The organism is Alterinioella nitratireducens, from assembly GCF_013155465.1.
Classification (GTDB): Bacteria; Pseudomonadota; Alphaproteobacteria; order Rhodobacterales; family Rhodobacteraceae; genus Alterinioella; species Alterinioella nitratireducens.
In genome coordinates this window covers 113,360-337,922 of record NZ_JABJVX010000001.1, presented here as the reverse complement: position 1 = coordinate 337,922, position 224,563 = coordinate 113,360, and the positions used below count along the sequence as shown (strand labels likewise).

Genomic DNA, 224,563 nt, shown 5'->3' with positions numbered 1-224,563 from the left:
GGATGAGGCTCTCGCTGATCGGGACAACCTCGCTCTCGGACACACCGTGCCCGACGGAAGTGGTCTGCGCCTGCGCGGATACCGTCATCACCAAGAGACCGGCCGCGGCCAGTGTCATCAAGTCATTCATCAAACTTCCCCTTGAAAATATGCCGGGGCAAAATGCACCCGGCGAAGGGTCAGCCTAGCATGGAACCGGCGTTCGGCCTAATCGGCCTCTTGGTCCGCTACCGTGCGTGAGGTCACGCGCAGGGCGGGGTCACCCCGCCGCCCGCACCAACTCCCGCATCACCGCGCCCGGCCCGCCGCTCTCCAACTTCAGCCGACCCAGCTCCCGCCAGTCCGCTTCCTCGAAGGCCGGGAAATGCGCGTCCGCGCCCGTCACCGTGATGTCCACCTCTGTCACCAACAAGCGATCCGCCAGCGGCAGCAGCGCGGCATAGATCCTCTCGCCGCCCATCCCGTAGATGCGCGCATGGCCGCCCGCGCGGGCCATCTCCACCGCCGCCTCGACCGTTCCGCAGACATGCTCGGTCAGCGAGGTATCGCGCGACACCACGATATTCATCCGCCGCGGAAGCGGTTTCACCGGCAGGCTTTCCCATGTCCGGCGGCCCATGATCACCGCTCCGCCAAGCGTTTCGCGCTGGAAGAATTTCAGATCGGCGGGGATCGACCAGGGGATGTCCCCGTCCCGCCCGATGGCCCCGTCCCGGTCCCGCGCGACAATGAGGCTCAGCATCAGACCGCCACCGGCGCGCGGATCGCCGGGTCCGGGTCGTAGCCGTCAAAGGCGAAATCCTCGTAGCGAAAGTCGAAGATCGAGCCTACATCCCGGCAAATCCGCAATCTCGGCAAGGACTTCGGGCGGCGCGCCAGTTGCGTCGCCACCTGCTCCATATGGTTGGAATAGATATGCGCGTCGCCGATGGAATGGATGAAATCGCCCGCCTCATAGCCCGTCACATGCGCCAGCATCGCCAGTAGCAGCGCATAGGAGGCGATGTTGAACGGCACGCCCAGGAACATGTCGGCGCTGCGCTGGTAAAGCTGCAAGTGCATCTTGCCGCCGATGATGCGCACCTGCCACATCGTGTGACAGGGCGGCAGCGCCATCTTATCGACCTCGCCGGGGTTCCAGGCCGAGACGATCAACCGGCGGCTGTCGGGCGTGGCGCGAATGGCCTCGATCAGCCCCGCGATCTGGTCGACCTCGCCGATGACACCGTTCTCCACCTTTGGAAAATGCCGCCACTGGTGGCCATAGACCGGCCCCAGATCGCCATTCTCATCGGCCCATTCATCCCAGATCGAAACGCCGTTCTCCTTCAGATAGACGATATTGGTATCGCCCGAGAGGAACCACAGAAGCTCATGGATGATGGACCGCAGGTGCAGTTTCTTGGTCGTCACCAGCGGAAAACCGTCGGCCAGCGGATAGCGGCATTGCAGCCCGAAATACGAGGTCGTGCCGGTCCCCGTTCGATCCGTGCCGGTCTCGCCCTTTTCAAGCACCGTTCTCAGTGCGTCGTGATACTGTCGCATCGTCTGCTGTCCCCTTCGCCCCCGGCCTTGCCCGCGTCGGGGGAATCGCCTGCCTCAACATATTGCATCAGCCCACCCGTGGGCCGCAAGATCAAGGGGGACAGGCCATGCTCCGCCGCCGCCGCCCCGCACGCGAAGTTTATCCTCCGACCGGGGTGCCAAGCGGTTCCCGACGCGCTACCATTCCCTCAAACCGTATCGTTCAGAAAGGGCGCGTTTCATGTCTATCAAGTATCTTCACACCATGGTCCGGGTTCTGGATCTCGAAGCGTCGATGGCGTTCTACCAGCTTCTGGGATTGAAGGAGACCAAGCGGACAGAGAACGAGAAGGGCCGCTTTACCCTGGTCTTCATGGCCCCGCCGAACCAGCCCGAATGCCCCGTCGAACTGACCTGGAACTGGGATGGCGATGACGCCCTGCCCGATGACAGCCGCCATTTCGGCCACCTCGCCTACCGCGTCGATAACATCTACGAGATGTGCCAGACCCTGATGGAGGCGGGCGTCACCATCAACCGCCCGCCCCGCGACGGCCACATGGCCTTTGTGCGCAGCCCCGACAATATCTCGATCGAGCTCTTGCAGGCGGGGGACGCGCTGGACCCGTGCGAGCCCTGGGCCAGCATGGAAAATACCGGCCATTGGTGATCCGGGCGCTCATATGCCTTGTCCTGCTGGCGGCCCCCGTGCAGGCGCAGGAGCAGCAGTGCCGGCTGGCGCTCCTGCTTGGCCTCGATGTCTCGGCCTCGGTCGATGAGGCCGAACACCAGCTTCAGCGCGACGGGCTGATCGCGGCGCTGCTTGCCCCCGAGGTGCAGGAGCCGCTCTTCGCCGGTCCCGGCCCCGTCGCGCTTGGCATCTACGAATGGTCGGGCCGGTTCCAGCAGCAGGTGATCTCGCCCTGGCGGCTGATCCGGACCGAGGCCGAACTGGCCCTCGTGATCGACGAGTTGCAGACCACGCCACGCTCGACCGGCGAGTTTCCGACCGCGATCGGCTATGCGCTGGCCTATGCCTCCGAGATGTTCGAGACCGCGCCGCCCTGCCTGTTTCAGACCCTCGATATCGCGGGCGACGGGCAGAATAATGACGGCTTCACCCCCGACCTCGCCTATCTCCATTTCGAGCTGGACGCGGTGACGGTGAATGGCCTCGCCATCGGCGGCGCCAGCCGCGAGATTCGCGAATATTACGAGGCCGAGATCATCCAGGGGCCGGGCGCCTTCGTCGAATACGCGCTGAACCACCAGCAATTCGAGGATGCGATGCGCCGCAAGCTGGAACGCGAATTGCGCGTGATGATCCTGGGCGGCCTGCCCGCCGCGCCCCTGCCGGGGTGAGGCGACCAGTCACACCGCGAACGTCCGGTGTTCAACCGACTGCCAAAAACGTGACAAAACCAAAGTGAGTTATGCCAAGGGTTTGTGGCACGATATTTTCAATTGTCTTGGTCAAGCAGTGAGCAGTGGCAAAAAAGACCGTTTTTGTCACGTCAGCAATCTAGAAGCACCCCAATGGGTTGTATTCTGTTCTAATGGTTCTGTGATCCCTCGGGCACCGAACCATCCTTGAGAAGAACCCTCTTGTTGATCGGTCACAGGTGCACGCACTAGGCTGGTCGTACATCTACCTTGTGGAGGAACCTGCATTGGAAAAAAGCATCGTTGAACATCCTGATATGCCAGCACCCTACGGTGCGTATTCAACCGTGGTCAGGGCAGGCGACTTTTTGTTCGTTTCCGGTCAAGCGGGCATCGTTCCTCAAACGGGGCAAAAGGCTGGCGAAGATTTTGAAAGCCAGGCCAAGCAAGCCTTCGAGAACCTCAAGACCTGTCTGGAATGCTCGGGTGCTTCGATGGGCGACGTTGTGAAAGTGATCACTTGGCTCGGCGATGCCAATGAGCGCGCGGCGCTGAACGACATGTTCGCCGAGTACTTCCAAAAAGATGCCCCCGCACGGTCGACCCCAATCGTCGACTTGCCAATGGGGCTTCTTCTTTCCATCGAAGCAACGGCAATCGCTCGCCCTTAGATTGAATGTCCGTTAGCGGTCACAAACGACCGCTTTTGGTACTTCACTCGGATAGCGCTACACGCTCGGGTTGCTAGATTTCTGGTGCTGTCGTCGTCGGCTTCAAGCCTGCAGCGGACGTGATCCAGAGATCAAATCTCTGCATGAATTGCGTGAAAGAGAATTGCCGCTTAGCCTGAAGGCTGAAGGGGGTGTGGAAATTGTTCAGAAGGATTGTCATCTCTCTGACCGCAGCGCTACTCGTCACGCTTGCCGTGACAGCCGAGGGGAGTGCAGAGGGCATCCTTGATGGTCGTTCCTTTTCAGGGATGATCGGGCCGATCGAAGACCCCGACCTCGAAGACAGCCTCTTCTTCGACGACGGCTATTTCTGGTCCGATATCTGCACGCGCTGCGGCTTCGTGCCGGGTCCCTACGTTACGGAACAGACTGCCGATGGCGTGCGCTTCACCGGCACCCTAGAAAGCGACAGTCGTGGCCGCTTCGACTACGATGGGCTGGTGAGGGACGACGGATCAATCCGCGTTTTGATCACTTGGGAACGCCACCGATGGTACTGGACGTCCAGGCGCGAGATCGTCTTCGTGGGAGAGCAAACGTCAGGCTTCGAAATAGCTTCGCTATCAGGCATGCGTCAGAAAATGCAGTTGATGGACCCAGACGGCAACCCAATGTGCGCGCGATTTTGAGAGGCTTTTGGGCAAGGCGAAGAGCGATCGCCCTTTATGGCCTGCTCCTTCTGGGAGGGTGGTTGCTGGGCGATCTGTTGAAAGACCTTACTGTGCCAGAGATGCGCCCGATGAATGAGCCGATGATCCATCGGATTGTGATGACGGCTTTCGTCGCCTTCGTCGTTCTCGCCGCCATCCCCTTTGTTCCAGGGGCGGAGATCGGCTTCGCGCTGCTCCTGCTGTTTGGCGGGCGGGTTGCTCCGCTCGTTTACCTTGGAATGGTCGGTGCGTTGATCCTGTCGTTCGGCATCGCGAGACTGATTCCCGCAACTGTCCTTACACGTCTGCTGGACTGGCTTGGACTGTCAAAGGCGGCGGACTTCGCCGCCGAAATTGACGCCACCGCGCCGGACGACCGCATCGAAATTCTCTCCGCGATAATCCCGTCGAACTTGGGCCAAAGATTGATCCACTACAGGCACCTTTTGCTTGCAGTCGCGCTCAACACACCGGGAAACTCGCTCCTCGGAGGCGGAGGTGGACTGGCCTTCATCGCAGGCGCTTCGCGGCTCTATTCATTCTGGCGCTATTTTGCGGTGGTCATCTGTGCCGTCGCCCCGGTGCCTTTGTTCTTCTACTTGACCTGAATCCTCTGTTGCAGCATCCTCCGCTGATCCGCCTATCACGCACATTGGCGACGTGCTGGCGCCGCTCCGCCAGAAACAACCTCAGATTGTAGGGCGGTTTCGTGGCAAAAAAGACCGTTTTTGGCACAAGGTACGCTGGACTGCACACCTTAGGGTTGTCGGCTCGTCGATCTACGGAGTTCGGCTCGGAGCCCGAAATAGCCTTTCGAGTGGACTTCTGAAGGCCGACTGCTAACCTCGCCGTACCAACACCCAAAAGGGCCATGAACATGCACCCGACTGAAAAGGTAGTTCGACAATTTCACGAGTCGTGGGATATGCGCGATCCCGATCGCGGCGCGGAGGTGATCTCCGAAGACTGTGCTTTCGAGGATATTGCCCTGAGGTGCCCCTAGTTTTCTAGGCACCCGCCTCCGTCAGTTTCTGCTGTCTGATCTCGAAATCAACGGGCGACAGCATGCCGTTGTATGTGTGCTTTCGCTTCGGGTTATAGAACAGTTCGATGTACTCGAACACGTCCTGCCTGGCGGCATCGCGGGTCGAGTACGTCCGTCGCCGGATGCGCTCCCGCTTCAGGAGCTGGAAGAAGCTCTCGGCGACGGCATTGTCGTGGCAGTTGCCGCGTCGGCTCATACTCGGCTCGAGGTCGTGCTGGCGGAGGAAGGTCTGCCACTCCCGGCTGGTGAACTGGGAGCCCTGGTCGGAATGCACCGTGACCCGATTGTCGGGCTTTCGTCGCCAGACGGCCATCAGCAGTGCCTGCAGGGCGAGGTCGGTGGTCATGCGGGATTGGGCAGACCAACCAACGACGCGGCGGGAGAACAGATCGATGACGACGCAGAGATACAGCCAGCCTTCGTGCGTCCTCAGGTAGGTGATGTCGGTCACCCAGACCTGATCGGGCCGAGACGCCTCGAACCGTTGCTCGAGCCTGTTCTCGGCGACGACCGCGGGCTTGCCGCCATATCGGCCGGGACGACGCCTGTAGCCGACCTGCGCAGCGATCCCGGCCAGCGACGCCAGTCGGGCAACGCGGTTCTCCGAGATGCGTTCACCCAGGTCGCGCAGATCGTCCGTCAGCTTGCGATAGCCGTAGACCTTGCCACTCTCTGCCCAGGCCTGCCGGATCAGCTCGGTCTGCCGCGCATCTTCCTGCGCGCGATGGCTCAGCGGCTCCTTGAGCCATGCATAGAAGCCGGAGAAGTGGACCCGCAGCACCCGGCACATGGCCCGGACGCCGAACTCCTCGCGATGCGCCCGGATGAAGGCGTACTTCATTGGGACTCGCGCGCGAAGTACGCGCTCGTCCATTGTCCTCGGACCAATGGCGGACAAAGGCCTCGCCCTTTTTTAGGATGTCGCGCTCCTCGGTGACACGGGCCAGTTCCCGCTTCAGTCTGCGGTTCTCGGCCTCGTGATCGACGCCCGGCTTCGGCGACGACTCCCCGAACAGCTTCACCCACTTGTAGAGAGAATACTTGCTGACCCCCAAGCGTCGGGACACCTCCCGAACCGGATACCCGCGCACCGTGATCTGATGCACCGCATCGCGCTTGAACTCGTCGCTGTAGTTGCTTGTCCCCATGGTCGCCTCCTCGGCTCAAAGTAAGGGGGCAAAGCGTCTACAAATCTAGGGGCACCTCAATAGCGCAACGATTGCCCGCCAACTCGGGTTGGTTGACTGACCTACCAAGAAACGAAAGCGGACTTTTGCCAAGAAAGCTCAAAGGTTGGTTTTGTCCGCAATTTCGCCCGACCCAGCCCGTGCAGCCGATGCCTGCGATCGCATCGCTTGCGCCAAACCTCACACCGTCAGCAACGCCGCCCCGATCCGGCGACCTTCCGCCAGCAGCACGTTATAAGTCCGCGCCGCGGGCCCCGTCCCCATCACGTCGACGCCGACGCCCGCCGCCTCCAGCCGCTGGCGCAGCGTGTCGGGCAGCGGCGCGATCTCCTCGCCCATGCCGACCAGCAGCACGTCGATCTTCCCCGCCAGCGCGGCCAACGCGTCCAGATCCTCCAGCCCGCCCCAGGCCGCGACGCCGCCGGGATGGCACAGCACCGGCCCCTGGATCACCTGGCCTCCGATGCGAAAGAACCCCGGCCCGTAGCCTTCCACGGGCTGCGCATCGCCGAAATTGATCTCGTTCAACTGCATGTCTGCGCCTCCTTTGCTCAATCCCACAGCGGCAGGCCCGACAGGGCCGAGACCGCGATGATCGTGTAGGCGGCCCACCGATAGGCGCGCTCGTGATCGGGCCGGAACAGCCAGGCCCCGATCAGGTTGCCCGCCAGGTAGGGCAGCGTCACCACAAGCCCCGTCATCACCGCAACAAGGCTCAGCCGTCCGCCCGCGCCCAACATCGCCATCATCAGCGCGTCCGCGCCGATAAGATAGAGCATCAGGTTGGCGCGCACCACCGGCGCGGGCAAGGGGCGCGCCATGTAGATCATGATCACCGGCGGCCCGGCCAGCCCCGCCGCCCCGCCGAAAAGCCCGCCCAACATCCCCGTCAGGTAGATCATGCCCCGCCGCACCTCGCCCCGGTAGCGCCAGCCCATCATCAGCAGCACCAGCAACACCAGCGAGATGGAGGAGACACCATAGCGGAACACCTCCGCCGGGACCGTCACCAGCACCCACAGCCCCAGGGGCAGCGCCACCACCAGCCCCGCGCAAAGACGCACGATGTCTCGCCTGTGGGCATGTTTCAGGGCGCGCGGCACATGCGGCAGCGGCCCGAAAATGTCCATCACCGTCATCGCCACAAGCGCGGTCACCGGGCTCAGGAATTGCCCCGCGACGGGCAGGAACACCATCGCGGTGCCGAAGCCCGAAAAGCCGCGCACCACGCCCGCCGCCACCGCCGCGACGACAATCCAGACCAGCCCCGGTGTCGCCAGGACGGTCTGGAGCGCTTCAGGCATCTACATTGGAAAACTGCGTGCCGGCCCCGCCATCGGGCTTGGACCAGTCGCGCTTGACGCCCAGTTTCTCCAGCACGGTGGAGGCGATGAAGACCGAGGAATAGGTGCCGACAACAACGCCCCAGATCATCGCAAAGACAAAGCCCCGGATCACGTCGCCGCCCAGAACATAGAGCGAAATCAGCGCGATCAGGGTCGTGACAGAGGTCATCACCGTCCGGCTCAACGTCTCGTTGATCGAGAGGTTCAGAACCTCCTTCAATTCACGCTTCTTGTATTTGCGCAGGTTCTCGCGCACCCGGTCGAACACGACCACGGTGTCGTTCAGCGAATAGCCCACGATGGTCAGAAGGGCCGCGATGATCGCCAGGTCGAACTGGATCTGCAACAGGCAGAAGACGCCGATGGTCAGGATCACGTCATGCACCAGCGCGGCCACCGCGCCCAAGGAAAACTGCCATTCAAAGCGCAGCCAGATATAGATCAGCACCGCCCCGATCGCCAGCATCACGGCCAGCACGGCGGTCTGCACCAACTCGCCCGAGACGGTCGGCCCCACGCTTTCGACCGAGGGGAACGTGATCGTCGGATCGACCTCCTGCAAGGCGGCCTCGACCGCCGCGATCATGTCGGGGCTGACCGATTCCTCACCCTCCTGCGCCTGGATATTGACCATGGTGACATGGCGATCCTCGGCGAAGGTGGGGTCGAACACCTCGGTGATCGAGATGTCGCCCAGGCCAAGTGCGTCCAGCGCATCGCGGTATTCGCCGACCTCTACCGGGCTGTTGGCCTCGGTGCGGATCGTGGTGCCGCCGCGAAAGTCGATGCCGAAATTCAGGCCCACCATGAAGAACAGCACGATGGAGGCGATGACCGCCGCGCCTGAGCCGATCATGGCGAGGGTCGAGAACCGGAAGAAATCCCAGTTGGTCTCGGCGGGAACAAGCTTCAGACGCATCTGCGTTACACCTCGATTTTCTTGGGACGGCGGCGTTCGAACCAGATCACGAGGATCAGCCGCGTGACGTAGAGCGCTGTGAAGACAGAGGTGATGATCCCCAGGCCCAGCGTGATGGCAAAGCCGCGCACCGGGCCCGAGCCCATGGTGAAAAGGATCACCGCCGTGATGAAGGTGGTGATATTGGCGTCATAGATCGCCGAGCGGGCCTTTTCATAGCCCAGCTCGATGGCGCGCGCCGGGCCCTTGGCGGTCTTGAGCTCCTCTCGGATGCGCTCGAAGATCAGCACATTGGCATCCACCGCCATACCGATGGTCAAGACGATCCCCGCGATCCCCGGCAGGGTCAGCGTGGCCCCGATCAGCGACAGAAGGCCGAAGATCAGGCCGACATTGATGATCAGCGCGGCATTGGCGAAAAGCCCGAAGAGCCCATAGCTCAGCCCCATATAGACCAGGACCGCGATTCCCGCGACCACGGCCGCGATCTCGCCCGCCGCGATGCTGTCGGCGCCCAGTTCCGGCCCGATGGTGCGTTCCTCCAGGAATGTCAGGCCCGCCGGCAGGGCACCGGCGCGCAGAAGAACCGCCAGTTCGGTCGATTCCGCCACGTTGCGCGAGCCGGTGATCTGGCCCGAGCCCTGGCAGATGGCCGAGATGATCTCGGGCGCGGTGATCACCTCGCCGTCCAGGACCACCGCGAAGGGCGCGCCGATATTGTTCTGGGTATAGTCGCAGAAGATGCGGCTGCCCGTGGTGTTGAGGTTGAAGGCCACCGCGGGCCGCCCGTTCTGGTCAAACGAGGGCTGCGCATCGGTCAGCATCTCGCCGGTCAGGACGGGGCTGGATTCGACGCGGTAAAAGAGCCCCTCATTGTCGCGGTCCGGCACGATCATCTCGCGCGCGGGCGCTTCCGCATCGGCCGATGTCGCGCGGCCCGTGACCGGGTGGAAGGTCAGCCGCGCGGTCGTGCCGATCAGGCGCTTCAGCTCCTCGGCGCTGCCGATCCCCGGCACCTGGATCAGGATGCGGCGCTGGCCCTGGCGCTGGATCGTGGGCTCGCGGGTGCCGACCTCGTCGACGCGGCGGCGCACGATCTCGACCGACTGGATCATGGTCCGGTTGTCGGTCGCGGCGCGCTCGGCCTCGGAGAGCCGGATGACGATCACATCGCCCCGCGCCTCCACTTCCAGCGTTGACGCCCCCACGCCCGTCAGGCTGACCACCGGCTGCGCCAATTCGCGCACCGCGGCCAGGGCCGTCGCCATACCCTCGGAGTTCCCGATCAGCACATGCAATTCACCCGCGGGCGCATCCTGGCGCCGGATACCGCCAACCTCGGCCCGCAGATCGCGCAGCGTGTTGCGCACCTCGGGCCAGAGCGAATCCATCCGCGCCTCATAGACCTCCTCGACCTGCACCTCGGCCAGGAGATGCGCGCCGCCGCGCAGATCCAGCCCCAGGTTGACCAGGCTCGACGGCAGGTAGGACGGCCAGCCGCCCAGGTCACCGGCCAGGTCCGCCGGATCGCCCCCCGCCTCCTCGATCGCGGTGACGGCGTCATTGCGCCGCTCGACCCGGTCGTAAAAGAGGTTCGGCATCGCAAAGGCGAGGCCCAGGACGACGACGCCCCAGATCAGCACCCGGTTCCAGGTAGGGATATTCAGCATCGAAGCGCTTTCCGCGTTCAGGGATTATTCGCTGGCCGGTTCGGTCTTGTTGACGACGCGGGCAATGGTGGAGCGCACGACGCGGACCTTGACGCCCTCGGCCAACTGCACCTCGACCTCGTGCTCGTCCTTGACCTTGGTGACCTTGCCGAAAAGCCCGCCTGCCGTCACGATCTCATCGCCGCGCCGGAGCGCCTGAACCATCGCCTCATGCGCCTTGCGCTGCTGCATCTGCGGGCGGATCATCAGGAAATACATGATCGCGATGATGGCGATAAGCGGGATAAAGCTGCCGATGGCTTCCATTGTGGGGCGCGTCCTCTTGGGTTTTTCGTGGAGGGCCTCGGCCCTTGTGAAATCGGCGGCACGTTAATCGCGGGCGGGGCGAAGCGCAAGGCGAAGTGCGGGTGGGTCCGCGGCGTTTCGGGACGGCAGGTGCCTCGGACGCGGCACCCCCCGCGTCTGCACGGGGGGCGCATCGGGGGGTGTACGGGGGGCACCCCCCTCTTTTCGGGTTCAAACCGCCCTGCCGATGGTGCATAGAACAGGCGATAATTCCGCCCTGAGCCGAGGCCAGACATGCACGATATCCGCGCCATCCGTGAGAACCCCGACGCCTTTGACGCCGCCATGAAAATGCGCGGGCTGGCGCCGCAATCGCCTGCCATCCTGGCATTGGATGAGGCCCGCCGCGCCGCGATCTCGGCAGCCGAAACGGCGCAGGCGGAACGTAACGCGGCCTCCAAGGATGTGGGCCGCGCCAAGGCCAGCGGAGACGAGGCCGGGTTCGAACGCCTGCGCGCCTTAGTTGCTGAAAAGAAAGATGAAATCGCCCGGATGGAGGAGGAGGCCAAGGCCAAGGATGCCGCCCTGCGCGACATGCTCGCGGCGCTGCCGAACCGCCCCTACGACGACACGCCCATCGGCCAGGACGAGTCCGACAACGTGGAAATCCACCGCTGGGGCAGCCCCCGCGATTTCGCCTTCGACCCCAAGGAACATTACGAGATTCCGGCCGTTCAGGACGGCATGGATTTCGAGACGGCGGCCAAGCTCTCGGGCTCCCGCTTCGTCCTCATGTCCGGCGGTGTCGCCCGCATCCACCGGGCGCTGGCGCAATTCATGCTGGATTTACATACAGTTGAGCATGGATTGACGGAAGTGAACGCCCCCGTTCTGGTGCGCGACGAGATGATGTTCGGCACCGGGCAACTGCCCAAATTCGGCGAAGACAGCTACCAGACCCGCGAAGGCTGGTGGCTCATTCCGACCTCGGAAGTCACGCTGACCAACATCGTCAACGACACCATTATCGAGGAAAGCTACCTGCCCCGCCGCTACACCGCCCATTCCTTGTGCTTCCGCTCCGAAGCAGGATCGGCGGGCCGCGACACCTCCGGCATGCTGCGCCAGCACCAGTTCGAGAAGGTCGAGATGGTGTCGATCACCCATCCTGATCACAGCCGTGACGAGCTGGATCGTATGACAAAATGCGCGCAAACCGTGCTGGAGCGGCTGGAGCTGCCCTATCGCACCGTGGTCCTGTGCACCGGCGATATGGGCGCGGGCGCACGCCGCACACATGACATCGAGGTCTGGCTGCCGGGGCAGAATACCTACCGCGAGATCAGCTCCTGCTCGGTCTGCGGCGACTATCAGGCCCGGCGCATGAACGCCCGCTTCCGGCCCGAGGGCGGCGGCAAGCCGGAGTTTGTTCACACCCTCAATGGCTCCGGCCTCGCCGTGGGCCGCTGCCTGATCGCGGTGCTGGAAAACGGCCAGCAGGAGGACGGCTCGGTTGGACTTCCCGCAGCCCTGCACCCATATCTGGGGGGCAAGACCACGCTGACCCCGGAGGGAAATCTTGTCTGACCTCATTCCGCCGCAAACCGCTGACAGCACTGCGAAAATGAAGGCGATCCTGGTGCTGGTGACCGCATTGGGCTTTGCCGCCGGGTCCACCTTCACGCCCGGTTTCGGCGGCTTCGCGCCGGATCAGTTCCCCTATCCGGTCGCCGATCTGCCGCTGACGCCCGCAGGTTTCGCCTTCTCGATCTGGGGGCTGATCTTCCTCGCGCTGATTGCCAGCGGCCTCTTCGGGCTGCTTAAACGCGACACTGATCCGGCCTGGGACCGCACCCGCTGGCCCCTCATCGCCGTGCAAACCCTTGGGGCGACCTGGGTTGCACTGGCGGTCTGGTCGCCGCCCGTGGCCACGGTGGCGATCTGGATCATGTTGGTGCTGGCCCTGGTGGCGGCGGGGCGGTCGGTGAAAAGCAACGATACCTGGTGGTTGCAAGTGCCCCTGATGCTGCTGGCGGGGTGGCTCACGGCGGCCTCCTGGGTGGGGCTGACGACCCTCGCGGTCGGCTATATCGAGGGGCTGTCGCAGACGACAGGCAGCTGGATCGGGCTGGTCCTGGCGCTGATCACGGCCATCGCCTGCCTCACCTGGTTGCGCAGCCCGGCCTATGCGGCGGCGGTCATCTGGGCGCTGATCGGCGTCATCGCGGCCAATGCGGGTGGTGGCTGGATGTTCCTGACGGGCGTTGTCGCCGGGGCCGCCGCAATTGCCGGGGTTTCTTTGCGGCAGGTGCAACGCGGCTGACGCCCCCTTTACCGCCCCCCGCCCCTCCGCTAACACCGGTTAGAGACGGGTAAAGGGGCAGTGATGCGCATTCTGATCACCAATGACGACGGCATCAACGCGCCGGGCCTGAAGGTGCTGGAGGCCATCGCCCATGAGATCGCGGGCCCCGAAGGCGAGGTCTGGACCGTCGCGCCCGCCTTCGAGCAATCGGGCGTCGGCCATTGCATCAGCTACACCCAACCCACGATGATCGCCCAACTGGGCGAGCGTCGTTTCGCCGCCGAGGGATCGCCCGCCGATTGCGTGCTGGCGGGTATCCATGACGCGATGATCGCCGCCCCCCCCGACCTGGTGCTGTCGGGCGTGAACCGGGGCAACAACTCGGCCGAAAACGTGCTCTATTCCGGCACCATCGGCGGCGCGATGGAGGCGGCGCTGCAAGGCGTGCGCGCCATTGCCCTGTCGCAATATTACGGCCCCGAGAACCGCGACCGCGACGACCCGTTCGAGGCCGCCGCACAGCATGGCGGCCAGGTCATCCGCGCGCTTCTGGACCGGGGGCATTGGGCGGGCGACGATTACATGACCTTCTACAATGTCAATTTCCCGCCCCTTCCCGGCCCGGATGTGAAGGGCACGCGCATCGTCGCGCAGGGCCGCCGCCGGGGCGTGAATTTCCGGGTCGAGCCGACAGAATCCCCCGCCGGGCGGCGTTTCCTCTGGATCGCGGGCGGCGATCAGCGGGTGCGCGCCGCCGAGGGCACCGACGCCCATGCCAACCTGGAGGGCTATATCTCGATCACGCCCCTGCGCGCCGACCTGACGGCGCATGACCTGATCGACGACCTGAAAGCGGTTCTCGAATGACCTGGGACGCCGAGCGCAAGATGCAGTTCCTCTTCGCCCTGCGCTCCAAGGGGGTCACCGATGCGCGCACGCTGAATGCGATGGAAAAGGTCGATCGGGGCCGGTTCGTGCGCGGCCATTTCGCCGACCGCGCCTATGACGACATGCCGCTGCCGATCTCCTCGGGGCAGACCATCAGCCAGCCCTCGGTCGTGGGGCTGATGACGCAGGCGCTGAACGTGCAGCCGCGCGACAAGGTGCTGGAGGTGGGCACAGGCTCGGGCTACCAGGCCGCGATTCTCAGCCACCTGGCGCGGCGGGTCTATACCGTCGACCGCCACCGCCGCCTGACGCGCGAGACCGAAAAGCTCTTTGACACGATGGACCTGCACAATGTCACCGTGATCACCGGCGACGGCAGTTTCGGCCTGCCCGAACAGGCCCCCTTCGACCGCATCATCGTGACGGCGGCAGCCGAGGATCCCCCCGGCCCCCTGCTGGCGCAGCTGAAGGAAGGCGGCATCATGGTGCTGCCCGTGGGCCAGTCCGACGCGGTGCAAAGCCTGATCAAGGTCACCCGCCGGGGCGACGGGCTGCATTACGATGAGCTCTGCCCGGTGCGCTTTGTTCCGCTTATCGAGGGGCTCGGCCACGACTGATGGCTCAAAGGGGTGGATTGCGCGCCCGTTTTCCGTGTAAAACGCTTGCAAAACAAACCGCCGCCGCCGAAAGAGACGCGCGCATCGAGCCATTATCTGAGGACGCCAGAGCCCATGTCACGCCTTCCCATATTCGTGTTCGGAATGACCCTGCCCCTTCTCGCGGCCTGCGGCGGCCCCGGCGGGTTCGATTTCGACTTTCGCGGCAATGGCGTGAGCCCCGGCATCCAGTCCACCGAAACCGCAGCGCGGCCGGAGCCCGATCAATTCGGCCTCATCACCTATCCCAATTACCAGGTCGTGGTGGCCAATCGCGGCGACACGATCACCGGGATCGCCAACCGGATCGGCATGGATCCCGGCGAATTGGCGCGCTTCAACGGGCGCGAGCTTGGCGACCCGCTGCGCCAGGATGAGGTGCTGGCCCTGCCCCGCCGCGTGACGCCGCCGGGTGCGGACGCCGACACGGCCGACATCACCTCGATCGCCTCGGCAGCCATCGACCGGGCCGATGAGACGACCACGACCACGACCGACGCTGCGGGCAATACCGCGACCGTCACCGTGCAGGGCGGGTCCGAGCCCGTGCGCCACCGCGTCACGCGCGGCGAAACCGCCTATTCGATCTCGCGGCTCTATGGCGTCTCGGTGCGCGCGCTGGCCGATTGGAACGGGCTTGGCCCCGACCTGACGGTGCGCGACGGCCAATACCTGATCATCCCGCTGGTCCTGTCCGAAGGGGAAAGCGACCCCGATGGCCGCGCGCCCGGGGCCTCGGTCACGCCGATCCCGCCCTCCTCGTCCGAGCCTCTGCCCGAAACCATCGAGACCGCCGAATTGCCCGAAACCCCCGACCTTGAGGCGCCCACGCCCGACCCGGTCGAAGAGGTTGAGCCGCCCGCTTCGGAGGCGCAGATGCAGCGCCCGGTGCAGGGCGAGATCATTCGCGGATTCTCGGGCAGCAACGAGGGCATCAACATCGCCGCCGCCGCCGGCACGCCCGTTCTCGCCGCCGATGCCGGTGAGGTCGCGGCGATCACGCGGGACACCGACCAGGTTCCAATCCTCGTGCTGCGCCACCCCGGTAACCTGCTGACCGTCTACGCAAATATCGACAATATCCGCGTCTCGCGCGGCGACCGCGTCACGCGCGGGCAGACCATCGCCGATGTCGGCGCGGGCGATCCCGCCTTCCTGCATTTCGAGGTGCGCCAGGGTTTCGAGAGCGTCGATCCGACGCCCTATCTGCCCTAAATCCGGACGCCCCTCCGGCCCGCAAGATCGGTGAAATACTGCCACGCGACGCGGCCCGACCGCGCGCCGCGCGTGGCCTGCCATTCGATGGCCTCGGCGCGCAGCGTGTCCGCGTCGATCTCGACCCCGTAGGCATCGCAATAGCCCCGGATCATGGCAAGGTAATCGTTCTGTGAACAGGGATGGAACCCGAGCCAGAGGCCGAAACGATCCGAGAGCGACACCTTCTCCTCGACCGCTTCCGACGGGTTGATCGCCGAGCCGCGCTCATTCTCGATCATGTCGCGCGGCATCAGGTGGCGGCGGTTCGACGTGGCATAGAACAGCACATTCTCGGGCCGCCCCTCGACCCCGCCATCCAGAACCGCCTTGAGCGATTTGTAATGCTGGTCGTCATGGCTGAAACTGAGGTCGTCGCAGAAAAGCAGGATCTGCACCGGGGCTGCGCGCAGGATGCTCAGAAGCCGACCGATGGAGGGCAGATCCTCGCGCTGCACCTCGACCAGTTTCAGGGCCAGGAAATCCGCTTGAACATCGGCATGTATCGCCTTGATCAAAGATGATTTTCCCATCCCCCGTGCGCCCCAGAGGAGGGCATTGTTGGCAGGTAGGCCGCCCGCAAACTGACGGGTGTTCTGCGCCAGGATATCGCGGGCGCGGTTGATGCCAAGCAGCAGGGACAGATCGACCCGGTTGACCTCGGCCACCGGCTCCAGCCGATCGGGATCGGCGTGCCAGACAAAGGCGCTGGCGGCATTCCAGTCGGGCGGATCGGCGGCCGCGGGGCTGAGCCGCTCAAGTGCTGCGGCGATCCGGTCCAGCGCCTCGGCGCTCACGACGCGTCTTCCTCGTCCAGCAACCCCTCCTCGCGCAATTCGCGGTCGCGCTTGCGCTCCACCAGCCGGACAAGCTGGATCGAGATCTCGTAGAGGCCATAGACCACGACAAAAAGGATCAACTGTGTGATCACATCGGGCGGCGTCACCAGCGCGGCGAGCGTCAGAATGCCCACAACCGCGTATTTGCGCATGTTTCCAAGGCCCTCTGCGGAGACCAGCCCGGCCTTGCCCATCAGGGTCAGCAGCACGGGCAGTTGGAAACAGATGCCGAAGGCGAAGATGAATTTCAGCTCCAGGTCCAGCGATTCCTTGACCGAGCCAAGGAAAACCGTCTGCAACTCACTCTCCGAGCCGACCGCGCCCTCGACCCCGGTGCCCGCGATGAGATTGGTCAGCGCGGGAATCACGTCGGAAAAGCCGATGAAGAATCGCATTGCCAGCGGCGTCACCACGAAATGCGCGAAGGAAGCGCCAAGCAGGAACAGCAGCGGTGACGCGATCAGGAACGGCAAAAACGCATTTTTTTCCGTGCGATAGAGGCCAGGGGCCACGAAGCGCCACATCTGGTGCGCGATCACGGGGAAGGACAGGCCGAAGCCCACCACGACCGAGACGCGAATGAGCGTAAAGAATTTCTCCTGCGGTGCGGTGAAGATCAGCCGGGGATCCTCGCCGCGTTCGCGCAGGATGTCGGCGATGGGCTGGAACAGGAACTCCAGAATCGCTTCGGCCACGGTGAAGCAGGCCACCATCGCCACGACGAAGGCCAGGACCGACCGGATCAGCCGCGTGCGCAGCTCCGTCAGGTGCTCGATCAGCGGAGCGGCGCTGTCCTCGATCTCGTCCTTCTTCATGTCTCCGGGCGCTCCGCCTGGGTCTCGGGATCGTCGCCCTTGTCCGGAAGCGGGTTGCGCGCGGCCACCGAGGCGCGCGCGGCTTCGGCCCGTTCGCGGACAGCCTCGGCACGTTCCCGCACGGCCGCCGCACGTTCCTGGGCCAGCCGCTCGGTATCGGTGCGCGGCTCATCGCCCTCGCCCGGACCCCATTTGTCGATCGCGGAGCCCGCCTTCTTCAGCGCCGTCTGCCCCGCCTTGCGCGGGTTGGCGAGGTCACGGAAATCCTTGCCGAAATCCGCCGCCCCCTTGATATCGTTGGAAATATCGTCAAGGCCGGACTCGCTGGCCGCGGCATTCATCGTGGTCTGAAACTCGCGCGCCATGCCTTTGAGCCGCCCGGTCACCTGGCCGAGCGTGCGAAACATCTTGGGAAGGTCCTTCGGCCCCACGACGATCAACGCCACGACGCCGACAACCATCAGCTCCCACATGCCAATGTCAAACATGGGCGATCCTCACGATCCCGCAGCTCTCGCCGGTTCAGGCGTTTTCGCGGTCCCGTTCGGGGGTCACGTCGCGGGCGGTTTCGCCGACATCGTCATCGCTGGCATTCTCGATCTCGTCGGCCCCCTCGCGCACGCCGCGCTTGAAGGACGTGATGCCTTTGCCGACCTCGCCCATCAGACCGGCGATCTTGCCGCGCCCGAAAAGCACCAGCACGACGACCGCGATCAGCAGGATGCCCGGCAGGCCAATATTGTTGAGCATGTCTTGTCTCCTGTTTGCGGCGGGCGGTTTGGGACGCCGCCGCGACTGTCACCCCCCTGATGTATGGGCTCTGCGCCCCGGATCAAAGCCCAAATCGGTACGGCGGGGGCAGATTCCTGCGCAAAATCGCGTCATCGGCCCCTATTTGCGGAACACGAAGCAGCGTTCGCGCCGCACGGTCAGCCATAGCGCCATTCCCGGCTTGGGCAAAAAGACCGCCGGAACCGTGGCCTTGAGGATCTGGTTGTTGAAGTCCATGCGGAACTCGACCAGGCTTTCATGGCCCATGAAGCGCGCCCGTTCCACGACGCCGCGCGCGGGCACGCCGTCATGCGGGGTGGGGTTGGGGCCGCGGCCGCCGCGGTCGAAGTCGATCTTGACGTGCTGCGGGCGGAACACGATCTCGACCCTGGTGCCGTCCGCGTAGCCGGGGGCGAGAAACTGGCCGAAGGCGGTGTCGGTCAGCGCACCCTGCACGTTGCCTGTGATCACATTGATATCCGAGAAGAAGGCGGCCGCGTCCTTGTCGCAGGGCGCGTTGTAGATGTTGTAGGGCGCGCCCTGCTGCACGATCCGCCCGCCCCGCATCAGCGCGATGGTATCGGCCATGCGCATCGCCTCCTCGGGTTCATGCGTGACGAGGACAACAGCGGTCCCCTCCTCGCGCAGAAGGTCCAGGGTTTCGTCGCGGATACCGTCACGAAGCCGGTTGTCGAGGCCGGAAAACGGCTCATCCATCAGCATCACGGCGGGTTTCGGGGCCAGCGCGCGGGCCAGCGCCACGCGTTGCTGTTCACCGCCCGACAGCATGTGGGGGGCCTTGTCGGCATAGCCTTGCAGATCGACGCGGGCCAGTAGCTCCTCGACACGGGCCGCCTTTTCGCGACGCGTGCCGGACAGGCCGAAGGAGATGTTCCGCGCCACGCTGAGATGCGGAAAAAGCGCGAAATCCTGGAAGATCAGCCCGACACTGCGCGCCTCTGGCGGCAGGTGCAGCGCGCCATCCGCCAGCGTCTGCCCGTCGATGCGCAGCTTGCCCTGGCTCTGCCGTTCGATCCCGGCGATGACGCGCAAGGTTGTGGTCTTGCCGCAGCCCGACGGCCCCAGAAGGCACATGACCTGCCCCGCTGCGACATCCAGCGAGACGTCATGCAGCACCCTGCGCCCGTCGAAGTCACAGGTGATATGGTCGACTTCCAGGCGGGCGGCAGGCAGCACGGCGATGGGATTTCCGATCAATTACATCGGGTTTTGCAGCTACCAGCGACCGGCGGCTGATTCAAGCCGTGCCATGCCGGTCGGGACGGAAGACGCCGCTTCAACCAGTTTTCCAAGATGCAGAGATATCACACTTGAATCCCATGTCTTTCCTGTTTCATCCACAGACTTGTCCACATGGGTGCCATCCGGCAGGGTATGAAAATCACGCCGCGATCCGCGAGATATTGGCCAGTTCACCGCAGGTCGGCGGATTCGGCCCGACTTGCCGGGAGCCAGCGAGAAGAATCTTCGGTGTTCTGACGATTTGATCACAAATTTTTATTCTGCGAACGATGATTTTCCGACATCCTGCCGAAAACCCGCAAGATTATCGTATATATGGAATCTTATACGACGAATCTGAAACTGACTCCCCTGTCTATGTTGTGTATTTGGAATCTGCGCCCCTCGGGTTTTGATGCAAAATGTCGTGTTATGTGCCGAAACTTCAGTGATGACACGTCTTTTGATCGAAACTCGATTCAACCGCCCAAACCCCCAGACCGACGCTATCCCATCGCCCGTCTCAACCTCGCGCCTTGCGTCCCGAACATATGACAATCGGCACGGCACAGCCCCGGCACCCTATCCAAGGTGTCGCGGATTTTCCTTAAAATTCAGTGAACTGCGGCGGATCACATGGCGAGGCCCGGAAAGCCTCAGGTTTTGCCCTGTCTCCGAAGCCCGAAATGGCCACGAAATCCGCCGAAATCGCGGCTCAGCGGGACGAGAGAGCGCGCTTGCCCCCTCCCGATCCCGCCTTTGCGCTTACAAGGTGGCGTTCAGCGCGCCGCCATCGAGCAGGATGTTCTGCCCGATCATGTAGCCCGCATGTTGCGAACACATGAACGCGCAGGTGGCGCCGAATTCTTCCGCCGTGCCATAGCGGCGCGCGGGAATGCCCGAGGCGCGCCTGTCCCTGGCCTCCTCCAGCGAGATGCCCTGCGCCTTCGCCACGCCGGAATCCAGCGAATCCGCCCGGTCCGTGGCATGGATGCCGGGCAGCAGATTGTTGATCACAACGCCCTTCTCGGCCACCTGGCGCGCGGTTCCGGCGACATAGCCGGTCAGCCCGGCGCGGGCGGAATTGGACAGGCCCAGGACCGCGATGGGCGATTTCACCGATTGCGAGGTGATGTTGACCACGCGGCCCCATCCCCGGTCGATCATGCCGGGCATCAGCGCCTTCATCAGCGCGATCGGCGTCAGCATGTTGGCGTCGATCGCCTTGATGAAATCCTCACGCTCCCAGTCGGTCCACATGCCCGGCGGTGGGCCGCCCGCATTGGTGACCAGGATATCGACATCGCCCGCGGCGGCCAGAACCTCGGCCCGGCCCGCCTCGCTGGTGATGTCGGCGGCAACGGCGGTGACCTCGACGCCATGGGCCTTGCGGATCGCCGCGGCCGTTTCCTCCAGCGCGTCCGCCCCGCGCGCGTTCAGCACCAGGTTGACGCCCGCGCCCGCAAGCGCCTCGGCGCAGCCGCGTCCCAAACCCTTGGAGGACGCGCAGACCAACGCGCGTTTTCCTGCAATTCCCAGATCCATCGAAGCTCTCCCAGATTGTTGTCGGTGTTGGCGCAGGCTTAGCATCGCCCGCACGCGCGCACCAGCACCTGCCGCTTGACGGGTCCGCGCGCGCCTCCTAGGCAGGTGAAAAAGCCCCCGAGCCCCAGGACCAGTGACATGCCCCGCCGCACCGCGCAGTTCAGCTTTCCGACCTATCCCGCGCAGGCCCTGACCGTGTCCTGGGGCGCGAATGAGAAGGATCCGATGGGGGGGCTGGCCGATGTCGTGCCGGGCGACCTCTACCGGCTGCACCGCGACGCCCTGCCCGCTGCCCTGGCGATCTGGGACGGCCCCGAGGGGCAGGAGGTGGCCGATGGCAGCGAGGTGGGCCGCCCCGGCGACCGCGTGACGCTGGAGGTCTGCCACAGCGTGATGGCCCCTGACGGCACGCTGATCGACCTGCTTGTCCTCGGCGTCTCGGGCGAGGAGGCCACCACCCGCCATGTGTTGCCGCTGGCCTCGCTGGAGCCGCGCGGCGAATATGAACTGGTCGCCTCGGAAACCGAGAGCGCGCCCGCAAGGCTGGCCGATATCGCCTGTGTCAGCTTCATCTCGGGCACCCATCTGACGCTGGCGGGCGGCGCGCAGAAACCGGTCGAGGAGCTGGCCGAGGGCGACCGACTGCTGACCCGCGACCACGGCCCCCAACCCATCCGCTGGATCGGCCAGCAGGTGCAGCGCGCGACCGGCGCGCTGGCCCCCGTGCGCATCCGCGAAGGCACCCTGAACGTCGCCCGCGACCTGCGCCTTTCCCCGCATCATCGCCTCTTCATCTGGCAGCGCCGGGATGAGCTTGGCACCGGCCGCGCCGAGGTTCTGGTCAAGGCCGCGCATCTGGTCAATGGCGATACCATCACCCGCGAGGAAGGCGGCTTCATCGAGACCTACCAGATCCTCTTTGACAGCCACGAGATCATCTATGCCGAGGGCGTCGCGGTCGAAAGCCTGCTGGTCACGCCCCAGACCCGCGCCGCCCTGCCCGAGGACGTGGCCCCCGGCGACAATGCCTCGGACCGGATGAACGCCGCCGAGATCGAGGTGCAGGAAACCGCGCTGGAGGGCGGGGAAGACCCCGCCACCCGCCTGACCCGCGCCAGCCAGGGCAAGGCGCGCGACTGACGGCCATATCGTCGCGGCGGCGCCTCACGCTCTTGTGAGAATGGGTCCGGCGCCCCATCTGACCTGCAAAGCGCCCCTTTTCAGGAGTATCCGTCCATGAGCCTTTCGTACCTTGTCGCCACCGACATGTCCGCCCGCAGCGACCGCGCCCTGCGTCGGGCGGTGCAGCTGGCCGACGCCACCGGGGCCATGCTCAGCGTGCTGCATGTCGTCGATGACGCCACGCCCGATACGATCGCGGTCGAGTTGAAGGCCGCCTGCGAAGGCGACCTGCGCCGGATGCTGGAGGCTGCGCCCGAGGCGGTCAGGACGACGGTCAAGGTCGTCATCGGCGACCCCACCGCCACCGTGATCGACCTGGTGCGCGAGATGGGGCCCGACCTGCTGATCATGGGCACGCATCGCGAGCGACGCTTTCTGGACAGCATCCGCGAGACCACGGCGCAGCGCATCGTGCGGCTGACCGATTGCCCGGTTCTGGTCGCGGTCGATCCGACCGAAGCGCCCTACGACCATATCCTTGGCGCGACCGATTTCTCGCCCGCCGCCGCCGCCGCGATCAAGCTGGCGCATGAGCTGGCCCCCGCCGCGCGTCTGACGCCGGTGCATTCGATCCATGTTCCCTACCAGGGCATCCTGACCCAGGCCGGCGGCACCGACGATATCGAGGCCAGTTTCCGCAAGGCGGCGCGTGAAAGCGATGCGCGCTGGCGCGGGGAATATCCGCTGCCCGCCGCCGCCGCGCCGACCGTGATCCGCACCGGCAGCACGCTGGACGTGCTGTCGAACGAGGCCGCCCGCGGGGCCACCACGCTGATCAGCGCGGGCGCGCATGGCCAGGTCGGACAGCACCGAGCGCTGTTGGGCAGCGTCGCGACCTCGCTGATGCGGGTGCCGCCCTGCGACGTGCTAATCGCGCGGCCCTGAGGCCGGGCGTCAGGCGCTGAGCGGGACCGTTTCCATGGCGATCCCCAACCGCGCGCGGATCGCCTCGGGCAGCAGGCGCGCGGTCGAGATGCGGGGGGCGGGCATCTCCGGGATCAGCCGCTCGCAGCCGTAGAGGTCGAGATATTCCGCGTGGTTGTCGAAGGCGGCACGTCCGACATAGTCGATGAAGGTTTCCGCAGGCGCGCCATTGGCGAGGATCACCGCGTAGTTCTCGGTCTTGACACGGTAGACCGTCATTTGGTCGAAATCTCGACTGCACCACAGGCTGTCGCACTGGGAAAGGAAGGCGTTTCCGCCTCCCGTGTCTTGCAAGACCCCCTTTACAAACGCCCTCTGGAAACAGCGATTTTCGTCACGACCACCCGAGATCGCGCGACACCGATTGCCCCCGCCTGCCGCTTCACCTATACGCGCCTCCATGCTGGATCATGCCTCAAACCGCCCCTCCCTTCCGCCCGAGATCGCCCGTCGGCGGACCTTTGCCATCATCAGCCATCCTGATGCGGGCAAGACCACGCTGACCGAGAAATTCCTGCTCTTCGGGGGCGCGATCCAGATGGCGGGACAGGTACGCGCCAAGGGCGAGGCGCGGCGCACGCGGTCGGACTTCATGCAGATGGAGAAGGACCGGGGCATTTCCGTCTCCGCCTCGGCCATGTCGTTCGAATACGGCAAGTATCGCTTCAACCTGGTCGACACCCCCGGCCACTCGGATTTCTCCGAGGACACCTACCGGACCCTCACCGCCGTCGATGCCGCCGTGATGGTGATCGACGGGGCCAAGGGCGTCGAAAGCCAGACGCAGAAGCTGTTCGAGGTTTGCCGGATGCGCGACCTGCCGATCCTGACCTTCTGCAACAAGATGGACCGCGAAAGCCGCGACACCTTCGATATCATCGACGAGATCCAGGAGAACCTGGCCATCGACGTGACGCCCGCAAGCTGGCCCATCGGGATGGGGCGCGAGTTCCTGGGCTGCTACGACCTGATCAATGACCGGCTGGAACTGATGGACCGCGCCGACCGCAACGTGGTCGCCGAAAGCGTCAAGATCGAGGGGCTGGACGACCCCGCGCTGGCCGATCACATCCCCGCCGATTTGCTGGAGAAGCTGCGCGAGGAGGTCGAGATGGCGCGCGAGTTGCTGCCCCGCTTCGACCGGCAGTCCATGGCCGAGGGCACGCTGACCCCGATCTGGTTCGGCTCGGCCATCAACAGTTTCGGCGTCAAGGAATTGATGGAAGGCATCGCGGGTTACGGCCCTGAGCCGCAGGTGCAGACCGCGACCCCGCGCGAGGTCGCGCCCGAGGAGGGCAAGGTCACCGGCTTCGTCTTCAAGGTGCAGGCCAACATGGACCCCAAGCACCGCGACCGGGTGGCCTTCGTGCGTCTCGCCTCGGGCCATTTCAAGCGCGGCATGAAGCTGACCCATGTGCGCACGAAGAAGCCGATGGCGATCAGCAATCCGGTGCTGTTCCTGGCCAGCGACCGCGAGCTGGCCGAGGAAGCCTGGGCCGGCGACATCATGGGCATCCCGAACCATGGACAATTGCGCATCGGTGACGCGCTGACCGAAGGCGAGGCGCTGCGCTTTACCGGCATCCCCTCCTTCGCCCCGGAACTGCTGCAAACCTGCCGCGCGGGCGATCCGCTCAAGGCCAAGCACCTGGAAAAGGCGCTGATGCAGTTTGCCGAGGAGGGCGCCGCCAAGATCTTCAAGCCGAGTTTCGGCTCGGGCTTCATCGTCGGCGTCGTCGGCGCGCTGCAATTCGAGGTCCTGGCAAGCCGGATCGAGCTGGAATACGGCCTGCCCGTGCGCTTCGAGGCGTCGCAATTCACCTCGGCCCGGTGGGTGACGGGCGACAAGGCCGCAGTCGACAAGTTCATCAACGCCAACAAGCAGCACATGGCGATCGACAACGATGGCGACCAGGTCTTCCTGACCCGGATGCAGTGGGATATCGACCGCGTTGTGCGCGACTACCCCGATGTGACGCTCTCGGCGACCAAGGAAATGATGGTGTAAGGGGCGGGCGCTGCCTCTCTCTCCAGGTTGCCTTAACCCGATCTTAACCCCGATAGGTCCAGGTTCGCGGCGATGCTGCGTGCGCTTGCCCTTTGCCTGATCCTCTCCGCCTGTGCGGCCGAACGCGCCCCCGTGTCGCCCGATACGGGCCTGTCGGGCTCGGTGACGCGGCAGGTGGTGATCTCGGATCACCCGCATCACGTGCTTCTGGGCCATGTCCTGATCGCCACGGACGGGGTTGAGACCACCCGCGCGCTGGTCATCCAGCAACGCCGCGACGGGGTGCATCGGGTCCGCATGTGGCAGGCCTGGCAGGACGGGCGCGCACTGCCCTTCCGCCGCCTTCCCAGCCGCGCGGGCTGCACCCACGGCACTTGCCGCGACAACGCGGTCGGGTTCATCGCGCTTGGGCCGATGATGCTGGAACACGCCGCGCGCAACGGGTTTTCCGCCACCCTGATCGGGCGTGAAGGGGCCATTCCCATCCAAGCGCCCGCCGCACTTTTTGCCGAGGCCCTTGCGCCGCCATGACCCGCTGCCTCTTGCGCGACCTGATGGGGGATCCACGCAGCGTCTTTGCCCGGCTCTCGCGGATGCGCGCCCGCAGCAACACAGGCTAAGGCCCCGCGAAAACAGCCATTTGACGATCATGCCCGCATAGTCTATTGCGGGGCGCAGCGTCCCGATCTGCGGAGACGCTCAGCCCGCGGGGCGCGACAGGATACCATGCGCTCCAATCACCCAATTTCTCCGGGCACCGATGCCCGCCTGACTGGACGCATATGACCAAATTTTCCGATCTCAACCTTAATCCCAAGGTTCTGAAAGCCGTTGTCGACGCCGGTTATACCGAGCCGACGCCGATCCAGGCCGGCGCCATCCCGCCCGCGCTGGAAGGCCGCGACGTTCTGGGGATCGCCCAGACCGGCACCGGCAAGACCGCCAGCTTCACCCTGCCGATGATCACCGTGCTGGCCCGTGGCCGCGCCCGCGCCCGGATGCCGCGCAGCCTGGTGCTGTGCCCGACCCGCGAACTGGCCGCCCAGGTGGCGGAAAACTTCGACACCTATTCCAAGCATGTGAACCTGACCAAGGCGCTGCTGATCGGCGGCGTCAGCTTCAAGGAACAGGACAAGCTGATCGACAAGGGCGTCGACGTTCTGATCGCGACGCCGGGCCGACTGCTTGATCATTTCGAGCGCGGCAAGCTGATCCTTTCCGACGTCAAGGTCATGGTGGTCGATGAGGCCGACCGGATGCTGGACATGGGCTTCATCCCCGATATCGAGCGCATCTTCGGCCTGACGCCGTTCACCCGGCAGACGCTCTTTTTCTCGGCCACCATGGCCCCCGAGATCGAGCGCATCACCAACATGTTCCTCTCGAACCCCGAGCGGATCGAGGTGGCGCGCCAGGCCACGGCCTCGGACACGATCCTGCAAGGGCTGGTGGAATTCCAGCCCACCCGCCGCGACCAGACCGCCAAGCAGAAACGCGAGATGCTGCGCGCGGTGATCACGGGCGAAGGCGAGAAACTGACCAACGCGATCATCTTCTGCAACCGCAAGGTGGATGTGGATGTGGTGGCGAAGTCGCTCAAGAAACACGGGCTGAACGCCGAGCCGATCCATGGCGATCTGGACCAGTCGCACCGCACGCGGACGCTGGACGGCTTCCGCGACGGTTCGATCAAGTTCCTGGTGGCCTCGGATGTGGCGGCGCGCGGGCTGGATATCCCCAATGTCAGCCACGTGCTGAATTACGACGTGCCGAGCCATGCCGAGGATTACGTCCACCGCATCGGGCGCACGGGTCGCGCCGGTCGCAAGGGCACGACAATCATGCTGGCGGTGCCCTCGGATGGCAAATACCTCTCGGCAATCGAGGATCTGATCGGCCAGCCGGTTCCGCGTATCGAGGCCCCCTGGTCTCCCGGCGGCAGCAGCACGTCCCCGGCCAAGCCCGAGCAGGACGAGGAAAAACCCGCCCGCAAATCGCGCAGCCGCTCGCGGTCCAAGCCGAAGGAGCCTGAGGCCGAGGAGACACCCGCCGAGGCGAAGACCCCGGAACAGCCCGCGGAGAAGCCGAAAGAGGCCCCGCGCAGGTCGTCGCGCGGCAGCAGCCGTGGTGGCGGTGGCAGTGGCTCCAGGGGTCAGGTTGTCGGCCTTGGCGATCACCTGCCCGATTTCATCGCGCTCAGCTTCGATGAGCGGCGCGGGCGGCCCGTGACACCGGATACCGATGAGGACGAAACGGTCGAGATCGACGTCGAGGAAACCCCGGAGACAGCGGCAGAGGAAAAGCCCAAGCCGAAGCGGAAATCCCGTGCGAAGAAGCCGAAAGAGACCCCCGAGGCGGAAGCGCCTGCCGAGGAGCCGTCCGAGGCAGAAAACGACAACGAAAGCGCGGCCTGACGGGGGTGAGGGCCTTCGAAGGCCCTCAGGAGGCTTTTCGAAAAGCCTCCCCCCGCCGCGACCGCATCAATCCGCCATCAGCCGTGACGTGATCACCGTGACCTCGGGCTTGCGCCCGATCTCGGCCACGCAGACCTGCCGGACGGCGCGTTTCACCGCGTCTTCCAGCTTGTCGTCATCCATCACCGTCTTGTCGTCGAGGCGCGGCAACAGCCCTTCCAGGTTGTCCTCCAGCGCCTCTTGCAGCGATGCGCCCTTGCCGATGGTCTCGGGCAAACCGCGCGTCTCGACCCAGGCGCCTTCCAGCAATGTGTCATCCTCGTCGACGATCAGCGCCACGACCACCAGCCCGTTCAGCGCCAGTTTCATGCGGTCGCGCACGACGCCGTCAAAGGCCCCAATGAGGCGTGAGCCATCCAGGTAGGTGCGGCTGACCTCGACATGTTCGACCACGCCCGGCGCATTGCCGGACAGCTGCACCAGCGACCCGTTCGGGGCCAGGATCGACGACACGCCACCGCCCTCACCCACCCGGCAATGTTCGCGCAAATGGCGGTGTTCGCCATGGTTGGGGATCAGGATCTGCGGCTTCACCAGCGCGTGCATCTTCTGCAGGTCGGGCCGGTTGGCATGGCCCGAGACGTGGTAGAAGCCGCTTTGCTCATCCACGATCTCGACCCCCAGTTCGGACATCGCGTTCTGGATGCGGGCGACGCCGATCTCGTTGCCCGGAATGGTCTTGGAGGAAAAGAGGAACATGTCCCCTTCCTTGAGCTGATGGCCGAGGTATTTGCCACGGCTGAGCTGCGCCGAGGCCGCGCGGCGTTCGCCCTGGCTGCCGGTCACGATCAGCATGAGGTTCTCGCGCGGGATCTGGGTTGCGTCCTCGGGGCTGATGGTGGCGGGGAAATCCTTGAGCACGCCGGTTTCCACCCCCGCCGTCACCATGCGTTTCATCGCCCGGCCCATCAGCACGATGGTGCGCCCCGCCGCCTTGCCGGCCTCGGCCAGCGTCTTCAGCCGCGCGATGTTCGAGGCGAAGGTGGTCGCAACGACCATGCCCCTTGCACCTGCCACAAGCTCGGTGATGGGCTTTGGCAGCTCGCTTTCGCTGCGGCCCTCATGGCGGGAAAACACGTTGGTCGAATCGCAGATCAGGGCGCGGACGCCCGCCTTGCCGATCTCCTCCCACATCGCCTCATCGAAGGGTTCGCCGACGCGCGGGTCATGGTCGATCTTGAAATCGCCCGAATGCACGATGCGGCCGCCGGGGCTGTCGATGACCAGTGCGGACGCCTCGGGGATGGAATGCGAGGTCGGCGCGAAACCCACGGTGAAGGGGCCCGCTGTGACCGTCTCGGGCCAGACCGGGGCCTCGACCACCACATCGGGGTCGGCCCCTGTCTCCTCCAGCTTGCGGCGCGCGTGATAGGCGGTGAAGGGCCGCGCGAAGACGGGCGCCTTGAGGTGCCGGTAGAGATGGCCGACCGCGCCGACATGATCCTCATGCGCGTGGGTGATGAAAATGCCGTCCAGCCGATCGCTGCGCTCCGCCAGCCAGGCGATGTCGGGCAGGATAAGGTCCACCCCCGGCGTGCCGTCCATGTCGGGAAAGCTCACGCCGATATCGACCAGGATAAACCGCTCCTTGCCTTCGGCGCCAAAGCCGTAGACATAGCAATTCATCCCGATCTCCCCCGCGCCGCCGAGGGGGAGGTAGATCAGCCGTTTGGATTTGCTCATATTGCCCCGTGTTCCTTGTTGTATTTGTAGATCACGGTCAGTCCGTGAATGGTCAGGTCGTCCTCGATCAGGTCAAATAGCACATCGCCCTGCGAGAACAACGGCGCAAGCCCCCCGGTGCCGATAATTCGCATCGGTCGGTCATATTCCCCCCGGATCCGGTCGCAGATACCGCGCACCAGGCCGATATAGCCCCAGAAGACACCTGATTGCATGCAGGCCACCGTGTTGGTGCCGATGACGGATTGCGGCTTGGTCACATCGACATGCGGCAGGGCGGCGGCGGCGCGGTGCAGCGCCTCCAGGCTGAGGTTCACGCCCGGCGCGATGACGCCGCCCACGTAAGCGCCGTCATGGGCCACCACGTCGAATGTGGTGGCGGTGCCGAAATCGACCACGATCAGGTCACCGCCATGCCGGTCATAGGCGGCGGCGGTGTTGACCAGCCGGTCGGGGCCCACCTGCGTGCCCTCATCGACGCGGGGGGGCGTCGGCAGCAGGCAGTCGGGCTTGCCCACCACCAGCGGGCGGCAGTCAAAGTAGCGGTCGCAGAGGACGCGCAGGTTGAATACCACGCGCGGCACGGTCGACGAGATGATGGCGTCGGTGATCACCACATCATGCAGCTTCCTGTGCTCCATCAGCGTCGAGAGCCAGACAAAATACTGATCCGCCGTGCGCTGATGTTCCGTGGTCGTGCGGAAGGTCGCCAGGAACTGGTCCCCGTCCCAGATCGAGAAGACGGTGTTGGTATTGCCGGTGTCGATGGCCAGAAGCATGTCGCGGCCTCCCTGTCGTGGTCAGAAGAATATCTCGGCGGCGGGAATGATCCGCTGGCCCCCGGGGGTTGAGAGGACGAGGTTGCCCGCCTCGTCCACGGTCTCGAACCGACCCGTAATGGCCTCGCGGCCCGTGCGCGCGGTGATGGTCTCGCCCAACCGCGCGGCCCCTGCCAGCCAGGCGGTGCGGATCGGCGCGAAGCCGTAGGTGGTGAAGGCAGCCTCATGGCGGGCATAGGCGGGCGCGAGGAGGTCGAGGAAGTCCTCGGGCGTGACCTGCGCCCCTGTCTCGGAGAGGAGGCTCACGGGCGGCACCGCGCCGGGCTCCACCTCCCCCGTGCCGGGGGCCGTGGCGAGGTTGACGCCGATGCCGATGATCAGGTGATCAACGCGCGCGCCCGCTCCGATGCTCTGCAGCAGGATACCGGCCAGCTTGCCGCCATTCAGAAGCACGTCATTGGGCCATTTCAGCGCGAGCCCGTCCGCCCTGCCGGTCGCGTCCTGCAGCGCGTCGCGCAAGGCAAGTGCGGCGACAAAGCTGCGCAGCGCGACCACTTCGGGCGGCTCGGTCGGGCGCATCACCAGCGAGGCCATGAAATTGCCCGAAGGCGAGGCCCAGGCCCTGCCCCGGCGTCCGTGGCCCGCCGTCTGCGCATGCGCCAGCACCCACTCGGGTCCGGCCAGCGTCGGCGCTATGCGCGCGCCCTCGGCCATGGTGCTGTCAACGGTGGACAAGACCCGGCGGCCCACGCCCTGGGGCCAGCCGGTCATGGGTCAGTTCACCAGCGTCGCGGCCGCCGCCATCGCCAGGTCGTCGATCCCGAAGAGGTTGAAGACCCCGAGCAGCATGATCGCGGCGGCGGTCATCAGGCCCACCATCGCCAGCCGGTTGCCAGAGGGATCGAGCGGCTCCCGCTCTTCGCCGAAATACATGAAATAGACGATGCGGATGTAGTAGAACGCGCCGATCACCGAGGCGATGACACCCAGGATCGCAAGCCAGTTCAGCCCCGCATTCACGGCGGCGACCAGCACCGCGTATTTGCCGAAGAACCCCACCAGCGGCGGCACGCCCGCAAGGCTGAACATCAGCACCAGCAGCGCCAGCGCCTTCACCGGCTCACGCGAGGAGAGGCCGTTCAGCGCCGAGATATTGGTGACGTGACGGCCATCGCGGGTCATCGACAGGATGAAGGCGAAGGTGCCGATATTCATCGTGACGTAGATCGCCATGTAGATCAGCATCGCGCTGACGCCCTGTTCGTCGCCCGCCGCCAGCCCCATCAGGGCAAAGCCCATATGGGTGATCGAGCTATAGGCCATCAGCCGCTTGATGTCGGTCTGCCCGATCGCGGCGATGGCGCCCAGAAACATCGAGAACACCGCCAGAAGCGCGACGATCTGCTGCCAGTCGCCGACGACGCCGCCGAACGCGTCATGCGCCAGCCGCGCGAAAAGGCCCATCGCGGCCACTTTGGGCGCGGTGGCGAAGAAGGCGGTGACCGGCGTGGGCGAGCCCTCGTAGACATCCGGCGTCCACATGTGGAAGGGCGCGGCGGAGACCTTGAACGCCAGGCCCGCGATCATGAAGACAAGGCCGAAGACCAGGCCGAGCGACGCGCCGCCCTCTGCCGCCTCGAAGATGCCCGAGAAAAGCGTGGTGCCCGCGAAGCCGTAGGTCAGCGACGCGCCATAGAGCAGCAGCCCCGAGGAGAGCGCGCCGAGCACGAAATACTTGAGGCCGGCCTCGGTCGATCGCGCGGAATCGCGGCGCAGGGCAGCCACGACATAGAGCGAAAGGGATTGCAGCTCCAACCCCATGTAAAGCGTCATCAGGTCGCCCGCCGAGACCATGACCATCATGCCGACCGCCGCCAGCGTGATCAGCATCGGGTATTCGAACCGCATCAGGTCGTCGCGGACCATGAACTCCTGCCCCACCAAGAGGATCGCGGCCGCCGAGAGAAGGATCACCACCTTGGCGAAACGCGAAAAGCCGTCGTCGATGAACATGCCGCCAAAGGCCGATTGCGTCGGCCCGCCCGACAGGCCGATCATCGCCGCAACGCCCACGAAGACCGCGACGGTCAGCCAGACCAGCACCGGGGCCAGCCCGTCCTTGGAGGTATAGACCGCCGTGATCAGGCCAAGCATCGCGAAGACGGCGAGGATGATCTCGGGCAGCAGGATGGAGAGATCGGAGGCGAGCATCGAGAAACCCCTAGTTGCTGGCAGCGACGGCGTTGGCGGGAACGAGGTTTTCCAGCGCCAGGTCGTAATTGGAAACAAGCGCCTCGACCGAGGGGCCGATGATATCGAGCGCGAGGCTCGGATAGACGCCAAGCAGGATCGTCATGAAGATGAGCGGCGCGAAGATCAGGCGCTCGCGCGTCGACATGTCGGTGATGGATTTCAGGCTTTCCTTGATCAGATCGCCGAACACCACCCGGCGATAGAGCCAGAGCGCGTAGGCGGCGCTGAGGATCACGCCGGTCGCGGCCAGGACCGCGATCCAGGTGTTGACCTGGAAGACGCCGATCAGGGTCAGGAACTCGCCCACGAAGCCCGACGTGCCGGGCAGGCCGACATTGGCCATGGTGAACAGCATGAAGATGGCGGCATAGGCGGGCATCCGGTTCACCAGGCCGCCATAGGCGTCGATCTCGCGCGTGTGCATCCGGTCATAGATCACGCCCACGCAGAGAAAGAGCGCGCCGGAGATAAAGCCGTGGCTGATCATCTGGAAGATCGCGCCATCGACGCCCTGCTGGTTGGCGGCGAAAATGCCCATCGTGACATAACCCATATGCGCGACGGAGGAATAGGCGATCAGCTTCTTCATATCCTCCTGCACCATCGCCACCAGGCTGGTGTAGATGATCGCGATGACCGACAGCCACATGACGAACTCGGCCATCATGTCGGACGCGACGGGGAACATCGGCAGGCTGAAACGCAGGAAGCCGTAGCCGCCCATCTTCAACAGGATCGCGGCCAGCACGACCGAACCGGCCGTGGGCGCCTGCACATGGGCATCGGGCAACCAGGTATGCACCGGCCACATCGGCAGTTTGACGGCGAAACTCGCGAAGAAGGCGATCCAGAGCACTGTCTGCAATCCGCCCATGATCTGGAAGCCGAAGACGGAAAGCGGGGCCGCGCTGAACTGATGATCCAGAAGCGCCGGGATGTCGGTGGTGCCGGCATCAATATACATCGCCACGATCGCCACCAGCATCAGGACCGAGCCGAGGAAGGTGTAGAGGAAGAACTTGAACGCGGCATAGATGCGGTCCTTGCCGCCCCAGATGCCGATGATCAGGAACATCGGGATCAGCCCCGCCTCGAAGAAGAGGTAGAAGAGGACGAGATCCAGCGCCACGAAGACGCCGATCATCAGCGCCTCCAGCACCAGCAGCGCGATCATGTATTCCTTGACGCGGGTGCTGACCCCCCAACAGGCGGCGATGGTCAGGGGCATCAGGAAGGTGGTCAGCAGCACGAAGAGCACGCTGATCCCGTCGACGCCCACCTTGTAGGTCAGGCCCATCATCCACTCGCCCTCCTCGACAAGCTGGAAGCCGGGATTGGAGGCGTCGAACCGGGTCAGGATGAACAGCGAGATGACGAAATTCGCGGCGGTGACAAACAGCGCCATGCGTTTCGCGCCAAGCTGCGCGGCCTCATCATTGCCGCGCAGGAACACGGCCATCACGATTGCGGCGACGAGCGGCAGGAAGGTGACGATGGACAGGAGGTTATCTTGCATGTCGTATCTCTCAGCCCCCGAAGCTCAGGGTCGCGATGGTGATCAGAAGGGCGATGCCCAGGACCATGGCGAATGCGTAATGGAAGAGGTAGCCCGATTGCGCGCGGCCCGCCATCCTGGTGAACCAGGGGATGATCCCCATCGCCAGCCCGTTGATGCCGCCATCGATGATATTGCCATCGCCCCGGCGCCAGAAGAGACGGCCAAGCCAGCCCGCGGGGATCACGAAGAGCCAGTTGTAGATCTCGTCGAAATACCACTTGTTGAGCAGGAAGAGGTAGGCGGGGCGGTTGGTCTCGGCCAGACGGCGCGGCAGGGACGGGTTGACGATGTAGAACAGCGTCGCGGTCCCGAACCCGATCAGCATGGCGATGAAGGGCGCAAGCTTGACCCAGGTGGACACGGCATGGGCGTCGTTCAGGACATTGTTGTCCGGCGCAATGTGGATCGCACCATCGCCGGGCGCGCCGGTAAAGACGTAATGCGCCTCGCCGTAACCGCCCGCGTCTTCGCCAGCGTAGTCGCCCGCCTCCTCGGCAGCGGCCCCCTCGATGACGGGGTCGCCCGCCTCCTCGGCATGGGCTTCCTCTGCGCCGACCTCACCCTCCTCGGCGTATTCCACACCGAAGAACCGGCCCACCTGGTCGACCGAGCCGAAGAAGGAGTTGTACCAGATCATGCCCGAGAACACCGCCCCGAGCGCCAGCGCGCCAAGCGGGATCAGCATGGTCATCGGGCTTTCATGGGCGTGGTCATGGGCATGGCGGTCGCCGCGCGGGGTGCCAAAGAAGGTCAGATACATCAGCCGCCAGGAATAGAAGCTGGTGAAGCAGGCGGCGATGACCAGCGCCCAGAAGGCGTAGAGGCCAAGCCCGCCGCCGAAGGCGAAGGCGCTCTCGATCACCGCGTCCTTGGACAGGAACCCGGCAAAGCCGATATAGGTCAGCGGGATGCCGACGCCGGTAATGGCCAGCGTGCCGATCAGCATCGCGGCAAAGGTCAGCGGGATCTTCTTGCGCAGACCGCCATAGTTGCGCATGTCCTGCTCATGGTGCATCGCGTGGATGACGGAGCCTGCGCCGAGGAACAGCATCGCCTTGAAGAAGGCATGTGTGAAGAGGTGGAAGAGCGCGACCGAATAGACGCCCACACCCGCCGCCACGAACATGTAGCCCAGTTGCGAACAGGTCGAATAGGCGATGACGCGCTTGATGTCGTTCTGCACCAGGCCCACGGTCGCGGCAAAGAACGCCGTCGCGGCCCCGATGATGACGATGAAATTCGTCGCATAGGGCGCGTATTCCAGCACCGGCGACATGCGGATGACCAGGAACACGCCCGCCGTCACCATGGTCGCGGCGTGGATCAGCGCGGATACCGGCGTCGGGCCTTCCATCGCGTCGGGCAGCCAGGTGTGCAGGAACAGTTGCGCCGATTTGCCCATCGCGCCAAAGAACAGCAGCATGCCGATGGTGTTGGCCGCGTTCAATTCATAGCCCAGGAAGCTGATCGTCATCTCCGCCAGTTCCGGCCCCATGGCCAGGATCACGTCGAAATTGATGCTGTCGGTCAGCTTGAAGAGCGCGAAGATGCCAAGCAGGAAGGCGAAATCGCCGACCCGGTTGACGACGAAGGCCTTGATCGCGGCGGCCCCGGCGGTCGGTTTGCGGAAGTAGAAGCCAATGAGAAGGTAGGAGGCGACGCCGACCCCTTCCCAGCCGAAGAAGAGCTGCAACAGGTTGTCCGCCGTCACCAGCATCAGCATCGCGAAGGTGAAGAAGCTGAGATAGGCGAAGAAGCGGGGGCGGTAGCTCTCGCCCTCGCGGAAATGCTCGTCATGCGCCATGTAGCCGAAGCTGTAGAGATGCACGAGCGCCGAGACGGAGGTGATCACGATCAGCATCGTCGCGGTCAGCCGGTCGATGCGCACCTGCCAGCTTGTGTCGAGCGATCCGGACGCGATCCAGGTGAAGAGGTCGCGGGTATAGGTCTCACCATCGAAGGCGAAGAACACGATCCAGGACAGCGCCATGGACAGGAACAGAAGGCCGGTCGAGACCACGCAGGCCGCCTGTTCGCCGATCAGCCGCCAGGAAAACCCGCAGATGATGGCGCCGACCAGGGGGGCGAAGAGGAGGATGGTTTCCATGGTCTCAGCCCTTCATCACGTTGACATCTTCGACCGCGATGGTGCCGCGGTTGCGGAAGAAGCAGACCAGGATGGCCAGGCCGATGGCGGCCTCGGCGGCGGCGACGGTAAGGACGAAGAGGGTGAAGACCTGCCCCGTCAGATCGCCCAGATAGGCGGAGAAGGCGACGAGGTTGATATTGACCGCCAAGAGCATCAGCTCGACCGACATCAGGATGATGATGACGTTCTTGCGGTTCAGGAAGATCCCGAAAATCCCGATGACGAACAGCGCGGCGGCCACCGTCAGGTAATGTTCAAGTGCGATACTCATCTCGTCCCTCCGGGGTTTTCTCGTCCCCATTCATTCGTCGTCGAGGGCGCGCGGGCCCTCGAATATCTGTGCGGGCGGGCGTTACAGACCCTGCCCCGGTTTCACGTCCTTCAACTCCATCGCCTTGGCTGGGTCGCGATACATCTGGGCCAGCACGTTCTGGCGCTTGATGTCGGTGCGGTGGCGCAGGGTCAGGACAATCGCGCCGATCATGGCGACCAGCAGGATCAGCCCGGCAAGCTGGAACAGCAGGAAGTAGCGGTCATAGAGGATCGCGCCGAGCGCCTCGGTATTGTGCATCTCGGACAGCGCGGGCGTCGGGTTGCCGAGGCGTCCGTCGAACCCTTCCGAGAACTGCCACGACCCGAAGGCCATCGACAGCTGGATCAGGATCACCACGCCGATCAGCCCCGCCAGCGGCACGTATTTCGCCATCTCGGCCTTCAACTCGGCGAAATCCACGTCCAGCATCATGACGACGAAGAGGAACAGGACCGCCACCGCGCCGACATAGACGATGATCAGCAGCATGGCGACGAATTCCGCCCCGATCAGCACGAACAGGCCGGCCGTGCTGAGGAAGGCCAGGATCAGCCACAGCACCGAATGCACCGGGTTGCGCGCCACGACGACGAAGAGGCCCGCCAGGACGGTGGTGAGCGAAAACAGGTAGAAGGTGAAATCGACAACGCCCATGGGTCTATTCCTCGTTTCCGTCGATGGTCTGGCGGGCCAGGTCCATCGCCTTGGTCATCGCGGGCACGCCGCCGAACATGGCCGCCTGCGCGATGGTATCCGCGATCTCCTGCTTGGTGGCCCCGGCCTCCAGCGCGTGGCGCACGGTCAGGCGGATCTGCGGCTCGGCATGGGCGCCCTGGATGGTCAGGCCCTGAAGCGTCAGCAGCAGACGGGTTTTCGAGTCCAAACCTTCCGGGTTGAACTGCTTGCCCATCATCATCTCCATCATCTCGGCGGGGATGGTGGGCCACATCTTCTCGAACCCGTCGGGGGTGAAGCTGGCCAGCGCGGGGTTCATCGCCTTGGCCATGTCCTTGGCCATGTCCTGCGTCTGCTTGAACAGCGCCTCGAAGGGGTTTTGCGGGGTGTCGGTCATGTCGGGTCTGTCCCTTCCAGCGACTCCACGCGCTCTTCCACCTGATGGATGTATCCCGCAATGGAGGTCAGCAAGACCCCTTGCCCGCCGATCAAGTTGCGCAGATCGGACAGCTCCTTGCGAACCTCTTTACGGAAGGTTGCGTTCTCCTCGCGCATTTCCCGCGATTGGGTCAGGATCAGGTTATCCACATTCTCACTCATCTGTAGGGCGCGTCCATTTCCAGGTTGCGGGCGATCTCGGCTTCCCACCGCTCGCCGTTTTCCAGAAGCTTGGCCTTGTCGTAGAACAACTCCTCGCGCGTTTCGGTCGCAAACTCGAAATTCGGGCCTTCGACGATGGCATCGACCGGGCAGGCCTCCTGGCAGAAGCCGCAATAGATGCACTTGGTCATGTCGATGTCGTATCGCGTGGTCCGGCGGCTACCATCCTCGCGCGGTTCGGCGTCGATGGTGATGGCCTGCGCCGGGCAGATCGCCTCGCACAGCTTGCAGGCGATGCAGCGTTCCTCGCCATTGGGGTAACGCCGCAGCGCGTGTTCGCCGCGGAAACGGGGTGAAAGCGGCCCCTTCTCATGCGGGTAGTTCAACGTCGCCTTGGGCGAGAAGAAATATTTCAGCCCAAGCTTGAAGCCGACGATGAAATCCCAAAGCACGAAGTATTTCGCGGCGCGGGTATAGTCGATCTGGGTCATCTGATTTCCTCCACCTATCCGTTCACCTGAAATCCAGGCTCCCAACTGGCGAGATCAGCCAAGCGCTCGGTAGCTTCAGCGGCAAACCCCTCGAATTTCTTAGTAGATACAGCAGCCCCAACCGCTTCTTCTACTGTTGGATAGTGACCAAGTGTTTCATTCTGTTCTGCGAGAAAAAATCCACCCTCTCGGACCCATATGGTCAAATCAATTCCGTCATTACTGTAGGAATAAAATGTAGTGCCGCTAAGCGTCATCCCTCAGCCCCCTACCATCCAGCGGGCATAGGCGCCGCCGAACAATTCGAATTTCGCCGCGAAGCTGACCAGCACGACCCAACCCAGGGAAAGCGGCAGGAACACTTTCCAGCCGATCCGCATCAGTTGGTCATAGCGGTAGCGCGGGGTGATCGCCTTGACCATCGAGAAGACGAAGAAGACCAGCAGAATCTTGATCGACATCCACCAGATGCCATCGGGCAGGCCGGGGATGGGGCTGAGCCAGCCGCCGAAGAACAGGAGCGCAACCAGCGCGCACATCAGCACCACGGCCACAAGTTCGCCGATCATGAAGAGAAGGAAGGGCGTCGAGGAATATTCCACCTGGTAGCCCGCGACCAGTTCCGATTCCGCCTCGGGCAGGTCGAAGGGCGGGCGGTTGGTTTCCGCCAGCGCCGAGATGAAGAACAGGATCAGCATCGGGAAATGCGGCAGCCAGTACCAGTTGAGCAGGCCCAGATTGCCATCCTGCGCGGCGACGATGGCCCCGAAATTCAGCGATCCGGTCGAGATGACGATGCCAATGACGATGAGGCCCAGGGACACCTCGTAGGAGATCATCTGCGCCGCCGAGCGCAACGACCCCAGGAACGGGTATTTCGAGTTCGAGGCCCATCCGCCCATGATCACGCCATAGACCTCCAGCGACGAGATCGCCATGACATAGAGGACCGCGACGTTGAGATCGGCCAGCACCCAGCCGTCATCGAAGGGGATCACGGCCCAGGCAATCAGCGCCATCACCAGGCTGACCATCGGGGCCAGCAGGAACACGGCACGGTCGGCGCCTGCGGGGAACACGACCTCTTTCAGGATGTATTTCAGGAAATCGGCAAAGCTTTGCAGCAGGCCGAAGGCACCCACGATATTGGGCCCCCTGCGCATCTGCACGGCGGCCCAGATCTTGCGGTCGGCATACATCAGGAAGGCCAGCGCCACCAGAAGCGGCACCACCAGAAGCAGGATCTGCCCCACGGTCAGCAGGGTGATGCCCAAACCCGTTGTCGTAAAGAATTCAACCATAGTCCCTCACACCGTCGGTATGCCTTGCTCGGCACAGTCCGCGACCACCACTTCGGCGTCGATCGTCTGCACCCCCCGCGGGAGCGCCGGTGACACGGTGTAAACCGCATCTGCCCGCCAAAGGCCAGACTCTTCATCCACATTTGTGCGCACATGTCGCGCAAAGCCGTAGCCCCGGATCACCGCATATTGCGCGGCGGCGCATTCGGCATAGAGCGCCACATCCTCGCGGTTGCGCGCGCCGCGCATCGTGACGTGGAAATTGACCAGATCGTCATCCAGCAGGCGCGTCTGCACGCCCATGAACTCGAACAATTCCACGGGGATGTCGCGGCTGGTCTCCGGGGCCTCGGGGGCCTCGGGGGGTTCGGCCTGCCGCGCGCCGGGCGCGCAGGCGGCCAGCACCGCCAACGCGCCCCCGAACGCCGCGATTTTGATCCCCGGCATCATCGCCGGTTACTCCGCCGCCAGGACCGTCTCGGCCCGCGCCTTGGCCCCTGCCGACAGCTCCGCCATCAGGCTGGAGGCGCGCGCAATCGGGTTGGTCAGGTAGAAATCGCCGATCGCGGGCACGAAATCGGCATTGCCGGGTGTGCGAAGCTCCAGCGCATCACCCTCGTTTTCCGGAACCTCGTCGATACGGCCCAGATGCGGCACCGCCTCGACCAGTGCGGTCCGCAACTGCGCCAGGCTGTCGAAGGGCAGCGTGGGCCCCATTTCAGCCGAGAGCGCGCGCAGGATAGCCCAGTTTTCCTTGGCCTCACCGGGCGCGAAGCCCGCGCGCAGGGCAAGTTGCGGGCGGCCCTCGGTGTTGACGAACAGCCCCTGTTCCTCGGTATAGGCGGCCCCCGGCAGGATCACGTCGGCGCGGTGCGCGCCCCGGTCGCCATGGCTGCCCTGGTAGATGACGAACGCGCCTGCGTCGATCTCGACCTCATCGGCGCCGAGATTGTAGATCACGTCCGCGCCGTCAATCGCGGCCTCCATGCCGCCCTCGGTCACGGCCCCCACGTCCATCGCGCCGACCCGGCCCGCCGCACTGTGCAGCACCAGAAGGCCCGAGCCCGAGATCTCGGCCATCTTCTGCGCCTGTGCCAGCACGGCCTCGCCATCGGCCTCGCGCAGGGCACCCTGCCCCACGATCACGATGGTCTTCTTCTCGTCGCGGGTTTCCTCCGAGACACCGTCCGCGATCATGTCCAAGAGCGCCTGACGGCCCGTCCCGGCATGGTAGTAGTCATAGGTCAGGTCGGCGGCCTCGCCGATCAGCGCGACCTCGGCGCCCGCGATCCAGGCCTTGCGGATGCGCGCGTTCAGCACCGGCGCCTCAACGCGGGGGTTGGTGCCGATGAGCAGGATCATCTCGGCATCGTCGATGTCCTCCACCGTGGTGGTCCCGACATAGGCGGCGCGGTTGCCGGCGGGAAGGCGCGCGCCATCGGTACGGCATTCGACCGAGCCGCCTTGCGATTCAACCAGCGTTTTCAGTGCATAAGCGGCCTCGACCGGGGCCAGGTCGCCGACCAGACCGGCCAGTTTGCCAGCCCCCTTCATCGCGTCCGCCGCCTTGGCCAAAGCCTCGGGCCAGGTCGCGGGGCGCAGACGCCCATTCTCGCGGATGTAGGGTTTATCCAGCCGCTGCTTGCGCAGCCCGTCCCAGACAAAGCGGGTCTTGTCGCTGATCCATTCCTCGTTCACGCCGTCATGGTTGCGCGGCAGGATGCGCATGACTTCGCGCCCCTTGGTATCGACACGGATATTGCTGCCAAGCGCATCCATCACGTCGATGGTCTCGGTCTTGGACAGCTCCCAGGGACGCGCGGTGAAGGCGTAGGGCTTGGACGTCAGCGCCCCCACCGGGCAGAGGTCGATGATATTGCCTTGCAGGTTCGAATCGATCATCGCCCCCAGATAGGTGGTGATCTCGGCATCCTCGCCGCGGCCGGTCTGGCCCATCACCATGACGCCCGCCACCTCGGAGGTGAAGCGCACGCAGCGGGTACACGAGATGCAGCGCGTCATCTGGGTATCGACAAGCGGCCCGAGTTCCAGGTCTTCCGAGGCGCGCTTGGGCTCGCGGTAGCGGCTGAAATCGACGCCATAGGCCATCGCCTGGTCCTGCAGGTCACATTCGCCGCCCTGGTCGCAGATCGGGCAATCCAGCGGGTGATTGATCAGCAGGAATTCCATCACGCCTTCGCGGGCCTTCTTGACCATCGGGCTGTTGGTCCGGACCATCGGCGGCTCACCATCCTTGCCGGGGCGCAGATCGCGCACTTGCATGGCACAGCTTGCCGCCGGTTTCGGCGGGCCGCCCACGACCTCGACCAGGCACATCCGGCAATTGCCCGCAATCGAGAGGCGTTCGTGATAGCAAAAGCGCGGGATCTCGACCCCGGCCTGTTCGCAGGCCTGGATCAGGGTCATGGCCGGATCGACCTCGACCTCTTTGCCGTCGATATTGATTTTGCGTAGCTCGGTCATGGCTTTACCTTTGCAGGGCGCGCGCGTCGGAAGGGGCATGGTTTGCAGCCCTGTCTAACGCAGCGCCCACCCGGATTCACGCGGAAATTCCACATGGCCCCCCCAATGCCGCGTTCGGGAGGGATTTGCAACGCGGGACGGAGGGGTTTCGTGACCGGACGGGGTGGTTTTTCGCCGCGCCGGACACGCGAAAAGGCCCGCGCGGGGGGCATCCCGGCGCGGGCCTTCTTTCCGGCAGGCGGTGCCGATCAGCGCAGAAGCTGCCCGATGGCGGAGCCCGCGGCGATCTCCTCGCGGCCGACGGTGCAATAGCCCTCCATCATGGTGGGCGAGGCCCCGCGCGCCAGAAGCCGTGCGTCGGCCTCTGCCTGTACCAGATCCTGTTCCGCATCATCATCCACAAAGGCCCTGATCTCGCTGCGCGAATAGCCGAGGTCCTCGGCCATGCCGACAAGGCTGTTGATGAAACCCAGGGCGCGAATGCGGCGGGCCGAGATGTCGGGGCATCGCTTGTGGATACGCCGCGCGATGGAAAAGATGATCAGGCCCTCGCTGATCTGCGGGTCGTTGCGCAGCGCGTCCCAGTCTTCGGCTTGCGCTTGCGTGGGCGCAGCGGCCAGAAGGCCCGCAACCAGAAGCGGGGTCAATCGGAGCATCATGAACAGGTCCTTTCGAAAAATCGGCTCGACGAGGCTTGAGACGTGGGGCACGCCCCCCTGTCATTCAATATCAACCGCCCGTCATCCGGCGACATCGGCCCGAAATCGCCGATTTCCTGAGGAAACCGCCTATATCCGCACGCCCCAGAAGGCGATGATCAGGTAGATCACCAGGCCCACCAAGGCCAGGCCAAGCGTCGAGTAGATCGCGCCTTCCAGCTTTTCGGGCGTGTTCAGCAGCATCATCACCATGCCCGCCAGCAGCGCCCCGATCACCGCGCCCAGGATCGAGCCGCCGATGCCCCATGTATAGCCGAGCCAAAGCCCGAGCCCGATCAGGACCAGGAACACCACCGTCATCCAGGCCCGGTAGAACCCGGTCAGGACCGGGCGATTGCTGTGCATCGGTTGATCTGCCACTGCCGCCTCCGTTGGCTCGCCCCTTTTTCGCGGGGCGTTGTCCAATTCACGGGTATCATAGCGGGTGGGGGCCAACCGGGCAAGAAATGAGGCGCCTGCCTGACGGTCGGGCGATCAGTTTTGCAACAGCGCGCGCTTTCGGATCGGGCCTCGTGACGGGATATGGCATGATACCAATCGCTTAGCGACGGGCCTTCGCCGGAATGGGCTGCCCCGCCCGCGCCCCTTCCTGCCGCCCGCCGAGCCAGCGCCCGAGCGCGGCCAGCACGCCCGCCAGCGAAACCCTCGGCGCGCGGAGGCCCTCGGTGCGGCGCGCCATATCCTGCATCATCTGGCGATGTTCATGGGGTCCGTAGCACATCGGGCGGGCTCCTGCTTGCGGGAATGGGCCCGGCCAGCATAGCCCCGGTCCCGCCCCCGGCAAAATCACGATGCGGCGAGGGCTGCGGGAAATTCCTGACAGCTTTGTCCGCTTTTCCTGACAGGTTTGTCAGGAATTTCGCCGCTGCATTCCGGCGCCTATTCGGCCGCGATGGGGCCGCGCTTGTGCTTGATGCGATCCTCGATCTCGTCGCGGAAGTTGCGGATCAGGCCCTGGATCGGCCAGGCCGCCGCGTCACCGAGCGCGCAGATCGTGTGACCCTCGACCTGCTTGGTCACGTCCAGCAGCATGTCGATTTCCTCGACCGCCGCGTCGCCCTTCACCAGACGGTCCATCACCCGCATCATCCAGCCGGTGCCTTCGCGGCAGGGCGTGCATTGGCCACAGCTTTCGTGCTTGTAGAAGGCCGCCAGCCGCCAGATCGCCTTGATGATGTCCGTCGACTGATCCATCACGATCACCGCCGCCGTGCCGAGGCCCGATTGCAGGTCGCCGCGCAGGTAGTCGAAATCCATGATCGCGTCGCGCATGTTCTCGCCGCGCACGCAAGGCACCGAGGAGCCGCCGGGGATCACCGCCTTGAGGTTGTCCCAGCCGCCGCGAATGCCGCCGCAATGCTTTTCGATCAGTTCCTCGAAACTGATCGACATGGCCTCTTCCACGACGCAGGGGTTGTTGACGTGGCCCGAGATCGCAAAGAGCTTGGTGCCCGCATTGTTGGGCCGACCGAAGCCCGCGAACCATTCCGCGCCACGACGCAGGATGGTGGGGACGACGGCGATGCTCTCGACATTGTTCACCGTGGTCGGGCACCCATAAAGCCCCGCGCCCGCCGGGAAGGGCGGCTTCATCCGGGGCATCCCCTTCTTGCCTTCCAGGCTTTCCAGCAGCGCGGTTTCCTCGCCGCAGATATAGGCCCCTGCCCCGTGATGCAGGTAGAGGTCGAAATCCCAACCCGACCCGGCGGCGTTCGGCCCGAGCAGGCCCGCGTCATACGCCTCGTCCACGGCGGCCTGCAGTGCCTCGCGTTCGCGGATATATTCGCCGCGCAGGTAGATATAGCAGGCATGCGCGTTCATCGCGAAGCTGGCGATCAGCGCGCCCTCGATCAGGGTGTGGGGATCGTTGCGCATGATCTCCCGGTCCTTGCAGGTGCCAGGTTCCGATTCGTCGGCATTGATCACCAGGTAGGCGGGCCGCCCGTCGCTTTCCTTGGGCATGAAGGACCATTTCAGACCGGTCGGGAACCCCGCGCCGCCGCGCCCCCGCAGGCCGCTGGCCTTCATGATCTCGACGATCTTGTCGCGGCCAAGCGCGATCAGATCCTTGGTGCCGTCCCAATGTCCACGTTTCTTGGCCCCGGCCAGGTCGCGGTCGTGCATCCCGTAGATATTGGTGAAAATCCGGTCTTTGTCCTGGAGCATCCTTCAGTCCCTTTCGTGGCGGCGGGCCGTCCAGACCTGATATGTCACAATCAGCGCCCAGACCAGTGCCGCAATTGCCGCAAGGTCGAACAAGAAGACATAGCGCACGGGCAGGCCAAGCTGTCCGCCCAGGAATTGCGCCCCCAACCACAGAACCATGGTCGCGGCCATCACGATGGCGGCGATGCGCGCCTTGCGGGCGTTGGTGTCGGGGCTGGAGGGCATTGCGGGCGGGCGGGCCTTCACGTCATGTCGGTCGGGATCGGTTTTAGGTCAGGCGGGCGGGGAATGTCCACTGGCCCGGCTGCAAGCGACGTGAAAAACCGCGCCGGGGGGTGACCGGCGCGGGTTTTGTAGAGGGTGTACGCCGGTGTCAGGCCCGATTGGCGGCCCCGGCGACGATGTCGAAGCGGGTGCAGGCCAGCTTGAAGCCGGGGATGTTCTCGTCCAGCCAGTCGATGCCCTCGGCGTCCAGCGCGGCGATCTGGTCGATATGGTAGATGCCGATCTCGTTCAAGCTGGCGGCCAGTTTCGCGCCGATGCCGCGCAGGGCGGTCAGGTCGTCCGGCTTGCCGCCGCGCGGGGCGTCCAGCAGGGCGGGGTTCGGCGCGGCTTCTGCGGGCGCGGCTTCTGCGGGCGCGGCTTCGACAGGCGCGGCTTCGACAGGCGCGGCTTCGACAGGCGCGGCAGCGGCCTCGGCCACGGGGGCCGGATCGGCTGCGGCCTCGGCGCTGACCATCTCCGCGACCTCGGCCATGGCCGCCACGGGTTCCGAGGCGATGTCGCGCAGCATCTCGACCACGTTGTCGGTGGCCTCGGCATTGGCCGGGCTTGCGACCGTGCGTGCCATGGTCTGCCAGAAGGTGAGCGGCGCGGTCATGCCAAGGTGCCAGCCCTGCACGGCGGCATTGCCATAGAAGGCGGCGGAATAGTTCGCCGCGGTGATCATGGTGCTGCGGGCGGTGATCGCGTTACGCCACAGAGTATCGGCAAAAGTCATTCTGTTGATCCTCGTTTTCGGATGTCTCACATCCTCCCGCGCGTCAATATATGTCGCCGTCATCCACTTTTTTAGAGAATTCGGTGTCTTCGCCTGCGGCTAATAGACCGGCCTGGTCGACCCAGCCGTCGCGGGTGACGCGGCCCTTGAACCCGGCCAGGTTGTCATCCATCCAGGCCACTTCGGCAGGCCCCCAGGCGGCGATCTGGTCGAAATGATAGATGCCGAGCGAATGTAGCACCTGCTCCAGCTTCGGCCCCACCCCCTTGATTTTCTTGAGGTCATCAGGCCCGCCCTCGCGCGCCTCTGAGAGGGCTTCGGGCTGCGCGGCGGCGGCGGCGTCCTCCACCGGCTGCGGGGCGCTCGGGGCGATGGTCGAGGGCGCGCGGTCCTCTGGCTTGGCGGTCTCGTGATCCTCCACCGGTTGCGGGGCGCTTGGCGCGACCTCGACCGGCTCGGGCTCGGCATCCAGATCGGGCTGCGGGGCGACGACGGGGGTGGCGGGCTCCGGCGTGGGGCCTTCCTCCGGTTCCGGCTCGGGTTCCGGCGTGGGGGCGACGGCGGGGCCAGTGGCGACCGAGGCCGCCGCCTTGGCGCGCGCGGTGTCGGCCATGGAGCCTACGTCAAAGCGCGGGTTGTCGCCGCAGAAAAGGTCCGGGCCGAAGACGATCACCGCGACAAAGAACAGAAGACCAACGATCAGCGACCAGATGGTGCCCAGGCCGAACAGGAACAGAAGGAACGCCAGGAGCAGCGCCACCGCGGCCCCCGCGATGATGACGATCCTCTTGCAATCGGCGTGATCCGATGATGCAGACATGGCAGTATCCCCCCTGGCCAGTTGGTGAGGAAGTAGACACCAGAGGCCGCCTTGCGTGAAGGGGGTTTCTCTGCGGCCCCGCCTCGGTGGCGCATAGGCAACATGGGGCCGGAATTGGACGCATAGGAGATCCGGTTTGGGCGGTGGATTGTCCTTTTCCGGTGAAGATAGCAGGCGTTTGGGGGATGGGCGGCGAAGGTCGGGGGAGAGCCCATTGCGGACCTTGGGTGAACAGCTATCTTTCCTAGGAAAGCAAGCCCGCACGGGAGCACCCATGAAAAATTTGACGGCGAGCATTTTATTGGCAGTCTCGGTCCTCGCGCATGGATTTTGGCGTGCGGGCAATAAGCTGCATCATTTTTTCGGCGCGATACTTGTGGGGCTTGTTGTTGTCTTTGTTTTTCCAGCAGCCATTATCAAGCGAGCCATGGGCAAAAAGGGCCATCGGAACGACAGAAAAAGTGAATGACGCTTCATCCCGCGCAGCCGACATAGGCATCACCCAAATCGAAACTCCGATTCCGGCCGTCAGGCAGGTCTATCCGGCAATCGGGGGCAAGGTTGCCGCGTGATCCGATCACGCCCGCGCCGGGTTCCTCATGGTCCGGGCATCGGGGACGGAAAACATATGTATCCCCGTCCAGACGCCACGGGCGTCAACCCTCCCCCGCCTTGGCAAGTTTCGCCTCCATCCGCGCCTTGCGCAGCCTGCGCGCCAGGTTGCGCTCGCGCCGGTGGTAGAGCGTCAGACCGACATAGCTGGCCGCCTGCGGCGCGATGCGGTGTTCATCGAGCAGCGGGTCGATGGCGGTGCCGTCCTTGATATAGAGCAGGATATTCTGCGCGAACCACGGGTAGATATCGCCCATCGCCGCCATGCGCCGCCGGATCGGGTCGAAACAGGCATAGCCCTGCTCGGCGAAGATCTCGGCCCATTCATGCTGGTAGCGCAGGTTGATATGGCCCGCGCCGCCCTGATGCGGGATACCGGCGGAGAAGAGGACGGTGTCGGAGAGCTTGCAGAGGTCAGCGACGAAACCTTCGGAGCGTTCCGGCAGCAGGTGTTCGGCCACCTCGATGCTGGCGGCCAGGTCGTGCCGCTTGCGCAGCTTCACCGGCTGGTTGAGATCGGCGTAGCTGAGGGCGGATTTGGCCACGACGGGGGCGACATCCTTGCTCCATTCGCCGTCGATGCCGCGGATATCGGCGCCCCGGTCGGCGCAGGCCTTGAGGAAGAACCCCATGCCGCAGCCCAGGTCGATCACCGATTTCGGTTGCACGTAGCGCCAGAGCGTATCGGCCAGCAGATCGGCATTGGCCTGCCGCTTGGCCGCTTTCCCCTGGTGCGAGGAAAACATGGAGTCGTAATCGTGATGCATGGCTCGGGCGCTCCGGTCTCTTGTCCCACCGGTGGCCCGTTCGCCCCCCTGCGCCTGTGAACATGCAGGGAAATCGCGCGCGATGCCGGGGCCACACCTTGGGTGTTTCGACCAGAATCGCGCGTTTGCGCCTGTCGGGAAAGGCCCGCGTTCAGCCCCTGGCGAGTTCGGCGGCCTGTGCGACCCAATTGTCACGCTCGATCCGGCCCTTGAATTGCAGGCGGGTATCGACCCAGGCGATCTCGGCCGGGCCCCAGGCGGCGATCTGGTCGAAATGGTAGAAACCCAGATCGTTCAGCACGCCTTCCAGCTTGGGCCCGACGCCCTTGATCTTCTTGAGGTCATCGGCCCCGCCTTCGCGCGCCGAGCTGAGCAGTTCGGGTTCGCGTTCCTCGACCGTGTCGGCCAGCGTCTCGTCGGCCTCGGGTTTGGCGCCTGCCTCGGCGTGGTCCTCGGGCGCGGCGGCCTCCTCGTCGACCTCCGGCGCGGCGCTTTCCGGCACCCGCTCGGAATCGGCGCGCGCCTCTTCGCGCACAGGTTCCTGCGCCGGGGCCTCGACCGCTTCGGATTTCTGCACCGGCGGCTCGGGCGCCTCCTCGGGCTCGGGTGCGGCGTGGTCCTCGGCGTGCGTGTCGCCATTGCCCGATTGCTTGCCCCATGGCGTCAGAAGCGGCACTTCGGTGCCGTCGATGCGCTTGATCGTGTCGCCGATATCCGTCGCCAGGCGGGCGGAGATGTTGAGCTCGTCCCGCCCCTCGGCATAGTCGGTCAGCGAGGTCAGCCCGCCCGCGGGTTCCGACGCATAGCGCCCGTTCTGCGGCCCCGGCGTGGGCACCCGGCCCGCGGCCAGTTCATCGAGGATATGGGTGAAGCTCTCCGCCGTCAGATCCTCGTAATAATCCTTGCCGATCTGCACCATGGGCGCGTTCGAGCAGGCGCCGAGGCATTCGACCTCTTCCCAGGAGAATTTGCCATCGGATGACAGCTCATGCGCGTTGGCGGCGATCTTGTCCTTGCAGATGGCGACAAGGTCTTCGGCCCCGCAGATCATGCACGACGTGGTGCCGCAGACCTGGATATGGGCGACGGAGCCCACCGGCTGCAACTGGAACATGAAGTAGAAGGTCGCCACTTCCAATGCGCGGATATAGGCCATGTCCAGCATGCCCGCCACATGTTCGATGGCCGCACGGGTCAGCCAGCCTTCCTGTTCCTGCGCCCGCCACAGAAGCGGAATGATCGCCGAGGCCTGCCGCCCCTCGGGGTACTTGGTGATCTGCGCGCGCGCCCAGGCCTGGTTGGCGTCGGTGAAGGCAAAGCTTTCGGGCTGGTCGTGGTGAAGGCGTCTCAGCATCAGGTCGGTCCCGTCGAATATCGTTCGTTCGCTTGCTGCCAGAGCGGCGCGAAAATGTCCATGCGTCTCTTTTTACTTATCAGTCGAACCGGGCTGCTGTTCCTCGTCGATCTCGTAGCGCGAAAGGATCGGCAGATCGCCTGTTGGAATGCAATCAATCAACACAACGGCATCGGGATCTTCATAATCCAACAGCCCGGCATCCTCGACCGCCATCATGGTTGGCAGCAGGGTTTCATAATAATCAAACGCTGCAATCGCCGCACCATATGCGTGGTCCGTCTGCCCTGTCAGCGCCAGATCGCGCGACGCATGCGCAACCTCGTCCGGTGGCAGGTCAACGCCAAGCGTCAGCAGACCATTGTACCGGAAGTGCGTTGAGAACAGCGTCATGTCCCCATCCGGCAACGCGCACCCTATATCGGCGATCGTTTGCGCAAAAATCGCCTGCATATCCTCCGGCCGCAATAAAGCGGCATGTGCCGCGGCCCCTTCAGGATCTGTGCCAAAGGTGACAACAGGGGGGTCGGGCGGCGCATCGCTGGCGACGCACCCCACTAGCCGTGCCGCTTCGTCATCGGTGATCATCGCGCCAGAGCGGCGCATGTCGGTCCCGGCATTATCCAGCACGTTATAGAGCGCTTCGACGAACGGCGTCAGGTCGCTGTCTTCGCCCTCCGGCAAGGGATCAGGCAAGGGGATGTCATACAATCCGGCAACGTGGCGCAGGGCGAACTCGACAAATGCCGCCTCATCGGCACGCGCGATGGAACAGCCATAGGCCGTCATCGCACCGGATAGCAGCGCCACCCCCTCCACATCGGGCAGGGTTTCCAGGGTGCGGGTCCGAAACCGCAGCCGTGCGGTGATCTGGGCATCGGTCACCGGGCAGTCGGGCAGCCGGATACCGTCATCGTCCGAAATCACCGTCCCATCCGCGATCATTCTGGTGATCGCGGCAAAAGCGTCGCCTTGGCGCACGTGACGTTCCAGCTCATTCGCATCGCGGAATTCAAACGTGATGGCAGTCTGAAGGAAGGCGGCAAGCGTGTGGGGCGACGCACCCGGCCGGGTGGTGCAATAGGCATAGGAATCAGCCAGCGCCGCGACGACGGCGGCGTCGTAATCCTCGGGCCCCGGCAAGGTCTGGGCGGTGGCCGCGTGGCCGACGAAAAATGCAAGAAACGCTGAAATCAGGCGCATATCGCCCCCCTTTTCTGAATGTTCTCAGAATACCGGGGGCGCACTGGCTGGCAAGCGGCTTGGCGTGTCAGGCGACGCTCAGGCGGGCCGCCGCCGCGATGATCGCAGCCACAACTGACAGGATGCCGCTGGCGGTGTGTTTCCAATGCGGATGGCCCGCGCGGGCGTAGATGAGGCCGTCCGCGAAGCCCATGAAGGCGCAGATGCCGAAGAAGAGGATGAGGATATTGAGGTCGCCATAAAGCGTGAAGGCCAAGGCGAGGATGGCAAAGGCCGTGTAGCGGTCGGCCATGACGAGGGGAAGTTTCTCCAGCCGATGCGTGGTCTGGGTCAGGCCCTTGTCGGGGTCGGACCAGAAGGCATAGGCGAGGACGGCCAGGATGGCGAAGGTGATGAGGCCGCAGAGGGTGGTGAGGAGGGTGAGGCTCATGCCTTATCCCCCTGCCCCGGCCTCACCGATCAATCTCACCGAACACCACGTCCATCGTGCCGATGATCGCCGCCACATCGGCCAGCTGATGCCCTCCGGCGACGAAATCCATCGCTTGCAGGTGCAGGTAGCCCGGCGCGCGGATCTTGGCCTTGTAGGGGCGGTTGGTGCCATCGGCGACGAGGTAGACGCCGAATTCGCCCTTGGGGGCCTCGACGGCGGCGTAGACCTCGCCGGGGGGCACGTGAAAGCCCTCGGTATAGAGCTTGAAGTGATGGATCAGCGCCTCCATCGAGGTCTTCATATCCTTGCGCGAGGGCGGGCTGAGCTTGCCGCGCGCCATGACGTCGCCCTTGCCCTCGGGCGCGCGCAGTTTCTCGATGGATTGATGGATGATGCGCAGCGATTGGCGCATTTCCTCCATCCGCACGAGATACCGGTCATAGCAATCGCCGTTCTTGCCGACGGGGATCTGGAAGTCGAACTCGTCATAACACTCATAGGGTTGCGCGCGGCGCAGATCCCAGGCCATGCCGGAACCGCGCACCATGACGCCCGAAAAGCCCCAATCCAGCGCGTCCTGTTCCGTCACCACGCCAATATCGGCGTTGCGCTGCTTGAAGATGCGGTTCTCCGACAGAAGCTCGTCGATATCCGAGATCACCTTGGGGAACTCGTTGGCCCAGGTCTCGATATCGTCCAGCAATTCGGGCGGCAGATCCTGATGCACGCCGCCGGGGCGGAAATAGGCCGCGTGCAGGCGCGCGCCGCAGGCCCGCTCGTAGAAGATCATCAGCTTTTCGCGTTCCTCGAAGCCCCACAAGGGCGGCGTCAGCGCGCCCACATCCATCGCCTGCGTGGTGATGTTGAGCAGGTGGTTGAGGATGCGCCCGATCTCGGAATAAAGCACCCGGATGAGCGATCCGCGCCGCGGCACCACGGTGCCGGTCAGCTTCTCGATGGCCAGGCACCAGGCATGTTCCTGGTTCATCGGCGCCACGTAGTCCAGCCGGTCGAAATAGGGCAGGTTCTGCAGGTAGGTGCGGCTCTCCATCAGCTTTTCGGTGCCGCGATGCAGCAGGCCGATATGGGGGTCGCACCGTTCGACGATCTCGCCGTCCAGCTCCAGCACCAGCCGCAGCACGCCATGCGCCGCCGGGTGTTGGGGGCCGAAATTGATGTTGAAATTCCGGATCTTCTGTTCGCCCGTCTGGGCGTCCTCGAAGCCTTTGCCGCCATCCATCATGCCAGCGCCTCCATGTTATCCGTCCAGCGTTGCGGCAGGGCACCCATCGCCCCGCGCACCGCATCATATTGAGGGGCCAGCCATGCCAGCGCACGGGCGCGCTGCCCCTCGGTCATTGTCAGGTCTTCGCCGGCCAGCACGCGTGCCTGCGTCTTGGCGGCGCGGGGCGTGATCCCCAGGAAGTCGCAGATCCGCGCCACGGTCTCGGGCTGAAAGAGCGTCTCGTAGAAGCCCAGGAACACCGTCCTGGGGTCCAGCGCGGCGTTCACACGGGCCAGCGTCAGGGCGTAGTTCGAGCGCGCGGTGATGGTCTGGTCCTCGCCCGCGACGACCTTGTCCAGCAGCGCGCCCGCCGTCTCGCGCAAGGCCCCCGTCCGCCGCGCGGCGGCCATGCGGATATTGGACCAGAGCCGGTCCAGCGGGTCGCGCATCAGGTAGATGAACCGGGTCTTGTCGGCCAGCCCCGCCATCCGGGTCAGGCTGGCCTCGGAGAGTGTCGCATAGGCCGGCGTGATGTCGCCCACGACACGGGCATCCCCGGCATTATGGGTCAGGAAATCGACATAAGCCGCGTCGGAAGGGTCGGCGATGACATTCAGCCAGCGGTTATAGGCCCAGATCTCGCGTTTCAGCCGGCGGTCCAGCTTCTCGTCGCCGGTGGGCAGCCGCCCCGTGCGGCGCGCCTTTTCCTTGCGCATCCGGGCGATCTGGCGGTCGAATTTGCTGGTTTCGGCGGTGTCGAAATAATGCAGCTCCTTCACGGCGGGCAGCCGTACCTCGGGGTGCGCGGCGAGAAAGCGGTAAAGCCAGGTGGTCCCCGCCTTGGCCGCGCCGATCCCGAAAAGGAGGGTTGCGTCGCCCATGGTCAGCCCTTCGCCGCCTCGGGCTTTTCATCGCCGGGCAGGATGTACTCGGCACCTTCCCAGGGGCTCATGAAATCGAACTGGCGGTATTCCTGGACCAGGTTGACAGGCTCATAGACGACGCGCTTCAACGCCTCGTCATAGCGCACCTCGGTATAGCCGGTGGTCGGGAAATCCTTGCGCAGCGGGTAGCCGCGAAAGCCGTAATCGGTGAGGATCCGGCGCAGGTCGGGATGGCCCTTGAACATCAGGCCATACATGTCGAACACCTCGCGCTCGAACCAGTTGGCGGCCGGGTAGACCTCGACGATCGAGGGCACCATGTCGCTTTCGCGGACGCGGGCGCGCACCCGGATGCGGTGGTTCTGATACATCGACAGGAAATGCCAGACCACATCGAAGCGCTTGTCGCGGGTCGGATAATCGACGGCGGTAATGTCGATCAGGGTCGAGAAGCGGCATTCGCGGTCGGTCTTGAGGAACTCGACAAAATCGGGAACCGAGGCGGGGGTGATCTCGACCGTCAGCTCGCCAAAGGCGATATCCGTGCCGATCACCGCATCGCCCTGTTTCTGGGTGATCAGGTCGGCCAGGTCTTGCAAGTCTTGGGTCATGATCTGGGGCACTCCTTCATCGCGCGATCGTTCCGGTGCGGCGGATCTTGCGTTGCAGTTGCAAGAGCCCGTAAAGCAGGGCCTCGGCGGTCGGCGGGCAGCCGGGCACGTAGAGGTCCACCGGCACGATCCGGTCGCAGCCGCGCACCACGGAATAGCTGTAGTGGTAATAGCCGCCGCCATTGGCGCAGGAGCCCATCGAGATCACGTAACGCGGCTCGGGCATCTGGTCATAGACCTTGCGCAGCGCTGGCGCCATCTTGTTGGTCAGGGTTCCCGCCACGATCATCACGTCCGACTGGCGGGGGGAGGCGCGCGGCGCGATTCCGAAACGTTCGGCGTCATAGCGCGGCATCGAGGTGTGCATCATCTCGACCGCGCAGCAGGCGAGGCCGAAGGTCATCCAGTGCAAGCTGCCGGTGCGCGCCCAGTTGATCAGGTCCTCCGCCGTGGTCAGCAGGAACCCCTTGTCCTGAAGCTCGGCATTCAGGGTCTGGGTGGCGTATTCGGGATCATGGCCCGCGGTGTTCTGTCCAGCCATCACTCCCATTCCAGCGCTCCCTTCTTCCACTCATAGGCAAAGCCGATGGTCAGCACGGCCAGGAACACCATCATCGACCAGAACCCCGCCATAGACATATCCCCGAAGGCGACGGCCCAGGGGAAGAGAAAGGCGATCTCGAGGTCGAAGATGATGAAGAGGATCGCGACGAGGTAGAATCGCACGTCGAATTTCATCCGCGCGTCGTCGAAGGCGTTGAACCCGCATTCATAGGCCGAGACCTTCTCGGGGTCGGGGTTGCGCACCGCCAGCACGATGGCCGCGAGGATCAGGACAAGCCCGAGCCCGATGGCCACGGCCAGAAACAAAAGGACGGGGAGGTATTCCCGCAGCAACTCGTCCATCGGATGTGGCTCCTTCCCGGCGCGCGCGTTGCGCGCCGTCCATTGGCGTATCTTTCCCTCAAGGGGTTTAGCCCTGCCCCGTGGCAGGGTCAACGGCAAGCGGGCGCGGCAGATCGGCCAATTCGCGGTCCGGGCGTCGTCCGCGTCGACGCGGACGGAGAAGCGCGGGGTCGACCCCGCGCGGGACAAGAGCTTTGCAAAGCTCTTGATGAGGCTTTTCGAAAAGCCTGCCGCCCCTCAACCCTGCAAGATCACCGGAAACCAGTCCCCGCGCGGGCGCCAGCCCGGGACCATCTCATGCCCCGGAAAGGGTGGCGGGGTGCGGCCCGTCGCTCGACAACGGCGCGCATCCTCCCCCCGGAGGCGCAACAAGAACGCGCGGCGGCGTGCCGCGCCGGTATTGCCGCGCGCGCCAAGCAGGGTGCCCATTCGGATGTCCGGACAGAAAAGCCTGTCCGTGACCGATTGGCAAGCAGGGGTGCAGGCCGCAGGTGATTTCGCCGCCTTCGGCGCCGACCGGTGCGAGGGGGCTGATTGCCCCCTCGCGCTCCCCCATGGATATTTTGGGAACAAAGAAGGGGTGAGGGCCCTGGCCCTGGGCCCGGTGGATGTCAGTCCGGCATCCACGCCGCCTTGCGCTTGTCGAAGAAGGCCGCGACACCCTCGCGCGCCTCGTCGCTTTCCCAGGCCGCGACCAGCGCCTCGATGGTCATGTCGATGGTGGCGGCATCGACGCGCGGCTCCAGACGGGCCACCAGCGTCTTGGCGGCGGCCACCGCGCCGGGGGCGCAGTTGAGGTAAGGCGCCACTTCGGCCTCGACCGCCGCATCCAGGTCAGCCTCGGGCACCGCGCGGGCCAGCAGGCCCAACGCCACCGCCTCCTCCGCGCCGAATATCCGCGCCGACATGAAGACCCGCCGTGCCCGCGCCGCGCCCATGCGGGCCACGACATAGGGCCCGATAGTGGCCGGGATCAGGCCGAGCCGGGTTTCGGTCAGCCCGAACCTGGCGCCGTCCGCGCCAATGGCCACGTCACAGACCGACATCATGCCCACGCCGCCACCAAAGGCCTGGCCCTGCACCCGGCCAATCAGCGGCTTCGGCATCCGGTCGAGCGCCCCGAGCATCTCGGCCAATTTCCGCGCCTCGGCCCCGCGGGTTGCCGCGTCGGCGCGCATCTGTTCCTGCATCCAGCCCAGGTCGCCGCCCGCGCAGAAGCTGCGCCCGTCGCCGGTCAGCACCACGACGCGCACGGCAGGATCGTTGCCAAGCTGCTCCGCCGCCTGCGTCAGCTCCGCGATCATCTGCGCCGACAGCGCGTTATGCTTCTCGGGCCGCGCGAGCGTCAGCGTCGCAACGCCCCGGTCATCGGTCTGAATATCTATCGTTTCCATGGGCTTATCCTTCCCTTAACGCGCGCGCCATCGTCACTGCCTCAGCGATCACGGCGCGGTCCAGCCCGGTCTCGTGCCCCAGCTCCGCCAGCCGGTCGGCGACCCGTTCCGTGGCCAAATTGCCCGCGGCCCCCGGCGCGTAGGGACACCCGCCAAGCCCTCCGACGGCGGCATCGAACACCTTTAGCCCGCGCGCCAGAGCCACCTCGATATTGTCCAGCGCGCGACCGGCGGTATCGTGAAAATGGCCGGCCAGTTCCTCCGGCGCGCATTCCTGCAAGACCGCCTCCAGCATCGCGTCAACGGTTTCGGGCCGCCCCTGCCCGATCGTGTCGCCAAGCGAGATTTCGTAGCAGCCGATATTGCGCAGGGTCGCCACCACGCGGGCCACCTCGGCGGGCGGCGTCGGCCCGTCGAAGGGGCAGTCGGTCACGCAGGAGATATAGCCGCGCACCGGAATTCCATCGGCTCTCGCCGCCTGCGCCACCGGCACGAAACGGGTGATGCTCTCCTCGATGGTGGCGTTGATATTGGCCTTGGAGAACCCTTCCGATGCCGAGGCGAAAATCGCGATCTCGTCGGCACGCGCCGCCTTCGCGCCCTCATAGCCCTTCATGTTGGGCGTGAGCGCCGCATAGGACACACCCGGCGCCCGCGTGATCCCCGCCAGCACCTCCGCCGAGGTCGCCATCTGCGGCACCCATTTCGGCGAGACGAAACTGGCCACCTCGATCCGGCGGAACCCGGCGCGACTGAGGCAATCGACCAGCGCGATCTTGTCCGCCGCCGGAATGAGCCGCGCCTCGTTCTGCAACCCGTCGCGCGGGCCGACCTCGAAAATCTCGACACGTGCCATCACTTGCCCTCCCAGGGTTCATAGTAATCGCGGGTATAGAGCTGGTCCTCCTCGCCCGTGATCGGAGTTGCGGCCACGAAACCGGGCCGCGCGGTGATGCGCGCATACCAGGCAGAGAGCGCCGGAAACCCGTTCAGCCGCACGAAATGACGCGCCATGTAGACGGCCTGCCCCACCGAGACATCCGCCGCCGAGAACCCGCCATCCAGCAGGTAGTCCCGCACCGCGACCCGCGCCTCGATCACGCCGAGGCATTTTGCCAGCCGCTTTGCCTCCAGCTTCATGATCACCGGGCTGCGCATCGCGTCATCGTAAAGCGCGATATGCTGCTGCGTCAGCGCGGCGGTATGCTGGCTGATGGTCTCGGAGAAATGCAGGTAGATCAGCCAATCGGCGCGCTCCGCATGATCCGGCGCGCGGCCAAGCCCGGCCTCGGGAAAGCGCTCGCACAGGATCTCGGTGATCGCCCCGGTTTCCCAGTAGCTTCGCCCGTCCATCTCCAGCGCGGGCACGCGCCCCGCCGGGTTGAGCGCGAGGAACTCCGCCCCCCGCAGGGCCTTGTCGAAGGGCCATGTCCGGACCTCGAAGGGCACGCCCAACTCATGCAGCAGCCAGAGCGTGCGCATCGAGCGGCTTTGCGCGACGTGATGCAGGCGGATCATTCCTCCTCCTCCAGCACGATCAGCGCCGCCCCGGCCTCGACCTGATCACCTGCGCCCGCCAGCACCTCGGCCACCACCCCGTCGCGGCCTGCGCTCAGCGTATGCTCCATCTTCATCGCCTCCAGCACGGCCAGCCGGTCGCCCGCCGCGACCCGCTGACCCGCCTCGACGAAGACGGCCTTGACCAGCCCCGGCATCGGCGCCTCGATCACGCCCGCGACCGCCCCGGCGGCGGCGGCGACATCCAGCGGGTCGATGATGTCGAACCCGTAGGCATTGCCCCAGAACACGTGCAGGCCCGCCGCATGGCGCACCACCCGCGCGGGCACCAGCGCGCCGTCGATGCGCCAGCCGACCAAGTCGCGGCAGACCTCATGGGCCGCCCCCTCCAGCGTGACGCGGAAATGGCCGGGGGCGAGCGTCTCCACCATTGCCTGCAACACCTCGTCACGATAGCCGAAGACGGCATATTGGTGCAGCGGCTCCCACAGGGTGAAGCCCGCGAGAGCATCCTGACCCTCATGCAGCCCGAGCGCACAGAGGGCGGCCAGCGACCGGCAGCGCGAGCAGGCGACCGGGTCTTTCGCCAACACGTCAAGGTCGCGGTCGATGAGCCCGGTATCGACCTCGCCCGCCGCAAAGCCCTGATGCCGGGTCAGCGCGCGCAGGAAGGCCAGGTTGGTGACCGAGCCCGCAACTTCCGTGTGGCTCAGTGCCTGCTCCATCTGCTTGAGCGCAATGCCCCGCGTCGGCCCATGGGTGATGATCTTGGCGATCATCGGATCATACCAGGGGCTGATCGCATCGCCGGGCCGCACGCCGGTGTCAGAGCGCGCGCCGTCGGGGAAGACCAGATGCGCCAGGGTGCCGGTGGCGGGCAGGAAGCCCTTGGGCACATCCTCCGCATAAAGCCGCGCCTCGAACGCATGGCCCGTGATCGACAGATCCTCCTGGGCGCAGGGCAGGCTCTCGCCGCTTGCCACGCGCAACTGCCATTCGACAAGATCGACCCCGGTGATGGCCTCGGTGACGGGATGTTCCACTTGAAGCCGGGTGTTCATCTCCATGAACCAGAACCCGTCGGGGCGAAGCCCGTGTGAGCCATCGACGATGAACTCGACGGTTCCGGCCCCCGAATAGCCGATCGCCTCGGCGGCACGCACGCCCGCCTCGCCCATCGCGGCACGCATCTCCTCTGTCATGCCGGGGGCAGGCGCTTCCTCGATCACCTTCTGGTGGCGGCGTTGCAGGGAACAATCGCGCTCGAAGAGATGCACCGCATGCGTGCCATCGCCGAACACCTGCACCTCGATATGGCGCGGCTGCTGGATGTATTTCTCGATCAGCACGGCATCATTGCCGAAGGCGGTCCTGGCCTCGCCCATGGCAGAGGCCAGCGCATCGCCAAAGCCTTTCGCGGCCTCGACCTTGCGCATCCCCTTGCCGCCACCGCCCGCGACCGCCTTGATCAGGACGGGATAGCCGATCGCCTCCGCCTGCTCGGCCAGGAAGCCCGGATCCTGGTTCTCGCCATGATAGCCCGGCACGACGGGCACGCCCGCCTCCTCCATCAGCGCCTTGGCGGCGTCCTTCAGCCCCATCTTGCGAATGGCACTGGCAGAGGGCCCGATAAAGACCAGCCCCGCCGCGTCCACCGCCTCGACGAAACCGGGGTTTTCCGACAGGAAGCCGTAACCGGGATGGATCGCCTGCGCGCCGGTGTCCAGCGCCGCCCTTATGATGACATCGCCGCGCAGGTAGCTGTCGGCGGGCGCAGGCCCGCCGATATGCACCGCCTCATCGGCCATCGCCACATGGGCCGCGCCCGCATCGGCATCGGAAAAGACCGCCACACTGCGCACCCCCAGCTTGCGCGCCGTTGCCATGACCCGGCAGGCAATCTCGCCCCGGTTCGCAATCAGGATCTTGTCAAACATCTCAGACCCGCCTTTTCATTTTGCCGAAAATACCTCGGGGAGCGCGAGGGGCTGGCCCCTCGCTCCCGCAATCTCCAAACCCGACTCCGCCCACGATTGACGCGGTGGAAGAATTTTCCAAAATTCTTGCCCGCCTCATGCGTAATCCTCCACCACGCGGAACCGCTCGCACATCAGCTCCATATCCGGGCTGAAGCCGCCATTGCGGGTGAAATACGCCTTGTAGGCCGCGCGCCAATGCGCCAGGTCGCGGAACTCGCCCTGCGCCGCAACGAACGCCGCATCCATCTGGTCGAAACGCCGGGTGCTGACCTCGACCGTCTCGACCATCAAGGCCGGTGTCCCGTCCCAGTTCAGCGCCACGTCGCGCCGACCGACGACCGGCAGGGCATCCCCCTCAGCCTCATAGACCCGCATCGCCTCGCAGGTCGCGGTCTTCTTCCCCGCACGCACCAGCGCGAGGATCTCCGCCGACAGATCCGGCCCGTCGCCGAAGCGGAAGGTCTCGGCCTCGGGGTTGGCGTCGATGATCTGCTGCAAGCTCGGACCTGTCATGGCCGTCCCCCCTTTCCGAACGCCGCTCCGCTCGCCCCTTGCCAACCAGCCGCAACCGCCACAGGCTGCTGGCCATGACACGCGATATCTACGATCCGACCTATATCGCCGGGGTGTTCGACCGCTGCTCGGCCAATTACCGGGTCTGGAGCGCGGTGGCCTCCTTCGGTCTGGTTCGGCGCTGGCGTCGTCACTGTGTCGCGGGGCTGGACCTGCCGCAGGGATTGCCGGCGCGGGGCGTCGATCTGATGGCGGGCACCGGCGAGGTCTGGCCGCATCTTCTGGCGCGCTTTCCGGAAATCGCGCAAATCACCGCCATTGACATCAGCCCCGCCATGCACGCCGAGGCCGTCGCGCGGCTGCACGGGCCCCGCGCGCGTCGCATCACGCATCTGTGCGCCAACATGCTGGAAACCGACCTGCCCGACACCTCTGCCGATTTCGCGATCTCCACCTTCGGCCTCAAGACCTTCGACGCCGCGCAGCACCGGATCTTTGCCACCCAGCTTCATCGCATCCTCAAACCCGGCGCGCCGTTCTCGCTGATCGAGGCGACCGACCCGCTCGGCTGGCGCCTGCGCCCGCTTTACCGGCTCTATCTCGATCGCGTCCTGCCCCTGGTCGAACGGATGTTCCTGCGCGGCGCCCAGGACTTCATGATGCTCGGGGCATACACGAAGAATTTCGGCACCGGAGACAGCGTCACCAGGGCGCTGCGCATCGCGGGGCTGAGCGTCACCGAGACCCGCCTGACCGGCGGCAGCGCGCTCCTGCTGACGGGACATCGACCGCGCGACTGACGCCCGCAGGGGCGCGCACGCGTCTGCACGGGGGGTGCATCGGGGGGTGTACGGGGGGTGCATGGCCATTTTCACATCCGGAACACGCCGAAGCATGTCTCCTCGATGGGCGCGTTCAGCGCCGCCGAGAGCGACAGGAACAGCGTCTCGCGGCTCTTCCTCGGGTCGATCACCCCGTCATCCCAGAGCCGCGCCGAGGCATAGAGCGGGTGCGACTGGTGCTCGAACATCTCCAGCGTAGGCTGCTTGAACGCGGTCTCTTCCTCGGCCGACCACTCGCCCCCCGCCCGCTCGATCGCGTCGCGTTTGACGGTGGCCAGAACCCCCGCCGCCTGCGCGCCGCCCATCACGGAAATGCGGGAATTGGGCCAGGACCACATGAAGCGCGGCTGGTAGGCGCGCCCCGCCATGCCGTAATTGCCGGCCCCGAAAGAGCCGCCCACGACCATGGTGATCTTGGGCACATTCGTTGTCGCAACGGCGGTCACCATCTTGGCCCCGTGGCGCGCGATGCCCTCGTTCTCATAGCGTTTCCCGACCATGAATCCGGTGATATTCTGCAAGAAAACCAAGGGGATATTGCGCTGGCTGCACAGTTCCACGAAATGCGCCGCCTTCTGTGCCGCTTCGGAAAACAGCACGCCATTATTGGCGATGATCCCCACCGGGCAGCCCATCAGATGCGCGAACCCCGTGACCAGCGTTTCGCCGAAACGCGGCTTGAACTCGTCGAAACGGCTGCCATCGACGACGCGCATGATCACCTCGCGGATGTCATAGGGCGTGGTCAGGCTGGCCGGAACCACGCCGAGCAATTCCTCTGGGTCATAGGCGGGGTCTTCGGGCGTCTGCCACTGCACGGTCGCGGGCTTCGCCCGGTTGAACGAGCGCACCGCACGCCGCGCCAGCGCCAGCGCGTGGGCATCGTCCTCGGCCAGGTAATCCGCGACCCCCGAGAGGCGCGTATGCACATCGCCGCCGCCCAGTTCCTCGACACTGACGACCTCGCCCGTCGCGGCCTTGACCAGCGGCGGACCGGCCAGAAAGATGGTGCCCTGTTCCTTCACAATAATGGTCACATCCGACATCGCAGGCACATAGGCCCCCCCCGCCGTGCAGGAGCCCATGACAACGGCGATCTGCGGAATGCCCTTGGCCGACATGCGGGCCTGATTGTAGAAGATGCGCCCGAAATGGTCGCGGTCGGGAAAGACCTCGTCCTGGTTGGGCAGGTTGGCCCCGCCGGAATCGACGAGGTAGATGCAGGGAAGCTGACATTCCGAGGCGATCTCCTGCGCGCGCAGGTGTTTCTTGACCGTGATCGGATAATAGGTACCGCCCTTCACGGTGGCGTCGTTGCAGACAACCATGACCTCCTGGCCATGCACCCGGCCAATGCCCGCGATGGCCCCGCCGCAGGGCGCGGCGCCCCCATACATGTCATGGCCCGCCGTCGCGCCCACCTCCAGGAAAGGACTGCCGGGATCGAGCAGGTTCGCCACCCGTCGGCGTGGCAGCATCTTGCCGCGGCTTTCATGACGCGCGCGGGATTTCTCGCCACCGCCCATGCGCGCCGCCTGCGCCGCCTCGCGCACCGTCTCCAGCGCCGCCATGTTGGCCGCGCGGTTGGCCGCGAAATCCTCGGAGCCGGTCAAGACATTGGATTTCAGTTTCACATCCACCTCCTGCGCCTTGGGCGCGAAATTCGGTCACGCGCCTCAGGCGCCGGATCCATCCACGCGCCTCAGGCGCATTTTCCATCCACGCGCCTCAGGCGCATTTTCCATCCACGCGCCTCAGGCGCATTTTCCATCCACGCGCCTCAGGCGCGATAATCCGGGTTGGCATAATCGAACCGGCACCCGGCCTTCCACGCCTCGCGGTCATTCCCCTCATTCGAATAGCCGCCTGCATCGGCCAGCAGCTTGGCCAGGTGCATCAGGTTCCAGGTCATGATCGTCGTGTTGCGCTGCGTGAACTCATTGTCGAAACCGGCGGGTTTGCCGTCCACCTCATCGCCATAGGATGGCCCCGGCCCCGCCTCTCCGATCCAGCCGCAATCGGCCTGTGGCGGGATGGTATAGCCCAGATGGCCAAGCGCATAGTGAATGGTCATCGCCGCGTGCTTGATGCCATCCTCGTTGCCGGTCACGACGCAGCCGCCGACCTTGCCGTAATAGACCGACTGGCCCTTGTCGTTCAGCATCCCCGACATGCCGTAGAGCCGCTCGATCAACACCCGGCAGACGCTGCTTTCCTCGCCCAACCACAGCGGCGTGCCGACCACCAGGATGTTGGCCGCCTTCACCTTCGCCCACAATTCCGGCCAGTCATCACGGTCCCACCCATGTTCGGTCATATCCGGGTAGACACCGGGCGGCACCGCGTGATCGAGCATATGCACATGTTCGACGCGGACCCCGTTTTTCTCCATGATCTCCGCGGACACGCCCATCAGCAGGCGGGTGTGGCTCTGGCTGCCATCCTTCTTCAGCGAGGTGTTGACGAAGAGGGCGCGCAGCCCGTCGAATGCTTTGCTGTCGGTCATGTCAGATCCTCCCTCGGGTCATGGTCATTCGCCCAGTTCCTTGCGCAGCTGATCAAGTTCGCGATCCAGAAAATACGAGATCACCGACCGGATCACGACCAGAAGGCCCAGGAACAGCAGGTCGGCGAAGGCGAGGCTCAGCGCCGTGTGGATGATATCCGACACGATGAAGAGCTCCAGCGAGGCAAGGATATAGCGCCCCAGTTCCACCCGTTCGCGGTTGGTTTCGCGCACCCGGTCGACGCCGCGCAGGATGATCTCAGCCTTGCCGACGCCCAGGATGAAGCGGACGCCGCCGATCAGGATCAGGAGGATGGCGGCAATGTCGATACCCGCCGCCGCCCATTCCAGAAGAGACACGAGCCAACCGAGTTGGCCATACAGCACACCGCCCTCCGCTTCCATCTCAACGAGGCTTCCCATGATCGACCTTTCCTGTCGCTGACCCGCTCAGCGCATCGCCCCCATCATCTCGCGCCCGACAAGCATCCGGCGAATCTCGCTCGTCCCGGCGCCGATCTCCATCAGCTTGGCATCGCGGAAGATGCGGGCAACCGGGCTGTCGGAGAGGAACCCTGCCCCCCCCATCGCCTGCACCGCCTGATGTGCCTGCACCATGGCCTGTTCCGAGGCATAGAGGCAACAGGCGGCCGCGTCCTGGCGGGTCACATCGCCCCGGTCGCAGGCCTTGGCGACCTCGTAGACATAGGCGCGGGCCGAGTTCATCGCCGTGTACATGTCGGCGATCTTGCCCTGCATCAGCTGGAAGTTCCCGATCGACTGGCCGAATTGCTTGCGCTCGACCATGTAGGGCATGATCTCGTCCAGGCAGGCCGCCATGATGCCGGTGCCGATGCCCGCCAGCACGACGCGCTCATAGTCGAGGCCGGACATGAGGACGCGCACGCCCTTGCCCTCCTCGCCCAGGATGTTCTCGAACGGCACCTCGACATCTTCGAAGATCAACTCGGCGGTGTTCGAGCCCCGCATCCCGAGCTTGTCGAAATGCTCGGAGGTCGAAAAGCCGACCATCTCTTTTTCTATCAGAAAGGCGGTGATGCCCTTTGATCCGGCCTCCGGGTCGGTCTTGGCATAGACCACCAGCGTGTCGGCATCGCAGCCATTGGTGATCCAGTATTTGGTGCCGTTCAGGATGAAGCGGTCATTGCGCTTCTCGGCGCGCAGTTTCATCGAGACGACGTCGGAGCCCGCCCCGGCCTCGGACATGGCCAGCGCGCCGACATGCTCACCCGAGATCAGGCGCGGCAGGTATTTCGCCCGCTGTTCGTCCGTGCCGTTCAGTTTGATCTGGTTGACGCAAAGGTTGGAATGCGCGCCGTAGCTGAGCGAGACCGAGGCCGAGGCCCGCGCGATTTCCTCGACCGCGATGACATGGGCCAGGTAGGACATGCCCGCGCCGCCATATTCCTCCGGCACGGTGACGCCCAGAAGGCCAAGCTCCCCCATCTCCTGCCACAGCTCGGGCGGGAACAGGTTCTTGCGGTCGATTTCCTCGGCCATCGGGCGGACGCGGTCCTGCGCCCAACGATGCACCATCTCGCGCATCGCGTTGACGTCTTCGCCGAGGTCGAATTGCATGGTTGCAGCGAACATCGCGCTGGCCTCCCCTTAATTGAACGCTTGTTCAGTTATTAGCAAGTCGCGTCCTGCGAGTCAAAACAATCCTGTGCCGGCCTGCAATGATGGGGGTCAGCGATACGGGATCGCCGTGCGGTGCGCGGCCCGCCGCGTCCAATCCTGGTAGAGCTCGGACAGGCGCAGACCAAGCGGCCCTGCCCCGCCATTGCCAAAGAGCCGGTCATCGACCTGCGCAATCGGCATCACGCCGCCGCCCGAGGAGGATAAGAACACCTCGTCGGCCGCCATGAATTCGGCCAGGGGCACGGCCCGTATTTCGGTTGCGACACCCAGTTCGGCGCACATTTCCAGCACGGTCCGGCGGGTGATGCCCTGCAACACGCCGCGTTCGGGCGTGACGACGCGCCCGCCCGTCACGGCAAAGACGTTGAAGCCCGGTCCTTCGGTCACGTTTCCGTCGTGATCGGTCAGGATGACGGTCTCGAACCCCGCGTCCTTGGCCTCGAACAGCCCGGCGGTGAAGTCGCCCCAATGGTAGTTCTTCACATGTGGATTGACGCTGTCGGGTGGAATCCGATGCGTGTCCTTCGCGATCCAGACCCTTGCCCCCTGTGCCAGAACCTCGGGCTTGATCACATGGATATAGGGCACGACCCAGGCGTAGAAATGATTGGTGCAGCCGCGCGGGTCGCGGCTGCCGGGGATGATCGGCGTGCCGCGCGCGGCCACCATGGCGCAATAGGCATGGCGCAGGCCGGAGCGGGCCACCATTGCCGCCAGCGCTGCCGTCATCGCCTGCCCGTCCATGCCGATATCAAACCGCCCCGTGGCCAGCGATGCCTCGAACCGGTCGAGGTAGTCCGGCAGCCGGAAGAACGCGCCGTCGATCACCGGGACCACGTCATAGGTGATGTCGGAATGGGTCAGCCCCCAATCGGTCACGCCGATCCGCGCCTCGCCAATCGGGATCACCTCGCCTGCCATCCAGGCGGCACCTTTCGACCAATCGGTCATTGCGCCCCCCGCACCTCGTCGGCGATGATCCCGGCGATCAGGCACGCGTCGTCGAGGCTGAAGGTCAGCGGCAGGCGCATATCCATAAGCCCCGCGAGGATGCGGTCGGTCTGCGGCAGGCTCTGCGTCTCCGCATAACGCCAGCTTTCGTAGCGCGAGGTAAAGCCCACCGGCTCGGCCCCGCCGAACCATTTCAATTCAACCCCGCGCGCGGCACATCCGGATTGCACCTGCGCAATCCGGTCGGCGCCAAATTCCGGCAGCAGGAACTGAATCGAGGAGCCGACGATGCCCTCCTCGGCGGGTCGTTCGATCACTTTCAGGCCGGGCGTGTTGCGCAAGCCCTCCTCGACCGTGCGGTAGAGCGCGTTCCAGCGCGCCACCTGCGCCGGAAGATCGGCCAGTTGCGGGCGCAGGATCGCGGCACGCAGGTTGTCCATCCGGCCCGACACGTTCGGCGTGACGTATTTCACCTTCTCGAAGGCCTCGCGCGGGGGTGCTGCGCGGTGACGCTCAAAGAGCATGTAACTGCCCGACAGGATCACCGCGCGCGCCATCAGGTCGGGGTCGTCCGAAGTCAGAAGACCGCCCTCGCCCGAGTTTATGTGCTTGTAGGTCTGCGTCGAATAGGCCGCCACCCGACCGTGACGGCCCGAGGGCACGCCCTTCCAGGTGCCGCCCATCGTGTGCGCGCAATCCTCGATCACGGACACGCCGCCCGCATCGCAGATCGCCATGAGTTTTCCCATGTCACAGATATGGCCGCGCATATGCGAGAGCAGCAGCACCTTGGCCCCGGTCTCGGAAATCCGCTGTGCCAGGTGATCGAGGTCGATGGTCAGGCTCTCGGTCACCTCGACAAAGACCGGACGCGCCGAAACGGCGGCAATCGCGCCGGGCACCGGGGCCAGCGTGAAGGCATTGGTCAGGACCGGGTCGCCCGGCCCCACCCCCATCGCGCGCAGGGCGCAGCCGATGGCATAGCCGCCCGAGGCCACGGCCAGCGCGTAAGCCGCCCCGGTGAAGGCGGCAAACTCCTGTTCCAGAAGCGCGGTTTCGCCCACCTCGCCCACGGCCACGTTGTAGCGATGCAGCCTGCCCGCGCGCATGACGCGCAGCGCGGCCTCTATCCCTGCCTCGGGGATCGGCTCCTGTTGGGTGAAATTGCCGGTGAAGCTCTGTTTCATGGGCGAAGTCTTGGGGTTCATGGGCGCAGTCTTGGGGGCGGGCGTGGCTGCCGTCAATGGCCCCCGTCAGGCCAGCAACTCGCGCGCCAGCCCCGGCATTTCCGCGTAGCGATGCAAGAGCGCCTCGGGCGCAAGCTCGGCCACGCCCATCCCGAGGGGCCCGAAACTGACCAGGACCGAGGGCACCCCGGCGGCGCGCGCGGTTTCACGGTCGGTCACGGTGTCGCCCACCAGGAGGGATCGCGCCATCACGCCCCCCGCCCCCTCGACCGCCGCGCGGTAGGGCGCGATATCGGGCTTGCGGGTGGGCAGGGTATCGGCCCCGATCAGCGAGCCGAAGAGGCCCCGCACGCCAAGCGCGCTCATCAGCCGTTCGGCCAGCGCCTCGGGCTTGTTGGTGCAGATGCCGATGGCGAAACCCTCTTCCAGCAGCTCCTCCAGCGCCTCGGTCACGCCGGGATAGAGGACGGTATGCACGTCCAGCGCGTTGCCATAGGCCTCCAGGAGCAGCGGATAGCCGCGCTCGATCTCGGCCTCCAGGTCGTCATGACCCATCCGCTCCAGGCTGAGGCGCAGCATCGCCTTGCCGCCATGCAGCGCCGTCGCGGCGTCGCGGTCCAGCACCAGTTGCGGCGCGTGGCCCATCGCCTCCATCGCGGCGTTGCCCGCCAGCAGCAGGTCGGCGCTGGTATCGGCCAGCGTGCCGTCGAGATCGAAAATCACCGTGCGCATGGGCGCATCCCCCGTCGTCATGGCGGAAATCCGCCCGCCTGTTGAAACGAACCGTAAGGCAATTTGACCCTGCCTCGCCTTGCAAGGCACGCCCGGTTGGATAATACGCAAAGACAGAAAACGAAAGCAGGTGCAATGCAGGACAACTCAGGCCGATGCGCGCTGGTCATTCTGGCGGCGGGACAGGGCAGCCGGATGAACTCGGATCTTCCCAAGGTGCTGCACCCACTGGGCGGCGTTCCGCTGGTGGCCCATGCCATCGCGGCGGGCCTGACGCAGGCGCCCTCGCGCATCGTCGTCGTCACGGGACACGGGGCCGAGGCGGTGGAAAGCGCCGTCACCGAGATCGAGCCCGCCGCGATCTGTGCCCGCCAGGCCGAGCAGCTTGGCACGGGCCACGCGGTCTTGCAGGCCAAGGACGCACTGGAGGGGTTCGAGGGCGATGTCATCGTGCTTTACGGCGACACGCCCTTCATTTCCGAGGACACGCTGGAGAACCTGCGCGCCGCCCGCGCCACCCATGACATCGTGATGCTCGGGTTCGAGGCCGCCGATCCCGGCCGTTACGGGCGGCTGATCATGGAGGGTGAGCGCCTCACCGGGATCGTCGAGGCCAAGGATGCCACGCCCGAGGAATTGGCCATCCGGCTGTGCAATTCCGGCCTGCTCTGCGCCGATGCCACCACGCTGATGGAGCTGCTTTCCGTGGTCGGCAATGACAATGCCTCGGGCGAATACTACCTGACCGATGTGCCCGCGATTGCCGCCGCGAAGGGCCTGACCGCCACCGCCGTCACCTGCGACGAGGCCGAGACGCTCGGCATCAACACCCGCGCGGAACTGGCCGAGGCAGAACGGCTGTTCCAGACCAGACGCCGCGCCGAGATGTTTGACAACGGCGTCACCATGACCGCGCCCGAAACCGTGTTCTTTGCCCTCGACACCTGGATCGGCGGCGACACCGTGATCGAACCCAACGTGGTCTTCGGCCCCGGCGTCACGGTGGAAAACGCCGCCACCATCCGCGCCTTCAGCCACCTTGAGGGGGCCCATGTCGGCGCGGGCGCCATTGTCGGCCCCTATGCCCGCCTGCGCCCCGGCGCGGAATTGGGCAATGGCGCACGGATCGGCAATTTCGTCGAGGTGAAGGCCGCGGAAATCGGCGAAGGCGCGAAGGTCAACCACCTGTCCTATATCGGCGATGCCAGCATCGGCGCGCGCAGCAATATCGGCGCGGGCACCATCACCTGCAATTATGACGGCGTGTTCAAGCACCGCACGGATGTGGGTGCGGATGTCTTCGTCGGCTCCAACACCATGCTGGTGGCCCCCGTGACGCTCGGCGACGGGGCCATGACCGGGTCGGGGTCGGTGATCACGCGCGATGTGCCCCCCGGCGACCTCGCCATCGGGCGCGCGAGGCAGGAGAACAAGGACGGGCTCGGCGCGCGGATGATGTCCCGCCTGCGCGCCCTCAAATCCAAGCAAAAAGGCCACTGACCATGTGCGGCATTGTCGGCGTATTGGGCGCGCATGAGGTCGCCCCCCTTCTGGTCGAGGCCCTGAAACGGCTGGAATATCGCGGCTATGACAGCGCGGGCATCGCCACGGTGAATGACGGGGTTCTGGACCGCCGCCGCGCGGTCGGCAAGCTGGTCAACCTCTCCGATCTGCTGGTGCATCAGCCGTTGGCGGGCAAGTCCGGCATCGGCCACACAAGGTGGGCCACGCATGGCGCGCCCTCGGTCATCAACGCGCATCCGCATCAGGCGGGGCGTGTCGCGGTGGTCCATAACGGCATCATCGAGAATTACCGCGCGCTGCGCGAGCGCCTGACCGCCAGGGGGATCGGGGTCGAGACCGACACCGATACCGAAACCGTCGCGCTGCTCTGCGAAAGCCTGCTGGCAGACGGGTTGCCCCCGCGCGAGGCCGCCCGCGAAACCCTGCGCCACCTGGAGGGGGCCTTCGCGCTCACCTTCCTGTTTCACGGCGAGGACGACCTGCTGGTGGCCGCGCGCAAGGGCTCGCCGCTGGCCATCGGGCATGGCGCGGGCGAGATGTATGTCGGCTCGGACGCGATTGCGCTGGCCCCGATGACCGACCGCATCACCTACCTGGAAGAGGGCGATTACGCCTTCGTCACCCGCGCGGGCGCGGAGATCTTCGACGACCACGACCGTGCCGTGACCCGCGAGATCCGCCGCATCCCGGCGCAATCGGCGCAGGTCGACAAGGGCGGACACAAGCATTTCATGGCCAAGGAGGTCTTTGAACAGCCCACGGTTCTGGCCGACTGCATTGCGCATTATTCGCGCGAGAACAAGGTTGTGATCCCGGAAGGTGACGTGGATTTCAGCCAGACCGACCGCCTGATCCTGGTCGCCTGCGGCACCGCCAACCTCGCCTGCCTGACCGCGAAATACTGGTTCGAGCAACTGGCGGGCCTGCCCTGCGATGTCGATATCGCCAGCGAGTTTCGCTACCGTGAGCCGCCCGTCTCGGCCCGCACCACGGCGCTTTTCGTCAGCCAGTCGGGCGAAACCGCGGACACGCTGGCAGCCCTGCGCTACACCGAAGGCCGCGCCGCGCGCATCTTGTCGGTGGTCAATGTCCCCGAAAGCTCGATCGCGCGGGAAAGCGACCTGGCGCTGCCGATCCTAGCGGGCGTCGAGATCGGCGTCGCCTCGACCAAGGCCTTTACCTGCCAACTGACGGTGCTGGCCCATCTCGCCATCCTGGCCGCGCGCCAGAAGGGCCGGATCGGGGCGGATCGCGAGGCCGAGTTGCTGGAAAAGCTGCGCCACCTGCCCGGCCTCGTCAACCAGGCGCTGGCGCTGGAGGATCAGATCGCCCAGGTCACCTGGGGGGTCAGCCGGGCGCAGACGGTGCTGTTCCTGGGCCGTGGCGCAATGTTCCCGCTGGCGTTGGAAGGCGCGCTGAAACTCAAGGAAATCAGCTATATCCATGCCGAAGGTTATGCGTCGGGTGAATTGAAGCACGGCCCCATCGCGCTCGTGGACAAGACCGTGCCGGTCATCGTCATGGCGCCGAGCGACACGCTTTTCGACAAGACCGTGTCCAACATGCAGGAGGTCATGGCGCGCGAGGGCCAGGTGCTGCTGGTGACCGACGCGACCGGCGCGGGGCTGGCGGGGGCCGACGCGCAGGCCTGCCTGGTCCTGCCCGATGTGGACCCGTTCCTGGCCCCGATCCTCTATTCGATCCCGGCGCAGCTCATTGCCTATCACACCGCGGTACACAAGGGCACGGATGTGGACCAGCCGCGCAACCTGGCGAAATCGGTGACGGTGGAATAATGGCCCGGTGCGTGCCGTGACGCCCGCCGAAACCCTCGCCGCGCTGGAGGCACAGGCAAACCCCGCCCGCGCGGCGCGGATGGCGGCCTATCACAAGGTGCCGCGCCGCTACCTGGGCCTCTCCAACGCCCTCTGCAATGACCTGGCCACCGACCTGCGCCGCAGCCTCAGCCTCCCGGATCGGCTCGCCTTCGCCGACGCGCTCTGGCGGACCGATATCTTCGAGGCCCGGATCACGGCGGCCAAGCTATTGGTGCAGGCCCGCATCCGCCCCGATGACCATGGCGCCTGGGCCCTGATCCAATCCTGGCTGCCCGATCTCGATTCCTGGGCCATCGCCGATGCCACCGCCATGGCGGGCCAGCGCCGTCTTGTCGCCGATCCCGCCCGGCTCGACACCGTCGAGACCTGGACCGTGTCCTCCCACCTCTGGACCAGACGTGCCGCGCTTGTCTTCACCCTGCCCTGGACCAGGCAGCGCACCCCAAAGCCCGCCGAAGAAGCGGCCCGCACCCGCATCCTCACCTGGGCCGCCGACTACACCACCGATCCCAGCTGGTTCATCCAGAAATCCGTTGCCTGGTGGCTGCGCGAGCTGTCGAGGCGCGACCCCGACACCGTCCGCACCTTCCTCGCCCGACATGGCCCTGCCATGAAGCCCTTCGCCCGGAAGGACGCCGCCCGTCACTTGCCCCCTTCCCCTTCTTTGTTCTGAAAATATCCCAAGGGGTTTGGGGACTGGTCCCCAATTGGCGGGCGAGGGCTCCCGCAGGGGGCCCGAGCCCGCCAACCCTGCCGCGACCGGCCCGCCGGGCGCAACTCAGACTTCGGGCACACCGCCACCCAAAACCGTCCGATACCAGCCCATATCCACATTGCCGCCCGACAGGATCACACCGACCTTGCGATCCTTCATTCGATCCCGCTCCTGCATCAGCGCCGCCAGCGGGGCCGCCCCCGCCCCTTCCGCGATATTGTGGATATCGGTGAAATAGACCCGCATCGCCTCGGCGATCTCTTCCTCACTGACCGCAACCACGCGCTCGGCGCCGCGTCCGTAGATCGCCAGCGCATCCGCCACGGGCACCCGGACGGCCATGCCATCGGCAAAGGTGCGCGCGGCATTGGTTTCAACCAATGCGCCCGCCTCGAAAGACAGCTTCGCGGTCTGCGCCGCCTCGGACACCACGCCCACCACCTTCGTCTTCAGCCCCATTGCATCGCGCGCCAGGATGGTACCGCAGATGCCCGAGCCGCAGCCGATCGGCACATAGACCGTATCGAGGTCGGGCACAGTGCCGAACAGCTCGAGCGCATAGGTTGCGACGCCGCGCACCAACTCCTTGTGAAAGGGCGGCACGATACTCAGACCCTCGGCCTCGGCGACGCGGAACGCCTCCTCCCGCGCGGTGTCGAAATCCTCGCCATGCTCGACCAGTTCCGCACCAAAGGCGCGCATCGCGGCGTTCTTCTCGACCGAATTGCCATGCGGCACATAGACCAGCGCCCGCAGCCCCGCCGCCACCGCGGCCCGTGCCTGGCTCTGGCCGTGATTGCCACGCGTCGCGGTGCAGATGCCCCGGCTGCCCGGATGCGTCCGCACCAGCCAGTCCAGATAGGTCACCCCGCCGCGTACCTTGAAGGCTCCTGTCGGCGCGTGATTCTCGTGCTTGACCCAGACCTCGGCCCCGACCCTGCGCGAGAGCGTCGGCCACTGGATCTGCGGCGTCGGGTCCATCCGGGCGTGAACCAGTTCCGCCGCCGCCTGCAACTCCGCCACAGTGAATTTCATCGCATTGCCCCCTCGCATCGGTCCCCTTGCCACCCCCTTAGCATCCTCCTATGACACCCGCAAAACGGATCAGAGGGATCGGGGGCCGGGGCCATGCCCATATTGGTGATGAAATTCGGCGGCACCTCCGTCGCAACGCTCGACCGCATCCGCCGCGCCGCCAAGCGCGTGGGCCGCGAGGTGGCGGGTGGCTATGACGTGATCGTCATCGTTTCGGCCATGTCGGGAGAGACCAACAAGCTGGTGGGCTACGTGGAAGAAACCTCGCCGCTTTTCGACGCCCGCGAATATGACGCGGTGGTTTCCTCGGGCGAGAACGTGACCGCCGGCCTGATGGCGCTGACGCTTCAGGAAATGGATGTCTCCGCGCGGTCCTGGCAGGGCTGGCAAGTGCCGCTCAAGACCAACTCGGCCCATGCCTCGGCCCGGATCGAGGAGATCCCGACCGGCAATATCCTGGCCAAGTTCGGCGAGGGTATGAAGGTGGCCGTGGTCGCGGGCTTCCAGGGCATCGGGGATGATGGCCGCATCACCACGCTCGGGCGCGGCGGATCGGACACCACCGCCGTTGCCTTCGCCGCCTCCTTCAAGGCCGAACGCTGTGATATCTTCACCGATGTCGATGGCGTCTACACCACCGATCCGCGCATCTGCGGCAAGGCGCGCAAGCTCGACAAGATCGCCTTCGAGGAGATGCTGGAACTTGCCAGCCTCGGCGCGAAGGTGCTGCAAACCCGCTCGGTCGAGCTGGCGATGCGCTACAACGTGAAGCTGCGGGTTCTCTCCAGCTTCGAGGAACACAATGATGAGGCCGGCACGCTGGTCTGCGCCGAGGAGGACAACATGGAAAGCAAAGCTGTCGCGGGCGTCGCCTATTCCAAGGACGAGGCCAAGGTCACGCTGATCTCGGTCGCCGACCGGCCCGGCGTTTCGGCGGCCATCTTCGGGCCGCTGGCCGATGCGGGCGTCAACGTGGACATGATCGTGCAGAACATCTCGGAAGAAGGGCGCACCGACATGACCTTCTCCTGCCCCACCAACCAGGTGAAGCGGGCGGAGAAGGCAGTAAACGACGCCAAGGCGCGCGGCGAGATCAACTTTCACGGGCTGGTCGCGGATACCGAGGTCTGCAAGGTCTCGATCGTCGGCATCGGGATGCGGTCCCATGCCGGTGTCGCGGCACGGATGTTCCAGGCGCTGCGCGACGAGAACATCAACATCAAGGTGATCACCACCTCCGAAATCAAGGTTTCGGTGCTGATCGACCGCAAATACATGGAACTGGCCGTGCAGGCCCTGCACGACGCCTTCGAGCTGGAGAAAGGCTGAGAGCCCGTCAGTCGCGCGGCTGGCAGCCCCGCCGATCGGAGGGGCACGGCACGGGCGCGGGGCCGGTGATGCGGCCCGATCCCAGATCGGTGCCCGACAGGGTGGTTCTCTGCTCCGCGATCTGCGCGGCGCCCGGGTCTGGCGGGGCGATCTGGTCGAGGGCGTCTGCATGGGCCGCCCCGGAGAGCGACAGAATGGTGAGGGTCAATATGTATTTCATCGAAACGGCACCGTTCTAGGACTGAAAAATGGCCGCCGGGCGGGTCCGGCGGTCTCCCATCCCTAACACATCAGCGCGCGCGGGTCGACCGGGGGGGCCTCGGCGCAGGTCGCGGCCCCGACCCCAGATCGGTGCCGCTCGGGCCATTTGCGCCGGTTCGGTCGGCCCCCGCAGAGACCGGCCCGTCGGCGGGCCCGGATCGGATTTCGTCCCGTTCCCCCTGCAAACACCTGCCCGCCCGGGTGGCCCGGGACCGCGACATCGCGCCGACCCCCCGTCTTCTGCATTGCGCGCGCCCCGGCCCCCGCGCTATTGCTTGTCTCCGGGTGGATAGCGCCCGACGGGGACCAGGGAATTCAGGATGGCCGACGGAACCGAAAGCCAGAGCCGGAAACTGTTGCGCCGGTTGCAGGCCGCCCTGGCCGAGGCCGGGGCCGGTCAGGAACGGCTGGACCGGATCACCTCGATCATCGCCGAAAGCATGGGCACCGAGGTCTGCTCGATCTACCTGCTGCGCGATTCCGGCACGTTGGAGCTTTGCGCGACCGAAGGGCTGTCCTCCGAAGCCGTGCATGTCACGAGGCTCCGCGTGGGCGAAGGGCTGGTCGGCCGCGTCGCCAAGCGGCTGCGTCCGATCAACGCCGCCGATGCGCCGTCCGAGCCCGGTTTCCGCTACATGGCCGAAACCGGCGAGGAGCGCTATACCTCCTTCCTCGGCGTGCCGATCCAGAGGCTTGGCGAGAATCTCGGCGTGCTGGTGGTGCAATCGCAAGAAGAGCGGCGCTATTCCGAGGACGAGGTCTATGCCCTCGAAGTGGTCGCCATGGTGCTGGCCGAGATGACCGAGCTTGGCGCCTTCGTCGGCGAGGGCGAGGCGATGGCCGCGCGCCACCAGCGGTCGGTCGTGTTGAATGGCGGCATCGGCCAGGAGGGCGCGGCGGAGGGTCATGTCTTCCTGCACGAGCCCCGCGTCGTCGTCACCAACCCCATCGCCGAAGACCCCGAGGCCGAGCTTGAGCGGCTCAATGATGCGGTCGATCAGCTGCGCACCTCGGTCGACGAGATGCTGAGCAACGCGCCCAAGGGCGACAAGGAACAATACGACGTCCTGCAAGCCTACAAGATGTTCGCCAATTCGCGCGGCTGGATGCGCCGGATGGAGGCCGATATCCGCAATGGCCTCTCGGCCGAGGCCGCCGTCGAAAAGGAGCAATCCGCCGCGCGTGCCCGGATGGAAACCGTGCCGGACGCGTACTTGCGCGAGCGTCTTCACGATCTGGATGACCTGTCGAACAAGATGCTGCGCCTGTTGACGGGCCAGGGCCGCGATACCGGCGCGGAACTGCCCGACAACCCGGTGCTGGTGGCGCGCAATATCGGCCCCGGCGAATTGCTGGAATACGGGCGGTCCCTGCGCGGCGTGGTGCTGGAGGAAGGCTCGGTCGCCAGCCATGCCGCCATTGTCGCCCGCGCGCTGGCCATACCGCTTATCGTCAATGCCAGCCGGATCACCACCGAGGCGCTGAACGGCGATCTGATCCTGGTCGATGGCGATCAGGGCGTGGTGCATCTGCGCCCCGAGGAGACCGTGACCAAGGCGTTCCGCGACAAGATGGCGATGCGGGCGGCAGCACAGGAGCGCTACAGCTCGATCCGCGACAAGCCCGCCGAGACGCTGGATGGCACGGTGATCGGGCTGCATATGAATGCCGGGCTGATGGCCGACCTGCCCTCGCTGCCCTCCTCGGGCGCCGAGGGTGTGGGACTTTTCCGTACCGAGTTGCAGTTCCTGACTCGCAGCACGGTGCCGCGCCGGGGGAGCCTCGCCGCGCTCTATTCGCGGGTGATGGATGCGGCGGGCGGCAAGCGCGTGGCCTTCCGCACGCTCGATATCGGGTCCGACAAGGTGCTGCCCTACATGAAGCCGCAGGACGAGCCCAACCCGGCGCTCGGCTGGCGCGCGATCCGGGTCGGGCTGGACCGCCCCGGCATGATGCGGATGCAGCTACAGGCGATGATCCGCGCCGCCGCTGGCCGCCCGCTGACGGTGATGTTCCCCTTCATCGCGCAGTTGGAGGAGTTCACCGAGGCCCGCAACCACCTGCTGCGCGAATTGGACCGCGAGAAGGCGCTCGGCCATGTCCTGCCCGAAAGCGTCGAGATCGGCGCGATGCTGGAAACGCCCTCGCTCGCCTTCGCGCCGCGCCAGTTCTTCGAGCTGGCCGATTTCATTTCCATCGGCGGCAATGACCTCAAGCAGTTCTTCTTTGCAGCGGACCGCGAGAACGAGCGTGTGCGCCGCCGTTATGACACGCTCAATGTCAGCTTCCTGACCTTCATCGAACAGATCGTGGCCCGCTGCGCCGAGACCGATACCCCGCTCAGCTTCTGTGGCGAGGATGCGGGCCGCCCGATCGAGGCGCTGTGTTTCGCGGCGATGGGCCTGCGCACCCTGTCGATGCGTCCCGCCTCCATCGGCCCGGTGAAAAGCCTGCTGCGTCGTGTCGATCTGCGCGAGGTGCGCAGCGTGATCCATGAGGCCCGCGAGAACGGCGCGCAATCGGTGCGCGAGCCGGTGATGGACTGGCTGCGTCAGCAGGGGTGATCCGGCCAGCGCGTCACCGCCCCCGCGACGCCATCCCATTCGCCATGGCCAAGCACACGCTCGGGATTGGTCGGCGGCGGCATCTCGACGCCCTCAAGCCGGGTGAACCCGAAGCGCTTGTAATAGGGCGCGTCGCCCACCAGCAGCACCCGGTGCCAGCCGAGATCGCCCGCGCGTCCCACGCTGTCATTGATCAGCGCGCCGCCTAGCCCCTCGCCCTGCCGGGTCGGGTGGACCGCGACGGGGCCGAGCAACAGCGCAGGCACCGCGCCCACCCGCACCGGCCAGAAGCGGATCGCGCCTGACAGGATGCCGTCCGCGTCGCGCGCCACGAGGCTGAGCCCGGCCACCCGCGCCACCCCGTCGCGCAGCCGGTAGGAGCTGAGCGCCTCGCGCCCCGGCGCGAAACACAGGTCGTAAAGCGCCTCGACCTCCCAGAAATCCTCCGGGGTCTCTTCCCCTAGCTGATACAAACCTGCCTCGCCTGCGCTTCGGTTTTCACTGGCATGGCCGATAGCATGGCGTTACCCCGTTGCCAAACCGCAAGCGAAAGGACACGCATTGTTCTATGAACCCAAGGATGGCCACGGCCTGCCGCATAACCCGTTCAACGCGCTGATCACGCCGCGCCCCATCGGCTGGATCTCGACCCGAGACGCCGATGGCATCGACAACCTGGCCCCCTATTCCTTCTTCAACGGCGTGGCCTATGTGCCGCCGCAGGTCATGTTCGCCTGCACCAGCGGCAAGCCCGACCAGGACGGGGTGAAGGACAGTACGGCCAATATCCAGCAAACCGGCGTCTTCTGCGTCAACGTGGTGGGGGCGGCGCAGGCCGAGGTGATGAACCGCACCTCCGGCCCCTGGGGCAAGGACGTGGACGAGTTCGCCGATGCGGGCATCGCCAAGGTGGATTGCCGGATGATCGACGCCCCCCGCGTGGCCGATGCCCCCGCCAACATGGAATGCCGCCTGACCCAGATCGTGCAGATCGAGGGCGAGGCCAACACCGTCGTCTTCGGCGAGGTCATCGGCATCCACATGCGCGACGATTGCCTCGTGGATGGCATTTTCGACGTGACCACCTTCCAGCCCGTCGCCCGCCTCGGTTATCGTGATTTCACCAAGGTGACGGAGCTCTTTTCGATGCAGCGGCCGGGGGAGTGAGGGTCATGGAGCGCATGATCGGCATACTCGGCGGCTCGGGCGTCTATGAGATCGAGGGGCTGGAAGGCGCGGAGTGGGTCCGGGTCGACAGCCCCTTCGGCTCCCCCTCCGACGCGGTGCTGACGGGGCATCTGGATGGCGTCAAAATGGCCTTCCTGCCGCGTCACGGGCGCGGCCATGTCCACACCCCCTCCTCCGTGCCCTACCGCGCCAATATCGACGCGCTGAAGCGGCTGGGTGTGACCGATCTTGTCTCGGTCTCCGCCTGCGGGTCGTTCCGCGAAGAGATGGCACCGGGCGATTTCGTGCTCGTCGATCAGTTCATCGACCGGACCTTTGCCCGCGAGAAAAGCTTCTTCGGCCCCGGCTGCGTCGCCCATGTCAGCCTCGCGCACCCGACCTGCCCGCATCTGGGCGCTGCCTGTGCAGACGCCGCCCGCAGCGCCGGTGTCACCTTGCATGAGGGCGGCACATATCTGGCGATGGAGGGCCCACAGTTCTCTACCCTCGCGGAATCGAAAATGTATCGCGATGCCTGGGGCGCGGATGTGATCGGCATGACCAACATGCCCGAGGCGAAACTCGCCCGCGAGGCGGAGCTTTGCTATGCCTCGCTCGCCATGATCACCGATTACGACAGCTGGCACAAGGATCACGGCGCGGTGGAGATTACCGAGATCATCAAGGTGCTGACCGGCAATGCCGCCAAGGCGCGGGAGGTGGTGGGCAGACTGCCTGCCCTGCTGGGACCGACGCGGGACGACTGCCCCGCCGGCTGCAACCGTGCGCTGGAGCACGCCATCATGACCGCGCCGGAGAAACGCGACCCCGATCTGGTGGCGCGGCTGGAGGCGGTGGCGGGGCGCGTGTTGTGACACGTCTTGAGGGCGTGGGTGCAGCGTGCGGGCATGTTCCATATCAGTCTTCGCGTTCACCCGCCCGCAAGCTGCCCTCCTTCGCTGGCTGACTGGCTGGCTGACCCAGGCAACCAAGGGCGACCTGACCGCAACACCGATGCGGGCCCCGCGAAAACCGTGCTTGCCCGGACGCCCCCTTTCGGTCCAAACCTTTCGCCATGATCGCCCGGTTCCTCCTGTTCCTCAGCCTCGCCCTGGCCGCCCCTGCCGCAACCGCGCAGGAGTTTATCACCGTGCCGGGCCCGATCAGCGACGAGGCCTTCTACCGCCTCGTCTCCTGCGCCGCGCGACCGGGCGGGGCCTGCGCCAAGCCGCAGATCCGCTGGCCCGAGGCGCGCAGGCTGCACCTCACCGTCGGCATCGCCCAGATCGACAGGGCCTTTCCCAGCTACAAGCTGAACCTCGTCGACGCCGCCATCGACGCCGCCATCGAGGAGATCAACGGCGCCGGGGCCTACCTGCTGCTGGAACGCGTCTACGAGGGCACGCCCGATATCGGCGTCTACCTGTTGCAGACCGCGCAGGGCGGCACCATCACCAGCACCGGCAACCCCGAGATGGACGGCGAGACGCTGGCCGTCGGGCGCGTGGCGATCCGCTCGGTCGGCGGCGACATCCGTTCGGCGACCATCGCCATTTCGCGCGACATCATGCGCCGCGAGATCGCCTCGGTCGTGCTGGAGGAGCTGGTGCAGGCGATGGGGCTGCCCACCGATATCCAATCGCCCGCCTATGGCGATTCGATCTTCAACGAGACCGGCAATTCCGTGGTGCGACTGCTGGGGCAGGATGCCGAGGCGCTGAGGCGGCATTACCCGCGCCCGTGACGTTGCTTGCCAGGTCGCCACGGGCCAGCGCGGGGTCGACCCCGCGAATCACGCCCGCGTCGACGCGGGCTCTCGCACCTCCGCGCCCCGGTGCGGGCATTGACCCGCCCCCGCCCCCGGCACCATGCTGGCGCATCCAAGGAAAGGCGCGCCATGACCCCCGATCTCTGCCGGTTGCTCGATATCGACATCCCCATCCTCTCCGCCCCCATGGGCGGCGCGGCGGGGCCTGACCTTGTGGCCGCCGTCTGTGAGGCGGGCGGCTATGGCACCATCCCGCTCTGGGGCAGGCCGGTTGCGGCGGTCGCGGCCGGAATCGACGCGGTGCGCGCGCGCACGGGCGGCAATTTCGCGGTGAACATCAGGCTCGACCTCCCCCATGACGAGGCGATCAGGGCCTGTATCGACCGTCAGGTCCATGCCGTGTCGCTCTTCTGGGGCCATAGCCCCGCCACCATCGAGGCCGCCAGGCGCGGCGGTCTGACGGTCATGGTCAGCGTCGGCAGCGCCGAGGAGGCGCGCATCGCGGCAGAGGCCGGGGCCGATGTGATCGTGGCCCAAGGGTGGGAGGCGGGCGGCCATGTCTGGGGGCAGGTCGCGACATTGGCGCTGGTCCCTGCCGTGGCGGATGCGGTCAATGTGCCGGTGGTGGCCGCGGGCGGCATCGCCGACGGGCGCGGCATGGCGGCAGCCTTGACGCTTGGGGCGTCGGGCGTCTGGATCGGCACCCGGTTTCTGGCCAGCCGCGAGGCGACGATCCACCCCGACTATCGCGCCCGCATCCTGGCCGCGCCGGAAACCGCGAGCGAATGGTATGGCGACCTCTATGACGGCAACTGGCCCAAGGCGCCGCACCGGGCGCTGGCGAACGCGACCGCGCGGGCGTGGCGCGAGGCCGGGGCCGCCGCGCCGGGCCAGCGTCCGGGGGAAGGCGAGGCGATCGGCCTGGACCCGCGCGGTGCGGCCGTCAGGCGATACCAGAGCTACACGCCCCACCCCGAGACCAGCGGCGATATCGCGGCGATGTCGCTATGGGCGGGGCAAGGCGTGGGACTGGTGCGCGACGTGCAGCCCGCCGCCGAGATCGTGCGCGAGATCCACGAAGAGGCCCGCCGCATCCTGAACGCGGCCCCGGGCCTTCTCGAATAACGCCCGAAAGGGGGCTGGTCATCCCGCGCCATGGCGATATTCTCGCCCCGCATTCCGGCATGGGGATTCGACGAGAAAAGGCCCGACCATGATCAGCCAGAAGACGGTCGCGGACTACATCCGCACGATTCCCGATTTTCCACATGAGGGGATCCTATTCCGCGACGTGACGACCCTCTTCCTCGACCCGCGCGGGTTTCGCCTGGCCATCGACCAGTTGCTTGCGCCCTTCGTGGGACGCCGCATCGACAAGGTCGCGGGGCTGGAGGCGCGCGGCTTCATCCTGGGCGGCGCGGTGGCGCATCAGCTATCGGTGGGGTTTGTCCCCATCCGCAAGAAGGGCAAGCTGCCGGGCAAGACCGTCGAACAGGATTACGTGCTGGAATACGGGACCGCCACGGTCGAGATCCACGACGATTGCCTCGCCCCTGGCGAAACCGTGCTGCTGGTCGACGACCTTTTGGCAACGGGTGGCACCGCCGAGGCCGGGATCAAGCTGATCGAGCGGCTTGGGGCGCAGGTCGTGGGCACCGCCTTCGTGGTGGACCTGCCCGATCTGGGCGGGCGGGCCAAGCTGGAGAAGATGGGCCAGAGCGTCCATGCCCTGTGCAGCTTCGAGGGCGATTGAGCCCTACGCGTCAGGCAGCAACGCCCGCAACCGGTCACATGTCTCCGCCTCGCTGAGCCTGCCATCGTCAAGCCGGTCCCCGTCCAGCGCAATGGCGAAATCCGAGGCCGCCGAGATGCGTCGGCTACGCGCCGCCCTGGGCGTCTCGATCAGATCGACCCGCGCGGGGTGCCCCGCCTGCCGGGCCCGTTCCGTCACCTCCTGCGCGAATTCCAGCGCGCGAGGGCAGCGCGCGCTGCATTGCACCACCAGGCCGGGGCCGAGCGCCCTGGCCCGTGCGCCCCAGCCTTGCGGCAGCGATGGCAACAGGATCGGCCCATGCAGGATCTTGCCCATCAGCCCGATCTCATCGGCGGTGTCCCCGAACGGGCGATACTCCAGCGCCGCCATGTCTTGCGGATCGGGCAGGCGCGGATGCGGTCCGGTCAGGACCAGCAGCGCGGAGAACCCGAAATAGCGCGCCCAATCCTCCGCCGCCTCGATCAGCAGCGCGGCCCCCTCGGCGTCGCCCGAGTGCAGGCGCTGCACGACAACGCAGCGCTCGGCCCCCTCGATCGGGTGCCACGAGGCCAGACCGCTTGAGAACTCGATCAGGCCGCGCGCGGGCGGACGCAGCATCCGGACCTGCAACCCGTCGTGAAAGCGCGAGATCAGCCAGTCGCGGTCAATCGGCACGACCCGCCCGGTCAGCGCCTGTTCCACGGCGAAATAGCCGGTCCGCTCAAGATTGGGCGGCGAGATTGTGAGTGTCGTGCTGAGCTTGCGGCGCATGTCAAACCCCGAACCGGGGCGGATTCCCCGGTCTGTGCGGTCCAGCCTGCCACCGGCCAGGGGTACAATCTTTGATCTGCCGCAAATTCCCGCGAAAACTGCGCCCGCGTTTACCGCCGCTTAACGCGGGACCGCCTAGAAGAGGGGTGTTCGTCACTCACGGACATAGAAAGTTGCTTGCACAACTCGAAGACCCCATGCGCCCTGCCACCCCCGGCAGGGCGCAGACTCTTTCAAGGGCCAGTCAGGGAATGATCACCGCGCCGGGGTTCATGACGCCGCCCGGGTCCAGCGCCCGTTTGATCGCGCGCATCGCGGCCAGCAATCCGGGGTCGCCATAGCGCTCCTGCTCGGCCAGCTTGATCCGGCCCACGCCGTGCTCCGCGCTGATGGAGCCGCCCATCTCGTCGACGAGGTCATAGACGCAGGCGCGGATTTCGCCCTTCAGGTTGGCGAACTCGTCACGCGACCGGCCCTTGGGCGGGAACACGTTGTAATGCAGGTTGCCGTCGCCCATATGGCCGAAACTGTTGATCCGGAAGGTGCCGATGCGGGCCAGCCGCCTGGGCGCCTCCTCGATGAAATCGGGCACGCGCGTCACCGGCACCGCGATGTCATGGCTGGAGATCGAGCCGATGCGCCGGTTGGCCTCGGGGATCATCTCCCGCAGGGCCCAGAACGCGTGCCGCTGGCTTTCCGACTGGCTGACGACGCCATCGCTGACCAGCCCTGCCTCAAGCGCCGCCTCGAAAAGCCCCGCCAGGGCCTCCTCCGCGCCGCCCGGCGTACCCATCAGCCCCAGGTCGACCAAGCACATCCAGTCGGGTCGCGCATCGGCAAAAGGCTGGCGGATGTCGATGCCGGTCTCGGCCATGAAGTCAAGCCCCGTGCCGCTGATCAACTCGAAGCCCGACAGAACCTCGCCCACCCGACCGCGCGCCAGCGCCAGCAGGTCCAGCGCCGCCGCGGGGCTGTCGACGACGAAAAACGCCGCCGCCTGATCCGTGGGCCGCGCCATCAGTTTCAGCGTGGCCGCCGTGATCACGCCGAGCGAGCCCTCGGCCCCGATCAGCAGGTTGCGCAGGTCGTAGCCCAGGTTGTTCTTGCGCAAGCCCGTGAGCCCGTCATAGACGCGGCCATCGGGCAGCACCGCCTCCAGCCCCAGGCACAGATCGCGCGCATTGCCGTAGCGGATCACGTTGACCCCGCCCGCGTTGGTCGCCAGCAAGCCGCCGATCCGGGCCGAGCCCTGGCTGGCGAGGCTGAGCGGAAACAGCATCCCCGCCGCCTCTGCCGCGCCCTGCACGTCGGCCAGGATCGCGCCCGCCCCGACCTCGATCACCGCGCCGGCCGGATCGACCGAGCGGATCTGGCTCATGCGTTCCAGCGACAGGACCAGCGGCGCGGACAATTCCGGCGCGACCTGGCCCGAAACCAGCCCGGTGCCGCCCGAATAGGGAATGACCCCGACCCCCGCCTGCCCCGCCGCGCGGATGATCGTCGAGACCTCGCATGTGCTTGCCGGGGCCAGCACCAGTCCCGGCGTTCCGAAGCTCTGCCCGCGCGGCTCCTCGCCGTAGCGCGACGCGGGGGCGCGGAAGGCGGCAGCGGGCAGGAGGCTGCGCAGATGGGCTTCAAATTCCGGCGTGACGGGGTTGGGCATCGCGTATCCCTCGGGTGGTCTTTCGGAAGGGCTCAGCCCGCATCGGTGCGCCCCCGCCTGTCGGCGCGCAGCATGGCGTAAAGCACGTGGTTGCGCCAGCGCCCGCCGATCTGCAGGTAGCTCTGCGCGACGCCTTCATATTTGAACCCGGCCTTTTCCAGCACCCCGCGCGAGGCGATGTTCTCCGGCAGGCAGGCGGCCTCCAGCCGGCTCAGGTCCAGTTCGCGGAAAGCATAATGGCCGATCGCCTGGATCGCCTCCAGCATATAGCCCTGCCGCGTGTGGCCCTGCCCGATCCAGTAGCCAAGCGTGCCCGCCTGCGCAGGCCCGCGCCGGATATTGTCCAGCGTGATCGCGCCAAGCAGCGTGTCATCCGAGCGCCGGATCAGGAAGAGCGGCAGCGCCGTGCCCTGCGCCACCGACCGCTGCGCCCAGTAAACCCGGTTGGTAAAGCTCTTGCGGGTCAGATGGTCGCCGGCCCAGACAGGTTCCCAGGGTTGCAGGAACTCGGCGGAACTGTCGCGCAGCCAGGACCAGGCGCGGAAATCGGAATGGACCGGCAGGCGCAGGCTGAGCCTCTCCGTCTCGATCCGGACTTTCTTTCGGCGGGCAATCATCAGGCGGCCAGACGCTCCACCAATCGCCCGAGGCTGGGGCCACCCGCGACGGGGCCGTAAAGCGCCAGCGCCGCCTGCCCCGAGCCGACCATCTGGCCCGCGAAATCGCGCAGACCGGCGGCATCCACGGCGTCGATGCGCGCGATGGTTTCCTCCAGCGGCGGCACCCGGTTCCAGATCGCCACCAGCCGGGCCAACCTCTCGGCGCGCGCGGACGGGCTTTCCAGCCCCATCAGCATCCCCGCCTTCATCTGCGCCCGCGCCCGGTCGATCTCGGCCTGGCTGAGGCTGTCGACGCTGCGCCGGACCTCCTCGATGGTCAGATCGGCCAGCCCCGCAAGGTCTTCCTCGCCGGTGCCCGCATAGATCGTCATCAGCCCGGTATCGGCATAGCTGCCGACCTGGGAATAGATCGTGTAGCACAGGCCGCGGCGTTCGCGCAGTTCCTGGAACAGCCGCGAGGACATGCCCCCGCCAAGCGCCGTGGCATAGATCTGCGCCGTGTAGATATTGTCCGAACGGTAGCCAGGCGCCTCCAGCGCAAGGGTGAAATGCGCCTGCTCCAACTGCTTGACCTCGCGCCGCTCGCCGCCCCGGAAGCGGCCCGGATCGGCCTGGCTGACGGGGCTGGCGGGCAGGTGACCGAAGGCCGCCTCGGCCAGCCGCACGATTTCATCATGATCGACCGCGCCCGCTGCCGACAGGATCATCTGCCCCGGCCCGTAATGCTGCGCGACAAAGCCTTCCAGGTTGGCGCGGTCGAAACTGCGCACCCGTTCGGCGGGGCCCAGGATGGTGCGGCCAAGCGCCTGTTCAGGATAGGCGACCTCCTGCAACCAGTCGAAGATGATGTCGTCGGGCGTGTCCAGCGATTGCCCGATCTCCTGCAAGATCACGCCGCGCTCCACCTCGATCTCGCGGGCGTCAAAGGCGGGGTTCAGCAATATATCCGAGATCAGGTCGAGGGCCAGCGGCACGTCGTCCTTGAGGACGCGCGCGTAATAGGCCGTCACCTCGCGGCTGGTATAGGCGTTGATATAGCCGCCCACATCCTCGATCTCCTCGGCGATCTGGAGCGCCGAACGCCGCCTGGTGCCCTTGAAGGCCATATGCTCCAGGAAATGCGCGATGCCGTTCTGTTCGACCCGCTCATGCCGCCCGCCCGCATTGACCCAGATGCCAAGGGCCGCCGATTGCAGCCCCGGCATGGTTTCGGTCACGACGCGCAACCCGTTGGAAAGGGTATGGATCTGGACACTCACGCGCTGCGGCCCTCCCGGATGATTTCCTGCAGGGCGCCCAGGTCGTCCTCGACCCGCGTCATGCGCTCCTCGCGCTCAAAAAGATCGGCCATGCGTGGCGGCAGGCCGGGGCGGATGCCGCTGGCCTCCTCCACCGCGTCGGGGAACTTGGCAGGATGCGCCGTGGCGAGCGTGATCATCGGTGTCGCGCCCAGGTGATCCTCGGCCACATGCACGCCGACCGCCGAATGCGGGCAGAGAAGCTCGCCCATCTCCGCCTTGGCGCGTTTGATCATCGCCATCGTCTCATCCTCCGAGGCGCGGCCCGAGGCGAAAAGTCCCCGCAGCCGCTCCAGCGCGCCCTGGCTGATCCTGAAGCCGCCTTGCGTCTTCAACTCCTCCATCAGTTGCGCCACCGCGCCGCCATCGCGGTCATAGACATCGAACAGCACCCGCTCGAAATTCGAGCTGACCTGAATATCCATCGACGGGCTGATCGAAGGCGTGACGCCTTGCGTCTCGTATGCCCCGCCGGAAATCGCCCGGTGCAGGATGTCGTTCTGGTTGGTCGCAATGACCAGCTTCTCGATCGGCAACCCCATCCGGCGCGCGATATAGCCCGCGAAGATGTCGCCGAAATTCCCCGTGGGCACGGCGAAGCTGACGGGACGATGCGGCGCGCCCAAGGATACGGCGGCGGTGAAGTAATAGACCACCTGCGCCAGCACCCGCGCCCAGTTGATGCTGTTCACGCCGGCCAGTCGCACCTCGTCGCGGAAGGCATGGTCGTTGAACATGTCCTTGAGCCGCGCCTGGCAAGTGTCGAAATCGCCGGTGACCGCCAGCGCATGGGCGTTGGCCTCGGACACCGTCGTCATCTGGCGGCGCTGCACCTCGCTCACGCGGCCATGCGGATACATGATGAACACATCGACCGCATCGAGGCCGCGAAACGCCTCCATCGCCGCCGAACCGGTATCGCCCGAGGTCGCGCCCACGATGGTCACGCGGCGGCCCGAGCGCGTCAGCGAGGCCTCGAACAATTGCCCGATCAGCTGCATCGCGAAATCCTTGAACGCGAGCGTCGGCCCGTGGAACAGTTCCAGCAGGTGGTGCCCTGCCCCGAGTTGCACCAGCGGCGCCCGGGCGGCATGGCCGAAGCCTGCATAGGCGCGCGCGATGATGTCCGCGAACTCTGCATCGGTGAAGGCGTCCCCGATAAAGGGCCGCATGACCCGGAACGCGACCTCCTCGTAGCTCAGCCCGGCCAAACCCGCGATGTCGCCTGCGGCCATCACCGGGATCTCGGCAGGCACGTAAAGCCCGCCATCGCCCGCAAGCCCGGTCAGCATCGCCTCTTCAAAGCTGAGATCGGGGGCGCCCCCCCGCGTCGAGATATAGCGCATATCGGATGTGCCTTCAGTTGGGTGTTCTGCTGATACGCCAGACAAGAAACCCTGTCATCCCCATCCACACGAATGCGAGCAAAAACCAGGTCACGGCATAGCCCAGGTGGTCGTTCGGGATACCCGAGGCATCGACGGGAAAGACGGTCGCCCAATCCATGCCTTGCGGCGCCTCTCGGGCCACGATCAGCACCGGTTCGGTCTCCAACTCCGCCGCCATCGCGGGCAGGTCGCGGGCAAACCACAGGCCTGCGTCCTGGTCCGGCGCGGGCGTGAACCCATCCACCTCGTCGGGCCAGTAGAGGTTGCCGACGATCTCCGCCGGTCCGCCGGGCCGCGCCCGATCCCGCGCGTTCGGATGCACGAAGCCGAGATCGACCAGAACCCGCCGCCCCTCGGCGGTCTCGAAGGCGCGGATGATGCGATAGACCGGCCCCGCCTGGCGCAGCGAGGCCAGCACCACGATCTCGCCCTCCAGCACCCGGCCGGTGACGGCCACCGGCAGATACCGGTCGCGCGCGTCCTCGGGCGCCACCGGCAATGCCACCGGCTCGGCGGCGATCCCCGCCGCGATCTCGGCCAGCACGGCCTCTTTCCAGGCCAGCCGCTCGACCTGCCAGACCCCGAGCGCGATCAACACGCCCGCGCCCACCAGCCCGAACAGCAGTGCCATGACAATACGCTTCGACATGATCCCCTACCCGAAAGAGAAAAGGGCCAACCGCAAAGCCAGCCCTTCATCCCGCATTAAGGTTAACGCGCGCCCCCGAAAAGGAAGGCGCTCCCTTCCTTTCTTTGTTCCGCAAATATCCCCGCCGGAGGCTTCCGGACAGACAGGCCGGGGACAGGTCATGCAAGGCCAGGCACGAACGGCGTCAGGCCCTGGTCCTACTGCCCCCAGATATAGACTGCGAAGAACAGGAACAGCCAGACCACGTCGACGAAGTGCCAATACCATGCAGCAGCCTCGAAGCCCGCATGTTGCTGCGGCGTGAAATCGCCCCGGATGGCGCGGAACAGGCACACGGTCAGGAAGATCGTGCCGATGATCACATGCGCGCCGTGAAAGCCCGTCGCCATGAAGAAGGCTCCATAGAAGATGTCGCCGCCGAAGGACCAGCCTTCATACGTCAGAAGCTCCCAGTATTCATAGGCCTGAAGGCCGGTAAAGAACACGCCCAGGATGATTCCGATGGCCAGCCCCGCGATCAGGTCGCGACGGTTGTTCTCATGCACCAGCGCATGGTGCGCCCAGGTGATCGCACAGCCCGACAGTAGCAGCACCAGCGTATTCATCAGCGGCAGGTTGAAGGCATCGACGGCATGGATGTCCGGGATCTCGTAGCTGGAGCCCGGAAACTCGTTCATCGGGTAGAGCGCCTGTTTGAAGAACGCCCAGAACCAGGCCACGAAGAACATGATCTCCGAGATGATGAACAGGATGAAGCCATAGCGCAGCCCGATGCGCACCACGGGCGTGTGATCGACACCGCCATTGCCCTCGGCGACCATGTCCTGCCACCAGCCGAACATGACGTAAAGCACGCCGACAAACCCGATCAGGAACAGCCAGGGCCCGCCCGGCAGCTCGACCGAGCCAAAGAAGGTGGTGAACCCGCCCGAGATCCAGGCAACGGCCCCGAACAGCATCAGGAAGGCCGCGGTCGCCCCGAGGAACGGGTAAACCGATGGCGGCAGGATATGATAATCGTGGTTCTTGGCATGGGCCATGGTGCGTGGTCCTCTGGGTGGTCTATTCACTGGTGCCGTCTAGCGCGGCAAGGTCATTGTCATCGGGCAGGTCCAACACGTGGAAGGTGTAGGACAGGGTTATGGCCTGGATCCGGCTGGCCTCGGGGTCATCCACGATGTCCGGGTCGATAAAGAATGTCACCGGCATCTCGACGCTTTCGCCGGGTTCCAGAACCTGCTCGGTAAAGCAGAAACAGGCGATCTTGGAGAAATAGAGCCCCGCGGTGAAGGGCGTCACGTTATAGCTGGCGGTGCCCGCGATGGTGCGGTCGGTCGGGTTGGTGGCGGTAAAGAAGGCCATGCCGGTTTCGCCGATGCGGATCTCCATCGGTTCGTCGGGGGGCTCGAACTCCCAGGCCATCCCCTCGGCCAGCGACGCGTCGAAGCGCACCAGCATGGTCCGGTCGAGAATTTCCTCGCTGGCGGTATCGGAGGTGGACGTTGTCCCGCCATACCCCGTCACACGGCAGAAGAGGTCATAAAGGGGGACCGAGGCAAACCCCAACCCGCCCATGACGAAGACCACCCCCAGAAGGGACCAGACCGTCCTGGCATTGCCGCCGCGCGCGCTCATTCGGTGTCCTCCACGGTCAGCGATGGGCGCACGGCATGGTCGAAGCCCTCCAGGGTACCACCATTTCTGAGCTTCGAGATGGTCAGGAAGAAGACCAGCCCGACAAACCCCAGCAGGCACAGCGCCACGCCGAGGTTGCGGCCAAAGCGGCGCTGGTGGATCTCGTGGGTCTCGGTGATCGGCATATTACCAACCTCCCATATCGAGGGTGCGAAGGCCAGACTGCGCCAGCAGCGCGCCGAAATGAAGGAACAGATAGAGCAGCGAAAAGCGGAAGAGCCGCCGCTCGGCCCCGTAGGCGTCGGCGCGGGCGGCGTCCTCGTCGCGCCGCCAGACCCGCCACGCGCCCCGCACGAAAAGCGCGTTCAGCACCAATGCCGCCGCCATGTAGAGCGGCCCGCCAATCGAGGTCAGGCCAAGCCCAAGCGCCACCGGGACCAGCAGGGCCGTATAGATCAGGATCATCCGGCGCGTGTAGGGGCGGCCATGGGTGACGGTCAGCATCGGCACATGGGCCTTGTCGTAATCGGATTTCATGAACAGCGCCAAGGCCCAGAAATGCGGCGGCGTCCACATGAAAATCAGCGCGAACATCAGCACCGACTCGATCGCCACGCCCCCCGTCGCCACGGCCCATCCGATCATCGGGGGAAACGCACCGGCGGCGCCGCCGATGACGATATTCTGCGGCGTCCAGCGCTTCAGCCACATGGTGTAGATGACGGCGTAGAAGAAGATCGTGAAGGCCAGGAACCCGGCCGCGAACCAGTTGGCGGCCAGCCCCAGCATCGCCACCGACAGCGCCGACAGCCACAACCCGAGGCTCAGCGCCTCGCCGGGGGCAACCTTGCCCGAGGGGATGGGCCGCGATTGCGTCCGCTTCATCACCCGGTCGATATCGGCATCATACCACATGTTCAGCGCCCCCGAGGCGCCGCCGCCCAGCGCGATGAACAGGATCGCGGCAAAGCCCACCACGGCCGGCACGCCGACGGGGGCGACCATCAGGCCGACAAAGGCCGTGAACACCACCAGCGACATGACCCGGGGCTTGAGCAGCGCGACATAGTCGCCGAACTGCGCCTCCTGGTCCTGCGTGCTTGTATTTGCGGTAGCGTCGCTCATGCGCGGGGCGTCCTTCGCGGGGGTGGGCGGATCAGGTCCGGGGAACAAGGCCCCCCGGACCGGCGGTCATTCGGCGGCGGCCAGTTCGATATCGCCCAGGATGGTGCCGTTCATCAGCCCGGCGAAATCAGTGCCGCCGGTGCCCAGCCAGGCCTCGTATTCTTCGGGCGTGACAGCCATGACGGTGATCGGCATGAAGGCATGGTCCAGCCCGCAAAGCTCGGAACATTGCCCGAAATAGATGCCTTCCATGCCCGGCTCGACGTTGAACCACAGTTCAGCCAGGCGGCCCGGAACGCCGTCCTGTTTCACGCCGAAGGCGGGGATGGTCCAGGAATGGATCACGTCCGATGCGGTCACCTGCACAACGATGTCCTGGCCCGTCGGCACCACCACGGCGGTGTCGGTGGCCAGGCGGTATTCATCCTGGCTGTAGCCATACTCCTCAAGCTCGTCGCGTTGCAGCATGAAGCTGGAAAACTCGATGTCGGTGCCGGGGTATTCGTAGCTCCAGTTCCACTGGTTGCCGGTCGCCTTGATGACCACGTCGCCCTCGGGGATCTCCTGCTGGTTGAACAGGACGGGCAGCGAAAACGCCCCGATGAAGACCAGGATGGCCAGCGGCACGAGCGTCCAGGTGACCTCGATCGGCGTGTTGTGGCTGAAGCTGGCGGGGGTCGGGTTCGACCGCGCGTTGTGGCGCAGGATGACCCAGGCCAGCAGGCCGCAGACAAAGACCACGATGATGGCGCTGATCCACAGAAGCAGGTTGTCGAGGAATTGGATCTGCTCGGCCAGGTTGGTGGCGGCGGGCTGAAAGCCGGTGCCGCCGACTTCGGGCGCGCCGATGATTTCAAGCCCCTCGGGCGCGGTCTGCGCGACGGCGGCACCAGTGGCAAGAGTGGCAAGAGTGGCAGTCACTGCGGCAACAGCGCCGTTCATTTTGTTGAAAAGATCCATTCGCTTTCGTCCTGTCCTTGGCGGGAACGCCCCCTTGGCCCAAACCGGCCCCGTTGCGTGTTCGTCGTGATGAACCATATAGAGGGGTTCAAGGCAAGGCAGTGGTGAAAAATGTCTCACCCCCGCTTTTGTTGATCCAGATCATTTCAGACACCCATCCGAGGTCAAGTTAAGATGTCAGATAGCCCCGCCTTCCGCCCTTTCCAGACCCAGTTGGACCTCGATGCCAGTCTGGCGCTCCTGCGCGAGGCCACCGACGGGGCCGATGACGGCGAACTGTTCCTCGAACGCAGGCGTGCCGAAATGCTGCTCTTCGACGATGGCCGCGTGAAAACAGCCAGTTACGACGCCTCCGAAGGCTTCGGGCTGCGCGCGGTGCGCGGCGAGGTGGCGGGCTATGCCCATGCCACCGAGATCTCCGAGGCCGCCCTGCGCCGCGCCGTCGAAACCGCGCGCCTGGCGGTGGGCGATGGCGGCGGCACCTGGGCGGCGGGGCCCGCGGCGACGAATCACCGCCTCTATACCGATACCGACCCGATGGCAGGCGCGGGCTTTGCCGCCAAGCTGGATATCCTGCGCGAGGTCGACGCCTTCGCCCGTGCGCTTGACCGCCGCGTGGTCCAGGTCTCGGCCAGCCTTGCCGCCAGCCACCAGGAGGTGGAGATCCTGCGCCCCGATGGCCTGCACGTCAGCGATGCGCGCCCCATGGTGCGGGCCAATGTCTCGGTCATCGTCGAGGAGAACGGCCGCCGCGAAAGCGGCAACGCGGGCGGTGGCGGCAGGATCGAGCTTGGCGACTGGTTGCAGGCGGAAAGCTGGCAGGCGCTGGCGCGCGAGGCGCTGCGCATCGCATTGGTCAATCTGGGCGCGGTCGCCGCGCCCGCGGGCATCATGGACGTGGCGCTTGGCCCCGGCTGGCCCGGCATCTTGCTGCACGAGGCCGTGGGCCACGGGCTGGAGGGCGATTTCAACCGCAAGGGAACCAGCGCCTTCGCCGGTCTGATGGGCAAACAGGTCGCGGCCAAGGGCGTCACCGTGCTGGATGACGGCACCATCCCCGACCGGCGCGGCTCGCTCTCGGTCGATGACGAGGGCACGCCGTCCTCCAGGACCACGCTGATCGAGGATGGCGTGCTGGTGGGCTTCATGCAGGACCGCCAGAACGCCCGCCTGATGGGGGTGCCCGCCACCGGCAATGGCCGCCGCGAAAGCCACGCCCACGCACCCATGCCGCGCATGACCAACACCTACATGTTGGGCGGCGCGGCCACGCCCGGCGATATTGTCTCCGAGGTCAAGGACGGCATCTATGCCGTGGGCTTCGGCGGCGGCCAGGTCGATATCACCAATGGCAAGTTCGTGTTCTCCTGCACCGAGGCCTACCGGGTGCAGGACGGCAAGATCGGTGCCCCGGTCAAGGGTGCGACGCTAATCGGCGACGGTGCGACCGCCCTTCAGAAAATCCGCGCGATCGGTAATGACATGGCGCTCGATCCCGGCATGGGCACTTGCGGCAAGGCCGGTCAATGGGTGCCGGTGGGCGTGGGCCAGCCGACCCTGCTGATCGGCGGGCTGACGGTGGGCGGGTCTGCGGCGTGAGGCGGCGCGTCGACGCGCCGCACGGGCCGGGCGTCGACGCCCGGCAGCCCCGCCAGGACCTCTGGCCAGACCGCGCCACATCCTGTTGTCTCGCCCCATGACCCATCCCATCCGCCCCGCCACACCCGCAGACATCCCCGCCCTCACCGAGATCTGGTACCAGGGCTGGCACGAGGCCCATGCCGCCGACGTGCCCGCCGCCCTGACCGCGCTGCGCACGCGCGACGATTTCACCCGCCGCCTGATCGGCTTTGACGCGGGCCTGCACGTGGGCGGCCCCGACGGCGCGCCGCTTGGTTTCGTGGCGTTGAAACCGGACGAGATCAATCAGCTCTACGTCGCGCCATCCGCACGCGGCACCGGGCTGGCGGCGGCGCTGATGGCCGATGCCGAGGCGCGGCTGGCAGCGGGCGGTACGCCCATCGCGCGGCTTGATTGCGGGTTGGGCAACCATGCCGCCGCGCGGTTCTATGCGCGCCAGGGCTGGCGTGAGGAGGGCGTGATCGAGGTCATGCTGGACACTTCCGACGGCCCCTTCCCCCTGCCCGTGCGCCGCTTCACCAAGCGCCTTTCACAGTAATCCTGCCCGTAAACGCGCTGTTAACCAGTGGCACCCTAGCGTCGGGGCCATGTTCGAGGATGATGCACCCGGATTCGACGAGGCAGCCGTCGCCTATACCGCCCGCCCCGCAGGCGACGGCGCGGAACGGCTGGCACGTCTGCGCCTGATCAGATCGCGCCGCGTCGGCCCCGCCACCTATCGCCGCCTGATGGCAGAGCATGGCAACGCAACTGCCGCGCTCGATGCTCTGCCCGACATCGCGCAGGCCGCCGGTGTCGACAGCTACACCGCCTGTCCCGAGGGTGTCGCACTGGCCGAGGTTCGCGCGGCCAGACGCGCAGGCGCCCGGATGCTCAGCCTGGGCGATCCGACCTATCCCGCAGCACTTTGCGACCTCACCGATGCGCCGCCCGTCCTCTGGGCGCTTGGCGACACCGATCTGCTGACCCGCCCGATGATCGCGATGGTCGGCACCCGCAACGCCTCGTCGCTCGGGGCGCGGATGGCGACGCGGCTGGCCGCTGACCTGGCCGCGGCGGGCTATGTCATCGTCTCGGGCCTCGCGCGCGGCATCGACACGCTGGCGCATAAGGCGGCGCTGAAGACCGGCACCATCGCGGTGCAGGCGGGCGGGCTCGACGTGGTCTACCCCGCCGAGAACACCGACCTGGCGGCGGATATCGCCAAATCCGGCCTGCGCCTCTCCGAACAGGCCTTCGGGATGGAGGCGCAGGCGCGCCATTTCCCGCGCCGCAACCGCATCGTCTCAGGCCTTGCCCTCGGCGTCGTGGTGGTGGAGGCGGCGGCGCGCTCCGGCAGCCTGATCACGGCGAAGAACGCGCTCGACCAGGGGCGCGAGGTGCTGGCGGTGCCGGGCCACCCGATGGATACCCGCGCCTCGGGCTGCAACCTGCTGCTGCGCGACGGCGCGACGCTGGTGCGCGGCGCCGAGGACGTGATCGAGGCGCTTGGCCCCCCCGCGCCGCAACAGGCCCGGATGCAGGTGCAGGAGCCGCCCGCCCCTCCGCCGCAACCCCAGCGCCCCTGGCGCGACCACGCCGCGCTGCACCGCCAGATCCTGGGTCAGCTTGGCCCCGCTCCGGTCTCGGAGGATCAGCTGTTGCGCGACCTGGGCGTCAGCACGGGCGAGGCTGCGCCGATGCTGGCCGCGCTGGAACTGGACGGAGAGATCACCCGCCAACCCGGCGGGCTGATCTCGATCGGCGCACCGCGCGGTTAGCCGCTCCTCGGGCCTGCGGCCCTCCTCGCCCATTCCCGCCACCTCGGTCCCCTTTTTCCGATCACGCATTGACAAGCGCGGGTGAGGCACCACATGTTCGCCCGCCACCCAAGCGCCGTTATCTGAAGGTTCATGAATGCCCGTCGTCGTCGTCGAATCCCCTGCCAAAGCCAAGACAATCAACAAATATCTCGGCTCCGACTACACGGTGCTCGCCTCCTACGGCCATGTGCGCGACCTGCCCCCCAAGGACGGATCGGTCGACACCGAGAACGGGTTCGAGATGAAATGGGAGGTCGGTGCCGACAGCCGCAAGCACGTCAAGGCCATCGCCGATGCGCTGAAGGACGACAACAACCTGATCCTCGCCACCGACCCCGACCGCGAGGGCGAGGCGATCAGCTGGCACCTGGAAGAGGCGCTGCGCAAAAGGAAGGCGATCAGGAAGGACACGCCGGTTTCCCGCGTCGTCTTCAACGCGATCACCAAATCCGCCGTGACCGAGGCGATGAAGAACCCGCGCGAGGTCGATGCGCCACTGGTCGAGGCCTACCTGGCCCGCCGCGCGCTGGATTACCTCGTCGGTTTCAATCTCTCTCCGGTCCTCTGGCGCAAGCTGCCGGGGGCGAAATCGGCGGGCCGGGTGCAATCGGTCTGCCTGCGCCTGATCGTCGAACGCGAGATGGAGATCGAGGCCTTCAACCCGCGCGAATACTGGTCCGTCAAGGCGGTGCTGGAAACCCCGCGCGGGAAACGCTTCGAGGCGCGGCTGACCACGCTTGGCGGCAAGAAGCTGGATCGTTTCGACCTGGAAACCGCCGCCGCTGCCGGTCTGGCGGTCAAGGCGGTCGCCTCGCGCGCGCTCAGCGCCGTGCGGGTCGAGGCCAAACCCGGCACCCGCAACCCCTCCGCGCCCTTCATGACCTCGACCCTGCAACAGGAGGCGAGTCGCAAATTCGGTTTCGGCGCGCGCCAGACCATGAGCACCGCGCAGCGGCTCTATGAGGCGGGTCACATCACCTATATGCGGACCGACGGCATCGACATGGCGCCCGAGGCGGTGAGTGCCGCGCGCGACACGATCGGCACGCTTTACGGCGCCAATTACGTGCCGGACAAGCCGCGCCTCTACAAGAACAAGGCCAAGAACGCGCAGGAGGCGCATGAATGCGTGCGCCCGACCGACATGTCGCTGACACTCGACAAGATCAAGCTGAGCGAGCCGGACCAGCGCAAGCTCTATGAACTGATCTGGAAACGTACCATCGCCAGCCAGATGGAATCGGTCCGGCTGGAACGCACCACCGTCGATATCGCCGATGACAGCGGCGAGGTCGCCCTGCGCGCCACCGGCCAGGTGATCAATTTCGACGGCTTCCTGAAGGTCTACGAGGAAGGCCGCGACGATGACGAGGGCGAAGACAGCGCCCGCCTGCCCCAGATCGACGAGGGCGACGCGTTGAAGCCGGTTGCGGGCGCGCTGGAGGCGGAATGGACAAAACTGTCAGAAAAAGCGGACAACCCTGCCACGAAATCGGAAGGCGCGCGGGTCAATGAGGTCGCGATCCTCAGCACATCCGGCGCAGTCCTCGGGCTCCAGCACCACACCCAGCCGCCGCCGCGCTACACCGAGGCGACACTGGTCAAGCGGATGGAGGAGTTGGGTATCGGGCGACCCTCGACCTATGCCTCGATCGTGACCACGATCCAGGACCGCGAATATGTGACCAAGGACAAGAACCGGTTGATTCCAGAGGATAAGGGGCGGATCGTCACCATCTTCCTGCTGAATTTCTTCCGCAAATACGTGGGCTATGAATTCACCGCCAACCTGGAGGAGGAGCTTGACGATGTCTCCGCCGGGGATCGCGATTACAAGCAGGTGCTGGCCCAGTTCTGGCGCGACTTTTCCGCCGCGATTTCAGAGACATCCGAGCTGCGGATCACCGAAGTCCTGGACAAGCTGGACGCAGCGCTCGCGCCGCAACTCTACCCCCCGCGCGAGGACGGCTCGGACCCGCGCATCTGCCCGCTTTGCGGCACCGGCAAGCTGCATCTCAAGACCTCGAGAACCGGCGGCTTCGTGGGCTGCGGCAACTACCCGGAATGCCGTTACACCCGGCCCATCGGCGGCGATCCGGAAAACCTGACCGGCGACAAGGTGTTGGGCGAGGATGGTGAGGATGTGATCACCCTGCGCTCGGGCCGGTTCGGGCCATACGTGCAGCGTGGCGAGGCGACGGAAGAGAACAAGAAACCGCCCCGCGCCTCGCTTCCGAAAGGCTGGCGGCCCGAGGATATGGACCTGGAAAAGGCGCTGACGCTGCTGTCCCTGCCGCGCCAGATCGGCCCGCACCCCGAGGATGGCGAGCCGGTCGAGGCGGGCATCGGACGCTACGGGCCTTTCGTCAAGCATGGCCGCATCTACGCCAACCTGCCCGAGGTCGAGGAGGTCTTTACCGTCGGCATGAACCGCGCGGTGGAGCTTATTGCCGAGAAAGCCGCCAAGCGCGGCGGCGGACGGGCGGCGGCAAAGCCGTTGAAGGAGTTGGGCGACCATCCCGAGAAAGGTGGCCCCGTCAACGTGATGGATGGGCGCTATGGGCCGTATGTGAAATGGGAGAAGGTCAACGCGACGATCCCGAAGGGCACGGAGCCCGCGGATGTCACGATGGAGATGGCCGTGCAACTGATCAAGGAACGCGCGGCCAAGGGCGGCAAGACGAAGACGGCGCGCAAGAAGAAGGCGTCGTAGCTTTTCTCACGGGCGGTGTCGAATTGCTTCGCAATCCGATCCGCCGGGGCTCTGCCCGTCGCCGTCGCCAGTGGGTTCTCGAACCAATGGCGCAACCACTGGCAACTCGCTCGGACCAATGGCGCAGCAATGACGACCCCGAGGTATTTTCAGCAAAATGAAAGTAAAGTCGGCCGGAGTTCGGTCCTTTTTCGCGAGAATGTCAGATGGCAAATAAATCTCCAAGACAGGCGAGACCAGCCCCGCCCATCTTGATCTTTCCGCGCCCGTGTCCGACATGGCCTTGTAGACACGCCGCACGAGGATCGAGATGACCGACATTGCCCCCCTGACGCCGCGCCCCGAGGTGATGGAGTTCCTGCTGACCCGCCGCTCGCGCCCCGCCAAGACACTGACCGGGCCGGTGCCGGATCGGGAGACGGTCGAGACGCTGCTCCGTGCTGCCGCCCGCAGCCCCGATCACGGCAAGCTGGAACCTTGGCGCTTTATCGTGCTGGAGCGGGCGGCCTGCACGCGGCTGGCAGAGCTGACCGCGACGCGGGGGGCCGAGGCCGGGTTGGATGCTGAAAAGGTCGAGAAATCGCGCCGCAGCTTTGCCGATGCGCATCTGGTCGTTGCGGTCATCGCGTCTCCGGTCGAGGCCGAAAAGGTGCCGGAGGTCGAGCAAATCCTCTCTGTCGGCGCGGTCTGCCTGGCGCTGGTCAATGCGGCGCTGGCCAGCGGATGGGGCGCCAACTGGCTGACCGGCTGGATGGCGATGGACCGGGGGTTCCTGAGCCAGGGCCTGACGCTGGAGGAGCATGAATTCGTCGCGGGCTTCATCCACCTGGGCACGGAAACCGCCCTGCCCCCGGAACGCCCGCGCCCCGACCTCGACCGCATCACCACCTGGGTGACGGAATGATCCTGACCGATTTCCTGCGCGCGCTGCGGCAATTGCCCGACCCGCGCTTTGCCTCTGTCCTCCTGACCGGGCTGGCGCTGACCGTGGCGCTGCTTGTCGGGATCTACTGGCTGGTCGCGCTGCTGATCGGCTGGCTGGTGCCCGAGACCCTCACCCTGCCCTGGATCGGCGAGATCGGCGGCATTGGCACCGCCGCGGGGTGGGCCGCCGTGCCGGTGATGCTGCTCGCCTCGATCTTCCTGATGATCCCGGTCGCCTCGGCCTTCACCGGCATTTTCCTCGACCGGATCGCCGATGCGGTGGAGGATCGGCATTACCCCACCCTGCCGCCCGCGCGCCACCAGGGGCTGGCCGAGGGGCTGGTGGACTCGGCGCGGTTTCTCGGGCTGCTGGTCGCCGTCAACCTCGTCGCGCTGATCGCCTATATCTTCCTGGCCCCGCTTGCGCCGCTGATCTTCTGGGGCGTGAACGGCATTCTCCTGGGCCGCGAATACGCACAACTTGTGGCGTTGCGGCGGATGGAGCCCACTGAGGCCCGCCGCTTTCGCAAGCGTCACCAGGTGCAGATCTTCGCCGCGGGTGTGCTGATGGCGGTGCCGCTGACGATCCCGGTGATCAACCTTCTGGTGCCGATCCTGGGGGCCGCCACCTTCACGCATCTCTATCACCGGCTGAACCGGAATTAGCCGCCCGGACCGCCGAAACGGCGGAAGAGGTCGAAATCATCCACCGTGATCCAGCCCTTCAGGATCACGCCGACAATCACCAGCCACAGCACCAGTGCCACGATTGATGTGAGAATGAACTTGCGCTTGAGGCGAGGCTCTACCGGGCTGGAGCCCATGGTGCCGCGCACCCGCGATCCGGCCTCGTCCTGGGTGGTCAGGTTCAGCGGCAGGATCACGAAAAGCGTCATGAACCAGATCACGGCCAGAAGCGCGATGGCGGAAAAGATCGACATCACACCTGCTCCAATTCGACCAGCGTGCCGGTGAAATCCTTGGGATGCAGGAACAGCACCGGCTTGCCATGCGCGCCGATCCTGGGCTCGCCGGTGCCAAGGACACGTGCGCCCGAGGATTGCAGCCGGTCGCGGGCGGACAGGATATCCTCGACCTCGTAGCAGATGTGATGGATGCCGCCCGAGGGGTTCTTCTCCAGGAAACCCGCGATCGGGCTGCCCTCGCCCAGGGGGTGCAGAAGCTCGATCTTGGTGTTGGGAAGCTCGATGAAGACGACGGTGACGCCGTGGTCGGGCTCATCCTGGGGCGGGTTCACTATTGCCCCCAACGTGTCGCGATACTGGGCGGTTGCCGCCTCCAGATCGGGCACCGCGATGGCGACGTGGTTGAGCCGTCCGATCATCCGATTTCCTTCCTTGCTGGTCTGGTCCCGGATATGGCGCTGCGGCCGCGAAAAGACAAGCGGCGCGTCGCCGCGGCGACATTTACGATCTGTCAACCTTGAGACTGTTTAATCATCCCCAGAATCGCCTTTGGGGGGCTATGATTATGGAAACCGATACGTCCAGAACGGATACTGACCTGCCGTTCTTTCATCCGAAACCGACGCCCGCGCGGCCCTTGCAGGGGCTGACCATCCTGGCGGTGGAAGACAGCCGCTTCGCATCCGAGGCGCTGCGCCTGTTGTGCCTGCGCTCGGGCGCGCGCATCCGGCGGGCCGACTGCCTGGCCTCGGCCCATCGGCACCTGAGAACCTACCGGCCTTCGGTCGCGGTGGTCGATCTGGGGCTGCCGGACGGCTCGGGCCTGTCGCTGATCCGCGAAATGAACCGCGCCGCGCACCGGGTGCCGGTCGTGCTGGCCACTTCGGGCGCGGAGCGGGAAGCGGCGGCCAGGACGGCGCTTGAGGCCGGGGCGGACGGGTTCCTGCCCAAGCCGGTCGACACGCTGGCCGCCTTCCAGTCCGAGATCCTGCGTCACCTGCCCGAGGATATGCGCCCGCAAGGGCCGCGCCCGCTGGATGCGACGGTGCTGGAGCCTGACCGTCTGGCGCTGCGCGAAGACCTGGCCCATGCCATCGCGCTGCTGGACCGGGACGCGCCGCCGATGGGGTATCTGCGCCGGTTCCTGCTTGGGCTGGCCCGCTCGGCGCATGACACGTTGCTGGCGGAAACCGCGACCGCGCTGCCGGGAACGTTGAAGCAGGGCGAACGGGCGCGGCTCAAGGCGCAGCTGGCCTCCCGGATGGCGGGCATGGCGGCGGTCTGATCGGCCCCCGTGACCTATCGCAGCAACCCGGGATCGGCGCCCAGGTCGAGCCCGGGAAACACCTGGCCTTCCAATGCGCCGCGGTCGGTGCCGAAAAGCCCCGCCATGGCCCACCCGGCATAGGCGCGGATATCGCGGGTCGGCATCAGGTCGCGCCGATCGAAGAGCGCGGCCTCCTCCAGCCCCGGCCAATCGCCCAACACCATGCCCCCGCGCACGGCGCCGCCCGCCATGATCAACGCGCTGCCGGTGCCGTGATCGGTGCCGCCGCTGCCGTTCTCAGCCGCCGTGCGGCCGAACTCTGTCATTGCCAGAACGGTGGTCTGGCTCCAATCCGGCCCAAGCCCCGCGCGCAGCCGCAAGATCGCGGTCGACAGATGGCCGAGCGCGCGGGTCAGCCCGCCTTGCTGGCTGCGATGCGTGTCCCAACCGCCGATCGAAAAACTGGCGATCCGCGCCTCGGCGCGCAGCCGTTCGGCGGCGAAATCGGCAATCACGTTGACAGCTTCGGCCTGGCCCGCGCCTGCCATCGCGTCCTGCATCCCCGCCATCATCCCGTCGCCCTCCGCTTCGGAGAAGTCGCCGTGGAGCAGACCGGACAGGAATTGCGCCTCATCGAAAGTTGCCTGGAACAGCGGATCGTCATGGTAGACGGCGGCCAGCAGGTCCGAGGTCGCGGGCGACAGCAGCAGGCGCGCGGCGGGCGACCAGTCCGAGGTGGGCGCGGACCCACGCAGGATCAGCGCCTCGTCCCGGCCTACGGCCAGCGCGGTTTCCCGCGTCGCACCGGGAATGGTCTGCACCAGCCGGTTGAGCCAGCCATCACGCGCATCCGCGCCCGGCCCGGTCCCCGCCTCCAGAAGATCCTGACCGTCGAAATGGCTGCGCGCGTTGCGGTAGGGCGTTGAAACAGCGTGGGCAAAACCAAGCTCACCGGCCTGCCAAAGCGGCCAGAGATCGCGCAGACCGGGATGCAGCGCGAAGAACCCGTCAAGGTCGCGCGCGCCTGCATCGGGCCCGATATCGAAGCCGGGGCGAAGCCTCGCCAGCGCCGGGTCGCCATAGGGCTGCACCACGTCCAGCCCGTCCATCGCGCCGCGCAAGATGATGACGACCAGCCGGTGATCGGTGGGCAACGAGGCGAAGGCCACGGGTGTGATCAGCGGGCTGGCGGCGGCCGAGCATCCAAGCGCAAGCATCTGGCGGCGGGTGATTGCGGGCATGTCAGCTCCTCTGGAACTCGGGCGCGGCCAGCACGATGCCAACCCCCTCGGCGCGGGTTTCGGCGCGGGCGGCGGCGCGACGCAGATCGGGGCTGGCCGTGTCGCCAAGCGCGGTCACGACGAAATCGCGCGGATCGGGCGGCCGCGGCATCTCGCTCGCCGTCAGCATCGCCCACCCGATCCGAGCGGCCAGCGTCTGGGGCCGGATCCACTCGCGGTCATCGTCGAAATAGCCATCCGGACCCGCCGCCCCCTGCCAGCGCTGGCCCATGGCAATGAGCGGCAGGTTCAGCCGCGTGTTGACCCTCTGACGCGAAGCATTGGCGATCTGGTCTGGCGGAGTTCCGAGGGCGCGCAGCGCCGAGGTGATGAAATGAAACGGGCGCTTGACCCGCCCCGGCACATCCGCCCAGGCGGCGGGATGTGACAGCATCGTGTCCAGGACCGGCAAGAAGGCGCCGCCGGTATCGTCCCAGGCCGCCGCCATGGTGTCTATCAGGCCGGGATCGGGCGTGTCGGAGATGAAATAGTCGGCCAGCTTGCCGCAAATATGGCGCGCGGTTTCGGGGCGCAGGGCAAGATCGTGCAGGGCCGCCCGGATCTCGGAGAGATCGGCCGAACGCGCCCCGCCATAGGTCGCGCCGAAGACCGTTTCAGCGCCCGGTTCGGCATGGCCGGGGCGAAAGATCAGCTCCCGCCTCTGGCGGATGCCGATACCGGTCAGCAACTCGGCCATTTCGCGCACGTCGCGCTGGCTGTAGCCCGCATCGACGCCGAGCGTGTGCAGTTCCAGCACCTCGCGCGCCAGGTTCTCGTTCAGGCTGAGCCCGGTCCGCAATCCGGCAGGCGAATTGGGTCCGACCGAGCGATCCTGATCAAGGTAGAGCACCATCGCGGGATGCAGGACAGCCGATGCCAGCATGTCGCCGAACCGGCCCGCGACATGGGGGCGAATGGCGTCCTCGACATAGCCGGTGATGGCGCCCCGCATCGCGGCGCTGCGGCGCACGGTGGTGAAATGATCGGCCCAGAACCAGGTCAGGCGTTCGCGAAGGCCATCCGGGCTGGCCACGCCACGCGCAAGCGTCAGCGCCATCTGGCGAAAATTGTCCTCGCGCATTTCGCGCGACAGGCGTTCGGACAGCGCAGCCTCGGCCTCGCCCTGCGTGAGGTCGCGGCGGGCAGCGACAAATTCCAGCGCACGTTCTGCGCGCGCCGCATACCCTTCCTGCGGAAAGGCGGCGGCGATCTGGTCGGGACCGGCCAGACGGGCCAGCATCTCGTCACGCGAGGCAGGCGGATGGGCGGGCGAAAGCCCGGTGCCGAAGCGAATTTGTGCGTGGAAGGACATCGGGCAAAAACATCCGGTCAAGTCGGTCTGAGCGCAACCATACCTTACCCATCAGAGGCGCGATAGATCAAGATGAGGGCGGCGAGCAGCAATCCGCCGCCCCCTCGGTCAGTCCTGCGGAATGACGCGCAGGCCCAGTTCCATCAGTTGCCCGGATGCAGGCTCGGACGGGGCGTCCATCATCAGATCCTCGGCGCGCTGGTTCATCGGGAAGAGGATGACCTCGCGGATATTGGCCTCATCGGCCAGGAGCATCACGATCCGGTCGATCCCTGCCGCACATCCACCATGCGGCGGCGCGCCGAAGGTGAAGGCGTTGACCATGCCGCCGAAACGCTTGCGCACCTCCGCCTCGCCGTAGCCGGCCAGTTCGAACGCCTTGAACATGATCTCGGGCTTGTGGTTCCGGATCGCGCCCGAGACCAGTTCATACCCGTTGCAGGCCAGATCATACTGGTAGCCGAGCGCCTCCAGCGGATCACCTTCCAGTGCCGCCATCCCGCCTTGCGGCATCGAGAACGGGTTATGGCTGAAGTCGATCCTGCCGGTGTCCTCGTCCTTCTCGTAGAGCGGGAAATCGACGATCCAGGCGAAGGCGAAGCGGTTTTCTTCGGTCAGTTTCAGCTCGTTGCCAATGACAGTGCGGGCACGGCCTGCGACAAGCTCGAACTGGGACGGCTTGCCCGCCAGGAAGAACGCCGCGTCGCCGACGCCAAGGCCAAGCTGCGTGCGGATCGCTTCGGTGCGTTCGGGGCCGATATTCTTGGCCAAGGGGCCTGCGGCTTCAAATGGACCGAAATATGCGTTCAACAGAAATTCGGCCTGAGCGCTTTCGCCGCCTTGCCAATGCGTTTCAATCCGATCACGAACCTCGTTTAGATCACCGTCTTCACGCTCGCGCCTCTTAAGAGCGTTTCGAAGCGCTTCGCCTCCGTCTTTTTCTCGGATTTCCCATGCTTGCAGCATAGACATGAGGTCCAGTTCTGCATCTTCATCCTCGGCGTCGTTCTTTTGCAAGTCAGTCTTCGGTCGTTCACGCCAGAAGATATAGCCCATGCCGGGCAGCCCTTCCTCCTGCGCGAACTTGTTCATGCGGTCGCAGAACTTGCGGCTGCCGCCCCCCGGCGCGGGGATGGCGCGCACCTCTGTGCCGTCTTGCTCCAACAGCTTGGCGAAGATGGCGAAGCCCGAGCCGCGGAAATGGTCACTGACCACCTGCATCTTGATCGGATTGCGCAGGTCGGGCTTGTCGGTGCCATACCAGAGCGCGGCATCCCGATAGGAAATCTGCGGCCAGACCTTGTCGACCGAATGCCCCTCGCCGAATTCCTCGAAAATCCCCTGGATCACCGGCTGGATGGTCGCGAACACATCCTCCTGCGTGACGAAACTCATCTCCATGTCGAGCTGGTAGAAATCGGTGGGCGAGCGGTCGGCGCGCGGGTCTTCGTCGCGGAAACACGGCGCGATCTGGAAATACTTGTCGAAGCCCGAGACCATCAGAAGCTGCTTGAACTGCTGCGGGGCCTGCGGCAGGGCGTAGAACTTGCCCGGATGCAGGCGGCTTGGCACCAGGAAATCGCGCGCGCCTTCGGGCGAGGATGCGGTGATGATGGGGGTCTGGAACTCGTTGAAATCGGCGTCCCACATGCGTTGCCGGATCGAGCGGACGACATCCGAGCGCAGTTTCATGTTCTTCTGCATCTTCTCGCGCCGCAGATCGAGAAAGCGGTAGCGCAGGCGCGTTTCTTCCGGGTAGTCCTGATCACCGAACACCATCAGCGGCAATTCACCGGCCGCGCCCAGAACCTCCAGGTCACGCACGAAAACCTCGATCTCGCCGGTCGGCAGGTTCGGGTTGACCAGCGACGCGTCACGTTCCAGCACGGTGCCGTCGATGCGGATGCACCATTCCGAGCGCACTTTCTCCAGCTGCGAAAAGACCGGGCTGTCACCATCGGCGATAACTTGCGTGATGCCGTAATGGTCGCGCAGGTCGATGAACAGCACCCCGCCATGGTCGCGCACCCGGTGGACCCATCCCGACAGGCGCACGGGTTCACCGACATCGGCTTTGGTCAGATCGGCGCATGTATGGCTGCGAAAGCTGTGCATGTTTAAGTCCCTTCGGGGCTGGATAATCACCCGTGCGGATACACCGTCTCAGGCGCGGGAAGTCAAGCCGCGTCATCGGCGCGAAAGGTACGGTTGCGTGCGCCAGGTCGCCAAGGGCTTGAATTCGCCGCGCGAAACGGCAATCTCGGTCGCGTAAGCGATGGAATATGTCGGGGATTTCCGAGGGAGTGCGGGCGATGTGGGAGCGCCTCTTCGATCACATTATGCGCGGCTTCGTGCGCGTGGGCCGCGTTGACGTGCAGCTTGCGGATGGCACGACCCGGACCTATTCGGGCGCCGACGGCCCGTCGGTGTCGCTGCGGTTTCACGACCCCGACCTGCCCCGCAAGCTGGTGCTGACCACCGATATGGCCCTGGGCGAGGGCTATATGGATGGCCGCCTGACCATAGGCGATGACGACCTGCGCGGGTTTCTGACCTTCCTGACCGTGAACGTGGAACGTTCGGGTCATCTGTGGTGGCGCAGGTCGTCGCAGGCCGCGAGGCGGGCACGACGCCGCTTCGACCAGTGGAACCCGGCCCATCGCGCGCGGCAGAACGTGGCGCATCATTATGACCTGTCGGCGACGCTCTACGATCTCTTCCTCGACGAAGACCGGCAATATTCCTGCGCCTATTTCCGGCAGCCCGAGATGAGCCTGGAGGAAGCGCAGGCCGCCAAGAAGGCGCATATCGCCAGAAAATTGCTGCTGGAGCCCGGAATGCGCGTGTTCGAGATCGGCTGCGGGTGGGGCGGGCTGGCGCTCAGCCTCGCGCGCGATCACGGGGCCGAGGTTCTGGGCGTCACCCTCTCGACCGAGCAACATGCCTGGGCCACCAAGCGCGCCGAGGCCGAGGGGCTGTCGGACAAGGTGAAATTCGAGCTGCGCGATTACCGCGACGTGACCGGGCAGTTCGACCGCATCGTCTCGGTCGGCATGTTCGAACATGTCGGCGTGCCGCATTACCGGACCTATTTCGACACCGTGCGCGACCGGTTGACCGAGGATGGCGTGGCCCTGATCCACACCATCGGGCGCGCGGCCCCGCCCGGCACCACCAGCCCCTGGATCACGAAATACATCTTTCCGGGCGGCTATGTCCCCGCGCTGTCGGAAATGTCGCGCGCGTTCGAGGCGGCGGGGCTCTTTCAGACCGATATCGAGGTCTGGCGGCTGCATTACGCCGAGACCCTGCGCCACTGGCTGGAGCGGTTCGAGGCCAAATCGGACGCGGCGCTGATGCTCTATGACGAGCGCTTCGTGCGCATGTGGCGCTATTACCTTGCCGCCAGCGAGATGGCATTCCGGCACGGGCGGCAATGCGTCTTCCAGGTGCAATTGGCCCGCGACAAGCAGGCGGTGCCGCTGACGCGCGACTATATGGCGTGACCCCGCGCGGGTATTTCCGCAAAACCTGCCCCCGCCCCCTTGCGCCCCGGCGCGATATGCCTAAAACGCAGAACAATTTGCGCGCGGGCCGCTCGCGCGTCCACCTGTCTGCCACCGGGGTGCCAAAATGCCGAAAAGAACCGATATCAACTCCATCATGATCATCGGCGCGGGGCCCATCGTCATCGGGCAGGCCTGCGAGTTCGACTATTCCGGCGCGCAAGCCTGCAAGGCCCTGCGCGAAGAAGGTTACCGGGTGATCCTGGTCAACTCCAACCCCGCCACGATCATGACCGATCCTGGCCTGGCCGACGCCACCTATATCGAGCCGATCACGCCCGAGATCGTGGCCAAGATCATCGAGAAGGAACGCCCCGACGCCCTCTTGCCGACCATGGGCGGGCAGACGGGCCTCAACACCAGCCTCGCGCTGGAGGAAATGGGCGTGCTTGAAAAATTCGGCGTCGAGATGATCGGGGCCAAGCGCGAGGCCATCGAAATGGCCGAGGATCGCAAGCTGTTCCGCGAGGCGATGGACCGGTTGGGGATCGAGAACCCAAAGGCCACCATCGTCACCGCCCCGAAAAAAGAGAGCGGCAAGCCCGACCTTCAGGCCGGCGTCGCCATCGCGCTGGAGGCGCTGGAGGAGATCGGCCTGCCCGCCATCATCCGCCCCGCCTACACGCTTGGCGGCACCGGCGGCGGTGTCGCCTATAACCGCGAGGATTATATCCATTACTGCCGCTCGGGCATGGATGCCTCGCCGGTCGGGCAGATCCTGATCGACGAAAGCCTTCTGGGCTGGAAGGAGTTCGAGATGGAGGTCGTGCGCGACAGCGCCGACAACGCCATCATCGTCTGTTCCATCGAAAACGTCGACCCGATGGGCGTGCACACAGGCGATTCCATCACCGTCGCCCCGGCCCTGACGCTGACCGACAAGGAGTACCAGATCATGCGCACGCATAGCATCAACGTGCTGCGCGAGATCGGGGTGGAAACCGGCGGCTCCAACGTGCAATGGGCGGTGAACCCCGATGATGGCCGCATGGTCGTGATCGAGATGAACCCGCGCGTCAGCCGCTCCTCGGCGCTGGCCTCCAAGGCCACGGGCTTTCCCATCGCCAAGATCGCCGCGAAACTGGCCGTGGGCTACACGCTGGATGAGCTGGACAATGACATCACCAAGGTGACACCGGCCAGCTTCGAGCCGACCATCGACTATGTCGTGACCAAGATCCCGCGTTTCGCCTTCGAGAAGTTTCCGGGCAGCCAGCCCAACCTGACCACGGCGATGAAATCGGTGGGCGAGGCCATGGCCATCGGGCGCACGATCCACGAGAGCCTGCAAAAGGCGCTGGCCAGCATGGAGACGGGCCTGACCGGCTTCGACGAGATCGCCATTCCGGGCGCCCCCGACAAGGCCGCGATTTTCAAGGCGCTGTCCGACCAGACGCCGGACCGCATCCGTGTCATCGCGCAGGCCATGCGCGAGGGGCTCTCGGATGACGAGATCCACGCCATCACCTCGTTCGACCCGTGGTTCCTGGCTCGTATCCGCGAGATCGTCGAGACTGAAAACAACATCCGCCTCAATGGCTTGCCACAGGATGCTGACGGGCTGCGCGCGCTCAAGATGATGGGCTTCACCGATGCGCGCCTGGCCCGTCTGACCGACGCGAAGGAATCCGATATCCGCAATGCGCGCATCGCCCAGGGCGTCGTCGCGCAGTTCAAGCGCATCGACACCTGCGCGGCGGAGTTCGAAGCGCAGACGCCTTACATGTATTCAACATATGAACACAGCGTCATGGGTGAAGCGGAATGTGAAGCGCGCCCCACAGAAGCCAGAAAAGTCGTGATTTTGGGCGGTGGACCGAACCGGATCGGCCAGGGCATCGAATTTGACTATTGCTGCTGTCATGCCTGTTTCGCCCTGACCGACGCGGGCTACGAGACGATCATGATCAACTGCAACCCCGAGACGGTGAGCACCGATTACGACACCTCGGACCGCCTCTATTTCGAGCCGCTGACCTTCGAACATGTCATGGAGATCCTGCGGGTCGAGCTGCAAAGCGGCACCCTGCACGGCGTCATCGTCCAGTTCGGCGGCCAGACGCCCCTGAAGCTGGCCAACGCGCTGGAGGAGGCGGGCATCCCGATCCTCGGCACCACGCCCGACGCCATCGACCTGGCCGAGGACCGTGAGCGGTTCCAGGACCTGGTGAACCGCCTTGGCCTGAAACAGCCCGTCAACGCCATCGCCTCCAGCGACGCGGCGGCGCGCGAGGCGGCGGAAAACCTGGGCTATCCGCTGGTCATCCGGCCCTCCTACGTGCTTGGCGGCCGCGCGATGGAGATCGTGCGCGACACCGCCCACCTGGAACGCTACATCGCCGAGGCCGTGGTGGTTTCGGGCGACAGCCCGGTGCTGCTGGACAGCTACCTGGACGGGGCCGTCGAGGTCGATGTCGATGCGCTCTGCGATGGCGAAAACGTCCATGTCGCGGGCATCATGCAGCATATCGAGGAGGCGGGCGTGCATTCCGGGGACAGCGCCTGTTGCCTGCCGCCGCATTCGCTCAGCCCTGAAATCATCGAGGAATTGAACAAGCAGACGGTGGCGCTGGCCCGGGGCCTCAAGGTGGTCGGGCTGATGAACGTGCAATTCGCGGTCAAGGACGGTGAGGTCTACCTGATCGAGGTCAACCCCCGCGCCTCGCGCACCGTGCCCTTTGTCGCCAAGGCGACGGACTCCGCGATCGCCTCCATCGCCGCGCGGCTGATGGCGGGCGAGCCCCTGACCAATTTCACCCATCGCGGCAGCTATCCCTCGGACGCCAAGCCCGGCACCCTGCCCATGGCCGACCCGATGACGCTGGCCGACCCCGCGATGCCGTGGTTCAGCGTCAAGGAAGCGGTGCTGCCCTTCGCCCGCTTCCCCGGTGTCGATACGATCCTGGGGCCCGAAATGCGTTCCACCGGCGAGGTGATGGGGTGGGACGTGTCCTTCCCCCGCGCCTTCCTCAAGGCGCAGATGGGGGCGGGCACGGTCCTGCCGCAAAGCGGCCTGGTCTTCATCTCGATCAAGGATGCCGACAAGACCGCGCAGATGCTGGAGGCGGCGCAGATCCTGACGGATCTGGGGTTCGACCTGGTGGCCACGCGCGGCTCGGCGGCCTGGCTCAAGTCTCACGGACTGACCTGCGACACGGTAAACAAGGTCTATGAGGGCCGCCCCGATATCGTCGACATGCTGAAGGACAACCGCATCGCGATGGTCCTGAACACGACCGAAGGCGCGCAAGCCGTTGAAGACAGCCGCGAAATCCGCTCGGTCGCGCTCTATGACAAGATCCCCTATTTTACCACGGCGGCCGGGTCACATTCCGCGGCACTGGCCATCCGTGCCGCGCGCGAGGGCGATATCGGCGTGCAAAGCCTGCAAGCGGTCCCCCCCGCCGCCTGAGCCGGGGGGGAAATCCGGCGTGGACAGATCGGGCCTGAATGGGGATGATCTGCAAAAAACAGGCAAGGGGCATGTCATGGGCGTTCAAGCTGAGGTCGATCCGGACAGCTATATCGTGGGTCTGGGGCACCCGAGATGCGGCACGCTTTTCAGCACCAACCTGATCCGGACTTGCGGCCTCGATGTCGGGCATGAACGCAAGGGGGCCGACGGGCTGGTCTCCTGGACGCTGCTTGGCGAGCGTGAGAAAGTGCCCTGGGGCCACGGGCTCGGGCCGCTGGCGCCATTCAAACGCATCTTCTGCGCCGCGCGCTCACCCTTGGCGGCAATCCCCTCGATCGTGCCGGAAAACCGGCGCCCCCGCTCGATCAAGTATCGCAACCGGATCCTGCTGACGAAAAGCGGCAAGTATCTGCAATATGTGGATAATCCCGTCGCCCTGGCACTGGAAAGCTACACCCGCTGGTTCGCGCTGGCGCTGAACCACAACCCGGGCGTCATCTTCCGCATCGACCGCCCCGAGGATGACGCGGCGCTGTCGGATTTCGTCGGCCAGCCCCTGAAGCGCGCCGCTGAGATCCACACCCATGCCCGCCCCAAGATCCGCTTTGACGCCTTCAGCCTCGAGATGCTGACCGATGTGCCGGTGGGGGTCATCACCCAGACCCTGACCATGGCCGAACGCCTCGGCTATCCCGAGGATGCCGAGACAATCCGCGAGATCTGCGGCATCTGACGCTCAGCGCCCCTTCCAGACCGGATCGCGTTTCTCGGCGAAGGCCCGCGCGCCTTCCGCCTGATCTTCGGAACGGTAGAGCCTTTCGACCGTCTCGAACTGGCTGCGCGTGATCCGGTTCATCGCGTCCTGGAATTTCATGTCCTCGGCCTCGCGCACGATCTCCTTTATGGCGGCGTAGACAAGTGGCGGACCCGAAGCCAGCAGATCGGACATTTCCCGTGCCTTTTCAAGCAGCTCCGCGCCGGGGTGAATGTGGTTGATCAGGCCCCAGCGATGCGCCTCCTCGGCGTCGATCCAGCGCCCCGTGAACAGCATCTCCATCGCGATGTGATAGGGAATGCGCTTGGGCAGCTTGACGCTTGCGGCATCCGCGACGGTGCCGGACCGGATCTCGGGCAGCGCGAATTGCGCGTGATCGGCGGCCAGGATGATGTCGGCCGACAGGGCCAACTCCAGCCCGCCGCCACAGCAGATCCCGTTCACCGCCGCGATCACCGGCTTGTTCAGCCCGCGCAATTCCTGCAAGCCGCCAAAGCCGCCCTTGCCGTAATCGCCATCGACCGCATCGCCATCCGCCGCCGCCTTCAAGTCCCATCCGGGGCAGAAAAACTTCTCGCCCGCGCCGGTGATGATGGCAACGCGCAGGTCGGGATCGTCGCGGAACTCGGTGAAGACATCACCCATGATCACGCTGGTCTTCAGGTCGATCGCATTGGCCTTGGGCCGGTCCAGCGTGACCTCGAGCACATGGCCGCGACGCTCTGTTTTTATCGGGTTTTCCGTCATCTAGTCCTCCTCTCCCCGGATCAGCGCATCGACGGCAATGGCCGTGTCCGCAGTGCAGATCAGGGGGTTGATTTCAATCTCCTCGACGCGGGCGCCGCGTGTCATGACGTAATCCTGCACCGCCAGCACCGCCTTGACCACCGCTTGCAGATCGACGGGCGGCGCGCCCCGGTAACCTTTCAGTAACGGGGCGCATCCAAGCTGATCCAGGGCCATCTCGATCTCCGGCCCCTCCACCGGCAGCAGCAGGCTGATGCTGTCATTCATCAATTCGGTCCAGACGCCGCCCGCCGCCAGCGTCAGAACATAGCCATGTGCGGGGTCCAGAACCACACCGATCAGCAATTCGGCCAGGGTGCCGGTAATCATCTCCTCGACCAGGTAGGAGGGCGCGGCCATCTCCCGCGCGGCCTCGGCCACGGCGTCAGGATGGGTCAGGCCAATCTTGACCGCGCCGCTTTCGGTCTTGTGGGCGATGCCCTCGCCCTTGAGCACCACGGGAAACCCGATCCGCGCGGCGATACTGGCCGCATCCTTGGCCGTGCGCGCGCGGCCCGTTGCGGGCACGCGCAGCCCATGCTTAGCGAGCGCCGCCTTCGCCTCGGCCTCGGTCCGCAGGACAGGACGGGTGACGGGCTGCGGCAGGAAAACGGGCGCTGCGGGTTGCGGCAATTCCTGCCCGGCAATTTCGATCGCCGTCAGCGCATCCGTCAGCCCGCAAAGCGGCGCCACGCCCTGCGCCACCATCTGCTTGCAGATCGCCTCAGGCAGGGTTTCCGGCAGGGTCGAGACCAGCGCCATGGGCACGCCCGACGCATCGCCCGCCGCCTTCACCGCGCGGCAGGTGGCCAGCCAGTCGTCATAGCTGCACTTGTCAGGTCTGGGAAAGTCCAGCACCAGGCAGCCAAGCGCCAGCGACGGGTCCATCATGGCGGTGAAGGCCACCGTTTGCGCCGCCTCATCGCCCCAGATATAGGTGTGGTAATCCAACGGGTTGGCCAGCGCGACCTTGGGGCCGAGGGCCGCGCGCAGGCCGGTTTTCTGCGCCTCCGACAGGGGCGGAAATTCCACCCCACGCCCCACCGCGCTATCGGCCATCAGGCTCGCCTCGCCACCCGAACAGGACAGCGACGCGATGCGATTGGACCTGAGCGGCCCCGCCACATGCAGCAGTTTCAACGCCTCCAGCATCCCGGTCAGCGAAGCGACCTGCCCGATCCCCAACCGCGCCAGGAACGCCCGCCCGCCCGCATCGCTGCCCGTCAGCGAGGCCGTATGCGACACCGCCGCCGCGCGCGCCTGTTCCGAGGCCCCGGATTTCAGCGCCACGATCCGCTTGCCAAGCCCGCGCGCCGTCGCCGCCAGCGCCTCGAAGGCGCGCAGATCGCCGATCCCCTCGATATGCAGGCCAAGTGCCGTGACGCGCGGATCCGACAGCAACGCCTCGCCGATCCCTGCCAGCCCGACCTGCGCCTGGTTGCCCACTGTCACCACATAGGCGATCGGCAGGCCGCGCGTCTGCATCGTCAGGTTGAGCGCGATATTGGAGCTTTGCGTCACGATCGCGATGCCGGTCTCGACCCGCTCGCCGCCATGCTGATCGGGCCAGAGCAGCGCGCCGTCGAGATAATTGATGAAGCCGTAGCAATTCGGCCCCAGGATCGGCATCTCGCCCGCCGCCTCCAGCAGCGCATCCTGCAGGTCGGCGCCATCCGTCAGCTCCTGCCGCGCCTCGGAAAACCCGGAGGCGAAACAGACCGCGCCGCCCGCGCCCATGCCCGACAGGATGCGCGCCGCCGCGACGGTGGCCTGCCGGTTGACGCCGATGAAACAGGCGTCGGGGGGGGCGGGCAGATCCTCCAACCGGGGAACCGTGGGCTGCCCGCCGACCTCATCCTTGGTCGGATGGACCGGCCAGATCGGCCCGTCGAAGCCCATCTCGCGGCAGCGGCGCACGACGCTGTCGCACCACGCGCCGCCGCCGATCACTGCGATGGAGCGGGGGCGGAAAAGCCGGGATATGTCACGCACCGAGCGGCCTCAGAAGATCGCGGCTGATGATATGGCGCTGGATCTCGCTGGTGCCGTCCCAGATCCGTTCCACGCGTGCATCGCGCCAGAACCGTTCGATGGGGAAATCGTCCATCAGCCCCATTCCGCCATAGATTTGCAGGGTGGCATCGGTGACACGGGCCAGCATTTCCGTGGCGTAGAGCTTGGCCGACGCGATCTCGCGATTCGCGGGCAGGCCCTGATCCAGCCGCCAGGCGGCGGCCAGCGTCAGGTAATCGGCGGCGTCGATCTCGGTGATCATGTCGGCCAACTGGAAACTGACGCCCTGGAACCTGCCGATGGGCTGGCCGAATTGCTTGCGTTCGGCGGCATAATTCAGCGCATAATCGAAGACCCGCCGCGCGCGCCCGACGCTGTTGGTCGCGACCGTGATCCGGGTGGCGTAAAGCCAGTCGTTCATCACCGCAAAGCCGCCATCGACCTCGCCCAGGACCTGGGCATCGGGCAGGCGGCAATCGTCAAACTCCAGGATCATGTTCTTGTAACCGCGATGGCTGACCGAGCGGTAGCCGTCGCGGATGGTGAAGCCCGGCGTGCCGCGATCGACCAGGAAAGTGGTGATGCGTTTCTTGGGGCCGCGCGGGGTCTGATCCTCGCCGGTCGCGACGAAAACGATGACGAAATCGGCGTGATTCGCGCCCGAGATAAAATGCTTGGTGCCGTTCAGCACCCAGTCGCCGCCGTCACGCACGGCGCTGCATGTCATGCCGCGCACGTCCGATCCCGCGCCCGGTTCGGTCATCGCCAGCGCGTCCATTCTCTCGCCCCGGACGGCGGGCAAGAGGTAGCGCTCGCGCTGCTCGCCCTCGCAGGCCATCAGGATGTTCTGCGGCCGCCCGAAGAAATGCGTCAGCGCCATCGAGCCGCGGCCAAGCTCGCGTTCCACCAGGGTGAAATCGACATGGCCGAGCCCCGCGCCGCCGACGTCCTCGGGGAAGTTGCAGGCGTAGAAGCCGAGCTCGATCACCTTCTGCTTGAGGCGGTCTGCCAGCTCCGGCGGCACCTCGCCGGTGCGCTCCACCTCGGCCTCATGCGGGTAGATCTCGTTCTCGACAAAGCTGCGCACCGTCGAGACGATCATCTCCTGTTCATCACTCAGTCCAAAATTCATGGCGCGGATCCCCGTTCTGGTGTCAGGGACAGCCTGAGGCCGCTTGCGCGGAGGCGTCATGCAGGATTAGCTGCCTTTCATGCAGAGTTCGCAGAAATCCCCCGCGCAAATCGGCGTGCTGCTGTTCGAGCGGTTCTCGAACCATTGCCTGGCCAACGCGGTTGAGCCCCTGCGCGCGGCCAACACCCTGTCGCGCCGGAGGCTTTACGCGTGGCGGTTCCTGACGCCGGATGGCCGCCCGATCACGTCATCGGGGGGGATGCCGGTTCTGCCCGAGATGCGGCTGGCCGATCATCCCGGCGGCGCCTGCCTCATGGTGCTGCCAAGCTATGGGTTTCGCGCCCTTCTGACCCCCGACCTGAGCCGGGGTTTGCGCGCGGCGGCGGGACGATTCGACATGGTGGCGGGGCTGGACACGGGCAGTTGGCTGATGGCGGCCTCAAACCTTCTGGACGGCTATCGCGCCACGATCCACCAGGACGAGTTTGACGCCTTTTCCGAGACGTTTCCGCAGCTTGATGCCGACAGCTCGCGCTTTGTCATCGACCGCGACCGGGCCAGCTGCGGCGGCGCGATGTCGGCTTTCGACCTGGTGCAGGAGATGATCGGGCGCGCCCATGGCCCTGCGCTTTGTGCCGAGATCGCAGCGCTTTTCATGCAGAGCGATGCGCCCCCGCGTTCCGGCATGCGGGCGGGCCTGGTCGATGCCGCCCTGGCGCTGATGCGGCGCAATCTGGAGCATCCGCTTGCCATCCCCGCCCTGGCCCGCGCGCTTGGCTGCACGCAACGCAAGCTGGAGACGCGGTTTCAGGCAAGGATGGGCGTGCCCCCGCGCCGCGCCTATCAGCGGTTGCGGCTGCTGGCGGCGCGACGGTTGGCGGGCGAAAGCCGCATCAGTGTGGCCGAGATCGCCCTGCGCGCGGGCTATGCCGATGCCAGCGCCATGACCCGCGCCTATCTGCGCGAATTCGGGGAGACCCCGCGCCAGACCCGCGCCGCGCGTCAGTTGGGCCGGACGGTGCCGGTCACGGGGGCCAGCAATTCATCGTCGAAATAGGTGTGCTGCGCGCGGCCGCGATGCTTCGAGGTATAGAGCGCGATATCGGCATCGTTCAGCATCCGGTCGGGGTCGGGCACCTCGTAGCGCGAGGCCAGGACCGACCCGGCGCTGGCCGAGATGCGGCATTGCTGACCGTCGAAGAGGGTCGGTTCCTCCAGCCGCCGGATCAGCCGGTCGGCGATGGATTGCAAAAGCTCAGCGTCGTCGCAATCGCGGAAGAGCAGCACGAATTCATCGCCGCCGACGCGCGCCACGATGTCGCCGGTGCGGATCTCGGCGCGCAGGATGTCCGCGACATGGGTTAGCACATGGTCGCCGGCTGCATGGCCGAGCGTGTCATTGACCTCCTTGAAGAAATCGAGGTCGAGATGCATCAGCCCGAACCGCGCCACCGGGTCACCGGCCAGTTGGCGCAACGTCGCATCCATGGCGCGGCGGTTGTGCAACCCGGTCAGGGCGTCGGTCAGGGCCTGTTCCTCGGCGCTTTCGCGGGCCCGTTGCAGCCGCGCGGTCAGATTGCGCGATTCCTGGGCAATGACGGCATTGGCCTCGGCCAGGTAGAGCAGGTCGACGGTCTGGTCGCAGGGCGAGAAATCGTTCAGCGTCAGGTCGCAATCGGCCACGGCCTGCGCGAATGAAACGCCGAGCGAGAGGTTGATGAAACCGCCCTGCCCGCCCGGCATCGGCACCACGACGCCGCGAAACGGCAGGTCGGCACGGCGGAAAAGCGCCAGGCGCAGGCGCATCCCGGCCAGCGCCAGCACCCCCTCCACCGTCTGCGCGGCCTGCGGTCGGCGCAGGTCGATGATGTCAAAGAGGCGCTGGCCGACAAGCTGTTCCTCGCCCGCGATCTTGGCAAGTGTCGGGCCGACGCGGATCACCCGCTCATCGGCCCCGAACCACAGATGCATCGGCATCAGGGCATCGAGGGCACCCCCCTCCAGCGCGAAATCCGGCGGTTTCCTCATGTCGCCGTCGCCCCAAGCGAGAAATGCCGCCCCGAGGCATGGGCCGTATCCAGCAGTTCGATCCGTATCCGCTCGATCCCGCCGCCCGCGCCGTCAAACTCCAGGATTGCCAGCGCGCCGTAATCATCCGCCAGCGCCCGGAGCGCGCCGAGAAAGACGGCGCTGATTCCGGGAACCGGCCATTTCACCTCCAGCACGAAGGAATTGCGGTGCAGGTGGCAGATATGCAGATCCGGCAGCACCAGATCAGGCACCGCGAGGCTGGCCCGCCCGGCCAGATCGTCCAGCGATTGCAGGAAATCGTAGAAGGTATCGCCGCCAAACCGCAGCAACCGGCGCAGCGGCTCCAGATTGGGATGGGTCACCAGGTAGGTGCCGATATCCTCCAGCAGCGAGATCGCGTCCTTGTGCAGAACCGCCGCCGCCGCGCTGACGGTCTGTTCGGTCAGGCGGTCATCGTAATGCAGCATGGATTCGAACCCGTCAAAGGGCAGCGCCGCCTGGCTGCGCACCTCCTCCCACGTGTCCTTGCCATAGGTATCGGTCAGAAACCCCTGCAAGGCGCGATTCACCAGACCATGCATTCAAGGGCTCCCGCGTCTTATGTCGCCAATCTCATAGCGCGGCGCGGGTTAAGAAACCGTGAGCGGCGGGTCAGAAATCGGTCGGGGCACCGCCTTCGGATTTGCGCCTTGCGACGAAATCGGCCAGTTCCTCGCGGATCGCGTCCTCCATCGGAGGGGGCTCAAACTCTGCCAGGATGGCCTTGTAGAGGCGGTTCGCGCGCTGCGCGCTCCATTCGCCGCCCGCCAGTTCCCAGGCCTCGAAATTGCTCCAGTCGCTGGCAATCGGGGCGTAGAAGGCGTGCTGGTAGCGCTCCTGCGTGTGCTGCACGCCGAAGAAGTGCCCGCCGGGGCCGACCGCGCGGATGGCGTCAAAGGCCAGGTCATCCTCGCCGGTGGACCACAGGACAGGGTCGAAATAGCGCTGGATCATCTGCAAGACTTCGCAATCCATGACGAATTTCTCAGGCGAGGCGATCAGCCCGCCCTCCAGCCAGCCCGCCGCATGGTAGATCATGTTGCCGCCCGCCTGCACCGCCGACCAGAGCGAATTGCAGGTCTCCCACATCGCCTGCCCGTCGGGCACATTGGCCGCGCAGACGCCGCTGGCGCGCATCGGCACCCCGTAGAACCGCGCCATCTGGCCAGTCATCTGGGTGGCGCGCATGTATTCCGGGGTGCCGAAGGCGGGCGCGCCCGATTTCATGTCGACATTCGAGGTGAAGGTGCCGATCGCAACGGGGCAGCCCGGCGAGATGAATTGCAACAGCGCCAGGGCGGCCAGCCCCTCGGCCAGGCTGAGCGTCACCGCGCCCGACATCGTCACCGGGGCCATGGCACCGGCCAGCGTGAAGGGTGTCACCACCACGCCTTGCCGCGCGCGGGCCAGGATCATCGCGCCCTCCAGCATCGGGAAATCATGCTGCAACGGCGAGACCGAGTTGATGTTGGTATACATGCGCGGGGTGGCCTCGAACTGCTCGCGCGTCAGACCGCCCGCGATGCGCACCATCTCCATCACATCTTCGACCCGTTCGCGGCCCAGGGAATAGGCATGCGCCACCTTGTCGGTCAGCGTCAGCTTTTCATAAAGGCAATCGAGATGGCGCACCGAGGCGTGAATATCGGTCGGTTCCGGCGCGTAGCCGCCCGCGAAATGGATGCAGTTGAAATACTGCGTCAGCTTGAGGAATTCCTTGTAGGTCTCGAAATCGCCGGTGCGCTTGCCGCGATCCAGATCCCAGGCATTGGGCGGCGAGGAGACATTGCCGAACACCATATGCTTGCCGCCGATGGTGATCTGGCGGTCGGGGTTGCGCGGGGTGATGGTAAATTCGCTCGGGGCCTTCGCGATCATCTCCATCACGAAGGACTCGTCCATGCGCACGTTGGTGCCGCTGACCTTGCAACCCGCGCGGGCGAGGTGGTCGCGCGCCTCCTCGTTGAGAAACTCGATCCCGATCTCCGACAGGATGCGCATGGCGCCCTTGTGGATGGCCTCGACGCCCTCGGGGGGCAGCGGTTCGGTGGGGCGGTCGGGGTTGACGGGCACGCGCCAGGGCATCTGGTCGACAACGGCGGTGCCCGCCCGCTCGGCGTTGCCTCTGCGCCCGCCCGCGCGGCGGCGGCGGGGGGCGGCGGCGGCGGTTTCGGCGGCCGCGGCGGCGACCGAGGTGGCATCAGGCATGGCGGGTCTCCCGGTGTGACATGCCCCGACTGTGCCGGTGGAGACGTCCCGGAAGTTTGCCCTTAGCGACGGATTTTCAGCCTGTTTGCGGCGCTTCGCCTTCCATTTCCGTCCTGGAGGGGATCGCGCCCCGCGCCAGCAACCCCGGCAGCACGCCGATATCGGGGATCACCAGGTCGGCATGGGGGGCCAGCACCGCGTCGTCCGCCATGCCGGTCAGAACGGCCACCACGACCATACCCGCCGCGCGGCCCGCGTGCAGGTCATGCAGGCTGTCGCCGATCATCAGGACCTCGCCGGGGACAAGGCCGAAGCGCTCGGCGAAGGCGCGGCACATGCCGGGGCCGGGTTTCGCGCCATGGCCGCTGTCGAAACCCACGACCGAATCGAACAGGTCGAGGATGCCCGTGGCGGTCAGATGCGCGCGCGCGGAGCCTTCGGTGTCGTTGGTGGCGACGCCCAGTTTCAGCCCCATCGCCTGCAACCGGGCCAACAGGGCGCGCAGCGGCACCGCCTCGACCATCGGCGCGGCGGCGGCGGCGCGGGCCAGACGCGGGCGCAGCTCGTGGTCCGTCATGCCGGGAAGGCCGGGCAGCAGCGCGGCGCAGATGTCGTCATCGGTGCCCGCGATGACGCAGCTGTCGGGGGCAAAGCGCGAGTCTTCGGTGTCGAAGCCGATCCGTTGTCCGAGGCTGCGCGCACGGGTCGCGTCGCCCTCGGCCAGATCCAGCAACATCGCGCCCGCGAAACCGGACCAGCTGCGCTCGAAATCGTAAAGCGTGCCGTCCTTGTCGAAAAGGATGCCCGTGATCATCTGCCTCGCCTCCTGTTATTGACCGCAGAGTGGCACGGGTCGGCGGGGGCTGTCATCCCGCGGATCATGTCGCCCGGAATTTCATCAAATGCGGCATAATTCATCAATCATTGTTGATCGGCGAAGAACCGCCAACTGCTCAGGTCCAGCTTGTCTCGGCCCCGCCGGGCAGCGATTGGCGGGCCTCCAGCAAGGTCTCGTAGGGCAGGCCCAAGGCATCGCAGCAGGCCATGACCCAGGCATCGTCCATCATCAGAAAATCCAGCAAAGACAGCTGCATGGCGGTCTCGCCCGCCTGCGCCCGCAGGTCTGCCAGACTGGCCCCGGTGGCGCCCAGGAAGACCGGCAGCAACTCGTCATTGCCAACCAGCCAGGCCATCGCGTTCAGGGCTGTTTCCTCGGCGCGAACCACGTTCATGTGACTGTCCTCATCTCTGCGTTAAAGGCTTTATTAACCTTTCGGGAGCATGGATGAACAAAGCCCAGAGATAAACCAGCGGCGGAGCATTCGATGACAGGGCGCATTCTCGTTGTGGACGACGTTGCCACCAATCGCATCGTCATGAAGGTCAAGCTCGCGGCGGCCTGCTATTCAGTGTTGCAGGCCGATTGCGGGGCGGCGGCGCTGCGCATCGCGAAATCCGAGCAGCCGGACCTGATCTTGCTGGATGTGCTGATGCCCGACATGAGCGGCGTTGCGGTCTGCGAACAACTCAAGGCCGATCCCGCCACCGCCGATATTCCCGTCATCCTGATCACCGCGCTGGCCGACCAGGACAGCAAGATGCAAGGGCTGCAACGCGGCGCGGATGATTACCTGACCAAGCCGGTCGATGAGGTCACGCTGCTGGCGCGGGTGCGGTCGCTCCTGCGCGCGCATGAGATTCAGCGCGAGCTGCGCCTGCGTGAGGAAAGCTGCGCTGGCTTCGGCTTTGCGGAACCTGCCGCCGGGTTCTCGCCCGCGGGCAAGGTCGCGCTGGTCGCCCCCGATGCCGCCACCGGCGTCACCTGGAAACGCGCGCTGGAGGCGCAGGGCACCGCCGCCTTGCAGGTCTTGCCGCGCGAACAGGCGCTGTCGGGCACGGGGATGGAGGCGGTGCCGGATGTCTTCGTGATCTCGGCCGACCTGGGCACGCGCAACGAAGGGTTGCGGCTGCTGTCCGATTTGCGTTCGCGCCCCGCCTCGCGCCATTCGGCGGTGGTGATGATCCTGCCCAAGGGCGATATCGAACGCGGCGCGGTGGCGCTGGACCTGGGCGCGGGCGACATCCTCTACGATCCGTTCGACCCGGCGGAACTGTCGGTGCGCATCAAGACGCAACTTCGGCGCAAGCGGCAATCCGACCGGCTGCGCGCCACGGTCGAGGCCGGGCTGGAACTGGCCGTGACCGACAGCCTGACCGGGCTGCACAACCGGCGCTACGCGCTGAACCAGCTTGGCCGCCTGCTGGCCGCGCCCGGACAGGGCCTGGCGGTGATGATGCTGGACCTGGATCACTTCAAGCTGGTCAATGACCAATTCGGCCATGCCGCCGGCGACCGGGTGCTGGCCACCATCGCCAAGCGCCTGCGCAGCCAATTGCGCGGCCAGGATCTGGTGGCCCGCCTGGGGGGCGAGGAATTCCTCGTCGCCATGCCCGACACCGATCCCGACCACGCCCTGCATTGCGCCGAGCGTTTGCGCCGGGCCATCGGCGGGCAGCCGATCTCGCTGCCCGGCATTGCCCAACCGATCAATGTGACGGTCAGCGTCGGCATCGCGCTTGGCCAGCCCGGACAGGACCAGGCCGACGCGCTGATCGCGCGGGCCGACCGGGCGCTCTACGATTCGAAATCGGAGGGCCGCAACCTGGTGACGGTGTCAGCCTCGGCCTCGGCGGCCTGACCCCGCCACGGCAGACAGGAAAAAAGGGGCGCGAAAGCCGCGCCCCTTCCCAATGTCTTCAACGATCCCGCCGGTCAGCTTGCCGGTGCGATCGACAGGCCCTGCATCATCATGTCGGTGCCTGTCTCGACCGCGGTGATGGTCACCATGTCGCCAACCGCGAAGTTCCGCAGGCGATCATTCATCTCGGTCGGGAAGACGTAGGTGTTGCCATCATCCAGCGTCACCGAGAACTCGCCCTCGTCCATCGCGGCCACCGTGCCGGTCACTTGCGTGGAGACAGCGGATGCAATCGACAGGCCGACCATTCCGTCGCCTTCCATCGCGGCGGTGATTTCGACCGAGTCGCCGACGGTGAAGCCGGAGATGTCGGGTGCCTCGGCACCGTCGCGGTCGGGGAAGCTGAACATCCGGCCATCGGCCAATGTCACGGTCCGGCCCGCGGTGTCGATGTCTGCGATCACACCCATTTCACTGACGGCGGCGCTGCCACCGATGGAGCGTGCAACGCGGCGGTCGCCCTGCATGGTCCAGTTGACCATGACCATGTCACCGACGGAATAGCCCGCCAGCAAGGGGCCGCCATCATTGTCGCTTGCGGAATCGGCAAAGACATACTCGTTGCCGTCATTGAGGGTCACGGCGTTGCCAGCCGGGTCGATGGACACGATGGTACCCAGGGTTTCTTCGGCCAGCGCTGCGCCGCCGAAAATGAGCGAGCTCATCAGTGTGGCGGATAGAAGTTGCTTACGCATGATAGAAATCCTTTCTCTCTCGTTCGCCTTCGTATGGCGGCACAACGACGCCCCATCCGGAGATGTTCCAAGAGAACCGGAAATTTTTGTGCGCGGATAACCCGGCAGGTGCCCGAGCGCCTTGCCATAAAGGCGCTCGGGCCAAGAGATCACGTAAGCGTGAACCTCTTGGCGCGCCCGCCCCGAGCGAGGAGGCGATAGGCGCAGGACATGCCCCGCCCCCGGTTCAGCGCCCCCGGCCCTGACGCGCCAGCATGTGTTGCAGGCTGTCGGCGAATGCCGCGCGGTCCTCGGCGGGCATGGTTTCAAGATAATCCAGCAATGCGCCGTAGCCGCGATCCTGAAGCCCGGAGACGATGGCGCGCTGACGCTCCAGCGCGGCCTCGGCCTCGGCGCGGTCGAACGGATCGGCGCGCACCGCCTCGGCAAAGTCGCGGGCGGCCTCGACAAGACGCTGGCGTTCGGCCCGCATCGCGGCGCGGTCGGCCCCGGCGGCGGAGATCACGGCAGCCCGGTCGCGCCGATCCAGCGCGGTGGCCAGCGGGCCGAGCCCCAGGATGCGCGCGGCCTCGGCCCGGTCGCGCATACCGCCCTCGGGCCGCCCGCCCAGGAACGCGCCGCCCACGGCCCCCGCAATCAGCAGGTTGATCGCGAGGCTCATCGCCAGCACGATCTTGACACCGCGCGGGGTGCGGGGCGGGCGGGGCTGTGTCTCAGGCGTATTCATGTCTCAGCCATCCTCCAGGTCCAGAAGCGCGCCCCATCCGGACACGAGCTCATCGCTTGCGATCACGCCGTAATCGGTCAGGGCTCCGTCCAGAAGCGCATCGACGCTATCAGGCGCATAAACCCCGACCATCAGCCCGGTCGCGGTGGCCGCAACCAGGCCGCCCGCACCGCGCCAGCCGCCGATCCCCGACAGCCACGCGCCCCACCCGCGCCGGGAAGCGGGGGCCGGGGCCTGCAAATCCTCCTGCACGGTGGCGGCATCGGCCAGCACCCGCGCGATCAGCGCATCCGAGGGGGCCTCGGCATCGCGGGCAGAGGCCAGCAGATCGTCAAGATCATCGCGTTTGTCACCCATAACCCAAGGCCTCCTTCTGCCCTGCCAGTGCCGCCGCGAGCGCACGTTTGCCGCGCGCGGTCAGGCTTTCAACGGCCTCGACGCTGATCTCCAGCACCTCGGCAATCTCGGGGTTCGAGACCCCTTCAATATGGCGCAGCACCACGGCCTGTCGCTGCCTCTCGGGCAGGCGGGCCAGTGCTGCATCAAGGGCCGCCATCCGGTCGGCCCGGATCAACCGGTCATCGGCGGCCAGCGCATCCTCATCCGCCGGCTCATCCGTGTCGTCCAGCCCCACGGCGCGGCCCGTGCGGCGCAGCCGGTCAATGGCCAGGTTCGCCGTCACCCGGTAGAGCCAGGTCGAGACCTTGGCCCCGCCCGCCTGCCAGTCGCCCGCCGCGCGCCAGAGCCGCAGCATCGCCTCCTGCGCGACATCCTCGGCATCCGTCCGATTGCCCAGGACCCGCGCCGCATGGTTCAGGACGCGCGGCAGAAGACGGGCGGTCAGGATCCGCGCGGCCCCGGCCTCGCCTTGTGCGAAGAGCAGCATCAGCGCGTCATCCTGCAGCTCGTCCAACTGGGCATCCAAGGGCTCCATTCTCCTGTTCTAAAGCACTTTGCGTTTGATTTGAATCGAAAGACGCTGCCTCTGCCTGCGGTCGAACGCGCCTTTCGATACTGTCTGGAGCAGATAGAACGCAAAGTGCTGTCGCCATCAGCGGCCCGGCTGCACGGGGCGGCGCGCGGGGGCCATGGCGCCGCCCCGTGCAAGGGGGGTTATCCGTTCGACCGGTGCCCCCAACCGCGTTGCTGGCCCTGCCCGTGACGGCGGCCCATGCCTTGCGCGACTTCCTCGAACTCGGCTTCGCTGACCACGCCATCCCCATCGGCGTCGATCCGCGAGAACATGCGTTCGGGATCGCCGCCGCGCGGGCGCATGTCGTCCAGCTCATTGGCGCTAAGCATCCCGTCCTCGTTGTCGTCGAACCGGGCCATCTGGCGGTCGATCATCTGGGCGGCGCGATCCGTGGCGCGGGCGATCAACTCATCCCGGCTGAGCGCGCCGTCGCCATCGGTATCGGCCTCGGCCATCCGCGTCTCATGCGCCGATTGCAGCTCCTCCAGGGTCAGGCTGCCATCGCCGTTCGCATCCAGGTCCGAGAAGGCGGGGCGGCCCTGCCCGCCGGGGCCCATGGCGTTGGCGGGCAGGGTGGCGGCAAATCCGACGGGGATCAGCAGGCCAAGCAACAGGGCGGTTTTCATCGACATTTCAGAACTCCTTATCTTGATTGTCTGAGGGTTCCACGGGCCTCGCAGGACATTCCGTCGCAAATCATGCAAAGTAATTTCGTTCCGGGGCCGCAATGCCCTATATCCCGAGGGGCACCCCGCCCCGACACGCAGGACCGCCGCCCATGCACCCCGCCTCGACCCCGATCGCCGCCGAGCGGCCCTTCTGGCCCGCCGTCCGGCGCGGCTGGCGCAAGCGTTGCCCAAACTGCGGCGAGGGGCGCATCCTGCGCAGCTACCTGAAACTGCACGCCACCTGTCCCCATTGCGGCGAGGATATCAGCCATGCCCGCGTCGATGACGGTCCGGCCTATGTCGCGATCCTTGTCACCGGCCATGTCATGCTGGCCGCGATGCTGCATGTCTATATCGCCTATCGCCCCGGCCCCTGGGTCATGGTGACCGTGTTCTCGCTTGGCTCGGTCCTGCTGGCGCTTTACATGTTGCCCCGGTTGAAAGGCGCGTTCGTGGGGGTGCAATGGGCCAAGAGGATGCACGGATTCTAGACAAGAGCGCCATTCGCAACGCCGCGACGATCATCATGCTGCGCGACGCGGGAACCCGCCCGCGCGTGCTGATGGGGCAGCGCGGCAAGGCGGCGGCCTTCATGCCGTCCAAGTTCGTCTTCCCCGGCGGCGCGGTCGATGCGGTCGATGCCCGGATCCCGCTGGCTTGCGCCCCGACGCCCGACTGCGCCACCCGGCTTGCCAATCAATCCGACCTGCCCGCCGCCGCCCTTCTGGCCGCCGCCACGCGCGAGCTGTGGGAGGAGACCGGGCTGCTTCTGGGCGCGCCTGATCCGCGTGCGGAAACCATCGCGGCCCCGCAGGGCTGGCGCGGGTATCTCGCCACCGGCCACCTGCCCGATGGCGACGCGCTCCGGTTCGTCTTTCGCGCGATCACGCCGCCGGGCCGCCCGCGCCGCTTCGATGCGCGGTTTTTCATGGCCGATGCGGAGCGGCTGGCAAATGACCCGGACGATTTCTCCAGCGCCGAGGATGAGTTGAGCCACCTGCAATGGGTGCCACTGGACGAGGCGCGCGGCTTTGACATGCCCTTCATCACCGAGGTCGTGCTGGCCGAGATCGGCGCGATCCTGAAAGGCGAGGCGCAACCCGGCGTGCCGTTCTTCAACAACACGGGCGAGATCAGCCGGTTCGAGCGGCTCTGAGCGATTTCGAAATCGCTCACGAGGCTTTTCGAAAAGCCTCGGCTTAGCGCAGGAACAGCGCCTCGCCCAACGCGATCCACAGCGGCATGGTCAGGAACGACACCAGCGTCTGCACCGTGATCATCGCCGCCATCAGCGGCGCATCGCCCCCCAGTTGACGCGCCAGCGTATAGGCCGCCACCCCCGTCGGCAGCGCGCCGTAGATCAGCGCCACCTGCGCCTGCATCGGCGTGAGACCCATCGCCAGCGCCAGCCCCGCCACCACCGCCGGGAACAGCAAGAGCTTGCCGATCCCCGAGGCCAGGATCGGACCCGCCTCCGCCGTCAGCCCGCGCAGTTTCAGGTTCGCGCCGACGCAAAGCAGCATGATCGGCAGCGCCGCCGCGCCCAGTATGGTGAGGCTTTCATGCAGCACCGGCAATTCGCCGAAACCCGCGATGTTCCACGCAAGCCCCGCCAGGATCGACAGGATCAGCGGGTTCGTCGCCAGCCCCTTCAGCGCCGAGACCACGGGCCGCGCGCCGTCTTGCGGCACCATGACGGCGAACAGGCTGACCACGCTCAGGTTCACCACCGGAACCAGAAGCGAGGCCGCCAGCACCGCGATCTGCAACCCTTGCGTCCCGTAAAGCGCCTCGGCCACGGCCAGCGCGATGAAGGTGTTGAAGCGGCCCGCCCCCTGCATGACAGAACTGCCCGCAGGGCCATCCATGCGCATCAATCGCCCCGACAGCACCCCGAAGGCCAGCGCCGTGAAGAACCCGGCATAAAGCACCGCCGCCATCCAGCCGAGGCCTCCTCCGCTCAGGTCGGCGGTGGAGACGCGGACGAAGAACAGCGCCGGCATCAGCAGGAAATAGACCAGCCGGTCGTTTAGGTTCCAGAATTCCGTCGACGGAATTCCGCCCCGCCGCAAGGCATAGCCAAGACAGATCAGCACGAAGACCGGCGCGATGGAGATCAGGATATTCACAGCAGCGTCCCCGCGATGATGATCCCCAGGCTGACGAGGATCAGGGCGATGCCCGCGATCTCCTTGCCCGACGATCTTTCCTTGAGCCAGAAGATCGAGAAGAGGAAGGTAAAGACCAGTTCCACCTGCCCCACCGCCTTGACCAGCGCCGCGGTTTGCAGCGTGAAGGCGATGAACCAGCCGAGCGAGCCCGCCATCGAGGTGAGCCCCACCAATGCCGAGACACGCCAGGACGCGACGACCTTGCCGATCTCCTCGCGCTCACGCAGGAACAGCCAGAGCCCGAGGATCAGCGTCTGCACCGCCGTCGCCGCCGACAGCGTGAAGCTTGCCCGCAGCATCACGTCGCCTGCCTCCAGCGCCAGCGATGCGCCGCGATAGCCCACGGCGGAGATACCGAAGAGGACGCCCGAGGCGAGGCCATAGCCCGAGGCCGCGTTGAAGATCCGGGCCCGCCAGCGCAGCGGCACCGCGCCCTTGGGTGGGTCCGACAGCAGCAGCACACCCACGAACCCCACGACGATGGCCACCAGGACGGGGGCTGAGACCGCCTCGCCCAGGATCAGCAGCCCGAACCCGGCGGTCAGGATCACCTCGGTTTTCTTCAGCGTGATGCCGACGGTGAAGTTGCGCCGCGCAAACAGCGCCACGACACAGGCGGTGGCCAGCATCTGTGCCAGCCCGCCGGTCACCACGAAACCCCAGAACCGCGCATTTGTGCCGGGCCAGCCCTGCCCGCTGGCCCCCGCATAGACCAGCACCAGAACCGCCACCAGCGGCGCCGAATAAAGGAACCGCGCCCATGTCGCGCCGCCCGTCGAGAGTGTCGTGACCTTCAGATGCCGCTGCAGCAGAAACCGCAGGTTCTGCATGAAGGCGGCAAAGATTGAGGCGACGATCCAGACGGGCATGGCGCTACATCGCGCCGAATGACGTGGGCGTCAATCCTGCGGGCGCAGCGGATGCGGCACGGTGTCCTTGGCGCGGATCAGATGGCGACGGAAGATCTCGGCGTAGCTGGCATAGCGATAGCCGCCATTGCGGGTCAGGTATTTCTCGCGATTGGCGAAATAGAGCCCCGGCAGGCGATACCACGGCATCTTGGGGTGCATGTGATGGACAATGTGGAAATTGTTGTTGAGGAAGAGGAAGGCCAGCGGCCCGCGATCCTCGACCACCACCGTGCGCCCGCGCACCAGTTCATGCGCCTGATGCTCCAGGAAGGTGCGGATCTTCAGCACGCCAAGCCCCAGATATGCCGCCAGCAGATAGGCCCAGATCGGCATGGGCGAGACCGCGACCAGCCCCAGGATCGCCCCGGTGACGACCCCCTGCCCGAGCCAGGCGCGCAACACCAGCCGGTCGCCGCGCAGGATTGCCCTCAGATCGCCCGCCATGAAGGTGATCTGGCCAAGCGCCGGCCCGATCACGATCCGCCCCAGCAGCGTGTTGTTGATCCGCAGCACCGCTTGCACCACACGCGGCAAGCGCCGCCAGACGCGCGGATCCTGGTAGTTGCTTTCGGGGTCGTCATAGGGATCGGTCAGGTTGCTGTCGAAGTGATGTGCCAGATGCGTGTCGCGAAACCGCGCATAGGGGATGACGAGGTTCAGAGACGGATAGACCAGCGCCTCGCCCAAGGCACGGCGCCCCGGAAAGGGATGGCCATGCAGCACCTCATGTTGCAGCGACGAATGCAGCGTGATCGCCAGGACCGCCCCCGCGATGGCCAGTGGCAGCCAGACGTCCGGCAACCAGAACAGCGCCAGCCCCCAGGCAAGGTATCCACAAGCAATCAATCCCAGAGTCGGCCATTCGACACGCATCGGCACCCGTTCCTTCAACAATTTCAATGATGCAGCGAGGCTGTCCCGGCCCCGTGCTGCCCTCTACCTAACAACCGGAACGGGTATCGGGCAGTCCGAATTTACTCTTCAATTCGCCAACTTTGGTGATAATATCAAACAATGTATGAAATTATCAGCAAATCGGACCGCGCCACCCTCTTCCGCACCCGCCTCGCCAGCGCGTTGCAGATGGCGGGGGTCAGCCGCGCCGGGCTGGCGCGCGCCACCGGGGTCGACCGTTCGACCGTGACGCAATTGCTGACCTCCGAGGATGCGCGGATGCCCGGCGGCCACCTCGTCGCGGGCTGTGCGCAGGCACTGGAGGTCTCGGCGGACTGGCTCCTCGGCCTCTCCGACAGGGCCGAACGCACCGGCAGCCTGCTGGCGACGACAATGGCCGATGCCGAGCGCGCCGGCACCGGCGACGACCGCATCTTCGACTGGCACCGCGAGGCGGCGGGCTACAAGATCCGCCACGTCCCCGCGACCCTGCCCGACATGCTCAAGACGCATGCGGTGATGGAATGGGAATATGGCGATGCGACCGGCAAGTCGGCGGGCCAGGCCATCGCCGCGGCCAGTGCGCGCTATGACTGGATGCGCAGCACCGATTGCGATTACGAAATCGCTTTGCCGCTGCACCGCCTGACCACCTTCGCCAGGGGATCGGGCTATTTCGAAGGGCTCGCGCCTGCCGCCCGCCGCGAACAGATCGACTGGCTGCACCAGGTCTATGACCAGCTCTACCCGACGCTGCGGCTGGTGCTCTATGATGCGCGCCGGATCTACTCCGCGCCGATCACCGTCTTCGGCCCCAAGATGGCGGCGATCTATCTCGGCCGCTACTACGTCGCCTTCCGCGACCGCGACCGGGTGCAGGCCGTGACCCGCAATTTCGACGGTCTGGTGCGCGGGGCCAGCTTGTCGGCCCGCGACATCCCCGATTTCCTGGCAACCTTGCGGGCCGAGATCCCCTGATCCCATCTTCTTGGACCAAATACTCACCGGCACGACACCTGCACCATGTGCACCATCCGATCCGTCTCGCCACCGCCAGCCCCGGGGGCCACGCGGCCCGTCGGCGGGCCGCATCCGCGCTCGGTCGACCGAGCGCTACCGCGCGCCGATCGCCGCGCCCGCGCCCTCGGGCTGACCGAATGCCTCATGCGCCGCGGCAATGCGCGCGATCAGATCGGCCATCTCCGGCGGCGGCGGCGCGGCGCGGCGGGTCTCCAGGCTCACATGCAAGAGCATCTGCTCGCCCGTCGCCACCAGATCGTCGCCGCAATAAAGCGAATGGAACAGGCGCAGCCGCTTGCCCGCCGCGTCCAGCACCTGCGTCACCGCCCGGATACGCGCGCCGATCCGAACCTCGCCCAGATGCCGGATGTGGTTTTCCACCGTGAACCAGCTGCCGCCCGAGGCGATATAGTCCGGCGTCACCCCGACCCATAGCAGGAACCGGTCGCAGGCTTCGGAAATCGCGGTCAGGTAGCGCGCCTCGTTCATGTGGTTGTTGTAATCGACCCAATCGGTCGGCACCAAACGGTCCAGCGTCTGCATCGGCACCATCAGGTCCGGGGCCTCGGGCGTGATCGTCGCCTCATGCGCAGCCAGCACCGCCCCCACGGCGGCGCGGCGTGCCTTGAGGCTGCGCATCATGCCGATCAGGTTGCCATCGCGCAAGGTCTCCAGCTCGGCGATGCTCAGATGCCCCGACTGCGCGTCGGATTGGTCGGCGATCCTGTCGATCAACTCCTCGGTCAGCTCCGGCACATCCATCAGCCTGGTCCAGGGCCATGTCAGCGTCGGGCCGAATTGCTCGATGAAATGCCGCATCCCCGCCGGGCCGCCCGCCACGCGGTAGGTCTCGAAGAGGCCCATCTGCCCCCACCTGAGGCCGAACCCCATGCGGATCGCGTCGTCGATCTCCTCGGTCGTGGCCACGCCATCCTTGACCAGCCACAGCGCCTCGCGCCAGACGGCTTCAAGAAACCGGTCGGCGATATGGGCGGGGATCTCGGCGCGCACGCGCAAGGGGAACATGCCGACGCTGCGCAGCACGTCTTCCGCCTTGTCCAGAAGGACCGGATCGGTCTTCCCAGAGCCGACAAGTTCCACCAGCGGCAACAGGTAGACCGGGTTGAACGGGTGCGTGACGACGATCTGCCCGGGCCGCGTGGCGCAGCCCTGCAATTCGGACGGGGTGAAGCCCGAGGTGGAGGAGCCGATTACCGCGTTCGCGTCGCAGACCGCCTGCACCTGGCTGTAGAGCTTGCGCTTCAACTCCAGCCGTTCCGGCACGCTTTCCTGGATCCATTCCGCCCCCGCCACGGCCTCGCTGATCGTGGGATGGAAGCTCAACCGCCCCTCCCCGGGCAGCGCCACGTCATAGAGCGCGGGCAGCGCCGCGCGGGCGCGCTCCAACATGGCGCTAAGCGACTCTTGCGCCGTGGGCGCCGGGTCAAACACCCGCACATCCCACCCCATGAGAAGGAACCGCGCCGCCCATCCGCCGCCGATGACGCCACCGCCCAAGATTGCCGCAACCCGTGCCATCCTAATCTCCAATCGTTTCCGTATGCCCGTCCACGGCCATCGCCTGGCCTGACACCCTGCGCCCCATGTCGGAGGCCAGGCACAGCGCCATATCGGCGATGTCATCGGCCTCCACCCAGGTCTTCATCGACACGCCCTTGACGTAGAGCTGCCGGATCTCGTCCTCGCCGACACCGCGCGCCCTGGCCTCGTTGGCGACCACCCGGTCCATGCGGGGCCCGCTGACCGCACCGGGGCAGAGCGCATTGACCCTTACGCCGGAGGGGCCCAGTTCCATCGCCAGCGTCTTCATCAGCCCGATGATACCCCATTTCGCCACTGCGTAAGGCGCGCGGTAGGGATAACCGAAGAGACCGGCGGTCGATGAGGTCAGCAGAAGCAGCCCCGCCCCCTGCGCCTTCAGAACCGGGGCCGCGCGGCGGCAGGTCAGGAAGGCCCCGTCGAGATTGACGGCAAGCGTGTCTTTCCACCCGCCAAGCGTCAGATCCTCGATCGCGCCCGCAGGCCCGCCGATCCCGGCATTCGCGGCCACCACGTCGAGCCCGCCAAACGCGGCCAGCACCTCGTCGAAGAACGCATCGACCGCGCCCTCCTCCGTCACATCGGCGACGCGGGCCAGGATGCCGGGGTTGGCGGCCTGCATATCCGCCACGGCGCCCGCGTCCACATCGCAGACCGCGACCCGCGCACCTTCCGCCTGGAACCGCTCGGCCATCACCCGGCCGATCCCCGCCGCGCCCGCCGTGATCAATACACGGGCGCCGGACAGCCCCTTCATCCGACCGGATCCCGCTTCACCAGGCCAAGCCGCTTGCGCACCTGGTCCGGGCCGACGACCCGCGCGCCCATGCGCTCGACGATGCCGCGCGCGCGGTCCACCAGTTGTTCATTCGTCGCCAACACGCCCTTTTCCAGCCACAGGTTATCCTCCAGCCCGACGCGCACATGGCCGCCCGCCAGAACCGAGGCCGCGACCATGTTCATCTGGTTGCGTCCCAGTGCGAAGGCCGAGAAGGTCCAGTCATCCGGCACATTGTTGACCATCGCCATCAGCGTATTGAGGTCATCGGGTGCCCCCCAGGGCACGCCCATGCAAAGCTGCACCAGCGCGGGGGCGTCCAGCACGCCCTCCTCGACCAGTTGCTTGGCGAACCACAGGTGGCCGGTGTCGAAGGCCTCGATCTCGGGGCGCACGCCCGCCTCGGTGATCATCTTGCCCATGGCGCGCAGCATGCCGGGCGTGTTGACCATGACGTAATCGGCCTCGGCGAAATTCATCGTGCCGCAATCGAGCGTGCAGATCTCGGGGCGGCATTCGAGGACATGCGCGAGGCGTTCCGACGCCCCCACCATATCGGTGCCGTCACCCGTGGGCAGCGGCTGCTCCACGCCGCCAAGCACCAGGTCGCCGCCCATGCCCGCCGTCAGGTTCAAGACCATGTCGATATCGGCGGCGCGGATGCGGTCTGTGACCTCGCGGTAGAGCTTCGGGTCGCGGCTCGGCACGCCGGTTTCGGGGTCGCGCACATGGCAATGGACGATGGCGGCCCCGGCGCGCGCGGCGGCGATGGCGCTATTCGCGATCTCCTCGGGGCTGCGCGGCACATGCGGAGACCGGTCCTGGGTGCCGCCCGATCCGGTGATGGCGCAGGTGATGAATACGTCGCGCGTGGGGGTCATGGGCATGGGCGGTCTCCTTCGTGATGAGTCGCGCCCATCAAAGGCCAGATTGCAGCCCTTCGCCTTGCGATATACGAAACGGACATGACCGATTCCGCAAGCCTTGAGAAAAAGCCCTTCCGCATCGGGTTGCTGCTCCTGCCCGACAGCAACCTGATGTCGCTGGCCGCCGCGTTGGACCCGTTCCGGGCCGCGAACCGGCGGGCGGGCAAGGCCCTCTATGACTGGCAGGTGCTCAGCCCGCAAGGGGGGGACGTGACGCTGACCACCGGTATCACGCTGCAATCCGACCCGCTGCCGCTGCATGCCGATATGGACCTGCTGATCCTGGTCGCGGGCTTCCGCCTGGACGCCCATGCCACCCCTGCCCTGCGCGCCTGGCTGCGGCAGTTGCGCGCGCGCGGCATCACCTATTGCGGTGTCGATGGCGGGCCCTGGGTGCTGGCGCGGGCGGGGCTGCTCAATGGCCGCCACGCGACCACGCATTGGGAAGACCTGGAGGCGTTCGCCGCCGCCTTTCCAGACCTCACCCCGAGCCGCGACCGCTTTGTCATCGACGGCCCCGCGCTGACCACGGGCGGGGCCGCGCCCTGCCTCGACCTGATGCTGCACCTGATCCGCAAGCATCACGGGGCGGAGCTTGCCGGTCAGGTCGCCAACGCGCTGCTTTATGACCCCGAGGACCGGCCGAGCCCGCAGCGCCTGGTTTCTCAGGCGCGTCTTGCCAGCCTCGCGCCCCCCGTGGCCCGCGCCATCGCGCTGATGGAGGCCGAGATGGAGGAACCGCCCAGCATCGCCGCCATCGCCCGCGCACAAGGGCTGTCGGCGCGGCGGCTGGAGATGCTGTTCCGCCAGCATCTGGACACCGCCCCCGGCACGTTCTTCCTGCGGCTGCGCCTCAGCGAGGCGCGCAGGCTGGCGCTGGATACCGGGCTATCCGTGCAAGAGATCGCGCTGCGCACGGGGTTTTCCGGCCCCTCGACACTGGCCCGCGCCTTTCGGCGGGCGCATGGGCAGTCGATCTCGGCCCTGCGGGCAGAGCGTCAGTAGGGCATGGGATGGGCGCGGTGCGCGGCGGCGATGTCGTCCAGCACCTCCTGGCTGAGGCTCAGGTCGACCGAGGGCAGGATGCGGTCAAGTTGCGCCTCGGTTGTCGCGCCGAAGATGGTCGAGACCGGGAAAGGCCGGGTCTGGATCCAGGCCAGCGACATGGCCACAGGGTCAAGCCCGTGCGTCTCGGCAATCCCCAGATAGGCGTCGATCGCGGGCCCCACCCGGTCGGACCAGCGCCCGCCAAGCTCCGGCACCAGCGACCGGCGCGAGCCCTCGGGCACGTCGCCGCCCTGGTATTTCCCGGTCAGCATCCCGCAGGCCAGCGGCGAGAAGGCCAGAAGCGTCACGCGCTCGTTCACCGCCATTTCCGCCATGTCGGTGTCATAGGCGCGGCAGAGCAGCGAGTATTCGTTCTGCACAGTTTGCACGCGCGGCAGGTTGCGATCCTCGGAGAGCCGCAGCCATTGCGCGGTGCCCCAGGTGGATTCGTTCGACAGCGCGAAATGGCGCAGCTTGCCCTCTTGCACCAGCTTGCCCGCTTCCTCCAGCACCTCGGCCATGTGATCGAGCGTCTGCGCCTTGTCCTGCGTGGACGGGTCATAGCTCCAGTTCTGACGGAAATGGTATGAGCCGCGGTTGGGCCAGTGCAACTGGTAGATGTCGATGTGATCGGTCTGGCAGCGTTTCAGAGAGCCCTCGAAGGCGGCGCGGAAGGTTCTGGCGCTGATCGGCTCACCGGGGCGCATGAAGCGTTCGTTATAGCCGGATATCTTGGTGGCGAGCTGATAGGCCCCGCGCCGCGAGGGGTTGGCCGCGTTCCATTGGCCGATGATCTCCTCGCTGCGGCCGCAGGTCTCGGGCCTGACCGGGTTGACCGGGTACATCTCGGCGCTGTCGATGATGGTGATCCCGGCCTCAAGGCAGCGGTCGATCTGGCGGAACGCATCCTCTGCCGGGGTCTGGGTGCCCCAGGTCATGGTGCCGAGGCACAGTTCCGAAACGGTTTCATTGGTCGATCCAAGGGCAACGCGGCGCATGTCTTTTCCTTATCCGGGCAGGTGCGCCACACCCTAGGGCGGTTCGCGGCAGGTGCAAGCAGATGGGCCCCGGCACCGATTGCCCCGTGAAAGGGCCCGTCTTCCATTGTGCCCCGACCCGAATCCGACGCAGTATCCGTCGCAATCGCACAAGCCCCGCCCGCCCGGCCCGGTCAGCTTGGTGCGAAAGCCCCCTCTCGCACGGACCCCGATGCGCCTTCTCGTTTCCTTCGCCGCCCTGTTCCTGTCGATCTTCCTTCTCCAGATCTCGACCGGCGGGGTCGGCCCGCTGGATGTTCTCTCCGGCGCGCAGCTTGGGTTTTCCAACAGCCAGATCGGCCTGCTCGGCTCGGCCCATTTCCTCGGCTTCTTCATCGGCTGCTGGTTCGCGCCGCGCCTGATGGGCACGGTCGGCCACAGCCGCGCCTTCGCCGCCTTCACGGCTGCGGGGGCCATTGGCCTCTTGGCGCATATGCTGATCGTGGATGCCACGGCCTGGGCCTTGATGCGGGTCGCCTCGGGGCTGTCGGTGGCGGGCTGCTACACCGTGGCCGAGGCCTGGTTGCAGGCCAAGGTCACGAACGAGACGCGCGGGCGGATGATGGGCAGCTACCGGATGGTGGACATGATCGGATCGCTGGTCGCGCAGCTTTTCATCGGCATCCTGGAGCCCGCCCATTACGTTTCCTACAATCTGCTCGCGATCCTGAGCTGCGCCGCGCTGCTGCCGCTGACGCTGACCAAGACGACCGAGCCCGAGACGCCCTCGGCGCCGCGCCTGCGCCCCGGTCTGGCCTGGAGGCGGTCGCCCTTGGCGGTTGCGGGCGTGATGGTGGCCGCTGTCTCCTCGGCGTCCTTCCGCATGGTCGGGCCGCTCTACGGGGCCGAGGTTGGCCTGCGCCCCGAACAGATCGCGTTCTTCCTGGCCGCCTTCGTCCTTGGCGGCGCGCTGGCGCAGGTCCCGGTGGGCTGGCTGGCGGATCGCTATGACCGCCGATGGATACTGATCTGGCTGTCGCTGGCTGCCCTGCCCGCCTGTATCGTGACCATCACGACATCGGATATGGGCACCACGGCGGTGATGCTGGCGGCCTTCACCTTCGGGCTGGTGACGATGCCGATCTATTCGGTCTCGGCGGCCCATGCGCATGACTGGGCCGAGGATCACGAGCGGGTGGAGCTTTCTGCCGCGCTGATGTTCTTCTTCGCGCTCGGGGCGATTGTCGCGCCGCTTCTGACCTCGAACCTGATCACCCTCTTTGGGCCCGGCGCGCTTTTCGTCTTCATCTCGGTCGCGCATCTTGTGCTGGTTGTGTTCGGGCTGATCCGGATGCGCCGCCGGGGCACCTCGGGAACCCGCACGCGCTATGTCTGGATCCCGCGCACCAGCTTCAGTGTCGGGCGCATTTTCCGCATGAAATGAGGCGGTTTGCCTGTTCCTGTCAGGCGTTACGCAAAGCCGGATTTTGTTCCATCACTTCGGAAAAATATTCTTGCGACCCTGCCGGGAACGCATCGCCCATTCGTTGAGTTGTCCAAGCATCAGCGAGCTTGATGAGTAACGAAAGGACAAGACATGAAACGCTTCTTGCTTACGACCGCGACCGCCCTTGTCATGGGCACCAGCGCCTATGGCGCAGCCCATACCGGCGCGTTCTCGGACCTGACTTTTGATGCCGAACGCAACCTCAACGCCTCCGAACTTATCGGGATGCGCGTCTATGCCACCGAGGAGTCGATTGAAGACGGCATGAGCGTCGCCGAGGGCGGCGAGACCGAATGGGACGATATCGGCGAAATCAACGAGATTGTGCTGACCCGCGACGGCGACGTCGAGGCCGTGATCATCGGCGTCGGCGGTTTCCTGGGCATGGGCGAGCGTGACGCCGCCGTCTCCATGGACCAGATCCGCTTTGTCGCGGAAGACGGCGAAGGCGACGACTTCTTCCTCGTGGTGAACGCCAGCGCCGCGGGTGTCCAGGATTCGCCGGAATACGAATTTGCCGGCGACGCGCTTGATATGGCCGAAGAAGACCAGTCCGACGACACCGACATGGCCGAGTCGGACGAGGAAGCGATGCCCGACGCCACGGAAGAAGAGACCGTGCCGATGACCGAGAACCGTCCGATGCTGACGCGGCCCATGGCCGAGCGCGAGGGCTTTACCGAAGCGCCGCGCGACGAGTTGACGGCGGAAGACTTGACCGGCACCAGCGTCTACGGGTCCGACGACGAAGATGTCGGCGAGATCCATTCGCTGATCGTTTCGGAGGATGGCCAGATCGAACGCGCCGTGCTGGATATCGGCGGCTTCCTGGGCCTGGGCGAGCACCGCATCGCCGTGACCCTGGACGAGTTGCAGATCGTGCGCTCGGACGAGGACGGCACCCTGCGCGTCTATATCGACTCGACGCAGGAGGCGCTTGAACAGCAGCCCGAATACGAAGGCTAAGCTCTTCCCATACTGAAGCACCCGAGGGGGGCCGGTGGCGACACCGGCCCCCTTCTTGCCGCCTGCCCGCGCCCCCTAGTCCTTGCCCTGCCGATCCGCTACGAGGGGGGCGGCGCAACAAGAAGACGGGCACCCGCACAAGATGGCACGTATCCTCATCACCTCGGCGATCCCCTACATCAACGGGATCAAGCATCTGGGCAACCTGGTCGGCAGCCAACTGCCCGCCGACCTTTTCGCACGCTACATGCGCCAGCGCGGCCACGAAGTGCTGTTTCTCTGCGCCACCGATGAACACGGCACCCCCGCCGAACTTGCCGCCGCCAAGGCCGGGAAACCGGTCGCGGAATATTGCGCCGAGATGTGGCAGGTGCAGAAGGATCTGTCCGACGGGTTCCGGCTGAGCTTCGACCATTTCGGCCGCTCCTCCAGCCCGCAGAACCACAAGCTGACGCAGCATTTCGCGGGGCGCCTGGCCGAGGCCGGGCTGATCCGCGAGGTGAGCGAGGAACAGGTCTATTCCCATGCCGACAAACGCTTCCTGCCGGATCGCTATATCGAGGGCACCTGCCCGAATTGCGGCTATGACCGCGCGCGCGGCGATCAATGCGAGAACTGCACCAAGCAGTTGGACCCCACCGACCTGATCGACCCGCGCAGCGCGATCTCGGGCTCCACCGACCTGGAAGTGCGCGAGACCAAGCACCTCTACCTGCGCCAGTCCGAAATGCGCGGGCAATTGAACGACTGGATCGACAGCAAGACCGACTGGCCGATCCTGACCACCTCGATCGCCAGGAAATGGCTCAACGATGGCGACGGGCTGCGCGACCGGGGTATCACCCGCGACCTCGACTGGGGCATTCCCGTCAAGAAGGGCGAGGCGGAGTGGCCGGGGATGGAGGGCAAGGTCTTCTATGTCTGGTTCGACGCCCCCATCGAATATATCGCCTGCGCCGCCGAATGGGTCGATGCGGGCAAAGGCGACGACTGGGAACGCTGGTGGCGCGAGGACAAGGGCGCCGAGGATGTCCGTTACGTCCAGTTCATGGGCAAGGACAACGTGCCCTTCCACACGCTGAGCTTTCCCGCCACGATCATGGGCTCGGGCGAGCCCTGGAAGCTGGTCGATTACATCAAGTCGTTCAATTACCTCAATTATGACGGGGGCCAGTTCTCGACCTCCCAGGGCCGCGGCGTCTTCATGGACCAGGCGCTGGAGATCCTGCCCGCCGATTACTGGCGCTGGTGGCTCTTGTCCCATGCGCCCGAGAGCAGCGACAGCGAGTTCACCTGGGAAAACTTCCAGGCCAGCGTGAACAAGGATCTGGCCGATGTGCTTGGCAATTTCGTCAGCCGCGTGACCAAGTTCTGCCGCTCCAAGTTCGGCGAGGTGGTGCCCGAGGGCGGCGAATACGGCGATGCCGAGGTCGCGCTGGTGGCCGAGTTGCAGGGCCGCGTCGATGCCTACCAGGCCCATATGGAGGCGATGGAGGTCCGCAAATCCGCCGCCGAGCTGCGCGCGATCTGGGTGGCGGGCAACGAATACCTGCAAGCCGCCGCCCCCTGGGCCGCCTACAAGGAGGATCCCGACCGCGCGGCGGCCATCGTGCGGCTGTCGCTGAACCTGATCCGGCTTTATGCGGTGTTGTCCGAGCCTTTCATCCCGGACGCGTCGGCGGCGATGCTGGAGGCGATGGGGGCGGCAGGCGCGGACTGGCCCGACACGGTCGGCGAGGCGCTGGCGGCGCTGCCTGCGGGACACGGCTTCACGGTGCCCGACGTGCTCTTCGCCAAGATCACCGACGAGGCGCGCGAGGGCTGGCAGGAAAAATTCGCGGGCCAGCGCGGCTGACGGGCTTTGCCCTTGTTCAGCGCGGGCTGCGCGGGGTAGCGTCGGGGCGCTTGCGGGCGTGATGGAATGGTAGACATATCAGACTTAAAATCTGAAGGGGGTTGCCCCCGTGCGGGTTCGAGTCCCGCCGCCCGCACCACGTCTTGCCTCACGGCGCGCGGCGCCTCCGAGGGGGCGGCCTGACCGACCGAGGCGCCGTCGCGCCTTTGGCTGCGCCGGAAACGGAGGGGCCTGGCACGGGCGCTCGGTCGACCGAGCGCATCCGCGGCCCGTCGACGGGCCGCCCTCAACCCCGCAATCGTTGCAAGAACACGACAGCATCCCTCACCTTTTCGTGCTGACGCGCCGCCGCCGCTGCTTTGCGATTGCAGCCGCCCCGATCTGGCCTTATGTGCCGTGATCCTCGGGCGTCGGACAGCCCCCGTTGGCCATCGTGGCCAAATGCGGCTAGTCTGCGCCTCGATTTTCTGACCACTCGCGGAGACCTCCCGAAATGACGCCATTCGCAGTTGCCGGTGTGCAGATGTATGTCAATGCATTGCAACCCAATGTCGACGGCATGATCCATCGCCTCGACGTCCTCATGGCGCGCTTTCCCTGGACGCAGATGGTGCTGTTCAGCGAACTGGCCCCGTTCGGCCCCCTGACGCGGACGGCCCTGCCCCTGCACAACGATGCCATCGACCGCTTCCGCGAGGCCGCGATCAAGCACAATATCTGGCTCATCCCCGGCTCGATGTTCGAGCGCACCGACGAAGGGCTTGTCTACAACACCTCGACCGTGCTGAACCCGCAGGGCGAGACCGTCGCCACCTACCGCAAGATGTTTCCTTTCCGCCCCTACGAGGCGGGCGTCGAGGCGGGCACCGGGTTCTGCGTCTTCGATGTTACGGATGTGGGCCGGTTCGGCCTGTCGATCTGCTATGACATCTGGTTCCCCGAAACCACGCGGCAACTGACCAGCCAGGGCGTCGAGGTTCTGCTGCACCCGGTCCTGACCGGCACCACCGACCGCGACGCGGAGCTGGCCATCGCGCGCGCCACGGCGGCGCAGTTCCAGTGCTACGTGGTCGATGTGAACGGGTTGGGCGCGGGCGGCGTCGGGCGCTCCTGCGTCATCGACCCGTCGGCCACGGTGCTGCACCAGTCCGCAGGCCAGGAGGACATGTTCCCGCTGGAGCTGGACCTCAACCAGGTGCGCCGTCAGCGCGAAACCGGCATGAAGGGCCTGGGCCAGGTTCTGAAAAGCTTCCGCGACCGCTCGACCGATTTCCCGGTCTATGACCGCAGCAGCGGAACCGACGCCTACCTGCACCGGTTGGGACCGCTGGAAACCCCCCGCCAGGGCTCGCGCGCGGGCATCTTGCTGGATGAGGGCGGCACCTCGGCCAAGCCGATTGAGCCCTATGCGCGGCGCAGTCATCCCAACGACCATCAGGAACTGTTCGATCCCGTCAAACAGGGCTAGCTGTTGACCTGACGCTGCAAGTTGTCACTATGGGAGCCTCGTCCGTTGCAAAACAGCGAGGCCAAGACATGCAGTCGATGAGTGACTACTATTCCGCCATCCAACTGAGATCGGATCGGTGGAGCGCCCTGCGGGAGGCCTCGGTGGCCCTCACGCGCGCGGGCAAGGCCAAGGGCTCCGAGGCACAGATCAAGAAGATCAACACGCTCTTCGACTCGCTCGCCCCGATCGAGGCCTACTGGGCCTTTCCCGGTGTGCAGGCCTTCGACCACATCCGGCGGCAATTCGAGCATCAGAACTACCAGGACGCCGCCTACGCCATCCAGCGCGTGGCACGCGGGCTGGCCACCGGGGCCTATCGCCGCCGCCATGTGCCGCTGGAACGTGGCACGGAGACCGACGATCACGAGGATGAGGCGATCCAGTCGCTGGAGGCGCGCGCGCTGGCCAAGCCCTATTTCGAGGTGATGATCGTCGATGATGTCAACGAGCATCAGGAACGCTGGCTGAAAAGCAACTTTGCCCGGATGCGCCGCATGGAAGACCCGTTTCACTACGAAACGGTCGTCGTGCCCAGTTTGCAGGACGCCCTGATCGGGGTTCTGTTCAACCACAACATCCAGGCCATCGTGGTCCGCCCCGGTCTGATCATGGAATCCAAGATCGAACTGTCCATCCTGACCCGCTACCTGAACCGGGCGGGCGGGATCAACATGATCGAGGCGCTCAGCCCCGAGGATTACGGGCCCGAGCTGTGCCGCCTCATCGCCAGGGTGCGCCCCGAGCTTGACGCCTACCTGGTCACCGATCGGTCGGTCGAGGATATCGCGGGGCTGGACCTCGGTATCTGCCGGCGGGTGTTCTACAACCAGGAGGATTTCCTGGAACTGCACCTGAACATCCTGCGCGGCGTTCAGGCCCGCAACAAGACGCCGTTCTTCACCGCGCTTGTCGAATATTCCAAGCAGCCGACCGGCGTGTTTCACGCCATGCCGATCAGCCGCGGCAAGTCGATCAGCCGCAGCCACTGGATCCAGGACATGGGCGCCTTCTATGGCCCCAACATCTTCCTGGCGGAGACCTCGGCCACCAGCGGCGGGCTCGACAGCCTGCTGGAGCCGCACGGCCCCATCAAGGAAGCGCAGGAACTGGCCAGCCGGGCATTTGGGTCGAAACAGACCTATTTCGCCACCAACGGCACCTCGACCTGCAACAAGATCGTGGTGCAGGCGCTGGTGCGTCCCGGCGACATCGTGCTGGTCGACCGCGATTGCCACAAGTCGCACCATTACGGCATGGTGCTGGCGGGCGCGCAGGTGGTCTATCTCGACAGCTATCCGCTCAATGAATACTCGATGTATGGCGCGGTGCCGCTGCGCGAGATCAAGCATCAGCTGTTGCAATTGAAGGCGGCGGGCAAGCTGGACCGGGTGCGGATGCTGCTCCTGACCAACTGCACCTTCGACGGCATCGTCTACAATGTCGAACGGATGATGGAGGAATGCCTCGCGATCAAGCCCGACCTCGTCTTTCTCTGGGACGAGGCCTGGTTCGCCTTCGCGCGCTTCGGTCCGACCTACCGGCAGCGCACCGCGATGAACGCGGCCAATACCCTGCGCGAACGGCTGCGCACCGAGGACCACGCCGCCGCCTACGCGGCGCAGCAGGAAGAGTTGAAGGATGCCGACGAGGAGGCGCTGCTTTCGACGCGGCTTCTGCCGCCGCCGGGGGCACGGGTCCGGGTCTATGCGACGCAATCGACCCACAAGACACTGACTTCGCTGCGCCAAGGCTCGATGATCCATGTCAACGACCAGGACTTCAAGGGCGAGGTGGAGGCGAGTTTCCACGAGGCCTACATGACCCATACCTCGACCTCGCCCAATTACCAGATCATCGCCAGTCTCGACGTGGGCCGACGGCAAGTGGAGCTTGAAGGTTTCGAATTCGTCCAGCGCCAGGTCGAGGCCGCGATGGCGATGCGCCGGGCCATCTCGACCCATCCGCTGCTGAAGAAATACTTCAAGGTTCTGGCGGCGGGCGACATGATCCCCGAAGCCTACCGCGAAAGCGGTGTCACCAGCTATTATGACCCCGAACAGGGCTGGACCGATATCTGGGATTGCTGGGAAAAGGACGAGTTTGTCCTCGATGCCACCCGCGTGACGCTGGCCGTCGGCGGGACCGGTTGGGACGGCGATACGTTCAAGACCGATATCCTGATGGATAAATACGGCATCCAGATCAACAAGACCTCGCGCAATACCGTGTTGTTCATGACCAATATCGGCACCACGCGCTCATCGGTGGCCTACCTGATCGAGGTGCTGGTCGAGATCGCCAAGGAACTGGACGAGCTTCTGGACGATGCGTCGATGATGGAGAAACGCGGCTTTGAAAAGCGCGTCTCGAACCTCATGCACGACCTGCCGCCGCTGCCCGATTTCAGCCGCTTCCACGATGCCTTCCGCACCGACCAGGTGACCAGCGAAGGCGACATAAGATCGGCCTTCTTCCTCAGTTATGACGAGAAGAATTGCGATTACCTGGAACTGGACGGCTCGATCAAGGAGGCAATGGAAAGCGGCGATGATGTCGTTTCGGCCTCGTTCATCATCCCCTACCCGCCCGGCTTTCCGATCCTGGTGCCGGGACAGGTGGTCAGCAAGGAAATCCTGTCCTTCATGCGCGCGCTGGATGTCAGCGAGATCCACGGCTACCGCGACGATCTGGGGCTGCGCGTGTTCACCCAGAAGGCCCTGAAACAGCAGGCCAGGACCAATGCGGCGCGTCTGAAGCTGAACGACGCGCGTCACAAATAGGACCAAGAGGGAGAAATATCATGGCCAAAGCCAGCCTGAACAACATGTCAGAGATCCGGCGCCACTTTCACCGCAACGAGGATCCGATCTACTTCATCTCGGCGACCAATTTCAACCTGTTGGGGTTAGATGAGTGGTGCAAGAACTTCAAGTATATCTGCTATATCGACTGCTATGGCGGCAAGCATCCCAACGTGTTCTGCCCCTCGGAACAGCCCCATGCCGAATTCCAGTCGATCGAGGATATCAACAACTACCTGTTGCAGCACAAGGAGGTCATCGACCTGATCAAGCGGCGCGGCGGCAAGCCGAAATTCGTCTTCCTGATGTTCGACGAGGAGACCGAGCGCCTGTCAAAGGAACTGGGCGCGGATGTGTGGTTTCCCAAGGCCAAGCTGCGCCAGTCGATGGACAACAAGATCGAGACCGTGCGCATCGGTAACAAGGCGGGCGTGCCCTCGGTGCCCAACGTGCTGGCCGAGGTCAAGGATTACGAGGACCTCAGGAAGACCTGCGAAAAGGCCGGGATCGGTCATGACCTGGTGCTGCAATCGGCCTTCGGCGACAGCGGCCACACCACCTTCTTCATCAAGTCCGAGGCCGATTTCCGCCGCCACGCGCATGAGATCGTCGGCGAGGGCGAGATCAAGATCATGAAGCGGATCGACTGCCGCGGCTCGGCGATCGAGGCCTGCGCCACCAAGGAAGGCACCATCGTCGGCCCGCTGATGACCGAGCTTGTCGGCTTCAAGGAGCTGACCCCCTATCGCGGCGGCTGGTGCGGCAACGAGATTTTCTCGACCGCCTTCCCGCCCAAGGTCCGTCAGAAGGCGCGCGAGCTGACCTTCAAATTCGGTGAACAACTGCGCAAGGAAGGCTATCGCGGCTATTTCGAGCTGGATTTCCTGATCGACAAGAAGACCAACGACATCTGGCTTGGCGAATTGAACCCGCGCATCACCGGCGCGTCCTCGATGACCAATCACGCGGCCTTCGCCCATGCCGATGCGCCGCTTTTCCTGTTTCACCTGCTGGAGTTCTCGAAGAAGAAATTCAACCTCGACGTGGAGGAATTGAACCAGCGTTGGGCCGATCCGAACATGATCGACAGCTGGAGCCAGATGGTGATCAAGCACACCGACGACACTGTCGACATCGCCACTCAGGTGCCCGAGACCGGAATCTACAAGATGAACGAGGACGGCAGCATCAGTTTCGACCGGTTCGACTACCACCGCCGCGCCGTCGAAAGCGAGAACGAGGCGTTTTTCCTGCGCATCCTGCAACCGGGCGATTACCGCTACGAGGGGGCCGATATCGGCATCGTCGTGACGCGCGGGCGGTCGATGACGCAGGGCTTCAAGCTGACCGAACGGGCCAAGCGCTGGATTCACGGCATCAAGCAGGGTGTCGATGGCCGCCCGCTGCCGGTGGCCGAGGCGGGGCCTGCGCTGGCGGACCCGGCTTTCAAGATCATGTAGTCCCCGGCAAGGCATGCAACTCAACTGGCGCGCCATATCGGAACGCGAACCCGGCCCCATCTGGGCCGGGTTGTTTCACGAATACTGGCCCGACTACCATCGCTGGTGGGTCCGGGAAGGGGCCGAGGCGCGCCCCGGATACTGGGACAGCGTCAAGGCCCTCAAGGCGCATATGCCGGAGATGATGCCGCTTTATGACCGGCTCTGCGAGCTGGCGGGCGGCACCGATCACGCGGCGCGCTTCCTGTCTTTCTACTGCCCGCCACCCTATCTGTCTGGGTGCAGTCAGGCGATCTGGCCCGGCGCCGAACCGATGCTGGTGCGCAATTACGACTATTCCCCCCACGCCTTCGACAGCCTGATCCTGCACACAGCCTGGCAGGGGCGGCGCGTGATGGGGACAAGTGACGGGCTCTGGGGGCTGGTCGATGGCATCAACGATGCGGGGCTTGCCGTGTCGCTGACCTTCGGCGGCCGCCGGGTCGTGGGCGACGGGTTCGGCGTGCCGCTGATCCTGCGCTACGTGTTGCAGACCTGCGAGACCGCGAAGGAGGCGGGCGAGGTCCTGCGCCGCGTGCCCACGCATATGAGCTACAACGTCACCGTGGTCGATGCCCAACGCCGCTACCTGACCGCGCTGATGGCCCCCGACCGCGCCACCCTGATCACCGGCGCGGCGGTCGCGACCAACCACCAGGAACGCGTCGAGTGGGCCAGCCACGCGCGCTTTACCGCCACGGTGGAACGCGAGCGCTTCCTGCTGCAACGCCTGACCCTGCATGTCGAACCGCAGGAGAAATTCATCAAGGCGTTCCTGCGCCCCCCGCTCTATTCCACGGCCTTCACGCAGGGCTTCGGCACGCTCTACACGGCGGTCTACCGGCCCCGGAAACAGACGCTGGAGGTCCATTGGCCAAGGGCGCGGTGGGAGTTGAGCCTGAAGGATTTCCAGGACGGCGCGCGGCAGATCATCACGCCCGAACACGCGGTGTGACGCCCGCATGATCGACCATGGCATATTCGACTACATCATCGTCGGCGCGGGCTCGGCCGGGTGCGTGCTGGCCAACCGCCTGTCGGAGAACCCCGCCACCCGCGTCCTGCTGCTGGAGGCGGGGGGCAAGGACAATTACATCTGGACCAGGATCCCGGTGGGCTACCTCTATTGCATCGGCAACCCGCGCACCGACTGGATGTACCGGACAGAGGCCGAGCCGGGGCTTGGCGGGCGGTCGATCCTCTACCCGCGTGGCCGGGTTCTGGGCGGCTGTTCCTCGATCAACGGCATGATCTACATGCGCGGACAGGCGCGCGACTACGACCTGTGGCGGCAGATGGGCAATGTGGGCTGGGGGTGGGAGGATGTGCTGCCCCTCTTCCGCAAGTCGCAGGACCATTTCCAGGGCGCAAGCGAGATCCACGGCGCGGGTGGGAACTGGCGGGTGGAGGAGCCACGCCTGTCCTGGGAGATCCTCGATGCCTTCGCCGATGCGGCCGAGGCGGCAGGCATTCCGAAGACCTCGGATTTCAACACCGGCGACAATGAGGGCGTCGGCTATTTCCAGGTCAACCAGCGGCGCGGCTGGCGCTGGTCGCTGGCCAGCGCCTTCCTGAAACCCGCGAAGGGGCGGCGCAACCTGAATGTGATCACCGGGGCCGAGGCCGAGCGGCTGATCCTCGACGGCCCGCGCGCCACGGGCGTGCGGTTCCGCAAAAACGGCCAGCCCGCGCAGGCGTCGGCGCGGCGCGAAGTGATCCTGTCGGCGGGCGCGATCAACTCGCCGAAACTGATGATGCTCTCGGGGCTCGGCCCCGGCGCGCATCTGGCGGAGATGGGGATAGAGGTCGCCCGCGATATCCCCGATCTCGGGGCCAACCTGCAAGACCATCTGCAACTGCGCTGCGCCTACCGGGTCGAGGGGGTGGTGACGCTGAACCAGCTCTCCTCCACATGGCGCGGCAAGGCGGGGATCGCGCTGGAATACGCGCTGAGGCGCTCCGGCCCGATGTCGATGGCGCCGTCGCAGCTTGGCGCCTTCGCCCGGTCAGGGCCGGAGGTCGAGACGCCCGACCTGGAATACCATGTCCAGCCGCTCAGCCTCGCGGCTTTCGGCGGCGACCTGGACCCGTTCCCGGCCTTCACGGCGTCGGTCTGCCACCTGCGCCCGACCAGTCGCGGCACCGTGCGGCTGGCCTCGCCAGAGACTTCGGACCACCCCGCGATTGCGCCGAACTACCTCTCGACGGAGGCCGACCGGCAGGTCGCGGCGCGCGCGATCCGGCTGACGCGCGAGATCGTCGGGCAGGAGCCACTGGCGCGCTACCGGCCCGAGGAACTGCGGCCCGGCGCGATGTTTTCCACGGATGCGGAACTGGTCGAGGCGGCGGGCCAAATCGGGACGACCATATTTCACCCGGTCGGGACGGCACGCATGGGCACCGATGACCGCGCGGTTGTGGACCCGGACCTAAGAGTGCGCGGCATGGAAGGGCTGCGGGTGGTCGATGCGTCCATCATGCCGACGATCACCTCGGGCAATACCAACGCGCCTGTGGTAATGATCGCGGAGAAGGCGGCGGAAATGATCAGGTCAGACGACTGATCCCACCCCCACCTTCTTTGTTCTGAAAATATCCCAGGGGGGGTGCGGGGGGGACAGCGTCCCCCCCGCCTCGGTCGCCGCGACAGCGGCGATCCCACTAAAAAAACGCCTGCAACCCCGTCTGCGCCCGACCCAGGATCAGCGCGTGAACGTCATGCGTGCCCTCGTAGGTGTTCACCGTCTCAAGGTTCATCATGTGGCGGATCACCTGGAACTCCTCGGAGATCCCGTTGCCGCCATGCATGTCGCGGGCCATGCGCGCGATCTCCAGTGCCTTGCCGCAATTGTTGCGCTTGATCAGGCTGATCATCTCGGGCGCGGCCCGCGCCTCATCCATGAGGCGCCCGACCCGCAACGCTGCCTGCAACCCCAACGTGATCTCGGTCTGCATGTCGGCCAGCTTCTTCTGGAAAAGCTGCGTCTGTGCCAGCGGTTTCCTGAACTGCTTGCGGTCCAGCCCGTATTGCCGCGCGCCATGCCAGCAGAACTCGGCCGCGCCCATCACGCCCCATGCGATGCCGTAGCGCGCCCGGTTGAGGCAGCCGAACGGGCCTTTCAGCCCCTCCACATTGGGCAGCAGCGCCTCTTCCCCGACCTCAACCCCGTCCATCACGATCTCACCCGTGACGCTCGCGCGCAGGCTCTGCTTCCCACCGATCTTGGGCGCGGAAAGGCCCTTCAGGCCCTTCTCCAGGACGAAGCCCCGGATCTTGCCGTCATGCGCATCCGACTTGGCCCAGACCACGAAGACATCGGCAATCGGCGCGTTGGAGATCCACATCTTGGAGCCCGACAGGCGATAGCCGCCTTCCGTCTTCTCGGCCCGCGTCTTCATGCCGCCGGGGTCCGAGCCTGCATCGGGTTCCGTCAGCCCGAAACAGCCGATCAGCGAGCCGTCACACAGGCCCGGCAGGTATTTCTGGCGCTGCTCCTCGGACCCATAGGCATAGATCGGGTAGATCACGAGGGAAGACTGCACCGACATCATCGAGCGATAGCCGCTGTCCACGCGCTCCACCTCGCGCGCGATCAGCCCGTAGGTGACATATCCCGCGCCAAGCCCGCCATATTCCTCGGGCAGGGTCGCGCCAAGCAGGCCCGCCTGCCCCATCTCGGGGAAGATCTCGGGCGCGACGGTTTCCCTGGCATAGGCGTCGATCACGCGGGGTTGCAGCTTGGATTGCGCGAACTCCGCCGCCGCATCGCGCAGCATCCGTTCTTCCTCGGTCAGTTGCGCCTCCAAGAGGAACGGATCGTCCCAGGTGAAGGATCCCAGATCGGGGGCGTCTTTGGCTTTCAGCGTCATGTCATCGTCTTTCGGTTGGGTCGCGTCCTGGAATGGCACAGGCGGTGGTGTCTTGCAATTTGGACGATCCCGGCAAATTGCCGGATCGGATCAGCCCGCCTCGGGCAGGAACACGCGGCGGATCAGGCGGGCGAGGTCGGCACGGGTGTCGGCACGCGTCATGGTATCTTGCGCGTCCTCCACCTCGGCTGGGTCCAGCACGCTGCCCTTGCGCGCGTCCAGAAGCGCCGAGGCGTAGGGTTTCGAGAACTCGGGATGGCCCTGCACGGTGATGGCGAAGCCGGGATACCAGAGCGCGCCATAGGGGCAGAAGGCGGTCGAGGCGATGGCCTCGGCCCCCGGAGGTGCCACCTCGACTTGGTCCTGGTGGTAGGCTTGCAGCGACAGCTTCGCAGGTTCTTCCCCGAGCGCCTCGGGCCAGTTGAGCGGGCCGTAATCATGGATGCCGAGCCCCCACCCTTTCGAGGATTTGCGCACCACCCCGCCAAGCGCCTGCGCCATGATCTGGTGGCCGAAACAGATGCCCACCATGGGGCGGCCCGCATCGCGCGCGGCGCGGATGAACTCCTCCAGCGGCGGGATCCAGTCGTGGTCCTCGTAAGCGCCGAATTTCGATCCCGTGATCACCCAGAGATCCGCCTCCTCCGGCGCGTCGGGCAACACGCCCTTCAGCACCGCGTAACTGCGATAGGTCACACCGTCACGCCCAAGCCAATCGGCGACCATTCCGGGGTAGTCGCCATAATCGGCCAGTTCCTCGGGCGGGCGACCGGTTTCCAGAACGCCGATGATGGGAGTTTTTGCCATGATCTATCCTCGATCCTGTAGCCCGTATAGCCGGTAGGCGACCGGCAGCACCAGCCGCCGGAAGCGGCCGAGTTCAAAGCGTTTGAGCGGCCTCAGCATCGCCGCCGGTGTCGCAGGGCCGTCGCCGGTGATCTGTGCCGCACGCAGCCGCCCCGCATAGCTGCCCATCGCCACCCCGTTGCCGTGGTAGCACATCCCGGCATAGGCCCCCTCCATCCCCGGAACGGGACCGGCAAAGGGCATGAGGTCGCGCGCGAGGGCAAGCAGGCCGGACCAGAAATGCGGCGTCTCGACGTGACGCCATTCGGGGAACATCCGCTCGAAATCGGCGCGCGCTGTGGCGCGGGTGGCGGCGTGGCTGGCTTGCGTCGTGCGCATCGCCCCGCGCAGGCCGAAGAGCATCCGCTTGTCGGGCATCAGGCGGAAATAATGCAGCAGGTGGCGTGTGTCATAGCACATCTGAGGACTGGTCCAGCCTTGCGCGGACAGCTCCGCATCGCTCAGGGGGCGCGTGACAAGGATATTGGATTGCACCGGCAGGTAGCGGCCCGCGAACCAGCCCGGCAGGTCATCGCGGCTGTAGCCGTTGGTGGCGAAGATCACCTGCCTGGCGCGCAGCTCGCCCCGTTCGGTGCGCAGGACATAGTCGCCGTCATGGGTCAGGGCGATGAGGGCGGAGGCCCCGAAGAGCCGCACGCCCGCGCGCACCGCCGCCCGGGCCAGACCAAGCATATATGACATCGGGTTGAGCGCGAAGCCGATCGGCGTCGTCAGCGCGCCGTGGAACTCGGGGCTGGCAAGGCCATGCTCGGCCAGCGCATCCCTCGGGATGAAACGCGACTCCACCCCCTGCCAATGCCGCATCCGCTCGGCCACCTCGTGCAACCCGGTCACGTCGCGCGCCCGGTGCGCCAGCAAGGTCTCGCCTTGCGAATGGGTGTCTGCCTCGATCCCTTGCGCCTCCAGCAGCCCCGCCACATGATCCACCGCCGCGCGTTCGGCACGGGCGTAGTCGCGCGCGCCATCCTCGCCGGCCAGCGCTCTGATCTTGTCCGGTCCCGCCTTGGCCCCGCCGAGACAGCAGAACCCGCCATTGCGCCCCGACGCCCCCCATCCCGGCTGTTCGGCCTCCAGCACCACCACGTCGCGCCCTGCCTCGGCCAGCGCCAGCGCGGCGTTGAGGCCGGTATAGCCCGCGCCGATCACCGCCACATCGGCGCGCGCGGACCCTTCCAGGGGGCCATGCTGCGGGATGTCCGCGACCGTCTCGCGCCAAAAACATTCTGCAATCGGCGCGGGGCCATAGGCCATGTCTTCGTAAACGCGCATGAGCGGCTACAGGCGGCTGAGATAATACTGGTATTCGACCGGCGTGATCATGCCGGTCAGGGTCTGCACCTCGTCATGCTTGACGGCGGCATAGACATCGCGGAACTCGGTCCCGAACATTTCCGCCGCGCGGTCCGAAGCCGCGAAGCGTTCCACCGCGTCGAACCAGTCATGGCCGAGCCGTTGTGCCGGTTCGGAGGCCGGATCGTCGATCGGCAAGGGCAGGTCGGGCGCGGTCTCCAGCCCGTGCATCATGCCGCCCAGGATCGCGGTCAGCACCAGGTAGGGGTTCACATCGGCCCCGCTGATGCGATGTTCCAGCCGCGCGCCGGGGCCGGTGACCTCGGGCAGGCGCACTCCCGCGGCGCGGTTGTCGAGGCCCCAATCGGGGGTCGATGGCGCAAAGCTCATCGGTTGGAAGCGACGATAGGAATTCATGTGCGGCGCGAAGATGGCCTGCAATTCCTCCATCGTGGCCAGCACGCCCGCCACCGCGTTCTTCAGCGTCGCGGAGGGCGCGGGACCGGCCTGATGGTTGAAGATGTTCTCGCCCGTATCGTCCAGCACCGAGGCATGGACGTGCATCCCGTTGCCCGGCGCGTCCGCATAGGGCTTGGCCATGAAGGTGGCCTCCATCCCGTGCCGCGCCACCACGCCGCGCACCAGGCGGCGGAACAGAAGCGCGGTGTCGGCAGCGGCCAGCACGTCGCCGGTATGGTGGAAATTGACCTCGAACTGGCCGGGCCCGTATTCGGCGATCAGCGTGTCGGTCTCCAAGCCCTGCACGTCGCAGGCGCGCAGGATCTCGGTCAGGATCGCCTCCTGCCGCGCGACAACCTCAAGGTCGTAATTCTGCGCGGCGGGGGTGCGCACGGGCGGTTTCGGCGCGTCATAGGCCTTGCTGCGCGGACGCAGGAGGAAAAACTCAAGCTCGGTCGCCACCACGGGGTGCCAGCCATGCGCGGTGAACCGGTCCACCATGCGTTCAAGGATACCGCGCGGCGAGATCGGGCTGGCCTGCCCTTCCGGCGTCAGCATCTCGACCTGCAACTGCGCGACAGTACCCGGCATCCAGGGCACGGGCCGCAGCGATCCCTTGACCGGCACCAGCGCGCCATCGGGGTCGCCCACGACAATGCCGAGGCCCGTCGCTTCGACCTCATTGCCCATGATCGCGGGCGCATAGGTCGAATAGGGCAGGCGCACCGCGCCCGAGGTCAGTTTGCCAAGCGCGTCTCCGGGCAGCCATTTGCCGCGCAGCACCGCGTTGATGTCGGACAACATCAGTTCGATACGCTCGGGCCGCCCATGCGCGGCGCAATAGGCTTCGTATTCTTCCTTCATGCCGTCTGCTCCGCCATCTGTTCATCGCGCCGCGCCTGCACGATCCTGCGTTTGCTGACCAGCGACGCCGTGACGACGCCGATGGTGACAAGCGAGATCAGGATGGTGGAGAGCGCGTTGATCTCGGGGGAAACGCCGAGGCGCACGGATGAGAAGATCTTGATCGGCAACGTCGTGGCCGAGGGGCCTGCGGTGAAGGAGGCGATGACCAGATCGTCCAGCGACAGGGTAAAGGCCAGGAGCCAGCCCGAGATGACGGCGGGCGCGATGATCGGCAGGGTGACGGATTTGAACGCATCGAAGGGTGTGCAGCCAAGGTCCAGCGCCGCCTCCTCGACCGAACGGTCGAAGCTGACGAGGCGCGAGGAGACCACGACCGAGACATAGCACATCGAAAAGGTCGTATGCGCCAGGATGATGGTGAAGACGCCGCGGTCCAGCCCGATGGAGATGAAGAGAAGGAGCAAGGAGAGACCGGTGATCACCTCGGGCATGACCAGCGGCGCGTAGATCATGCCGGAAAACAGCGTCCGCCCCATGAAGCGCCCGCCGCGCACCAGAACGTATGCCGCCATCGTGCCAAGCACCGTGGCGATGCAGGAGGAGACGAAGGCCACCCGAAGCGTCACCCAGGCCGCGTCCAGAAACGCCTCGTTCTGGATCAGCTCGCCATACCAGCGGGTCGAGAACCCCGCCCAGACCGTGACCAGCCGGGACGAGTTGAAGCTGTAGACGATGAGGATGATCATCGGGATGTAGAGAAAGGCAAAGCCAAGCGACAGCGACGTGGCGTTGAACCAGGTAAAGCGTCTCATGCGTCCACCTCCTGTTCCTTTTCCTGGTTCTTCTGGAACAGGATGATGGGGATCACGAGGATCAGAAGCAGGATGATCGCCACTGCGCTTGCCACCGGCCAGTCGCGGTTGTTGAAGAACTCCTCCCACAAGACCTTGCCGATCATCAGCGTGCCCGAGCCGCCCAGAAGCGAGGGGATCACGAACTCCCCGAGGGCCGGGATGAAGACCAGGAAACAGCCCGCGATGACGCCCGATTTCGACAGCGGCACGGTGATCAGCCAGAAAGCCGAGGACCGGCTGCAGCCAAGGTCTTCCGCCGCCTCCAGCAGGCTTTCATCCATCCGCTCCAGCGTGGCGTAGATCGGCAGGATCATGAAGGGCAGATAGGTGTAGACGATGCCGATATAGACCGCCGTTGGCGTGTTCATGATCTGGAGCGGCTCGCTGATGATGCCGGTCCAGAGCAGGAACTGGTTCAGGAACCCCTCGTTCGAGAGGATGCCGATCCAGGCGTAGACGCGGATCAGGAAGCTGGTCCAGAAGGGCAGAATCACCAGCATCATCAGTGTGGGCCGCCATTCCGAGGCGGCATTGGCCATGCCATAGGCGATGGGAAACCCCACGGCCAGGGCCAGCAGGGTCGAGATGAAGGCGATCTTGAGGCTGGAGAGATAGGCCCGCCAGTAAAGGTCATCCTCGGTCAGGAAGATGTAATTCTCGAAATCGAGCGCGGCGAAGAAGCTGCGGATGCCCTGCCAGCCCTCGGAGAGGTCCAGCGTCGGCGTGTAGGGCGGGATCGCCAGCGCGATGTCGGAGAGCGAGATCTTCAGGATGATCCCGAACGGCACCAGGAACAGCAGCAGGAGCCAGAGATAGGGTATCCCGATCAGGGTGCGGCGGCCAAGGTTCATGTGTATCCCCTACCCTGCCAACACAAGGCCGGCGGTGTCGGTCCAGGACAGGTAGACCTCATCCTCCCAGGTATACATGCGCTGCGACAGGCGGCGGTTGTTCGCGGTCTGCGCCTTGATGATCTGACCGTCCGGCAATTCGACATGATAGGTCGAGATATTGCCCAGATAGGCGATGTCGTGGATCTTGCCCCGCACGACATTGTTGACGCACTCGGGGCGGCTCTCCGAGATGTTCACCTTCTCGGGCCGGATCGCGAACGTGGCAGGCGCGGAGGCGCTGAGCCCCTCGCCCGCCGTGCCGATGATCTCGGGCTGGCCTTCCGCCCAGGTCAGAAGGGCCGCGCCGCCCTGGCCAAGTTGCGCGGTGCCGGTGATCAGGTTCACATCACCGATGAAATCCGCGACATAGACGGAATTGGGGCTTTCATAGATGCGCGGCGGCGTATCGACCTGGATGATCTTGCCATTGTCCATGACGGCGACGCGGCTGGCGACGGTCATCGCCTCTTCCTGGTCATGGGTCACGATGACGAATGTGGTCTCGGTCTTTTCCTGAATATCCATCAGCTCGAATTGGGTATCCTGGCGCAGCTTCTTGTCCAGCGCGCCGAGCGGTTCGTCCAGCAGCAGCAGTTTCGGGGCCTTGGCCAGGCTGCGCGCCAGCGCCACCCGCTGCCGCTGCCCGCCCGAGATCTGGTGCGGCTTGCGCTTGGAGAATCTCTCCAGCCGCGTGAGGCGCAGCATTTCATCGACGCGCGCGGCGATCTGGTCCTTGGCCATGTCGGATCGTTTCAGGCCGAAGGCGATATTGTCCCAGATCGTCAGATGCGGGAACAGCGCGTAGGACTGGAACATCATATTCACTTCGCGCTTGTTGGGCGGGATGCCCGCCATGTCCTTGCCGCCGATGGTGATCTGGCCCTCGGTCGGCGCCTCGAACCCCGCCAGCATCCGCATCAAGGTGGTCTTGCCACAACCCGAGGGGCCGAGCAGCGCGAAGAACTCCTTGCGGTGGATTGCCAGGTCGATGTCGTCGATCGCGGTGAAATTTCCGAAGCGCTTGGTGACGCCGTCGAAGCGGATCAGCGGGGTTTCGTTCGGATCGTTCCAGGGGGCGAATTCGGCGGGCCGCGCTTGCGCTTGCATGGCAGATCCTTCCTAGCGGCGGAATGAAGAAAGCCCTGCCCGGAACTTGTGTCCGGACAGGGCGGGATCGGCAAGGGGTCTCAGGTGCCCGACTTGATCCGGGTCCACAGGCGCGTCACGAAACGCTGCACGCGCGGGTCGTAGGGCGTGGTGGTGTAGAGGTTCTCCAGCGTCGCCTCATCGGGATAGATCGCCGGGTCGCCGATCACATCCTCGACCAGGAATTCCTGGCTCGCGAGGTTGCCGTTGGCGTAGTAGACATAGTTCGACGCCGCCGCCATGTTCTCGGCATCCATGATGAAGTTGAGGAAGGCATGCGCCCCTTCGGGGTTCGGCGCGTCGACCGGGATCGCCATCATGTCGAACCACATCAGCGCGCCCTCATTGGGGGCGTTATAGACGATCTCGACGCCGTTATCGGCCTCGATGGCCCGGTCGCGGGCCTGCAGGATATCGCCCGACCAGCCGAAGGCGACGCAGATGTCGCCATTGGCCAGCGCGTTGATATATTCCGAATTGTGGAAGTTCTGCACATAGGGGCGCACCGCGCTCAGCACCGGTTCGACCTGTTCGATCACGTCGGGGTCGTGGCTGTCGGGGTCAAGGCCCAGATAGGTCAGCGCGGCCGGGATCATCTCGGTCGGGGCATCCAGGAAATGCACGCCGCATTCGGCCAGCTGTTCCATGTTTTCGGGGTTGAAGATCAGGTCGAGCGAGGCGATCGGCGCATCCTCGCCCAGGATCTCGCGCACCCGGCCCACGTTCACGCCAAGCCCGGTGGTGCCCCACATGTAGTTGATCGCAAAGGTGTTGCCGGGGTCGTATTGCGCGGTGCGTTCCTGGATCACGTCCCAGAGGTTCTCCGCATTGGGCAGCAGCGAATAATCCAGCGGCTGGAAGGCACCGGCGCTGATCTGGCGTTGCAGGAAGGTGCCCGACGGCACCACCACGTCATAGCCCGAGCCGCCCGCCAGCATCCGCGTCTCCAGCAGCTCGTTGCTGTCGAACACGTCATAGACCAGGTCATAGCCGGTCTCGGCCTCGAACTGGTCCAGCAGGGCCTCGTCGATATAGTCGGACCAGTTGTAGACCCGCACTTCCTCGGCCGCCGCGGCAAAGGCGATCAGCGAGCCCGTCGCCGCCAGCGTTGCAATCTTGATTGTCATCCCTGATGTCTCCCCATGTGGATGTGCATTTCTTTTTATTTGATCAAAACTTCGATTCGACGCAAGGTTTTTGTCGAAGGTCGTGGTGATTCCCCGACCTGAACAGGTTTTGTCAGGACGAGATTAACAGGGAAGGCCGCTGACGTGAACGCACCCGATCCCAAGCTGCCGGAACACGAAGCGATCTATAAGAAGATCCGCAACATGATCCTGTTCGGCGAGGTTCAGCCGGGCCAGGCGGTGACGATCCTGGGCCTCAAGGACGCGGTCGGCGCGGGCGTGACCCCGGTGCGCGAGGCCATTCGCCGCCTTACCGCCGAGGGCGCGCTGGAGACGCTCGGCAACCGGCGCATCTGCGTGCCCCACGCCTCGCCGGAACGGGTGGACGAAATCTATTTCGCCCGCCTGACGCTGGAGCCGAAGATGACCGAACTGGCCGCATCGCGGGTGTCCGAGGCCGATATTTCGGAGCTTGCGGCGCTGGATGACGCGGTGACGGCGGCGATTGCCAAGGGTGATGTCGAGGGCTACCTGGAGCACAATTACCGCTTCCATTTCCGCCTCTACGACTTTGCCGACACCCCCATCCTGCGCCAGATCGCGCGGTCGCTCTGGCTGCGGGTGGGGCCGTCTCTGCGCGTTGTCTGCGGGCGCTTCGGCACCTCCAACCTGCCCGACAGGCATTCCGAGACGCTGCGCGCCCTGCGCAAGGGTGAACCCGTCGCCGCCGCCCGCGCGATCGAGGAGGACATCCAGCAGGGCCTCGACCTGATGCGCCAGTCGCTCGGGCTGGAGGCATGACCGAGACTCCCCCGATTGACAGCCGCCAGGATTTGATCATATTCTGCGCCCAACCGGCTTGCCGGCTCCACCCACCCCAGACCCATGCAGGTTCACGATGAGAACGCCCCGCAAAGCGAAGTCCGACGCGGATTGGCTCGACACGCTGCCAGAAGCCTTCACCGACTATCTCGACGGGCGCCGCCTGGAGGAGGTCGAGTGCATCATCCCCGACCTCGCGGGCACCTCGCGCGGCAAGGCGATGCCGTCCTACAAGTTCCGCCCCGACGAGACCTTCTACCTGCCGATCTCGCTCTTCTATCAGACCATCTCGGGCGAATATGTCGACATGGAGATCGAGAACCAGTGGCTGGAAAAGGACGTGGTGCTGACGCCGGACATGTCGACCGCCACCGCCGTTCCCTGGGCCGATGACGCCACCGCGCAGATCATCTGCGACCTGGCCAATCGCGACGGCAGCCCGCTGGCCATCGCGCCGCGCAACGTGCTGCGCCGGGTGTTGGACCTCTACAAGGCGGAAGGCTGGCAGCCCGTCATCGCGCCGGAGCTTGAATTCTACCTGACCAAGCCCAACACCGACCCGAACGAACCCATCGAGCCGCCGCTTGGTCGCACCGGGCGGCGCGGTGCCAGCCGACAGGTCTATTCCATGGCCGCCGTCGATGAATACGGGCCGGTGATCGACACGATCTACGACTATGCCGAGGATCAGGGCTTCCGCATCGACACCGTCATCCAGGAGGGCGGCGCGGGCCAGATCGAGATCAACCTGCTGCATGGCGACCCGCTGCGCCTGGCCGATCAGGTGTTCTATTTCAAGCGCACGATCCGCGAGGCGGCGCTGAAGAACGGCATCTTCGCCACCTTCATGGCGAAACCGATCCGCGACGAACCCGGCAGCGCCATGCATGTGCATCAAAGCGTGATCGAGACCGCCACCGGGCGCAACATCTTCTCGAACCGCGACGGCAGCCCGACCAAGGCGTTCCGCTATTTCGTCGGCGGCAGCCAGACCTACCTGATGCAGCTGGTGCCGCTGCTGGCGCCTTACGTGAATTCCTACCGCCGGATCACGGTGGACGGGCAAAGCGCGCCCTCGAACCTGGAATGGGCCCGCGACAACCGCACCACCGGCCTGCGCATTCCGCACTCCAAGCCGGAATCGCGCCGGGTGGAGAACCGGGTGATCGGGATGGATTGCAACCCCTACCTCGCCATCGCCGCCTCGCTTGCGGCGGGATACCTGGGGATGGTCTCCAAGACCCGCCCCCGCGACGCCGTCGAGGTCGAGATCTGGGAGACCGAGGATCCCCTGCCCTCCAGCCTGAGCGAGGCGCTGGACCTGTTCGACGAGGCGCCCGAGATCCGCGCGGTGTTGGGCGAGGAGTTCTGCCAGCTCTACGGCGACATCAAGCGCGCCGAGAACGAGGAATACCAGCGCGAGATCTCGCCCTGGGAACGCCAACACCTGCTTTTGAACGTCTGAGCCGAGAGGACCGCCGCCATGAACATGATCACCAACCACCTGCCGACCGCCGAATTGCAGGCGCTGGACGCCGCCCACCACGTCCACCCCTTCACCCATAACGCGGCCCTCGCCAAGAAGGGCAGCCGTGTCATCACGCGGGCGCGCGGCGTCACCCTGACCGATAGCGACGGCAACGAGATGCTTGACGCCATGGCCGGGCTCTGGTGCGTGAATGTCGGCTATGGCCGCGAGGAACTGGCCGAGGTCGCGGCACGCCAGATGCGCGAGCTGCCCTATTACAACGCCTTCTTCCAGACCACCCATGTGCCCGCCATCGCGCTGGCCCAGAAACTGTCGGAGCTGGCACCGGGCGACCTCAACCACACCTTCTTTGCCGCCGGTGGCTCCGAGGCCAATGACACCAATATCCGCCTCGTGCGGACCTATTGGGACATCAAGGGCAAGCCCGCCAAGAAGGTCATCATCAGCCGCAAGAACGGCTATCACGGCTCCTCGGTCGGCTCGGCCTCGCTTGGCGGCATGCCCGCGATGCACGCGCAGGGCGGCATTCCGATCCCCGATATCCACCATATCGGACAGCCCAACTGGTGGGCCGAGGGCGGCGACATGGACCCGGACGCCTTCGGCCTGAAGCGCGCGCGGGAGTTGGAGGACGCCATCCTGGAGATGGGCGAGGATCGCGTCGCGGCCTTCATCGCCGAACCCATCCAGGGCGCTGGCGGCGTCATTGTCCCGCCCGAGACCTACTGGCCCGAGATCCAGCGCATCTGCGACAAATACGAGATCCTGCTGATTGCCGATGAGGTCATCACCGGTTTTGGCCGCACCGGCAACTGGTTCGGCAGCCAGACATTCGGCATCCGCCCCGACATCATGACCATCGCCAAGGGGCTTTCGTCGGGCTACGCGCCGATCGGCGGCTCGATCCTCAGCGACGAGGTGGCGCAAGTGATTTCCAGCGAGGAATTCAACCACGGCTATACCTATTCCGGCCATCCCGTCGCCGCCGCCGTGGCGCTGGAGAACCTGCGCATCCTGGAGGAGGAGAAGATCCTGGATCACGTCCGCGACGTCGCCGCCCCCTACCTGCGCGAGAAATGGCTGGCGATGGTCGATCATCCGCTTATCGGCGAGGCGAAGATCGTCGGCATGATGGGTTCGATCCAGATGACGCCGGACAAGGACAGCCGCGCAGGGTTCGCCGCCGGGAAAGGCACGGCGGGCCTTATCTGCCGCGACCGCTGTTTCGCCAATGGCCTGGTGATGCGCCATGTCGGCGACCGGATGATCATCTCGCCGCCGCTTATCCTGACACATGGCGATATCGACACGCTGATCGCGCGGGCCACCAGGTCGCTGGACGAAACCCACGCGGCGCTGAAGGCGGATGGCCTGCTGAAGGCCGCCTGAGGCGCGTATGGACCTGCTGACCGTCAATGACAGGATGGGGGAGTACCCCCCTTCCTTCTACGCCCATGCCGCCACCCCCCTGCCCCGGTTCGCCGCGCCAGAGGGCGATCTGACCTGCGATGTCTGCGTCATCGGCGGCGGCTTCACCGGGTTGTCGGCGGCCTGGCACCTGGCGGAACGCGGCTTTGACGTGGTGCTGCTGGAGGCGAGCCGCGTCGGCTTTGGCGCCTCGGGGCGCAACGGCGGCCAGGTCGGACAGGGCCAGCGGCTGGAGCAGGACGCGTTGGAGGCGATGGTGGGCAAGGACCACGCCCGCGCGCTCTGGACGATCGCCACCCGGTCGGTGGAGCTGGTCCGCGAGGTGGCGGCGCGCGACGAGGTGCACGCGACCTTCCATCCCGGCGTGATCCACGCCGCGCATCGGGCCCGTTACGTGCCGGAGTATCGCGATTACGCGAGGAAGCTGCGTGACGAGTATGGCTACGAGGATATCCGGTTCCTTAACCGAGAGGAGTTGCAGGGCCTCGTCGCCTCGCCATGCTATCACGGCGGCACCCTCGACATGGGCGCGGGCCATATCGACCCGCTGGAACTGACACTCGGGCTGGCGCGGCTGGCTAGGGGGGCGGGCGCGCGGATCTTCGAGGGCGCGCGGGTCGTGAAACTTGACAAGGGCAGCCCGGCGGTGGTGCGGACCGACAGCGCACGGGTGCGCGCGAACCATGTCGTGCTGGCCTGCAACGGATACCTGGGCGGGTTGGACCCACAGGTCGCCGCGCGCGTCATGCCGATCAACAATTACGTCGTCGCGACCCAGCCCCTTGGCGCGGACCGGCAAGAGGAGATCATCCGCGGCAACCGCGCCGTTGCCGACAGCAAGTTCGTGGTGAATTACTTCCGCTTCTCCGACGATCACCGGCTTCTGTTCGGGGGCACGGAAAGCTACCGCTACCGGTTCCCGCGTGACATCGCAGGTGCGGTGCGCAGGCCGATGGAGGAGGTGTTCCCGCAGCTTGCGGGCGTGAAGATCAGCCATGCCTGGGGCGGCACGCTGGGGATCACCATGAACCGAATGCCGCATTTCGCGCGGGTCGCGGGCAATATCCTCAGCCTTTCGGGCTATTCCGGCCATGGCGTGGCGATGGCGACGCTGGCGGGCCAGATCGCGGCGGAAACCATCGCGGGACAGGCGGAGCGGTTTGACGTTATGGCCTCGGTCCCAAGCCCGCGCTTTCCGGGCGGGTCGGCCCTGCGCTGGCCGCTCCTGGTGTTGGGGATGGTGTGGTTTTCGCTGAGGGACCGGTTCTGAGATCGGGGTCGAATTGCTGCGCAATCCGACCCGCCGGGGCTCTGCCCCGGACCCCGGGATATTTTCGGAACAAAGAAGGGGCGTGAAAATGACCCCCGGAGAGAGGACAGTCTCTCCGGGGATCGGGCAGGACGGTTGAAGGATGACTGCACGATAGACCGCCCTGCCCATCCGGCAGGTCAGTTTTCGGACAGGCTTTCGGCCAGGCGCATCAGCTGCACCGCCTCGAAACGGTAGCCGAATTCATCCTCGCCCCGGTTGGCCGTGGCCAGCGCGATGGCATCGGCGTAGTCCCAATCGCCCAGGAAGTCCGAGCGGCGCAACAGCTGGCCGAAGCCTGCGATGGCGGCGGCGAAATTGGCCTCGGTGCCAGAGGTGTCGGTGTCCGTGATCGGGAAATCAATCAACTGGCTCTCGTCTTCGCCGGGCTCCTTCCAGCGCAGCCGGATGAAGCCCAACTCCTCCGAGACCTCCGCGGGCACGTCGCCCGCGTCGGAGGCCGCGTAGCGCAGCGGGTCGGTCAGGCGGGCCGGGCTGCCCACGGGCGTGACCTCATAGATCGCGGTGACGGAATGGCCGGCGCCAAGTTCGCCCGCATCCACGGCGTCATTGTTGAAATCCTCGCGCGCCAGCGCCCGCGTTTCATAGCCGATCAGGCGGTATTCCGCGATCACCGCGGGGTTGAACTCCACCTGGATCTTGACGTCATCGGCAATGGGATAGAGCGCGCCCGAGAGCTGATCGACCAGCACCCGCTGCGCCTCGTTCAGCGTGTCGATGAAGGCCGCCGTGCCGTTGCCGTTCTGGGCCAGCGCCTGCATGGTGTCGTCTTGCAGGTTGCCGCGTCCGAAGCCGAGAACAGACAGGTAGATGCCGGTCTCGCGCTGCGCGGCGATATAGTCGGTCAGCGCATCGGGGTCGGAAATACCGACGTTGAAATCGCCATCCGTGGCCAGGATCACGCGGGAAACCTCGCCCTCCTCGGTCATGTCACCGGCCAGCGCGTAGGCCTGTTCCAGCCCGCCCTGCCCGTTGGTCGAGCCACCCGCGCCGAGGCCGTTCAGGGCGCGCGTGATCGCGTCGCGGTCCGAGGCCGGGGTCGGCTCCAGCGCCACACCGGCGGAGCCTGCATATTCCACGATGGCCACCTGGTCGGCCGGGTCGAGACGATCCAGCATCAGGCGGAAACTCTGCACCAGAAGGGGCAGTTTCGACGGGTCGTTCATCGAGCCTGACGTGTCGATCAGGAACACCAGGTTGAGGGCCGGGCGCTCCTCAATGAGGGGCATTTCGCCCTGCAACCCGATATGCAAGAGCCGCGTGTCGGGGTTCCAGGGGGTTTCAAACACGGTCACCGTGGGGCGGAACGGGCTTATGTCGTCCTCGGTGGGGGCGGCGAAATCATAGGGGAAATAGTTGATCATCTCCTCGATGCGCACGGCGTCGGGGTCGGGCATCTGCCCGCGTTGCAGGGAGGAGCGGATGATCGCATAGGAGGCCGTATCGACGTCGATCGAGAAGGTCGAGACCGGATCCTCCGCCGTCACGCGCAGGGGGTTGTCGTCGTCATTGGCAAACTCCTCGCGGTTTGGGTCTGGCGCGATGTAGGGCTCGGAGGGCGCGATGATGGCGGTCGAATTGCCATAGCCCTGCTGGATGATCGCGCCGCTATTGCCGCCGCGCAATTGCGGCGAGGCGCTGAGCAACCCGCCAACGGTGCTGTTGCCAGCCTGGCCCGGCATGGGCAGCGCGGGCGACGGCAAGGCGGGGGGCGGAGCCTCGGTTTCAGCCATGTCGGCGGCAATGCCATCGGCGATCACCGGGGCGGGCTCGGGGGCCACCTCGCCGCGCTCTTCGGCGATTGCGTCGGCGGCGAGCTCGGTTCCGGTCTCGTCGTCGGTGGCCTCTGCGTCGGGGGCCTCGGCGGTATCCAGCGGCCCCTCCGGCACGCGCTCCTCGATCTCTGGCTCGCTGACGCGGCTGTTCATCAAATCCGTGCCAAGCGGGGTAAAACCCAACACCCCCACGGCGACAATTGCCGTGGTGGCGGTCAGGCCCGCAATCAATCGGGTCGTCATCATCTGAAATACTCCATCTGCAAGGCCCCGCTTCGGGGCTTGAATGGAGGTTTGACGCGGCGCGGTCCGCGATCCTTGGGCGGTTTCGAAATTCTCCTGCGCGAGGCGCAAATTCTCAGCGCGGCGCGCGGCGTCGGGGGCCGGGGTGGCGGCCTGCATCGCCTCTTTCAGCGCGTCGAAATCCATGTCGTCGTGACGGGAGGTCATGTCGCCTCCTCCTTCTCTCGTATCTCGCGCAGCCTCTTCTTCGCCTCGGAGACGCGCCAGGCTATGGTGCCCTCGGAGACGCCCATGATCTCGCCCACTTCCGCTTGCGTCAGATCATCCAGCACCAGCGCCAGCGTGTCGCGCAGGGTCTCGGAAAGCTGCCCCATCGCGGTATGGAGCCAGGCGACATTCGCCTGATCCTCGGCCATTGCGGCCTGTCGGCCCGTTTCCCAATCGCCCCACCCGTCCAGCGCGCGGGCATAGCTGGATGCGCGGCGCCGCCGGTCGATGGCCGCGTTATGGGCCACACGGTAGAGCCATGTCGTCACCTTGGCCTGGCCGCGATAGGAGGACAGCCGTGCGGGCAGCACGGCGCAGATGTCCTGGCACAGGTCCTCGGCATCAGTGCGATGGCCGGTGAAGCGGAAACACAGGGCAAAGAGGCGATCGTAGTGACGCGCCAGCAACGCCTCGAAGGCGTGCCCGTCGCCCGAGGCCGCGGCAAGGGCCAGGTCCTGATCGCTCACTGTCATGCGCATCTTGTAGACCAAGACGCATCCCGCGCCGAGTTCCTTGGGGGGATAGGCGAATTATTTTCGAGAGGTCAGATCTTGAAGAGCGGCTGCAACAGGCGCGGCACAAAGCTCTGGAAGCGCAGTGGCGCGTCGGTGGCGGCCAGGCAGATGCAGGGGGCCTCCTCGCCCGCCGTCGGCGTGTGTTCCAGATCGCCATCGGCCACTTCCAGATCACCCACGCCAAACGCGCCGGTTTCATCCGAGAAACTGCCCTGCAGCACAAGCGTCAGTTCCAGCCCGTTATGGCCGTGGTCTGGCACCGCGCGGCCCGGCGGAATGTGCAGAAGGCGCAGGCTGCCATCGTCTCCGGCCTCAAGGATCGCCTGCTTGACGCCGAAGCCGAGGCTTTTCCAGCGCGGCGGGCGCGATTTCAGTGCCGCCATGACCGGGCCGGGATAGATCCCCTCGCGTTTCGGGGCCGGGGCGGCATCGGGTTGGGCGTGGTCCAGCCGGTCCATGACGCCCGCAAGAAGGGTGTCCGACACCGGGGCCTCGGCCAGCCCCTCCAGCACGGTGCCGCCAAGCGCCTCATGCGCGGCCAGCGCGCCGCGGCAGCTGTCGCACATCGAGATATGGGTGGCGACGACCACCTCGAAGACGCGCGGCAGCGAGCTCGCGGCATAGGCGGCCAGGATCGGCTCGGGGATGTGGTGGGCGATATCGCTCATGGCTCTCGCAATTCTTTCAATTCGTGGCGCAGCCGCTCCAACCCCAGGCGGATGCGCGATTTTATGGTCCCAAGCGGCACGCCGGTCTGGGTGTTGATCTCCTGGTGGGTCAACTCGCCCAGATAGGCGCGCTCGATCATCTCTCTCTGGTCCGGCTTGAGGCGGGCCAGCGCGCCCCGAAGCTCCTCGGTTTCCTGTTCCAGCGCCAGCATCTGGCCCGGATCGGGGTCATGCCCCTCGGGCTCGCGCAATTCCTCCGGCATCGGCCGGGCGGTGCGGCGAACCGTGTCGATCTGCCGGTTTCGGGTGATCTGGTAGATCCAGCCCGAGACCTGCGCGCGTTCCGGATCAAACTGATCGGCCTTGCGCCAAAGGGTCAGCATCACCTCCTGCACGACCTCCTCGGCCTGCGCGGCGTCCATGCCGCCGCGCATCACGAACCCCTTGAGGCGCGGCGCGTAGTAATCGAACAGCGCGGCAAAGGCCCGCTTGTCGCGCCGGTCCCGCACTGCCAGCATCTGCTGCGTCTGTTCCGACAACTCGTCTTTCGGTGCCACGGTCGGCCTTTCATCTCGCACCAGTGCCCCCGCCGCAGGCAGGCAGGGCGCGATCTGTGCGGCAGGAGGGTCAATCGTGATCACCATAATCCATCTACGCGCGGGCGCAATTTCCGGATCATTTTTTGATCTGCCTTTTTGTCCGGCACGTATTGGGAACAGTTGATCGTTATGAAAGCCCGCCGCCCATGTCCCTCGACATCCCCCCGCCAAGCGCCCAACGGATCGCCGTTATCGGCGGCGGTATCTCGGGCCTTGCCGCCGCCTACGCCCTGTCGCCGCGCCATTCGGTGACTCTGTTCGAGGCCGCGCCGCGCCTTGGTGGTCACGCCCGCACCGTCATGGCGGGTCTGCGGGGCGATCAGCCCGTCGATACCGGGTTCATCGTCTTCAACTACGCCAACTACCCGCATCTGACGCGGATGTTTCAGGACCTCGACGTGCCGGTTGCGAAAAGCGACATGAGCTTTGGGGCCACTATCGACGATGGCCGCATCGAATACGGGCTGCGGACCGTCGGGGCGATGCTGGCCCAGAAACGCAACCTTGCGCGCCCCGCCTTTCTGCGGATGCTGCGCGACATCCTGCGCTTCAACGCGCGGGCCGGGGAATTTGCCAAGGACGACACCGCCACCATCGGCGACCTTTTGCAGGGGCTCGACCTCGGCGACTGGTTCCGCCGCTATTACCTGACGCCGCTTTGCGGTGCGATCTGGTCCACGCCCACCGATCAGATCCTCTCATTTCCCGCCAGCGCCATGGTGCAGTTCTTCCGCAATCACGCGCTTCTCTCCGCGACCGGGCAGCATCAATGGTGGACGGTTCAGGGCGGCAGCGTCGAATATGTCACCCGGCTGGAGCGCCACCTGAAGGGCCAGGGCGTCGCGATCCGCAAGGGCTGCCCGGTGATGTCGGTCTCGCGCGTGGGCGGCCTCAGTTCCGTCGCCACAGGGCGCGCCGCACCCGAGGTGTTCGACCAGGTCGTCTTCGCCTGCCACGCCGACCAGGCGCTGCGCCTTCTGGACCGGCCGAGCCTCGAGGAAGAGGCCGCGCTGTCCGCGATCCGGTTCCAGGACAACCAGGTCTGGCTGCACCGCGACGCGGACCAGATGCCGAAACGGCGCGCGGTCTGGTCCTCCTGGGTCTACCAGGCCGACACGCGCGCGCCCGAGACGCAGATCGGCGTGACCTACTGGATGAACCGGTTGCAGAACATCCCCGAGGGTGATCCTCTCTTCGTGACGCTGAACCCCGCCCGCGCCATCGACCCGGCCAAGGTCTATGACCAGACCACGTTCCGCCACCCGGTCTTCGACCATGCCGCCATTGCCGCACAGGCCACGCTGCGCAAGATCGCGGGGCAGAACAACACCTGGTTTGCCGGGGCCTATACGCGCCACGGCTTCCATGAGGACGGCTTTGCCAGCGCCATGCGCATCGCCCGCACGCTGGACAGCCGCGAACGGATCGCCGCGTGAGGTTTCAACCGCAGCATATCCGGGCCGAAACGACCCACGCACGCCGAGGCAGCATCCGCCACGCCTTCACCCATGCGGTGGATTACGTGCTGATCGACCCGGAGGCCAGGACCGGCCCGACCCTCTTTCGCCGCAACAGGCCCGGCCTCTCTGCCGTGCATGACCGCCACCATGGCGGCATGCCGAAAAAGGGGCGCGGGCGCGCTTGGGCGGTCGAGGTGTTCGGGGCTGCGGGGCTTGAGGATGCGCAGATCCTGCTGCTCACCCAACCCGCCATCCTTGGCCGCGTCTTCAACCCGGTCAGTTTTTGGCTGGCGATGCGCGGGGGTGATCTGGTCGCGGTGATCGCCGAGGTCACCAACACCTTCGGCGACCGGCACAGCTATCTCTGCCACTTGCCCGGCTTCGCGCCGATCACGCCCGAGGATGAGATCAGCGCAGGGAAACTCCTGCATGTCTCGCCTTTCCAGGATGTCGCGGGCCGCTACAAGTTCCGCTTTCGCGTCGAGCCCGACAGCATCGCCATCCGCATCGCCCATGAGGACGGCGAGGAGGGCGTCGTCGCCACCCTTACCGGCCCGCGCGAGCCCCTGACCAACGCCGCCATCCTGCGCATGTCCATCGCCCGCCCTTTCGGCGCCGCCCGCACATGGATGCTGATCCACTGGCACGCGCTGCGCCTGAAACTCAAAGGGGCCGCCTATCGCCCCCGTCCTGAACCACCCAAGCAAGAGGTGAGCCGATGCTCTTCCTGACGACCCGCATCAAACGCGATTTCCTGGACAGTTGCGCGGCCATCACCAGGGGTCGGCTGCGCCTGATCACGCCCGAAGGCGAGATCCACGATTTCGGCCAAGGCAGCCCGGAGGCCGAGCTGCAGCTGCATGACTGGTCCGTCGTCACCGCCTGCGCCGCCAAGGGCGATATCGGGTTGGGGGAAACCTATGTCGCGGGGCTCTGGGACACGCCCTCCATCGCTGATCTGTGCGAAGTGTCGCTGCTCAACCTGCGGGAATTGGAGCGCTTCGCCTATCTCGGCCTCTGGGCGCGGCTTGGCTACCGGCTGCTCAACTCCCTCTTCCGGGCCAATTCGCGCAAGGGCTCGCCGCGCAACATCCGCGCCCATTACGATGTCGGCAACGAGTTCTATTCCCTCTGGCTCGACCCCGGCATGACCTATTCCTCGGCGCTGTTCGATGCGGGGGCTGACCTTGAGGGCGCGCAGACCCGCAAGAACGCGCGCATCCTGGACAAGCTTGCGCCCGGTGAGAGCATATTGGAGGTCGGCTGCGGATGGGGCGGCTTTGCCGAACAGGCGGCGGAGCGGGGCCAGCATGTCACCGGCCTCACCCTCTCGCCAAGCCAGAAAGGCTATGCCGATGCGCGGCTGGACGGGCGTGCCGAGATCCGGTTGCAAGATTACCGCGAGGCGCGGGGGCGCTTCGACAATATCGTCTCCATCGAGATGATCGAGGCGGTCGGCGAACGCTACTGGCCGACCTATTTCGCCACGCTGAAAGACCGGCTGGCAGAGGGCGGTCGCGCCGTCTTGCAGGTCATCACCGTGCCCGACGACTATTTCCCGGTCTATCGCAGCGGCAGCGACTATATCCGCCAGCACATCTTTCCGGGCGGCATGCTGCTGGCCCCCGGCATCTTCCGGCGCGAGGCCGCGAAGGCGGGGCTGGTGGCGGAAGATCCCTTCTTCTTCGGGCAGGATTATGCCCGCACCTGCCGCATCTGGCACGAACGCATGAACGCGGAGGAGACGCGCATCAAGCGTCTCGGCATGGGCGAGGAGTTTCTGCGCAGTTGGCGGTTCTATCTCGGCTCCTGCGCGGCGGCCTTCACGACCGGGCAGACCGACGTGATGCAGGTGGCGCTGTCCCATGCGGAGGAGGCGTGATGGAGCTTCTGCTGCTTTTCCTGATCCTGCTGATCGTGATCGCGATCATCTATCACGCGCGCGTGGGCTTCCACACGCAGCGGCCCTATCACTACGCCGACACCACACCCGCGATCGACATCCGCCGCCACCTCAGCGGCCCGATGCTTTGTGACGGGGTGATCTACGGGCCGTTCGGTCGCGTCTCCTCGCGCTTCACCGCGCGGATGGAGGGGACATGGGACGGCGCAAGCGGCACGCTGTCCGAGGCGTTCCGCTACTCCAGCGGCAAGACGCAGGACCGCGAATGGCACCTGAAGGCGGGCAACGATGGGGCGTTCACCGCGACCGCCGACGATATCATCGGCACCGCGCAGGGCCAGCAATCGGGCGCGTCCTTGCGCATGACCTACCGGCTGCGCCTGCCGGCGGACGCGGGCGGGCATGTCCTTTCCGTCACCGATTGGATGTATCTGCTGGACAATGGCACGCTGGTGAACCGATCCGTCATGCGCAAGTTCGGCCTGCCCGTCGCACAGCTGATCGCAACCATGAGGCCCGCATAGGATGTTGAGAGACAGGACATACTGGCTGATCGGAGCGAGCGAGGGCCTGGGCCGCGCCTTGGCGAAGGCGTTGGACGCAGAAGGCTGCCGCCTGGTCCTGAGCGCGCGCAGCGAGGACCGGCTGCGCGACTTGGCCGGGGAGGTATCAAATGCCCGCGTGCTGCCGCTCGACGTGACCGATGACGACGCGGTGCGAGAGGCGGTCGAGGCAGCGGGCGATATCGACGGGCTGATCTATTCGGCGGGCGCCTATGAGCCGATGCCCGCGACCGACTGGGACGTGCCCGCGAGCCTCCTGATGACGGATGTGAACTACAAGGGCGCGCAGCGGGTGATCGGCTATGCCCTGCCGGGGATGATCGACCGCAACCGGGGGCATATCGTGGTGATCGGCTCGATCTCGGGCTGGCGGGGCTTGCCTGGCGCGGTCGGATACGGGGCCAGCAAGGCGGCGCTGATGCACCTGGCCGAGAACCTCTACATGGACCTCAAGGGCACGAATATCCGCGTGCAGCAGGCCAATCCGGGCTTCATCCGCACCCGGCTGACCGACAAGAACGAGTTCAACATGCCGATGATCATGGACCCCGACGAGGCCGCGGCGCAGGTCGTGAAGGCGATGACGTCACGCCGCTTCGCCACCTCGTTCCCCGGCCCGATGGCCTGGTTCTTCCGCCTCGGGGCGCGGCTGCCGATCAGCTGGTTCCGCAAGATCATGGACCGGGGCTGAGACGGGCGGCGTGTTGGCAAACGGCCCCGCATCTGCCATCACCGCCGCCATGCCCGGATTTCGCCGCTACGCTGTTTTCTTCGTCCCCACCGGCGCGCTCTATGACCGCGCGGCGGAGTGGCTTGGGTGGGACAGTGTCGCGGGCGTGGCATTGCCGCCCCCTGAGCCGCGGCTTGTGGACCGGCCCAGGAAATACGGCTTTCACGCCACGCTGAAACCGCCCTTCCGGCTGGCCGAGGGAAGCCGAGAGGCCGATCTGCGCGACACCCTCGCCCGCATCGCCGCCGGGACCGCCCCGATAGACCTGCCCGCCCTGACCGTCACCGCCCTTGGCCGGTTCCTTGCCCTGACCCCCTCGGCCCCCTGCCCCGCCATGCAAAGGCTGGCCGCGCAGGTGGTGATGGATCTGGACCAGTTCCGCGCGCCGCCGAGGAGGGATGAGCTCGCCCGCCGCCGAAAATCGCGCCTGTCACCGCGGCAGGAGGACCATCTTGCCCGCTGGGGCTATCCTTTCGTGCTGGACCAGTTCCGGTTTCACATGACCCTGACCGGCCCAGTGCCGCAGGGGCAGGTCGAGACCCTCTGCCAGAACCTCGCCGATCACTTCGCGGATGTGCTGGACCGGCCGGAGCGGATCGCCGATCTGGCGCTGATGGGGGAAGACGCGGAGGGGTTCTTCCACCTCCTGCGCCGCGTTCCCCTGACGGGTCAGCCCCGGTAGAGTCTGAGCAACGCCGCGCCGCCCAATGTCATCATCGTGGCCGCGACCTTGGCCAGGTTGAGCGGTTCGCGGAACACGCCGACCCCGATGAAAAGCGCGAAGATGATGCTGGTCTCGCGCAACGCGGTGACCAGGGCGATGGGGGCCTGGGTGAAGGCATACATGACCAGCGCATAGGCGATGAAGGACGCGCCGCCGCCCAGGAAGATCGAGCGCGGCAGCCGGATCGCGGCGGGCAGAAGCCGGGGCCGCGCCAGACCCATGACGCCCGCGAAAACCGCCGCATTGGCCAGCGAATGCCATGCGTAGAACCCAAGCGCCGTGCCCGCCACCCGCGCGCCCAACCCGTCGACGATCGAATAGGAGGCGATGAAGCCACCCGTGGTCAGCGCCAAGAGCGCCGCCTTGCCCTGGAACACGCCATCGGCCCGGCGCACGAGCGAGATTGACCCGATGCCAAGCGCGATCAGCACGATCCCCGCCAGTTGCTGCGGCGCAAGCTGCACGCCCAGGAACAGGATCGACACGGCGGTCACAATCAGCGGCGAGGAGCCGCGCGCGATCGGGTAGACCTGGCTGAGATCGCCGATCCGGTAGGCCGCGATCAGGAACGCCTGGTAGCCGAAATGCAGGCCCACGCCGCCGATGAGATAGGGCAGAGAGGCCATGTCGGGGACCGGCACGAAGGGCAACAGGACAAGACCCGACAGGCCCTGCCCGATCACCACCGCCGTCATCGCCGCCGCCTTGTCCGCGCCGCCCTTGACCAGCGCGTTCCAGACCGCGTGCAGCACGGCGGCGGCAAGGACCATCAGGAAAACCGCGCCCGTCATGCTGCAATCCCCGCCATGAAAACCCGTCCCGCCCTGAAATCAACCCGTTCACACCTATCCGAGCTTTCGCGCGGGAACCAGCGGCATGACACCCGTCAACATGCAATTTCCTGTGCCGAAGCGGTGGCAAAGCGTTGATCTTGCCCGGTTGAACCCGCAATGTCCCGCCGCATGAGACCAGACGCGCGCAGCCCGACATGACCCTCCTTCTCCTGATCGAACAATGCCTGAACGGGTTGCAGATGGGCGTGGCCCTGTTCCTGATGGCCGCCGGCCTGACGCTGATCTTCGGCGTCATGGGGGTGATCAACCTCGCGCATGGCTCGCTCTTCATGGTGGGGGCCTTCGCGGCGGCGGGCGTGGCGGCGGCGACCGGCTCCTATACGCTGGCGCTGATCGCGGCGCTGGCGGCCTCCGCCGTGGCGGGCGTGCTGATGGAGGTGCTGGTGATCCGCAGGCTCTATGCGCGCGACCATCTCGACCAGGTGCTGGCCACCTTTGCGCTGATCCTGATCTTTTCCGAGGGCACTCGGTTCCTCTTCGGCTCCTTCCCGCTCTATATCGACACGCCCGCGTTGCTGTCGGGCCCGATCACATTGCCCGGCGGCATCGACTACCCGCGCTACCGGCTTTTCATCATCGCCATGGGGCTGGCCATCGCGGGCGGCCTGTTCTGGTTCATCGCGCGCACCCGGATCGGCATCCAGATCCGCGCGGGCGAAGTCGACCGCGAGATGATCGCGGCGCTCGGCGTCGATATTTCCAAGCTCTACACCGCCGTCTTCGCGCTCGGGGCGGCGCTGGCGGGGCTGGCGGGGGCGCTGATCGGAGCCATTCAATCGGTCGAGGTCGGCATGGGCGAGCCGGTGCTGATCCTGGCCTTCGTCGTCATCGTCATCGGCGGTATCGGCTCGATCAAGGGGGCCTTCATCGGGGCGCTGCTGGTGGGGCTGACCGACACGCTTGGCCGCGTGCTGCTGCCGCAGGTCTTCGGCCTCGTGATGGACGCCTCATCGGCCACGACGGTCGGCGCATCGCTGGCCTCGATGGCGATCTATATCCTGATGGCGGGGATCCTGGTCTTCCGCCCCTCCGGCCTTTTCGGCAGGGCCACCTGATGCGGCGCGAGACGCTCCTGAACGCGGCCATCCTGGCCGGTTTTCTCGCCCTGCCGCTATGGGCCTGGATGGCGGATGAGCCCTTCATCATCACGCTGACCACCCGCGCCGCGATCCTGGCGCTGGCCGGTGTCGGCCTCAACCTGGCGCTTGGCCTGGGAGGGCTCGTCAGCCTCGGCCATGCCGCGTTCTTCGGGATCGGGGGCTACGCGATGGGGGTGCTGGCCTTTCACGCGCAGACCTATACCCCGCTGACGGAGGCGCCTTTCCTGATCGAGGGCACAAAGTCGATGCCGGTGATCTGGCTGGTGGCCCTGATCACGTCCGCCCTCGCCGCCCTGGTCATCGGCGCGCTATCCCTCCGCACCTCGGGCGTCTATTTCATCATGATCACGCTGGCCTTCGGGCAGATGTTCTATTTCTTCATGATCTCCTGGCCCGCCTATGGCGGCGAGGACGGCATGTCGATCTACCTGCGCAACGGCTTTCCCGGCCTCAACACGCTGGACCCGATCCAGTTCTACGCGCTCTGCTTCGTGCTGCTGGCCGGTGCCCTCTGGCTGGTCAGCCGCATCCAGCATTCCGCCTTTGGCCTGGCGCTTGCCGCCGCGCGCCAAAGCCCGATGCGCGTGACTTCTGTCGGCATCCGCCCGCGCAGCCTGCACTTGCTGGCCTTCACGCTGTCGGGCGCGATCACCGGGCTTGCGGGCGCGCTTTTTGCCGATCTCAACCGTTTCGTCAGCCCGACGATGTTCAGCTGGCAGACCTCGGGCGAGATCATGGTTTTCGTCATCCTGGGCGGTGTCGGGCGGCTTCTCGGCCCCGTGCTTGGTGCCGCGATCTTCATCGCGATGGAGCATTGGCTGGATGGCGTGTCGGATTACTGGCACATCTATCTTGGCGCGATCCTGCTTGGCATGGTGCTTTTCGCGCGCGGCGGCCTCATCGGGCTGATCGCGGGACGGGAGGTGGCGCATGACTGAGCCTGTCCTGCAGGTCCGGGGCGTCAGCAAATCCTTTGGTGCGCTCACGGCGAACGAGGATGTCAGCCTGGACCTGCGGCCCGGAGAAATCCACGCCCTGATCGGCCCCAACGGTGCGGGAAAATCGACGCTGATCGCGGCCATCTCCGGCGCGCTGACGCCCGATGCGGGCACCGTCCATCTGGCGGGGCGCGACCTGACCGGCCTCGACATGGCGGCGCGCGCACGGGCGGGGCTTGGCCGCACCTTCCAGATCTCGGCCCTGGCGATGGAGATGAGCGTGCTTCAAAACGCCACCCTCGGGGCGCTCGGGGGGCAGGCGTTCCGCCTGTTCCGCCCGGTGATGCGGGACGCTGGCTTGCGGCAGGTGGCGCAATCCGCCCTCGCCCGCGTCGGGCTACAGGGTCACGCCCGCACCCGCACCGCCGACCTCAGCCACGGCCAGCGCCGCCAGTTGGAGGTTGCGATTGCGCTGACGCTCGCCCCGCGCGCCTTCCTGATGGATGAGCCGATGGCCGGGCTCGGGCTTGAGGGGACGGCGCGGATGACCGGGCTTCTGGACGCGCTGCGGGTTGAAGCGCCGATCCTGCTGGTCGAACATGACATGGACGCGGTGTTTCGCCTCGCCGACCGGATCAGCGTGCTGGTCTATGGCCGCATCATCGCCACCGGAACGCCGGCCGAGATCCGCCAGAACCCGGATGTCCGCCGCGCCTATTTGGGCGAGGAGGCCAGCCCGTGAGCCTTCTGGAACTCGATCACGTCGCCGCCTCCTACGGCCCCTCGCAGGCGCTCTTCGATATAAGCCTTGCGCTCGATCCTGGCGAGGTTCTGGCGTTGATGGGGCGCAACGGGATGGGCAAATCGACCACGATCAAGGTGATCTGTCGGCTCTTGCCCTATCACGGGGGCCGGTTACGGCTCGATGGCCGCGACATGGCCAACGTGCCGTCCTACCGTGCCGCGCGGATGGGTCTGGGGCTGGTGCCCGAGGGGCGGCGCTGTTTCGGCCCCCTGACGGTGCGGGAAAACCTGATCGCCGCCGCCCGCCCCGGCACCTGGGATTTCGCCACCGTCACAGCGCTATTCCCGCGCCTCGCCGAGCGCGAGGGGCAGATCGCGGCCTCGCTATCGGGCGGGGAACAGCAGATGCTGGCCATCGGTCGCGCCCTGATGACCAACCCGCGCCTCCTGATCCTCGACGAAGCGACGGAAGGGCTGGCCCCGCTGGTGCGGCAGGAAATCTGGGAGGCCATCGCGCGGCTGAAACGTGACAGCGGGCTGGCGATCCTTGTGGTCGACAAATCCCTGGCCGAGCTTGCCCGCATCGCCGATCGCGGTGTGATCATCGAGAAAGGCGCGACCGTCTGGAGCGACGGTTTCACCGCCCTGACCCCCGAGATCACCGACCGCTACCTGGGGGTCTGACGCACCTATCATTTTTGGTTAGATTTTCTGACCAATATCGGCTAGTCTTTCCGAAACCGACTGACTCGCGGACAAGGAGGAGCCTGCCGCCCATGTCCACCATCGCCATGCCCGCCCCCGACGCGTCGATCCTGTCCCGCAAGGACCAGATCGTGGCCGCCCTGGCCGAGGCCATCGGCGCGGAGGACGTGATCTCGGACCCGGTCGAAACGCGGGCCTATGAATGCGACGCGCTGACCGCCTATCGCTGCCCCCCGCTGGCCGTGACCCTGCCGCGCACGACCGAAGGCGTCGCCGCCGTGATGCGGGTCTGCCACCAGATGGGTGTGCCGGTTGTGCCGCGCGGGGCCGGAACCTCGCTGGCGGGCGGTGCGCTGCCCACGGCCGACAGCGTCATCCTGGGCACCGCGCGGCTGCGCGACGTGCTGGAGGTCGACTATCCCAACCGCTTCATCCGGGTTCAGACGGGGGTGACCAACCTCTCCGTCTCCGCACATGTCGATGCCGACGGGTTCTTCTACGCGCCCGACCCCTCCAGCCAGTTGGCCTGCGCCATCGCGGGCAATATCGCGATGAACTCGGGCGGCGCGCATTGCCTGAAATACGGCGTGACCACTAACAACCTTCTGGGCGTGCGCATGGTGCTGGCGGATGGCGAGATCGTCGAGCTTGGCGGCGCACAGATGGAGGCGGGCGGGCTGGACCTGCTCGGCCTCATTTGCGGCTCAGAGGGGCAGTTGGCGGTCGTGACGGAAGCCACCCTGCGCATCTTGCCCAAGCCCGAGGGCGCGCGGCCCGTCATGATCGGCTATGACAGCGCCGAGGTCGCGGGGCAATGCGTGGCCGACATCATCAAATCGGGCCTCCTGCCCGTGGCCATCGAATACATGGACCGGCCCTGCATCGAGGTGGTCGAGAATTTCGCCCATGCCGGATACCCGATCTGCGAGGCGCTGCTGATCGTCGAGGTCGAAGGTTCCGAGGCCGAGATCGAGGATCAACTGGGCAAGATCACCGCCATCGCGCAGTCGCTGGACCCGGTCGAGATGCGCGTGAGCGAAAGCCTTGAGGAAAGCGCCGCGATCTGGAAGGGCCGCAAATCGGCCTTCGGGGCGATGGGGCAGGTCAACGATTACATGTGCCTGGATGGCACCGTGCCGGTCTCGGCCCTGCCCCGGACCCTCAGGGGCATCGGCGATCTGGCCGCCGAGCACGGGCTGCGCGTGGCCAATGTGTTTCACGCGGGCGACGGCAACATGCACCCACTGATCCTCTACAACGCCAACACGGCGGGCGACCTGGAACGGGCCGAGGCACTCGGGGCCGAGATCCTGCGCCTCTGCGTCGAGATGGGCGGCTGCCTGACCGGCGAACATGGCGTGGGGATCGAGAAACGCGACCTGATGGGGAACCAGTTTTCCGAATCGGACCTGGAAATGCAGATGCAGGTCAAGGATGTGTTCGACCCGAACTGGCGCCTGAACCCCACCAAGGTCTTTCCGCTTCCGGCCAGCGAAACACGGCGGAACCGGGCATGAAATCAAGGGTTTGCACAGGGTGATCCGGACCTATCGGACATGCGGGGCATGAAGGGGCGACAGTTGTTATTGTCATTTGCACACTTATTGGGCTATGGTCATGGCATCCCTCCCGCCTTTTGCTGGGCATTGAATGCCAAAGGACTTTTGCATGACCAAGCTCTTTTCCCATCCGCTGCGTACCGTCATCGCAGCCCTTGCCCTGATCGCAACCACCGTCCCCGCCCTTGCCTCCTGGGGCGTCACCATGCCCATGCCGGTCGCCCCGCAGATCGACCTGACGCCGCATGTGAACGACCTGCCCGCCCCCCTCTCTCTCGACGCCGCGCTGGAGCGGATCGAGGCGGGCACCCCTGTCCTGCCAGCGCCCCCTCCCGCACGGGGCGTTCTGTCGGGCCTTTCCTCCGGCCCCGACGCAGCGCCGCCCTGCCTGCTCTCTACGGGCATCCTGCCCCCCGCGATGGGCTGGCACGAAGGTGCCTGGAACGTCGCCTCCCGGAACTGACCCGACGGGAGGGCCTTGCATGAGCGCCCTCCTCACCCCCGCCAATGAGGCCGAACTGGCCGAAACCGTCGCAGATGCTGCGGCGAGCCATACCCGCCTGCGCATCCGGGGCGGCGGCACCCGCAGCGTCATCGGCCAGGCCATCGAGACCGACACCACCCTCTCAACGGATCGCCTGACCGGCATCACGCTCTATGAGCCCGGCAGCCTCAACATGGTGGTGCGCGCGGGCACGCCGCTGGACGAGGTCACGTCGGCCCTCGCCACTGAGAACCAGCACTTGGCCTTCGAGCCGATGGACCATCGCGGCCTCCTTGGCTCGAACGGAACGCCGACCGTGGGCGGTATGGTCGCCGCCGCCATCTCCGGCCCGCGCCGGTTGGCTGTTGGCGCCTGCCGCGATCATCTTCTGGGCGTGCGCTTCGTCAACGGGCGCGGCGAGGTGCTGAAGAATGGCGGGCGGGTGATGAAGAACGTCACCGGGCTGGACCTCGCGAAACTGATGTGTGGCGCCTATGGCACGCTCGGCATCCTGACCGAAGTGTCGCTGAAGACCCTGCCGCGCCCCGAGACCGCCTGCACCCTCGCCTTTCCCGGTCTGACCGTGGCGCAGGCCACCGACCTCTTCTGCGCCGCCCTCGGCACGCCCTACGAGGTTTCCGGCGCGGCCTGGCAGAACGGCACGGCTTATCTGCGGCTGGAGGGGTTCGATTTGCAGGTCCGGAACCGCGCCACGCAATTGCAGGCCCGGTTCCGCGACCTCGACAGCGACCGGATCGAGGGCGCAGGCCACGCAGCGCTCTGGCGTGATATCCGCGATCTGACGGCGTTCCAGGGCCGCGACGACACGCTCTGGCGACTATCCCTCAAACCCACCGACGCGGCCCCGCTGACCTCGCATTTGCACGACCGTCTTGGGGCGGAGGCCAGCCTGGACTGGGGCGGCGGGTTGATCTGGCTTTCGGTGCCCGCCCACCACGCCGACCCGGCCCCGGTGATCCGCGACGCGCTCGCCCCGTATGGTGGCCACGCCACCTTGATCCGCGCGCCCGAAGACCTGCGCCGCAGCACGCCCGTCTTTCAGCCGCAGGCCCCGGCGCTGGCCAGGATCTCCGAGGGCCTGCGCGCCAGGTTCGACCCCGATCACATCCTCAACCCCGGCCTGATGGGCTGATCCCATGCAAACCAATTTCACCGATGCCCAACTGCAAGACCCCGGCACCGCGCGCGCCAACGAGATCCTGCGCGCCTGCGTGCATTGCGGCTTCTGCACCGCGACCTGCCCCACCTACCAGGTGCTCGGCGATGAGCTCGACAGCCCGCGCGGCCGCATCTACCTGATGAAGGACATGCTGGAGAACAGCCGCGTGCCGGACCCGAAGACGGTCAAGCATATCGACCGCTGCCTGTCCTGCCTTGCCTGCATGACGACCTGCCCCTCGGGCGTGCATTACATGCACCTGGTCGACCACGCCCGCACCTATATCGAGGCGAATTACAAACGCCCCCTGTTGGACCGCCTGCTGCGCTGGACGCTGGCGCGCATCCTGCCCTACCCCTACAGATTCCGCGCGGCCCTGGCCGGGGCCAAACTGGCCAGGCCCTTCGCCCGCCTGATCCCCGACGCCCGCCTGCGCGCGATGCTGGCGATGGCGCCCAAGACCATCCCGCCGGTCAGCCGCAATGACGACGCGCAGGTCTTTCCCGCCGCAGGCCCCCGCAAGGCCCGCGTCGCCCTGATGACGGGCTGCGCGCAGAAGGCGCTCAACACCGATATCAACGACGCCACCATCCGCATCCTGCGCCGCCACGGTTGCGAGGTCGTGGTTGCGCGCGGCGCGGGCTGCTGCGGGGCGCTGACCCATCACATGGGCAAGACCGATGAGGCGCATGCCACGGCGGCCAGGAACATCCTTGCCTGGGTGGCCGAGATCGACGGCGAAGGGCTCGACGCCATCGTCATCAACACCTCGGGCTGCGGCACCACGGTGAAGGATTACGGCCACATGTTCCGCACCACCGATCTGGCCGATGATGCCGCCCGCGTCTCGGCCATCGCGCAGGACATCACCGAGCTTCTGGCCGGTCTCGACCTCCAGCCCCGGGCGCCGACCCTGCGCGTCGCCTATCACGCCGCCTGTTCCCTGCAACACGGGCAGAAGATCACCACCCACCCCAAGGCGCTGCTCAAAAAGGCGGGCTTCACCGTGGTCGAGCCGCGCGACGCGCACTTATGCTGCGGCTCGGCGGGCACCTACAACCTGCTGCAACCCGAGATCTCGGGCCAGCTCAAGACCCGCAAGGTGGAGACGCTCCAGGCCACCGACCCGCAGATCATCGCCGCCGGCAATATCGGCTGCATGATGCAGATCGGTTCGGCCACCGAGATTCCCATCGTCCACACGGTCGAGCTTCTGGATTGGGCCACCGGCGGCCCCAGACCACCCGCGCTGGCCGATCTTGCCACCTGATGCTTCTTTGTTCCGGAAATATCCCCGCCGGAGGCACCAAAAAAATGGAGCAAACCCGCCAGGGTTTTCAATCTGGTCAGGTGCGCGCCTTCTCGAACGCCGCCCAGGCGGCCTCGAACGCGGCGAAGTCGAACCCGTCCGCCCGCGCCGGGTCCAGCACGATCTTCTCGGTCGCCAGAAGGCTTTCGATCCCCGCCCGCAAGCCCCCGACGACACCCTCCGGAATGACCAACGCGCCGTGGCGGTCGGCATGGATCAACTCGCCGGGGCGCACGGAGAGGCCGAAAATCCGCACCTCGCAATCCAGATCGCGCACATGCACGAACCCGTGGCTCGGGCCGATTGATCCCGCCACCACGGGAAACCCCTCGGGCAGGTCGCCCAAGTCCCGCATGACGCCGTTGGTCAGCGCACCCGACAGGCCGAACCCCTTGTGGATCGTCGTGTTGATCTCGCCCCAATAGGCCCCGATCGCGGCGGCCCCGTCCAGATCCTCGACCACCGCCACGCCGGGGCGCGGGCCCTCCGACATGTAGCGGTAATAGGCCATCCGACGGGTGCGGATCACGTCCGGGGCCTCTGTCGGCGGGGCCAGTGCCGCGATCCGCGCGGTGCGGGCATAGCCCACCATCGCCTCGCCCGGCGCCGAGCACACCATCGTGCCACGGGTGAACCGGTCGAACCCGCGCTTGCCCTGCACCACCTCGATGGCATTGCAGACGGTGGGGGTATCGACCTTGCGCAAAAGGTCCAGAAGTGTCGTGTCCATCAGGCCTCCATCCAGCGGCGGATGGCCGCTATTGTCAGTTCGGGTTGTTCCAGGGTGGGCAGGTGCCCGGCGTTCTCGATGATCTGCAACTGGCTGCCCGACAGCAGCCCGTGCATGTAGTCGTGCCGCTCGATCGGGCAGAGCGTATCCTCGCGCCCGCACAGCACCAGCGCCCGACCCTTGTAGGCGCGCAGCACCTCGGACTGGTCGACCCGGTCGCGCAGCGCGCGGGACTGGTGGATGAAGACATCCGGGCCCAGATCCAGCGCCATCGCCATGCAGAGGTCGAGGATCGCGCCCCGGCGGGGGCCATCGGCCAGGTAATTGGGCTTCATCTCGTCGCGCATGATCCGGGCCAGACCGCCTCGCGCCGCCGCCTCCATCTGCGGCGTGCGGCCCGCCCGCTTCTCCTCGGTCTCGGCACGCGGATTGGTGTCCAGAAGCGCCAGCCGATCCACTCGCGCGGGCGCCTGGCGCAAGATCTCCATCGCCACGATCCCGCCCATGGACAACCCCAGGAGTGCAAAGCGCGGTGGCGCGACGGCCAGCACCTCGCGCGCCAGTTCGACCATCGTATCCTTGCCGCCGATGGGCAGGGTCATCAGCGGGTAGGTGCCGGACAATGCCTCGATCTGCGGGCCGAAGAGGCGCGCGTCGCACATCATCCCCGGTAGCATCACAAGCGGTGTCACAGCCGTGCATCCGCCCGCGCCGCACCCTCCGACAGGGCCGCCAGCTTGGCATAGGCGATGGCGGGATCGACCGCCCCGAAGCCCGCGAAGGTGCCGAAGCCGCAATCGCTGCCTGCGATCACCCGCTCCTTGCCGACGATCCCCGCAAATCGTTCGATGCGTTGCGCCACGACCTCCGGATGTTCGATGAAATTCGTCGTCGTATCCACGACCCCCGGCACCAGGATCTTGTCATCGGGGATCTCGGCGCGGCGGTCGCGGAACACGGTCCATTCATGCGCATGGCGCGGGTTCGAGGTTTCGAAGAGCAGGTATTGCGCCTTGGCCGACATCAGCGTCGAGAACACCTTGTCCATCGGGATATCGCAGCAATGCGGCCCCTCGTAATTGCCCCAGCAGATATGGATGCGCACCTTCTCCTGCGGCACGTCGGCAAGCGCGTGATTCAGCGCCGCGACATGATCATTCGCGACATGGACAAACTCGGCATCGCTGAGATCATTGAACAGCATGTGCCGCGACAGCGCCAGGTCGGGGCAGTCCAGTTGCAGGTCCAGCCCCGCCGCCACGATGGTCTCGTATTCCGCCTTCATCGCATCGGCGAGTGCCGCCAGATAAGCCCCGCGCGTCTTGTAATGGTCGTTTTGCAGGAAGAGCGAGATCACCCCCGGCGAGGCCGCGTTCATGAAACCGCGTGTCGCGCCATGGTCAGTCATAGCCGCCTTGAGGTTGTCGATGTCCTTCTGCAATTCCCCCTGCCCCTTCGATCGCACCTCGCCGGTGCACATCGGACGGGCATATTGTGGCGTGCCACCATCGTCGGCCAGCCGTTGCAGGAAGCTCGGGAACATCTTGAGATCGGCGGGCGCGTTGCGGGGGCTGTCGCCCGAGAAGCCGGTATAGCGATCCTTTACGTAGGTGGCGTAGGAGATCTTCGAGGTCTCGCCATCGCTGACGATGTCGATCCCCGCCTCGACCTGTTTGCGCACGGTCTCGGAGACCGCCGCCGTCATGCAGGCGTCGAAAGCGGCGGGGTCGTATTCGGTGCCGTTCTCGCGGGCGAAGATGAAATCGACCACCTCTTGGCTGCGCGGCAGCGATCCGACATGGGTTGCGAGGAGTTTCGTCATTTCATCTGTCCTTTCGTCTCGGTGGCTTTCAGAACCGGCCAGCTCTTCCAGGTCGTGCCATAGTCGATGCGGACCTTTTCGGGCAAGCCGCCCGGGGCAAGCCAGACCCACCCTCGATGCGCGATGTCATAGGCATCCATATCCTCACGCACCGGCAGCCGGTCCAGCGCCACATCCCACGCGTTCCCTTGAGGGGTGGCAACGCGGGCGTAGGTGCCCGGCCCCGAAACGCCGGGGCCGGGCTGCATCGCGAATGTCACCTGGGCGAAGCTGCCCATCTTTCGCGTGACCTCCGGGTTGCGCAAGCTGCGCCAGAAAAGCGCCCCCGCAACGCCTGCCACCGCCAGCCCGCCCCAGAGCGATGCAGACGCACCCGAGGTGACCCCGGCGACCAGCATGCTGAGGCCGACAAGCGCGGCAAAGCCTGTGAGGATGCGCATCACCGCTCACCCCTTCCAGGTCGGTCCCGCCGCATCGTCCGTGGCGATGACGTGGAAAAGCGCGGCCTCGCCGGTCATCGAGGGCACGACGGAATGTGCCAGGCCCTCGGGCACCGACATCGTGTCGCCGGGGGCGAGCGTGGCGCTGCCGCCGTCCCAGTCCACGCGCCAATGGCCTTTCACCGGCATCAGGACCGAGGGCTTGTCATGCTCATGCTTCTCCTGCGTCGCGCTGGCGCGGGTCAGAAAATCGACCTCGAAGCCCGGCTTGTCGCGAATGAGGCCCTCCGCGCCGATCACCTTGACGGGCTTTTCCTCCGCCAGCGCCACCATGTCGAGATAGCGGCGCACATAGCCGCCGATCACGTCCATGGCGCTCGGGCAATCGACCTTGGCCAGTTCCTCCTTCGACAGGAGCGGCATCGGCTTCACGCCCTCGGGCAGGCGCTCGCCCTTCTTGCTGTCGTAGAGCTTGCCATTCTCGCCAAGGATCAGGCCATGGGCCTTGGCATCCTCGATCACATGCGGTGCCCAGATAACACCGCCGCCGGCATCGTCGCCGCCGAGAATGGCCATGATCATCCCGTAATCGGTGCCGATATTCTCGAAGCCGCGGAAGATGTTGGTGGGGATGTTGAAGATGTCGCCCTCTTCCAGGATGACCTCGCCCGCGTCGCCCTTCTCGCCCCAGAAGAAGCGCCAGCGGCCCTTGAGGACAAAGAACACCTCCGCCGTGCGGTGGTTGTGCATCGAGTTGCGGCATTTCGGCGGCTGGCCCGCCGCGCCGATGTTGAAGCCGTGCGGGATGGTGATGTGGACATGCTGGTCGGGGCTCTCGGAGACGCCGCCGCCGATGATGGTGAAGTTCTCCTTCTGGTCGCTGCCCGGTGTGTGGGCGTCGATGAAGGCGGTCTTGCAGGGGTGAAGCTCGCCGTAGCGAACGATGCGGGATTCCATTTCGGAAGGGGTCATGGGATTGGTCCTTTATTGGGTCGGGAGGGGTGCGATCCTTCGAAGGATCGCCTGACTTTCTTGCAAGAAAGTCAGCCCCCCGGCGGATGCGGATTGAGCCGCTCGGCCCGCCGCGCCTGAAGCGCCACGTGCAGGCGTCTGACAGGTTCGCGTTGCTGATGGATCACTGCGCGGCCCCTTGCAGCAGCATCTGTTTCCAGACCGAGGTTTCGTCGAACAGCGTGAATTCCCGGCGCAAGCTCACCTGGCCGCCGATCACCTCGCCGAACTCGGCATGGCTGATGCCCAGGATATAGACCTCGGCGCCGGTCGGCACGCCAAACGCGCCCCAGCCGGTGTGCTTGCCATGCAGCGACCAGCGGATCGCGGCGCGCGGGCACATGTTGGGGTCGTCCCGGCCGATCTGGTGTTCGATCCTGAACGCCGCCCCCGGAAAGGCCGCGCGCAGGCCCATCCAGAACTGATCGACCGCGCCCCACCCATGGCCAGTGACGCCGCCCGGGTATTCCGTCTGCACGGCGCGGTCATAGTCGCGTTCGATCGTGGCCATGTCCGCGCCCATGATCCGGGTCAGGATACCGGCATAGCGCGCGCCCCATTCATTGTCGTTGCCCCGGCCCTTGTAGGGGCCCGCGACATCATTGGCGGGCGTCAGCGGTTGGACGCATTTCTCCGGCCCCCCTTCGCGCGCGATGAGGTCGGCGGCATAGGCCCTCGGCTCCCACCCCATCTGGCGCACGATGGCGCCCTGGTCGCGGATCAGCCATTCATCGTTGATCTGGTTGTTGATCGCATGGCAATCGGCCAGGATGCGGTATTGCAGCTTCCTGCCCGTCGCCGTGCCATACATGCCGTCGCGCGCGTGCGTCGCGGTCGAGATGATGCGGTGCGAGGACAGCATCCCCTCCTCGGGCGTGCCCGACCAGATCACATCCTCGCCCAACAATTCCCGGTCCGGGAACTCGGCCAGCGTCGCCATGGTGGCCCCGATGACATTCTGGTTGCCGATCACCACCGAGGCCGGGCTGCGCACCACGATCTCATCGCCGTAATACTGGTGCAGCGTGGCGATGCCGCGATCCTCCCAGATCTCCTTGGTGATGCCGATGATGTAGTCGGGGAAATCGCTGAACTTGGGGTCGAAACCTTGCATTTCTTCTATCCTTTGTCGATCGGGCTGCGGGCCGAGCCGCGCAGGATGAGGGGGCCGTCGATCGCCACCCGGCGCGGGCGGGCGGTCTGGGGCGTGTCGATATGGTCCATCAGCGCCGCGACGGTTTCACCCACCATCAGGTTGGCGCGCTGGCGCACGGTGGTCAGGTTGTAGGCGGGCCAGGCGGCGGGCGGCACGTCGTCATAGCCGACCACCGAGACCTCACCCGGCACCGCGATGCCAAGCTCGAACCGCAGCACATCCATCACCGCGAAGGCCATGTGGTCATTGGCGACGAAAACCGCATCGGGGCGTCGATCCGCGGGCTTGTCGAACATGGCGCGGGCGGCCTCACGGGCGCGGGCGGTGTCGAAATCCCCGACCTCGCGGGAAAACACCTGCTGTCCGGAGTCGTGCAACGCGGCGGTGAACCCCGCCTCGCGGTCGCGTTGGGTCGAGGCGCCCTCCCACCCGGCGATATAGCCGATGCGCCGATGCCCGCCCGCCATCAGGAACTCGGCCACCTTGCGCCCGCCGGCAACATTGTCCGAGGAAATCGACGTGATCCCCTCGATATCCTGGCTGCGGTTGAACAGCACCACGGGCACGCCCGCCGACTGGCAGCGCTCGGCCACGTCCGAGGACAGCGAGACCGAGGCGATGACGATGCCGTCGACCTGGTAATCCAGGATCTCGGACATCACATCGTCCAGATTGCCCGCGTTCTGCGAGGCCATGAAGATCAGCACGTGATAGCCGCGCGCCTGCAACGCGTTGGACAGCTTCTCCAGCGCCTCGGGGTAGAAGTAGTTTTCCAGGTAGGCCACCACCAACCCGATGATCCGGCTTTTGCCCGACACCATGGCGCGGGCCAGGACATTGGGCCGGTAGCCCAGTTCCTCGGCCGCCTTGCGCACCTTCTCGGCGGTCTTCTGGGACACCGAGGCACCGGGCGTGAAGACCCGGCTGACCGCGCTCTGGCTGACGCCTGCGCGGGCGGCCACCTGCAGGGATGTGACCTTGCCCGCCATCACTCGGCCGTCCATCCGCCGTCGATCAGGAGCGCCGTGCCCGTGACCATGGCCGAGGCATCGCTGGCCAGGTAGGCCACCGCGCCCATGATATCCTCGACCTCGCCGACGCGACCCAGTTTGATCTTGTCGGTGATCCACTTGGCGCGCTCGGGGTTGTCCAGCGTGACCTGCGCCAGCGGCGTTCGGATGAAGGTGGGGCAGATCGTGTTGACGCGGATGCCCATCGGCCCCCATTCCACCGCCATCGCCTTGATCATCCCCTCCAGCCCGTGTTTCGCCGCGCAATAGACCGCGCGGTCAATGCCGCCGACATGGCCCATCTGGCTGGAGATATGGATGATCGAGCCGCGCAGCCCCGCCGCCTGCATCCCCTTCGCGGCACCGGCGGACAGGAAATAGGCCGCGCGCAGGTCCAGATCCATCACCGCGTCGTAATCCTCGGGCGTGGTCTCCAGCGCGGGCCCGTGCCGCGCCATTCCGGCAGAGTTCACCACCACGTCGAACGGGGCCTGGCCCGTCATCGCATCGCTGAGCGCGTCCAGATCGGCCATATCCAGCGCCAGCGCCTCGGCCGACCAGCCCTCTGCCGCCATCGCGTCAACCGTGGCTTGCAGCTTCTCGACCCCGCGCGCGGCGCAGACCACATGCGCCCCCGCCTCGGCCAGCGCCACGGCACAGCCCTGGCCGATGCCGGAGGATGCGCCGGTCACCAGCGCGCGCTTGCCGTCGAGGCGGAACGAGGGGGTGCGGGGAAGTCTGGTCAAAACGAAAGCCGTCCTTTCAATTCGGAATAGTCGATCATGACATGATCACAATAGACCCGTCGCTGTTGCAGCGCGTCGTAATACGCCCTCAGCCCATCCGGCGGCTGGCGTGGCAGATCGAGCGTGAAATAACGATACAGCACGTGCCCGACCCAGATATCCGCAAGCGAGAACCGGTTGCCCATCAGCCATGCGTCGGCGCCGCGCTGCGCCATGGCCAAAGCCGCAAGCGCCTCGAACCGGCGCAGCGCCGCGATGACCGCCGCCATGTCGCGATCCGCCTCGGGGGTGCGGTAGAAGCCCCAGAAAACCTGCAATGTGAAGGTGCGGCACATCGTGTGCTTGGCCCATTCCGCCCAACTGTCGCCACGCGGATCGTCGGTCGACAACCGCCCCTGACCATAGCGCCGATCCAGGTAACGCAGGATCGCCGCGCTTTCGAACAACGCGACCTCTCCATCCTGCAAGACCGGGATCAGGCCCATGGGATTCATCTTGCGATATTCTGGTGTTTCATTGCCCCCGAACCGCCCCCCGACATCGCGCCGCTCGACATCCAGGCCGAGTTCGGCAAGCCCCCACATGACGGCTTGCACGTTCGATGACGTTGCTCTGCCATGCAGGACAAGGCTCATGCCGCGCGCCCCGTTTCATCGTCAAAGCCCATGCGCGCCTTGTTGAATTCACGCATCCGGGCGAAGGGATCGACGCCGATCTGGTCATACATGTGCAGAAGGTCCACCAGCACCCAGTTCTCGCGGATCAAACCGCCTTCGATGCGCCAGAAATCGAGGCTGCGCATCGAGACCTTCTGCCCCGAGGGTGCAATCCCCAACCAGCCCGGCGCGGTGATGGTCTGCATCATGTTGGGCCAGCCTGTGACGGCGGCATAGTTGCGGTCGCCGAAGAAATGATAGGTGATCTCGTCCAGGTATTGCCCCCGGTCGGGCATTCCGGCCAGAAAGGGGATCTGGTGCCAGTCGCGGAAGCCCTTGATGCCCCGGCCCGATCCGATCCCCGCAGGCCCGTACCAGTTCATTTTCGGATGCCAGAATTTCGGCATCTCCATGACCTCCGGCCCGCCCTGGCTCGGGTGGCGCTTGAGATGCTCCAGCATGTCGATGATCAACGCGCAGGAGGCCGCGCCCTCGGCCTCGTCATAAGGCCCCGGCACGATCCCGTCGGGCGTTGCCGGTCCCGGCACCAGGACCTCACGCCCGAGCGAAGGGGCGAGCGGCCAGGCACCTGCCTGCATCATCACCTCGGGGATGTCCCAGATGGCCTGGACCTCGACAACCTTGCCGTCTTCGAGGCGGTAAAACTCCGCAAAGCGCATGGTGACGATATGGCCCGTGGGCGGAATATCCATCCAGGGGCGCTTGAACGTGCCGGTATAGAACCCGCCACAGCCGACCCAATCGGCGCCGTGTTCATCCGGCCCCGCCATGACGATGTAATCGCGCCGCTCGAGATCGGGCCAGGCGCGGGCCAGGGGCGCAAAGGCCGCGTCAAAGAAGCCATCCGCCCCCTGAATGTCGCCGAACGGGTGGCAATGACGGAAAAGCGCATCGGGCGCGACCGCCTGCAAGGCCCGGCGCGCGCTGGCCTCGTCGAAGTCGTAAAGTGCCGCGCGCAGCGGCTCCAGCAGCGCCTTGTGATGCGTGTGGCGGTCGGTCATTCCCCGGCCTCCCACACGGCCCTTGCCTTGAACAGACGGCCTGCCAACGGCCCTTGCCCTCGCCACCACATGACCTCCGACTCCTCGGTTTTGAATACGTTTGCGAGGATGGTAAGCGGGGCGTCGAGGGAATGGCAAGCAGAAATTGCATACGTTTGCAAATCACGGCGATCCGGTGCTTAATCCGGCCATGCCCGCACCGTCCGGGCGATTCGCTCCACGTGAGGCACCATGCAAGACATCCAAGCCGCAAAGGACCTGGTTCTGGCCTGCCAGGAGGCGCTGGAGGCCGCCCCGGCGGACGCCGCCGCCGACACCCTCGCCCGTTTTACCGCGCCCGATTACCTGTGGCGCGGCATGCACCCGTTCGACCGGATCACCGGGGCCGAGGCCGTGGGAAGCCGGTTCTGGGACGGGTTGCGCGGGTCGCTCACCCATATCCAGCGCCGCATGGACGTGTTCTTTGCCGGGGCCAACAGCCTCGATGGCGGCGCGTCGGTCTGGGTCGTGTCCATGGGCCATCTGATGGGCCTCTTCGATGCGCCCTGGCTCGGCATCCGGCCCTCGGGGCGGCTGACCATGCTGCGCTATTGCGATTTCCACCGGGTCGAGGGGGGCAAGATCAAGGAGACCGCCGCGTTTTTCGACATCCCCCACCTGATGATGCAGGCGGGGCAGAACCCGTTCCCGCCGCAAACCGCCGCGCATCTGGTCCAGCCGGGGCCGCGCCCCCATGACGGGCTGCTGACCGGACCGCAGGATCCGGGCGCGGGCGACAAGACGCTGGCCGTGATCAACGCGATGATCAATGACCTCGGCACCTGGAAATCCGGGCTGCCGCTTGAGGAGGAACTGGCGCAGACCTGGCATGACGACATGCTCTGGTGGGGGCCTGCGGGCATCGGCGCAAGCTACACCATCGCGCGCTACGCCCGCCAGCATTCCGGGCCATTCCGGGCGGGCTTCACCGAACGCTCCAGGACCCGCCACCTCGCCCGACTGGCCGAAGGGCATTACGGCGGCTTCTTCGGCTGGCCCAATTTCACCGCGATCCCCACGGGCGGCTTCATGGGCCTGCCTGCCAGCACCACGGCGGGCGAGTTTCGCGTCATCGACATCTACCGGCGGCGCGGCGACAAGCTGGCGGAAAACTGGGTCTTCATCGACCTGCTGCATTACCTCAAGACACAAGGGCTGGACGTGCTGGCGCGGAACGGGACCGTCTAGGCAACGGCCGGTTTCTGTGCTTTCCTGATCCCGAATGGACGGGAAATGAACCACACGCGACCGGACAAGACCCTGCACCTGCTGATCCTCGTGACCCCCTATTTCAACCTAGGGGCCACGGCGGGCTTCATCGACCCGTTCCGCGCCGCGAATTATCTTGAGGGGCGCGGCCTTTACGACTGGACGCTTGTTTCGGCGTCCGGTGGCGCCTGCACCGCCAGCAATGGGATGCAGGTCGAGACGGTGGCGCTGAACGACCTGCCGGAGCACCGCTTCGATATCGTTATCGTCTCCTCCAGCTGGACGCCCGAACAGCACCGCTCCTCGCGCCTGCACGCGCAGCTCTGGCAATGGGCGCATTCCGGCAGCACGCTTGGCGCGCTGGATACCGGGGCCTTCATCCTGGCGCGTGCCGGCCTGCTCAAGGACCGCCGCGCCACGGTGCATTACGAACATATCGACGCGTTTGGCGAAACCTTCCCCGAGGTCGAGGTCAGCGAGGATCTGTTCGTCTTCGACGGCAACCGGATCACCTGCGCGGGCGGCAGCGCCTCGGTGGATTTCGCCCTCAACATCCTGCGCGGCACGCATGGCGATGCGACCGCCAATGCCGCCGCGCGCTACCTGTTTCACCAATCCCTGCGCCCGCCCGGCAGCACCCAGAACGCGGGCGCGTCCGAGCCCGCGGGCAGCGTCACCCCCACCGCGCTGCGCCGTGCCATCGCCGCGATGGAGGCCAATCTTGAAACCCCGATCCCCATCGCCGAGATCGCCCGCGCGGCCCGCGTCTCGCACAGGCAGCTCAACCGCCTGTTCGAGGGGCATGTCGGCAAGACCCCGTCGATCTACTACCGCGATATAAGGCTGGACCGGGCGCGCGGGCTGGTCACGCAGACCGACATGGCGCTGGCACAGGTGGCGCTGGCCTCGGGCTTTGCCAGCCCGGTGCATTTTTCCCGCGCCTACAAGGAGCGTTTCGGCCTGCCGCCGCGCCAGGACCGGGTCGAGGGCCGCGTGCCGTTCGAGTTCCGCGCCTGGCCGATGCATCGCAAGGGCGGTTGAGATGTCCAACCGGGTTGCGTTCCTGTCGAACCGAGGGTTGGTCCGACGACCGATCTGCGACGATCCTCACGCCAGAGATGAGTTTGAGGCCACGCCATGACCGACCTGCCCTCCCCCCGCCAATTCGCGCAAATCCGCCACGGCTATGACCCCGACCCGCGCCGGTCGCTGTCATTGAAGGCCGATGCCTATACCGATAATGCCTGGTTCGAGGCCGACCGGCAGGCCATTCTTGCAAAGCACTGGCAATGGGTCTGTCACGTCGAGAAACTGCGCACTCCCGGCGATTACGTCACCGCCGGTATCGCGGGCCAGCCCATCGTGATCACCCGTGCCGGGGACGGCCTGCTGCGCGCCTTCTACAATGTCTGCAAGCACCGCGCGCATATGCTGCTGACGGGCGCGGGCAATACCAGCCGCATCATGTGCCCCTATCACGCCTGGGTCTATCGCCTCTCGGGCGAGTTGGTCCGCGCCCCGGAAACGGACGCGCTGGAGGATTTCGACACCAATGACATCTGCCTCGATCAGGTCAAGGTCACCGAATTCGCGGGTTTCGTCTTCGTCAATCTCGACCCCGACGCGGCCCCCTTGCAGGAGGTCGCGGGCAATCTGGAGACCGAGATCCGCCATTGGGCGCCTGACATAGAGAACCTGACCTTCGCCCGCCGCCTGACCTATGACATCAAGTCGAACTGGAAGAACGTCGTCGACAACTTCCTCGAATGTTACCACTGCCCGACCGCGCATAAGGATTTCTGCGACCTCGTCGACATGGACACCTACAAGGTCACCACATACGGCATCTATTCCAGCCACATGGCCGAGGCCGGGACCGGCGCGAATTCCGCCTATGACGTGTCGAATGCCACCGTGCGCACCCATGCGGTCTGGTGGCTCTGGCCGACGACCTGCCTGATGCGCTATCCGGGCCGCTCCTCGATGATCGTGCTGAACGTGGTGCCCGTCGGGCCGGACAGGACGTTGGAAACCTACGACTTCTACCTGGAAACGCCCGATCCCGACCCGATGGAGGTCGACGCGATGCGCTATATCGACGAGGTGCTGCAGCCCGAGGATATCGGCCTTGTCGAAAGCGTGCAGCGCGGCATGTCCACGCCCGCGTTCCAGCAGGGCCGCATCGTGCATGACCCCGAGGGATCGGGCAAATCCGAACACGCGGTGCACCATTTCCACGGTCTTGTTCTTGACGCCTACGGCACGGCGGCGCCATGAGGCTCAAGGGCAAGACGGCCTTCGTCACGGGCGGGCGCGGCGGTATCGGACGCGCGATCTGTGCCCGCTTCGAGGCGGAAGGCGCGCAGGTCTTCGCGGGCGATCTGAGCGACACGGGCTCATTGGACCGCGCCGCCGCCCATGGCCAATACGTCGCGCTGGACGTGGCCGATGAGGCAGCGGTAAAGGCCGCGATGGCGCATATTGAGGCGCAGGTGGGCAAGCTCGACATCCTCGTCAACGCCGCGGGGATCGAGATCGAGAAGACCATCGAGGACACCAGCCTGGACGAATGGAACCGCAGCTTCGCGGTCAATGTCACCGGCACCTTCCTGACCTCGAAACACGCCCTGCCCCTGCTGCGCAAGGCAGCAAGGGACGGCGCCACTGCCAGCCTGATCAATTTCGGCTCCTATGACGGCTTCATCGCCGATCCGGGCCTTGCCGCCTATTGCGCCACCAAGGGCGCGGTCCATGCCCTGACCCGTGCGATGGCCTGCGATCACGGCCCCGAAGGCATCCGCGTCAACGCGATCTGCCCCGGCTATATCGACACGCCGATGTTGCAGAGCTTTTTCGAGGGCGACGGATCAGGCGCGGCCGGCAAGACCATCGACCAGTTGCAACAGGCCGTGCGTGACGTGCATCCGATGCGGAGCTACGGCACGCCCGAGGATATCGCCAACCTCGTGACCTGGCTGGCCTCGGACGAGGCGCGCTATGCGTCCGGCCAGCTCTGGGTGCTTGATGGCGGGCTTTCCGCGCAGGTCCAGCAGATGCGATTGTGAACGGTGGGCAAACTGCCCACGCCTTGCGAAATTGGAGGGATCCATGCCCAAATCCGTCATCATCACCTGCGCGCCCACGGGCGGCATCCACACGCCCACCATGTCGCCGCACCTGCCGATCACACCGGCCCAGATCGCCACTGCCAGCATCGAGGCGGCGGAAGCGGGCGCGTCGATCATCCACCTGCACGCCCGCGACCCCGAAACCGGCAAGCCCGACCCGCGCACCGAGACGTTCCAGAAATTCCTGCCGGTCATCAAGCAATCCACCGACGCGGTGATCAACGTGAGCACGGGCGCGGGGCTTGGCATGAGCATGGAGGAGCGCCTGCGCGCGGCCACCGATGCCTCGCCGGAAATGGCCTCGCTCAACATGGGGTCGATGAATTTCGGCCTCTTCCCGCTATTGGAGAAATACAAGGATTGGCAACATGACTGGGAGCCCGAATTCCTCGGCATGACGCGCGATTTCATCTTCCCCAACACCTTCGCCACCATCGAATATGCGCTGAAGACCCTGGGCGAAGCGCATGGCACGAAGTTCGAGTTCGAATGCTACGATCTCAGCCATCTCTACAACGTGAAATTCTTTGTCGATCAGGGTCTTATCAGGCCGCCCTTCTTCATCCAGATGGTCTTCGGCATCCTCGGCGGGGTCGGCGCGGACCTGGAGAACCTGATGCACATGCATAAGATCGCCGATCGCCTCTTCGGGCCGGAAAACTACGAATGGTCGGTGCTGGCGGCGGGGCGGCACCAGATGCCCTTTGCCACGCAAAGCGCAATGTTGGGCGGCAATCTGCGGGTCGGGCTGGAGGACAGCCTCTATATCGGCAAGGGCGAACTGGCGGTCTCGAACGCGCAGCAGGTGACGCGGATCCGGTCGATCATCGAGAACCTCGGGCTGCGCGTGGCAACCCCCGCCGAGGCCCGCGAAAGGCTGGCGCTGAAAGGTGCCGACCGGGTGGCGTTTTGACCCGGCTCGCGGGCAAGCGGGCGTTCGTGACCGGCGGACGGCAGGGCATCGGGCGCGGCATCGTCGAAGCCTTCCTGGCGGAAGGCGCCGAGGTCATCACCTGCGGGCGCGGACCGGCCCCCGACGGGCTGCCCTGTGCTTGGCAGAGCCTTGATGTGGCGGATCCGGATCAAGTGAACGACGTAGCACAAACCATTGGCAAGATTGATATTCTGGTCAATAATGCAGGCGTTCAGGTGGAAAGGACCGTCACCGACAGCACGGATGCCGATTGGGACGCGGTCATGGGCGTAAACGCGCGCGGGGTGTTCAACACCTGCCGCGCCTTCATCCCGCTGATGGGGTCTGGCGCGATCGTCAATATCGGCTCGATCTCGGGGCGTCACGCCGATCCGTCGATGGCGCTTTATAACGCGTCAAAGGCCTTCGTGCATGGGCTGACACGCTCCATCGCCGTCGATCATGGGCCGGACATCCGCTGCAACGCGATCTGTCCCGGCTGGATCGAGACGGGGATGCTGGAGGCGGGGTTTGCGCTGGCCCGCGAGCCGGAAAAGGCGCGGGCCGATGCGTTGGCCCGCCATCCCGTGCGGCGGTTCGGGCGACCGGAAGATATTGCCGCGATGGCGGTGTGGCTGGCCTCGGACGAGGCGGCGTTCGCAACGGGCCAGATGTTCACCGTGGATGGCGGCATGACGGCGGCCTCCCCCATCCAGCCGGGATTGCTCTAGATGACTGATTTCAAACATGTTTGCAGCCTCGGCGCGGGTGTGATCGGGGCCAGTTGGACGGCGCTTTTCCTGGCCTCGGGCCGGACGGTCGCAGTCTACGATCCGGCGCCGGGGGCGGAAAAGGCGTTGCGGGAGTATGTCGCGCGGGCGTGGCCGACATTGGTTGAGTTGGGGTTGGCGGAACATGGGAATCCGGATGCGATCCGCTTTCACCGTGATGCGAAAACTGCTGTACAAGATGCTGATTTCATTCAGGAAAGCGTGCCGGAACGGGTGGAGCTGAAGCATGCGCTCTTCGCAGAAATCCAAGCGGATCTGAAACCGGGGGCGATCCTGGCCTCCTCCGCCTCCGGTCTGACACTTTCCGAAATGCAGGTGGGCTGGCGTGACCCTGCCCGCTTCGTTCTGGGGCACCCGTTCAACCCGCCGCACCTGATCCCGCTGGTCGAGGTGATGGGCAATGACCGCACCGATCCGGCGGCGATCTCGGGCGCGGAGGACTTCTACCAAACCATTGGAAAGATTACCATTCGTGTCAATCGAGAGGTGCCGGGCCATGTTGCCAACCGGCTTCAGGCCGCGGTCTGGCGCGAGGCGATTCACCTGGTGCGCGAGGGGGTTGCCAGCGTCGAGGATGTGGACAAGGCGATGTGGGCGGGCCCCGGCCTCAGATGGGCCGCGATGGGGCCGACGACGCTGTTTCACCTCGGCGCGGGCGCGGGCGGGCTGGAGGAGTTTTGCACCCGCTACGCCGACAGCTTTAACCGTTGGTGGGATGATCTGGGCACGCCGCACCTGGATGCGGAGACGGCGCGCATGTTGGTCAACGGCATGAAAGGACAGGATAATCCAGCGGAGATGTCGGCGCGGCGTGATGCCTTGATCACGGCGATGCAGAAGGCGACGAGGGGCTTGCGTTAACCCTCGGGCCGCTCGACGGGGCCGCCCTGCGCCTCCCAATCCTGGAACCCGTCGCGCAGATGGGCGCAGGCAAAGCCCATGTCATTGAGCGTCGCGGTGGCCAGCGCCGAGCGCCAGCCCGCCGCGCAATGCAGGATATAGGTCTTGTCCTGGCCGAACACCTCGCGGAAATAGGGGCTTTCGGGGTCGATCCAGAATTCCAGCATGCCGCGCGGGGCATGAACCGATCCGGGGATAAGCCCTTGTTTCCGCTCTCGAATATCGCGGATATCGACGATAACCAGGTCGGGATCATCCGCCCGCGCGATCAGGTCGGCGGTGTCGATCTCCTCGATCCGGGCGCGGGCCTCAGCCACCATCCGGGCGGCGGTCGTCTTCAATTCTGTCATGTCATGCCTCCGCTTCGACCGACAGCTTGCCCGCCATTTCGGGCGCGATCAACCGGGTTCGGATTGACCCTGAAAAGGCAGAGACATAGGATTGATTTCATGAAGATATTTGCCCTTTGGTGCCATCCCCGCTCGGTCTCGACCGCGTTCGAGAGGGTGATGCGGGAGCGCGGCGACCTCGACGTGCTGCATGAACCGTTCATGTATGATTACTACCTCAACCGCGCGCCGCGCCGCTTTCCCGATTTCCGCCCTGACCCCGACCATCCGGCGGATTATGTCGGCACACGCCAGATGATCCTGCGGCGGGCCGAGGGCGGGCCGGTCTTCTTCAAGGACATGGCCTATTACGTGCTGGACACGCTGCCGGATGACGCAGAGTTCCGCGATGCGATCACCCATGCGTTTCTGGTGCGCCATCCCGCCGAAAGCATCCTGTCCTATGCCAGGAAAGACCCCGGTTTTGCCAGCGTGGAACTGGGGATCGAGGCGGAATGGGTTCTATATCAAACCCTTAGAGAGGCCGGACATACGCCGCTGGTGATCCTGTCCGACGATCTGCGCCGCGATCCTGAGGCCGTCATGCGGGCCTATGGGGCGCATGTCGGGTTGCGGAACCGGCCCGAAGCGCTGTCCTGGGACAGGCAGGTGCCGTCAGACTGGGAGGCGGTGCAGCAGTGGCATGGCGAGGTTCTGGCCTCAGGGCAAATCCGCCCGCCCGAGCGGGAGGGCGACCCGGTGGCGGAGGCCGCGGCACTTGGCGCGCCTTACACGGACTACCTGGATCATCACTTGACGTTTTACGAAATTCTGCGTGACGTGGCGGAGGCGCAGAGGCGCGATTTCTGACAGGGTTGTCAGCTTTCCGCGTCCGCCCATGGCCCGTGCTGGCCGGTGCTGCCATCGTCCAGCCGCGCGAAGCCGTGCAAGCCGAAGAAATCGCGCTGGCCCTGGATCATGTTGGCGGTGCCGCGTGCGGTGCGCATGGCGTCGAAATAGGCCAGCGCCGAGGCGAGCGCGGGCACCGCGATGCCATGCGTGGCGGCGGTGGCCACGAGGGTGCGCAGCGCGGCGTGGCCGGCCCGCAGGTGGTCCGCAAAAACCGGGGCCATCATCAGGGTGCGGCCCGCGTCTTCCGTCAGCGCGTCGGCCATGTCGTCGAGCATCGCCGAGCGGATGATGCAGCCTGCGCGCCAGACCCGCGCGACCTCTGGCAGAGGCATGGTCCATCCGAAGCTCCGCGCGGCGGCGGCCAGCATTCCGAACCCCTGGGAATAGCACAGCACCTTGCCCGCGATGAGGGCCTTTTCCATCACGCTGTCCTGCAATATGCCCGCGTCGATGGGCTTTGGCGCGGGGCCGAAGAGGGCCTCTGCCGCCTGCCTTTCCTCGCGCCGGGCCGAGATGTTGCGGGCGGTGATGGCGGCCTCGATCGCGGGGATCGGCGCACCCAGATGCTGCGCCTCGATCGCGGTCCAGCGCCCGGTGCCCTTCTGCCCCGCCGCATCAACGATCACATCGAGAAGCGGGCCGTTCGTGGCCGCGTCATGGGCGGCGGCGACCTGGCCGGAGATTTCGACAAGGTAGCTTTGCAGCGCACCACTGTTCCAGCGGGTGAAGACATCGCCGATCTGGTTCGCGCTGCGGCCAAGCCCGTCGCGCATCAGCCCGTAGATCTCGGCGATCATCTGCATGTCGGCATATTCGATGCCGTTATGGACGGCCTTGACGAAATGGCCCGCGCCTTCCGGCCCGAGCCAGGCGGCGCACGGCATGCCATGATAGTCGGCGGCGATGGCCGTCAGGATCGGCGCGACGCGGTCCCAATGCGCGCGGTCGCCGCCGCCCATGATCGAGGGGCCGTGGCGCGCGCCCGCCTCGCCGCCCGAGACACCGATGCCGAGAAACGCGCCGGGATCGGCCATGCGGCGGTTCGTGTCGCGGAAATTGGCGTTGCCCGCGTCGATGATCAGGTCGTCAGTGCCGAGAAGCGGGCGCAGGGCCGCGATCTGCTGATCGACCGGGTCGCCCGCGGGCACCATCAGGATGATCGCGCGGGGGGGCTTGAGGGCGGCGACCAGATCCGCCAGCTCTTGCGCCGGAGTGATCCTCGCGGCAAGCGCCCCGGCCCCTTCCATGAAGGCTTCGGTTTTCGCGCCGGTGCGGTTCCAGACCGCGATGTTGAAACCCTTTTCCGCGATGTTGAGCGCCAGCGCCGCCCCCATCGTGCCCAGGCCCACCAGTCCGATATCGCAATTGCCCATGCCGTCCCCCTTGGTTGACCCCAGATATAGCGCGGTCGGGCGGGCCTGGCGATATGCCGGATGGACGGGGGCGGATATGTCAGCCAGATTGGAGTGACAGGGTTGGATTTCAGGGATTTTGAAGCCGATGACGATCAAGATCGAGATGCTGCGCGCCTTCGCCATTGTCGCCGAAAGCGGCACCTTGGCGGAGGCGGCGACCCGGCTGGGGCGCACCCCCTCGGCGATTTCGATGACGCTGAAGGGGTTGGAGGAGCATCTGGGCCAGCGCCTATTTGCAACCGATCGCAAGAACCGGCTGACGCCCCTGGGCGAATATGTGCTGGATCAGGCGCGGCGCGAATTGCAGCAGTTCGACGCCACGATCCGCGCCATCGAGGGGTTTGCCACCGCGCCGCAGGGGTTGATCCAGGTGGCGGCGGTGCCGTCGGTGGCGGGGATGATCTTTCCGCAGGTCGTGGGGGCGTTCCTGGCCCGCCATCCCGGCGTCTCGGTGGAAATCCGCGACATGGATTCGGTTAGTATCCTGGAGGCGCTGACGCGGGGACGGATCGACATCGGCGTTGCCGCGCCTGCGGGGCCGGTGCGGGGGGTGCGGTCGGTGCCGCTCTTCTCGGACGCGTTCGGGTTGATCATGGCGCGGGATCATCCGCTGGCCACACGCAGCGCCCCCTTGCGGCTGGCCGATCTGGGCGCTCAGCAGGTCTTGCGCAACGAGCTGTCGGACCGGATCGAGGCTGTGCGTGAGGCGACGGGCACCGCGCGGATGTCGGCGCTGAACACGCTGACGCTGACCGCGATGGTTCGGGGCGGGCAGTGGGTCACCGTGCTGCCGAGCACGGTCATTGAGATCGACCCCGAGAGGTTGGCCTTTCGTGCCTTCGAGGATCTTGGCGAACACCGGCAGGTCGACCTCCTGATGCGCGAGGATCGGGTGGAGCGCGAGGAGGTCTCGGACTTCGCCGCGATGGTGCGGGCGGTCGACTGGGATCAGCGGGCAAGGCGGCCAGGGGCGTAGGGTGACATATCCAGGTTCGGCCCCTGCCCCGTCATCGTCTGGGCAATCAGCCGCCCGGTCTTGGGCCCGCCGGTCAACCCGATATGGTGATGGCCGAAGCCGACGAAGACGCCGGTTTGCCCGACCTCGCCGATCATCGGCAGGCTGTCGGTGAGCGCCGGTCGGTGGCCTTGCCATTCCTCCTCGCGGGCGGCGACGAGGCCGGGGAAGGTCGCGGCGACCTGGCGGCGCAGAAGCGCGAAGGGCGCGCGCGAGGGGCCCGCATCGAGCCCGCCGAACTCCACCACGCCGGCACATCGCAAACCGGCGGCCATCGGCGTGGCGACGAACTTGCCCGAGGCGACCATGACCGGGGCGGACGGGCCGCCTTCCGCGCCTTCAAAGACGATGTGATAGCCGCGCTCGGATTCCAGCGGCACCTTCAGGCCCAGTTTGCGCATCAGCGGTTTCGACCAGACGCCGGTGGCCAGCACGACACCCGAACAGGGCATCGCGCCGGAGGAGGTGATCACCTCGCAGACCTTGCCATCCGACAGGGTAAAGTCATGAACCTCGGCCTGCCGGACGTCACCGCCAAGCCTGACGAATTCCTCGGCCAGCGCCGCGACATAGCCGCCGGGATCGCGGATATAGGCGTGATCGGCATAGGTGGCGAGGCAGGTGATCTGCGCGCCCAGGGCCGGTTCGACCTCCTGCACCGCAGTGCCTTCGATAATGTCGGGCACAAAGCCTGCCTCGCGGCGCAGGGCGTTGGTATAGGCGTCGGCCTCATAGCCTGCGCGGGTCTTGTAGGCGAAATGGTAGGGGCTGTCCGTGATCCAATGCGCAGCGCCGGTGCCCGCCGTCAGGGCCTTGTGCTGCTCGACCGTGTCGGCGGTGATGGGCGTCAGGCCCTGCGCGATACGGCGCGTGTCGGGGTCGTTGGCATGGGCGAGGTATTTCACCAGCCAGGGGGCAAGGCGCGGCAGGTAGGACCAGCGCAGGAAGAGCGGTTCATTGCGGCTGAGCAGGTAGTGCGGGGCCTTGGGCAGCAGGCCGGGCGTGGTGACCGGGACCATGGCACAAGCCGCGAGCAATCCGGCATTGCCGTAGGAGGTGCCCATCCCCGGCGCGCCCCGGTCGATCAGCGTGACCTTGCGGCCCGCGCGTGCCAGCCAGATCGCGGCGGAAACGCCGACGATGCCCGCACCGATGACGATGATTGGATGATCGCTGTCCTGCGCCATGTTTGGTCCTTGTTGTGCGTGCGCTGGATCGACCATGTCCGGGATTATGGGTGGAGGTAAAGCCCCGGAGTTGTCCGGGCGGAGCGCTCGGCCGACCGCGCGCATCTGCGGGCCACAGGCGGGCCGCAACCCGGCGTCACGCTGTCTGGAAACGCACGATGACACTGGCGGTCCGGGCGGGATCGCCGAGGATAACAGCGCCGCCTTCGTGGCGCGCCGCCATCCCGCTGGCCGCGACGTGATCTGCCAGCACCGTCATGTCCCGCACCTTGATGTCCATGCCGATGATGGCGGGCTGAGGGTCTGCCCGCACGGCGTCGGGCAGAGGCCCGAGGAGGTCTTCGCAAGCCGCCTCCGTCAGCACCCGCATCACGCCATTGGCGGTCTGCGTCTCGAAGCCGCCTTGCACGTCACGCACGGGGCCGTAGAGACGTTCAAGCCGGGGGCGCAGCGTGCCCTGGTCGCGGGCCTCGGCCCGGATCGTCACGCCCGCGATGCCGCAGGCGGTGTTGGGATGCTCCAGCCAGCGCGGCACGTAGATCAACTCGGGCCGGTGCTGCTGGCAGAGGAAGAATGAGAGGCGCGGGAACTGGGTGTCGGGCAGGACCGCCAGCGTGGTTTTCGTGCGGTCCTGTCGCCCATCGGGCAGGGTCACGTCGCGGCCGAATTTCAGATGACCCGCGACGGTGAAGCCCGCCGCTTCTGCCCGATCCGCATCGGCGCGGCTGTCCTCGCTGTGAAGCGCGGTCAGCGCCACGCCCTCGCGGGCCTGCAAATGGCTGTGGACATGGCGGCCAAAGCGGAAATCGTCCGCCGGATGCGTGTCCAGCAGGGCCTCGTCATAGACCCCCATGATCTCGATCAGGCAGCCCCGGAACATGGCGAGGCTGGTCGAGGTGCCCCAGGGATGCCGCCCGATCGGCGTCATGGTGAAACCGAGCGAGATCAGCCGGTTCCGCAGCCCCGCGACATCCCGCGTGGCGATCAGCGGATGGTCGATGCCGAAGCTGGCGCTCATGATCGCTCCGGCGCGAAGCGGACCCTTGCGGGGCCACGGATCTCGCCGCGCGGGCCAGCGACGGTCATGGCGTCGGGCACGTCTTGCAGCACGACCGCCCCCGCGCCCACATTGGCCCCGGCCCCCACACGGATATTGCCCAAGATCACCGCCCCCGCCCCGATCACCGCGCCGTCGCCGACCTTCGGGTGCCGCTCAGGGCCGCTATCGGTCAGCGTGCTGCCAAGCGTCACGTTATGCCAGATCGAGACATCGCGCCCGATCACCGCCGTCTCGCCGATGACGCAGCCGAGCCCGTGATCCAGCCACAGCCCCGGCCCGATCCGGGCAGCAGGGTGAATATCGGTGGAGAGCGCGCGGCCAAGCACGGATTTCAGGGCCATGGCGCCGGTCTGGTCGCCCTTGCCCCAGAGGTGATGCGCCACGCGATGCGCCATCACCGCCTGCACCCCCCGCGAGAAGAGCAGCGCACCCGCGCGCCCGCCGGGTTCGAAATTTCGCCGGGCGGTTTCGCTGATGTCATGGCTGGAGGTCTCGACCAGCGCGGGCGCCTCGGCATAGGCGGCGTGGACGGTCGCCCGCACCCCGTCATTCCCGGCGATCCCGCCAAGGAGCGCCCCGGCCAGCCTGGGGAAGTCGGCGCAATCCGCCGCCGTGATGCCGATCATCGCCGCCGCGTCGGGGCTGGCTTGCAAGAGGTCTCGGGTCTCGTCATGGATCATCGCGCGCGCTTTCAGGATGTGTAGCCGAACGCTATGCGCGGGACTGGGGCCGCGTCCAGCCAGACCGCCTTGGGCGCGGTGTATTCCATCAGCGCGTCGAGGCCGGAGGACCGGCCATAGCCCGATTGGCCGGAGCCGCCGAAGGGCACCGAGACATGGATCGCCTTGTAGCTGTTGACCCAGAAGGTGCCGGCCCGGACCGAGGCCGCCATCCGGTGCGCGCGGCCCACATCTTGCGTCCAGACCGCCCCGGCAAGGCCGAAAACCGTGTCATTGGCCAGGCTTACGGCCTCTTCTTCATCTGCGAAGGGGATGGTGGTGACGACCGGGCCGAAGATCTCGGTCATGGCGGGCAGGCTGCGATTGCCGAGCCCTGCCAGCACCGTGGGCGCGACGAAGTAACCGCGATCCGGCACGCTGTCGCGGGTCATCAGGTCGGCGCCGTCATGCTGCGCGCCATCCAGCACGCGGTGGATATGGGCCAGTTGAGCGGCGTTGCCGACCGGGCCGATCTCGGTATCCTCGTCCAGCGGATCGCCAAGCCGGATCGCGTTCATGCCGGTGGCCAGCATCTCGGTCAGGTCGGACCGGATACCCTCTTGCACCAGCAGGCGCGACCCCGCCACGCAGCTTTGCCCCGCGCCCGAGAAGATGGCGGCCTGCGCGCCGAGGCAGGCGGCTTTCAGGTCGGCGTCCTCAAAGACGATATTGGCAGATTTCCCGCCCAGTTCCAGGACGCAGGGCATCAGCGCCTCGGCCGCCGCGACGGCGACGCGCCGCCCGGTGCCGGGGGAGCCGACGAAAACCACCTTCTGCGTCGCGGGATGGGCGATGGCGGCCTGCCCTGCCGTGGTCCCAAGCCCCGCCAGCACGTTCACCAGACCCGGCGGCAACCCCGCGCCCTCGGCCAGCTTCACCAGCGCCACGGTGGTCGCGGGCGTCAGTTCAGAGGGTTTGATCACCACGCCGTTGCCTGCCGCGATGGCGGGCGCGATCTGCCAACCGCCGGTGAAGGCGGGCGCGTTCCAGGGGGTGATCTGAAACACCACGCCAAGCGGTTCACGGATCGTATAGGTCAGGTGGCCCGAGGGGACGGGAATGACCTCGCCATGCAGCTTGTCGGCCCACCCGGCGTAATAGGCGAACATCTCGGCGACCTTGGCGATTTCCACCCGGCAATCGCGGATCGGCTTGCCCGCGATGAGCGCGTCGAGCCTTGCCAGCGACTCGGCATGGGCGGTGATGGCGCGGGCGGCCTCCTGCATGACCTGACCGCGCCCGGCGGCGGTGAAATCCCCCATCCAGACGCGTTGCGCACGCGCGGCGGCGTCACAGGCGCGGGCGGCGAGCGCCGCGCCGGCATCGGCGTAGCGGGTCAGTTCCTCTTCCGTGTAGGGGTCGATCAGGGGGATATCCTCGCCCTGCCCGTCCATGAGGACGCCGCCGATGAGGCTCTGGATGCGGGCGTTCAGGCCAAGTTCGGCCATGGTGTCGGTGAAGATCCGGGTCCGCGTCATTGGTCCTGCTCCGTCTGAAACTGCACGATCCGGTTGAAGTCGTCCCCGTCGGGCAGGGTCGCGGCGCTGTCGGCCCAGATCTGCGCGATGCGGGTGAAGGCGGGGATCGGCACGCCCGCACCCTCTGCCAGTGTTTGCGCCAGCCGCACATCCTTGCGCATCAGGCCCATGGTGAAGCCGCTGTCGAAGGCATCCGGCAGCACCCATTTCGGGAAATTCACCTCGCTGACGGCGGAGCGGCCCGAGCCTGCATTGACGCCCTCCAGCAGGGCGGCGGGGGCGACGCCCGCGGCCTGCCCCAGCCGCACCGCCTCGGAGACCAGCACAAGGTTGGCCGCGCAGAGCATGTTGTTGACGATCTTGGCGGCATGGCCCGAGCCGGGGTCGCCGATATGCACGGTCCTGGCGGTGAGCGCGTCCAGAAGCGGGCGGATGTTGGCGATGGCCTGCGCCTCGCCGCCCAGAACCATCGTCATGTTGCCCGCCCGCGCCGCAGACGGCCCGCCGCTGACAGGGCCGTCGATGAACTGGACGCCCCTGGCCGCGCACGCCGCATGGAGCGCCTGCGAGGTGGCGGGGTCGGAGGTGGAGGTATCCAGGATCGTGGCGCCTTGGGTCAGGGCATCAGCGATCTCGGCCATGACCGCGCGCACCATGGCGGCGGTGGGTAGCGAGAGCACGATCACGTCGCAGGCGGCGGCGAGGGCACGGGCGTGGGGGAAAGCGTCCACCCCCGCCAACGCGGCCAACCGGTCCGCATCGGGATCATGCGCCGCCACCTGCCAGCCGCTGTCAGCGAGATGCCGCGCCATGCCGCCGCCCATGTTGCCGCATCCGATGATGCCGAGTTTCATTCTCCTGCCCTCCGCCGGTTTCCCCGCCAGAGTGGCAGGGATCGGCGCGGCAGGAAAGGCAAGGATCGGAGTTTATCGTTGCGCGCCACGCAACCTATTGCCCGCCGAAAGCCGCCATGCGCCGGGCCAGATTCGCCGCCATGGACTGCGCGGCGCGCGGGAGTTCCCGGCCATTGCGGGCGATCAGCGCGGCTTCGCCGGTCTGAAACTCGGGCTCGGCGATCTCGCGCGCGACCAGCCCGCCCGCCGCGATATCGGCCATGGCGGCGAAGCGCGGCAGGACGGTGACGCCCATGCCGGAGCGCGCGAAGGCCAAGAGGACGGCGATGGATCCGGTCTCGACCACCGCGTGCAGCCGGTGACCCGCCCGCGCCTCGGCCCGTGCCAGAACCGACCCGACACCGTAGCCGCCCGTCAGCACCGCCGCCGGAAGATTGGCCAGCGCCGCCATGGAAAGCGGCGCGGAGAGATCGGCAAAGCGCGAGCCCGGACGCGCCAGCATCATCAGGGGTTGCGGATGGCGCGCCAGAAGCTTGAGCGCGCGGTCGGGGGCGACGTCATAGGCCAGCCCCAGATGGGCCTGATCGGTCATCACGCTGTGGCGAACGGCATCGGTGGAGCCCTGCTCCAGCGCGTAGGTCAGGCCGGGATGGGTGGCCGCGAAACCGGGCAGCGCGCCGCCGACCAGATCGCCGACAAAGCCTTCACCCACCGCCACCCGCACGGTGCCGCGTGCCATGCCCTTGAGCGCATCGAAGCGCGATTGCAGCGCCTCCATCTCAGAGGCTTCCCGGCGCAGGTGGTCGCGCAGAAGCGCCCCCGCCTCGGTCAGTTGCACGCCCCGGCGGCCCCGTTCGATGAGGCGGGTGGCCAGTGTCGTCTCAAGCCCGGTGATGGCGCGGCTGATGGTGGAGGGCTCGACGCCAAGGGCTTCCGCCGCGCCGCGCACGGTGCCCGCCGTGGTCGCGGCCAGAAAGGCGCGGGTCTGTTTCGGGTCGAGGCTCTGCATCTCCGCCCCCATACGCAACGAATACCGGTGCAGCATAACACAAAATGCAACGTCCCTCAGTAGTCGCGTTCGAAAAAGACGCCGATCCCGCTCTGCCCGTCCGAGGAGAAGCTGCCGCGCGCGGTGATATTGGGGGTGAGATCGAGGTTGATCGAGGCCTCGGCCTCTCCGTCCGAGCCGATCTGCACATCCGTATAGGCGTTCTCACCGATATAGCGACCAAGGCGCACCTGCGCGTTGCCCTCGGCATCCGTGGTCAGGTCGAGGTCATCGACACCGAGGCTGTCGCGGATGCCGCCGATGACGCTGCCCGAGCCCGCCAGCCGCGAGAGGCCATCGACCAGTTGCAGCGCCTGAACCGCCGAGAGGCTGGAGGCCTCGCGCCCGAACAGAAGCCGCGACAGGATCTCGTCCTCGGGCAGGCTTGGCGTCGAGGTGAGCGTGAGTTCCGGGTTCGAGATCGGCCCCTCCACGATGATGCGCGCCAGCACGTCACCCGCCTCGGTCTGTGCCACGACACGCAGGTAGGGGTCGAAACTGCCCTGTAGCGTCACCGAGCCTTCGATCAGGTCGAAGCGCTGCCCGACCACGGATAGGCGGCCCCGGATCAGCTCGAACTGGCCCGAGGGGATGACATTGGCCGTGGTGCCGCCGATGCGGATCGCGCCGCCCATTTCGGCATCGAGCCCCGAGCCACGCACGAAGATGCGGTTGGGCGCGGAGATGGTCAGATCGAGCGGCAGGGGAGGCCCGGAGGCACCGCCGCCGCCTTGCCCGATCAGCCCCGCATTGGCCCGCGCGATGCGCGAGTCGCGGTCCTCGTTCACGTGGCGGATGTCGGGGATCGGTTCGGCCGCGCCGGTGGTGGAATTGGTCAGGACGATATCGGTCTGGCCCAGGTCGATCTGGCCGCTGATCGTCGGCCCCTGCGTGAGCCGCCCCGAAATCGAGATGTCGCCGCGCGTCACCACGGTTTGCAGGAAATCGCCCTGCACGATGCGGGCCTGGGTCAGGGTCACGTCGATATTTCCCGGCAGCCCCGGCCCGGTCAGATCGACCGAGCCATCGAGGTTGACATTGCCCCCCGTCGACAGCGCGCCCTGGCCGCTGACGCTCGCGCGCCCGCCCGACAGTTGCACATTGGCCGAAAGGTTCTCCAGCGCCAGACCCAGGTTGGGGGCCGCGACGCGCAACCCGTTGGCCGAAATCGTGCCGGAAACGGCGGGCAGACCAGGCTGGCCCTGTATCCGCAGGTCCAGATTGGCCATGCCCTGCACCGAGCGCGGCGCGATGAACGGGTTGACCAGCGCCAGCGCAGCGTTGCCCGTCACCCGCAGATCGACCGCGCCATCCGGCAGGCCGACCTGGCCCCTGGCGTTCACGGCGATGTTTTGCAGCCGCGCCTCGGCCTCCAGGTTCCAGGGCGTATCGGACGCGCCGCGTTCCAGTGTTGCCGCGACCGTCAGCGGCCCGGAGATGGAGGAACTGATCAGGCCGGCATTGCGCAGCCGCGCGTCCAATTGCACCCGGCTGGCCTCGGGCGCGATGGAAGCGCTGCCGCTGGCGGTGATCTGCTGGCCCTCGACCTGCAAATCTTCGATGCGCAGGCCGTCCGCATCCTGCACGGCCCGCGCACTGAGGACGGTTTCGCCCGCCAGAAGGCCCTCGGGCTCGCCCAGGCCAAGCTCAAGATCCTGCGCGACGCCGTCGAGGCGCAGGTCGAACCCGCCATCCGGCCGGCCGACCTGACCGGCGAGGCTCACGGCGATGTTGGGCAGCTGCGCCTCGGCCTCCACGTCCCAAGGCGTATCAGAGGCCCCGCGCTCCAGCGCCGCCGCGAGTGTCAGCGGCCCGGAGAGGGCAGGATTGATCAGACCGGCCTCGCGCAGGGCCGCGTCGAATTGCACCCGGCTGGCGTCGCTCGCCAGGGCCACGCTGCCGCTGGCGGTGATCTCCTGCCCCTCGAGCTGCAAATTGTCGATGCGCAACCCGTCTTCGTCGCGAATGGCCAGCGCGCTGATCACGGTCTCGCCCGCCAGGATCCCCTCTGGCTCGCCGACACCAAGCGCGATTTCCTGCCCGGTGCCGTCGACGCGCAGGTCGAAGGCGCCCGACAGAAGCTCCACCGCGCCGCGCAATTCGACCGCGACGGCACCCTCAAGATCGCTGCCCGCCAGCGCCGAGAAGGCGGAAAGGTCGGGCAGCATCCCCTCAAGTTGCAGCGCCAGCATCAACTGTTCTTCCGGCGTGGTGAAATCGGCACTGCCGCTGAGTTGCGCGTTGCGGGTGGAGAGGGTCAGATCGGTGATCTCGACCGGGTCGCCATCGGACCAGACCAGGTCGAACCCGGCCTGTCCGGCGGGGCCGACCGCCTGTTGCAGCGCGTCATCTTCCAGCGTCAGCCCCTCGAAACTGGCGGCAACTTCGGCAGTGACGCCTTCAAGCGTGTTATCCGGCGTCAGAATCGTGCCGGACATGTCAAGCTGCGCCTCGTCCAGCTGCATCGTGTCGAGCCGCAGGTCGATCAGCGAGGCCTGCCCCTGCCAGCTTTCCCCCGCCGTGCGGTCATAGCTGAGCGAGATGTCGGCGCTGGCGGCCTCGACCCGCTGGCCGGGGATCGGCAGGCGCACGAGGTCGCCCTCGGCGGGGCGCATCAGCATGGTCAGCGAAAACCGCTCCGGCGTGCCGGACGGGTCCAGCGCGCCCGAGCCCGAGACGGAGAGCGAGGCGGTGGTGATCTCGAACCGGTCCAGCACCATCGCCCCATCCGGCGCGGTGATCGCAAGCGCCTGAAGGCTGACCGCATTGCCGAAGAAGGGCTGGTAATCCGGGGCCAGCAGCCGCGCCACATCGCCCGAAAGGTCGACCGCCAATTGCCGCGCGCCCGCGTCGGACTGGCTGAGCGTGACGTCGCCCGACAGGCGCGGTTCGCCATCGGTGGCAAGCGTGATGTCGGCGGCGAAGTCATTGAGCGGGCCGGACCCTTCGACCGCCAGTTCGACCGAGGGGGTTTCGGGGATGTCGAGCAGCGTTGCCGCGATGCCGCCCGCATCCTCAGTCAGTTCAAGGTTGAGGTCCAACACGCCGGTTTCATTGGAATAACTGGCGGCAAGCGCGAAGACGCCTTCGGGACCGTCCAGCCGCGTCAGGTCCAGCGCCGCCGTGCCCTCGCCGCCTGCCAGAGACACCGATCCGCTGGCGCTGGCCAGCACCTCGAACCCCAGAAGCGGCGCGCCAAGCTCGATCCGGTCGATCTGCAACTCACCGATCTGGATCGACACGGGCAAGTCGGGCAGGGAAAACGGGACCGCCTCGGGCGGGGGCATGTCGCCGCCTTCGGAGACGGGCAGTCGCTCCAGCGCGATGCGCTCGGCGGCCAGCCGGGTGATGTCGACCTGGCCCGCGAACAACGCGGAGCGGTTCCAGTTCAGTTCCGCATTCTCGATGGTCAGCCAGACGCCATCGGCGTCCGCGACGGTCAGCCGCTCCAGCGTCGCGGTGGAGCTGAGCGCGCCGGAGAACCCGTCGATCCGCACCGAACGCGCCGCCCCGTCCGACAGCGCATCCTCGATGAAGCCGACAATGAGCGAGCGGTCACGCTCCTGCTCGTCCTGCGCCAGGGCAGGGCCGGTCAGGAAGATCAGGAAGAGGGCAATCAGGAAACGGGTCAAAAGTTCTGTCCAATACCGAGGTAGAGATGCACATCCTCGCCGGTGCCATCCCCCGACACGGGCGTGGCGATATCCAGGCGGATGGGGCCGATGGGCGTGTCATAGCGCAGGCCGAGCCCCGCGCCCGAATGCCAGTCGCTGGCCCCTTCTCCATAGGCGCCCTCCGACACATAGCCCACATCGTAGAAGGCCACCGCGCCGAAATTGCCAAAGAGGTCCTGGCGGATCTCGAAGGACGCCCCGGCAAAGCTGCGCCCGCCTGTCTGCACCCCGTTCTGCATCGCGCCGAGCGACTGGTGGTCCTGCCCGCGCACCGTCCCTGAGCCGCCGGAGTAGAACAGCCAATCGGGCGGCAGCGCGGCAATATCGCCGCCATCGACGGTGCCCAGTTGCAACCGGCCCGCCAGGCGGGTGCTGTCCTCTTCGCCGAAGCCGTAATAGGCGCGCAGATCGGCGGTGGCGCGGACACCGCCGCCATCCTCGAACGCGGTGAAGGGGGTCAGCGTGGCATCGGCATACCAGCCGCTGGCCGCGTCAAAGGCGTTGTCGCGCGAATCCCAGGTCAGCCCGAGCGGCAGGCCCACCATCCAGACCGAACGCTCCGAGAAGTTGTCCGACACATCCGAATAGCGTGCGAAGACGCCCGCCGTGGCGGTCAGCTCGTCCGAGAATTGATGCTCCAGCCCGATATTGATGCTGGCGGTGTCCTCCACGAATGTCGGCTCATCCAGATGCTCGATGCGAAAGCCCAGTTCCAGCGTGGTGTCGGGTGTCAGGTCGGCGGGGCGCGAGAAAAGGCCCGAAACGAACCCGTCAATGCCGCTGTTCTGCGCGCCGATATCCGAGATTTCCGCGTCGAAGCGCAGCCGTTCCGCCCCGCCAAAGAGGTTGCGATGCAGCCAGTAACCGCTGACCGTCAGCCCGTCCTGCGACTGGATCTCGGCGCCGAACCCGACGCGGCGCAGGGGGGCCTCGACCAGTTCGGCCTGCACATCCAGGGTGCCGTCGGGGTTGGGAATCTCGGTGAAGCCGACCGAGGTGAAGACGCCGGTGTCGCGCAGCCGGTCGGCGGCGCGGTCAACCTCATCGGGGTCATAGACCTCGCCCGTGGGCAGGCCCGCGATGCGCAACACGCGGCGGGTGCGCATCCGTTCCTCGCCTCGCGGGATCAGGGTGCCGAAGCGGTAGACCGGGCCGGGGGCCAACGTGATCTCGGCGTCCAGTTCGGCCTCGTTGTGGCGCGCGGTGATCTGCTGGTTGCCCACATCCGCCGTGGCGTGACCCTGGGTGCGCCAGCCCATGATGCCCGCCTCGGTCGTCTCGCGCAGGATCACGGTGCCCGCCGGTGCGCCGCTGCGAAACCCCTCGGGCAGGTCGGTGCCGGGGGCGAGCGGCGCGATGACGGCGCGGCCAAGGCGGAAGGCGCGGCCCGGTTCCACCGTGATCGCGGCGCTCCGGACCTGCGTGATCCGGTCGAAGGGCGACATCCCGGCGACTTCCCGCCCATTCAGCGTGATGGAAATATCAGGGCCGAAATAGCCCTGCTCATAGAGCACCGCCAGAAGGCGCGCATAGTCGGACCGGGCGGCGGCCACGATGTCCTGACTCGCGCTGTCCTCCTCGTCCGTGACGGCCTGCAGGCGCGAGGCCGCGATCAGCGCATCGCGCAGCGCCTCGTCGCCGCCAAGGACTTGAAATCGAACGTCATTCTGCGCCTGCGCCGGTGGGGCCAAAAGCAGGGAAACAAGGGCAATCGTGAAGAGGTGGCGCATGATGTGGTCCCGGTCCGCAGTCATACCAAAACTAGGGCACCCCCCAGTTGGTTTCCACCGGATTCCGAAAAAGTGACGACAATGTCAGGCGAAGCGCAGGTCGACCGATCCGAAGCCGCCGAAATCGGCATGGATGCGGCTGCCGGACGGGCATTCGACGGGCCGGATGAACGAACCCGAGAGGATCACCTGGCCCGCCTCGATGCGTTGGCCGTATTGCTCCATCCGCCGCGCAAGCCAGACGATGCCCTCCACCGGATCGTTCAGCACGCCCGCGCCAAGCCCGGTTTCCTCGACCTCATCGTTGCGGCTGACAACAGCCCCGACCCATCTGAGATCGACCGCCTCCGGGTCATGCCGTGCATCGCCCAAAACGATCCCGGCATTGGCCGCATTGTCCGAGATCGTGTCGGTGATCACCCGCGTCTGCCCGGTCGCGGGGTCGGCGCGCAGGATGCGGGTGTCGAGGATCTCCAGCGCGGGGGCAACGGAACCGGTCGCGGCCAGCACAGCGGCGCGCGTCACGTCGGCACCCCCAAGCGGGGCCTTCATGACAAAGGCGATCTCGGCCTCGATGCGCGGCTGGATGAAGCGGCCTGCGGGGATTGTCACGCCGTCATCGAAGGCCATGTCATCGAAGAGCACGCCGGAATCGGGGGTGTCGATCTTCAGCGCATCCTGCATCGCCTTCGAGGTCAGGCCGATCTTCCAGCCGATGACGCGCCGCCCCTCGGCCAGTTTCGCCGCTATCAGCGCCGATTGCACGGCATAGGCATCGTCCATCGTCATGCCGGGATAACGCCGCGACAACAGGCCGGTCTGGGTTCCCCTGCGTTCCGCCTCCAGCAGGTCGCGGGCGGCGCGGGCGTGGTCTTCGGGGCTCATGCCTCATCCTCGACCCTGTTGCGCAGGGTGCCGAGGCCGGTGGCCGTGACCTCCACCACGTCGCCGGGCACAAGATAGCGCGGCGGATCGAACCGCGCGCCCGCGCCCGTCGGGGTTCCGGTGACGATGATATCGCCGGGATGCAGCGTCATGAAGGTCGAGATATATTCGACCTGGCGGCGGATCGGAAAGATCATGCGGGCAAGCGCGTCCTGCTGCCGCAAGTCCCCGTTTACCCGCGTCTCGATGCGCGCCTCGTCGATTTGCGCCGGATCGGTGAACGGCACCAGCCACGGCCCCATCGCGCCGGAACGGTCCCAGTTCTTGCCTTGGGTGACGTTGAACTTGGCATGGCGCACCCAATCGCGGATCGTGCCCTCGTTGCACAGCGTCAGCGCGGCGATATGGTCATAGGCGTCGGCCTGCGCGATCCGCCGTCCGGTCTTGCCGATGACCACCGCGACCTCGCCCTCGTAATCCAGCGTGTGGTTTTCGGGCGGACGGATCAGCGGCTGGCCATGCCCTGTGAAGGAGGAGGCAAAGCGCGGGAAGAGCGACATGTTGGGCGGCAGATCGGTGCCGTCCTTGTATTCGGCATTGCGGTCGGGGAAGTTGACGCCGACGCAGATGATCGCGCGGGCATCGGGCACGGGCAGGTCATAGGTGACGGTCTCATGCGTCACGCCGCGCCCCTCGGCGGCCTCGGCCAGCTGCGCCAGCCCGCCCGCCGCGATCACCTCGCGCAGGCTGGCCCATTCCGCAAAATCGGGTGACAGCGCCACGAACCCGCCCTCGACAATCGCGCCGTAAAGCCGCTCACGGCCCGCGCGCACCGTTGCAAATCGCATCACCCTGCCCCCATCTTCTTGGTCCAAATACTCAAATCCCGACGCTCACCCCGCGCCGAGCCGCATGATCTTATGCGCCCCGGTGGCAAAGCCGATATGTTTCTGCTCCATGTAGAACTCGAAGGACCAGTCGCCGCCATCGCGCCCCATGCCGCTGGCCTTGACGCCGCCGAAGGGGGTGGGCAGGTGGCGCACGTTCTCGGAGTTTACCCAGATCATCCCGGCCTCCAGCCTGTCGGTGACGCGCAGGGCCCGCGTCAGGTCGTTGGTCCAGACATAGCCGGTGAGGCCGTAAGCTGTGTCATTGGCGATCCGCAGCGCCTCCTCTTCCGTTCCGAACGGGATCGAGGTGAGGACGGGGCCGAAAATCTCCTCGCGCGCGCAGCGCATATCGTTGGTGGCATCGGTGAAGAGCGTGGGTTTGACGTAGAACCCCTCCTCGCCCATCCGGCCCCCGCCCGCCGCGATGGTGGCGCCGTCAGCGCGCGCGATGTCGAAATAGCCGGTGACCTTGTCGAAATGCTCGCGCGTGACCAGCGGGCCCACTTCCGTGGCGGGGTCCAGCGGATGGCCGACCTTGATGTTGTTGACGCGGGCGACCAGCCTGGCCTCGAATTCTTCCTTGATCGTGTCCTGCACCAACAGGCGGCTGGACGAGGTGCAGCGTTCCCCGTTGATCGAGTAGATCATGAAGATGACAGCATCCAATGCGCGCTCAAGATCGGCGTCGTCGAAGACGATGACCGGGTTCTTGCCGCCAAGCTCCAGATGCACACGTTTCAGCGTATCGGCCCCTTGCTTGGTGATCAGCGACCCGGTGCGGCTTTCGCCGACAAAGGCGATGGCCTTGATAAGGGCATGTTCGGTCAGGGCGCGCCCCGCATCCTCGCCATAACCGTTCACCACGTTCAACACGCCGGGCGGCAGGCCCGCCTCTTCCGCGATCTCGACCAACAGGCGCGCGGTCAGGGGCGATGCCTCGGCAGGCTTGTGGACCACGGTGCAGCCCGCGGCAAGCGCCGGCGCGATCTTCCAGGTCGACAGCATGAAGGGCGTGTTCCAGGGCGTGATCACGCCCACGGGGCCGATAGGGGTGCGGGTGGTGATGTTGACCAGCGTGGGTGAGGGCAGGTTCTGGCCGTCGCGGGCCGATGTCACCTGCCCCGCGAAATAGCGGAAGTTCTCGGCCCCGCGCAGCGCCGCCTTGGACATGAAGCGCAGGGTCTGGCCGGTGTCCCAGCATTCGCAGAGCGCGATTTCCTCGGCCCGCGCCTCGATGGCTTCGGCGACGTCGATCAGGATGCGGCGACGCTCGGTCGCGGGCATGTCGCGCCAGGCCGGGAAGGCGTCCGCCGCCGCGCGCGCGGCGGCATCCACATCGCCCGCATCGCTGCGCGCGACATCGCAGATCAGGCTTTCATCGACCGGTGATGTGGTCTGGAACACGCCCCCCCCGCCGTCACGATCCGCCCCCGCGATGCGGTTGCGAATGCCGGTATCGCGGAAGCGGGCGAGGTAGCCGTCGAGTGTCTCAAGATTGCGGGCGAGGTCGGGTTCGGACATTGGGGCGCTGCTCCTTCAATTCAGTTACGATGTTAAGCATATTACTTAACATGTCAACCAAATTCTCGACCGGGAAGATGCCGCCGCACCGTGCCCGTCTTGGGCGACAGGCTGGCGTCGATGTCGCGCATCTCCAAGGACAGCGCGAGGGAATGATCGTCCATGTACGGGGCCAGAAAGGCGCGGGCGGCCTCGAAAATCCCTTCGCAGGCGGCCTCCTTCACCTCTTGCGGACGCCCCTCGCGCAGGCGGATGGAGATGTCGACAAACCCGTGTTGCGGGTCGCCATCGGCGATCGCAACATGATCGGCGCGAAAGGCGCGCACGCGGATGCCGGGGGTGGGGAAGCAGTCCATACCGGCGGCGGTGGCGCGCACCGCCTCGCACAGGGCGGCAATATCGACGGCGGGCTCCAGGTTGGCGGAGTATTCGATGATGAAATGCGGCATCGCGGGGCCTGTGCAGGGGCAATAAGTTAGTATATTAAGTAATTCCCGAGACATGCAACCGTGGTGAGCCCCGACAGATGAGCCCGCAAGACCTGCCCCCTGCCCGCCGGTCCCTGCCCTTCGCCCTTGTCCGCGCGCGGGAAAAGGTCATGGCCCCCATCCGCGAGATGCTGGCGGCCTCGGGCATTACCGAACAGCAATGGCGCGTGTTGCGGGTGCTGTCCGAGCACGGGGCCATGGATGCCAGCAAACTGGCCGAGCAGACCAGCCTGCTCTTGCCGAGCCTGACGCGGATCGCGCAGAACATGGTGGCCAATGGCCTCATCACACGGGCCACCGACGCGAAGGACCGCCGCCGCCTGACCCTGGCCATCACGCCCGAGGGCCAGGCCATCATCGACGCCAACCGCGACCAGGCCGCCCGCATCGCGCAGAGCTTCGAGGATGTCTTGGGCCGCGAGAGGCTCGACGCGCTGCTGGACGCCTTGGCGGCGCTGGACGATCTCTGATCTCAATTTTTGTTGACATGTTAAATATATTGCTTAACATGTTCACCATAACAACCAGTCGGAGTTCGCCATGCCCGTCCCGCCCCCTGTGCTCTATCCGCCTTTCAACATCGTGCGGCTCAGCCATGTCGAATACCGGGTCAAAGACCTCGCGCGGTCGCGGGCATTCTATGTCGATACGCTCGGGCTTCAGGTCAGCCATGAGGATGCCAGCAGCCTCTACCTGCGCGCGATGGAAGAACGCGGGCATCACTCGATCAAGCTTGTGAAATCCGGCACATCCGAGGTCGGCGTGTTGGGCTTCAAGCTCTATGATGAGCCGGACCTTGAGAAGGCGGAGGCGTTCTTTGCGGGCAAGGGCCTGCCAACCGAGTGGGTCGAGAACCCCTATATGGGCAAGACATTGCGCACCCGCGACCCCTGGGGCGTGCCGCTGGAATTCTACGTGCAGATGGACCGGCTGGCGCCCATTCACCAGCAATACAAGCTTTATAACGGCGTCCGCCCCCTGCGCATCGACCATTTCAACATGTTCTCGGCGGATGTGGATGCCAGCGTCGCCTTCTATAACGAAATTGGGTTCCGCACGACCGAATACACCGAGGATGAGGAGAGCGGAAAGATCTGGGCCGCCTGGATGCACCGCAAGGGCGGCGTGCATGACGTGGCCTTCACCAATGGCACCGGCCCGCGCCTGCATCACACCGCGTTCTGGGTGCCCTCGGCGCTGTCCATCATCGACCTCCTGGACCTGATGGCGACCACGGGTTGGGTGGACAGTATCGAGCGCGGGCCGGGGCGGCACGGCATTTCCAACGCCTTCTTCCTTTACGTGCGCGACCCCGACGGCAACCGGATCGAGATCTATGTCTCGGATTACCAGACCGTCGATCCCGACCTGGAGCCGATCAAATGGGATCTGAAAGACCCGCAGCGCCAGACGCTCTGGGGTGCGCCCGCGCCGCGCAGCTGGTTCGAGGAAGGATCGGAATTCGTCGGGGCGGACCTGTCGGAACCCGAACTGAAGGCGCAGCCGATCATCGCGCCCTGAGGCGGGATTTGAGCCGTGTCAGCGCCCGACTGGACCAGGGCAGGAAGATATAGCTGATCAGCAGGACATTCACGGAGATCAGCAAGACCTCGCGCCAGAAGCCGGTGAAACGGTCGGGCAGGACGTAGCCCGCCAGAAGGGTCAGCACCTCGGCGATCACTACGATCCAGAAGATCAGGACCGCGACGACCTCGATCTTGCGCAATTGCGCCTTCGGGCCCGGCAACAGCGACAGGTCGTCGAACCGGGCCTGAACCGGGGCGGCCTCGCTGATCGCGTCCAGCCTCGCCACGTAATCGGCCCGCGCCTCCGAGGCGTTCCAGCGCGCCAGATCGGCGTCGGAGGCGAAGGTGAAGACGGTGACAAGCTCGCAGATGCCGCCCTGTTCGGAGCGGCTGCTGCGCAGATCGACGAAACCGCGGCACCGCTGCACCGCGTCGCGGATGCCCGCCTCAAGCGCTTCGATCTCCTGCGCCACCTCGGGCCGGTAGCGGCGCAAGATCACGGACAGGACGGGATGCGGATCAGGTCTCTTTCTTGTCATCGACAATGCCCATGCTGGCCACCGCGCCCTGGCCGAGCGGAACGCTGGCGAAGGGACCGCCATGGCACATATGGCCGGGATCCTGCGGGTCGAGCGGGCCGGAATTGGCCAGCACCTCCGCCGCGTAGTCCTCGGCATTGTCCTTGGGCCGGTAGCCCAGGAAGGCGGCGCTGGAATTGTCCACCGGCGCGCGGTCGTTGTTCGAGACGCCGTAGACGATCGAGAACCCCGTCACCGGCGTGTCGATGGCGCGTGTCACAAGCTGGATCAGGTCGTCATAGCTGAGCCATGAGCCAAGCGCGCGCGGATTGTTGACCTGCGCGGCGGAGAGGATGCGCAGGCACACGCTCTCCAATCCGCGCTTGTCCCAATACATGCTGCCCAGATCCTCGGCAAAGCACTTGGCGAGGCCGTAGAACGTGTCGGGCCGGTGCGGCACGTCGGTGCCGATATGCTGGTTCTTGGGATACATGCCGACCGCGTGGATCGAGCTGGCATAGACCACGCGCCGCAGCCCGTTGCGATGCGCCGCCTCCCAGATGTTGTAGGCGCCGATGAAGTTGGGGCCCAGGAGTTCCTCGAACGGGCCCTCATCGACGATGGCCCCGAAATGGATCACCATATCGGCCCCTTCGGTGATCGACACCATCGCGTCCAGATCGGCGATGTCGGCCTGCACATAGCTCTCGCCCTCGTAAAGCGTGCCGATATCATCCTTGATATCGGTCGATACCAGGCTGTCGCACATCGCGGCCAGAGGTTCGCGCAGGTAGGAGCCGAGCCGCCCGGCGGCACCGGTCAGAACCAGTTTCTTCATCATCGGGAATGTCCTTTCGTCACATCACGTTACATATGGGCCTTCACATCGGCCAGGAGCTTGTCCGAGGCCCGCGCCAGCAGGCCGGTATCCAGCCCGCAGGCCACGAAGGTAAAGCCCTCATCCATCAGTTCCGCCGCGAAACCGGGATCCGTGACCAGCGTGCCGACCGGCATGCCCCTGGCCATCAGCGCCTTTGCGACGGGGCGGATGCGGGCCCAGATATCGGGGTGCATCGGGTTGCCCAACAGGCCCATATCGGCGCCGATATCGGCAGGTCCGAAGAAGATGCCGTCAACACCATCGACCGCGGCGATATCTTCCGCCGCGTCCAGCGCGGCCTGGGTCTCGACCTGCAACAGGATCGCCGTCTCCTCCTCGACCCGTGCCAGGTAATCCTTGACCCTACCATAGCGCGTGGCCCGCGTGGTGCCGGACACGCCGCGCGCGCCCTTTGGCGGATAGCGCGTGGCGGCAACGGCGCGCCGGGCCTCCTCGACGCTCTGGATCATCGGAAAGAGCAAGCCCTGCGCGCCGATATCGAGCAGTTTCTTGACCGCGACGGTATCATTCCATTCCACCCGCACCAGCGCCGTGGTCTGACTGCCTGCAAAGACCTGCAACTGCCCCAGGACGGACCGGTAATCATTCGGCGAATGCTCCATGTCAATCAGCGCCCAATCGAACCCGGCATGGGCCGTCACCTCGGCGGCGATGTTGCTGGCCAGGCTGATCCAGAGGCCGATCTGCTTGTCCCTGGACTTGAGCGCGCGGGCAAAGGGGTTGGCGGGCAGGTTCATATCACGGCCTTCTCGACAAGGGGGGTGTGGGTGGCGATCCGCTCAAATCCGAACGGGCTCAAATCGAGGCTACGATATTCGCCGGTGGTCAGCAATTCCGCCATTCCGCGCCCCATGGCGGGCGATTGCTGCAAGCCGTGACCGGAAAATCCGTTCTGGAAATGGAAGTTCGTGATTTCGGGATGCGGCCCCAGAATGGCGTTCTGGTCCAGCGTGTTATAGGCGTAATGGCCGACCCATTCATTCATCACCTTGATCGCCTCGAAAGCCGGGATGCGACCCGCCAGCGCGGGCCAGACGTGATCCTGCCAGAGGCTGTGATCCATCCCGAAATCATCCGGCTCCACCGCGGGATCCTGCTCGGCATGACCGCCCGCCATGTAATATTGCGTGCCCTCCTGACGCACATGCACGCCCGAGGGGTCGATGGTCAGCGGCAGGGGCCGGTCCAGCGGGGTTTCGGCCTGGAACACCCAAGTGTAGCGCTTGCGCGGTTCCACGGGCAACTCGATGCCCGCCATCGCCGCGATGCGCGCGGCGCGGGGACCGGCGGCGTTGACGACCTGCCCGCAGGCGATGCGGCGGCCCGATTTCAGCGTTACGCTGTCGATGCGGGGGCCGGTGCGGCTAAGGCCGACGACCTCAGCCGCCACATACTCCACCCCGCGCTTGCGGGCGGTGCGGCGGAACCAGTCGAAGACACTTGCGCCGTCGAAATAGCCTTCATCGACCGTGTTGTGGGAGCCGAGGATGATGTCGTCGAGGTTGTAGAAAGGATAGGCTTCGGCGATCTGGTCGGGGGTCAGCAACCGGGTGCCCGCGCCGCAGGCCGCCTGAACGGCATGACTGGCGCGCAGGGTCTCGGCGAAGGCGTCGTTATCGGCCAGGTAGAGATAGCCGAAATTCTGGATCGCCAGGTGCGGCGCCTCCGGATCCTTCATCCGGCGCGGCAGGTCGGTGATGAACGCCGCCCCGAACCGGCTGATGCGCACGTTGAGGGCCGAGGAGAACTGCTGCCGGATGCAGCTGTTGGTATGCGCGGTGGAGCATTGGGAATAGCTCGGGTCCATCTCGACGACCAGCACGCGCCCGTCGAAATCCATGTCGGTCAGGAAAAACGCCGTCGCCGACCCCATGATCGCGCCGCCGATGATGACCACGTCATAGCTGTCATGCGCTGGCCCTTCGTTCATTGCGCCTCCTCGCCCCTCTCCACGGCCTCTTGCACCCTGGCGATTTCGGTCTCGCTGAGCCCGTAGTCGCGCGCCGCACATTCCGCCGAGATATAGCCGCGCGCAAGGTCGCGCCGCACCTTGGCCCTGTCGCGCTGGCCGACATCGCCATAGCCCGCGCCGCCCGGCAGCGCCAGCATCACCCTTGCGCCTTCCGGCACGAATTGCTTGCCCTTGCCGCGCATTTCGGTGCCGTCATCGCGCGCGATGGTGGTGGCCCCGCCGGAACCTCCGCCGCGCCGTCCGCGCGCAGGATGCTTCACGCGGTCGAACATGGCGGAGAAATCGAACTCGTGGCCTTCCCGCGCGCCGACCTCCATGTATTGACCGAGCCCGCCGCGCTGCGCCCCCGAGCCGCCAGAATCGGGCCGCAACTCCTTGCGCCAGATGATCACCGGACCGGCATGTTCGGTGGCCTCGACCGGCATCGTCATCACGCCCGAGGGGAAGGCGGTGGAACTGAGCCCGTCATGCGCGGGGCGCGCGCCGGAGCCGCCGGAGTTGAACGACAGCACTTCGGCCCGCACGGCACCCGTCGCCCCCTCGGCGGGGCGCAGGGACAGCTGGAAATTGCACAGGCACCCAGCCCCTTCGGCGGGCACCACGCCGGGGATGATCTTGTCCAGCGCGTCATAGACCGCGTCGGGGACGAAATGGCCGACGATATGGCGCAAGGCCACGGGGGCGGGATGCGCCGCGTTGACGATGGTGTTTTCGGGGGCCGTGACCTCGAACGGAGCCAGCGACGCCGCATTGTTCGGGATCTCGGGCGCGATGGCGCATTTCAGTGCGTAGCAGGCATAGGCCTTGGCATAGACCAGCGGGCAGTTGATGCCCTTCTTGTCAACGGGCGAGGAGCCCGCGAAATCGGTGATGATGCGGTCCTCCTCGATGGTCAGCCTGACCTTGAGCGTGATGGGACGGTCGAACCCGTCCACGGTCATCGCGCCTTCCGCCACCTCTCGCGGCAGGGCTTTGATCCGCTCCAGCGTGGCGCGGCGGGAGTTCTCCATAATGAAGCCGCCGATGCCCGAGAGGTCGTCCAGCGCAAATTCCTGCATCATGTCGACAAGCCGCCGATGCCCGATCTCGTTGCAGGTTGCCAGCGCGTAGAGGTCGCCGATCACCTGCCCCGGCTCGCGCACATTGCCCCGGATGAGGTGCAGCAGGGTCTCGTCCACCTCGCCCTCGCGGGCGAAGTGCATGATGGGGACGTGCAGCCCCTCCTCGTAGACGCTGTTGGCATCCGCGCCGAACCCGCGCCCGCCGACATCGACGACATGCGCGGTGCAGGCGAAGAACCCGGCGAGCCGACCCTTGTGGAAGGACGGCGAGACCACGGTGAAATCATGCAGGTGGCCGGTGCCCTCCCACGGGTTGTTGGTCAGGTAGACATCGCCCGCGCGGATGTTCTCGCGGCCGATGCGGCGGATGAAATGCGCCACCGCATCGGCCATCGCGTTGACATGGCCCGGTGTGCCGGTGACGGCCTGCGCCAGCATGTTTCCATCCACGTCATAGACCCCGGCCGAGAGGTCACCCGCTTCGCGCACGGACGTGGAAAAGGCGGTGCGCACAAGGGCCTGCGCCTGTTCCTCCACCACCGAGATGAGGCGGTTCCACATGACCTGATAGGCGACGGTCGAGGGGTTCATGGCGTGTCCTTTGTACGGGTGATGTCGATGCAGCCATCGGCCTGGCGAATGGCGCCCCGGCTGGCGGGCAGGATGATCGTGGTCTCATCCTCGGTGATCGCGGCGGGGCCCTTTACGGTCTCGCCAAGGCCAATGTCTGCACGCCGGACAACGTCCGCTGTCGTCATTTTCGCCAAGGCCGGATCGAAAAGCGGTCGCTGTCCAGTCGGCGTCGCCGGTCCGGCGGCCTGCGCGGCATCGACGCGGGCGACATGTTCGGGCGGGGTGGTGGCGTTGACCGACCAGACGGTGATCTCCACATCCATGCCCTTGACGCTGCGCCCGAAGAGCTTGGCATAGTCCGCCTCGAAAAGCGCCAGGAAGGTTTTCGCATCCGGGGCGGTGGCCTGCGCCGCGTCCAGCACGATGGGGATCTCCCACCCCTGCCCCGCATAGCGCATGTAGACCTTGTATTCGGTCAGGATCTCAGCGTTCTCGTCGCAATTCCGCACGAACCCGGTGGCCTCGGTCCGCAGCTCCTCCAACAGGCCGGTGATCGTGGCGGGGTCAAACTCCGACAGGCGCATGTAGACCGAGCGGTTGGCCTCGAAACTGAACGGCGCGCGCAGGAAGCCGATGGCGCTGCCCACGCCCGCGCCGGGCGGGACCAGCAAGCGGTCGACGCCCAGTTTCTCACACAGCCGCCCGGCATGAAGGGGCGCCGCGCCGCCAAAGGCGATCATCGTGTAGTCGGACAGGTCTTCGCCGTTCTCCACCGCATGAACCCGCGCGGCATTGGCCATGTTCTCGTCGACAACCTCGGCGAGGCCAAAGGCCGCCTCGCCCGCGTCCATCTCCAGCACCTCGCCCAAGACATGCGTCAACGCTTGTTCGGAGCGGTCAGGATGCAGCGCGATGGAGCCGCCGGCGAAATTCTCCGGGTCCAGCTTGCCCAGGACAAGGTCGGCATCGGTCACGGCAGGCTTGTCGCCGCCGCGCCCGTAACAGGCCGGGCCGGGTTCCGAGCCCGCGCTTTCCGGGCCCACCCGGATCTGGCGCATCGCATCGACATGGGCCAGGCTGCCGCCGCCCGCCCCGATCTCGACCATGTCGATGACGGGAATGGAAATCGGCATGCCGGAGCCCTTCTTGAAGCGGTAACTCCGCGCAACCTCGAACACGCGCGAGGTCTTGGGCGTCTGGTGCTTGATCAGGCAGATCTTGGCGGTGGTGCCGCCCATGTCGAAACTCAACACCTTGTCGAGCCCGTAGCGCGCGGCAATATGCGCGGCGAAGACCGCCCCCCCGGCGGGGCCGGATTCGACCAGCCGCACGGGAAAACCGGCCGCGTTCTCAAGGCTGATGATGCCGCCGCCCGAGTGCATCAGGAAGATGTTGCAGGTGACACCCTCACCGCGCAGCCGCCCCTCCAGCCGCGACAGGTAGCTTTTCATCAAGGGCTTGATATAGGCATTGGCGACGACGGTGTTGAAGCGTTCATATTCGCGCATCTGCGGGCTGACCTCGGAGGAGATCGAGACCATCGCATCCTGCATCCGGTCGCGCAGCACATCGCGGATCATCCGCTCGTGGACGTCGTTGGCGTAGGAGTGCAAGAGCCCCACGGCGATGCTGTCATACCCGGCCTCGGCCAGCCGGTCGACCAGCCGCTCGACCTCCGCCAGGTCCAGCGGGATCAGGATATTGCCGGACGCATCGACGCGCTCGGCCACCGTGTAGCGGCGTTGGCGGGGCAAGAGAGGCTCCGGCAATTCCAGGTTCAGGTCATATTGCTCGAACCGGGATTCTGTCCGCATTTCAATGGTATCGCGGAACCCTTGCGTGGTGATCAGCGCGGTCTTGGCCCCGCGCCGTTCAATAAGGGCATTGGTGGCCAGCGTGGTGCCGTGGATGATCTGGCCGATCTGCGACGCCGCGATCCCCGCCTTGGCACAGACCTGGCCCATGCCGTCGATAATGGCCTCCTCGGGCGCGGCATAGGTGGTCAGCACCTTGGTGGAAAACTGGCCCCTGTCGGTTTCCAGAACCACATCGGTGAAGGTGCCGCCAATATCGACGCCGAGCCGGTTGGTAGTTGTTGCCATTCGCGGTCCCCTGAAGCTGATCCGGCGCGACGATACGCGGCGCGTTGTATCAGATCAAATTATTCGATTTGATCAATGTGATCCGCTCAATTGATCCTCTGCCGCCACCCGTGCCGCCAGGTCCGCCGCTTTCCTGACCACCCCCGCCGCGCGGTCGGCGTGAAAACGGGCTGCGAAATCAAGCGGTTCGGGTTGCCAGCCAAGGTCCACCTCTGCAAGCGTCCCGCCCGCCAGGTGCCCCGCCACCATCGCGCGCGGCACCATTGCCACGCCCATGCCGTTCACCGCCATCAGGATCGCCGAATTGAGGCTGCTGGATG

221 protein-coding genes, 1 tRNA gene and 1 pseudogene (2 of these 223 cut by a window edge) are annotated in these 224,563 nt (G+C 66.0%); 81 read left to right on the top strand and 142 right to left on the bottom strand.

What is annotated here, in order from left to right:
* From HNS34_RS01615 to HNS34_RS01605, 3 genes are all read right to left on the bottom strand, one after another.
* On the bottom strand, positions 1 to 130 hold the start of the coding sequence (locus HNS34_RS01615) for a hypothetical protein (RefSeq protein ID WP_172317330.1). It extends 338 nt beyond the left edge of the window; the window shows 130 of its 468 coding nt (coding positions 1–130); its start codon is at positions 128 to 130; the stop codon falls past the left edge of the window.
* Between the two features lie 129 nt (positions 131 to 259).
* Positions 260 to 742, bottom strand: coding sequence for a dihydrofolate reductase (locus HNS34_RS01610; RefSeq protein WP_172317328.1), 483 nt, complete (start codon positions 740 to 742; stop codon positions 260 to 262).
* Positions 742 to 1,545 (bottom strand): thymidylate synthase, encoded by an 804-nt coding sequence (locus tag HNS34_RS01605; RefSeq protein WP_172317326.1) that lies wholly within the window; start codon positions 1,543 to 1,545, stop codon positions 742 to 744. Before HNS34_RS01605 ends, HNS34_RS01610 begins: the two co-directional genes overlap by 1 nt.
* 220 nt (positions 1,546 to 1,765) lie before the next feature.
* On the opposite strand from HNS34_RS01605, the gene HNS34_RS01600 reads away from it, so the two are divergent.
* From HNS34_RS01600 to HNS34_RS01580, 5 genes are all read left to right on the top strand, one after another.
* Complete coding sequence (locus HNS34_RS01600) at positions 1,766 to 2,194, top strand: VOC family protein (RefSeq protein ID WP_172317324.1); 429 nt, start codon at positions 1,766 to 1,768, stop codon at positions 2,192 to 2,194.
* Positions 2,191 to 2,886 (top strand): DUF1194 domain-containing protein, encoded by a 696-nt coding sequence (locus tag HNS34_RS01595; protein WP_328700449.1) that lies wholly within the window; start codon positions 2,191 to 2,193, stop codon positions 2,884 to 2,886. The genes HNS34_RS01600 and HNS34_RS01595 overlap by 4 nt, the downstream gene beginning before the upstream one ends.
* Positions 2,887 to 3,194: 308 nt before the next feature.
* Positions 3,195 to 3,578, top strand: coding sequence for a RidA family protein (locus tag HNS34_RS01590; RefSeq protein ID WP_214647388.1), 384 nt, complete (start codon positions 3,195 to 3,197; stop codon positions 3,576 to 3,578).
* Between the two features lie 200 nt (positions 3,579 to 3,778).
* A complete protein-coding gene (locus HNS34_RS01585) occupies positions 3,779 to 4,267 on the top strand; it encodes a hypothetical protein (protein ID WP_172317322.1) in 489 nt (162 codons plus the stop codon).
* Between the two features lie 62 nt (positions 4,268 to 4,329).
* Positions 4,330 to 4,896: a hypothetical protein gene (locus tag HNS34_RS01580; RefSeq protein ID WP_172317320.1), complete on the top strand. Its 567-nt coding sequence runs from the start codon at positions 4,330 to 4,332 to the stop codon at positions 4,894 to 4,896.
* 399 nt (positions 4,897 to 5,295) lie between these two features.
* Here HNS34_RS01580 and HNS34_RS01575 read toward each other — a convergent pair.
* From HNS34_RS01575 to yajC, 6 genes and pseudogenes are all read right to left on the bottom strand, one after another.
* Positions 5,296 to 6,481, bottom strand: a pseudogene (locus HNS34_RS01575) (IS3 family transposase).
* A gap of 219 nt (positions 6,482 to 6,700) precedes the next feature.
* Positions 6,701 to 7,054 (bottom strand): Mth938-like domain-containing protein, encoded by a 354-nt coding sequence (locus HNS34_RS01570; RefSeq protein ID WP_172317318.1) that lies wholly within the window; start codon positions 7,052 to 7,054, stop codon positions 6,701 to 6,703.
* A gap of 17 nt (positions 7,055 to 7,071) precedes the next feature.
* The gene (locus HNS34_RS01565) at positions 7,072 to 7,824 is read right to left on the bottom strand and encodes a TSUP family transporter (protein WP_172317316.1); all 753 of its coding nucleotides are present in this window, start codon (positions 7,822 to 7,824) and stop codon (positions 7,072 to 7,074) included.
* Complete coding sequence (secF, locus tag HNS34_RS01560; protein ID WP_172317314.1) at positions 7,817 to 8,785, bottom strand: protein translocase subunit SecF; 969 nt, start codon at positions 8,783 to 8,785, stop codon at positions 7,817 to 7,819. Before secF ends, HNS34_RS01565 begins: the two co-directional genes overlap by 8 nt.
* Positions 8,786 to 8,790: 5 nt before the next feature.
* Entirely contained in the window at positions 8,791 to 10,455 is a 1,665-nt protein-coding gene (secD, locus tag HNS34_RS01555) for a protein translocase subunit SecD (RefSeq protein ID WP_172317312.1), read from the bottom strand.
* A gap of 24 nt (positions 10,456 to 10,479) precedes the next feature.
* Entirely contained in the window at positions 10,480 to 10,761 is a 282-nt protein-coding gene (yajC, locus tag HNS34_RS01550; protein WP_172317311.1) for a preprotein translocase subunit YajC, read from the bottom strand.
* Positions 10,762 to 11,034: 273 nt separating this feature from the next.
* On the opposite strand from yajC, the gene serS reads away from it, so the two are divergent.
* The 5 genes from serS to HNS34_RS01525 all read left to right on the top strand — a co-directional run bounded on the left by serS (position 11,035) and on the right by HNS34_RS01525 (position 15,804).
* Positions 11,035 to 12,327 (top strand): serine--tRNA ligase, encoded by a 1,293-nt coding sequence (serS, locus tag HNS34_RS01545; protein ID WP_172317309.1) that lies wholly within the window; start codon positions 11,035 to 11,037, stop codon positions 12,325 to 12,327.
* Positions 12,320 to 13,063, top strand: a complete 744-nt coding sequence (locus HNS34_RS01540) for a TspO-related membrane protein (protein ID WP_172317308.1) — start codon at positions 12,320 to 12,322, stop codon at positions 13,061 to 13,063. The genes serS and HNS34_RS01540 overlap by 8 nt, the downstream gene beginning before the upstream one ends.
* A 63-nt stretch (positions 13,064 to 13,126) precedes the next feature.
* A complete protein-coding gene (gene surE / locus HNS34_RS01535; protein WP_172317306.1) occupies positions 13,127 to 13,912 on the top strand; it encodes a 5'/3'-nucleotidase SurE in 786 nt (261 codons plus the stop codon).
* Positions 13,909 to 14,550, top strand: a complete 642-nt coding sequence (locus HNS34_RS01530; protein WP_172317304.1) for a protein-L-isoaspartate(D-aspartate) O-methyltransferase — start codon at positions 13,909 to 13,911, stop codon at positions 14,548 to 14,550. Before surE ends, HNS34_RS01530 begins: the two co-directional genes overlap by 4 nt.
* Positions 14,551 to 14,694: 144 nt before the next feature.
* On the top strand, positions 14,695 to 15,804 hold the full coding sequence (locus HNS34_RS01525) for a LysM peptidoglycan-binding domain-containing M23 family metallopeptidase (RefSeq protein ID WP_235952578.1): 1,110 nt from the start codon (positions 14,695 to 14,697) through the stop codon (positions 15,802 to 15,804).
* Here the strand turns inward: HNS34_RS01525 and HNS34_RS01520 are convergent.
* The 6 genes from HNS34_RS01520 to HNS34_RS01495 form a co-directional block, all read right to left on the bottom strand.
* Positions 15,801 to 16,640, bottom strand: coding sequence for an ATP-binding protein (locus tag HNS34_RS01520; RefSeq protein ID WP_172317300.1), 840 nt, complete (start codon positions 16,638 to 16,640; stop codon positions 15,801 to 15,803). The two genes, HNS34_RS01525 and HNS34_RS01520, sit on opposite strands and share 4 nt — an antisense overlap.
* Positions 16,637 to 17,497: a twin-arginine translocase subunit TatC gene (gene tatC, locus HNS34_RS01515; RefSeq protein ID WP_172317298.1), complete on the bottom strand. Its 861-nt coding sequence runs from the start codon at positions 17,495 to 17,497 to the stop codon at positions 16,637 to 16,639. Before tatC ends, HNS34_RS01520 begins: the two co-directional genes overlap by 4 nt.
* Complete coding sequence (gene tatB, locus HNS34_RS01510) at positions 17,494 to 17,985, bottom strand: Sec-independent protein translocase protein TatB (RefSeq protein WP_172317296.1); 492 nt, start codon at positions 17,983 to 17,985, stop codon at positions 17,494 to 17,496. Before tatB ends, tatC begins: the two co-directional genes overlap by 4 nt.
* A gap of 34 nt (positions 17,986 to 18,019) precedes the next feature.
* Positions 18,020 to 18,247, bottom strand: a complete 228-nt coding sequence (locus HNS34_RS01505) for a twin-arginine translocase TatA/TatE family subunit (protein ID WP_172317294.1) — start codon at positions 18,245 to 18,247, stop codon at positions 18,020 to 18,022.
* Between the two features lie 141 nt (positions 18,248 to 18,388).
* On the bottom strand, positions 18,389 to 19,483 hold the full coding sequence (locus HNS34_RS01500) for an ABC transporter ATP-binding protein (protein ID WP_407925847.1): 1,095 nt from the start codon (positions 19,481 to 19,483) through the stop codon (positions 18,389 to 18,391).
* Between the two features lie 792 nt (positions 19,484 to 20,275).
* A complete protein-coding gene (locus HNS34_RS01495) occupies positions 20,276 to 21,055 on the bottom strand; it encodes an SDR family oxidoreductase (protein ID WP_172317292.1) in 780 nt (259 codons plus the stop codon).
* A gap of 138 nt (positions 21,056 to 21,193) precedes the next feature.
* On the opposite strand from HNS34_RS01495, the gene HNS34_RS01490 reads away from it, so the two are divergent.
* Both HNS34_RS01490 and HNS34_RS01485 read left to right on the top strand, forming a co-directional pair.
* On the top strand, positions 21,194 to 22,195 hold the full coding sequence (locus HNS34_RS01490; protein WP_172317290.1) for a Hint domain-containing protein: 1,002 nt from the start codon (positions 21,194 to 21,196) through the stop codon (positions 22,193 to 22,195).
* 96 nt (positions 22,196 to 22,291) lie between these two features.
* Positions 22,292 to 23,122, top strand: coding sequence for a universal stress protein (locus HNS34_RS01485; RefSeq protein ID WP_172317288.1), 831 nt, complete (start codon positions 22,292 to 22,294; stop codon positions 23,120 to 23,122).
* A gap of 9 nt (positions 23,123 to 23,131) precedes the next feature.
* Here the strand turns inward: HNS34_RS01485 and HNS34_RS01480 are convergent, their stop codons facing one another.
* On the bottom strand, positions 23,132 to 23,380 hold the full coding sequence (locus HNS34_RS01480) for a hypothetical protein (protein WP_172317286.1): 249 nt from the start codon (positions 23,378 to 23,380) through the stop codon (positions 23,132 to 23,134).
* Positions 23,381 to 23,561: 181 nt separating this feature from the next.
* Here HNS34_RS01480 and HNS34_RS01475 point away from each other — a divergent pair, with 181 nt between their 5' ends.
* From HNS34_RS01475 to HNS34_RS01465, 3 genes are all read left to right on the top strand, one after another.
* Positions 23,562 to 25,169 carry a peptide chain release factor 3 gene (locus HNS34_RS01475; RefSeq protein ID WP_172317284.1) on the top strand — a complete coding sequence of 536 codons (1,608 nt, stop codon included), beginning with the start codon at positions 23,562 to 23,564 and terminating at the stop codon, positions 25,167 to 25,169.
* A gap of 72 nt (positions 25,170 to 25,241) precedes the next feature.
* Positions 25,242 to 25,700 (top strand): hypothetical protein, encoded by a 459-nt coding sequence (locus HNS34_RS01470; RefSeq protein WP_172317282.1) that lies wholly within the window; start codon positions 25,242 to 25,244, stop codon positions 25,698 to 25,700.
* Positions 25,701 to 25,951: 251 nt separating this feature from the next.
* Positions 25,952 to 27,583: a DEAD/DEAH box helicase gene (locus HNS34_RS01465; RefSeq protein WP_172317280.1), complete on the top strand. Its 1,632-nt coding sequence runs from the start codon at positions 25,952 to 25,954 to the stop codon at positions 27,581 to 27,583.
* A 66-nt stretch (positions 27,584 to 27,649) separates the two neighbouring features.
* Here the strand turns inward: HNS34_RS01465 and HNS34_RS01460 are convergent, their stop codons facing one another.
* The 22 genes from HNS34_RS01460 to HNS34_RS21075 form a co-directional block, all read right to left on the bottom strand.
* Entirely contained in the window at positions 27,650 to 29,326 is a 1,677-nt protein-coding gene (locus HNS34_RS01460) for a ribonuclease J (protein ID WP_172317278.1), read from the bottom strand.
* Complete coding sequence (locus tag HNS34_RS01455; RefSeq protein WP_172317276.1) at positions 29,323 to 30,105, bottom strand: type III pantothenate kinase; 783 nt, start codon at positions 30,103 to 30,105, stop codon at positions 29,323 to 29,325. Before HNS34_RS01455 ends, HNS34_RS01460 begins: the two co-directional genes overlap by 4 nt.
* Positions 30,106 to 30,126: 21 nt before the next feature.
* The gene (locus HNS34_RS01450; protein ID WP_172317274.1) at positions 30,127 to 30,876 is read right to left on the bottom strand and encodes a biotin--[acetyl-CoA-carboxylase] ligase; all 750 of its coding nucleotides are present in this window, start codon (positions 30,874 to 30,876) and stop codon (positions 30,127 to 30,129) included.
* A 3-nt stretch (positions 30,877 to 30,879) separates the two neighbouring features.
* A complete protein-coding gene (gene nuoN, locus HNS34_RS01445) occupies positions 30,880 to 32,316 on the bottom strand; it encodes an NADH-quinone oxidoreductase subunit NuoN (RefSeq protein ID WP_172317272.1) in 1,437 nt (478 codons plus the stop codon).
* A gap of 10 nt (positions 32,317 to 32,326) precedes the next feature.
* Positions 32,327 to 33,874, bottom strand: a complete 1,548-nt coding sequence (locus tag HNS34_RS01440) for an NADH-quinone oxidoreductase subunit M (protein WP_172317270.1) — start codon at positions 33,872 to 33,874, stop codon at positions 32,327 to 32,329.
* Positions 33,875 to 33,884: 10 nt separating this feature from the next.
* A complete protein-coding gene (gene nuoL, locus HNS34_RS01435; RefSeq protein WP_172317268.1) occupies positions 33,885 to 36,023 on the bottom strand; it encodes an NADH-quinone oxidoreductase subunit L in 2,139 nt (712 codons plus the stop codon).
* A 4-nt stretch (positions 36,024 to 36,027) separates the two neighbouring features.
* Complete coding sequence (gene nuoK / locus HNS34_RS01430; protein WP_172317266.1) at positions 36,028 to 36,336, bottom strand: NADH-quinone oxidoreductase subunit NuoK; 309 nt, start codon at positions 36,334 to 36,336, stop codon at positions 36,028 to 36,030.
* An 81-nt stretch (positions 36,337 to 36,417) separates the two neighbouring features.
* A complete protein-coding gene (locus HNS34_RS01425; RefSeq protein WP_172317264.1) occupies positions 36,418 to 37,032 on the bottom strand; it encodes an NADH-quinone oxidoreductase subunit J in 615 nt (204 codons plus the stop codon).
* Between the two features lie 4 nt (positions 37,033 to 37,036).
* Entirely contained in the window at positions 37,037 to 37,450 is a 414-nt protein-coding gene (locus HNS34_RS01420; RefSeq protein WP_172317262.1) for a carboxymuconolactone decarboxylase family protein, read from the bottom strand.
* Positions 37,447 to 37,653 (bottom strand): hypothetical protein, encoded by a 207-nt coding sequence (locus HNS34_RS01415; protein ID WP_172317260.1) that lies wholly within the window; start codon positions 37,651 to 37,653, stop codon positions 37,447 to 37,449. The genes HNS34_RS01420 and HNS34_RS01415 overlap by 4 nt, the downstream gene beginning before the upstream one ends.
* Positions 37,650 to 38,144, bottom strand: coding sequence for an NADH-quinone oxidoreductase subunit NuoI (nuoI, locus tag HNS34_RS01410; RefSeq protein WP_172317258.1), 495 nt, complete (start codon positions 38,142 to 38,144; stop codon positions 37,650 to 37,652). Before nuoI ends, HNS34_RS01415 begins: the two co-directional genes overlap by 4 nt.
* 14 nt (positions 38,145 to 38,158) lie before the next feature.
* Positions 38,159 to 38,401: a hypothetical protein gene (locus HNS34_RS01405; RefSeq protein WP_172317256.1), complete on the bottom strand. Its 243-nt coding sequence runs from the start codon at positions 38,399 to 38,401 to the stop codon at positions 38,159 to 38,161.
* A 3-nt stretch (positions 38,402 to 38,404) separates the two neighbouring features.
* Entirely contained in the window at positions 38,405 to 39,445 is a 1,041-nt protein-coding gene (nuoH, locus tag HNS34_RS01400) for an NADH-quinone oxidoreductase subunit NuoH (protein WP_172317254.1), read from the bottom strand.
* A 6-nt stretch (positions 39,446 to 39,451) separates the two neighbouring features.
* A complete protein-coding gene (locus HNS34_RS01395) occupies positions 39,452 to 39,895 on the bottom strand; it encodes a YNQ4 family lipoprotein (RefSeq protein ID WP_172317252.1) in 444 nt (147 codons plus the stop codon).
* A gap of 6 nt (positions 39,896 to 39,901) precedes the next feature.
* On the bottom strand, positions 39,902 to 41,929 hold the full coding sequence (gene nuoG / locus HNS34_RS01390; protein WP_172317250.1) for an NADH-quinone oxidoreductase subunit NuoG: 2,028 nt from the start codon (positions 41,927 to 41,929) through the stop codon (positions 39,902 to 39,904).
* Between the two features lie 248 nt (positions 41,930 to 42,177).
* On the bottom strand, positions 42,178 to 42,588 hold the full coding sequence (locus HNS34_RS01385) for a DUF5333 domain-containing protein (RefSeq protein WP_172317248.1): 411 nt from the start codon (positions 42,586 to 42,588) through the stop codon (positions 42,178 to 42,180).
* A 129-nt stretch (positions 42,589 to 42,717) separates the two neighbouring features.
* Complete coding sequence (locus HNS34_RS01380; RefSeq protein ID WP_172317246.1) at positions 42,718 to 43,008, bottom strand: hypothetical protein; 291 nt, start codon at positions 43,006 to 43,008, stop codon at positions 42,718 to 42,720.
* 181 nt (positions 43,009 to 43,189) lie between these two features.
* Positions 43,190 to 43,369 (bottom strand): hypothetical protein, encoded by a 180-nt coding sequence (locus HNS34_RS01375; RefSeq protein WP_172317244.1) that lies wholly within the window; start codon positions 43,367 to 43,369, stop codon positions 43,190 to 43,192.
* 158 nt (positions 43,370 to 43,527) lie between these two features.
* Positions 43,528 to 44,814, bottom strand: a complete 1,287-nt coding sequence (gene nuoF, locus HNS34_RS01370; protein ID WP_172317242.1) for an NADH-quinone oxidoreductase subunit NuoF — start codon at positions 44,812 to 44,814, stop codon at positions 43,528 to 43,530.
* Positions 44,815 to 44,817: 3 nt separating this feature from the next.
* Complete coding sequence (locus HNS34_RS01365; protein ID WP_407925842.1) at positions 44,818 to 45,060, bottom strand: DUF5337 domain-containing protein; 243 nt, start codon at positions 45,058 to 45,060, stop codon at positions 44,818 to 44,820.
* Positions 45,061 to 45,187: 127 nt separating this feature from the next.
* On the bottom strand, positions 45,188 to 45,814 hold the full coding sequence (locus HNS34_RS01360) for a helix-hairpin-helix domain-containing protein (protein WP_172317240.1): 627 nt from the start codon (positions 45,812 to 45,814) through the stop codon (positions 45,188 to 45,190).
* A gap of 43 nt (positions 45,815 to 45,857) precedes the next feature.
* Positions 45,858 to 46,634, bottom strand: coding sequence for a helix-hairpin-helix domain-containing protein (locus tag HNS34_RS21075; protein ID WP_172317238.1), 777 nt, complete (start codon positions 46,632 to 46,634; stop codon positions 45,858 to 45,860).
* A gap of 274 nt (positions 46,635 to 46,908) precedes the next feature.
* Here HNS34_RS21075 and HNS34_RS01350 point away from each other — a divergent pair, with 274 nt between their 5' ends.
* On the top strand, positions 46,909 to 47,103 hold the full coding sequence (locus HNS34_RS01350; protein ID WP_172317236.1) for a hypothetical protein: 195 nt from the start codon (positions 46,909 to 46,911) through the stop codon (positions 47,101 to 47,103).
* 187 nt (positions 47,104 to 47,290) lie between these two features.
* On the opposite strand, the gene HNS34_RS01345 is transcribed toward HNS34_RS01350, so the two are convergent.
* The 14 genes from HNS34_RS01345 to HNS34_RS01280 form a co-directional block, all read right to left on the bottom strand.
* Positions 47,291 to 48,013 (bottom strand): class I SAM-dependent methyltransferase, encoded by a 723-nt coding sequence (locus tag HNS34_RS01345; protein WP_172317234.1) that lies wholly within the window; start codon positions 48,011 to 48,013, stop codon positions 47,291 to 47,293.
* Positions 48,014 to 48,164: 151 nt separating this feature from the next.
* Positions 48,165 to 49,367, bottom strand: coding sequence for an NADH-quinone oxidoreductase subunit E (locus tag HNS34_RS01340; protein ID WP_172317233.1), 1,203 nt, complete (start codon positions 49,365 to 49,367; stop codon positions 48,165 to 48,167).
* 72 nt (positions 49,368 to 49,439) lie between these two features.
* Positions 49,440 to 50,570, bottom strand: a complete 1,131-nt coding sequence (locus tag HNS34_RS01335) for a hypothetical protein (protein ID WP_172317231.1) — start codon at positions 50,568 to 50,570, stop codon at positions 49,440 to 49,442.
* 67 nt (positions 50,571 to 50,637) lie between these two features.
* Positions 50,638 to 51,000, bottom strand: a complete 363-nt coding sequence (locus tag HNS34_RS01330; RefSeq protein ID WP_172317229.1) for a DUF4267 domain-containing protein — start codon at positions 50,998 to 51,000, stop codon at positions 50,638 to 50,640.
* Positions 51,001 to 51,022: 22 nt separating this feature from the next.
* Positions 51,023 to 52,243: an NADH-quinone oxidoreductase subunit D gene (locus tag HNS34_RS01325; protein WP_172317872.1), complete on the bottom strand. Its 1,221-nt coding sequence runs from the start codon at positions 52,241 to 52,243 to the stop codon at positions 51,023 to 51,025.
* A complete protein-coding gene (locus HNS34_RS01320) occupies positions 52,243 to 53,109 on the bottom strand; it encodes a sulfotransferase family protein (RefSeq protein WP_172317227.1) in 867 nt (288 codons plus the stop codon). Before HNS34_RS01320 ends, HNS34_RS01325 begins: the two co-directional genes overlap by 1 nt.
* Positions 53,110 to 53,111: 2 nt before the next feature.
* The gene (locus HNS34_RS01315; protein ID WP_172317225.1) at positions 53,112 to 53,723 is read right to left on the bottom strand and encodes an NADH-quinone oxidoreductase subunit C; all 612 of its coding nucleotides are present in this window, start codon (positions 53,721 to 53,723) and stop codon (positions 53,112 to 53,114) included.
* A gap of 16 nt (positions 53,724 to 53,739) precedes the next feature.
* Positions 53,740 to 54,264 carry a NuoB/complex I 20 kDa subunit family protein gene (locus tag HNS34_RS01310; RefSeq protein ID WP_172317223.1) on the bottom strand — a complete coding sequence of 175 codons (525 nt, stop codon included), beginning with the start codon at positions 54,262 to 54,264 and terminating at the stop codon, positions 53,740 to 53,742.
* Positions 54,264 to 54,629, bottom strand: coding sequence for an NADH-quinone oxidoreductase subunit A (locus HNS34_RS01305; RefSeq protein WP_172317221.1), 366 nt, complete (start codon positions 54,627 to 54,629; stop codon positions 54,264 to 54,266). The genes HNS34_RS01310 and HNS34_RS01305 overlap by 1 nt, the downstream gene beginning before the upstream one ends.
* A 611-nt stretch (positions 54,630 to 55,240) precedes the next feature.
* Positions 55,241 to 56,023, bottom strand: coding sequence for a crotonase/enoyl-CoA hydratase family protein (locus HNS34_RS01300; protein WP_172317219.1), 783 nt, complete (start codon positions 56,021 to 56,023; stop codon positions 55,241 to 55,243).
* Between the two features lie 4 nt (positions 56,024 to 56,027).
* The gene (locus tag HNS34_RS01295) at positions 56,028 to 56,879 is read right to left on the bottom strand and encodes a hydroxymethylglutaryl-CoA lyase (RefSeq protein WP_172317217.1); all 852 of its coding nucleotides are present in this window, start codon (positions 56,877 to 56,879) and stop codon (positions 56,028 to 56,030) included.
* Entirely contained in the window at positions 56,879 to 57,541 is a 663-nt protein-coding gene (locus tag HNS34_RS01290; RefSeq protein ID WP_172317215.1) for a glutathione S-transferase family protein, read from the bottom strand. Before HNS34_RS01290 ends, HNS34_RS01295 begins: the two co-directional genes overlap by 1 nt.
* A complete protein-coding gene (locus HNS34_RS01285) occupies positions 57,538 to 59,478 on the bottom strand; it encodes an acetyl-CoA carboxylase biotin carboxylase subunit (protein ID WP_172317213.1) in 1,941 nt (646 codons plus the stop codon). Before HNS34_RS01285 ends, HNS34_RS01290 begins: the two co-directional genes overlap by 4 nt.
* Positions 59,479 to 59,613: 135 nt before the next feature.
* Positions 59,614 to 60,033 (bottom strand): ASCH domain-containing protein, encoded by a 420-nt coding sequence (locus HNS34_RS01280; protein WP_172317211.1) that lies wholly within the window; start codon positions 60,031 to 60,033, stop codon positions 59,614 to 59,616.
* A gap of 74 nt (positions 60,034 to 60,107) precedes the next feature.
* Between HNS34_RS01280 and HNS34_RS01275 the strand changes: the two genes are divergently transcribed.
* Complete coding sequence (locus tag HNS34_RS01275) at positions 60,108 to 60,833, top strand: class I SAM-dependent methyltransferase (protein WP_172317209.1); 726 nt, start codon at positions 60,108 to 60,110, stop codon at positions 60,831 to 60,833.
* Positions 60,834 to 60,904: 71 nt separating this feature from the next.
* Here HNS34_RS01275 and HNS34_RS01270 read toward each other — a convergent pair whose 3' ends face one another.
* The 7 genes from HNS34_RS01270 to HNS34_RS01240 form a co-directional block, all read right to left on the bottom strand.
* On the bottom strand, positions 60,905 to 62,446 hold the full coding sequence (locus HNS34_RS01270) for a carboxyl transferase domain-containing protein (RefSeq protein ID WP_214647407.1): 1,542 nt from the start codon (positions 62,444 to 62,446) through the stop codon (positions 60,905 to 60,907).
* Positions 62,447 to 62,655: 209 nt separating this feature from the next.
* Positions 62,656 to 63,381, bottom strand: coding sequence for a flavodoxin family protein (locus HNS34_RS01265; RefSeq protein WP_328700448.1), 726 nt, complete (start codon positions 63,379 to 63,381; stop codon positions 62,656 to 62,658).
* 24 nt (positions 63,382 to 63,405) lie between these two features.
* Entirely contained in the window at positions 63,406 to 63,804 is a 399-nt protein-coding gene (locus HNS34_RS01260) for a DUF1622 domain-containing protein (RefSeq protein ID WP_172317205.1), read from the bottom strand.
* 27 nt (positions 63,805 to 63,831) lie between these two features.
* Positions 63,832 to 64,995 carry an isovaleryl-CoA dehydrogenase gene (locus HNS34_RS01255; protein ID WP_172317203.1) on the bottom strand — a complete coding sequence of 388 codons (1,164 nt, stop codon included), beginning with the start codon at positions 64,993 to 64,995 and terminating at the stop codon, positions 63,832 to 63,834.
* A gap of 96 nt (positions 64,996 to 65,091) precedes the next feature.
* The gene (locus HNS34_RS01250; RefSeq protein ID WP_172317201.1) at positions 65,092 to 65,994 is read right to left on the bottom strand and encodes an aminotransferase class IV; all 903 of its coding nucleotides are present in this window, start codon (positions 65,992 to 65,994) and stop codon (positions 65,092 to 65,094) included.
* Positions 65,991 to 67,181, bottom strand: coding sequence for a DegT/DnrJ/EryC1/StrS family aminotransferase (locus HNS34_RS01245; protein ID WP_172317868.1), 1,191 nt, complete (start codon positions 67,179 to 67,181; stop codon positions 65,991 to 65,993). Before HNS34_RS01245 ends, HNS34_RS01250 begins: the two co-directional genes overlap by 4 nt.
* Positions 67,182 to 67,247: 66 nt before the next feature.
* Positions 67,248 to 67,913, bottom strand: a complete 666-nt coding sequence (locus HNS34_RS01240; protein ID WP_172317199.1) for an HAD-IA family hydrolase — start codon at positions 67,911 to 67,913, stop codon at positions 67,248 to 67,250.
* Positions 67,914 to 68,048: 135 nt separating this feature from the next.
* Between HNS34_RS01240 and glmU the strand changes: the two genes are divergently transcribed.
* The 3 genes from glmU to HNS34_RS01225 are packed head-to-tail and all read left to right on the top strand — an operon-like array spanning position 68,049 to position 71,948.
* Complete coding sequence (glmU, locus tag HNS34_RS01235; RefSeq protein WP_172317197.1) at positions 68,049 to 69,413, top strand: bifunctional UDP-N-acetylglucosamine diphosphorylase/glucosamine-1-phosphate N-acetyltransferase GlmU; 1,365 nt, start codon at positions 68,049 to 68,051, stop codon at positions 69,411 to 69,413.
* 2 nt (positions 69,414 to 69,415) lie between these two features.
* The gene (glmS, locus tag HNS34_RS01230; protein ID WP_172317195.1) at positions 69,416 to 71,233 is read left to right on the top strand and encodes a glutamine--fructose-6-phosphate transaminase (isomerizing); all 1,818 of its coding nucleotides are present in this window, start codon (positions 69,416 to 69,418) and stop codon (positions 71,231 to 71,233) included.
* Positions 71,234 to 71,240: 7 nt separating this feature from the next.
* Positions 71,241 to 71,948, top strand: a complete 708-nt coding sequence (locus HNS34_RS01225) for a DNA alkylation repair protein (RefSeq protein WP_407925841.1) — start codon at positions 71,241 to 71,243, stop codon at positions 71,946 to 71,948.
* Between the two features lie 105 nt (positions 71,949 to 72,053).
* Here the strand turns inward: HNS34_RS01225 and HNS34_RS01220 are convergent, their stop codons facing one another.
* Positions 72,054 to 73,025, bottom strand: a complete 972-nt coding sequence (locus HNS34_RS01220) for a threonine dehydratase (RefSeq protein WP_172317193.1) — start codon at positions 73,023 to 73,025, stop codon at positions 72,054 to 72,056.
* A gap of 93 nt (positions 73,026 to 73,118) precedes the next feature.
* On the opposite strand from HNS34_RS01220, the gene HNS34_RS01215 reads away from it, so the two are divergent.
* Complete coding sequence (locus HNS34_RS01215) at positions 73,119 to 74,354, top strand: aspartate kinase (protein ID WP_172317191.1); 1,236 nt, start codon at positions 73,119 to 73,121, stop codon at positions 74,352 to 74,354.
* A gap of 7 nt (positions 74,355 to 74,361) precedes the next feature.
* Here HNS34_RS01215 and HNS34_RS01210 read toward each other — a convergent pair whose 3' ends face one another.
* Positions 74,362 to 74,562: a hypothetical protein gene (locus HNS34_RS01210; protein ID WP_172317189.1), complete on the bottom strand. Its 201-nt coding sequence runs from the start codon at positions 74,560 to 74,562 to the stop codon at positions 74,362 to 74,364.
* 373 nt (positions 74,563 to 74,935) lie between these two features.
* Here HNS34_RS01210 and ptsP point away from each other — a divergent pair, with 373 nt between their 5' ends.
* Positions 74,936 to 77,179: a phosphoenolpyruvate--protein phosphotransferase gene (ptsP, locus tag HNS34_RS01205; RefSeq protein WP_172317187.1), complete on the top strand. Its 2,244-nt coding sequence runs from the start codon at positions 74,936 to 74,938 to the stop codon at positions 77,177 to 77,179.
* Here the strand turns inward: ptsP and HNS34_RS01200 are convergent.
* Positions 77,167 to 77,652, bottom strand: a complete 486-nt coding sequence (locus HNS34_RS01200; RefSeq protein WP_172317185.1) for a GNAT family N-acetyltransferase — start codon at positions 77,650 to 77,652, stop codon at positions 77,167 to 77,169. The genes ptsP and HNS34_RS01200 overlap by 13 nt on opposite strands.
* Positions 77,653 to 77,740: 88 nt before the next feature.
* Between HNS34_RS01200 and HNS34_RS01195 the strand changes: the two genes are divergently transcribed.
* From HNS34_RS01195 to HNS34_RS01175, 5 genes are all read left to right on the top strand, one after another.
* Positions 77,741 to 78,346 carry a flavin reductase family protein gene (locus HNS34_RS01195; protein WP_172317183.1) on the top strand — a complete coding sequence of 202 codons (606 nt, stop codon included), beginning with the start codon at positions 77,741 to 77,743 and terminating at the stop codon, positions 78,344 to 78,346.
* A gap of 5 nt (positions 78,347 to 78,351) precedes the next feature.
* Entirely contained in the window at positions 78,352 to 79,221 is an 870-nt protein-coding gene (locus tag HNS34_RS01190; protein WP_172317181.1) for an S-methyl-5'-thioadenosine phosphorylase, read from the top strand.
* Positions 79,222 to 79,421: 200 nt separating this feature from the next.
* Positions 79,422 to 80,090 (top strand): DUF2927 domain-containing protein, encoded by a 669-nt coding sequence (locus HNS34_RS01185; RefSeq protein WP_172317179.1) that lies wholly within the window; start codon positions 79,422 to 79,424, stop codon positions 80,088 to 80,090.
* A gap of 153 nt (positions 80,091 to 80,243) precedes the next feature.
* A complete protein-coding gene (locus tag HNS34_RS01180) occupies positions 80,244 to 81,239 on the top strand; it encodes an NAD(P)H-dependent flavin oxidoreductase (protein ID WP_172317177.1) in 996 nt (331 codons plus the stop codon).
* Between the two features lie 88 nt (positions 81,240 to 81,327).
* Positions 81,328 to 81,867 carry an adenine phosphoribosyltransferase gene (locus HNS34_RS01175; RefSeq protein WP_214647387.1) on the top strand — a complete coding sequence of 180 codons (540 nt, stop codon included), beginning with the start codon at positions 81,328 to 81,330 and terminating at the stop codon, positions 81,865 to 81,867.
* A gap of 3 nt (positions 81,868 to 81,870) precedes the next feature.
* Here the strand turns inward: HNS34_RS01175 and HNS34_RS01170 are convergent, their stop codons facing one another.
* The 11 genes from HNS34_RS01170 to coxB form a co-directional block, all read right to left on the bottom strand.
* Positions 81,871 to 82,638 (bottom strand): hypothetical protein, encoded by a 768-nt coding sequence (locus tag HNS34_RS01170; RefSeq protein WP_172317175.1) that lies wholly within the window; start codon positions 82,636 to 82,638, stop codon positions 81,871 to 81,873.
* A gap of 244 nt (positions 82,639 to 82,882) precedes the next feature.
* Positions 82,883 to 84,301, bottom strand: a complete 1,419-nt coding sequence (locus HNS34_RS01165) for an FAD-binding oxidoreductase (RefSeq protein WP_172317173.1) — start codon at positions 84,299 to 84,301, stop codon at positions 82,883 to 82,885.
* A gap of 32 nt (positions 84,302 to 84,333) precedes the next feature.
* Positions 84,334 to 84,918 carry a GNAT family N-acetyltransferase gene (locus HNS34_RS01160; RefSeq protein ID WP_172317171.1) on the bottom strand — a complete coding sequence of 195 codons (585 nt, stop codon included), beginning with the start codon at positions 84,916 to 84,918 and terminating at the stop codon, positions 84,334 to 84,336.
* Entirely contained in the window at positions 84,918 to 86,180 is a 1,263-nt protein-coding gene (locus HNS34_RS01155; RefSeq protein ID WP_172317170.1) for a M16 family metallopeptidase, read from the bottom strand. Before HNS34_RS01155 ends, HNS34_RS01160 begins: the two co-directional genes overlap by 1 nt.
* Entirely contained in the window at positions 86,177 to 87,565 is a 1,389-nt protein-coding gene (gene thrC / locus HNS34_RS01150) for a threonine synthase (protein ID WP_172317168.1), read from the bottom strand. The genes HNS34_RS01155 and thrC overlap by 4 nt, the downstream gene beginning before the upstream one ends.
* A gap of 13 nt (positions 87,566 to 87,578) precedes the next feature.
* Positions 87,579 to 88,256, bottom strand: a complete 678-nt coding sequence (locus HNS34_RS01145; RefSeq protein ID WP_172317166.1) for an SURF1 family protein — start codon at positions 88,254 to 88,256, stop codon at positions 87,579 to 87,581.
* Positions 88,257 to 88,453: 197 nt separating this feature from the next.
* A complete protein-coding gene (locus HNS34_RS01140) occupies positions 88,454 to 89,296 on the bottom strand; it encodes a cytochrome c oxidase subunit 3 (protein WP_172317164.1) in 843 nt (280 codons plus the stop codon).
* 22 nt (positions 89,297 to 89,318) lie between these two features.
* On the bottom strand, positions 89,319 to 89,891 hold the full coding sequence (locus tag HNS34_RS01135) for a cytochrome c oxidase assembly protein (protein ID WP_172317162.1): 573 nt from the start codon (positions 89,889 to 89,891) through the stop codon (positions 89,319 to 89,321).
* Positions 89,888 to 90,076, bottom strand: a complete 189-nt coding sequence (locus HNS34_RS01130; protein WP_172317160.1) for a cytochrome c oxidase system small membrane protein — start codon at positions 90,074 to 90,076, stop codon at positions 89,888 to 89,890. The genes HNS34_RS01135 and HNS34_RS01130 overlap by 4 nt, the downstream gene beginning before the upstream one ends.
* Position 90,077: 1 nt before the next feature.
* Positions 90,078 to 91,016: a heme o synthase gene (gene cyoE, locus HNS34_RS01125; protein WP_172317158.1), complete on the bottom strand. Its 939-nt coding sequence runs from the start codon at positions 91,014 to 91,016 to the stop codon at positions 90,078 to 90,080.
* Positions 91,017 to 91,082: 66 nt separating this feature from the next.
* Entirely contained in the window at positions 91,083 to 91,958 is an 876-nt protein-coding gene (gene coxB, locus HNS34_RS01120) for a cytochrome c oxidase subunit II (RefSeq protein WP_172317862.1), read from the bottom strand.
* A gap of 192 nt (positions 91,959 to 92,150) precedes the next feature.
* Between coxB and tldD the strand changes: the two genes are divergently transcribed.
* From tldD to HNS34_RS01090, 6 genes are all read left to right on the top strand, one after another.
* On the top strand, positions 92,151 to 93,575 hold the full coding sequence (tldD, locus tag HNS34_RS01115) for a metalloprotease TldD (protein ID WP_172317156.1): 1,425 nt from the start codon (positions 92,151 to 92,153) through the stop codon (positions 93,573 to 93,575).
* Positions 93,576 to 93,672: 97 nt separating this feature from the next.
* Complete coding sequence (locus tag HNS34_RS01110; RefSeq protein ID WP_172317154.1) at positions 93,673 to 94,155, top strand: GNAT family N-acetyltransferase; 483 nt, start codon at positions 93,673 to 93,675, stop codon at positions 94,153 to 94,155.
* Positions 94,156 to 94,204: 49 nt separating this feature from the next.
* Positions 94,205 to 95,377, top strand: a complete 1,173-nt coding sequence (dprA, locus tag HNS34_RS01105; protein WP_172317152.1) for a DNA-processing protein DprA — start codon at positions 94,205 to 94,207, stop codon at positions 95,375 to 95,377.
* 136 nt (positions 95,378 to 95,513) lie between these two features.
* Complete coding sequence (gene topA / locus HNS34_RS01100; protein WP_172317150.1) at positions 95,514 to 98,132, top strand: type I DNA topoisomerase; 2,619 nt, start codon at positions 95,514 to 95,516, stop codon at positions 98,130 to 98,132.
* A gap of 310 nt (positions 98,133 to 98,442) precedes the next feature.
* Positions 98,443 to 99,036: a nitroreductase family protein gene (locus HNS34_RS01095; RefSeq protein WP_172317148.1), complete on the top strand. Its 594-nt coding sequence runs from the start codon at positions 98,443 to 98,445 to the stop codon at positions 99,034 to 99,036.
* Entirely contained in the window at positions 99,033 to 99,722 is a 690-nt protein-coding gene (locus HNS34_RS01090) for an EI24 domain-containing protein (protein ID WP_172317146.1), read from the top strand. Before HNS34_RS01095 ends, HNS34_RS01090 begins: the two co-directional genes overlap by 4 nt.
* Here HNS34_RS01090 and HNS34_RS01085 read toward each other — a convergent pair.
* Positions 99,719 to 99,997, bottom strand: a complete 279-nt coding sequence (locus tag HNS34_RS01085) for a DUF1467 family protein (RefSeq protein WP_172317144.1) — start codon at positions 99,995 to 99,997, stop codon at positions 99,719 to 99,721. The genes HNS34_RS01090 and HNS34_RS01085 overlap by 4 nt on opposite strands.
* Complete coding sequence (gene mce / locus HNS34_RS01080) at positions 99,997 to 100,401, bottom strand: methylmalonyl-CoA epimerase (protein ID WP_172317142.1); 405 nt, start codon at positions 100,399 to 100,401, stop codon at positions 99,997 to 99,999. Before mce ends, HNS34_RS01085 begins: the two co-directional genes overlap by 1 nt.
* Before the next feature lie 146 nt (positions 100,402 to 100,547).
* Here mce and HNS34_RS01075 point away from each other — a divergent pair, with 146 nt between their 5' ends.
* Positions 100,548 to 101,267, top strand: a complete 720-nt coding sequence (locus HNS34_RS01075; protein ID WP_172317140.1) for a response regulator transcription factor — start codon at positions 100,548 to 100,550, stop codon at positions 101,265 to 101,267.
* A 14-nt stretch (positions 101,268 to 101,281) separates the two neighbouring features.
* Here HNS34_RS01075 and HNS34_RS01070 read toward each other — a convergent pair whose 3' ends face one another.
* The 3 genes from HNS34_RS01070 to aspS all read right to left on the bottom strand — a co-directional run bounded on the left by HNS34_RS01070 (position 101,282) and on the right by aspS (position 105,956).
* The gene (locus tag HNS34_RS01070; RefSeq protein ID WP_172317138.1) at positions 101,282 to 102,490 is read right to left on the bottom strand and encodes a DUF1501 domain-containing protein; all 1,209 of its coding nucleotides are present in this window, start codon (positions 102,488 to 102,490) and stop codon (positions 101,282 to 101,284) included.
* A gap of 1 nt (position 102,491) precedes the next feature.
* Complete coding sequence (locus HNS34_RS01065) at positions 102,492 to 103,841, bottom strand: DUF1800 domain-containing protein (protein WP_172317136.1); 1,350 nt, start codon at positions 103,839 to 103,841, stop codon at positions 102,492 to 102,494.
* A gap of 108 nt (positions 103,842 to 103,949) precedes the next feature.
* Positions 103,950 to 105,956, bottom strand: a complete 2,007-nt coding sequence (gene aspS, locus HNS34_RS01060; protein ID WP_172317134.1) for an aspartate--tRNA ligase — start codon at positions 105,954 to 105,956, stop codon at positions 103,950 to 103,952.
* A 197-nt stretch (positions 105,957 to 106,153) separates the two neighbouring features.
* Between aspS and HNS34_RS01055 the strand changes: the two genes are divergently transcribed.
* The 3 genes from HNS34_RS01055 to HNS34_RS01045 all read left to right on the top strand — a co-directional run bounded on the left by HNS34_RS01055 (position 106,154) and on the right by HNS34_RS01045 (position 111,555).
* Complete coding sequence (locus HNS34_RS01055) at positions 106,154 to 107,347, top strand: SAM-dependent methyltransferase (RefSeq protein WP_172317132.1); 1,194 nt, start codon at positions 106,154 to 106,156, stop codon at positions 107,345 to 107,347.
* A 127-nt stretch (positions 107,348 to 107,474) separates the two neighbouring features.
* Positions 107,475 to 110,819 (top strand): carbamoyl-phosphate synthase large subunit, encoded by a 3,345-nt coding sequence (gene carB / locus HNS34_RS01050; protein ID WP_172317130.1) that lies wholly within the window; start codon positions 107,475 to 107,477, stop codon positions 110,817 to 110,819.
* A 76-nt stretch (positions 110,820 to 110,895) separates the two neighbouring features.
* Positions 110,896 to 111,555: a hypothetical protein gene (locus HNS34_RS01045; protein WP_172317128.1), complete on the top strand. Its 660-nt coding sequence runs from the start codon at positions 110,896 to 110,898 to the stop codon at positions 111,553 to 111,555.
* A 3-nt stretch (positions 111,556 to 111,558) separates the two neighbouring features.
* Here the strand turns inward: HNS34_RS01045 and HNS34_RS01040 are convergent, their stop codons facing one another.
* The 3 genes from HNS34_RS01040 to HNS34_RS01030 are packed head-to-tail and all read right to left on the bottom strand — an operon-like array spanning position 111,559 to position 115,528.
* On the bottom strand, positions 111,559 to 112,344 hold the full coding sequence (locus HNS34_RS01040; protein ID WP_172317126.1) for a carnitinyl-CoA dehydratase: 786 nt from the start codon (positions 112,342 to 112,344) through the stop codon (positions 111,559 to 111,561).
* The gene (locus HNS34_RS01035; protein WP_172317124.1) at positions 112,345 to 114,375 is read right to left on the bottom strand and encodes an acetate--CoA ligase family protein; all 2,031 of its coding nucleotides are present in this window, start codon (positions 114,373 to 114,375) and stop codon (positions 112,345 to 112,347) included.
* The gene (locus HNS34_RS01030; protein ID WP_172317122.1) at positions 114,368 to 115,528 is read right to left on the bottom strand and encodes an acyl-CoA dehydrogenase family protein; all 1,161 of its coding nucleotides are present in this window, start codon (positions 115,526 to 115,528) and stop codon (positions 114,368 to 114,370) included. Before HNS34_RS01030 ends, HNS34_RS01035 begins: the two co-directional genes overlap by 8 nt.
* 79 nt (positions 115,529 to 115,607) lie before the next feature.
* Between HNS34_RS01030 and HNS34_RS01025 the strand changes: the two genes are divergently transcribed.
* A complete protein-coding gene (locus HNS34_RS01025; RefSeq protein ID WP_172317120.1) occupies positions 115,608 to 116,585 on the top strand; it encodes a GlxA family transcriptional regulator in 978 nt (325 codons plus the stop codon).
* Here HNS34_RS01025 and HNS34_RS01020 read toward each other — a convergent pair.
* The 5 genes from HNS34_RS01020 to HNS34_RS01000 all read right to left on the bottom strand — a co-directional run bounded on the left by HNS34_RS01020 (position 116,531) and on the right by HNS34_RS01000 (position 121,038).
* A complete protein-coding gene (locus HNS34_RS01020; protein WP_172317118.1) occupies positions 116,531 to 117,556 on the bottom strand; it encodes a diguanylate cyclase domain-containing protein in 1,026 nt (341 codons plus the stop codon). The genes HNS34_RS01025 and HNS34_RS01020 overlap by 55 nt on opposite strands.
* On the bottom strand, positions 117,553 to 118,140 hold the full coding sequence (locus HNS34_RS01015) for a heme NO-binding domain-containing protein (RefSeq protein WP_172317116.1): 588 nt from the start codon (positions 118,138 to 118,140) through the stop codon (positions 117,553 to 117,555). The genes HNS34_RS01020 and HNS34_RS01015 overlap by 4 nt, the downstream gene beginning before the upstream one ends.
* Positions 118,141 to 118,210: 70 nt before the next feature.
* Positions 118,211 to 119,806, bottom strand: coding sequence for a trimethylamine methyltransferase family protein (locus HNS34_RS01010; RefSeq protein ID WP_172317114.1), 1,596 nt, complete (start codon positions 119,804 to 119,806; stop codon positions 118,211 to 118,213).
* A gap of 76 nt (positions 119,807 to 119,882) precedes the next feature.
* On the bottom strand, positions 119,883 to 120,620 hold the full coding sequence (locus tag HNS34_RS01005; protein ID WP_172317112.1) for an HAD family hydrolase: 738 nt from the start codon (positions 120,618 to 120,620) through the stop codon (positions 119,883 to 119,885).
* Between the two features lie 139 nt (positions 120,621 to 120,759).
* Complete coding sequence (locus HNS34_RS01000; protein WP_172317110.1) at positions 120,760 to 121,038, bottom strand: DUF3572 domain-containing protein; 279 nt, start codon at positions 121,036 to 121,038, stop codon at positions 120,760 to 120,762.
* Between the two features lie 93 nt (positions 121,039 to 121,131).
* On the opposite strand from HNS34_RS01000, the gene HNS34_RS00995 reads away from it, so the two are divergent.
* Positions 121,132 to 122,505 (top strand): diguanylate cyclase, encoded by a 1,374-nt coding sequence (locus HNS34_RS00995; RefSeq protein ID WP_172317108.1) that lies wholly within the window; start codon positions 121,132 to 121,134, stop codon positions 122,503 to 122,505.
* 74 nt (positions 122,506 to 122,579) lie between these two features.
* Here the strand turns inward: HNS34_RS00995 and HNS34_RS00990 are convergent, their stop codons facing one another.
* From HNS34_RS00990 to HNS34_RS00970, 5 genes are all read right to left on the bottom strand, one after another.
* A complete protein-coding gene (locus tag HNS34_RS00990) occupies positions 122,580 to 123,260 on the bottom strand; it encodes a DUF1344 domain-containing protein (protein ID WP_172317106.1) in 681 nt (226 codons plus the stop codon).
* 226 nt (positions 123,261 to 123,486) lie between these two features.
* A complete protein-coding gene (locus tag HNS34_RS00985; protein ID WP_172317104.1) occupies positions 123,487 to 123,987 on the bottom strand; it encodes a periplasmic heavy metal sensor in 501 nt (166 codons plus the stop codon).
* A 3-nt stretch (positions 123,988 to 123,990) separates the two neighbouring features.
* Complete coding sequence (locus tag HNS34_RS00980) at positions 123,991 to 124,344, bottom strand: hypothetical protein (protein ID WP_172317102.1); 354 nt, start codon at positions 124,342 to 124,344, stop codon at positions 123,991 to 123,993.
* The gene (locus HNS34_RS00975) at positions 124,337 to 124,921 is read right to left on the bottom strand and encodes an RNA polymerase sigma factor (protein ID WP_172317100.1); all 585 of its coding nucleotides are present in this window, start codon (positions 124,919 to 124,921) and stop codon (positions 124,337 to 124,339) included. Before HNS34_RS00975 ends, HNS34_RS00980 begins: the two co-directional genes overlap by 8 nt.
* A gap of 179 nt (positions 124,922 to 125,100) precedes the next feature.
* Positions 125,101 to 125,592 carry an EF-hand domain-containing protein gene (locus HNS34_RS00970; protein WP_172317098.1) on the bottom strand — a complete coding sequence of 164 codons (492 nt, stop codon included), beginning with the start codon at positions 125,590 to 125,592 and terminating at the stop codon, positions 125,101 to 125,103.
* A gap of 146 nt (positions 125,593 to 125,738) precedes the next feature.
* On the opposite strand from HNS34_RS00970, the gene HNS34_RS00965 reads away from it, so the two are divergent.
* Positions 125,739 to 126,119: a DUF983 domain-containing protein gene (locus tag HNS34_RS00965; RefSeq protein ID WP_172317096.1), complete on the top strand. Its 381-nt coding sequence runs from the start codon at positions 125,739 to 125,741 to the stop codon at positions 126,117 to 126,119.
* Positions 126,092 to 126,784, top strand: a complete 693-nt coding sequence (locus tag HNS34_RS00960) for an NUDIX hydrolase (protein ID WP_172317094.1) — start codon at positions 126,092 to 126,094, stop codon at positions 126,782 to 126,784. The genes HNS34_RS00965 and HNS34_RS00960 overlap by 28 nt, the downstream gene beginning before the upstream one ends.
* Before the next feature lie 43 nt (positions 126,785 to 126,827).
* On the opposite strand, the gene HNS34_RS00955 is transcribed toward HNS34_RS00960, so the two are convergent.
* Genes HNS34_RS00955 through HNS34_RS00945 form a run of 3 tightly spaced genes read right to left on the bottom strand, consistent with a single transcriptional unit; the run spans position 126,828 to position 129,583 of the window.
* Positions 126,828 to 127,757, bottom strand: a complete 930-nt coding sequence (locus tag HNS34_RS00955; protein WP_172317092.1) for an AEC family transporter — start codon at positions 127,755 to 127,757, stop codon at positions 126,828 to 126,830.
* Complete coding sequence (locus HNS34_RS00950) at positions 127,754 to 128,668, bottom strand: DMT family transporter (protein WP_172317090.1); 915 nt, start codon at positions 128,666 to 128,668, stop codon at positions 127,754 to 127,756. Before HNS34_RS00950 ends, HNS34_RS00955 begins: the two co-directional genes overlap by 4 nt.
* A 30-nt stretch (positions 128,669 to 128,698) precedes the next feature.
* Positions 128,699 to 129,583, bottom strand: a complete 885-nt coding sequence (locus HNS34_RS00945) for a fatty acid desaturase (protein ID WP_172317088.1) — start codon at positions 129,581 to 129,583, stop codon at positions 128,699 to 128,701.
* Between the two features lie 141 nt (positions 129,584 to 129,724).
* Here HNS34_RS00945 and HNS34_RS00940 point away from each other — a divergent pair, with 141 nt between their 5' ends.
* Positions 129,725 to 130,582 carry a helix-turn-helix domain-containing protein gene (locus HNS34_RS00940; protein WP_172317086.1) on the top strand — a complete coding sequence of 286 codons (858 nt, stop codon included), beginning with the start codon at positions 129,725 to 129,727 and terminating at the stop codon, positions 130,580 to 130,582.
* A 135-nt stretch (positions 130,583 to 130,717) separates the two neighbouring features.
* On the opposite strand, the gene HNS34_RS00935 is transcribed toward HNS34_RS00940, so the two are convergent.
* Genes HNS34_RS00935 through HNS34_RS00925 form a run of 3 tightly spaced genes read right to left on the bottom strand, consistent with a single transcriptional unit; the run spans position 130,718 to position 133,849 of the window.
* Positions 130,718 to 132,163, bottom strand: coding sequence for a carnitine 3-dehydrogenase (locus HNS34_RS00935; protein WP_172317084.1), 1,446 nt, complete (start codon positions 132,161 to 132,163; stop codon positions 130,718 to 130,720).
* A 1-nt stretch (position 132,164) separates the two neighbouring features.
* Entirely contained in the window at positions 132,165 to 132,941 is a 777-nt protein-coding gene (locus HNS34_RS00930) for an SDR family oxidoreductase (protein ID WP_172317082.1), read from the bottom strand.
* The gene (locus HNS34_RS00925; protein ID WP_172317080.1) at positions 132,938 to 133,849 is read right to left on the bottom strand and encodes a beta-keto acid cleavage family enzyme; all 912 of its coding nucleotides are present in this window, start codon (positions 133,847 to 133,849) and stop codon (positions 132,938 to 132,940) included. The genes HNS34_RS00930 and HNS34_RS00925 overlap by 4 nt, the downstream gene beginning before the upstream one ends.
* Positions 133,850 to 133,927: 78 nt before the next feature.
* Here HNS34_RS00925 and HNS34_RS00920 point away from each other — a divergent pair, with 78 nt between their 5' ends.
* Entirely contained in the window at positions 133,928 to 134,893 is a 966-nt protein-coding gene (locus tag HNS34_RS00920; protein WP_172317078.1) for a GlxA family transcriptional regulator, read from the top strand.
* On the opposite strand, the gene HNS34_RS00915 is transcribed toward HNS34_RS00920, so the two are convergent.
* Complete coding sequence (locus HNS34_RS00915; RefSeq protein ID WP_172317076.1) at positions 134,887 to 135,933, bottom strand: aldo/keto reductase; 1,047 nt, start codon at positions 135,931 to 135,933, stop codon at positions 134,887 to 134,889. The two genes, HNS34_RS00920 and HNS34_RS00915, sit on opposite strands and share 7 nt — an antisense overlap.
* Before the next feature lie 211 nt (positions 135,934 to 136,144).
* Between HNS34_RS00915 and HNS34_RS00910 the strand changes: the two genes are divergently transcribed.
* From HNS34_RS00910 to HNS34_RS00870, 9 genes are all read left to right on the top strand, one after another.
* Complete coding sequence (locus HNS34_RS00910) at positions 136,145 to 137,356, top strand: MFS transporter (RefSeq protein WP_172317074.1); 1,212 nt, start codon at positions 136,145 to 136,147, stop codon at positions 137,354 to 137,356.
* Positions 137,357 to 137,509: 153 nt separating this feature from the next.
* Positions 137,510 to 138,385, top strand: a complete 876-nt coding sequence (locus HNS34_RS00905; RefSeq protein WP_172317072.1) for a PRC-barrel domain-containing protein — start codon at positions 137,510 to 137,512, stop codon at positions 138,383 to 138,385.
* Positions 138,386 to 138,527: 142 nt separating this feature from the next.
* A complete protein-coding gene (gene metG / locus HNS34_RS00900) occupies positions 138,528 to 140,240 on the top strand; it encodes a methionine--tRNA ligase (RefSeq protein WP_172317070.1) in 1,713 nt (570 codons plus the stop codon).
* Positions 140,241 to 140,292: 52 nt separating this feature from the next.
* Positions 140,293 to 140,379 (top strand) — tRNA-Leu (locus HNS34_RS00895).
* 354 nt (positions 140,380 to 140,733) lie between these two features.
* On the top strand, positions 140,734 to 141,708 hold the full coding sequence (locus HNS34_RS00890) for a carbon-nitrogen hydrolase family protein (RefSeq protein WP_172317068.1): 975 nt from the start codon (positions 140,734 to 140,736) through the stop codon (positions 141,706 to 141,708).
* A 68-nt stretch (positions 141,709 to 141,776) separates the two neighbouring features.
* Positions 141,777 to 144,530 (top strand): aminotransferase class I/II-fold pyridoxal phosphate-dependent enzyme, encoded by a 2,754-nt coding sequence (locus HNS34_RS00885; RefSeq protein WP_172317066.1) that lies wholly within the window; start codon positions 141,777 to 141,779, stop codon positions 144,528 to 144,530.
* Positions 144,531 to 144,550: 20 nt separating this feature from the next.
* Positions 144,551 to 146,011, top strand: a complete 1,461-nt coding sequence (locus HNS34_RS00880) for a biotin carboxylase (RefSeq protein ID WP_172317064.1) — start codon at positions 144,551 to 144,553, stop codon at positions 146,009 to 146,011.
* A gap of 13 nt (positions 146,012 to 146,024) precedes the next feature.
* Positions 146,025 to 147,005, top strand: coding sequence for a C45 family autoproteolytic acyltransferase/hydrolase (locus HNS34_RS00875; RefSeq protein ID WP_172317062.1), 981 nt, complete (start codon positions 146,025 to 146,027; stop codon positions 147,003 to 147,005).
* A gap of 7 nt (positions 147,006 to 147,012) precedes the next feature.
* Positions 147,013 to 148,614, top strand: a complete 1,602-nt coding sequence (locus tag HNS34_RS00870) for a GMC family oxidoreductase (RefSeq protein ID WP_172317060.1) — start codon at positions 147,013 to 147,015, stop codon at positions 148,612 to 148,614.
* 97 nt (positions 148,615 to 148,711) lie between these two features.
* Here the strand turns inward: HNS34_RS00870 and HNS34_RS00865 are convergent, their stop codons facing one another.
* From HNS34_RS00865 to HNS34_RS00830, 8 genes are all read right to left on the bottom strand, one after another.
* A complete protein-coding gene (locus HNS34_RS00865) occupies positions 148,712 to 149,920 on the bottom strand; it encodes an acyl-CoA dehydrogenase (protein WP_172317058.1) in 1,209 nt (402 codons plus the stop codon).
* A gap of 90 nt (positions 149,921 to 150,010) precedes the next feature.
* Positions 150,011 to 150,727 (bottom strand): type 1 glutamine amidotransferase, encoded by a 717-nt coding sequence (locus HNS34_RS00860; RefSeq protein WP_172317056.1) that lies wholly within the window; start codon positions 150,725 to 150,727, stop codon positions 150,011 to 150,013.
* A 3-nt stretch (positions 150,728 to 150,730) separates the two neighbouring features.
* Positions 150,731 to 152,056 (bottom strand): NAD(P)/FAD-dependent oxidoreductase, encoded by a 1,326-nt coding sequence (locus HNS34_RS00855; RefSeq protein WP_172317054.1) that lies wholly within the window; start codon positions 152,054 to 152,056, stop codon positions 150,731 to 150,733.
* 6 nt (positions 152,057 to 152,062) lie between these two features.
* Entirely contained in the window at positions 152,063 to 153,400 is a 1,338-nt protein-coding gene (locus tag HNS34_RS00850) for a glutamine synthetase family protein (protein ID WP_172317052.1), read from the bottom strand.
* A complete protein-coding gene (locus tag HNS34_RS00845) occupies positions 153,397 to 154,215 on the bottom strand; it encodes an ABC transporter permease (RefSeq protein WP_172317050.1) in 819 nt (272 codons plus the stop codon). Before HNS34_RS00845 ends, HNS34_RS00850 begins: the two co-directional genes overlap by 4 nt.
* On the bottom strand, positions 154,212 to 155,108 hold the full coding sequence (locus tag HNS34_RS00840; RefSeq protein WP_172317048.1) for an ABC transporter permease subunit: 897 nt from the start codon (positions 155,106 to 155,108) through the stop codon (positions 154,212 to 154,214). Before HNS34_RS00840 ends, HNS34_RS00845 begins: the two co-directional genes overlap by 4 nt.
* A 9-nt stretch (positions 155,109 to 155,117) precedes the next feature.
* Positions 155,118 to 156,257: an ABC transporter ATP-binding protein gene (locus HNS34_RS00835; protein WP_172317046.1), complete on the bottom strand. Its 1,140-nt coding sequence runs from the start codon at positions 156,255 to 156,257 to the stop codon at positions 155,118 to 155,120.
* 80 nt (positions 156,258 to 156,337) lie between these two features.
* On the bottom strand, positions 156,338 to 157,423 hold the full coding sequence (locus HNS34_RS00830) for a polyamine ABC transporter substrate-binding protein (protein ID WP_172317044.1): 1,086 nt from the start codon (positions 157,421 to 157,423) through the stop codon (positions 156,338 to 156,340).
* 144 nt (positions 157,424 to 157,567) lie between these two features.
* Between HNS34_RS00830 and HNS34_RS00825 the strand changes: the two genes are divergently transcribed.
* The 4 genes from HNS34_RS00825 to HNS34_RS00810 all read left to right on the top strand — a co-directional run bounded on the left by HNS34_RS00825 (position 157,568) and on the right by HNS34_RS00810 (position 162,432).
* The gene (locus tag HNS34_RS00825; protein ID WP_328700444.1) at positions 157,568 to 158,224 is read left to right on the top strand and encodes a GntR family transcriptional regulator; all 657 of its coding nucleotides are present in this window, start codon (positions 157,568 to 157,570) and stop codon (positions 158,222 to 158,224) included.
* A gap of 97 nt (positions 158,225 to 158,321) precedes the next feature.
* A complete protein-coding gene (locus HNS34_RS00820) occupies positions 158,322 to 159,710 on the top strand; it encodes a glutamine synthetase family protein (protein ID WP_172317043.1) in 1,389 nt (462 codons plus the stop codon).
* Positions 159,711 to 159,728: 18 nt separating this feature from the next.
* On the top strand, positions 159,729 to 161,123 hold the full coding sequence (locus HNS34_RS00815) for an aspartate aminotransferase family protein (protein ID WP_172317041.1): 1,395 nt from the start codon (positions 159,729 to 159,731) through the stop codon (positions 161,121 to 161,123).
* 7 nt (positions 161,124 to 161,130) lie between these two features.
* A complete protein-coding gene (locus HNS34_RS00810; RefSeq protein ID WP_172317039.1) occupies positions 161,131 to 162,432 on the top strand; it encodes an NAD(P)/FAD-dependent oxidoreductase in 1,302 nt (433 codons plus the stop codon).
* 179 nt (positions 162,433 to 162,611) lie between these two features.
* Here HNS34_RS00810 and HNS34_RS00805 read toward each other — a convergent pair whose 3' ends face one another.
* The 4 genes from HNS34_RS00805 to HNS34_RS00790 form a co-directional block, all read right to left on the bottom strand.
* A complete protein-coding gene (locus HNS34_RS00805) occupies positions 162,612 to 164,717 on the bottom strand; it encodes a vWA domain-containing protein (protein ID WP_172317037.1) in 2,106 nt (701 codons plus the stop codon).
* On the bottom strand, positions 164,714 to 165,250 hold the full coding sequence (locus HNS34_RS00800) for an RNA polymerase sigma factor (RefSeq protein ID WP_172317035.1): 537 nt from the start codon (positions 165,248 to 165,250) through the stop codon (positions 164,714 to 164,716). The genes HNS34_RS00805 and HNS34_RS00800 overlap by 4 nt, the downstream gene beginning before the upstream one ends.
* Positions 165,251 to 165,321: 71 nt before the next feature.
* On the bottom strand, positions 165,322 to 165,960 hold the full coding sequence (locus tag HNS34_RS00795; protein WP_172317033.1) for a ChrR family anti-sigma-E factor: 639 nt from the start codon (positions 165,958 to 165,960) through the stop codon (positions 165,322 to 165,324).
* Positions 165,957 to 166,604 carry a sigma-70 family RNA polymerase sigma factor gene (locus HNS34_RS00790; RefSeq protein WP_172317031.1) on the bottom strand — a complete coding sequence of 216 codons (648 nt, stop codon included), beginning with the start codon at positions 166,602 to 166,604 and terminating at the stop codon, positions 165,957 to 165,959. Before HNS34_RS00790 ends, HNS34_RS00795 begins: the two co-directional genes overlap by 4 nt.
* Positions 166,605 to 166,705: 101 nt before the next feature.
* Between HNS34_RS00790 and HNS34_RS00785 the strand changes: the two genes are divergently transcribed.
* The 6 genes from HNS34_RS00785 to HNS34_RS00760 are packed head-to-tail and all read left to right on the top strand — an operon-like array spanning position 166,706 to position 171,897.
* Positions 166,706 to 167,995 (top strand): NAD(P)/FAD-dependent oxidoreductase, encoded by a 1,290-nt coding sequence (locus HNS34_RS00785; RefSeq protein ID WP_172317029.1) that lies wholly within the window; start codon positions 166,706 to 166,708, stop codon positions 167,993 to 167,995.
* A complete protein-coding gene (locus HNS34_RS00780; protein WP_172317027.1) occupies positions 167,992 to 168,750 on the top strand; it encodes a DUF1365 domain-containing protein in 759 nt (252 codons plus the stop codon). The genes HNS34_RS00785 and HNS34_RS00780 overlap by 4 nt, the downstream gene beginning before the upstream one ends.
* Positions 168,738 to 169,901, top strand: a complete 1,164-nt coding sequence (locus HNS34_RS00775) for an SAM-dependent methyltransferase (protein WP_172317025.1) — start codon at positions 168,738 to 168,740, stop codon at positions 169,899 to 169,901. Before HNS34_RS00780 ends, HNS34_RS00775 begins: the two co-directional genes overlap by 13 nt.
* Positions 169,901 to 170,446 (top strand): DUF3833 domain-containing protein, encoded by a 546-nt coding sequence (locus HNS34_RS00770; RefSeq protein ID WP_172317023.1) that lies wholly within the window; start codon positions 169,901 to 169,903, stop codon positions 170,444 to 170,446. Before HNS34_RS00775 ends, HNS34_RS00770 begins: the two co-directional genes overlap by 1 nt.
* A gap of 1 nt (position 170,447) precedes the next feature.
* The gene (locus HNS34_RS00765) at positions 170,448 to 171,176 is read left to right on the top strand and encodes an SDR family NAD(P)-dependent oxidoreductase (protein ID WP_172317021.1); all 729 of its coding nucleotides are present in this window, start codon (positions 170,448 to 170,450) and stop codon (positions 171,174 to 171,176) included.
* 49 nt (positions 171,177 to 171,225) lie between these two features.
* A complete protein-coding gene (locus tag HNS34_RS00760) occupies positions 171,226 to 171,897 on the top strand; it encodes a DUF1045 domain-containing protein (protein WP_172317019.1) in 672 nt (223 codons plus the stop codon).
* Here HNS34_RS00760 and HNS34_RS00755 read toward each other — a convergent pair.
* The gene (locus tag HNS34_RS00755) at positions 171,885 to 172,730 is read right to left on the bottom strand and encodes a DMT family transporter (RefSeq protein WP_172317017.1); all 846 of its coding nucleotides are present in this window, start codon (positions 172,728 to 172,730) and stop codon (positions 171,885 to 171,887) included. The genes HNS34_RS00760 and HNS34_RS00755 overlap by 13 nt on opposite strands.
* Before the next feature lie 197 nt (positions 172,731 to 172,927).
* Here HNS34_RS00755 and HNS34_RS00750 point away from each other — a divergent pair, with 197 nt between their 5' ends.
* From HNS34_RS00750 to glcF, 8 genes are all read left to right on the top strand, one after another.
* Complete coding sequence (locus HNS34_RS00750) at positions 172,928 to 173,848, top strand: branched-chain amino acid ABC transporter permease (RefSeq protein ID WP_172317015.1); 921 nt, start codon at positions 172,928 to 172,930, stop codon at positions 173,846 to 173,848.
* Positions 173,848 to 174,831 carry a branched-chain amino acid ABC transporter permease gene (locus HNS34_RS00745; RefSeq protein WP_172317013.1) on the top strand — a complete coding sequence of 328 codons (984 nt, stop codon included), beginning with the start codon at positions 173,848 to 173,850 and terminating at the stop codon, positions 174,829 to 174,831. Before HNS34_RS00750 ends, HNS34_RS00745 begins: the two co-directional genes overlap by 1 nt.
* A complete protein-coding gene (locus HNS34_RS00740) occupies positions 174,824 to 175,573 on the top strand; it encodes an ABC transporter ATP-binding protein (RefSeq protein WP_172317011.1) in 750 nt (249 codons plus the stop codon). The genes HNS34_RS00745 and HNS34_RS00740 overlap by 8 nt, the downstream gene beginning before the upstream one ends.
* Positions 175,570 to 176,259 (top strand): ABC transporter ATP-binding protein, encoded by a 690-nt coding sequence (locus HNS34_RS00735; protein ID WP_172317009.1) that lies wholly within the window; start codon positions 175,570 to 175,572, stop codon positions 176,257 to 176,259. The genes HNS34_RS00740 and HNS34_RS00735 overlap by 4 nt, the downstream gene beginning before the upstream one ends.
* Before the next feature lie 92 nt (positions 176,260 to 176,351).
* Entirely contained in the window at positions 176,352 to 177,797 is a 1,446-nt protein-coding gene (locus HNS34_RS00730) for an FAD-linked oxidase C-terminal domain-containing protein (RefSeq protein ID WP_214647386.1), read from the top strand.
* A gap of 151 nt (positions 177,798 to 177,948) precedes the next feature.
* On the top strand, positions 177,949 to 178,302 hold the full coding sequence (locus HNS34_RS00725) for a hypothetical protein (protein ID WP_172317007.1): 354 nt from the start codon (positions 177,949 to 177,951) through the stop codon (positions 178,300 to 178,302).
* Positions 178,303 to 178,321: 19 nt separating this feature from the next.
* A complete protein-coding gene (glcE, locus tag HNS34_RS00720) occupies positions 178,322 to 179,476 on the top strand; it encodes a glycolate oxidase subunit GlcE (protein ID WP_172317005.1) in 1,155 nt (384 codons plus the stop codon).
* Positions 179,477 to 179,480: 4 nt separating this feature from the next.
* Complete coding sequence (gene glcF, locus HNS34_RS00715) at positions 179,481 to 180,773, top strand: glycolate oxidase subunit GlcF (protein ID WP_172317003.1); 1,293 nt, start codon at positions 179,481 to 179,483, stop codon at positions 180,771 to 180,773.
* 76 nt (positions 180,774 to 180,849) lie between these two features.
* Here the strand turns inward: glcF and HNS34_RS00710 are convergent, their stop codons facing one another.
* From HNS34_RS00710 to HNS34_RS00665, 10 genes are all read right to left on the bottom strand, one after another.
* The gene (locus tag HNS34_RS00710; RefSeq protein WP_172317001.1) at positions 180,850 to 181,542 is read right to left on the bottom strand and encodes an RraA family protein; all 693 of its coding nucleotides are present in this window, start codon (positions 181,540 to 181,542) and stop codon (positions 180,850 to 180,852) included.
* The gene (locus HNS34_RS00705) at positions 181,542 to 182,234 is read right to left on the bottom strand and encodes an alpha/beta fold hydrolase (RefSeq protein WP_172316999.1); all 693 of its coding nucleotides are present in this window, start codon (positions 182,232 to 182,234) and stop codon (positions 181,542 to 181,544) included. Before HNS34_RS00705 ends, HNS34_RS00710 begins: the two co-directional genes overlap by 1 nt.
* The gene (locus tag HNS34_RS00700) at positions 182,231 to 183,364 is read right to left on the bottom strand and encodes a cobalamin-independent methionine synthase II family protein (RefSeq protein ID WP_172316997.1); all 1,134 of its coding nucleotides are present in this window, start codon (positions 183,362 to 183,364) and stop codon (positions 182,231 to 182,233) included. The genes HNS34_RS00705 and HNS34_RS00700 overlap by 4 nt, the downstream gene beginning before the upstream one ends.
* On the bottom strand, positions 183,361 to 183,804 hold the full coding sequence (locus HNS34_RS00695; protein ID WP_172316995.1) for a hypothetical protein: 444 nt from the start codon (positions 183,802 to 183,804) through the stop codon (positions 183,361 to 183,363). Before HNS34_RS00695 ends, HNS34_RS00700 begins: the two co-directional genes overlap by 4 nt.
* 6 nt (positions 183,805 to 183,810) lie before the next feature.
* Positions 183,811 to 184,776, bottom strand: a complete 966-nt coding sequence (locus tag HNS34_RS00690; protein ID WP_172316993.1) for a cupin domain-containing protein — start codon at positions 184,774 to 184,776, stop codon at positions 183,811 to 183,813.
* A 163-nt stretch (positions 184,777 to 184,939) separates the two neighbouring features.
* On the bottom strand, positions 184,940 to 185,929 hold the full coding sequence (locus HNS34_RS00685) for a nuclear transport factor 2 family protein (protein ID WP_172316992.1): 990 nt from the start codon (positions 185,927 to 185,929) through the stop codon (positions 184,940 to 184,942).
* Positions 185,930 to 185,934: 5 nt separating this feature from the next.
* Positions 185,935 to 186,960 (bottom strand): LacI family DNA-binding transcriptional regulator, encoded by a 1,026-nt coding sequence (locus tag HNS34_RS00680; RefSeq protein ID WP_214647385.1) that lies wholly within the window; start codon positions 186,958 to 186,960, stop codon positions 185,935 to 185,937.
* Positions 186,960 to 187,727 carry an SDR family NAD(P)-dependent oxidoreductase gene (locus tag HNS34_RS00675; protein ID WP_172316990.1) on the bottom strand — a complete coding sequence of 256 codons (768 nt, stop codon included), beginning with the start codon at positions 187,725 to 187,727 and terminating at the stop codon, positions 186,960 to 186,962. Before HNS34_RS00675 ends, HNS34_RS00680 begins: the two co-directional genes overlap by 1 nt.
* The gene (locus HNS34_RS00670; protein WP_172316988.1) at positions 187,724 to 188,362 is read right to left on the bottom strand and encodes a glutathione S-transferase family protein; all 639 of its coding nucleotides are present in this window, start codon (positions 188,360 to 188,362) and stop codon (positions 187,724 to 187,726) included. Before HNS34_RS00670 ends, HNS34_RS00675 begins: the two co-directional genes overlap by 4 nt.
* The gene (locus tag HNS34_RS00665; RefSeq protein ID WP_172316986.1) at positions 188,359 to 189,405 is read right to left on the bottom strand and encodes an ester cyclase; all 1,047 of its coding nucleotides are present in this window, start codon (positions 189,403 to 189,405) and stop codon (positions 188,359 to 188,361) included. Before HNS34_RS00665 ends, HNS34_RS00670 begins: the two co-directional genes overlap by 4 nt.
* Positions 189,406 to 189,636: 231 nt before the next feature.
* Here HNS34_RS00665 and HNS34_RS00660 point away from each other — a divergent pair, with 231 nt between their 5' ends.
* The 7 genes from HNS34_RS00660 (at position 189,637) to HNS34_RS00630 (ending at position 196,346) form a co-directional block, all read left to right on the top strand.
* Positions 189,637 to 190,632 (top strand): nuclear transport factor 2 family protein, encoded by a 996-nt coding sequence (locus tag HNS34_RS00660; RefSeq protein ID WP_172316984.1) that lies wholly within the window; start codon positions 189,637 to 189,639, stop codon positions 190,630 to 190,632.
* 45 nt (positions 190,633 to 190,677) lie between these two features.
* Entirely contained in the window at positions 190,678 to 191,694 is a 1,017-nt protein-coding gene (locus HNS34_RS00655; RefSeq protein WP_172316982.1) for a GlxA family transcriptional regulator, read from the top strand.
* A 96-nt stretch (positions 191,695 to 191,790) separates the two neighbouring features.
* Positions 191,791 to 192,930 carry an aromatic ring-hydroxylating oxygenase subunit alpha gene (locus HNS34_RS00650; RefSeq protein ID WP_172316980.1) on the top strand — a complete coding sequence of 380 codons (1,140 nt, stop codon included), beginning with the start codon at positions 191,791 to 191,793 and terminating at the stop codon, positions 192,928 to 192,930.
* A complete protein-coding gene (locus tag HNS34_RS00645; RefSeq protein ID WP_172316979.1) occupies positions 192,927 to 193,718 on the top strand; it encodes an SDR family NAD(P)-dependent oxidoreductase in 792 nt (263 codons plus the stop codon). The genes HNS34_RS00650 and HNS34_RS00645 overlap by 4 nt, the downstream gene beginning before the upstream one ends.
* A gap of 43 nt (positions 193,719 to 193,761) precedes the next feature.
* Positions 193,762 to 194,694, top strand: coding sequence for a 3,5-dioxohexanoate:acetyl-CoA acetone transferase (locus HNS34_RS00640; protein ID WP_172316977.1), 933 nt, complete (start codon positions 193,762 to 193,764; stop codon positions 194,692 to 194,694).
* Entirely contained in the window at positions 194,691 to 195,425 is a 735-nt protein-coding gene (locus HNS34_RS00635; RefSeq protein ID WP_172316975.1) for an SDR family NAD(P)-dependent oxidoreductase, read from the top strand. The genes HNS34_RS00640 and HNS34_RS00635 overlap by 4 nt, the downstream gene beginning before the upstream one ends.
* On the top strand, positions 195,426 to 196,346 hold the full coding sequence (locus HNS34_RS00630; RefSeq protein WP_172316973.1) for a 3-hydroxyacyl-CoA dehydrogenase NAD-binding domain-containing protein: 921 nt from the start codon (positions 195,426 to 195,428) through the stop codon (positions 196,344 to 196,346). It abuts the gene before it with no gap.
* Here the strand turns inward: HNS34_RS00630 and HNS34_RS00625 are convergent.
* Complete coding sequence (locus tag HNS34_RS00625) at positions 196,343 to 196,735, bottom strand: rhodanese-like domain-containing protein (RefSeq protein ID WP_172316971.1); 393 nt, start codon at positions 196,733 to 196,735, stop codon at positions 196,343 to 196,345. The two genes, HNS34_RS00630 and HNS34_RS00625, sit on opposite strands and share 4 nt — an antisense overlap.
* Positions 196,736 to 196,834: 99 nt before the next feature.
* Between HNS34_RS00625 and HNS34_RS00620 the strand changes: the two genes are divergently transcribed.
* On the top strand, positions 196,835 to 197,584 hold the full coding sequence (locus HNS34_RS00620; protein WP_172316969.1) for a sulfotransferase-like domain-containing protein: 750 nt from the start codon (positions 196,835 to 196,837) through the stop codon (positions 197,582 to 197,584).
* An 8-nt stretch (positions 197,585 to 197,592) separates the two neighbouring features.
* Here HNS34_RS00620 and gndA read toward each other — a convergent pair whose 3' ends face one another.
* The gene (gndA, locus tag HNS34_RS00615) at positions 197,593 to 198,999 is read right to left on the bottom strand and encodes an NADP-dependent phosphogluconate dehydrogenase (RefSeq protein WP_172316967.1); all 1,407 of its coding nucleotides are present in this window, start codon (positions 198,997 to 198,999) and stop codon (positions 197,593 to 197,595) included.
* Positions 199,000 to 199,126: 127 nt separating this feature from the next.
* On the opposite strand from gndA, the gene HNS34_RS00610 reads away from it, so the two are divergent.
* Positions 199,127 to 200,017 carry a LysR family transcriptional regulator gene (locus tag HNS34_RS00610; protein ID WP_172316965.1) on the top strand — a complete coding sequence of 297 codons (891 nt, stop codon included), beginning with the start codon at positions 199,127 to 199,129 and terminating at the stop codon, positions 200,015 to 200,017.
* On the opposite strand, the gene HNS34_RS00605 is transcribed toward HNS34_RS00610, so the two are convergent.
* From HNS34_RS00605 to HNS34_RS00550, 12 genes are all read right to left on the bottom strand, one after another.
* Positions 199,990 to 201,243, bottom strand: coding sequence for an NAD(P)/FAD-dependent oxidoreductase (locus tag HNS34_RS00605; RefSeq protein WP_172316963.1), 1,254 nt, complete (start codon positions 201,241 to 201,243; stop codon positions 199,990 to 199,992). The genes HNS34_RS00610 and HNS34_RS00605 overlap by 28 nt on opposite strands.
* A gap of 136 nt (positions 201,244 to 201,379) precedes the next feature.
* Complete coding sequence (locus HNS34_RS00600; RefSeq protein ID WP_172316961.1) at positions 201,380 to 202,261, bottom strand: VOC family protein; 882 nt, start codon at positions 202,259 to 202,261, stop codon at positions 201,380 to 201,382.
* Complete coding sequence (locus HNS34_RS00595) at positions 202,258 to 202,983, bottom strand: serine O-acetyltransferase (protein ID WP_172316959.1); 726 nt, start codon at positions 202,981 to 202,983, stop codon at positions 202,258 to 202,260. Before HNS34_RS00595 ends, HNS34_RS00600 begins: the two co-directional genes overlap by 4 nt.
* Positions 202,984 to 202,994: 11 nt before the next feature.
* The gene (locus tag HNS34_RS00590; protein WP_172316957.1) at positions 202,995 to 204,500 is read right to left on the bottom strand and encodes an aldehyde dehydrogenase family protein; all 1,506 of its coding nucleotides are present in this window, start codon (positions 204,498 to 204,500) and stop codon (positions 202,995 to 202,997) included.
* On the bottom strand, positions 204,497 to 205,354 hold the full coding sequence (locus tag HNS34_RS00585) for an NAD(P)-dependent oxidoreductase (protein ID WP_172316955.1): 858 nt from the start codon (positions 205,352 to 205,354) through the stop codon (positions 204,497 to 204,499). The genes HNS34_RS00590 and HNS34_RS00585 overlap by 4 nt, the downstream gene beginning before the upstream one ends.
* A 94-nt stretch (positions 205,355 to 205,448) precedes the next feature.
* The gene (locus tag HNS34_RS00580; RefSeq protein ID WP_172316953.1) at positions 205,449 to 206,363 is read right to left on the bottom strand and encodes a LysR family transcriptional regulator; all 915 of its coding nucleotides are present in this window, start codon (positions 206,361 to 206,363) and stop codon (positions 205,449 to 205,451) included.
* A gap of 56 nt (positions 206,364 to 206,419) precedes the next feature.
* Complete coding sequence (locus tag HNS34_RS00575; protein WP_172316951.1) at positions 206,420 to 210,034, bottom strand: translocation/assembly module TamB domain-containing protein; 3,615 nt, start codon at positions 210,032 to 210,034, stop codon at positions 206,420 to 206,422.
* Positions 210,031 to 211,806, bottom strand: coding sequence for an autotransporter assembly complex protein TamA (locus tag HNS34_RS00570; protein ID WP_172316949.1), 1,776 nt, complete (start codon positions 211,804 to 211,806; stop codon positions 210,031 to 210,033). The genes HNS34_RS00575 and HNS34_RS00570 overlap by 4 nt, the downstream gene beginning before the upstream one ends.
* An 84-nt stretch (positions 211,807 to 211,890) precedes the next feature.
* A complete protein-coding gene (gene hpaH, locus HNS34_RS00565; RefSeq protein ID WP_172316947.1) occupies positions 211,891 to 212,691 on the bottom strand; it encodes a 2-oxo-hept-4-ene-1,7-dioate hydratase in 801 nt (266 codons plus the stop codon).
* The gene (locus tag HNS34_RS00560) at positions 212,688 to 213,539 is read right to left on the bottom strand and encodes a fumarylacetoacetate hydrolase family protein (protein WP_172316945.1); all 852 of its coding nucleotides are present in this window, start codon (positions 213,537 to 213,539) and stop codon (positions 212,688 to 212,690) included. The genes hpaH and HNS34_RS00560 overlap by 4 nt, the downstream gene beginning before the upstream one ends.
* Before the next feature lie 45 nt (positions 213,540 to 213,584).
* Complete coding sequence (gene hpaE, locus HNS34_RS00555) at positions 213,585 to 215,102, bottom strand: 5-carboxymethyl-2-hydroxymuconate semialdehyde dehydrogenase (protein ID WP_172316943.1); 1,518 nt, start codon at positions 215,100 to 215,102, stop codon at positions 213,585 to 213,587.
* Between the two features lie 53 nt (positions 215,103 to 215,155).
* A complete protein-coding gene (locus tag HNS34_RS00550) occupies positions 215,156 to 215,551 on the bottom strand; it encodes a 5-carboxymethyl-2-hydroxymuconate Delta-isomerase (RefSeq protein ID WP_172316941.1) in 396 nt (131 codons plus the stop codon).
* A gap of 77 nt (positions 215,552 to 215,628) precedes the next feature.
* Here HNS34_RS00550 and hpaR point away from each other — a divergent pair, with 77 nt between their 5' ends.
* Together hpaR and hpaD are read left to right on the top strand one after the other, a co-directional pair.
* Entirely contained in the window at positions 215,629 to 216,060 is a 432-nt protein-coding gene (gene hpaR / locus HNS34_RS00545; protein ID WP_172316939.1) for a homoprotocatechuate degradation operon regulator HpaR, read from the top strand.
* A gap of 70 nt (positions 216,061 to 216,130) precedes the next feature.
* On the top strand, positions 216,131 to 217,111 hold the full coding sequence (gene hpaD, locus HNS34_RS00540) for a 3,4-dihydroxyphenylacetate 2,3-dioxygenase (RefSeq protein WP_172316937.1): 981 nt from the start codon (positions 216,131 to 216,133) through the stop codon (positions 217,109 to 217,111).
* Here hpaD and HNS34_RS00535 read toward each other — a convergent pair.
* The 7 genes from HNS34_RS00535 to HNS34_RS00505 all read right to left on the bottom strand — a co-directional run.
* A complete protein-coding gene (locus HNS34_RS00535; RefSeq protein ID WP_172316935.1) occupies positions 217,098 to 217,655 on the bottom strand; it encodes a putative antibiotic biosynthesis monooxygenase in 558 nt (185 codons plus the stop codon). The genes hpaD and HNS34_RS00535 overlap by 14 nt on opposite strands.
* Entirely contained in the window at positions 217,636 to 218,472 is an 837-nt protein-coding gene (locus tag HNS34_RS00530) for an NAD-dependent epimerase/dehydratase family protein (protein WP_172317854.1), read from the bottom strand. Before HNS34_RS00530 ends, HNS34_RS00535 begins: the two co-directional genes overlap by 20 nt.
* Positions 218,473 to 218,501: 29 nt before the next feature.
* Positions 218,502 to 219,272 (bottom strand): HpcH/HpaI aldolase family protein, encoded by a 771-nt coding sequence (locus HNS34_RS00525; RefSeq protein ID WP_172316933.1) that lies wholly within the window; start codon positions 219,270 to 219,272, stop codon positions 218,502 to 218,504.
* Positions 219,269 to 220,465 carry an NAD(P)/FAD-dependent oxidoreductase gene (locus HNS34_RS00520; RefSeq protein WP_172316932.1) on the bottom strand — a complete coding sequence of 399 codons (1,197 nt, stop codon included), beginning with the start codon at positions 220,463 to 220,465 and terminating at the stop codon, positions 219,269 to 219,271. Before HNS34_RS00520 ends, HNS34_RS00525 begins: the two co-directional genes overlap by 4 nt.
* Positions 220,462 to 222,159, bottom strand: coding sequence for a hydantoinase B/oxoprolinase family protein (locus HNS34_RS00515; RefSeq protein ID WP_172316930.1), 1,698 nt, complete (start codon positions 222,157 to 222,159; stop codon positions 220,462 to 220,464). Before HNS34_RS00515 ends, HNS34_RS00520 begins: the two co-directional genes overlap by 4 nt.
* On the bottom strand, positions 222,156 to 224,243 hold the full coding sequence (locus HNS34_RS00510) for a hydantoinase/oxoprolinase family protein (RefSeq protein ID WP_172316928.1): 2,088 nt from the start codon (positions 224,241 to 224,243) through the stop codon (positions 222,156 to 222,158). Before HNS34_RS00510 ends, HNS34_RS00515 begins: the two co-directional genes overlap by 4 nt.
* 72 nt (positions 224,244 to 224,315) lie before the next feature.
* Positions 224,316 to 224,563 carry the 3' end of a LysR family transcriptional regulator gene (locus HNS34_RS00505; protein ID WP_328700441.1) on the bottom strand. Its footprint extends 661 nt past the window's final position, so 248 of the gene's 909 nt are visible here — the last part of the coding sequence; the start codon falls outside the window, past its right edge; its stop codon occupies positions 224,316 to 224,318.

Excerpts from the sequence above, each read along its gene's own strand:
- HNS34_RS01610 (WP_172317328.1), bottom strand. The coding sequence starts at position 742 with ATGCTGAGCCTCATTGTCGCGCGGGACCGGGACGGGGCCATCGGGCGG.
- HNS34_RS01605 (WP_172317326.1), bottom strand. The coding sequence starts at position 1,545 with ATGCGACAGTATCACGACGCACTGAGAACGGTGCTTGAAAAGGGCGAG.
- HNS34_RS01600 (WP_172317324.1), top strand. The coding sequence starts at position 1,766 with ATGTCTATCAAGTATCTTCACACCATGGTCCGGGTTCTGGATCTCGAA.
- HNS34_RS01570 (WP_172317318.1), bottom strand. The coding sequence starts at position 7,054 with ATGCAGTTGAACGAGATCAATTTCGGCGATGCGCAGCCCGTGGAAGGC.
- HNS34_RS01565 (WP_172317316.1), bottom strand. The coding sequence starts at position 7,824 with ATGCCTGAAGCGCTCCAGACCGTCCTGGCGACACCGGGGCTGGTCTGG.
- secF (WP_172317314.1), bottom strand. The coding sequence starts at position 8,785 with ATGCGTCTGAAGCTTGTTCCCGCCGAGACCAACTGGGATTTCTTCCGG.
- secD (WP_172317312.1), bottom strand. The coding sequence starts at position 10,455 with ATGCTGAATATCCCTACCTGGAACCGGGTGCTGATCTGGGGCGTCGTC.
- yajC (WP_172317311.1), bottom strand. The coding sequence starts at position 10,761 with ATGGAAGCCATCGGCAGCTTTATCCCGCTTATCGCCATCATCGCGATC.
- serS (WP_172317309.1), top strand. The coding sequence starts at position 11,035 with ATGCACGATATCCGCGCCATCCGTGAGAACCCCGACGCCTTTGACGCC.
- surE (WP_172317306.1), top strand. The coding sequence starts at position 13,127 with ATGCGCATTCTGATCACCAATGACGACGGCATCAACGCGCCGGGCCTG.
- HNS34_RS01530 (WP_172317304.1), top strand. The coding sequence starts at position 13,909 with ATGACCTGGGACGCCGAGCGCAAGATGCAGTTCCTCTTCGCCCTGCGC.
- HNS34_RS01525 (WP_235952578.1), top strand. The coding sequence starts at position 14,695 with ATGACCCTGCCCCTTCTCGCGGCCTGCGGCGGCCCCGGCGGGTTCGAT.
- tatC (WP_172317298.1), bottom strand. The coding sequence starts at position 17,497 with ATGAAGAAGGACGAGATCGAGGACAGCGCCGCTCCGCTGATCGAGCAC.
- tatB (WP_172317296.1), bottom strand. The coding sequence starts at position 17,985 with ATGTTTGACATTGGCATGTGGGAGCTGATGGTTGTCGGCGTCGTGGCG.
- HNS34_RS01505 (WP_172317294.1), bottom strand. The coding sequence starts at position 18,247 with ATGCTCAACAATATTGGCCTGCCGGGCATCCTGCTGATCGCGGTCGTC.
- HNS34_RS01495 (WP_172317292.1), bottom strand. The coding sequence starts at position 21,055 with ATGGATCTGGGAATTGCAGGAAAACGCGCGTTGGTCTGCGCGTCCTCC.
- HNS34_RS01490 (WP_172317290.1), top strand. The coding sequence starts at position 21,194 with ATGCCCCGCCGCACCGCGCAGTTCAGCTTTCCGACCTATCCCGCGCAG.
- HNS34_RS01485 (WP_172317288.1), top strand. The coding sequence starts at position 22,292 with ATGAGCCTTTCGTACCTTGTCGCCACCGACATGTCCGCCCGCAGCGAC.
- HNS34_RS01480 (WP_172317286.1), bottom strand. The coding sequence starts at position 23,380 with ATGACGGTCTACCGTGTCAAGACCGAGAACTACGCGGTGATCCTCGCC.
- HNS34_RS01475 (WP_172317284.1), top strand. The coding sequence starts at position 23,562 with ATGCTGGATCATGCCTCAAACCGCCCCTCCCTTCCGCCCGAGATCGCC.
- HNS34_RS01470 (WP_172317282.1), top strand. The coding sequence starts at position 25,242 with ATGCTGCGTGCGCTTGCCCTTTGCCTGATCCTCTCCGCCTGTGCGGCC.
- HNS34_RS01465 (WP_172317280.1), top strand. The coding sequence starts at position 25,952 with ATGACCAAATTTTCCGATCTCAACCTTAATCCCAAGGTTCTGAAAGCC.
- HNS34_RS01460 (WP_172317278.1), bottom strand. The coding sequence starts at position 29,326 with ATGAGCAAATCCAAACGGCTGATCTACCTCCCCCTCGGCGGCGCGGGG.
- HNS34_RS01455 (WP_172317276.1), bottom strand. The coding sequence starts at position 30,105 with ATGCTTCTGGCCATCGACACCGGCAATACCAACACCGTCTTCTCGATC.
- HNS34_RS01450 (WP_172317274.1), bottom strand. The coding sequence starts at position 30,876 with ATGACCGGCTGGCCCCAGGGCGTGGGCCGCCGGGTCTTGTCCACCGTT.
- nuoN (WP_172317272.1), bottom strand. The coding sequence starts at position 32,316 with ATGCTCGCCTCCGATCTCTCCATCCTGCTGCCCGAGATCATCCTCGCC.
- HNS34_RS01440 (WP_172317270.1), bottom strand. The coding sequence starts at position 33,874 with ATGCAAGATAACCTCCTGTCCATCGTCACCTTCCTGCCGCTCGTCGCC.
- nuoL (WP_172317268.1), bottom strand. The coding sequence starts at position 36,023 with ATGGAAACCATCCTCCTCTTCGCCCCCCTGGTCGGCGCCATCATCTGC.
- nuoK (WP_172317266.1), bottom strand. The coding sequence starts at position 36,336 with ATGAGTATCGCACTTGAACATTACCTGACGGTGGCCGCCGCGCTGTTC.
- HNS34_RS01425 (WP_172317264.1), bottom strand. The coding sequence starts at position 37,032 with ATGGGCGTTGTCGATTTCACCTTCTACCTGTTTTCGCTCACCACCGTC.
- HNS34_RS01420 (WP_172317262.1), bottom strand. The coding sequence starts at position 37,450 with ATGACCGACACCCCGCAAAACCCCTTCGAGGCGCTGTTCAAGCAGACG.
- HNS34_RS01415 (WP_172317260.1), bottom strand. The coding sequence starts at position 37,653 with ATGAGTGAGAATGTGGATAACCTGATCCTGACCCAATCGCGGGAAATG.
- nuoI (WP_172317258.1), bottom strand. The coding sequence starts at position 38,144 with ATGACCCAGATCGACTATACCCGCGCCGCGAAATACTTCGTGCTTTGG.
- HNS34_RS01405 (WP_172317256.1), bottom strand. The coding sequence starts at position 38,401 with ATGACGCTTAGCGGCACTACATTTTATTCCTACAGTAATGACGGAATT.
- nuoH (WP_172317254.1), bottom strand. The coding sequence starts at position 39,445 with ATGGTTGAATTCTTTACGACAACGGGTTTGGGCATCACCCTGCTGACC.
- HNS34_RS01395 (WP_172317252.1), bottom strand. The coding sequence starts at position 39,895 with ATGATGCCGGGGATCAAAATCGCGGCGTTCGGGGGCGCGTTGGCGGTG.
- nuoG (WP_172317250.1), bottom strand. The coding sequence starts at position 41,929 with ATGACCGAGCTACGCAAAATCAATATCGACGGCAAAGAGGTCGAGGTC.
- HNS34_RS01385 (WP_172317248.1), bottom strand. The coding sequence starts at position 42,588 with ATGATGCTCCGATTGACCCCGCTTCTGGTTGCGGGCCTTCTGGCCGCT.
- HNS34_RS01375 (WP_172317244.1), bottom strand. The coding sequence starts at position 43,369 with ATGTGCTACGGACCCCATGAACATCGCCAGATGATGCAGGATATGGCG.
- nuoF (WP_172317242.1), bottom strand. The coding sequence starts at position 44,814 with ATGCTCCAGGACAAAGACCGGATTTTCACCAATATCTACGGGATGCAC.
- HNS34_RS01360 (WP_172317240.1), bottom strand. The coding sequence starts at position 45,814 with ATGACTTTTGCCGATACTCTGTGGCGTAACGCGATCACCGCCCGCAGC.
- HNS34_RS21075 (WP_172317238.1), bottom strand. The coding sequence starts at position 46,634 with ATGTCTGCATCATCGGATCACGCCGATTGCAAGAGGATCGTCATCATC.
- HNS34_RS01350 (WP_172317236.1), top strand. The coding sequence starts at position 46,909 with ATGAAAAATTTGACGGCGAGCATTTTATTGGCAGTCTCGGTCCTCGCG.
- HNS34_RS01345 (WP_172317234.1), bottom strand. The coding sequence starts at position 48,013 with ATGCATCACGATTACGACTCCATGTTTTCCTCGCACCAGGGGAAAGCG.
- HNS34_RS01340 (WP_172317233.1), bottom strand. The coding sequence starts at position 49,367 with ATGCTGAGACGCCTTCACCACGACCAGCCCGAAAGCTTTGCCTTCACC.
- HNS34_RS01335 (WP_172317231.1), bottom strand. The coding sequence starts at position 50,570 with ATGCGCCTGATTTCAGCGTTTCTTGCATTTTTCGTCGGCCACGCGGCC.
- HNS34_RS01330 (WP_172317229.1), bottom strand. The coding sequence starts at position 51,000 with ATGAGCCTCACCCTCCTCACCACCCTCTGCGGCCTCATCACCTTCGCC.
- HNS34_RS01325 (WP_172317872.1), bottom strand. The coding sequence starts at position 52,243 with ATGGATGGCGGCAAAGGCTTCGAGGACGCCCAGACGGGCGAACAGAAG.
- HNS34_RS01320 (WP_172317227.1), bottom strand. The coding sequence starts at position 53,109 with ATGGGCGACGCAACCCTCCTTTTCGGGATCGGCGCGGCCAAGGCGGGG.
- HNS34_RS01315 (WP_172317225.1), bottom strand. The coding sequence starts at position 53,723 with ATGACCCAAGACTTGCAAGACCTGGCCGACCTGATCACCCAGAAACAG.
- HNS34_RS01310 (WP_172317223.1), bottom strand. The coding sequence starts at position 54,264 with ATGGCTGGACAGAACACCGCGGGCCATGATCCCGAATACGCCACCCAG.
- HNS34_RS01305 (WP_172317221.1), bottom strand. The coding sequence starts at position 54,629 with ATGGACGAGTTGCTGCGGGAATACCTCCCCGTCCTTTTGTTTCTGGCC.
- HNS34_RS01300 (WP_172317219.1), bottom strand. The coding sequence starts at position 56,023 with ATGGAAACGATAGATATTCAGACCGATGACCGGGGCGTTGCGACGCTG.
- HNS34_RS01295 (WP_172317217.1), bottom strand. The coding sequence starts at position 56,879 with ATGGCACGTGTCGAGATTTTCGAGGTCGGCCCGCGCGACGGGTTGCAG.
- HNS34_RS01290 (WP_172317215.1), bottom strand. The coding sequence starts at position 57,541 with ATGATCCGCCTGCATCACGTCGCGCAAAGCCGCTCGATGCGCACGCTC.
- HNS34_RS01285 (WP_172317213.1), bottom strand. The coding sequence starts at position 59,478 with ATGTTTGACAAGATCCTGATTGCGAACCGGGGCGAGATTGCCTGCCGG.
- HNS34_RS01280 (WP_172317211.1), bottom strand. The coding sequence starts at position 60,033 with ATGACAGGTCCGAGCTTGCAGCAGATCATCGACGCCAACCCCGAGGCC.
- HNS34_RS01275 (WP_172317209.1), top strand. The coding sequence starts at position 60,108 with ATGACACGCGATATCTACGATCCGACCTATATCGCCGGGGTGTTCGAC.
- HNS34_RS01270 (WP_214647407.1), bottom strand. The coding sequence starts at position 62,446 with ATGGCGGCGCTGGAGACGGTGCGCGAGGCGGCGCAGGCGGCGCGCATG.
- HNS34_RS01265 (WP_328700448.1), bottom strand. The coding sequence starts at position 63,381 with ATGACCGACAGCAAAGCATTCGACGGGCTGCGCGCCCTCTTCGTCAAC.
- HNS34_RS01260 (WP_172317205.1), bottom strand. The coding sequence starts at position 63,804 with ATGGGAAGCCTCGTTGAGATGGAAGCGGAGGGCGGTGTGCTGTATGGC.
- HNS34_RS01255 (WP_172317203.1), bottom strand. The coding sequence starts at position 64,995 with ATGTTCGCTGCAACCATGCAATTCGACCTCGGCGAAGACGTCAACGCG.
- HNS34_RS01250 (WP_172317201.1), bottom strand. The coding sequence starts at position 65,994 with ATGACCGATTGGTCGAAAGGTGCCGCCTGGATGGCAGGCGAGGTGATC.
- HNS34_RS01245 (WP_172317868.1), bottom strand. The coding sequence starts at position 67,181 with ATGAAACAGAGCTTCACCGGCAATTTCACCCAACAGGAGCCGATCCCC.
- HNS34_RS01240 (WP_172317199.1), bottom strand. The coding sequence starts at position 67,913 with ATGCGCACGGTGATTTTCGATCTCGACGGCACGCTGGCCGATACCAGC.
- glmU (WP_172317197.1), top strand. The coding sequence starts at position 68,049 with ATGCAGGACAACTCAGGCCGATGCGCGCTGGTCATTCTGGCGGCGGGA.
- glmS (WP_172317195.1), top strand. The coding sequence starts at position 69,416 with ATGTGCGGCATTGTCGGCGTATTGGGCGCGCATGAGGTCGCCCCCCTT.
- HNS34_RS01220 (WP_172317193.1), bottom strand. The coding sequence starts at position 73,025 with ATGAAATTCACTGTGGCGGAGTTGCAGGCGGCGGCGGAACTGGTTCAC.
- HNS34_RS01215 (WP_172317191.1), top strand. The coding sequence starts at position 73,119 with ATGCCCATATTGGTGATGAAATTCGGCGGCACCTCCGTCGCAACGCTC.
- ptsP (WP_172317187.1), top strand. The coding sequence starts at position 74,936 with ATGGCCGACGGAACCGAAAGCCAGAGCCGGAAACTGTTGCGCCGGTTG.
- HNS34_RS01190 (WP_172317181.1), top strand. The coding sequence starts at position 78,352 with ATGGAGCGCATGATCGGCATACTCGGCGGCTCGGGCGTCTATGAGATC.
- HNS34_RS01185 (WP_172317179.1), top strand. The coding sequence starts at position 79,422 with ATGATCGCCCGGTTCCTCCTGTTCCTCAGCCTCGCCCTGGCCGCCCCT.
- HNS34_RS01180 (WP_172317177.1), top strand. The coding sequence starts at position 80,244 with ATGACCCCCGATCTCTGCCGGTTGCTCGATATCGACATCCCCATCCTC.
- HNS34_RS01175 (WP_214647387.1), top strand. The coding sequence starts at position 81,328 with ATGATCAGCCAGAAGACGGTCGCGGACTACATCCGCACGATTCCCGAT.
- HNS34_RS01170 (WP_172317175.1), bottom strand. The coding sequence starts at position 82,638 with ATGCGCCGCAAGCTCAGCACGACACTCACAATCTCGCCGCCCAATCTT.
- HNS34_RS01165 (WP_172317173.1), bottom strand. The coding sequence starts at position 84,301 with ATGCCCAACCCCGTCACGCCGGAATTTGAAGCCCATCTGCGCAGCCTC.
- HNS34_RS01160 (WP_172317171.1), bottom strand. The coding sequence starts at position 84,918 with ATGATTGCCCGCCGAAAGAAAGTCCGGATCGAGACGGAGAGGCTCAGC.
- thrC (WP_172317168.1), bottom strand. The coding sequence starts at position 87,565 with ATGCGCTATATCTCGACGCGGGGGGGCGCCCCCGATCTCAGCTTTGAA.
- HNS34_RS01145 (WP_172317166.1), bottom strand. The coding sequence starts at position 88,256 with ATGTCGAAGCGTATTGTCATGGCACTGCTGTTCGGGCTGGTGGGCGCG.
- HNS34_RS01140 (WP_172317164.1), bottom strand. The coding sequence starts at position 89,296 with ATGGCCCATGCCAAGAACCACGATTATCATATCCTGCCGCCATCGGTT.
- HNS34_RS01135 (WP_172317162.1), bottom strand. The coding sequence starts at position 89,891 with ATGAGCGCGCGCGGCGGCAATGCCAGGACGGTCTGGTCCCTTCTGGGG.
- HNS34_RS01130 (WP_172317160.1), bottom strand. The coding sequence starts at position 90,076 with ATGCCGATCACCGAGACCCACGAGATCCACCAGCGCCGCTTTGGCCGC.
- cyoE (WP_172317158.1), bottom strand. The coding sequence starts at position 91,016 with ATGAGCGACGCTACCGCAAATACAAGCACGCAGGACCAGGAGGCGCAG.
- coxB (WP_172317862.1), bottom strand. The coding sequence starts at position 91,958 with ATGAACGGCGCTGTTGCCGCAGTGACTGCCACTCTTGCCACTCTTGCC.
- tldD (WP_172317156.1), top strand. The coding sequence starts at position 92,151 with ATGTCAGATAGCCCCGCCTTCCGCCCTTTCCAGACCCAGTTGGACCTC.
- HNS34_RS01110 (WP_172317154.1), top strand. The coding sequence starts at position 93,673 with ATGACCCATCCCATCCGCCCCGCCACACCCGCAGACATCCCCGCCCTC.
- dprA (WP_172317152.1), top strand. The coding sequence starts at position 94,205 with ATGTTCGAGGATGATGCACCCGGATTCGACGAGGCAGCCGTCGCCTAT.
- topA (WP_172317150.1), top strand. The coding sequence starts at position 95,514 with ATGCCCGTCGTCGTCGTCGAATCCCCTGCCAAAGCCAAGACAATCAAC.
- HNS34_RS01095 (WP_172317148.1), top strand. The coding sequence starts at position 98,443 with ATGACCGACATTGCCCCCCTGACGCCGCGCCCCGAGGTGATGGAGTTC.
- HNS34_RS01090 (WP_172317146.1), top strand. The coding sequence starts at position 99,033 with ATGATCCTGACCGATTTCCTGCGCGCGCTGCGGCAATTGCCCGACCCG.
- HNS34_RS01085 (WP_172317144.1), bottom strand. The coding sequence starts at position 99,997 with ATGTCGATCTTTTCCGCCATCGCGCTTCTGGCCGTGATCTGGTTCATG.
- mce (WP_172317142.1), bottom strand. The coding sequence starts at position 100,401 with ATGATCGGACGGCTCAACCACGTCGCCATCGCGGTGCCCGATCTGGAG.
- HNS34_RS01075 (WP_172317140.1), top strand. The coding sequence starts at position 100,548 with ATGGAAACCGATACGTCCAGAACGGATACTGACCTGCCGTTCTTTCAT.
- HNS34_RS01070 (WP_172317138.1), bottom strand. The coding sequence starts at position 102,490 with ATGCCCGCAATCACCCGCCGCCAGATGCTTGCGCTTGGATGCTCGGCC.
- HNS34_RS01065 (WP_172317136.1), bottom strand. The coding sequence starts at position 103,841 with ATGTCCTTCCACGCACAAATTCGCTTCGGCACCGGGCTTTCGCCCGCC.
- aspS (WP_172317134.1), bottom strand. The coding sequence starts at position 105,956 with ATGCACAGCTTTCGCAGCCATACATGCGCCGATCTGACCAAAGCCGAT.
- HNS34_RS01055 (WP_172317132.1), top strand. The coding sequence starts at position 106,154 with ATGTGGGAGCGCCTCTTCGATCACATTATGCGCGGCTTCGTGCGCGTG.
- carB (WP_172317130.1), top strand. The coding sequence starts at position 107,475 with ATGCCGAAAAGAACCGATATCAACTCCATCATGATCATCGGCGCGGGG.
- HNS34_RS01045 (WP_172317128.1), top strand. The coding sequence starts at position 110,896 with ATGGGCGTTCAAGCTGAGGTCGATCCGGACAGCTATATCGTGGGTCTG.
- HNS34_RS01040 (WP_172317126.1), bottom strand. The coding sequence starts at position 112,344 with ATGACGGAAAACCCGATAAAAACAGAGCGTCGCGGCCATGTGCTCGAG.
- HNS34_RS01030 (WP_172317122.1), bottom strand. The coding sequence starts at position 115,528 with ATGAATTTTGGACTGAGTGATGAACAGGAGATGATCGTCTCGACGGTG.
- HNS34_RS01025 (WP_172317120.1), top strand. The coding sequence starts at position 115,608 with ATGCAGAGTTCGCAGAAATCCCCCGCGCAAATCGGCGTGCTGCTGTTC.
- HNS34_RS01020 (WP_172317118.1), bottom strand. The coding sequence starts at position 117,556 with ATGAGGAAACCGCCGGATTTCGCGCTGGAGGGGGGTGCCCTCGATGCC.
- HNS34_RS01015 (WP_172317116.1), bottom strand. The coding sequence starts at position 118,140 with ATGCATGGTCTGGTGAATCGCGCCTTGCAGGGGTTTCTGACCGATACC.
- HNS34_RS01010 (WP_172317114.1), bottom strand. The coding sequence starts at position 119,806 with ATGCCTGATGCCACCTCGGTCGCCGCCGCGGCCGCCGAAACCGCCGCC.
- HNS34_RS01005 (WP_172317112.1), bottom strand. The coding sequence starts at position 120,620 with ATGATCACGGGCATCCTTTTCGACAAGGACGGCACGCTTTACGATTTC.
- HNS34_RS01000 (WP_172317110.1), bottom strand. The coding sequence starts at position 121,038 with ATGAACGTGGTTCGCGCCGAGGAAACAGCCCTGAACGCGATGGCCTGG.
- HNS34_RS00995 (WP_172317108.1), top strand. The coding sequence starts at position 121,132 with ATGACAGGGCGCATTCTCGTTGTGGACGACGTTGCCACCAATCGCATC.
- HNS34_RS00990 (WP_172317106.1), bottom strand. The coding sequence starts at position 123,260 with ATGCGTAAGCAACTTCTATCCGCCACACTGATGAGCTCGCTCATTTTC.
- HNS34_RS00985 (WP_172317104.1), bottom strand. The coding sequence starts at position 123,987 with ATGAATACGCCTGAGACACAGCCCCGCCCGCCCCGCACCCCGCGCGGT.
- HNS34_RS00980 (WP_172317102.1), bottom strand. The coding sequence starts at position 124,344 with ATGGGTGACAAACGCGATGATCTTGACGATCTGCTGGCCTCTGCCCGC.
- HNS34_RS00975 (WP_172317100.1), bottom strand. The coding sequence starts at position 124,921 with ATGGAGCCCTTGGATGCCCAGTTGGACGAGCTGCAGGATGACGCGCTG.
- HNS34_RS00970 (WP_172317098.1), bottom strand. The coding sequence starts at position 125,592 with ATGTCGATGAAAACCGCCCTGTTGCTTGGCCTGCTGATCCCCGTCGGA.
- HNS34_RS00965 (WP_172317096.1), top strand. The coding sequence starts at position 125,739 with ATGCACCCCGCCTCGACCCCGATCGCCGCCGAGCGGCCCTTCTGGCCC.
- HNS34_RS00960 (WP_172317094.1), top strand. The coding sequence starts at position 126,092 with ATGGGCCAAGAGGATGCACGGATTCTAGACAAGAGCGCCATTCGCAAC.
- HNS34_RS00950 (WP_172317090.1), bottom strand. The coding sequence starts at position 128,668 with ATGCCCGTCTGGATCGTCGCCTCAATCTTTGCCGCCTTCATGCAGAAC.
- HNS34_RS00945 (WP_172317088.1), bottom strand. The coding sequence starts at position 129,583 with ATGCGTGTCGAATGGCCGACTCTGGGATTGATTGCTTGTGGATACCTT.
- HNS34_RS00940 (WP_172317086.1), top strand. The coding sequence starts at position 129,725 with ATGTATGAAATTATCAGCAAATCGGACCGCGCCACCCTCTTCCGCACC.
- HNS34_RS00935 (WP_172317084.1), bottom strand. The coding sequence starts at position 132,163 with ATGGCACGGGTTGCGGCAATCTTGGGCGGTGGCGTCATCGGCGGCGGA.
- HNS34_RS00930 (WP_172317082.1), bottom strand. The coding sequence starts at position 132,941 with ATGAAGGGGCTGTCCGGCGCCCGTGTATTGATCACGGCGGGCGCGGCG.
- HNS34_RS00925 (WP_172317080.1), bottom strand. The coding sequence starts at position 133,849 with ATGCCCATGACCCCCACGCGCGACGTATTCATCACCTGCGCCATCACC.
- HNS34_RS00920 (WP_172317078.1), top strand. The coding sequence starts at position 133,928 with ATGACCGATTCCGCAAGCCTTGAGAAAAAGCCCTTCCGCATCGGGTTG.
- HNS34_RS00915 (WP_172317076.1), bottom strand. The coding sequence starts at position 135,933 with ATGCGCCGCGTTGCCCTTGGATCGACCAATGAAACCGTTTCGGAACTG.
- HNS34_RS00910 (WP_172317074.1), top strand. The coding sequence starts at position 136,145 with ATGCGCCTTCTCGTTTCCTTCGCCGCCCTGTTCCTGTCGATCTTCCTT.
- HNS34_RS00905 (WP_172317072.1), top strand. The coding sequence starts at position 137,510 with ATGAAACGCTTCTTGCTTACGACCGCGACCGCCCTTGTCATGGGCACC.
- metG (WP_172317070.1), top strand. The coding sequence starts at position 138,528 with ATGGCACGTATCCTCATCACCTCGGCGATCCCCTACATCAACGGGATC.
- HNS34_RS00890 (WP_172317068.1), top strand. The coding sequence starts at position 140,734 with ATGACGCCATTCGCAGTTGCCGGTGTGCAGATGTATGTCAATGCATTG.
- HNS34_RS00885 (WP_172317066.1), top strand. The coding sequence starts at position 141,777 with ATGCAGTCGATGAGTGACTACTATTCCGCCATCCAACTGAGATCGGAT.
- HNS34_RS00880 (WP_172317064.1), top strand. The coding sequence starts at position 144,551 with ATGGCCAAAGCCAGCCTGAACAACATGTCAGAGATCCGGCGCCACTTT.
- HNS34_RS00875 (WP_172317062.1), top strand. The coding sequence starts at position 146,025 with ATGCAACTCAACTGGCGCGCCATATCGGAACGCGAACCCGGCCCCATC.
- HNS34_RS00870 (WP_172317060.1), top strand. The coding sequence starts at position 147,013 with ATGATCGACCATGGCATATTCGACTACATCATCGTCGGCGCGGGCTCG.
- HNS34_RS00865 (WP_172317058.1), bottom strand. The coding sequence starts at position 149,920 with ATGACGCTGAAAGCCAAAGACGCCCCCGATCTGGGATCCTTCACCTGG.
- HNS34_RS00860 (WP_172317056.1), bottom strand. The coding sequence starts at position 150,727 with ATGGCAAAAACTCCCATCATCGGCGTTCTGGAAACCGGTCGCCCGCCC.
- HNS34_RS00855 (WP_172317054.1), bottom strand. The coding sequence starts at position 152,056 with ATGCGCGTTTACGAAGACATGGCCTATGGCCCCGCGCCGATTGCAGAA.
- HNS34_RS00850 (WP_172317052.1), bottom strand. The coding sequence starts at position 153,400 with ATGAAGGAAGAATACGAAGCCTATTGCGCCGCGCATGGGCGGCCCGAG.
- HNS34_RS00845 (WP_172317050.1), bottom strand. The coding sequence starts at position 154,215 with ATGAGACGCTTTACCTGGTTCAACGCCACGTCGCTGTCGCTTGGCTTT.
- HNS34_RS00840 (WP_172317048.1), bottom strand. The coding sequence starts at position 155,108 with ATGAACCTTGGCCGCCGCACCCTGATCGGGATACCCTATCTCTGGCTC.
- HNS34_RS00835 (WP_172317046.1), bottom strand. The coding sequence starts at position 156,257 with ATGCAAGCGCAAGCGCGGCCCGCCGAATTCGCCCCCTGGAACGATCCG.
- HNS34_RS00830 (WP_172317044.1), bottom strand. The coding sequence starts at position 157,423 with ATGACAATCAAGATTGCAACGCTGGCGGCGACGGGCTCGCTGATCGCC.
- HNS34_RS00820 (WP_172317043.1), top strand. The coding sequence starts at position 158,322 with ATGAGAACGCCCCGCAAAGCGAAGTCCGACGCGGATTGGCTCGACACG.
- HNS34_RS00815 (WP_172317041.1), top strand. The coding sequence starts at position 159,729 with ATGAACATGATCACCAACCACCTGCCGACCGCCGAATTGCAGGCGCTG.
- HNS34_RS00810 (WP_172317039.1), top strand. The coding sequence starts at position 161,131 with ATGGACCTGCTGACCGTCAATGACAGGATGGGGGAGTACCCCCCTTCC.
- HNS34_RS00805 (WP_172317037.1), bottom strand. The coding sequence starts at position 164,717 with ATGACCTCCCGTCACGACGACATGGATTTCGACGCGCTGAAAGAGGCG.
- HNS34_RS00800 (WP_172317035.1), bottom strand. The coding sequence starts at position 165,250 with ATGACAGTGAGCGATCAGGACCTGGCCCTTGCCGCGGCCTCGGGCGAC.
- HNS34_RS00795 (WP_172317033.1), bottom strand. The coding sequence starts at position 165,960 with ATGAGCGATATCGCCCACCACATCCCCGAGCCGATCCTGGCCGCCTAT.
- HNS34_RS00790 (WP_172317031.1), bottom strand. The coding sequence starts at position 166,604 with ATGGTGATCACGATTGACCCTCCTGCCGCACAGATCGCGCCCTGCCTG.
- HNS34_RS00785 (WP_172317029.1), top strand. The coding sequence starts at position 166,706 with ATGTCCCTCGACATCCCCCCGCCAAGCGCCCAACGGATCGCCGTTATC.
- HNS34_RS00775 (WP_172317025.1), top strand. The coding sequence starts at position 168,738 with ATGCTCTTCCTGACGACCCGCATCAAACGCGATTTCCTGGACAGTTGC.
- HNS34_RS00770 (WP_172317023.1), top strand. The coding sequence starts at position 169,901 with ATGGAGCTTCTGCTGCTTTTCCTGATCCTGCTGATCGTGATCGCGATC.
- HNS34_RS00765 (WP_172317021.1), top strand. The coding sequence starts at position 170,448 with ATGTTGAGAGACAGGACATACTGGCTGATCGGAGCGAGCGAGGGCCTG.
- HNS34_RS00760 (WP_172317019.1), top strand. The coding sequence starts at position 171,226 with ATGCCCGGATTTCGCCGCTACGCTGTTTTCTTCGTCCCCACCGGCGCG.
- HNS34_RS00755 (WP_172317017.1), bottom strand. The coding sequence starts at position 172,730 with ATGACGGGCGCGGTTTTCCTGATGGTCCTTGCCGCCGCCGTGCTGCAC.
- HNS34_RS00750 (WP_172317015.1), top strand. The coding sequence starts at position 172,928 with ATGACCCTCCTTCTCCTGATCGAACAATGCCTGAACGGGTTGCAGATG.
- HNS34_RS00745 (WP_172317013.1), top strand. The coding sequence starts at position 173,848 with ATGCGGCGCGAGACGCTCCTGAACGCGGCCATCCTGGCCGGTTTTCTC.
- HNS34_RS00740 (WP_172317011.1), top strand. The coding sequence starts at position 174,824 with ATGACTGAGCCTGTCCTGCAGGTCCGGGGCGTCAGCAAATCCTTTGGT.
- HNS34_RS00730 (WP_214647386.1), top strand. The coding sequence starts at position 176,352 with ATGTCCACCATCGCCATGCCCGCCCCCGACGCGTCGATCCTGTCCCGC.
- HNS34_RS00725 (WP_172317007.1), top strand. The coding sequence starts at position 177,949 with ATGACCAAGCTCTTTTCCCATCCGCTGCGTACCGTCATCGCAGCCCTT.
- glcE (WP_172317005.1), top strand. The coding sequence starts at position 178,322 with ATGAGCGCCCTCCTCACCCCCGCCAATGAGGCCGAACTGGCCGAAACC.
- glcF (WP_172317003.1), top strand. The coding sequence starts at position 179,481 with ATGCAAACCAATTTCACCGATGCCCAACTGCAAGACCCCGGCACCGCG.
- HNS34_RS00710 (WP_172317001.1), bottom strand. The coding sequence starts at position 181,542 with ATGGACACGACACTTCTGGACCTTTTGCGCAAGGTCGATACCCCCACC.
- HNS34_RS00700 (WP_172316997.1), bottom strand. The coding sequence starts at position 183,364 with ATGACGAAACTCCTCGCAACCCATGTCGGATCGCTGCCGCGCAGCCAA.
- HNS34_RS00695 (WP_172316995.1), bottom strand. The coding sequence starts at position 183,804 with ATGCGCATCCTCACAGGCTTTGCCGCGCTTGTCGGCCTCAGCATGCTG.
- HNS34_RS00690 (WP_172316993.1), bottom strand. The coding sequence starts at position 184,776 with ATGACCCCTTCCGAAATGGAATCCCGCATCGTTCGCTACGGCGAGCTT.
- HNS34_RS00685 (WP_172316992.1), bottom strand. The coding sequence starts at position 185,929 with ATGCAAGGTTTCGACCCCAAGTTCAGCGATTTCCCCGACTACATCATC.
- HNS34_RS00680 (WP_214647385.1), bottom strand. The coding sequence starts at position 186,960 with ATGGCGGGCAAGGTCACATCCCTGCAGGTGGCCGCCCGCGCAGGCGTC.
- HNS34_RS00670 (WP_172316988.1), bottom strand. The coding sequence starts at position 188,362 with ATGAGCCTTGTCCTGCATGGCAGAGCAACGTCATCGAACGTGCAAGCC.
- HNS34_RS00665 (WP_172316986.1), bottom strand. The coding sequence starts at position 189,405 with ATGACCGACCGCCACACGCATCACAAGGCGCTGCTGGAGCCGCTGCGC.
- HNS34_RS00660 (WP_172316984.1), top strand. The coding sequence starts at position 189,637 with ATGCAAGACATCCAAGCCGCAAAGGACCTGGTTCTGGCCTGCCAGGAG.
- HNS34_RS00655 (WP_172316982.1), top strand. The coding sequence starts at position 190,678 with ATGAACCACACGCGACCGGACAAGACCCTGCACCTGCTGATCCTCGTG.
- HNS34_RS00650 (WP_172316980.1), top strand. The coding sequence starts at position 191,791 with ATGACCGACCTGCCCTCCCCCCGCCAATTCGCGCAAATCCGCCACGGC.
- HNS34_RS00645 (WP_172316979.1), top strand. The coding sequence starts at position 192,927 with ATGAGGCTCAAGGGCAAGACGGCCTTCGTCACGGGCGGGCGCGGCGGT.
- HNS34_RS00640 (WP_172316977.1), top strand. The coding sequence starts at position 193,762 with ATGCCCAAATCCGTCATCATCACCTGCGCGCCCACGGGCGGCATCCAC.
- HNS34_RS00630 (WP_172316973.1), top strand. The coding sequence starts at position 195,426 with ATGACTGATTTCAAACATGTTTGCAGCCTCGGCGCGGGTGTGATCGGG.
- HNS34_RS00625 (WP_172316971.1), bottom strand. The coding sequence starts at position 196,735 with ATGACAGAATTGAAGACGACCGCCGCCCGGATGGTGGCTGAGGCCCGC.
- HNS34_RS00620 (WP_172316969.1), top strand. The coding sequence starts at position 196,835 with ATGAAGATATTTGCCCTTTGGTGCCATCCCCGCTCGGTCTCGACCGCG.
- gndA (WP_172316967.1), bottom strand. The coding sequence starts at position 198,999 with ATGGGCAATTGCGATATCGGACTGGTGGGCCTGGGCACGATGGGGGCG.
- HNS34_RS00610 (WP_172316965.1), top strand. The coding sequence starts at position 199,127 with ATGACGATCAAGATCGAGATGCTGCGCGCCTTCGCCATTGTCGCCGAA.
- HNS34_RS00605 (WP_172316963.1), bottom strand. The coding sequence starts at position 201,243 with ATGGCGCAGGACAGCGATCATCCAATCATCGTCATCGGTGCGGGCATC.
- HNS34_RS00600 (WP_172316961.1), bottom strand. The coding sequence starts at position 202,261 with ATGAGCGCCAGCTTCGGCATCGACCATCCGCTGATCGCCACGCGGGAT.
- HNS34_RS00595 (WP_172316959.1), bottom strand. The coding sequence starts at position 202,983 with ATGATCCATGACGAGACCCGAGACCTCTTGCAAGCCAGCCCCGACGCG.
- HNS34_RS00590 (WP_172316957.1), bottom strand. The coding sequence starts at position 204,500 with ATGACGCGGACCCGGATCTTCACCGACACCATGGCCGAACTTGGCCTG.
- HNS34_RS00585 (WP_172316955.1), bottom strand. The coding sequence starts at position 205,354 with ATGAAACTCGGCATCATCGGATGCGGCAACATGGGCGGCGGCATGGCG.
- HNS34_RS00580 (WP_172316953.1), bottom strand. The coding sequence starts at position 206,363 with ATGCAGAGCCTCGACCCGAAACAGACCCGCGCCTTTCTGGCCGCGACC.
- HNS34_RS00570 (WP_172316949.1), bottom strand. The coding sequence starts at position 211,806 with ATGCGCCACCTCTTCACGATTGCCCTTGTTTCCCTGCTTTTGGCCCCA.
- hpaH (WP_172316947.1), bottom strand. The coding sequence starts at position 212,691 with ATGAGCCCCGAAGACCACGCCCGCGCCGCCCGCGACCTGCTGGAGGCG.
- HNS34_RS00560 (WP_172316945.1), bottom strand. The coding sequence starts at position 213,539 with ATGCGATTTGCAACGGTGCGCGCGGGCCGTGAGCGGCTTTACGGCGCG.
- hpaE (WP_172316943.1), bottom strand. The coding sequence starts at position 215,102 with ATGTCCGAACCCGACCTCGCCCGCAATCTTGAGACACTCGACGGCTAC.
- HNS34_RS00550 (WP_172316941.1), bottom strand. The coding sequence starts at position 215,551 with ATGCCGCATTTCATCATCGAATACTCCGCCAACCTGGAGCCCGCCGTC.
- hpaR (WP_172316939.1), top strand. The coding sequence starts at position 215,629 with ATGAGCCCGCAAGACCTGCCCCCTGCCCGCCGGTCCCTGCCCTTCGCC.
- hpaD (WP_172316937.1), top strand. The coding sequence starts at position 216,131 with ATGCCCGTCCCGCCCCCTGTGCTCTATCCGCCTTTCAACATCGTGCGG.
- HNS34_RS00535 (WP_172316935.1), bottom strand. The coding sequence starts at position 217,655 with ATGACAAGAAAGAGACCTGATCCGCATCCCGTCCTGTCCGTGATCTTG.
- HNS34_RS00530 (WP_172317854.1), bottom strand. The coding sequence starts at position 218,472 with ATGAAGAAACTGGTTCTGACCGGTGCCGCCGGGCGGCTCGGCTCCTAC.
- HNS34_RS00525 (WP_172316933.1), bottom strand. The coding sequence starts at position 219,272 with ATGAACCTGCCCGCCAACCCCTTTGCCCGCGCGCTCAAGTCCAGGGAC.
- HNS34_RS00520 (WP_172316932.1), bottom strand. The coding sequence starts at position 220,465 with ATGAACGAAGGGCCAGCGCATGACAGCTATGACGTGGTCATCATCGGC.
- HNS34_RS00515 (WP_172316930.1), bottom strand. The coding sequence starts at position 222,159 with ATGAACCCCTCGACCGTCGCCTATCAGGTCATGTGGAACCGCCTCATC.
- HNS34_RS00510 (WP_172316928.1), bottom strand. The coding sequence starts at position 224,243 with ATGGCAACAACTACCAACCGGCTCGGCGTCGATATTGGCGGCACCTTC.